The organism is Chryseobacterium sp. CH21 (assembly GCF_004119445.1).
Classification (GTDB): domain Bacteria; phylum Bacteroidota; class Bacteroidia; order Flavobacteriales; family Weeksellaceae; genus Chryseobacterium.
Genome location: NZ_QICI01000092.1, coordinates 1 through 170,518 on the forward strand (window position 1 = coordinate 1; position 170,518 = coordinate 170,518).

169 protein-coding genes, 1 tRNA gene, 1 other RNA gene and 6 pseudogenes are annotated in these 170,518 nt (G+C 34.9%); 59 read left to right on the top strand and 118 right to left on the bottom strand.

The window, feature by feature from the left end; translation table 11 throughout:
• Nucleotides 1–146 precede the first annotated feature (146 nt).
• From BOQ62_RS19080 to BOQ62_RS19095, 4 genes are all read left to right on the top strand, one after another.
• Nucleotides 147–1,472: a S41 family peptidase gene (locus tag BOQ62_RS19080; protein WP_129041994.1), complete on the top strand. Its 1,326-nt coding sequence runs from the start codon at nt 147–149 to the stop codon at nt 1,470–1,472.
• A gap of 131 nt (nt 1,473–1,603) precedes the next feature.
• A complete protein-coding gene (locus tag BOQ62_RS19085) occupies nt 1,604–3,148 on the top strand; it encodes a bifunctional response regulator/alkaline phosphatase family protein (protein ID WP_129041995.1) in 1,545 nt (514 codons plus the stop codon).
• Between the two features lie 121 nt (nt 3,149–3,269).
• Nucleotides 3,270–3,647 carry an MliC family protein gene (locus BOQ62_RS19090; protein ID WP_129041996.1) on the top strand — a complete coding sequence of 126 codons (378 nt, stop codon included), beginning with the start codon at nt 3,270–3,272 and terminating at the stop codon, nt 3,645–3,647.
• Nucleotides 3,648–3,736: 89 nt separating this feature from the next.
• Complete coding sequence (locus BOQ62_RS19095; RefSeq protein ID WP_129041997.1) at nt 3,737–4,501, top strand: exodeoxyribonuclease III; 765 nt, start codon at nt 3,737–3,739, stop codon at nt 4,499–4,501.
• Between the two features lie 69 nt (nt 4,502–4,570).
• On the opposite strand, the gene BOQ62_RS19100 is transcribed toward BOQ62_RS19095, so the two are convergent.
• From BOQ62_RS19100 to BOQ62_RS19315, 44 genes and pseudogenes are all read right to left on the bottom strand, one after another.
• Entirely contained in the window at nt 4,571–4,942 is a 372-nt protein-coding gene (locus tag BOQ62_RS19100) for a septal ring lytic transglycosylase RlpA family protein (protein WP_103293848.1), read from the bottom strand.
• A 567-nt stretch (nt 4,943–5,509) separates the two neighbouring features.
• A complete protein-coding gene (locus BOQ62_RS19105) occupies nt 5,510–6,223 on the bottom strand; it encodes a hypothetical protein (protein ID WP_129041998.1) in 714 nt (237 codons plus the stop codon).
• Between the two features lie 15 nt (nt 6,224–6,238).
• On the bottom strand, nt 6,239–6,793 hold the full coding sequence (locus BOQ62_RS19110; RefSeq protein WP_129041999.1) for a hypothetical protein: 555 nt from the start codon (nt 6,791–6,793) through the stop codon (nt 6,239–6,241).
• A gap of 436 nt (nt 6,794–7,229) precedes the next feature.
• Complete coding sequence (gene rimO / locus BOQ62_RS19115) at nt 7,230–8,531, bottom strand: 30S ribosomal protein S12 methylthiotransferase RimO (protein ID WP_129042000.1); 1,302 nt, start codon at nt 8,529–8,531, stop codon at nt 7,230–7,232.
• 96 nt (nt 8,532–8,627) lie between these two features.
• On the bottom strand, nt 8,628–9,173 hold the full coding sequence (rfbC, locus tag BOQ62_RS19120) for a dTDP-4-dehydrorhamnose 3,5-epimerase (protein ID WP_129042001.1): 546 nt from the start codon (nt 9,171–9,173) through the stop codon (nt 8,628–8,630).
• 14 nt (nt 9,174–9,187) lie between these two features.
• Complete coding sequence (locus BOQ62_RS19125; RefSeq protein WP_129042002.1) at nt 9,188–9,757, bottom strand: sugar transferase; 570 nt, start codon at nt 9,755–9,757, stop codon at nt 9,188–9,190.
• Nucleotides 9,758–9,771: 14 nt separating this feature from the next.
• On the bottom strand, nt 9,772–10,908 hold the full coding sequence (locus BOQ62_RS19130; protein WP_129042003.1) for an aminotransferase class I/II-fold pyridoxal phosphate-dependent enzyme: 1,137 nt from the start codon (nt 10,906–10,908) through the stop codon (nt 9,772–9,774).
• Between the two features lies 1 nt (nt 10,909).
• Entirely contained in the window at nt 10,910–11,551 is a 642-nt protein-coding gene (locus BOQ62_RS19135) for an acetyltransferase (RefSeq protein ID WP_129042004.1), read from the bottom strand.
• Between the two features lie 77 nt (nt 11,552–11,628).
• Nucleotides 11,629–12,303, bottom strand: a complete 675-nt coding sequence (locus BOQ62_RS19140; RefSeq protein ID WP_129042005.1) for a PIG-L deacetylase family protein — start codon at nt 12,301–12,303, stop codon at nt 11,629–11,631.
• A complete protein-coding gene (locus tag BOQ62_RS19145) occupies nt 12,296–13,258 on the bottom strand; it encodes a methionyl-tRNA formyltransferase (RefSeq protein WP_129042006.1) in 963 nt (320 codons plus the stop codon). Before BOQ62_RS19145 ends, BOQ62_RS19140 begins: the two co-directional genes overlap by 8 nt.
• Nucleotides 13,251–13,838 carry a sugar transferase gene (locus tag BOQ62_RS19150; RefSeq protein WP_228414346.1) on the bottom strand — a complete coding sequence of 196 codons (588 nt, stop codon included), beginning with the start codon at nt 13,836–13,838 and terminating at the stop codon, nt 13,251–13,253. Before BOQ62_RS19150 ends, BOQ62_RS19145 begins: the two co-directional genes overlap by 8 nt.
• Before the next feature lie 147 nt (nt 13,839–13,985).
• On the bottom strand, nt 13,986–15,479 hold the full coding sequence (locus BOQ62_RS19155; protein ID WP_129042007.1) for a hypothetical protein: 1,494 nt from the start codon (nt 15,477–15,479) through the stop codon (nt 13,986–13,988).
• A 3-nt stretch (nt 15,480–15,482) separates the two neighbouring features.
• Entirely contained in the window at nt 15,483–16,688 is a 1,206-nt protein-coding gene (locus tag BOQ62_RS19160) for a glycosyltransferase family 4 protein (RefSeq protein WP_129042008.1), read from the bottom strand.
• Nucleotides 16,689–16,691: 3 nt separating this feature from the next.
• Nucleotides 16,692–17,828 (bottom strand): non-hydrolyzing UDP-N-acetylglucosamine 2-epimerase, encoded by a 1,137-nt coding sequence (gene wecB / locus BOQ62_RS19165; RefSeq protein WP_129042009.1) that lies wholly within the window; start codon nt 17,826–17,828, stop codon nt 16,692–16,694.
• 27 nt (nt 17,829–17,855) lie between these two features.
• Complete coding sequence (locus tag BOQ62_RS19170; RefSeq protein WP_164976795.1) at nt 17,856–18,611, bottom strand: O-antigen ligase family protein; 756 nt, start codon at nt 18,609–18,611, stop codon at nt 17,856–17,858.
• Nucleotides 18,612–18,989: 378 nt separating this feature from the next.
• Nucleotides 18,990–20,108, bottom strand: coding sequence for an NAD-dependent epimerase/dehydratase family protein (locus BOQ62_RS19175; protein WP_129042125.1), 1,119 nt, complete (start codon nt 20,106–20,108; stop codon nt 18,990–18,992).
• Between the two features lie 76 nt (nt 20,109–20,184).
• Nucleotides 20,185–20,532, bottom strand: coding sequence for a sugar epimerase (locus BOQ62_RS19180; RefSeq protein WP_228414348.1), 348 nt, complete (start codon nt 20,530–20,532; stop codon nt 20,185–20,187).
• Between the two features lie 20 nt (nt 20,533–20,552).
• Complete coding sequence (locus BOQ62_RS19185; RefSeq protein ID WP_129042011.1) at nt 20,553–21,536, bottom strand: NAD-dependent epimerase/dehydratase family protein; 984 nt, start codon at nt 21,534–21,536, stop codon at nt 20,553–20,555.
• Nucleotides 21,537–21,567: 31 nt separating this feature from the next.
• Nucleotides 21,568–22,179 carry a glycosyltransferase gene (locus BOQ62_RS19190; RefSeq protein WP_164976796.1) on the bottom strand — a complete coding sequence of 204 codons (612 nt, stop codon included), beginning with the start codon at nt 22,177–22,179 and terminating at the stop codon, nt 21,568–21,570.
• A 597-nt stretch (nt 22,180–22,776) separates the two neighbouring features.
• Nucleotides 22,777–23,810, bottom strand: a pseudogene (locus BOQ62_RS19195) (polysaccharide biosynthesis protein).
• A gap of 50 nt (nt 23,811–23,860) precedes the next feature.
• Nucleotides 23,861–24,625 (bottom strand): AglZ/HisF2 family acetamidino modification protein, encoded by a 765-nt coding sequence (locus BOQ62_RS22615; protein WP_164976797.1) that lies wholly within the window; start codon nt 24,623–24,625, stop codon nt 23,861–23,863.
• Nucleotides 24,626–24,631: 6 nt separating this feature from the next.
• The gene (hisH, locus tag BOQ62_RS22620) at nt 24,632–25,246 is read right to left on the bottom strand and encodes an imidazole glycerol phosphate synthase subunit HisH (protein WP_164976798.1); all 615 of its coding nucleotides are present in this window, start codon (nt 25,244–25,246) and stop codon (nt 24,632–24,634) included.
• A complete protein-coding gene (locus BOQ62_RS19205; protein WP_228414350.1) occupies nt 25,243–26,415 on the bottom strand; it encodes an N-acetyl sugar amidotransferase in 1,173 nt (390 codons plus the stop codon). Before BOQ62_RS19205 ends, hisH begins: the two co-directional genes overlap by 4 nt.
• A gap of 51 nt (nt 26,416–26,466) precedes the next feature.
• Complete coding sequence (locus BOQ62_RS19210; protein WP_129042013.1) at nt 26,467–27,645, bottom strand: glycosyltransferase family 4 protein; 1,179 nt, start codon at nt 27,643–27,645, stop codon at nt 26,467–26,469.
• Nucleotides 27,645–28,973 (bottom strand): hypothetical protein, encoded by a 1,329-nt coding sequence (locus tag BOQ62_RS19215; RefSeq protein ID WP_129042014.1) that lies wholly within the window; start codon nt 28,971–28,973, stop codon nt 27,645–27,647. The genes BOQ62_RS19210 and BOQ62_RS19215 overlap by 1 nt, the downstream gene beginning before the upstream one ends.
• 132 nt (nt 28,974–29,105) lie before the next feature.
• Nucleotides 29,106–30,259 (bottom strand): annotated as a pseudogene (locus BOQ62_RS23620) (lipopolysaccharide biosynthesis protein).
• 164 nt (nt 30,260–30,423) lie between these two features.
• On the bottom strand, nt 30,424–31,440 hold the full coding sequence (locus tag BOQ62_RS19230; protein ID WP_129042017.1) for a Gfo/Idh/MocA family protein: 1,017 nt from the start codon (nt 31,438–31,440) through the stop codon (nt 30,424–30,426).
• A 3-nt stretch (nt 31,441–31,443) separates the two neighbouring features.
• On the bottom strand, nt 31,444–32,016 hold the full coding sequence (locus tag BOQ62_RS19235) for an acyltransferase (RefSeq protein WP_129042018.1): 573 nt from the start codon (nt 32,014–32,016) through the stop codon (nt 31,444–31,446).
• 1 nt (nt 32,017) lies between these two features.
• Nucleotides 32,018–33,157, bottom strand: coding sequence for a DegT/DnrJ/EryC1/StrS family aminotransferase (locus BOQ62_RS19240; protein WP_129042019.1), 1,140 nt, complete (start codon nt 33,155–33,157; stop codon nt 32,018–32,020).
• A 39-nt stretch (nt 33,158–33,196) separates the two neighbouring features.
• Nucleotides 33,197–34,387 (bottom strand): L-2-hydroxyglutarate oxidase, encoded by a 1,191-nt coding sequence (gene lhgO / locus BOQ62_RS19245; protein WP_129042020.1) that lies wholly within the window; start codon nt 34,385–34,387, stop codon nt 33,197–33,199.
• A gap of 6 nt (nt 34,388–34,393) precedes the next feature.
• On the bottom strand, nt 34,394–35,689 hold the full coding sequence (locus BOQ62_RS19250) for a nucleotide sugar dehydrogenase (protein ID WP_129042021.1): 1,296 nt from the start codon (nt 35,687–35,689) through the stop codon (nt 34,394–34,396).
• A complete protein-coding gene (locus BOQ62_RS19255; protein WP_129042022.1) occupies nt 35,686–38,085 on the bottom strand; it encodes a GumC family protein in 2,400 nt (799 codons plus the stop codon). Before BOQ62_RS19255 ends, BOQ62_RS19250 begins: the two co-directional genes overlap by 4 nt.
• Before the next feature lie 32 nt (nt 38,086–38,117).
• The gene (locus BOQ62_RS19260; RefSeq protein WP_129042023.1) at nt 38,118–38,936 is read right to left on the bottom strand and encodes a polysaccharide biosynthesis/export family protein; all 819 of its coding nucleotides are present in this window, start codon (nt 38,934–38,936) and stop codon (nt 38,118–38,120) included.
• 35 nt (nt 38,937–38,971) lie between these two features.
• On the bottom strand, nt 38,972–40,900 hold the full coding sequence (locus BOQ62_RS19265; RefSeq protein WP_129042024.1) for a polysaccharide biosynthesis protein: 1,929 nt from the start codon (nt 40,898–40,900) through the stop codon (nt 38,972–38,974).
• A gap of 353 nt (nt 40,901–41,253) precedes the next feature.
• Nucleotides 41,254–41,712 carry a regulatory protein RecX gene (locus BOQ62_RS19270; protein ID WP_129042025.1) on the bottom strand — a complete coding sequence of 153 codons (459 nt, stop codon included), beginning with the start codon at nt 41,710–41,712 and terminating at the stop codon, nt 41,254–41,256.
• A 57-nt stretch (nt 41,713–41,769) separates the two neighbouring features.
• Nucleotides 41,770–43,035 (bottom strand): serine hydroxymethyltransferase, encoded by a 1,266-nt coding sequence (gene glyA, locus BOQ62_RS19275; protein ID WP_129042026.1) that lies wholly within the window; start codon nt 43,033–43,035, stop codon nt 41,770–41,772.
• A 127-nt stretch (nt 43,036–43,162) separates the two neighbouring features.
• Nucleotides 43,163–44,068: an NAD(P)/FAD-dependent oxidoreductase gene (locus BOQ62_RS19280; RefSeq protein WP_129042027.1), complete on the bottom strand. Its 906-nt coding sequence runs from the start codon at nt 44,066–44,068 to the stop codon at nt 43,163–43,165.
• Between the two features lie 123 nt (nt 44,069–44,191).
• On the bottom strand, nt 44,192–45,718 hold the full coding sequence (locus tag BOQ62_RS19285; RefSeq protein WP_129042028.1) for a glycosyltransferase family 39 protein: 1,527 nt from the start codon (nt 45,716–45,718) through the stop codon (nt 44,192–44,194).
• 58 nt (nt 45,719–45,776) lie between these two features.
• Complete coding sequence (locus tag BOQ62_RS19290) at nt 45,777–46,094, bottom strand: hypothetical protein (protein WP_129042029.1); 318 nt, start codon at nt 46,092–46,094, stop codon at nt 45,777–45,779.
• Between the two features lie 374 nt (nt 46,095–46,468).
• Nucleotides 46,469–47,680, bottom strand: coding sequence for an efflux RND transporter periplasmic adaptor subunit (locus BOQ62_RS19295; RefSeq protein ID WP_185146809.1), 1,212 nt, complete (start codon nt 47,678–47,680; stop codon nt 46,469–46,471).
• 48 nt (nt 47,681–47,728) lie between these two features.
• On the bottom strand, nt 47,729–49,000 hold the full coding sequence (locus BOQ62_RS19300; RefSeq protein WP_129042031.1) for an ABC transporter permease: 1,272 nt from the start codon (nt 48,998–49,000) through the stop codon (nt 47,729–47,731).
• Between the two features lie 67 nt (nt 49,001–49,067).
• Nucleotides 49,068–50,297 carry an ABC transporter permease gene (locus BOQ62_RS19305; protein WP_129042032.1) on the bottom strand — a complete coding sequence of 410 codons (1,230 nt, stop codon included), beginning with the start codon at nt 50,295–50,297 and terminating at the stop codon, nt 49,068–49,070.
• Between the two features lie 131 nt (nt 50,298–50,428).
• Nucleotides 50,429–50,785, bottom strand: coding sequence for a four helix bundle protein (locus BOQ62_RS19310; RefSeq protein ID WP_129042033.1), 357 nt, complete (start codon nt 50,783–50,785; stop codon nt 50,429–50,431).
• A gap of 99 nt (nt 50,786–50,884) precedes the next feature.
• Nucleotides 50,885–51,574: an ABC transporter ATP-binding protein gene (locus BOQ62_RS19315; RefSeq protein ID WP_129042034.1), complete on the bottom strand. Its 690-nt coding sequence runs from the start codon at nt 51,572–51,574 to the stop codon at nt 50,885–50,887.
• A 424-nt stretch (nt 51,575–51,998) separates the two neighbouring features.
• On the opposite strand from BOQ62_RS19315, the gene BOQ62_RS19320 reads away from it, so the two are divergent.
• The 5 genes and pseudogenes from BOQ62_RS19320 to BOQ62_RS19340 all read left to right on the top strand — a co-directional run bounded on the left by BOQ62_RS19320 (nt 51,999) and on the right by BOQ62_RS19340 (nt 56,498).
• On the top strand, nt 51,999–52,973 hold the full coding sequence (locus BOQ62_RS19320) for a ribonucleotide-diphosphate reductase subunit beta (protein ID WP_047378790.1): 975 nt from the start codon (nt 51,999–52,001) through the stop codon (nt 52,971–52,973).
• 108 nt (nt 52,974–53,081) lie between these two features.
• Nucleotides 53,082–53,372, top strand: a complete 291-nt coding sequence (locus tag BOQ62_RS19325; RefSeq protein ID WP_129042035.1) for a hypothetical protein — start codon at nt 53,082–53,084, stop codon at nt 53,370–53,372.
• A 55-nt stretch (nt 53,373–53,427) separates the two neighbouring features.
• Nucleotides 53,428–55,085, top strand: a pseudogene (locus BOQ62_RS19330) (ribonucleoside-diphosphate reductase subunit alpha).
• Between the two features lie 163 nt (nt 55,086–55,248).
• Nucleotides 55,249–56,139: a DUF72 domain-containing protein gene (locus BOQ62_RS19335; RefSeq protein WP_129042036.1), complete on the top strand. Its 891-nt coding sequence runs from the start codon at nt 55,249–55,251 to the stop codon at nt 56,137–56,139.
• 128 nt (nt 56,140–56,267) lie between these two features.
• Nucleotides 56,268–56,498: a hypothetical protein gene (locus tag BOQ62_RS19340; protein ID WP_129042037.1), complete on the top strand. Its 231-nt coding sequence runs from the start codon at nt 56,268–56,270 to the stop codon at nt 56,496–56,498.
• A gap of 45 nt (nt 56,499–56,543) precedes the next feature.
• On the opposite strand, the gene BOQ62_RS19345 is transcribed toward BOQ62_RS19340, so the two are convergent.
• On the bottom strand, nt 56,544–57,137 hold the full coding sequence (locus BOQ62_RS19345) for a hypothetical protein (RefSeq protein WP_129042038.1): 594 nt from the start codon (nt 57,135–57,137) through the stop codon (nt 56,544–56,546).
• Between the two features lie 69 nt (nt 57,138–57,206).
• On the opposite strand from BOQ62_RS19345, the gene BOQ62_RS19350 reads away from it, so the two are divergent.
• On the top strand, nt 57,207–58,442 hold the full coding sequence (locus tag BOQ62_RS19350; protein WP_129042039.1) for an outer membrane beta-barrel protein: 1,236 nt from the start codon (nt 57,207–57,209) through the stop codon (nt 58,440–58,442).
• Here the strand turns inward: BOQ62_RS19350 and BOQ62_RS19355 are convergent.
• From BOQ62_RS19355 to BOQ62_RS19375, 6 genes are all read right to left on the bottom strand, one after another.
• Nucleotides 58,439–59,083: an HD domain-containing protein gene (locus tag BOQ62_RS19355; RefSeq protein WP_129042040.1), complete on the bottom strand. Its 645-nt coding sequence runs from the start codon at nt 59,081–59,083 to the stop codon at nt 58,439–58,441. The genes BOQ62_RS19350 and BOQ62_RS19355 overlap by 4 nt on opposite strands.
• Nucleotides 59,080–59,301, bottom strand: a complete 222-nt coding sequence (locus BOQ62_RS24140) for a hypothetical protein (protein WP_317127400.1) — start codon at nt 59,299–59,301, stop codon at nt 59,080–59,082. The genes BOQ62_RS19355 and BOQ62_RS24140 overlap by 4 nt, the downstream gene beginning before the upstream one ends.
• Nucleotides 59,298–59,804, bottom strand: a complete 507-nt coding sequence (locus tag BOQ62_RS24145; protein ID WP_317127401.1) for an alpha/beta fold hydrolase — start codon at nt 59,802–59,804, stop codon at nt 59,298–59,300. Before BOQ62_RS24145 ends, BOQ62_RS24140 begins: the two co-directional genes overlap by 4 nt.
• Before the next feature lie 210 nt (nt 59,805–60,014).
• A complete protein-coding gene (locus tag BOQ62_RS19365; protein ID WP_129042041.1) occupies nt 60,015–60,905 on the bottom strand; it encodes a ribokinase in 891 nt (296 codons plus the stop codon).
• A 69-nt stretch (nt 60,906–60,974) separates the two neighbouring features.
• A complete protein-coding gene (locus tag BOQ62_RS19370; protein ID WP_129042042.1) occupies nt 60,975–61,610 on the bottom strand; it encodes a DUF4241 domain-containing protein in 636 nt (211 codons plus the stop codon).
• An 87-nt stretch (nt 61,611–61,697) separates the two neighbouring features.
• Nucleotides 61,698–64,313, bottom strand: coding sequence for a valine--tRNA ligase (locus tag BOQ62_RS19375; protein WP_129042043.1), 2,616 nt, complete (start codon nt 64,311–64,313; stop codon nt 61,698–61,700).
• Nucleotides 64,314–64,440: 127 nt separating this feature from the next.
• Between BOQ62_RS19375 and BOQ62_RS19380 the strand changes: the two genes are divergently transcribed.
• Both BOQ62_RS19380 and BOQ62_RS19385 read left to right on the top strand, forming a co-directional pair.
• Entirely contained in the window at nt 64,441–64,905 is a 465-nt protein-coding gene (locus tag BOQ62_RS19380) for a DUF1573 domain-containing protein (RefSeq protein WP_129042044.1), read from the top strand.
• A gap of 351 nt (nt 64,906–65,256) precedes the next feature.
• Nucleotides 65,257–66,021: a PPK2 family polyphosphate kinase gene (locus BOQ62_RS19385; protein WP_262708366.1), complete on the top strand. Its 765-nt coding sequence runs from the start codon at nt 65,257–65,259 to the stop codon at nt 66,019–66,021.
• A 91-nt stretch (nt 66,022–66,112) separates the two neighbouring features.
• On the opposite strand, the gene rnpB is transcribed toward BOQ62_RS19385, so the two are convergent.
• Nucleotides 66,113–66,437, bottom strand: an RNA gene (gene rnpB, locus BOQ62_RS19390) — RNase P RNA component class A.
• A 165-nt stretch (nt 66,438–66,602) separates the two neighbouring features.
• Between rnpB and BOQ62_RS19395 the strand changes: the two genes are divergently transcribed.
• The 3 genes from BOQ62_RS19395 to BOQ62_RS19405 are packed head-to-tail and all read left to right on the top strand — an operon-like array spanning nt 66,603 to nt 69,445.
• Nucleotides 66,603–67,094 carry an RNA polymerase sigma factor gene (locus BOQ62_RS19395; RefSeq protein ID WP_002976998.1) on the top strand — a complete coding sequence of 164 codons (492 nt, stop codon included), beginning with the start codon at nt 66,603–66,605 and terminating at the stop codon, nt 67,092–67,094.
• Nucleotides 67,087–67,761, top strand: a complete 675-nt coding sequence (locus BOQ62_RS19400) for a beta-carotene 15,15'-monooxygenase (protein ID WP_129042046.1) — start codon at nt 67,087–67,089, stop codon at nt 67,759–67,761. Before BOQ62_RS19395 ends, BOQ62_RS19400 begins: the two co-directional genes overlap by 8 nt.
• 58 nt (nt 67,762–67,819) lie before the next feature.
• Nucleotides 67,820–69,445: an AMP-binding protein gene (locus BOQ62_RS19405; protein ID WP_129042047.1), complete on the top strand. Its 1,626-nt coding sequence runs from the start codon at nt 67,820–67,822 to the stop codon at nt 69,443–69,445.
• Nucleotides 69,446–69,610: 165 nt separating this feature from the next.
• Here the strand turns inward: BOQ62_RS19405 and rpoN are convergent, their stop codons facing one another.
• The 8 genes from rpoN to BOQ62_RS19445 all read right to left on the bottom strand — a co-directional run bounded on the left by rpoN (nt 69,611) and on the right by BOQ62_RS19445 (nt 77,719).
• The gene (rpoN, locus tag BOQ62_RS19410; RefSeq protein ID WP_129042048.1) at nt 69,611–71,074 is read right to left on the bottom strand and encodes an RNA polymerase factor sigma-54; all 1,464 of its coding nucleotides are present in this window, start codon (nt 71,072–71,074) and stop codon (nt 69,611–69,613) included.
• 157 nt (nt 71,075–71,231) lie between these two features.
• Nucleotides 71,232–72,680 (bottom strand): asparagine--tRNA ligase, encoded by a 1,449-nt coding sequence (gene asnS, locus BOQ62_RS19415; protein WP_129042049.1) that lies wholly within the window; start codon nt 72,678–72,680, stop codon nt 71,232–71,234.
• A 763-nt stretch (nt 72,681–73,443) separates the two neighbouring features.
• Nucleotides 73,444–74,577 carry a helix-turn-helix domain-containing protein gene (locus tag BOQ62_RS19420; protein WP_129042050.1) on the bottom strand — a complete coding sequence of 378 codons (1,134 nt, stop codon included), beginning with the start codon at nt 74,575–74,577 and terminating at the stop codon, nt 73,444–73,446.
• Between the two features lie 32 nt (nt 74,578–74,609).
• On the bottom strand, nt 74,610–75,185 hold the full coding sequence (locus BOQ62_RS19425) for a hypothetical protein (protein ID WP_129042051.1): 576 nt from the start codon (nt 75,183–75,185) through the stop codon (nt 74,610–74,612).
• A gap of 156 nt (nt 75,186–75,341) precedes the next feature.
• On the bottom strand, nt 75,342–75,983 hold the full coding sequence (locus BOQ62_RS19430; protein ID WP_129042052.1) for a hypothetical protein: 642 nt from the start codon (nt 75,981–75,983) through the stop codon (nt 75,342–75,344).
• A 25-nt stretch (nt 75,984–76,008) separates the two neighbouring features.
• Nucleotides 76,009–76,581 carry a fatty acid desaturase family protein gene (locus BOQ62_RS23980; protein WP_262708367.1) on the bottom strand — a complete coding sequence of 191 codons (573 nt, stop codon included), beginning with the start codon at nt 76,579–76,581 and terminating at the stop codon, nt 76,009–76,011.
• On the bottom strand, nt 76,545–77,081 hold the full coding sequence (locus BOQ62_RS23985; RefSeq protein WP_129042054.1) for a fatty acid desaturase family protein: 537 nt from the start codon (nt 77,079–77,081) through the stop codon (nt 76,545–76,547). Before BOQ62_RS23985 ends, BOQ62_RS23980 begins: the two co-directional genes overlap by 37 nt.
• Before the next feature lie 2 nt (nt 77,082–77,083).
• A complete protein-coding gene (locus BOQ62_RS19445) occupies nt 77,084–77,719 on the bottom strand; it encodes an LA_2272 family surface repeat-containing protein (protein WP_129042055.1) in 636 nt (211 codons plus the stop codon).
• Between the two features lie 313 nt (nt 77,720–78,032).
• Here BOQ62_RS19445 and BOQ62_RS19450 point away from each other — a divergent pair, with 313 nt between their 5' ends.
• The 4 genes from BOQ62_RS19450 (at nt 78,033) to BOQ62_RS19465 (ending at nt 82,747) form a co-directional block, all read left to right on the top strand.
• A complete protein-coding gene (locus tag BOQ62_RS19450; protein WP_129042056.1) occupies nt 78,033–78,962 on the top strand; it encodes a helix-turn-helix domain-containing protein in 930 nt (309 codons plus the stop codon).
• A 138-nt stretch (nt 78,963–79,100) separates the two neighbouring features.
• Nucleotides 79,101–79,916, top strand: a complete 816-nt coding sequence (locus BOQ62_RS19455; RefSeq protein WP_262708368.1) for an SDR family oxidoreductase — start codon at nt 79,101–79,103, stop codon at nt 79,914–79,916.
• A 169-nt stretch (nt 79,917–80,085) separates the two neighbouring features.
• Nucleotides 80,086–81,000: a helix-turn-helix domain-containing protein gene (locus tag BOQ62_RS19460; RefSeq protein ID WP_129042057.1), complete on the top strand. Its 915-nt coding sequence runs from the start codon at nt 80,086–80,088 to the stop codon at nt 80,998–81,000.
• A gap of 94 nt (nt 81,001–81,094) precedes the next feature.
• Complete coding sequence (locus tag BOQ62_RS19465) at nt 81,095–82,747, top strand: serine hydrolase domain-containing protein (protein ID WP_129042058.1); 1,653 nt, start codon at nt 81,095–81,097, stop codon at nt 82,745–82,747.
• 57 nt (nt 82,748–82,804) lie between these two features.
• On the opposite strand, the gene rimM is transcribed toward BOQ62_RS19465, so the two are convergent.
• The 5 genes from rimM to BOQ62_RS19490 all read right to left on the bottom strand — a co-directional run bounded on the left by rimM (nt 82,805) and on the right by BOQ62_RS19490 (nt 85,716).
• Nucleotides 82,805–83,347: a ribosome maturation factor RimM gene (gene rimM, locus BOQ62_RS19470; RefSeq protein ID WP_129042059.1), complete on the bottom strand. Its 543-nt coding sequence runs from the start codon at nt 83,345–83,347 to the stop codon at nt 82,805–82,807.
• 14 nt (nt 83,348–83,361) lie between these two features.
• Nucleotides 83,362–83,928 (bottom strand): 30S ribosomal protein S16, encoded by a 567-nt coding sequence (locus BOQ62_RS19475; RefSeq protein WP_034698991.1) that lies wholly within the window; start codon nt 83,926–83,928, stop codon nt 83,362–83,364.
• 117 nt (nt 83,929–84,045) lie between these two features.
• Complete coding sequence (locus BOQ62_RS19480) at nt 84,046–84,630, bottom strand: hypothetical protein (protein WP_129042060.1); 585 nt, start codon at nt 84,628–84,630, stop codon at nt 84,046–84,048.
• Nucleotides 84,631–85,140, bottom strand: a complete 510-nt coding sequence (locus BOQ62_RS19485) for a nitroreductase (protein WP_129042061.1) — start codon at nt 85,138–85,140, stop codon at nt 84,631–84,633.
• A gap of 195 nt (nt 85,141–85,335) precedes the next feature.
• Nucleotides 85,336–85,716 (bottom strand): hypothetical protein, encoded by a 381-nt coding sequence (locus BOQ62_RS19490; RefSeq protein WP_228414352.1) that lies wholly within the window; start codon nt 85,714–85,716, stop codon nt 85,336–85,338.
• A gap of 132 nt (nt 85,717–85,848) precedes the next feature.
• On the opposite strand from BOQ62_RS19490, the gene BOQ62_RS19495 reads away from it, so the two are divergent.
• A complete protein-coding gene (locus tag BOQ62_RS19495) occupies nt 85,849–86,208 on the top strand; it encodes a DUF805 domain-containing protein (protein ID WP_129042062.1) in 360 nt (119 codons plus the stop codon).
• Between the two features lie 35 nt (nt 86,209–86,243).
• On the opposite strand, the gene BOQ62_RS19500 is transcribed toward BOQ62_RS19495, so the two are convergent.
• Nucleotides 86,244–86,768: an SRPBCC family protein gene (locus BOQ62_RS19500; protein ID WP_129042063.1), complete on the bottom strand. Its 525-nt coding sequence runs from the start codon at nt 86,766–86,768 to the stop codon at nt 86,244–86,246.
• A 212-nt stretch (nt 86,769–86,980) separates the two neighbouring features.
• Here BOQ62_RS19500 and BOQ62_RS19505 point away from each other — a divergent pair, with 212 nt between their 5' ends.
• The 10 genes from BOQ62_RS19505 to BOQ62_RS19550 all read left to right on the top strand — a co-directional run bounded on the left by BOQ62_RS19505 (nt 86,981) and on the right by BOQ62_RS19550 (nt 95,184).
• Nucleotides 86,981–89,017: a M3 family metallopeptidase gene (locus tag BOQ62_RS19505; protein WP_129042064.1), complete on the top strand. Its 2,037-nt coding sequence runs from the start codon at nt 86,981–86,983 to the stop codon at nt 89,015–89,017.
• Nucleotides 89,018–89,132: 115 nt separating this feature from the next.
• Nucleotides 89,133–89,552 carry a DUF1801 domain-containing protein gene (locus BOQ62_RS19510; protein ID WP_129042065.1) on the top strand — a complete coding sequence of 140 codons (420 nt, stop codon included), beginning with the start codon at nt 89,133–89,135 and terminating at the stop codon, nt 89,550–89,552.
• Nucleotides 89,553–89,603: 51 nt separating this feature from the next.
• Entirely contained in the window at nt 89,604–89,987 is a 384-nt protein-coding gene (locus BOQ62_RS19515; protein ID WP_129042066.1) for a tetratricopeptide repeat protein, read from the top strand.
• Between the two features lie 27 nt (nt 89,988–90,014).
• Complete coding sequence (locus BOQ62_RS19520; protein WP_228414354.1) at nt 90,015–90,215, top strand: YqaE/Pmp3 family membrane protein; 201 nt, start codon at nt 90,015–90,017, stop codon at nt 90,213–90,215.
• Nucleotides 90,216–90,378: 163 nt separating this feature from the next.
• Nucleotides 90,379–90,699, top strand: coding sequence for an ArsR/SmtB family transcription factor (locus BOQ62_RS19525; RefSeq protein WP_129042068.1), 321 nt, complete (start codon nt 90,379–90,381; stop codon nt 90,697–90,699).
• A 51-nt stretch (nt 90,700–90,750) separates the two neighbouring features.
• Nucleotides 90,751–91,254: an SRPBCC domain-containing protein gene (locus BOQ62_RS19530; protein WP_129042069.1), complete on the top strand. Its 504-nt coding sequence runs from the start codon at nt 90,751–90,753 to the stop codon at nt 91,252–91,254.
• Between the two features lie 3 nt (nt 91,255–91,257).
• On the top strand, nt 91,258–91,671 hold the full coding sequence (locus BOQ62_RS19535; RefSeq protein WP_129042070.1) for an SRPBCC family protein: 414 nt from the start codon (nt 91,258–91,260) through the stop codon (nt 91,669–91,671).
• 200 nt (nt 91,672–91,871) lie between these two features.
• On the top strand, nt 91,872–92,603 hold the full coding sequence (locus tag BOQ62_RS19540; RefSeq protein WP_129042071.1) for a class I SAM-dependent methyltransferase: 732 nt from the start codon (nt 91,872–91,874) through the stop codon (nt 92,601–92,603).
• 85 nt (nt 92,604–92,688) lie between these two features.
• Entirely contained in the window at nt 92,689–93,969 is a 1,281-nt protein-coding gene (locus BOQ62_RS19545) for a serine hydrolase domain-containing protein (protein WP_129042072.1), read from the top strand.
• Nucleotides 93,970–94,119: 150 nt separating this feature from the next.
• Entirely contained in the window at nt 94,120–95,184 is a 1,065-nt protein-coding gene (locus BOQ62_RS19550) for a serine hydrolase domain-containing protein (RefSeq protein ID WP_228414356.1), read from the top strand.
• 18 nt (nt 95,185–95,202) lie between these two features.
• Here BOQ62_RS19550 and BOQ62_RS23630 read toward each other — a convergent pair whose 3' ends face one another.
• Genes BOQ62_RS23630 through BOQ62_RS19560 form a run of 3 tightly spaced genes read right to left on the bottom strand, consistent with a single transcriptional unit; the run spans nt 95,203 to nt 97,211 of the window.
• Nucleotides 95,203–95,607 (bottom strand): hypothetical protein, encoded by a 405-nt coding sequence (locus BOQ62_RS23630; RefSeq protein ID WP_228414358.1) that lies wholly within the window; start codon nt 95,605–95,607, stop codon nt 95,203–95,205.
• Nucleotides 95,607–96,608, bottom strand: coding sequence for an MFS transporter (locus BOQ62_RS19555; RefSeq protein ID WP_228414360.1), 1,002 nt, complete (start codon nt 96,606–96,608; stop codon nt 95,607–95,609). The genes BOQ62_RS23630 and BOQ62_RS19555 overlap by 1 nt, the downstream gene beginning before the upstream one ends.
• Before the next feature lie 39 nt (nt 96,609–96,647).
• Nucleotides 96,648–97,211: a TetR/AcrR family transcriptional regulator gene (locus tag BOQ62_RS19560; protein ID WP_129042073.1), complete on the bottom strand. Its 564-nt coding sequence runs from the start codon at nt 97,209–97,211 to the stop codon at nt 96,648–96,650.
• A gap of 118 nt (nt 97,212–97,329) precedes the next feature.
• Here BOQ62_RS19560 and BOQ62_RS19565 point away from each other — a divergent pair, with 118 nt between their 5' ends.
• Together BOQ62_RS19565 and BOQ62_RS19570 are read left to right on the top strand one after the other, a co-directional pair.
• Nucleotides 97,330–97,797, top strand: coding sequence for a VOC family protein (locus BOQ62_RS19565; protein ID WP_228414362.1), 468 nt, complete (start codon nt 97,330–97,332; stop codon nt 97,795–97,797).
• 94 nt (nt 97,798–97,891) lie between these two features.
• On the top strand, nt 97,892–98,515 hold the full coding sequence (locus tag BOQ62_RS19570) for a hypothetical protein (protein WP_129042074.1): 624 nt from the start codon (nt 97,892–97,894) through the stop codon (nt 98,513–98,515).
• Between the two features lie 141 nt (nt 98,516–98,656).
• Here BOQ62_RS19570 and BOQ62_RS19575 read toward each other — a convergent pair whose 3' ends face one another.
• Nucleotides 98,657–99,031, bottom strand: a complete 375-nt coding sequence (locus tag BOQ62_RS19575) for a hypothetical protein (RefSeq protein WP_129042075.1) — start codon at nt 99,029–99,031, stop codon at nt 98,657–98,659.
• A 233-nt stretch (nt 99,032–99,264) separates the two neighbouring features.
• Here BOQ62_RS19575 and BOQ62_RS19580 point away from each other — a divergent pair, with 233 nt between their 5' ends.
• The 10 genes from BOQ62_RS19580 (at nt 99,265) to BOQ62_RS19615 (ending at nt 104,868) form a co-directional block, all read left to right on the top strand.
• Entirely contained in the window at nt 99,265–99,885 is a 621-nt protein-coding gene (locus BOQ62_RS19580; protein ID WP_129042076.1) for a TetR/AcrR family transcriptional regulator, read from the top strand.
• Nucleotides 99,863–100,090: a hypothetical protein gene (locus BOQ62_RS23635; protein WP_228414364.1), complete on the top strand. Its 228-nt coding sequence runs from the start codon at nt 99,863–99,865 to the stop codon at nt 100,088–100,090. The genes BOQ62_RS19580 and BOQ62_RS23635 overlap by 23 nt, the downstream gene beginning before the upstream one ends.
• Entirely contained in the window at nt 100,090–100,308 is a 219-nt protein-coding gene (locus BOQ62_RS23640; protein ID WP_262708369.1) for a GNAT family N-acetyltransferase, read from the top strand. Before BOQ62_RS23635 ends, BOQ62_RS23640 begins: the two co-directional genes overlap by 1 nt.
• A 60-nt stretch (nt 100,309–100,368) precedes the next feature.
• Entirely contained in the window at nt 100,369–100,812 is a 444-nt protein-coding gene (locus BOQ62_RS23645; protein WP_228414369.1) for a hypothetical protein, read from the top strand.
• Entirely contained in the window at nt 100,796–101,188 is a 393-nt protein-coding gene (locus BOQ62_RS23650; RefSeq protein ID WP_228414371.1) for a helix-turn-helix domain-containing protein, read from the top strand. Before BOQ62_RS23645 ends, BOQ62_RS23650 begins: the two co-directional genes overlap by 17 nt.
• 75 nt (nt 101,189–101,263) lie before the next feature.
• On the top strand, nt 101,264–101,851 hold the full coding sequence (locus tag BOQ62_RS19595; protein WP_129042077.1) for an NAD(P)H-dependent oxidoreductase: 588 nt from the start codon (nt 101,264–101,266) through the stop codon (nt 101,849–101,851).
• A gap of 356 nt (nt 101,852–102,207) precedes the next feature.
• Entirely contained in the window at nt 102,208–102,408 is a 201-nt protein-coding gene (locus tag BOQ62_RS19600; protein ID WP_129042078.1) for a hypothetical protein, read from the top strand.
• A 69-nt stretch (nt 102,409–102,477) separates the two neighbouring features.
• Nucleotides 102,478–103,677, top strand: coding sequence for a tyrosine--tRNA ligase (gene tyrS / locus BOQ62_RS19605; protein WP_129042079.1), 1,200 nt, complete (start codon nt 102,478–102,480; stop codon nt 103,675–103,677).
• 204 nt (nt 103,678–103,881) lie between these two features.
• On the top strand, nt 103,882–104,403 hold the full coding sequence (locus BOQ62_RS19610) for a 3'-5' exoribonuclease domain-containing protein (RefSeq protein WP_129042080.1): 522 nt from the start codon (nt 103,882–103,884) through the stop codon (nt 104,401–104,403).
• A 24-nt stretch (nt 104,404–104,427) separates the two neighbouring features.
• Entirely contained in the window at nt 104,428–104,868 is a 441-nt protein-coding gene (locus tag BOQ62_RS19615) for a GNAT family N-acetyltransferase (protein ID WP_129042081.1), read from the top strand.
• Nucleotides 104,869–105,010: 142 nt separating this feature from the next.
• Here BOQ62_RS19615 and BOQ62_RS19620 read toward each other — a convergent pair whose 3' ends face one another.
• The 9 genes from BOQ62_RS19620 to panD form a co-directional block, all read right to left on the bottom strand.
• On the bottom strand, nt 105,011–106,522 hold the full coding sequence (locus tag BOQ62_RS19620; protein WP_129042082.1) for a helix-hairpin-helix domain-containing protein: 1,512 nt from the start codon (nt 106,520–106,522) through the stop codon (nt 105,011–105,013).
• Between the two features lie 4 nt (nt 106,523–106,526).
• Nucleotides 106,527–107,804 (bottom strand): PP2C family serine/threonine-protein phosphatase, encoded by a 1,278-nt coding sequence (locus BOQ62_RS19625; protein ID WP_129042083.1) that lies wholly within the window; start codon nt 107,802–107,804, stop codon nt 106,527–106,529.
• Nucleotides 107,804–108,205 (bottom strand): TerY-C metal binding domain-containing protein, encoded by a 402-nt coding sequence (locus tag BOQ62_RS24150; protein WP_317127403.1) that lies wholly within the window; start codon nt 108,203–108,205, stop codon nt 107,804–107,806. The genes BOQ62_RS19625 and BOQ62_RS24150 overlap by 1 nt, the downstream gene beginning before the upstream one ends.
• 8 nt (nt 108,206–108,213) lie before the next feature.
• Complete coding sequence (locus tag BOQ62_RS24155; RefSeq protein WP_317127404.1) at nt 108,214–108,846, bottom strand: vWA domain-containing protein; 633 nt, start codon at nt 108,844–108,846, stop codon at nt 108,214–108,216.
• Nucleotides 108,847–108,864: 18 nt separating this feature from the next.
• Complete coding sequence (locus BOQ62_RS19635; RefSeq protein ID WP_129042084.1) at nt 108,865–109,503, bottom strand: vWA domain-containing protein; 639 nt, start codon at nt 109,501–109,503, stop codon at nt 108,865–108,867.
• A gap of 88 nt (nt 109,504–109,591) precedes the next feature.
• Nucleotides 109,592–110,269, bottom strand: a complete 678-nt coding sequence (locus BOQ62_RS19640; RefSeq protein WP_105701141.1) for a TerD family protein — start codon at nt 110,267–110,269, stop codon at nt 109,592–109,594.
• A gap of 27 nt (nt 110,270–110,296) precedes the next feature.
• Nucleotides 110,297–110,872, bottom strand: a complete 576-nt coding sequence (locus BOQ62_RS19645; RefSeq protein WP_129042085.1) for a TerD family protein — start codon at nt 110,870–110,872, stop codon at nt 110,297–110,299.
• Between the two features lie 179 nt (nt 110,873–111,051).
• On the bottom strand, nt 111,052–112,077 hold the full coding sequence (locus BOQ62_RS19650; RefSeq protein ID WP_129042086.1) for a lysylphosphatidylglycerol synthase transmembrane domain-containing protein: 1,026 nt from the start codon (nt 112,075–112,077) through the stop codon (nt 111,052–111,054).
• A gap of 3 nt (nt 112,078–112,080) precedes the next feature.
• Complete coding sequence (panD, locus tag BOQ62_RS19655; RefSeq protein WP_029294648.1) at nt 112,081–112,431, bottom strand: aspartate 1-decarboxylase; 351 nt, start codon at nt 112,429–112,431, stop codon at nt 112,081–112,083.
• Nucleotides 112,432–112,828: 397 nt separating this feature from the next.
• Between panD and BOQ62_RS19660 the strand changes: the two genes are divergently transcribed.
• Complete coding sequence (locus BOQ62_RS19660; protein WP_002976900.1) at nt 112,829–113,119, top strand: HU family DNA-binding protein; 291 nt, start codon at nt 112,829–112,831, stop codon at nt 113,117–113,119.
• A gap of 256 nt (nt 113,120–113,375) precedes the next feature.
• Here BOQ62_RS19660 and pdxH read toward each other — a convergent pair whose 3' ends face one another.
• A complete protein-coding gene (gene pdxH, locus BOQ62_RS19665; RefSeq protein ID WP_129042087.1) occupies nt 113,376–114,017 on the bottom strand; it encodes a pyridoxamine 5'-phosphate oxidase in 642 nt (213 codons plus the stop codon).
• Between the two features lie 24 nt (nt 114,018–114,041).
• Here pdxH and BOQ62_RS19670 point away from each other — a divergent pair, with 24 nt between their 5' ends.
• Together BOQ62_RS19670 and BOQ62_RS19675 are read left to right on the top strand one after the other, a co-directional pair.
• The gene (locus tag BOQ62_RS19670; protein ID WP_129042088.1) at nt 114,042–114,590 is read left to right on the top strand and encodes a YqgE/AlgH family protein; all 549 of its coding nucleotides are present in this window, start codon (nt 114,042–114,044) and stop codon (nt 114,588–114,590) included.
• Nucleotides 114,591–114,694: 104 nt separating this feature from the next.
• Nucleotides 114,695–115,276: an N-acetylmuramoyl-L-alanine amidase gene (locus tag BOQ62_RS19675; protein WP_129042089.1), complete on the top strand. Its 582-nt coding sequence runs from the start codon at nt 114,695–114,697 to the stop codon at nt 115,274–115,276.
• A gap of 84 nt (nt 115,277–115,360) precedes the next feature.
• Here BOQ62_RS19675 and BOQ62_RS19680 read toward each other — a convergent pair.
• From BOQ62_RS19680 to BOQ62_RS19720, 9 genes and pseudogenes are all read right to left on the bottom strand, one after another.
• Nucleotides 115,361–116,175, bottom strand: a pseudogene (locus tag BOQ62_RS19680) (aminotransferase class IV).
• A 77-nt stretch (nt 116,176–116,252) separates the two neighbouring features.
• A complete protein-coding gene (locus tag BOQ62_RS19685) occupies nt 116,253–116,639 on the bottom strand; it encodes an START-like domain-containing protein (protein ID WP_034696870.1) in 387 nt (128 codons plus the stop codon).
• Between the two features lie 187 nt (nt 116,640–116,826).
• Nucleotides 116,827–118,002 (bottom strand): aspartate aminotransferase family protein, encoded by a 1,176-nt coding sequence (locus tag BOQ62_RS19690; protein WP_129042130.1) that lies wholly within the window; start codon nt 118,000–118,002, stop codon nt 116,827–116,829.
• Nucleotides 118,003–118,099: 97 nt separating this feature from the next.
• On the bottom strand, nt 118,100–119,839 hold the full coding sequence (locus BOQ62_RS19695; RefSeq protein WP_129042090.1) for an OstA-like protein: 1,740 nt from the start codon (nt 119,837–119,839) through the stop codon (nt 118,100–118,102).
• Between the two features lie 3 nt (nt 119,840–119,842).
• Nucleotides 119,843–120,316, bottom strand: coding sequence for a Fur family transcriptional regulator (locus tag BOQ62_RS19700; RefSeq protein ID WP_089689882.1), 474 nt, complete (start codon nt 120,314–120,316; stop codon nt 119,843–119,845).
• A gap of 65 nt (nt 120,317–120,381) precedes the next feature.
• The gene (locus tag BOQ62_RS19705; RefSeq protein ID WP_129042091.1) at nt 120,382–122,376 is read right to left on the bottom strand and encodes a KUP/HAK/KT family potassium transporter; all 1,995 of its coding nucleotides are present in this window, start codon (nt 122,374–122,376) and stop codon (nt 120,382–120,384) included.
• 113 nt (nt 122,377–122,489) lie between these two features.
• Entirely contained in the window at nt 122,490–123,470 is a 981-nt protein-coding gene (locus tag BOQ62_RS19710) for a pyruvate dehydrogenase complex E1 component subunit beta (RefSeq protein ID WP_034696867.1), read from the bottom strand.
• 235 nt (nt 123,471–123,705) lie between these two features.
• The gene (locus BOQ62_RS19715) at nt 123,706–124,125 is read right to left on the bottom strand and encodes a DUF2147 domain-containing protein (protein ID WP_129042092.1); all 420 of its coding nucleotides are present in this window, start codon (nt 124,123–124,125) and stop codon (nt 123,706–123,708) included.
• A gap of 151 nt (nt 124,126–124,276) precedes the next feature.
• Entirely contained in the window at nt 124,277–126,205 is a 1,929-nt protein-coding gene (locus tag BOQ62_RS19720; protein ID WP_129042093.1) for an LTA synthase family protein, read from the bottom strand.
• A gap of 89 nt (nt 126,206–126,294) precedes the next feature.
• Here BOQ62_RS19720 and BOQ62_RS19725 point away from each other — a divergent pair, with 89 nt between their 5' ends.
• The 5 genes from BOQ62_RS19725 to BOQ62_RS19745 all read left to right on the top strand — a co-directional run bounded on the left by BOQ62_RS19725 (nt 126,295) and on the right by BOQ62_RS19745 (nt 129,397).
• Nucleotides 126,295–127,008 carry a CDP-alcohol phosphatidyltransferase family protein gene (locus BOQ62_RS19725; protein ID WP_129042094.1) on the top strand — a complete coding sequence of 238 codons (714 nt, stop codon included), beginning with the start codon at nt 126,295–126,297 and terminating at the stop codon, nt 127,006–127,008.
• Between the two features lie 41 nt (nt 127,009–127,049).
• Nucleotides 127,050–127,814 carry a 3'-5' exonuclease gene (locus BOQ62_RS19730; protein WP_129042095.1) on the top strand — a complete coding sequence of 255 codons (765 nt, stop codon included), beginning with the start codon at nt 127,050–127,052 and terminating at the stop codon, nt 127,812–127,814.
• Nucleotides 127,815–127,816: 2 nt separating this feature from the next.
• The gene (locus BOQ62_RS19735) at nt 127,817–128,221 is read left to right on the top strand and encodes a DUF2007 domain-containing protein (RefSeq protein WP_129042096.1); all 405 of its coding nucleotides are present in this window, start codon (nt 127,817–127,819) and stop codon (nt 128,219–128,221) included.
• Between the two features lie 73 nt (nt 128,222–128,294).
• The gene (locus BOQ62_RS19740; RefSeq protein WP_129042097.1) at nt 128,295–128,900 is read left to right on the top strand and encodes a fumarylacetoacetate hydrolase family protein; all 606 of its coding nucleotides are present in this window, start codon (nt 128,295–128,297) and stop codon (nt 128,898–128,900) included.
• A gap of 59 nt (nt 128,901–128,959) precedes the next feature.
• Nucleotides 128,960–129,397 carry a universal stress protein gene (locus BOQ62_RS19745; RefSeq protein WP_129042098.1) on the top strand — a complete coding sequence of 146 codons (438 nt, stop codon included), beginning with the start codon at nt 128,960–128,962 and terminating at the stop codon, nt 129,395–129,397.
• Nucleotides 129,398–129,481: 84 nt separating this feature from the next.
• Here the strand turns inward: BOQ62_RS19745 and BOQ62_RS19750 are convergent, their stop codons facing one another.
• The gene (locus BOQ62_RS19750; RefSeq protein ID WP_034696859.1) at nt 129,482–129,715 is read right to left on the bottom strand and encodes a DUF6341 family protein; all 234 of its coding nucleotides are present in this window, start codon (nt 129,713–129,715) and stop codon (nt 129,482–129,484) included.
• Nucleotides 129,716–129,757: 42 nt separating this feature from the next.
• On the opposite strand from BOQ62_RS19750, the gene BOQ62_RS19755 reads away from it, so the two are divergent.
• Nucleotides 129,758–130,663: a DUF6427 family protein gene (locus tag BOQ62_RS19755; protein ID WP_129042099.1), complete on the top strand. Its 906-nt coding sequence runs from the start codon at nt 129,758–129,760 to the stop codon at nt 130,661–130,663.
• A 6-nt stretch (nt 130,664–130,669) separates the two neighbouring features.
• On the top strand, nt 130,670–131,254 hold the full coding sequence (locus tag BOQ62_RS19760; RefSeq protein WP_129042100.1) for a DUF3109 family protein: 585 nt from the start codon (nt 130,670–130,672) through the stop codon (nt 131,252–131,254).
• A 74-nt stretch (nt 131,255–131,328) separates the two neighbouring features.
• Here BOQ62_RS19760 and BOQ62_RS19765 read toward each other — a convergent pair whose 3' ends face one another.
• The 16 genes and pseudogenes from BOQ62_RS19765 to BOQ62_RS19835 all read right to left on the bottom strand — a co-directional run bounded on the left by BOQ62_RS19765 (nt 131,329) and on the right by BOQ62_RS19835 (nt 148,955).
• Nucleotides 131,329–134,175, bottom strand: a complete 2,847-nt coding sequence (locus BOQ62_RS19765) for a M16 family metallopeptidase (RefSeq protein WP_129042101.1) — start codon at nt 134,173–134,175, stop codon at nt 131,329–131,331.
• 315 nt (nt 134,176–134,490) lie between these two features.
• Nucleotides 134,491–135,177 (bottom strand): hypothetical protein, encoded by a 687-nt coding sequence (locus tag BOQ62_RS19770; RefSeq protein ID WP_129042102.1) that lies wholly within the window; start codon nt 135,175–135,177, stop codon nt 134,491–134,493.
• Nucleotides 135,178–135,349: 172 nt separating this feature from the next.
• Nucleotides 135,350–136,684, bottom strand: coding sequence for a trigger factor (locus BOQ62_RS19775; protein WP_129042103.1), 1,335 nt, complete (start codon nt 136,682–136,684; stop codon nt 135,350–135,352).
• Between the two features lie 139 nt (nt 136,685–136,823).
• Entirely contained in the window at nt 136,824–137,408 is a 585-nt protein-coding gene (locus BOQ62_RS19780; RefSeq protein WP_129042104.1) for a hypothetical protein, read from the bottom strand.
• Nucleotides 137,409–137,426: 18 nt separating this feature from the next.
• Complete coding sequence (locus tag BOQ62_RS19785) at nt 137,427–139,820, bottom strand: TonB-dependent receptor (protein ID WP_129042105.1); 2,394 nt, start codon at nt 139,818–139,820, stop codon at nt 137,427–137,429.
• Nucleotides 139,821–140,077: 257 nt separating this feature from the next.
• Nucleotides 140,078–140,434: a hypothetical protein gene (locus tag BOQ62_RS19790; RefSeq protein WP_228414373.1), complete on the bottom strand. Its 357-nt coding sequence runs from the start codon at nt 140,432–140,434 to the stop codon at nt 140,078–140,080.
• 148 nt (nt 140,435–140,582) lie between these two features.
• Nucleotides 140,583–142,510 (bottom strand): annotated as a pseudogene (locus BOQ62_RS19795) (ABC-F family ATP-binding cassette domain-containing protein).
• A 134-nt stretch (nt 142,511–142,644) separates the two neighbouring features.
• Nucleotides 142,645–142,893 (bottom strand): hypothetical protein, encoded by a 249-nt coding sequence (locus BOQ62_RS19800; protein WP_129042106.1) that lies wholly within the window; start codon nt 142,891–142,893, stop codon nt 142,645–142,647.
• A gap of 37 nt (nt 142,894–142,930) precedes the next feature.
• The gene (locus tag BOQ62_RS19805) at nt 142,931–143,665 is read right to left on the bottom strand and encodes a hypothetical protein (protein ID WP_228414375.1); all 735 of its coding nucleotides are present in this window, start codon (nt 143,663–143,665) and stop codon (nt 142,931–142,933) included.
• A gap of 270 nt (nt 143,666–143,935) precedes the next feature.
• Nucleotides 143,936–144,694, bottom strand: a complete 759-nt coding sequence (locus tag BOQ62_RS23655) for a hypothetical protein (RefSeq protein ID WP_228414377.1) — start codon at nt 144,692–144,694, stop codon at nt 143,936–143,938.
• The gene (locus tag BOQ62_RS23660; protein ID WP_228414379.1) at nt 144,619–145,275 is read right to left on the bottom strand and encodes a DUF2235 domain-containing protein; all 657 of its coding nucleotides are present in this window, start codon (nt 145,273–145,275) and stop codon (nt 144,619–144,621) included. Before BOQ62_RS23660 ends, BOQ62_RS23655 begins: the two co-directional genes overlap by 76 nt.
• 148 nt (nt 145,276–145,423) lie before the next feature.
• A complete protein-coding gene (locus BOQ62_RS19815; protein WP_129042107.1) occupies nt 145,424–146,101 on the bottom strand; it encodes a response regulator in 678 nt (225 codons plus the stop codon).
• Complete coding sequence (locus tag BOQ62_RS19820; protein WP_228414381.1) at nt 146,070–146,741, bottom strand: sensor histidine kinase; 672 nt, start codon at nt 146,739–146,741, stop codon at nt 146,070–146,072. Before BOQ62_RS19820 ends, BOQ62_RS19815 begins: the two co-directional genes overlap by 32 nt.
• A gap of 110 nt (nt 146,742–146,851) precedes the next feature.
• A complete protein-coding gene (locus BOQ62_RS19825) occupies nt 146,852–147,475 on the bottom strand; it encodes a hypothetical protein (protein WP_129042108.1) in 624 nt (207 codons plus the stop codon).
• A 17-nt stretch (nt 147,476–147,492) separates the two neighbouring features.
• A complete protein-coding gene (locus BOQ62_RS19830; RefSeq protein WP_228414383.1) occupies nt 147,493–148,272 on the bottom strand; it encodes a hypothetical protein in 780 nt (259 codons plus the stop codon).
• 62 nt (nt 148,273–148,334) lie between these two features.
• Nucleotides 148,335–148,955, bottom strand: a complete 621-nt coding sequence (locus BOQ62_RS19835) for a DUF5715 family protein (protein ID WP_164976801.1) — start codon at nt 148,953–148,955, stop codon at nt 148,335–148,337.
• A 220-nt stretch (nt 148,956–149,175) separates the two neighbouring features.
• On the opposite strand from BOQ62_RS19835, the gene aqpZ reads away from it, so the two are divergent.
• Complete coding sequence (aqpZ, locus tag BOQ62_RS19845) at nt 149,176–149,892, top strand: aquaporin Z (RefSeq protein ID WP_089690627.1); 717 nt, start codon at nt 149,176–149,178, stop codon at nt 149,890–149,892.
• Between the two features lie 253 nt (nt 149,893–150,145).
• On the opposite strand, the gene BOQ62_RS19850 is transcribed toward aqpZ, so the two are convergent.
• The 10 genes and pseudogenes from BOQ62_RS19850 to aceB all read right to left on the bottom strand — a co-directional run bounded on the left by BOQ62_RS19850 (nt 150,146) and on the right by aceB (nt 159,477).
• Nucleotides 150,146–150,691, bottom strand: a complete 546-nt coding sequence (locus tag BOQ62_RS19850) for a hypothetical protein (protein WP_129042110.1) — start codon at nt 150,689–150,691, stop codon at nt 150,146–150,148.
• Nucleotides 150,692–150,863: 172 nt separating this feature from the next.
• Nucleotides 150,864–151,856, bottom strand: coding sequence for an acyl transferase (locus BOQ62_RS19855; protein WP_185146810.1), 993 nt, complete (start codon nt 151,854–151,856; stop codon nt 150,864–150,866).
• A gap of 193 nt (nt 151,857–152,049) precedes the next feature.
• The gene (locus BOQ62_RS19860; protein ID WP_129042112.1) at nt 152,050–152,820 is read right to left on the bottom strand and encodes a UDP-2,3-diacylglucosamine diphosphatase; all 771 of its coding nucleotides are present in this window, start codon (nt 152,818–152,820) and stop codon (nt 152,050–152,052) included.
• A gap of 23 nt (nt 152,821–152,843) precedes the next feature.
• Nucleotides 152,844–153,290 (bottom strand): 6-pyruvoyl trahydropterin synthase family protein, encoded by a 447-nt coding sequence (locus BOQ62_RS19865; RefSeq protein WP_047097353.1) that lies wholly within the window; start codon nt 153,288–153,290, stop codon nt 152,844–152,846.
• A gap of 110 nt (nt 153,291–153,400) precedes the next feature.
• Nucleotides 153,401–154,567, bottom strand: coding sequence for a hypothetical protein (locus tag BOQ62_RS19870; RefSeq protein WP_129042113.1), 1,167 nt, complete (start codon nt 154,565–154,567; stop codon nt 153,401–153,403).
• An 86-nt stretch (nt 154,568–154,653) separates the two neighbouring features.
• Nucleotides 154,654–155,175 carry a hypothetical protein gene (locus BOQ62_RS19875; RefSeq protein WP_129042114.1) on the bottom strand — a complete coding sequence of 174 codons (522 nt, stop codon included), beginning with the start codon at nt 155,173–155,175 and terminating at the stop codon, nt 154,654–154,656.
• Between the two features lie 37 nt (nt 155,176–155,212).
• Entirely contained in the window at nt 155,213–155,602 is a 390-nt protein-coding gene (locus BOQ62_RS19880) for an acyl-CoA thioesterase (RefSeq protein WP_129042115.1), read from the bottom strand.
• A gap of 138 nt (nt 155,603–155,740) precedes the next feature.
• On the bottom strand, nt 155,741–156,313 hold the full coding sequence (locus tag BOQ62_RS19885; protein ID WP_129042116.1) for an OmpH family outer membrane protein: 573 nt from the start codon (nt 156,311–156,313) through the stop codon (nt 155,741–155,743).
• Nucleotides 156,314–156,496: 183 nt separating this feature from the next.
• Nucleotides 156,497–157,776 (bottom strand): annotated as a pseudogene (gene aceA / locus BOQ62_RS19890) (isocitrate lyase).
• A 126-nt stretch (nt 157,777–157,902) separates the two neighbouring features.
• Nucleotides 157,903–159,477, bottom strand: a complete 1,575-nt coding sequence (gene aceB / locus BOQ62_RS19895) for a malate synthase A (RefSeq protein WP_129042117.1) — start codon at nt 159,475–159,477, stop codon at nt 157,903–157,905.
• A 90-nt stretch (nt 159,478–159,567) separates the two neighbouring features.
• On the opposite strand from aceB, the gene BOQ62_RS19900 reads away from it, so the two are divergent.
• From BOQ62_RS19900 to BOQ62_RS19910, 3 genes are all read left to right on the top strand, one after another.
• The gene (locus tag BOQ62_RS19900) at nt 159,568–161,085 is read left to right on the top strand and encodes a helix-turn-helix domain-containing protein (protein ID WP_228414385.1); all 1,518 of its coding nucleotides are present in this window, start codon (nt 159,568–159,570) and stop codon (nt 161,083–161,085) included.
• Between the two features lie 340 nt (nt 161,086–161,425).
• Nucleotides 161,426–162,079 (top strand): ComF family protein, encoded by a 654-nt coding sequence (locus tag BOQ62_RS19905; RefSeq protein ID WP_129042118.1) that lies wholly within the window; start codon nt 161,426–161,428, stop codon nt 162,077–162,079.
• A 208-nt stretch (nt 162,080–162,287) separates the two neighbouring features.
• Nucleotides 162,288–162,974, top strand: coding sequence for an alpha/beta fold hydrolase (locus tag BOQ62_RS19910; protein WP_129042119.1), 687 nt, complete (start codon nt 162,288–162,290; stop codon nt 162,972–162,974).
• Nucleotide 162,975: 1 nt separating this feature from the next.
• On the opposite strand, the gene upp is transcribed toward BOQ62_RS19910, so the two are convergent.
• Together upp and der are read right to left on the bottom strand one after the other, a co-directional pair.
• Nucleotides 162,976–163,626 carry a uracil phosphoribosyltransferase gene (upp, locus tag BOQ62_RS19915; protein WP_129042120.1) on the bottom strand — a complete coding sequence of 217 codons (651 nt, stop codon included), beginning with the start codon at nt 163,624–163,626 and terminating at the stop codon, nt 162,976–162,978.
• A 164-nt stretch (nt 163,627–163,790) separates the two neighbouring features.
• A complete protein-coding gene (der, locus tag BOQ62_RS19920; protein ID WP_129042121.1) occupies nt 163,791–165,101 on the bottom strand; it encodes a ribosome biogenesis GTPase Der in 1,311 nt (436 codons plus the stop codon).
• A gap of 373 nt (nt 165,102–165,474) precedes the next feature.
• Here der and BOQ62_RS19925 point away from each other — a divergent pair.
• The 3 genes from BOQ62_RS19925 (at nt 165,475) to BOQ62_RS19935 (ending at nt 170,424) form a co-directional block, all read left to right on the top strand.
• Nucleotides 165,475–165,545 (top strand) — tRNA-Gln (locus tag BOQ62_RS19925).
• A gap of 238 nt (nt 165,546–165,783) precedes the next feature.
• Complete coding sequence (locus tag BOQ62_RS19930) at nt 165,784–167,406, top strand: T9SS type A sorting domain-containing protein (protein WP_129042122.1); 1,623 nt, start codon at nt 165,784–165,786, stop codon at nt 167,404–167,406.
• Between the two features lie 123 nt (nt 167,407–167,529).
• Nucleotides 167,530–170,424 carry a hypothetical protein gene (locus tag BOQ62_RS19935; RefSeq protein WP_129042123.1) on the top strand — a complete coding sequence of 965 codons (2,895 nt, stop codon included), beginning with the start codon at nt 167,530–167,532 and terminating at the stop codon, nt 170,422–170,424.
• Nucleotides 170,425–170,518 lie beyond the last annotated feature (94 nt).

A 170,518-nucleotide genomic window follows, 5' to 3' on the forward strand; every position in this document is an offset into this window, starting at 1 on the left:
ACCTTTGGCGCTTAATGATTCACCCTGTTTCTTGTGGATTAATTAATACTATAAAGTTAATTTACGTAATTCAAAAAACTTTATAATACAAACTAAAGGAATGCTCAGTAAAGGATAATAAAGTGTATTTTATTAAAAACTTTGACGTGAGTTGGATTGACAATGCTCAAATTTTCTCGAATGAAGTATCTCAAAAACTCCACTACATTGAAAATAACCGAAATCTTGAGGACAATCATTATTTAGGAAAAGGAGGAAGAAAAATATATTTCAGAAATGAAAAATCTTATGGTTCAAAATTCACTTCCAAAACAATCAGCTTACTAGAGCTATTCAGATACTGGAATTATGTGGAATATTTCTTTCCTTATAAATATGAAACTGATCAAAACTGGAATACTGTTCTTACAGAAATGATCCCAACATTTCTTTTGGTTGATAATGATGAAAATTATCATTTAGCATTAGCAGAACTGGTCACTAAAACAGATGATTCGCATGCTTATCTTTCTTCAAAAGAAATTCAACTTAATCTATATGGTAAACGAAAAGTCCCTGTAGAATATTCCTACGTTGAAGGGAAGTTAGTGATTACAAAAATAAAAGACACCCGCTCCAAAAACAATAGTCCTTTACATATAGGAGATGCCATTTATGATATTGAAGGAAAAACAATTCCTCAGATGATTAATATCTTAGGAAAATATGTGCCCGCATCCAACTCTTGGGGCAAAGTCAATAAAATAAAAGATAAGCTTCTCTTTAGCAATAATGATTCTATTTCTTTAAAAATTGAAAGGAATGGACAAAATCTGGAAATCAAAACCCAAACGTATCTGATCAAAGATATTATTCATGAAAAAATCATGACTCCCAAAAAGTGGAAATTTGTTGATGATGAAAAGAAAATCGGCTATGTCAACATGGGAATTATAGAAAAAAAAGATCTGGATGAAATGTATGGAGATTTAAAATCTGCAAAATCTATTATTTTTGATCTTAGAAATTATCCGAAACAAACAATCATTCCTTTAAGCTATCTTCTGCTTCCGGAACCTAAGACCTATTATCAGTTTACTTTTCCGGATACCAGCTATCCCGGTAAGTTTTACACCAGAAAAAATGTTATCGGCAGAAAGAATCCCGAATACTATAAAGGAAATGTAGTCGTTCTAGTAGATGAGAACACCCAAAGCCAGGCAGAAACAACAACAATGATGTTCAAACAGCATCCGAAAGTGAAAATTATCGGAAGCAATACTTCAGGAGCTAACGGTGATGTTGTTATCTTTAAAATTGCTGATCTTGACACCCGGTTTACCGGCCTTGGAGCCTATTATCCTGACGGCAGGGAAACTCAGAGAATAGGTATTATTCCGGACATCCTTATTAAACCCAGCATAGAAGGGATTAAAAACGGGAAAGATGAAATTCTGGAAAAAGCTTTGGAATATATAAAAACCATTGATTAAGGGCACAAAAATGCGAAATATCAAACGATATTTTCATTTAACTAATATTTAACTTTTAATCTTTCTATTTTGTGAGATTTTAAAAGGATTTGGTCAACATTTTGATACAATAACCATGTAAAAAATAAATTATGTCAGAAAAGATATTATGGATAGATGATGAAATAGATTTACTTAAACCTCATATCGTATTTTTAGAAAAAAAGGGTTACCAGGTAACTCCTGTTAATAATGTGAACGAGGCTTTGGAACTTATGGATTCAGAGAAATTTGCTTTAACATTAATAGACGAAAATATGCCTGGTATTTCCGGTTTGGAAGCCATCCCAATGATTAAGGAAAAAGATAATGCCTTAAAAATTGTAATGGTTACCAAAAGCGAAGAGGAGCATATTATGGAAGAAGCCATTGGATCCCAGATCGCCGACTATATATTAAAGCCTGTAAATCCTAATCAGATATTACTTTCCCTCAAGAAAAATCTTCAACAGGATAATCTGGTGGAGCAAAAAACAATTTTACAGTACCAGCAGGAGTTCAGAAACCTTTCTATGGAGCTTTCTTACCTGAGAACATATCAGGAATGGGCAGAATATTATAAAAAGATTCTCAGCTGGGAAATCAAATTTGACAAGGTAGCAGATAATGAATTTGCAGATTTACTGCAGTCACAGAAAGAAGAAGCCAATATTCAGTTTGCTAAGTTCATTGAGAAAAATTATGCAGACTGGCTTATTGACTCAGACAAACCTTTAATGAGCCACACGCTTTTCAAAGAAAAAGTAAAGCCTGAAGTGGAAAAAGAGAAAGTTCTTTTATTAATGGTAGACAATCTTCGTTACGACCAGTGGAAAGTGATTGAACCTTTATTCACAAAATATTATAATAAAGTCTCGGAAGATTACTACTACAGCATCCTTCCTACTGCTACACAATACGCGAGAAACTCTTTCTTTGCAGGACTAATGCCTTCTGAGATTGAGAAACGTTTCCCGGACAAATGGTTTAATGATAATGAAGAAGGAAATAAAAATGAATTTGAGCGTGATTTTCTGGAAGATCAGATGAAAAGAATTGGTCTCGGATCAAAATCTATGAAGTACCTTAAAGTATTGAACGCAGATTTTGAAAGAAAGATCTATGATGATTTTAACCAGCATAAAAATAACGATCTGCTGGTAATTGTATACAACTTTATTGACATCCTTTCCCATGCGAAGACAGATAACCATATCGTAGATCAGTTGATCCGCGATGATAAAACTTTCCGTTCTCTTACCTATAACTGGTTTGAAAACTCTTCTTTACTGAAGATCATTAAAACAGCTGCAGAAAACGGTTATAAACTGGTTATCACTACAGACCACGGAACAGTATATGTGAAAAAACCTAGCAAAGTAGTTGGTGATAGAGAAACGTCTACCAACATCCGATATAAAACTGGTAAGAGTCTAACGTATGATGACAGTGATGTATGGGCGATTACGAATCCAGAAAAACTTTTCCTTCCAAAAGGAAACTTAAGTTCGAAATATATTTTTGCTAAAAATAATATATTCCTGGCCTACCCTAAGAATTACAATCATTTTGTTAATTATTATAAAGAGACTTACCAACATGGAGGAATTTCACTTGAAGAGTGTATTATTCCTATCAGCATTTTAGAACCCAAATAGTTTTTTTCATAGTTTATTTAATTTTGGGTTAAAATCGGAAAAAATCGAATGATTTTTTCCGATTTTTTCTTTAAGGCATTCATTTTGCTTACAAAAAGGCACACATTAATAATATACATTTATGAAAAAACACATTTTTATTGCTGCTGCATCTGCCGCATTATTTTTAACTTCATGTAATAAAGAAAAGAAAGCAACAGATTCAACTTCTGCTACAGCAGACAGTATTGCATCAAAACCATCTGATTCAGCAGCCATTGCTGGAACTCAGGATGAAATTGTAAAAAGTACTTCAACAGACAAAAGTGGAAAGACATTGGAAATGACTTTCAACAATACTAAAAATACAGCTACAGTAGTATTTAACAAAGAAACCATTGAATTGCAAGGACAAAAACCTGCATCAGGGATTTGGTATAAGAATGATCATTATGAATTGAGAGGAAAAGGTGAGGAAATAGAACTGACAAAAGATGGTAAAACCGTTTTTAAAAAATAAAATCTCTTCCTAAAAATATAAAAAGTCGGCTTTGAAATTCAAAACCGGCTTTTTTATTTCCCTACATTTGAAAAAAATTATTCTTGTTTATGAAATTAATCACTTATAATGTCAACGGAATCAGAGCTGCTTTTACGAAAGATTTTTTAGGCTGGCTGAAGGCTGCTGACCCGGATATCATCTGTATTCAGGAAAGTAAAGCCGGAAACGACCAGATAGACATCGAAAGTCTTGAAAAATTAGGTTATCACAGTTATTGGCACTCAGCCGTTAAAAAAGGCTACAGCGGGGTCGGAATTGCCTCAAAAATAAAACCCAATTATGTAGAGTACGGTTGTGGGATCGAAAGCTATGATAATGAGGGAAGAATCATCCGTGCAGATTTTGACGGGTTTTCAGCTATTTCCGTATACGTTCCTTCAGCTTCTAATATTGAAAGACTGGATTTTAAAATGCAGTTCTGCCATGACTTTCTGGAGTATATCAAAAACTTAAAGAAAGAAATTCCCAATCTGATTATATCCGGCGACTTTAATATTTGCCATGAAGCCATCGATATTCACAATCCGGAGGGCTTAAAGAATGTTTCAGGATTTCTCCCTATGGAAAGAGAATGGATGACCAATTTTATGAATGAATGTGAGCTAATAGACAGCTTCAGGTTTTTCAATAGCGATCCTGACAATTATACCTGGTGGAGCTACAGACAAAATTCCAGAGCGAGAAACAAGGGATGGAGGCTGGATTATAACTTCACTTCTTACAGTTTAAAGGATAAGCTCTCAAGGGCTGCTATTTTAAAGGAAGCTGTGCATTCTGACCATTGCCCTGCTTTATTGGAATTGAATGTATAATCAACAAGATATTGATCCATACAAAAAGCCAGCTGAGTCAGCTGGCTTTTTTTAATTTAAATCATAAAATTAATCGACAATTTCATATTCGACCGGAATTGTACCATGATTGATATCTCCGATCTCATCGAACGCAGCTTTAGACATGTCTAAAGATCTTGATGAATGGAAAGGCCCTCTGTCATTAATCCTCACTATTACCTCTTTACCATTCTTAAGGTTCGTAACCTTAACGTTTGTTCCAAATGGAAGCGTTCTGTTTGCTGCAGTAAACTTTGAGTTATCAAAGATTTCTCCGCTAGCGGTTTTTCTACCGTTAAATTTATCGTGGTAGTACGATGCATAACTTGTTTTTTTCGCATCTAAGGCATTACTCGTAAAAGAATAAACACCCAGGGTTGAAATCATCATTATGATTACGAGAATGAATCTTTTCATCATGTTGAACTTTTATTGGTTTTGACGGAGCAAATGTATCAGGAATCTTTATAAAACCCTATTCAATATGTTAAAAACGGTTAATAAAACATTAATGAAATGTTAATTAATTCTGTAACCCCCTATGGATAGGGCTTTTAAATCACACTGTTAAAAAATGTTAAAAAAATACTTAAAAAGTTAACATAATTAACTAACTCGTGCATAATTTAAATTTAAAAAATTTAAAAACAACTGATAATCAATAATTTACAAAATTCATAAAGTTAAAATAAAAACCACAAAATTTATTTTCAATATTTAAAGTCTTAAAAACCGCATATTGGATAAACTTTCTTACAGAAGAAGTTTCGTCTCATAAAGTAAGATTTACAAACTGGTTTTTAACACCTTTTATTTTGTTAAAATTTAGATACTGATTTATCTATTGACCTCATACTAGATTTTAATGGCTCAAAAATGAATTAATGATGATGTATTATCCAAAAAATTAAATGAACACAAGTCTTTTTAAAAAGTAAAAACCAATGATTTCTCATTGGTTTTTATTATGTAACTAAATAAATTTCTTTATTTTAAGTATTCTAAAACATAGTCATATGTTCCGTTCGGATATACTACAGACATACTAGGAGATCCTGTAACAGCAGCTCCTGTAGATGTATCATATGAATATAATCCTCTAGAATATACTGTATTAGTACCCGCTTTATAAATAGTAATTCCGTACATAGCAGTAATTCCAGCAGGAGCAGGAATTGTTACTGCAGTAGTAGTACCATTTGCAGCAAAGGTTCCTTTTATACCATAAATTTGTGCGTTATTTACTTGTCTGTTTGTAACAGTTTCAGTAGTAAGAATATTTTCTTTACCTGACCCACCTAATGGCAACCATTGTCCTGAAGCAGAAGAAAATGCTGGTGTTGGAGTAGGATTGCTGAAATAGTAAAAACCTATCCCTACAGTTTGACCACCAATACCAGAACCTGTAGCAGGTGTAGTACCAGCAGTAGAGTTATATACAATCATCCCATCATAGGCTGTAGGGAAGTTAAGTGCACTAGTTACTGGCGTAACAAAAGTAAATGTAGTTAAGTTTGTTCTTGGAAAAGCTAATCCTTTCCCATTACTAGTTGATGTTGTAAATCCATTTGCAGAAGCATCTAGAAATACAGACTGTGTAGCGACTGTAGCACTTACAGTACCATTTGATCTTAGTTGAGCAAAGAAAGTGCTTGATGTTGCAACAATGGCAAACAAAGCTGATGTTAAATATACTTTCATAATTGTGTTTTTGTATTAGAATGAGTTATAGCTGTACCAGTTTGTACCATCACAAATGTAAGATAGTGCTCCACCAGATTGAAGAGGTGTCGTTGAAGCAGTAGAATGAACTCCTGATACGCTAAAGAAATTACCACCAGTAGCATCTATAAATGTAATAGTTTTACCATTAGTTTTCGTTAATGTAGCTAAATTAAATGTAACATTTGATGTCACTACAATTGCGTTATTCAAATCCGCATCTGAAATAGTAGCTGCTGTTTGTGCTCTTAATGTCATTCCTGCTGGAGCAACAGCTCCACCACCTACAGCGATCCACGTATTAGTAGTTTGGCCATCATAATAATAAAAGCCTACAGCTGTTACATTTGCAGTTTTAGTTGTAGCAGTTCCGTCAATTGTAGTAACGAAAGCAAGCGCACCGTTTTGAGCAGCAGTATAAGCAGCATCTTTTGCATACAACTGAGCTCTTGTCATACGAGGGACTAGTAAGGCATCAGGTCTAGTGTTATCTGTAGTAGTAGCTACTACATCTAGAGTTGCGGCAGGCGTGGTCGTGTTAATCCCCACTCGCCCTTGCTGAGCCTTAGAAAAAGCCGAAAGGCCAACAAGCATAATTGCTGTTAATAAAATTTTTTTCATAAGTTTTTAAAGATTTTTAATTACATTTTTTTTCATCAATATTTTCAAAAAGGAAATGCATCCCAACTTGTGAATATTATCTTGAAACTAAACAGTCAAATAAGTATTTAACTGAACTTTAGCGTCACTTTAAGACTAACTCATTGAAAGCATATTATTAAAAATATTACTTATTGCGCAAATTTAAGATATAATTTTGAATTTATATAAATAAAAAAGAAAATTAAAAAATCTTAAATTTATAAAATTATAAACATTTGACTATCAATTAAATAAAAACAAGCAACAGAGAAAATTCTATGTTAAAATTTATTAATATATTAATTTCACAAACTTTATTTTTCACTGATTAATAAGTATTTAGCTACACCAATTCTCCGTATAAGTCAAACTCTTCTGCCGAAGTAATTCTGACCTCTGCAAATTCACCTATAGAAATATAAGTATCTTCAGCAGAAACCAGCACGGTATTGTCCACATCAGGTGAGTCATACTCTGTTCTTCCGATAAAATAATTCCCTTCTTTACGGTCAAAAACACATTTGAATATTTTCCCTACTTTTTCCTGGTTCTTTTCCCATGAAATCTGAGACTGTAGTTCCATAATTTCTTCTACCCTCGCCTCTTTTACTTCTTGTGGAATATCATCTTCCAATACATACGCTGTAGTATTCTCTTCATGAGAATAAGTAAAGCAGCCTAATCTGTCAAATTTCTGTTCTCTTACCCAGTCTTTAAGTTCCTGGAATCTTTCTTCTGTTTCTCCGGGATATCCAACGATAAGTGTTGTTCTGATAGCCATATCTGGAACTTTTTCTCTGAATTTTCCTAAAAGAGCATCAGTTTTCTCATGGGTAGTTCCTCTCTTCATAGATTTCAACAAATCTGAATTGATGTGCTGAAGCGGAATATCTATATAGTTACAAACTTTAGGTTCTTCGCGGATAATATCCAGAACATCTTCCGGGAAGCCGCTCGGGAAAGCATAATGAAGACGAATCCACTCTACACCTTCTACTTTTACCAGTTCTTTTAAAAGATCACCCAATGCTCTTTTTTTATAAAGATCAAGACCATAATAGGTAAGGTCCTGTGCAATAAGAATTAATTCTTTTGTTCCTTTTTTCGCAAGCTTCTGAGCTTCTGAAACCAGTTTTTCGATAGGCGTTGAAATGTGCCCTCCTCTCATCAATGGGATCGCACAGAAAGAACATGGTCTGTCACAGCCTTCTGAAATTTTAAGGTATGCATAATGCTTTGGAGTAGTTGTTAGTCTTTCGCCTACCAATTCATGTTTATAATCTGCTCCAAGGTGTTTTAGCAGCACCGGAAGATCTCTTGTTCCGAAATACTGATCCACATCCGGAATTTCTTTTATCAAATCCGGCTTATATCTCTCTGATAAACATCCTGTAACGAATACTTTTTCAACCTCCCCTCTATTTTTAGCTTCTACATAATCCAGAATTGTATTGATGGATTCTTCTTTAGCATTATCAATAAATCCGCAGGTATTGATTACTACAATGTCACCACGGTCTTCGTGAACCACTTCTTTGCCATTGGCCTTCAGCTGGCTCATTAATACTTCAGAATCATATACATTCTTGGAACACCCAAGAGTGACTACATTGATTTTCTTCTTCCCTACAGATTTTGTACGCATCGTTTTGATTTTGAGTCTGCAAAGATACAAAATATTGAAGAGTTAGGAATTAAAAAATAAAAACCACTTTAGAAAAGTGGTTTTCAGGGATATACTTTAAAAGTTTTTTTCTTTAAATCCAGGTGCGTTCTGGTCTTTTTCAGAAAGTACAGCATCTTTTTCATCAATTTTCCAGTCAATATCTAGATCAGGATCATTATACTTTACGCTTCCTTCTGATTCTTTATTATAAAAATTATCACATTTATAGGAAAATACAGCATGAGTACTCAACACAGAAAATCCGTGTCCAAACCCCCTTGGTACATAGAGCTGGAGTTTATTTTCAGCGGTAAGCTCTATTCCAAACCATTTTCCGAATGTAGGAGAATCTTCTCTAAGATCTACGGCTACATCCCATACACTGCCTTCAAGACATGATACTAATTTTGCCTGCGCATGCACCCCTTTCTGCAAATGCAGCCCTCTTAATACTCCGTAAGAAGATTTGGAAATATTATCCTGTACAAAGTGCCCGTTCATTCCTGTAAGTTCTTCGAATCTTTTTTCGTTGTACTTTTCAAAGAAATAGCCTCTGTCATCTTCAAATACAGTAGGTTCTATAATATAACAATCTTTAAGCGGGGTTTCTTTAATTTTCATAGTAGTAACAAATTCTATTTCAATACGGTTTTTAATGTTTTAAACAAAATCATGATATCATTTTTGAAAGACATGGTTTCAAAATATTCAAGATTCATTTTTACTTTATTGGGGAATAATATCTCATCATTATAAGCTAGAGGGTTCTTCTGGATTTTCAGAAGGTTTTCTTCATCTCTGTATTTTATACTCGCTTCACAGGTTAACCCGGGTTTTAGTTCCAGAACTTTTCTGTCATCTCCTATAAGTTTATCATAATATCCTTCGATATCAGGTCTTGGACCTACAAAACTCATATCCCCTTTCAAAATATTAAACAATTGCGGAAGTTCATCAAACTTAAATTTCCTTAGAGTTTGTCCTGTTCCTGAACATGTTTTTTTGTGTTCATGAATTGTTTTAAATTTAAAAATGGTAAAAGGTTTTCCGTATTGCCCTATCCTGGTCTGAAAAAAAATACCATTAGAAGATGTGTCCAAGCTTGCAATCACAAATAAAATGATCAGTATTGGCATAAGCAGTAAAGTAAATATTACAGCTAAAATAAAATCAAAAATTATTTTCCAATATTTATACTGATTCATTCAATTCAATACTATTAAATTCCAAAGTAGGTATAAATTACTTTTTTTATTCTTTCTCTGTCATCATCTGACAAATTAGAGCCTGACGGAAGACATAACCCGTTATCAAACAGCTTTTCGGAGATATTCCCTCCATAGTAAGGAGCAGATTCAAAAACTGGCTGCAAATGCATTGGCTTCCAAAGAGGCCTTGATTCAATATTATCTTCTAAAAACGTAAGTCTTAAATCTTCTCTGTTTTTTCCTGTAACTTCCGGATCAACAATGATTGCGGACAACCAATGATTTGAATAAAAATCACTATTTGGTTCTGTGAATACGGTTACACCATCAATATTTTTGAAGATATCAACATAAAAATCATGCATTGCTCTTCGGGCATCAACTCTGTCTTTAAGAACTTCCATCTGTCCTCTTCCAATTCCTGCTACAATATTACTCATTCTGTAATTGAAACCAATATGTGAGTGCTGATAGTGAGGTGCATTGTCTCTTGCCTGAGTAGATAAGAAAACTGCTTTGTCTTTATCTTCCTGAGTATGGCAAACCAAAGCTCCACCACCTGAAGTTGTAATAATTTTGTTTCCATTAAAGCTTAAGATTCCAAAACGTCCGAATGTTCCACATGCTTGTCCTTTGTAAGTAGAGCCAAGAGCTTCTGCAGCATCTTCTATTACTGGAATTTGAAATTCCTCAGCAATAGCTGTAATTTCATCCATCTTTGCAGGCATACCGTATAGGTGAACCACTATAATTGCTTTGGGCTTTTTCCCTTTTTGAATTCTGTCTTCGATGGCTTCTCTTAAAGCTTTTGGGCACATGTTCCAAGTATCTGGTTCACTGTCTATAAAAACAGGAATTGCCCCACAATAAGCAATAGGATTGGCTGAAGCTGAGAAAGTCATAGACTGGCAGATGACCTCATCATTATGCTGTACTCCACATTCTATAAGAGAAAGATGTAGTGCCGCAGTCCCCGCTGAAAGAGCTGCTACTTTTGCATTTTCCCCTAAAAACTGTTCAAGATCATTTTCAAAACCGTTAACGTTAGGTCCTAATGGAGCTACCCAGTTTTCTTCAAATGCTTCGTGGATATATTTTAATTCATTGCCTCCCATATGTGGTGAGGACAACCAGATTTTAGTATTCATATTATTCGTGAAATTTTATAGGTTTAGCTGGAATTCCCACTGCTGTGCAGTTTGCAGGAAGGCTTTTATAAACTACTGCACCTGCTCCAACAATAGTATTTTCACCAATCTCAAGAAGGTTTATAATTTTTGCACCTGTGCCTACATACACAGCTTCATTTATTACTACTTCTCCTGAAATATTAACTGTCGGCATGAATGAGCAATAATCTTTTATTATTGTATCATGTCCTACGGTACAAGAAAGATTAAGAATAACGAAATTCTCAATTTCTACATTTACAGTAATAATTACGCCTGCACAAATAATATTTCCAATTCCAATTTTGGTATGATCTTGCCCAATAATTACCGATGGGTGTATTAAAGTCGGAAATTCAATATTAGGATTATTGATTCCCTGTATAATTTTTTTCTTTGTTTTAGGATCTCCTATTGCGACTGCAATACATAAAGGATGCTCTACTTCATTTATTTTTTCAATTTTCCCTAAATATGGGACTCCATTAATATCATGATCATAATGTTTATCATCATAAAAACCCTGAATCTCAAATTGTTGATCTTTTTGGTTGATATGATCGATCAGCATTTTTACCTCACGTCCAAATCCTCCTGCTCCAATAATTGCTATTTTTTTCATTTTTAAATATTTCTTTAAGAAAATTTTTCTAAAACTTACTTATCTTCATTTGGAATAATTATATATCATTGGTATTATTATAAAACCAACTGTCTCTCAACAACGAATGCTTCTGCCCTCTCTACTCCTACAGTAGCACCTCTATACATAGCTAATGCTTCAAAAGCTTCTAATGATCGTGAATGAGGAAATTTTTTTATTTGTGAGTCGAAGAATTTCATTGCTTCAGCTTTTTTTGAAAATACATCTGTAACATCTACAAAGTGATTGGGTACAAATGCTTTCTCTTGCATTGGTGTCCACTCTGTTTCAGATAATGTTTCGTAACAATATATATTTAAAATCTTATTTTCTCCTTGTGGTCTTGCTGCTACTAAAGAAGCACGATAAACAGCTTTATGGTCCTGATGAATATCTCCAGGGTGAGGAAGATACAAATGAGTGGGGTTTATTTTCTGGAATATTTTAGAAATTTCCAAAGAAATTTTAAATTCAGGGAAGGCATTAAGAGCTGGGGCAGGAAATTCTAAAAAAAGTGTTTCTTTTACTCCCAAAAACTGATGTGCTGCAATAGCTTCAGAACGGGTGTTTTTAACCTGATCTGCTGAATAAAGTTCGGGTGCTCCTGCGGAGGCATTTGTTGCGATTACTATAGTTACCTCATCTCCAGCTTTTATATGTCTGGCAATTGTTGCTCCACATCCAATGATTTCATCGTCAGCATGTGGTGCCACTACTACTACTCTATTCATTTATTTTTTTTAAAATGTTTTTTATTTTATATATTTCATCTTCTATATTGTAACCCAATTTATCTCCAACATTAATTAAAATACTAAGATCTTCTTTGAACTGATATTCTTCTATCCACAACAATCCTTCACTTGTTTGAATCAGAAGTTCTTGTTTTTCATTTTTCAATAAAACTCTTCCTATTACTCCTTTGAACTTAATATGTTTTTCCGGTCGGCAAGACCAGATAATAAGTTTTTCATCCTTGCAATAAGTATAAGCTCCTGGATGTGGTTTGGAGGCTGCTTTAATCAATCTGTTTATAAATTCAGCATTATCATTCCAGTTGATTAGTCCATCTTCTTCTTTTCTTACTCCATAATGAGATGCTAAGTGCTCACATTGAGGAATAGGATTCCATAAACCTTTCTTCAATTCAGGAAGCCATTGATCCAATGCCAGTTCAATATTTTCCAAAATCTTGGATTCAACACTTTCTGCATTATCATCTTCTTGAACTTTGAAGATAGATTGCACAAACACCGGTCCGTCATCAGCTCCTTTTCCCATTAGAAAAAAAGTAGCCGAACCATAAGACTGTTCCAATGTTATCCATGCCAAAGGAGCTCTTCCCCTTCCTATCGGAAGCATTGTAGGATGAAAACCAATACAACCTAATGTAGAAACAGAAAACCAATCATCCTGCAATAACTGAGAAAACCCAACAGCAAAAATTATGTCGGCTTTTTTCTCAGCAGCCCATTTAAGATTTTCTTCATCATTAATTCTGGTAAAACTTTTGTAATTTATACCAAGATCCGAAGATAATGAAGCCAAGTCTGCCCATCCGGAAATCTTGTTTTTATCCTTAGGTTCATGCCCAAGAACTCCAACTACTTCCAAACCATTTCCAATTAATTTTTGAATAATCTTAGCTGTAGAATTCACAGCTCCTATCACTAATATTTTATACATTTGGGCGTTTTATATATTTATCTTCACCGTTAAACAATATCAGAAATGTTTTAAATATGATTTTAATATCTAATAAAAAACTTTGATTTTCTACATATTCTCTATCATACTTCCATCTTTCTTCCCAGGATAAATGAATATTCCCATTAATTTGTGCCAATCCAGTAAGACCGGGAACCACCTGAATTCTTTTTTTCCCATCTTCATTGAATTCTGTAAGCTGTCTAGGCAAGCATGGACGTGGGCCAACTAAGGACATATCACCATTAAATACATTAATAATCTGTGGAAGTTCATCTATTTTAAAACGTCTTAAATAATAGCCTATTCTGGTTACCTCTGCATCTCCTTTTAGTATTTCTCTATCTGCAACCCTCTCCTTATCATACATTGTTCTTATCTTATATATTTTAAATACTTTACCCTGATAACCTAATCTTTCCTGAAAGAAAAAGAACTTTCCAGGGCTGTCTATTCTAACCAAAATATATACAATCAGAAATATGGGAAATAAAAATATAATGATTGAAAGTGCTATAAAAACATCCAATAACCTTTTGATAAATGCTTTATACATCATTATTATAATTTACATATGTTTAAAAATATAAATGGAAGTAATTTCATTTTAACTCTCATAGTTGTATTTCAATATTAAAAATAATTTGTTCACATAGATTGATTACAAAAAGTTCTATCAAATCTATTTATAAAATGTCCCAAAGCTTTATTCTCTGGACATATTTTTTATGTTTCCGGTAAACTTATTAAGTTTTGTATTTACTGTTTTTTCTCTTATATATAACCCGGTATTATAATTAAGAATATTATTATCTTCAATATTCACATTTCCCTTCATTCCCAAGTTTACAATAATTCCAAAACCTTTAAATTCTTTATTACCTGTAATAATCTCATTATTTTTAACAAAAAAACTATTATAATTAATCATATTGTCTTTAGAGTTTAAAGAGATACCAGTATTAAAGGCATTAATCTTGTTGCCCATTATATATATTGGTTTATTAATCTGTTTATTCTTTAACATAAACCAAATTCCCATTGAGGATCCGGTTCCTTTAAAAACATTTTGAATTACAGAAACATCGTCAAAATATCCTAAAATAAAAATGTTATTATAAGAATTATTTATTTTATTATTTTTAATGGAAATGTTTTCCGTTTTTGTTTTTTCAAACTGGTTCTGAAGCATGATTGCAGAATTGAGTCCTGATAAAGTTGTAATACTGTTATTATCAATACTAATATTTCTAAAATAGGAACTATTACCCGTAGTAGAACTCGTTATACATGATGTATCATCTGGATTTTTTATAGAAATATTATTGTCTGTAATACCTATATTTTCCGAACTTCCATTAAATCTTACAGCACCCCACATAATGTTATTAAAGGTATTTCCTTTTATCAATAAATTATCACAATCATCGTAGAAGTCAATGGCGTACAGACGATGCTGTCCTGAATTATTTCTTCCTGCATTATTTATATAATTATCTACAATAATTACTTTCCCTCCGTTCTTTCCTAATCCATATCCGGAAATAGCAGCTATACCGAAATCCGGATTTTCATATATTTCATTATCAAATCTGTTTTTGCTGACGGATATTACTGCATTTTGAGATGAACCAAAAACTACATGTTCCAGCAAATATTTTTGATTTTGTTTTTTTGAACTGAAAAAATTATTATTTATAGACACATTCCCATAGCTTTCTGTAATTTGTATGGACCGGGTATATAAATTCAAAAATTTAGAATTTTTAACTTCAATATTTTCGCATCCCTTAAAGCCCAATCCTCCATTAAAGATATTGGGATAATCTTCTTTAATATATGTCTGAATCTTCGAACGAAACATCTCTACACTAAAGCCGTCGATTTTAATATTCTTAGAATTCAAAAAGTTTATAAAAAACCCAGAAAATCTTTTGTTGGAATATAAATTCGAATTTTTAAAAGATAATTCAAGATTATTTATATTCTTTACAGTTATCTCTTTTTCGATTTCTATATTATAACCGTCAACAACTCCAACCGCATTCTTGCTTGATACTTCCTTAAAAAATTTAATCAGGGAAATAGTATGATCCTTTTGCGATTTTGAAGCATACGCCGAATAATAAATTACCGGCTTTTGTGCTAATAAAAAATTACATAAAAAAATGCATATTAAAATAAATCTCCCTTTATTCATAAGTTAAGCTTCTATTATTTTGAAATAAGATTGTTCAACTTGAAATTCTTTTTTCAAGAAATTCAAACTATTTTGTCTCAACACTTCAAATTTAGCGCCATCCATCTTTTTCAAGGTATCAATAGCATTAATCATTGATTTTATATCATCTGAATGAACAGCCATACCACAATTATTTTTTACAATATCAGTTCCTATATCTGTATTGGAATCTGTAGCAGCTAGTACGGGCATTTTAAATTCCAAATAAGAAAGCAATCTTGACGGATAATTTGGAATCAAAAAATCCTTATGTAGAAAGATAAGTCCTATATCACAGGACTGAACCAAAAGGTCGTAATCCGATTTAGGAATTGCCGGAAATAGCAATGCGTTTTCAGGTTTAAAACTATCAAACCAATTTTTCAGTTTATCATATTCTGTTCCTGAGCCGACTATAACAAAAAATACATCTTTATCTCCAGACTTCGCCTGTAAAGTTTCTATAAGGAAATCTATTCCTTGAGGTCTGCCTAAATTTCCACCATATATAAATACTTTTCTGTTATAAGGTATTTGATATTTTTCCCGGATCTTTTTCTTATTTTCTTCCGAAACATCTGTAACCAATTGAAGATCTATAGAATTCGGATTAATCTCTACTTTATCCTTAGATATATAAGAATTATGATTAAGAACAAATTTTACATTTGCCTCAGACATGCATCCAATTTTATCAGATATATTGTACAGTTCCTTTTCCTTATTTCTAAAATATTTATATAAAACTCCTTTTTTTGATAACATTTGCATGTCTACTGCATTCTGCGGAAATATATCTTTCAGAAGCAAGTACGATTTGGCGTTATCTCTTTGTTTTATGTATTTAATAACTCCTGTAAATGTAATAGGTGGTGTAGAGTAGATTACAAGGTCAAACTTCACTTTTGAAAAATATTTTTTTATTGCATTTAAAAATAATTTTTCAATTGTTAAAGTTGAAATTCCTTTCTCAATAAAGTTTGTTTTTTGGATATTGAGTGTTTTTACATTCAGAAAAGTGGCATTTCCTTCTTTTTTTTCAGTTGTTTTTTGACCTTCACGTCTTTCTATCGGACTTACAATATAGACGTTATGATTATGACTTGAAAACTCACGCATCAAATCATGGTAAATACCTCGCTCTTTCAAAGTACTTATCTTAGCCAGGGTAAGAAACAATATATTCATTTTCTATATCTTTCTCCAGACTACTCTGTTAATATAATCTGTGTAACTTAAAATTATTCTTACTACTTTTTCGGATACATTGGGCATAGAATAATCAGATACCTGTCTGTAGTTTCTTTCACTTCCGGTTTTCTGTTGTTTTAATTGAACAAGCCCTTGTAAGATTCTTTCCGGTGATAACCCCACCATCATTACAGATGCCTCTTCCATAGCTTCAGGTCTTTCATGTGCTTCTCTAATATTAAGAGCTCTGAAATTTAAAATTGATGATTCTTCTGAAATAGTACCAGAATCTGAAAGTACCGCATAGCTTCTCATTTGAAGAGCATTATAGTCATGAAACCCCAGTGGCTTTAAAAATTGAATTTCAGGTCTAACCTCCAGTTGCATTTTATCAATCATATTTCTTGTTCTTGGATGTGTAGAAACAATAATGGGGTATTGATATTCTTCTGCAATTGCATTAAGGCTGCTGATTAATCCTCTAAAATTTTTATCTGAGTTGATATTTTCTTCTCTATGAGATGAAACAACAAAATATTTCCCTTCTTCAAGGTTGAGTCTTGTAAGAACGTCGGAATCTTTAATTTTGGGAAGATAATGGTTCAAGACCTCATACATTGGAGATCCGGTCTTAATAATCCTGTCAGCAGGAAGCCCTTCTCTTAAAAGGTATTCTCTAGCAATGTCTGAGTATGTCAAGTTGATATCAGAAGTATGATCAACGATTTTGCGGTTTGTTTCTTCAGGCACCCTTTGATCAAAACACCTGTTTCCTGCTTCCATATGGAAAATCGGAATTTGTCTTTTTTTGGCAGGAATAGCACATAAACACGAGTTTGTGTCTCCCAGTACTAAAAATGCATCAGGTTTCAATTCTTCAAGAAGTGGATCTATTTTAATCAGAATATTTCCTACGGTCTCGGTTGCCGTTTTTCCTGCAGCTTCAAGAAAATAATCAGGTTTTCTTAACCCCAGATCATCGAAAAAAATCTGGTTTAGCTCATAATCGTAATTTTGCCCGGTATGGACAATAATATGTTCTACTGCTTCAGAAGCGTCTAAAGCTGATAATACTCTTGATAGTCTAATGATTTCCGGTCGTGTACCCACGACTGTCATTACTTTTAATTTCTTCATCGTAACAAAATAAAATTATAGATATAATTACTGCTGTAAAGCTCCAAAACTCCATATTCGCAAAGATACTGTATGAAGTAAGAACCAACACAAAATATTGGATAAAAAATAAAAAAAACGGTAAATAACAAATATCTTTTTTATATACCTTATTCTGAATTTCCCAAGATCTTTAAAATATAAAAAGAATAAAATAACACCTGCTATTCCCATACTCATCAATACCTCGACAAAAATATTATGTGGGTACATACCATCTTCAAACAAAATACGTCCACCAAAAGGAATATTCTCTTTAAAAACATTCCATCCTTTTAATAAATAGTAAGACCGTCCACTTCCGTTTCCTTCAAAAATTGCATTATACATCCTTTTTACAAATTCAAAGTCTGATGCGAATGTTTGCTTTAGAAAATAAATGCTGATAATAAAAATAGAGGCAAAAACTAATAGAGTAATCCAATATTTTATTTTGTTGATATACAACAGCAGTATTAATAAAATAATAAATGCCGCCAGCATAGGGCTTCTTGCAGAAGAACTAAAAATGGTAAACCCGCCTATTAGTGTACCTAAAATTGGTTTTAGCCATTTTTGAGGTGATTGAAAGTAATAGAAAATTGATAATATCAGTAATGACAATCCATAATGCCCGACACTAATATAATAACTAACAAATATTCCACTTGATTTTTCAAAGTACTGAAATACAAATATTGTCCATAAGCAGCTTATTCCTAATATTATTAATAGGAAGTTGAATATCAGAGTATTCAGTTTCACAGTGATCTCTTTTGTAAAACTAATTCCTAAAACTGCTATATAAGGGACTAAGTTCAAAAAATAATCCTTACATAAGTTCTATTTTCTTCACTGCTTGTATCTGGTAAATAAGTATCATTTTTAAAACTATAAATAGCTTTGAATAAATAGAATATCCAGAAAAGGATTGTAAAGATAACTGTGAATTTCCTTTTCTTGATATTCTCAAAATTCGTATAGATAACATAACAACCTAGCAATAAGACTATTATACGGAAAGGCACAGAAAAATAATTATTTGAATCTGCATTTACTAAAATGGCGAACGAGTATGAAAATATATACCCGAAGGTTAGTAAAAAGATAAACCAAATATTACTTTTTTTTACCAATTCCATGTTAGACATTTAAAAAATAAGTATCTGAATCTTCGGGATTAAAAGGTTCATTGATCCAAAAAATTGTATATAATTCTTCGTCTCCAATATTTTTAATATTGTGTGTATACCAAACCGGCATATCTACATAAGCGGGCTCTTCACCATCCAGATAAAAATCATGAACTTCATCAGTATCTATTTTTCTAAGCTGTATTAGAGCTTTTCCTTTTATTACTGCGAATCTTTCTATTTTTCTTGTATGAAAGTGATTTCCTCTGGTAATCCCCGGAACTGTAGTTGAAAACGAGCATTGTCCTCCTATTCCCAATCTGATTACTTCTACAAAGGCTCCTCTTGGATCAGTATGTTGTGTAAATTTTACGGGATAATGGTTTTTAATATCAAAATAACATCTGAATGTATTGAAAAGGTTCAAATCAAACTTTGATTCCAGTACAGGAATTTCCCCGTTTTCAAAATAAAGATTTTTATAATTTTCAAGTTTATTAAGTACTTCTGAAACTTTGTTTACAGAGGTATGTGAAACTTCGTATATATTATTTGTCTTACCACTTTCTATCTGACTAATGATTTCCTGAACCAATTCTCCTACATAGATTAGCTTTACTTCACCATCATTATCAATTACCGGAGTTTCCCCATGGGTAAGTTTATGGCAAAAGGTGGCAATAAAAGAATTGTAGTTTGGTTTACCAAAAGGACCAAATACATTTGGTATAATCATTCCTGTAAATTTTCCTCCAGCAGCTTCTGCCCATTGAGCAAAAATCTCACGTCCTTCTTTTTTTGATTTTCCGTAAAGGTTATCTCTTTCTTCCTGAGATGATGATGAGAAAAGAACATGAGCTTTCGATCCGGTTCTTTCCAATGATGCAGTAAGTTCTTTTACCAATTTCACATTATTCTCATAAATGACTTCAGGATCCGGATGACGGTTCATTGCAGCAAGATGTACAATAACATCACATTGCCTTACAAAAGCGTCTAATTTTTCAGGAAAATCAAAGAATTCCTTATGAAAATCAACTCTTTCAAATTCTTCGGGTCTTAATCCTAACGTATTGTATAAATGTGAACCAACAAAACCATTCTGGCCTGTAATTCCAATTTTCTTCATCATAATAATTTTTTAAAATAATTTATCGGAAATCGATAATCATCTTCAATCTCACCCAGAGAATGATCAACCATTATCAATAACTTTGATTTTTTTCTTTTGCCTGAATTGCACTTGCATAACCTTTTGGCATATGCAATACATCTAATTGGTCAGCATTCAATTTGAACTCCAATATATCAGTTTCTACATTTGGATTTTCCCAATTATCAATTTTTATCAACCGTATGATAAAACTTCCATACACTACAGAAAACCATCTTTGTTCTACTTTATGCCCAGTCCATCCTCTTATCAATTCAGTATTGGCATTTTCTATATAGTATAGTCTTTTAATATTTGATAGATCTAATTTATTATTAAAGAATAAATTGCCCCTGATATCCGAGTAATTTTCACCTTTTATAATTTCAGGTTGGTCCATAAAATAGTGTATTATGTATTCTATAATATTTCTTCTAAATGTTTTTTATACCATTGAAGAGTCAGCATGATTCCCTTTTCTATATCTACCACTGGTTTCCAGCCTAATTGTTGTTTAACTTTTTTATAGCTTACGGCTCTTCTTTTAATATTATCAATATCTCTTTCTTTGTGTTCCTCAACTGCTAAATTCGGAACTTGCTTTTTTAAAATAGCAATTAATGAATTAATAGATACTTCCTGACCTGTACTAATATTATAAATTTCATTCACTGAATCTTGTGACACAGCAGATAAAATGGTAGCATCTATTGCATCTTCTATGAAGGTAAAGTCACGAGTTTGCTCACCATCTCCAAATACCGTCAGACTTGCCCCAGTAAGAGCATTATAAATAAATTTTCCTAAAACGCCACAATATTCATTACTAAAAGATTGTCCATACCCATACACATTGGAATATCTTAAAATGGTAACTGGGATATTATGTTTTTTTGCATACAACAAGGCATAGTTTTCACTTAAAAGCTTAGTTGCCGCATAATTGCTCAAAATATTGGGAGCCGAGTTTTCATCAAATGGAGCTTCATTATGGTTTATATCTCCGTAAATTGACGAAGATGAAGTGATAATGAACCGGGCAAGTTTATTGGGGTTTGAGTCTTTTAAATAATTCAAAATTCTCAATGTACTTAATGCATTAACTTCCAAATCGTGTTCAGGTTTTTCCCCTGATACAGATATTTGTGAACAAGCTAAATGAAAAATATAATCACAATCATCTAAATGATCAACATAGCCTTCAACATTTAAAACATCTGTTTCTATAAAAATAATTTTCTGCATGTATGCAGAAAGTCTGTCAGGACTGCTATTACAACAATTATCCACTACTACAACCATACAATCGTAACGATCAACCAATGACTTAACCAGATTGTGACCTACGAATCCCATTCCTCCTGTTATAATAATTTTTTTCCTGTATAAAGCTCCTGAAAGCATATTATTTCGATTTTAATTAAAGGATAAAACTCTATTCATATCCGATTGACATTTTAGCAATAATATCATAACTTAAATTTTCTTTAGAGGTCTTCTCTGCTCCTTTTTTCATCTTGTCTAATAGACCTGGTACTGAAATAATTTTTTCTAATGTTTCAGCAAATTTAGTTGGAGTAATATCATTTTGTTCTATTTTGATAACATTCTCATTAAAGTTAAGATAAGACATATCCTGATTTCCTGAATCACCTGCAATTAAAGGCAAATGCATCCCGATTGCCTGCTGCCATAAAACAGACTGGCTTGCCGGGAAAACAGCAATATCAGAAATTGCCATATATTCATAGAAAGCTTCTGAATCAAGCCATCCTGTGAACTGAATATTATGTCCTGCGGCCCTATCTTTTAACTGATTAAAATATTGATCTGCTCCCGCTGCCGGAGCCCCAAAAATAATCAGGTGTAAATGAGCTTTATTTAAAAGCCTGACAGCCTCAATGATCACCTCTGTTCTTTTTCTTTGATCCAGTTTCCCTCCTGTTATCAGTACAATATCGTCCTTTGCAACTCCTAGTTTTTCTCTAAAAGTATTTCGGTCTATCTTTCCTTTTATAATTTCTGATAAACTACAATCACAGCCCAATGGCAATAATTTGGTTTCGTTTACGGGTATTTTATAAACCTCAAGTAAAAACTTCGAGCTTGCCGGTGTAGCATAAAATATTTTAAAAATATGCTTTTTATATCTATTTAATACATTCCTCCATATTATTTTATGAAGAATATTCAGAGAAAGCCAATTTTGCGCTGAATTACTATAGTCAATTTCAGAATATAATATGATATTACAACCCTCTTTTTTTTTATATTTTACAGCTTCTTTGAAATTCAGCTGAATAGCATTAAAAAAAATAAAATCAGGTTTTTCTGTACAGAGAATTTTATAGACGTTTTCAAATTTTTTAATGCGTTTTTTAAATTTAGCTGATAAGGCTGTCTATATACTTTTATGCCATTATTAGTCTTTACTGAAACTTTCCGATCTGTATAATAATGATGATTATAAAAATCAAAAACATTATCTGTAACTGAACAAATAATAAAAACCTGGAAACCAAACTTAATATATTGCTTAGCTAATTCATTTTCAATATAAGTCAAGTTATCTCCAAAAAAATCAGTTACTATTGCTATCTTCATGGGTTGAAAAGAATTATACTAAAATTTAAATTAGAATATATTAATCTGGGTATTGCATGAGATCTTCTCCTAAAACTTCTTTCCTAATCAATGGAAGTTTTAATAATAATTTTTTCATTCCTTCTACATCTTGTTGCTCTGTATTGTGGGAATGATAATCTTCAATTTTAGATATATCTTCTACTCCTTCAGAAAAATACTGGGCGTAGTTCAGGTCTCTGTTATCTGCAGGAATCCTGTAAAATCTCCCATATCTTCTGCTTTAATCATTTCCTCGCGTGTACACAGTGTTTCATAAAGTTTCTCACCATGTCTTGTACCTATAATTTTTACAGGAGTTTCAGATTTAAACATCTCTTTTAAAGCAGTTGCCAGGTCTCCAATAGTTCCTGCAGGAGCTTTATTGACAAATAAATCGCCAGGATTTCCATGTTCAAAAGCGAATAATACAAGGTCTACAGCTTCCTCCAATGACATTAAAAATCTTGTCATGTTCGGATCTGTTATTGTAATAGGATCTTCATTTTTGATCTGCTTTATAAACAATGGAATTACAGAACCTCTGGATGCCATTACATTTCCATATCTTGTGAGGCATACAACTGTCTCTTCCAGATTTCTGGAAGCAGCAACTGCTACTTTTTCCATCATTGCTTTGGAAATACCCATAGCATTAATAGGATATGCAGCTTTATCTGTACTAAGGCAAATTACCTTTTTTACTTTATTCTGGGCTGCTGCATCAATTACGTTTTGAGTTCCTTCTACATTTGTTTTTACTGCCTGCATTGGGAAAAACTCACAAGACGGTACTTGTTTTAATGCGGCAGCATGAAAAACATAGTCTACTCCTCTCATGGCAGGTTCTACACTTTTGTAATCTCTTACATCACCAATATAAAATTTCAGTTTATCATTTTTAAACTGATTTCTCATATCATCCTGCTTCTTTTCATCACGGGAAAAGATTCTAATTTCTTTGAAATGCTCTGTATTTATAAACTTTCTTAAAACAGCAGTTCCAAATGAACCTGTTCCTCCTGTGATAAGAAGTACTTTATCTTTTATTTGCATGTGTGTTTGTTATATATGGTTTCTTTACCTTTAAAAACAGGTATTTTCCATTATTTTTTTATTAGCTTCTCCTTTTCTTCAAAAGTAGGATAATTTATTAAAACGGCTTTGTACACTCCCTTGAATACAAACAGACTTCCAGCAGCAACACCTATTATTCCGTGTTTGTCAATTACCTGTTTGATGTCGTTCAAAGTACCTGCTCCTCCTAAAACGGTAAGAGGAAGTGATATTTTTTCTCTTACTTTATCAATAAGTCCCATATCATACCCCTTCATCACTCCGTCCTGATCTATTGAGTTGATAACAATTTCTCCGGCCCCTAATTTTTGTGCTTCTTCTACAAATTTAAATGGATTGATGCCTGTAGCCTTTTTTCCGTTATGGGTATAGACTTCATAGCCTCCAAAAAGTTTCTTCTTAACGTCTAACACAACGATTACACTTTGTGAACCTACTCTTTCTGCAATTTCAGTAATCAGTTTTGGATTTTGGAGTACAGCAGAAGATAGTGCAATCTTTTCAATTCCTAATCCAAAAATTTTCTGAGCCTGTTCTAGGGTTTTTACTCCTCCTCCATAACATAAAGGCATTCTGGATTGATTGGCAATTCTTTCTATTAAACTATAATTAGGCTCTAATCCTTTCGCTGTAGCGTCAATATCAAAAATGGCAAGCTCGTCAACTTCTTTTTCATTAAAAATTCTTACCGCATTGATAGGATCTCCCACATATTTGGGATTTTTGAAATTAACAGTTTTTACAAGTCCGTTATCCTGTATCAGAAGACTCGGTATAATTCTTGGCCTTAGCATGTATATTTAAAGTTTTGCAAAGTTGTGTAATAAGATTTCACCATAATGATGGCTTTTTTCCGGATGAAACTGTATTCCGTATTTATTTTCATGGTGAGCAGCTGAAGCGAATTCTCCACCATAATCTGTAATTGCCATAATATCTTCCTGATTGTTGCAATGAAAATAGTAAGTATGAAGAAAATAAAAGATGGAGTTGTCTTCCAGACCTTTAAATAATTCGATATCTTTTACTGGTTTTACATCATTCCATCCCATATGTGGAAGTCTGGTTACCTGATGAATTTTTGTTTCATCAAATTTTTTAACTGTAGCATCTATCCATTTCAGGCCATCAAGCTTCCCTTCATCACTGTTATTAGCCATCATCTGCATTCCCACACAGATACCAATAACAGGGACTTTCTGTCCTAAAACAAGCTCGTCCAGTTTATCTCTCATTCCTGAATTGTTCAACTGGGTCATTGCATGATCAAAGTGCCCCACTCCTGGAAGAATAAGTTTTTGGGCTCCTTCAAGATCACCTTTTGTTTTTGCGATCTTTACCGGAACATCCACTCTTTTATATACATTAACGAAGGCATTGATATTTCCAACACCGTAATCAATAATTGTTATCATCTGAATAATCTTTTTTCAAGACCAAGCTTTCTCATAGTCTGTGCACCAATTCCTATAAGTGATCTTTTATTCTTATAATCATGATAGGTTTTATTTTCACCTTCAAATAATTTCTGAAGTTCATCCGTAGTAAGGTCTAATTTATGAGCTACATATTCAAACTCTTTCTGTAAAAACTCTTCAGATAGTTCTGGTCTTGACACTCTATCTAATGCTTCTTCTCTTGTCATCTGTCCTGTCAAGACTAAACTAGAAAAATGAGCTCTTCTTTTTTGATATCCGAATTTTCTTGGTAACCAATAATCTTCGAAAAACCTTGTAAATCTTGATTCATGATGTTTATGCTGGAAGCTTTCCCAACCATACTTATCAAGCAACAATTTTTCTACATCATTTTTTATATAAGGCAGACAGTTTAATGGTTTATAAACCTGCATTCCTAAGATATACTTATAGTAAAGTTTATAACTCATTATATCTACGATAGGAAAAGATTTAAGATCTCTTTTTCCGAATTTTTTATGAATATCCATGATCAAGGTTTTGTCTATCCCTGGATAAGCCCCCCATTCTTCTGGTTCTCTACAACATTCTGTTGAGAAATTTCCTCCTGTAAGAACGTATTTAATTTTATTCTTTTTTGCGAATTTATAAAGACCTGAAAAGAAAGCAATATCCTGAGGCATATCCTGATCTGCAATCTGGGATTTCAGGAAGGCAACCTGAAGATCTTTCATTTCTTCCCAATTGATTACCTCTGTATATAAATCCAGATTAAGTCCATTAACTAATTTTTCAATATTACTTACCGCTCGGTCTGTATTCCAACCTGCGTCTACGTGAAAGATAAGAGGTCTAAGTCCCATAACTTCTTTCGCTACATAGGCAGCATATGAGCTGTCTAGCCCTCCACTAAGTCCTATAATACAGTCAAAGTCTCTATTTTTACCATCTTTTTTTATCTTCTCTGCTTCCTGTTCAAGTTCTTTTAGTCCTCTTTCGTCGGTATGCCAGGTTGGTAAAATACTTTCTTTGTAGTTAATATAATAATCACTCTCTCCTTTTTCATTAAAAACAATATTAGGATCTGAAGTATCCATAATTGTTTTGGTACAGATCTGATATTTTCTGTCTTCTTTCATCCCTATGTTATTTTGGTTTTTGTTCATAAGTTTAAATCAAAATTATCATTAAATTTCAACTTCTGTGTTTATGTTATTCTAAAAATGTGATAACGTTTTATTAATAAGATGATCCCAATCAAGATATTTTGAAGCAGTTTTCACCGCCAATGCTTTTCTATTCTCAAGTTCATCTTTTTTATAAATAATTTCTTCAATGCTTTTTTTAATATTTTCAGAGTTTATTTCGTCTTTTTTCAATTCTGTTATTGCATTAAATTCATTAAGATACTGTATAGACTGTTCACCTGTATCACCCACAATCAATGCTAATCCTGAAGCTATTGCCTGCTGCCAGACAATAGATTGGCTTGCAGGAAAAACGGCAAGATCTGACGCAGACAAATGTTCATAAACACCTCCATTGTTGAGCCATCCTACATAATGAATATTTGGATTGCCTTGTGATAAAGTTAGCATTATTTCTTTATACTCTTTGTTATATTGATCTGCATCCCCAACAATAATGAGATGAATGTTAGGATCATTGATTTCATTAAATGCCTGAAGCAACAGATCTATTTTCTTTGCTGGGGTGAACTTACCTCCCGAAAATATTACAATATTTTCGTCAGTAATCCCTAGTTTTTCTCTTATTTCTTTTCTTTTTCCTGAAGCTTTAATTTCTTTAACACGATCAATATCTGCTCCCAAAGGTAAAACTTCCATCTCTCCTTCAGGAATACGATATACTTCGTTCAAAAATTTTGTACTTCCAGGAACTATAGGATAAAATTTCGAGATATGCTTGCGGATAGGATCCATATACAAACGTTTTCTAATAATTTTATGCAAAATACTGAGAGACAACCAATTATTAGCAGAATTAGAATAATCACAGTGGTAATCCATAATCATTTTCACATGAGGATTCTGCTTTTTATATCTTAACATTTCAAACATATTCGGCATAATATCATGGATATATAGTAAATCAGGTTTGAAATCTTCAACAATATCGGTAATATCAATATATTTTTTTATTTTACCTAATAAGTTAAATTTAAAAGGAAGCTTTATAATTTTTGCCCCATGATCATAATAGACTCTTTTGGGTTTAGAATTATCATGAATATTATTATAATAATCGAATACATTTTCATAAGTTGAAGTAATTACTGTCACCTCATGCCCATGTTTACGATAATACTTTACTAAAAGATTTTCCTGGTATTCTAAATTTTCTATGTATAGCTCACAGAGCATTAGGATCTTCATTATTTTTTAATTATGTTGTTGTTATTAAGTAAGAGCATAAAAAACAGTAGTCCTCCTGAAACTAAAGTTGTAAAAAGAGACACATTCATTAGCACAACACAAGCCACACTTATAAGTAATATTCCAAGTAACTTATTACTATTCAAAGAAAATGAATCAAATAAATAAAATATGAATGAACAGAAAAATCCAATAAGAATAATTCCGGAAAGTCCAATAGAAGACAAACCATCTGTGATAAAAAAATTAGCATTTGCATTAAATTTATCAATATCTATAAAATAAGTTCCTACTTCTATTCCCAATTGATCCTGATAAGGATATTCTACAAATTTATTAATGATTGAAATATGACTAAAATAAGTATAGGGATGATTTTCTAAAAAAACATTATAATATACAGTCATCAATGTACTTGTATACAAAGTTCTAAACAGAAAAATTCCTGAAAGAGCAAAAACCACATCATTGACGAAGGGAATATCAACAAATTCATTACAAAATAAAAGAACAATTGTAGGAGTTATTATAAACTTAAAAAATCTAAAAATCTTCGCTTTGTTGTTTGTTGATGAAAATAATTTAAAAATTAAGTATATAAATACAATAGAGAAAATGTACTGTTTATTAGCCATAGTCATATACAAAATAACCAAACCTGAAATACCTATTATCTTCTTTATCTTATCATTTTCAATGAAACCTATACATAAAATAAAAGGAAAAAATGCATTACTCAGCCACAATATAATATGTCCTGCAAAAGCAGCCTGCTCCTGAATTTCCTGTCCTGCAAAACGGGTCTGATAGACCTCTTCAGAAGCAAGAATATTAACAAACGTTAAATTATCACGATATAAAAAAACAATATAAGCCAACATAGTAAATACTAAAAAATAGTAAAGTGTCCAAAACAGACGATAGGGTACATTAAATGGCTTAGATTTGAAAAGTTTAATTTTATAAAAGCTACACAGTCCCCAAAAACCTAAACAGTAGCAGAAAGAAATTGCAATTTTATCATTAAAAATGATCTGTTTATCAAAAAAAGTTCCGGTAACCATTGGTATATAAGTAAACACATAAAGTATCCACACTCCAAACATACTTGGTCTTATAATTTCCTTTGGTATGAATAATGAAGGAAGCGTTGCGAAAATAATATAAAAACTCCAGATTTCTAGTGTTGGCTCATCACTCTCCAAACCAAAATAGCCCCAAGTAGGTACAAGGTAGGAAAAGTAACCAATTCCCACCAGGATACTTAATATCAAAGAGGAAATAACTAGTTTATATCTGGATTCAAAATTTATATTTTTTACATTCATCAATTTAAAATTAATTAGAAATTTTTTGTTTTGCGATCCTATAAGATAATGCTATAAAAATAATATTAAAAATTAAAGCATTTATAGTGAATAAAATCAAGGATGCTGATGCATTATTAAAAATCTTAAACCCTAAAAAATCATAAATCCTCCCATAACAGCATTCAAGAACTGAAGCCTCATAAGTATTTTTTGTCTTTCTCTGATATTGAATAAAACATTTAGGGGTGTCGCAATAAATTCCACCAGTAATAAAACAGATAAAATTCTGGCAAACAATCCTGCTTCATACCATTTTTCTCCAAATACTACTACAAACAGATAAGGTGAAACGATAAACAGAAAAAGATATATTGGGAATGACATAATAACCAATTTTTTGAATGTAGATTTATACAAGTCTATACAATTTCCATTTTTTCGAATTGCATCAATTGCATCATTCCTAAAAACATTTCCTATAGCTGTAGTAATAACTATATTAGGAAGTCTCAACATTCTATTGGCCATTGAAAAAATCCTACAATAGTAGTACTGTATATTATAGAGAATAAGATAGGTATAAATTGTTGACTGGCAGTTAATGACAAATCAGAAAAAAGCATATATCTGGGAAAAGAAATATATTCTTTTCCTACTTTCTTGATATCTTTAAATACAAGAAGCTCTTTCTTTAACTCCGGTTCTGAATAAATGATATAAAAACTTGAAATAATTATTCCTAAAATTAAAGCAAATATCATCCCTTCACCTAATTTCATAAAGCCTAAAGCTACACTACAAATTGTTGTAGTAATAACCTGTAGAGCATTAGCAAATGTTATTTTTTTATATTCTTTTTTCCTTTGTAACCAATAAACTGAAGCAGAAAAAACAGCAATAAAAAATATATAAAGAGGAGCCAGATAGATCCACCAGTAGTTAAGAATCTGCAACTCTAACTGGTCTTTAAAAAACTCCTTTAAGATAATTATTACTCCTAAGTATGTTAACGATACAAAAAAGCCAATAAACAATATGAGCTGAAATAACTTTTTGGCCTCACTATCTTTTTCAGGAAGTCCTATTGCCAGCTCAAACCTTCCTGTAGAAACTACTCCAGAGATTACCATATAACTTGTAAAAAGAGAAAGTAATCCAAATGCTTCCACAGAATAAAGTCTGGAAAGCAATGGAGAAAAAGCAATAACAATAATCTGACTAATAATGGTACCACTAGCCAATATTGCAACATTCCTAAAGAACGAGTTAGATTTTACTCTATTTATGATACCTCTAAAATCCAAAATTATTTAAATAATTTTTCATTCATATTTTTTGTCGAATCCTTTCAATTTCTCAGCCGGTTTATACCTGTCATTGGTGAGATAATGACAAAATCAATAATATATTGAATAATCCAACCTCACTTATATGAAAACTAAAACCTTTTGAAAAGGATTTCTTTTACTTATTTAAGAGCATATATCTTCTCAATAATATCTACTACCTTCAATCCTTCCAAAGCATTGGTTGTAATAGTATTTCTTCCTTTTAATACGTCTACTACATTTTCTATGATATAGTGGTGATTGGCTGCAGAACCTTTATAAGCACCATAATCATTTCCTGGATTTGTAGGAGCAAGTTCTGGCATTACATAATCCTTCACGTTACATACCTCTACTTTATCCATATATTGTCCTCCAATTTTTACAGCCCCATTTTCAGCAATGATGGTCATTGAACTTTCAAGATTCTGATTCCATACAGAAGTAGAATAATTTAAAGCTCCCATCCCTCCATTTACGAAATCAAAGCTAATAAATCCGGAGTCTTCAAAATCAGTGAGATCTTTATGATTAAAATCTGCAAACTTTCCTTTAATATTAGTGATGTCACCAAATAACCAGTACATGATATCGATAAAATGAGAGAACTGGGTAAACAGCGTTCCTCCATCCAGTTCAAGCTTTCCATGCCATGATTCTGGCTTGTAATATCTTTCGTCACGGTTCCAATAGCAATTAAGCTGAACCATATATATTTCACCTAGTTTTCCGCTTTCTACCATCTCTTTTACCCATGCAGAAGGTGGAGAATAGCGGTTCTGCATTACAGCAAAAACTTGCTTATGCTTATGCAGTGCCTGGAAAATAAGTTTTTCAGCATCCTGTTTGTTCAAAGCCATCGGCTTTTCTACAACAATATGTTTTCCGGCATCAATTGCTTTATAGGACTGTTCAAAGTGGAATCCGTTTGGAGAAGCAATATTGATAACGTCTACTTCAATTCCGGATTTCAAAAACTCATCTAAAGAAGCAAAGAAAGGAACATCATAGCTTTCAATTCCTAAAACAGATTTATCTTTTACATCAATTAAAGCTACAAGCTCACACTCTGCATTTCTTGAGATCATTTCGGCATGTCTTTTTCCGATATGCCCGCAGCCTACTACTGCAAATTTTATTTTTTCAGCTATTTGCATTTTTTAAATTTTTGAAACTTTATTATTGTCAAGTTTATATTGTTCTCCGCTTTCTTCGCATACAGCAATACCCTCTTCATTGAAATTAAGACGATGTCCGAATTCACTCATCCAGCCCATTTGTCTTGCAGGATTCCCTACAACTAAAGCGTAATCCGGAACCTCTTTTGTTACTACAGCTCCAGCTCCGATAAAAGCATATTTTCCAATATCGTGTCCACAAACGATAGTTGCATTAGCGCCAATGGAAGCGCCAATCCCAACGTGTGTTTTCAAATATTCATTTTTTCTGTTTACGGCACTTCTAGGATTGATCACATTGGTAAAAACCATAGATGGGCCTAAGAAAACGTCATCATCACATGTTACTCCTTCATAAATAGAAACGTTATTCTGAACTTTTACATTTTTTCCTAAAACGACTTTAGGGGAAATCACTACATTCTGCCCAATATTACATTTTTCTCCTAAAATACAATCTGGCATGATATGTGAAAAGTGCCATATTTTAGTTCCTGCGCCTATATTACATCCTTCATCGATAACGGCTGTTTCGTGTGCAAAAAAATCCGACATATTATATTGATTGTGATTGATTAAAAAAATTTTTGATCTCAGAAATAATATAATCTGATGATTCCTTATCAAACTCTGTGTGTACAGGGAGCGATAGAACTTCTGAGCAAAGCATTTCTGTAACCGGAAGACTAAAGCCTTCTTCTACGTATTGCTGAAAAGCCTCCTGTTTATATAACGGAAGTGGATAATAAATCATACTTGGAATATTTTTTTCACCAAGATATTGTTGTAATGCATCTCTTTTTCCGTTTTTCACTCTAAGAGTATATTGATGAAAAACATGGGTAGAGTTTTTTGCTCTTTCCGGAACCTGAATTTCGGATAGGCCAGCAAGGTGCTCATCGTAATAAGTGGCCATTGCATTTCTAGCTTCTGAGTATTCATCAAGCTTTTTTAACTTCACTTTTAGAACGGCTGCCTGAATGGTATCCAATCTTGAGTTACATCCCAAAACTTTATGATGATATTTTTTTTGCTGACCATGGTTGGCAATCATTCTGATTTTTAAAGCCAGATCATCATTATTGGTCATTATAGCACCTCCATCTCCATAGCAGCCTAAATTTTTCGATGGAAAAAAAGACGTACATCCGATATCTCCTATTGTACCTGTTTTCTTTATTGTTCCATCTGAGAAGGTATAATCTGAACCAATAGCCTGAGCATTATCTTCAATGACAAAGAGGTTATGTTTTTTGGCAAATTCAAGAATATTCTCCATGTTAGCACTTTGTCCGTATAAGTGAACCGGAACTATAGCTTTTGTATTAGAAGTCATATATTTTTCCAGCCCGTTAAGCTCGATTTCAAAGGTATTTTCATCCACATCTACCATAACAGGTTTTAAACCTAAAAGACCTATGACTTCTGCAGTGGCTACATATGTAAATGCCGGACATAGTACTTCATCACCTGGTTTAAGATCCAAAGCCATCATTGCGATCTGCAATGCATCTGTACCGTTAGCACAAGGAATTACATGCTTTACATCTAAGTACTTTTCAAAATCCTGCTGAAATTCTTTTACTGCAGGACCATTGATGAATGCTGTATTATCGATACATTCCTGAATACCAGCATCGATTTCAGTTTTTATTTTTTGATATTGACCTTTAAGATCAACCATTTGAATTTTCATATTTATATCTGTTTTGGATATCACACAAAAAGTAGTTTTTTATTTTTGTATAAGCTCACTTATTTTGTTCCCGATTGCAAAACAAGATGTTGCAGCTGGAGAAGGTGCATTTCTTACATGGATGATATTTCCGTTTTTCACGATATCAAAATCATCAATTAATGCTCCATTTCTATCACAAGCCTGCGCTCTTACCCCAGCTCCACCTGTTACAAGATCACTTTCCTGTATTTCGGGCATCAATTTTTGTAAAGCTTTTGTGAAGGCAGATTTTGAAAGAGAGCGGTGAACTTCTCCCATCCCTGTTTTTCCGTATTTTGCTACAATTTTTCTGAAACCAGGCCATGTAAGAGTCTGCATTGTTTCATTGAAATCGAAATCAAAAAACTTGTATCCCTCTTTTCGGAACGCTAGGACAGCATTAGGACCAGCTTCAATATTTCCATCAATCATTCTTGTAAAATGAACACCGAGGAAAGGGAAATTAGGATCTGGAACAGGATAAATCAAATGTTTTACAAGATGTTTTTTCTCATCTTTTATTTTGTAATACTCACCTCTGAAAGGAATGATTATGACATCATTTTTTTCATTGGTCATTTTTGTGATTTTATCTGAGTAAAGTCCTGCACACGAAATTAATTTCTTTGCTCTGAATTCTGATTGACTGGTTGTAACAATCACTTCCGAATTAGTATTGCGAATGTTTTTAACTTCATTGTTAAATTTAACTTCTCCTCCAAGTTCTTCAAAGAGTTCTTTGATCTTTTTCGCAACTCCAGGGTAATCTATGATTCCGGTCTGTGGTACTTTAATCGCTTTTATTCCTTCGCAATGAGGTTCAATTTCACGAAATTCTTCTCTTGAAAGGTATTTCAGATTCTGAAGACCGTTATCTACTCCTCTTTTATAGATATTATCAAGAAGGGGTAGCTCTTCCTGCGAGGTGGCTACAATAATTTTACCACAAAGATCATATTTGATCCCATATTTCTCAGCAAAGTTGATTACTGAGTTGTATCCTTCTATACAATTAGTTGCTTTAAGACTTCCTGGTTTATAGTATATACCACTATGAATTACTCCACTGTTATGCCCAGACTGGTGTAATGCTACATCTTTTTCTTTTTCTAAAATAAGAATTTTAGAATCTGGATTTTTAAGTTTGGCCTGATAAGCTGTTGCCAATCCTACTAAGCCTGCACCAACTATTACAATATCATAATTCATTCTCCGTTACAGTCTTGCATCAACCAAATTTCTGTCTAAACATGCTTTGGTATCAAATACCACAGCATTGTCATTTTTCAGATTATTAAGATCCATTTCAAGGAATTCATTGTGGGAAACAGCAATGATAAGAGAATCATATTTTTTTCCTTCAATAAGTGCATCCAGTATATTAATACCATATTCGTGGTTCACTTCTTCTTTACTTGCCCAAGGATCGTAAATATCTACATTCACTCCAAAATCTGAAAGTTCTCTATAGATGTCTACCACTTTCGTGTTTCTTACATCCGGGCAGTTTTCTTTGAAGGTAACTCCTAAGATAAGTGCTTTTGAATCTTTGATTACACCTCCTTTTGCAATAAGAAGTTTTACCACTTTAGAAGCAACAAATTTTGCAATAGAATCGTTCACACGTCTACCAGATAAAATAACATCAGGGTGGTATCCTAACTGTTCTGCTTTATGCGCCAAATAATAAGGATCTACTGAAATACAGTGTCCTCCTACTAATCCTGGTTTATATTTCAGGAAGTTATATTTTGTTCCTGCAGCTTCCAATACATCGTTGGTATCAATACCCACTCTATCAAAGATTAAAGCCAGTTCGTTTACAAAAGAGATGTTAACGTCTCTCTGTGCATTTTCGATAGCTTTAGAAGCTTCTGCTACTTTAATACTTGGTGCTTTATGGGTACCAGCAGTAATAATTTTCTTATAAAGGTTATCTACTTCTTCTGCAATTTCTTCTGTAGAACCAGAAGTTACTTTTTTTACACTTGTAAGGGTATTCACTTTATCTCCGGGATTAATTCTCTCTGGTGAATATCCTACATAAAAGTCTTCATTGAATTTCAGACTTGAATATTTTTCAAGAACCGGAACACACTCTTCCTCTGTACAACCAGGGAAAACTGTAGATTCGTAAATAATGATATCTCCTTTTTTAATAATTTCTCCCAACATTTTTGAGGCAGAAATCAAAGGGTTTAGATCAGGTGCATTATATTTATCAATAGGTGTAGGGACTGTTACAATAAAAACATTAGCATCTGAAATTTCAGAAAGCTGGCTTGTCGATCTATATCCTATCGTTCCGTTTGAATCTTTAAATCTTTCAAGACCACTGTTCAGTTTGTCAAGGTCTGCCTCTAAAGTAATATCCTCTCCGTCATTAAGCTGCTCCACACGTTGTGTGTTGATATCAAATCCTAATACAGGATAATGAGCTGCAAATTCCAATGACAATGGAAGTCCTACATAGCCTTGTCCAATAACTGCTATTTTATATGTTTTCATCATTTACTAAGTTTATTTTTGAATTTTTGAAACCAAGATTTTTCAACATGATTATTATATCCATAACCATATTTATTACTGTATCCCAGATTTTCTCTGTTTACATCATTAAGTACAAATCCTACATTTTTGATCTTTTTCTGATCAATGTTAATATTTGCAAACTCAAGTAATGTCTTTTCTGTATACTTAGATCTTGATACGTAGATTGTAACATCTGCAAGATCAGCTATAAGGAATGTATCTGTAACCAGAAGTAATGGAGCTGTATCCAAAATGATATAATCATATTTTCCTTTCAATTCATCCAAAAGGATTTCATAACGTCCGTTGGATAATAATTCTGTTGGATTAGGTGGGATCATCCCTGAGTAGATCACATCCAGATGAGGGTTAAAAGAGGATACATGAATAATATCTTCAAGTTTAGTATGGTCAGAGTAAAGGAATTCAGTAAGGCCTGTAAGACCCTTTCTGGCCGGATTATATCTTTGTAATTGAGGATTTCTGATATCAGAACCTATGATAATTGCTTTCTTCTTAGGGTTAGCCAGTGTTAAAGCTAAATTAACAGAAGTAAATGTTTTTCCTTCTCCTTTTACTGATGATGTAACAAATACGATTTTACCTTTTTTATCTTTGGGAAGCATAAAATTCATATTGGTAATAAGAATTCTGAACGCCTCAGCCATAGGAGTAATATCATTTACTTTTACAATATCTGAATCTCCTTTTTCCAGACTAGGAAGTTCTGCTATAATAGGAGCATGTACTAGTTTCTCTAAATCATGTTTTGTAACAACTTTATTATTTAGAAGTTGAGATACATAAATAATAATGAAAGGCACTAACAATCCTAGCACTAATGCCGCAATAAAGATAATATTACTTTTAGGAGAAATAGGTGCTGCAGAAGCATAAGCAGCATCAATAATTTTAGCTTTTGGAGCTGTAATAGATTGTCCGATGGCTGTTTCTTCTCTTTTCTGAAGTAAAAGCAGGTACAAATTCTCTTTAATTTGTTGTTGTCTTTCTATACTTCTGAACATTTTTTCAATAGAAGGTAACTTTGATATCTTCCCTGATACTTTATTTTGTTCTCCTAAATATTCATTTCTAGCAAGTTCAAGACCTACTTTATTTCTTTGAAGGCTCTGCATAATAGAATTACGCATTCCATTTATTTGTTTTGTAACATCTACTACGGCTGGGTTCTCAGCTGTAGCAGATTCTAACAATCTATTTCTTTGTAGAACAAGCTGATTGTATGTAGAAATACCAGAGGTTGCGTCAGGATTATTCAATCCAACATTTGCCGGTAAAACCTGATATTGTCCTTGTTTAGAAACATAGCCAATTAATGCATTTGTAAGTTCCAACTGCGCATCCACGTCCAATTGCTTAGCTCTTGCTGCTGCTGAACTTTCCAAATTAATCTTAGCTTCTGTTTCTAAATCTGTAAGATTATTTTTTGATTTGAAACTTTCTTTCTGATTCTCTACTTCACCAAGTTCTCCTGATAATTTTTTGATTCTGTCCTCAATAAAATCCAAAGTCTTTCTTGATTCTGAGTTCTTATCTGAAATAGCATCATTATTGTAAGCTACTACAAGGCTATTGATAATATCTTTTGCTTTTGATACCTGAGGATATTTATAGGCTAACTTCAAAACCGTAGTTTCCTTATTAACCAATGCTACCGTAAGGGGTCCTTGAAGGCTGTTTACTTTCGCTTCCAGAGAAGAAATCTGAATATCAAGATTCTTTGTGTCTACTCCTTTAACTTCTGCTGGATTAAATGTAAGATTCTTTGTTATAATTATATTTGCATAAGGTAAACTAACTGTTTTTCCATAAGTTGTAATAATCTCTTTTTTAAGATTCTCAGAACTTAATGTAAGCTTTTCTTCATCTATAGAAAGTTTAACAGTGTTTGTTTGAGTTTTACTCGGTTTTTCTGAAATTACTTTTATTTCAATCGGCGAAGTTTCTTTATACAGCTCTAAAGTTGAAATTCTTCCTTTCGCAGTAATATTAGTTTGAAGGTTTTGATTAAGAATAACTTCGCGCATCATCTTTTTCGACTTCAAAATTTCTATTTCATTGGCAATACTGTTTGTCTTAAGACCTCCAATTCCTGATAAATCAGGTAAAATACCTAAGTCATTTGCCATTATTGGCGAAGAAGAATTCTTCGCATCTTTAATTAATATCGTGGACTGTATATCATATACAGGAACCATAAATTTTAGTGAAATATAGCCTATAATCAAAGCGATAAATGCACTAAGAATGAACCATGGCCATTTTCGGATAAACGGTTTTATGATTTCATTGATATTAATATTGTTTGAGCTGTTTTCTGTCTCTGAAAATTGCGAAGATTGCTGGTTATCCATCAATTTTTATTTCTTATTAAATAAACTTACTACTACTTCTTAAATAAACTTACTACTACTGCAATTGCTGTAACCCCAATCGAAATGGCGGTCAGATAAAGTCCTGTATTTGGATTTTGTTTTGCGATAAGATCTTTTGTATTATTAGAAGAAACAATAATTGCATCTCCTTGTTTTAGATTATAATACGGAGAATTAATAAGGTTTGCATCATGTAAGTTGACACGGCCATGTGTAACTACTCCATTCTCAGTTCTAATAACCAATACTTCTTCTCTTTTTCCATATACTGTTAAATCACCTGCAAGTCCTAAAGCATTCAATATAGTAGCCTGGCCATTTGATATAGTATAGTCACCTTGTCTGTTTACTTCTCCTAATACCGTAACTTTGAAATTAGCAAGCCTTACATTTACTGTTGGGTTAATAACATATTTTGTCATTCTTTCCCTTAGGTCATCCTTAAATTCAGTTAACGTTTTATCAGTTGTATTTAGTTTCCCTAATACAGGAAAATCAATATTCCCATTGGCGTCTACAATATAAGTAGGACCAACAAGTGTTGTTGCTCCTTGATTAGGGGTATTACTTCCTGCTAAGGTATTTGTCTGTATCAGTTCAGAAGCAGAATAATTTTGATTGAACGATTTTACAACGTCCATGTCTTTTGCCGTAACCAAAATCACTAACTGATCCCCGGTTTGGATTGTAGATTTTGAATTTTTTGCAGAAGCTTCCAAAGCTACGTTTTCTATATTCTGCATATAGTTCAAATCATTTTGAGCTTTCTGGTTAGTCTTACAAGAAACCAACAACAATGCCAGAAATATTGCTAATGCTTTACCCTTCATATTTTAAAAATTGTACAAATATACATTTATATTTTTTACTTGTCTAGTGCCTCATAAATAGAATTATTGCTTCTAAATTCAGGGACAATTGTTTTCAATATTTTCACTACTTCCACCTTATCTCTTCTTAAGGAAGCTTTAGTAATTTGTTTAGTAAGTGTATCTATTTCTTCAAATCCCATAGAAGGATCTTTAGAGATCATAATCTTATCATTGTGAGTAGGAAGTGTTTTCGCATCGTCACTTAAAAGCTCTTCATATAATTTTTCACCAGGTCTCAATCCTGTATAAATGATTTTAATATCAATATTCGGTTCAAACCCTGATAATTTTATCATTCTTTTCGCAAGATCAAGAATTTTAACTGGTTCTCCCATATCAAAGACAAAAATCTCACCACCTTCTCCCATGGTTCCAGCCTGTAGGACAAGCTCACAGGCTTCCGGAATAGTCATGAAATATCTTACAATCTCAGGATGAGTTATAGTTACTGGTCCTCCAGCTTCAATCTGTTTTTTAAAGTGAGGAATTACCGAACCATTAGATCCTAATACATTTCCAAATCTTGTTGTAATAAATTTGGTTACATTGCCATCAACATTCTGAAGTGACTGTACAAAAAGTTCTGCAGCACGTTTTGATGCACCCATTACATTAGTAGGATTTACAGCTTTATCTGTAGACACCATAACAAATCGGTTTACCTTATACTTGCTGGATAGTTTTGCAACAATCTTAGACCCTAATATATTAACAAAAATAGCTTCGTGAGGATTTTCTTCTACCAGAGGTACATGCTTATAAGCAGCAGCATGATATACCATAGAGAAGTTGTACATCTGGAATAAAGATTCCATTCTATGTTGATTAGAAACATCTCCTAAAACAAATTTGAAAGCAATATGAGGATACTTTTCCCTCATTTCAAGTTCAATTTCATAAAGCGGTGTTTCTGCCTGATCTAACACAACGATTAAGGATGGATTAAAGTTAGCAACCTGTCTTACAATTTCGCTTCCAATAGATCCTGCTCCCCCGGTTACCAGAACCGTTTTATCAAAATGTCTGCTTTTTACTTTTTCATTTTGGATTTTAATAGGTTTTCTATTCAGCAGATCTTCAATCTGAAGATTTCTGATAGATCCACCTAAATCACTATCTCTTAACTTCTGTACAGATGGAGCTTTAAAAACATTAAGATCTTTCTCCAGAAATAAGTTTACCCAAGAGTTCACTTCATCTCTTGCCATCATTTCTTTCACAATAAGAACACCATCTATAATAAGATCCTCTTTTGTATGTTCTTCAATTTTTTTCTTTTCATAGATTGGCTTCCCAAGCAATGAAGCTCTTTTTGAATCTGTTCTCTGAGTCAGAAATCCTACCACTTGATAGGGAAGGCTTGGGTTATCAAGAATCGCTCTTGCAATGGCAATTGACTGTTCGTCAATTCCTAGTACAAGAATCCTTTTTTTCAAAGCACTTCTTCTGTATTCTCTTACGATGTGAAAAAATTCTTTTACATATAACCTGAAAAGGAATAATCCCATGAACGAAATTACAAAATACAAAATCAGATAAGGAGTAAGGATAAATTTGCTCCCTGTACTCCAGAAATAGAATATATTTATTGTTCCAATAGCCAGCATTGTACAAAAGCAGGATATCAGAAGCTTAAACAAATCTATGAATGTTGAATGGCGGATAATTCCCGCATAGGTTTTGAAAACATACATAAAAGCAGTATTCATCAAGATGATAAAAGCGAAAATCACGCTTTTATCTTCATGATAGATAAAGTCCTGCTTAGTAATTTTTTCGATAATGTAAGTAGAAAGAAATAAAGATATAACCAGAATAATAATGTCTATTACAAGAATTATCCATCTAGGAAGATACCTTACGTCTGAGAGATTGACAACATTATCCCCTCCAAATAATTTTTTCCTAAGAGAATTGTACATTGTCTATATTGGTGTTCATATTTAATTAAAGTCTAATATCTGATCATACAATCAAAGATAATTCCGATACAATCATGCAAAAATAAATAAATTTATCTCAATATGTTGAAATCAAAAATAAAATTGATGTTACATTTATGAAATCTAGTGATTCCATTAGAATACAGCTAAACTCACAGACAAAAACTGTACCATAAAAACTCTTATAAAAGTGATATTTATCTATAGAATTGTCTTAATCTAGCTGTTTTATATTTAAAATAATTATTAAATATCTATATATCAATCTTTTTCAATGAACTGTTTGTTTGCTTTAAAGAAATCACGGTCAAGTTTTTTTATTTTGTTAATATTTAGTCAAAAATATCAATTATTTTCTCATATTCAAAACCTTTGGTCATCAAATATTTTATTGTCTTGGTTTTTTTTTGATATTCTTTCAAGCCAGTTTGTTTGGAATAATAATCATCAAAAATTTTCCTTATAGTTCTTTCATAATCAGGTTCATAAATCTCATCAAAACAAGAATTGATTAGCTTTTCAGAAATCTGTTTTTGCTTCAGATTCATTTTTATTTTGATTCTGCCCCAATGTTTGATGTAGAATTTACCTCTGATATAGCTTCGTGTAAACCTTTCTTCATTCAGATAATTTTCTTTCAAGAGATATAAAATGATTTCTTCCTTTGCTTCCTCAATAAGCAGAAATTCCCTCATCTTCTGTTCCACTTCGGCATGACAACGATCCTGGTAAACACAGTAATTGACCAGTTTTTGTTTGATTTCTTCGAAAGTATATGATTTTTTGTCCATTTGAATAAAAAAAGAATGAGCAGTCTGCTCATTCTTTATATGATATTGGAATGCCTGTTAGTAATTAAACAAAGCTTTTCCTTCCATTAATTGGTTCACTTTCTTTCTTACTGATGAAAGAACTTCTTCATTTTTGATATTATCCACTACTTCAGAAATCAATCCTGCAATTGTATCCATGTCATTTTCTTTCAATCCTCTTGTAGTAATAGCAGCAGTTCCTAATCTGATACCAGATGTAGTAAATGGAGATTTATCATCGAAAGGAACCATGTTTTTGTTGCAAGTAATATCGGCAAGCACTAATGCTTTTTCTGTTTCTTTACCGTTTACTCCTTTGTTCCTAAGGTCAACTAACATTAAGTGGTTGTCTGTACCGCCACTCACGATATCAAATCCTCTGTCGATCATCGCTTTTGATAATTCCTGAGCGTTTGATTTAACCTGTTTTGCATATGTTTCGAACTGCACATCTAAAGCTTCACCGAAAGCTACCGCTTTACCAGCAATCACATGCTCAAGCGGACCTCCCTGAATACCAGGGAATACGGCTCCGTCTAATACCTGGCTCATCATTTTAATTTCTCCTTTTGGAGTCTTGTGGCCATATGTATTTTCGAAATCTTTACCCATCATGATCATTCCCCCTCTTGGTCCTCTAAGTGTTTTATGAGTAGTGGTAGTTACTACATGACAATGTTCGAATGGTGAGTTTAATAATCCTTTTGCTACTAAACCAGCCGGGTGAGCGATGTCTGCCCAAAGTGTAGCTCCTACTTCGTCTGCAACTTCTCTGAATTTAGCATAATCTAAGTCTCTTGAGTATGCTGAGAAACCTGCAATAAGCATTTTTGGTTTTTCTCTCAAAGCCACTTCTCTCATCTGGTCATAATCAATAAGACCTGTTTCCTGCTGAACTCCGTAAGAAACTACGTTATACTGAATACCAGAAAAATTTACTGCAGAACCGTGAGTAAGGTGTCCTCCCATTGAAAGGTCCATACCCATGATTTTGTCACCTGGTTTTAAAACTGCAAGATAAATGGCAGCATTCGCCTGAGAACCGGAATGTGGCTGAACATTCACATAATCTACTCCGAAAAGTTCTTTTGCTCTGTTGATAGCCAATGTTTCAACCTCGTCTACAACTTCACATCCTCCGTAATATCTTTTTCCGGGATATCCTTCAGCATATTTGTTTGTCAGTACACTTCCCATTGCTTTCATCACGTTTTCAGAAACAAAATTTTCTGATGCGATAAGCTCTAATCCATGGGTTTGTCTTTGTCTTTCCTTTTCAATCAGGTCGAAAATAATATCCATTTTACTTTTAGTTTTTGAAATTTCCACCCCAAATGTACGGAATTTTCGTCGAGATTTATCTATCGAAAAAATGATTTTTAAACACTAAAAAATGAAAACACACCTCTTTTATTTCTTCGGAAAGCCTTTAAAATTCTTCATCAGAAAGTTCTTTATTCACTACTGCGCCTGCAAAATTACCCTGCGCTACGGCATTGGCTACAGAGCGCATCATGGTAACATTATCTCCACAGGCAAAAAGTCCGGGGATGTTTGTTTTCTGCATCATATCTACTTTAATAAATCCCTGTTCTGTAAGTTCACATCCCAAATCGTCCGATACATTTACATTCTGTTCAAAAGGTATTTTAGCATACAAAGCCTGTAATTGAATTTCTTTCCCGTTTTTGAAAACGACTTTTTGAATAGAACCTTCTTCATGTTTTATTTCTTTAATTTCATCTTCGTTAAGAATGATTTTGTTCTGATCCAGTTTTTCAATCTGTTCTTTTGAAAGTGCAGCTTTTCCATTGGTGAACAAAGTAAGGTTTTTAGTCAGATTAAAAACCAGTTTTGAAAATTCGTAAGCCATCTCTCCGTTAGAAAGAATTCCGGTAATTTCGTTTTTCACTTCGTAGCCATGACAGTATGGGCAATGTATCACAGAAATCCCCCAGCATTCTGCAAATCCGGGAATATCCGGCATGAGGTCTTTTACTCCAGAAGCAAGAATTATTTTTTTTGTATAGAACTTTTCTCCTGATGAAGTTTCAATCTCAAAACCGTCATTTACTTTGGAAGTTTTTACGACTGTTCCGTTATAAAATTGTACAGTTTTATATTTTTCCACATCTTCTTTGGCCAGCTTTGCAATTTCTGCCGGCGTTTTCCCGTCATGGGTAACAAAGTTATGAGAATGCGGAGTTTGTCTGTTACAGGGTTTTCCGTTGTCGATGATGAGTACATTTCTTACAGATCTTCCTAAAGACATTCCTGCAGATAATCCAGAGTAGCTTCCTCCTATGATAATGACATCAAAGTTTTTGTTTTCCATAGTTCAGTTGATAGTTGATAGTGCAAAGATAGCCTAAAATCAACTAACGCAATAAAGTTGCAATAATATTTATCTATTAACTTTATCTTGTCTACAAATCATCATTCTCAACTTTATTGAAAACTATTCCCACTCGTTTTTAACTTCAATAATTTCGTCATGAATTCTTTTATTAACATCTATTTTCGCTCCCTGTAAGCTGAAAATTGCGGTTCCTCTTTCTCTTGCATATGGATTGGTAATGGAATCATATAATTTTGCAACCTCAAAAAACGAACCTGATTCTTCAAGTTCTTTGCCTGCTTCGGCAGCATCTTTTACCCTGATCACATTTTTATATTTTTTGCTTAAATCGATCCAATTGATATAGTCTGCATGAAAAGACATCGCTACAACATCGGCCTTTGAATAATAATTAATCGCTCCGGTCTGTCCATAGTTATCACACAGCACCATGGTATTTCCAGATTTTGACAGTCGGGAATATTCTTTATCTACTTTTTTGGCCAATTCTTTCCAGCCCTGCATATCGGCAAAATCCTGTGGTAACGGATGATCTTTACCGTCTTCCCAGCGAAGCAGTCCGAGTTTTTTGTATTGATTCTGATGGGATTCAATATATGCAGGACTTTTATTCGGAAAGGCTACATTATATAGAGGAAGGAATAAAAGTATTGGAATAAGTATGCTAACCGGTTTTAAAAACCTTTTCCATCCATTTTCAAATACACGACCCAGAAAAACGGATCCAAAAGCAATATAAACAGGATATAATCCTATCGCATAATAATCTTTTGCTTTAAAAAACAAAAACAGGGTAATGGTTATGATATAGCTCCAGAAGAAAAACCGGAATTTCTCAAAGGGTTTATATAATAATAGAGCTCCCCAACCTGCGATCAACACAAAAATAACTCCAACAAAAAATAAAATCTGAGATTTCATAAAACTCATCCGGTCTACGTGTACAAGCTGCTTCTCCGAAAGCTCTTTCATATGATGGATTACCGGAAACTGATTCTGATACTGCCAGAGAAGATTGGGAAAAATAATGATTAATGCTAAAAGTGCAGCCCAATACACATGAACCTGCATAAAAATCTTCCTTTGCTCCGTTAATAATAATGCAGGGATAAGCCCTAATAATGAAAAAGCAATATTGTATTTATTTAACATTCCTATTCCAAAAATAACAGCTCCTATGTACAACCATTTTACTTGTTGGGAATTAAAATATTTAATCAGACTATAATAAAGGAACAACCATAGAAAAATTTCTAAAGATGTTGGCTGGAACAGCATATTTACCCGAAGAAGGACTGAAAGTAAAATACCTAAAGAAGCCAATATTTTAGCAAACAGACTTCCTTTAAGTTCTTCAACTACCTTCCATGTCAATATAATGGTCAAAGCTCCGAACAGTGCTGGAAAAAATTTAACCCAAAACACGGAATTTCCCAACATTTTAATCATCCATGCCAGCCATGAATTAACAGGAGGAACGGAAAGATATCCCCACGCAAGATGATTAGCCTGATCAAGATGCAGGTATTCGTCTCTGTGCAGTTCATACTCAGGACTTATCAGTGAGTATTGGAGTGCAAACTTTGTAATGATAAAAAGTAAAAGAATCCAATAGTCTTTTTTCATGGAGGTATAGTTTGTAATTTAAAAGTAAGACATTTTGAATTCACGTTTTGTTACAATCTTATGCTTTTTCGAAGTTCTTATTAATCATTTCGTTTTTTATTTTTTGAATTTTATCTGACCAATAATTAATTTCCTCATTTTTATCCAGGAATTCTTCTATAGATTTATTTTGACATGAAATCAATGACTCCTGATAAGAACGCAATATGTTATTTAAATACATTTCATACTCGTTAGGATTTTTAGGGATATAGCCTATTCCATCACAACCGCAGGTATGGAAACATTTACCTGTTTTAAAAAGACTTTCTATAATCTTCCATTCTTTGACTGCTGTTTTTTTAGGGGCTTTGAAATCTTTACCCAGATCAGCCATTACATTACTGCACTCTGGACATTTTATAGTTCTGTTTTCAATCTCTGAAACAATTTTTTTGTAATTCTTCTGTTGCTGTTTTTGTGAAGAGATATCCTACTTTACGAACTGATTCTCTATTAGGTTCATGGCATACTTTTTCTTTTTCTACCCTTTTTATAATATCATATGCATCCTGCTGCTTAAATGATTTTCTGCATTTAAAGCATACGTAATGTGATTTATAAGTTTTTTCAGCGTATCTGCACATTTTTCATAGATTATCCAATCCAAATATAGGAATTTACATTCGTAAAAGATTTTGATATAAAAAAGAATCCCGGAGAAAAAAATTCCTCCAGGATTCACAGTTTAAAAGTGTATAGTGTAGTTTATTATTTTTGCTTAGATTTCTCTTTCAGCTCTTCTTTGTCTTTATCAGAAGGGTTCCAGACTTTTATTTCAGTATCATTTGTAATATTAGATCCTGGAAGAATCTGAACGTTGATACCGTCACTTGCTCCCAGTTTTACATATACTTTTTTGAATTTTCCGTCTTTTTGTTTTGCTTCTACGAAAGGTACGTCTTTTCCTTGTTTCTTTTCATATTGAACTAAAGATTCATCCAATAATAATGCATTTTTCTGAGAACTTAAAACAATTTCACCATTGGCAGAAAAACCTGCTCTAATATACTCATTATTAGGATTAGTTACGTTTCCTTCTACAGGAAATTTAATAGTTCCTGCATTATCCTTTCCTTTAGGAGCAATCATGGTCAGTTTTCCAGGGAAAGTTTTATTTTGTAATGCACCGATTACGATGTTCATATCCATTCCTTCGCTTAGCTTTCCGGCTTGAGCTTCATCAATTTCACCTTTAAAGATCAAAACGTTCAGATCTGCCACTGAACAGATTGTCGTTCCGGCATTAAAGTTATTAGCTTCAATCACCTGGCTTCCTGCTTTTACAGGAACTTCAAGTACAGTACCCGAAGCTTTGGAACGGATTTCTGTGGTAGCTAAGCCTTGTCCTTTAAGTTCAGGAGTTGCTCCGGTTTTGGCGATTTGCAATCTTTTTTGAGCCGTATTTAATTGCTGCTGAGCATTTTTTAAAGTCTGCTGCTGAGAATATAACTGCTGCTGAGAGTTCAAATACTCCTGTTTTGAAGCTACTCCCTGCTTGTACAGTTTATCCTGCATTTCAAACTGCTTCTGCATATTTCCTACATTCATCTGTGCATTGCTGATCTGGATCTGTGCATTCTGAACTTCCTGCTGAGCTGCATTGACTTCGGAGATACTTGGAACAATTTTTACGGTAGCAATCAACTGTCCTACCTCTACCTTATCTCCTTCTTTTACTAAGATTTTTTCTATAATCCCTGCAATATTGGGTTTGATTTCAATTTCTTCTTTTGGAACAATTTTTCCTGTCGCCATTACCTTATCATCCATATTCTGGAAAGAAGGTTTACGGGTAAGGAAAGCCTCACTTTCTTTAGAATTCGATTTGATAAAATAGCCAAGCCCCGAGAACAATGCCACTGCAAATAAAAGCCCCAAGACAATATAAATGGCTTTTTTCCAGGTGAATTTCTTTTTCATATGTATAGTTTATTTTTTATTAAATAGATTAAATGATGTAAAAATTAATTATTCTGTTCTTAATGCTTCAATAGGTCTGATCTTTACCGCTCTCTGCGCAGGAATCATTCCGATGACCAATCCTAAGATTACCATTACTGCCATCGCTGCAAATACGTTTCCATAGTTGACTGTCGGGTTATAGAAAGGAAATGAATCCTGTCCCTGGGTGGCAGCATTCAGAATCATCAATACAAAAATTCCAAACATAAAACCCAATAATCCCGAGGAGAGCGTGATTACAACACTTTCCAGCAAAATCTGATTTCTTACTTCTGCCGGTTTTGCTCCTAACGCTCTTCTGATACCGATTTCTTTGGTTCTTTCTTTTACCGTAATCAATAGGATATTCGAAATGGCAATAACTCCTGCAAGAATGGTTAATGTTCCTACGATAATCGTTAGTAACTGCATTCCGGTAAGAAAACCTGTCAGTTTTTTAAACTCTTTTCCAAGGTTGAAACTTCCGAAAGCATTGGTATCTTCAGGTGAAACTTTATTTTTTGTTTTTAATACCTGTTTTACATCTTCTTCTACGGAATTCACATTGGCATTAGGTTTACTTACAATAGCAAACATGTCAATCTGATCTCCTGCGTTATACATTTTCGTATACGTAGAAAGTGGGATGAAAGCGGTCTGATCATTTTCGAATCCACCTCCTTTTTTCACACGAAAAACTCCGATTACATTAAAAAATAATCCTTTAATATTGATTGACTTTCCTATTGGATTTTCTTTTTTCTTGGCATCAAAGAAGTTTTTATAAATCTCTTCTCCGATAACTACTACATTTTTATTTCCCGAAACATCGGCATCATTGATATAGCGTCCGAAGATCAGTTTCTTTTCTGAAATTTTATTTCCTACAGAGTAGTCTCCGGTAAGCGAATAAGTTCCGTTCTTTCCGTTTCTTGACATGGCTTCTCCCGGAGTTCCCGTAAAGCTTCCTCTTGCATTTTGTGGCGATATATAATCTATGGCTGTAACTTTTCTTTTCAGCATTTCCATATCGTTCAGATTCAGATGAACTTCTCTTCCTTTAGGAAATCCTTCATAGGGAATGGACGTTTTCTGTGCCCACAGAAAGATTGAGTTGGTAGCAAAGCCCGAAAATAATTTATCAAAACCATTTTCCATTCCTTTTGCTGCTCCAAGAAGGCTTACATACAAAAACATCCCCCATCCTACTCCAATCATGGTAAGAAATGTTCGGAGTTTATTATTCCTCAATGAATAATAAATTTCCTGCCAAGTATCTTTTTTAAATATGATATTCACCTTGTTGAATTATTAGTTATAAATTATGAATTATGAGTTCTTATTAATTCGTTTATCTTTTTACAAATTACTCTGTTCTCAATGCTTCGATCGGTTTAATTCTTGAAGCTCTGTATGCGGGCACAAATCCTGCGATCAATCCTGAGAAAATCAAAGCAATGAATGCCATAATAATAGAACCCCACCCTACACTTGGACTTTTAATAAAGAACTCTTCAAGACTATTACCAATAAGACTTAATGTCAAAACCCCAATTCCTACTCCCACAAGTCCGGATACTACTGTAATTACTACACTTTCCTGAACAATGAGGCCTACAATTCCGCTCGGCTTTGCCCCAATGGCTTTTCGTACTCCTATTTCTTTAGTCCTTTCTTTTACGATATACACCATGATGTTACTGATTCCAATAATTCCCGCAAGCAATGTCCCCATCCCAATAAACCCTACAATCGCTGTAAGAACTGCCATAAACATAAATGTATCATTCATGTTTTTCGCATTGTTCCAGACACGCACACCGTTTTCATCATCAGGAGAAACATTTTTTCTTGATTTCAGTTTATCTTTCAGTTCATCACCATATTTGATCGCTTGGTCAGGAGTCAGCTTATCACTGTATGAAATGTAAGCAATATTCACCGTATCTGAACCTTTTTTCATCTGCTGTAAAGTCGTAATAGGCACTGTGATATGTCGTTCATCCCAGTCTCCTCCATCATCAGAAAATACTCCTACCACTTTAAACATGGTTCCATTAATGTCCAGTTCTTTTCCTACAGGGCTTCCATTTTTAATCAAATCCCTCTGAACCATTCTTCCGATAACCGCCACATTTTGCTTTCCTTCTAAATCTCGGGGAGTGATATATCTGCCATCAATCATTTTTCGGTTCTCAATGACCTGCTCTCCTGGCTCAGCTCCGTGAACCTGATAAATCCCGCTTTCTTTTCCATATTTCACCATTAAACTGGCATTATATCTGGGACTGGAAGCACCTACATTCTTTTTATCTGCATTAATAAGGAAATCATAATCGCCGTTATTCAACGTAACCGTTCTATCGGACTGCAGTCCTTTATAAGCTATTGTAGTTTTCCCTGTAACAATGGTGATCAGGTTTTTCGCATCGCCTGAGAATCCTTCTGAGAAAGCATTCTGAAGTCCTTTTCCAATTCCAAAAAGTACAATGAAAATAAATAGTCCCAGAGCTACTGTAAACCCTGAAAGTACTGTCCGAAGTACATTACTACGGATTGAACTGAATATTTCCTGCCAACGATCTAGGTCAAACATAGTTTTTATTTTTTTACTTTGTAAAAAAGTCAATAAGCTGCGCTTTCAATTTTCTTCGAAGTCAATTAACGCTGTTGTCAATTTATTCTTCATCAGTCTTTAATTACGAAGCAAAATTCATTTTCACATTTCTAATCTTTTTTCAACATTTTACTCAATAGGATGAATGTTGTTTTTATTAAATTTCCAATTTTTGTTAATTCCTCTATTTTAATATAATTACATTCTATAACGATATCAAAACAAGAATCCAACTCAATAACCGAACCTCTGGCAATTTCAAAATACCTTTTCCTTTCCAGTTCAGATTTTCTTGAACATCCTTCGGTAATATTTAATACCACTGAAGTAGAAGCTCTCCGTATCTGGTCGATAATATTAAATTTTTCATGATCAGGAATTTTAGATAAAATCTTATAACATTCTATTCTTAATTCTCTGGCTGACTGATAAACATCAAGTTTATAATGGTTCAGATTTAAAAACATTTTTATTTTTTTTCATATTCATCTGTGTGTGTTATAAATTATTGATCCTCCTCATTATAAAATTCACTTGCGAAGCAAAATTGACTATTCACTATTCACCTATAATACAATCTGCTTAATAAATTCATCACTTTCAATAATCCCGTCCTTCAGTACTACATTTCTTTTGGTTTGTGCAGCAACATCCGGCTCGTGGGTTACAACAATGATGGTTTTTCCTTCATTGTTAATATCCTGAAGCAGTTTCATAATATCATGAGTTGTTTTGGAGTCCAATGCTCCTGTAGGCTCATCTGCCAGTACCACTTTTGGATTGGTAATCAGAGCTCTTGCAATAGCCACTCTCTGCTTCTGTCCTCCGGAAAGCTCACTGGGAAGGTGGTTTGCCCACTGTGCCAGTCCTACTTTTTCAAGATATTCCATCGCTTTCAGATTTCGCTCTTTTCTCGGTACATTCTGATAGTACAGGGGAAGCGCTACATTTTCCAAAGCTGTTTTATAATTGATAAGGTTAAAAGACTGAAAAATAAATCCTAAAAACCGACTTCTGTATTCTGCAGCTTTTACTTCAGATAAATGTTCGATAGGAACTCCATCCAATTCATAGACTCCTGAATCTTTTTCATCCAGAATTCCAATAATATTAAGAAGCGTAGATTTTCCGGAACCGGAACTTCCCATAATAGAAACAAACTCCCCTTCAGAAATATTCAGATTAATTCCTTTGAGAACATGAAGCTTGCTTTTCCCTGTATCGTATGACTTATTTAAATCCTGAATTACTAACATTAAGTGATGTATGTTTTATACCCAATAAGTAGATGATATTTTCAAATTGTTACAAGAATAAAAATTTATTCAAATATTTTTTTGTTTAACAAGTTAATCCTTTATTAATAGCACTTTATAAAATGTTGTTTAACTGTAACTTGGGTTTTCCATCTATTTACCCCTTAGATTGCGGTCCAGCCTATTATTCGAGCCCCTTTCATGTAAATGTGGAAAACTTTTCAGGCTAAAAGTCAGCCTATTAGTATTTACCTCTTTCAAAATCAGTTCTTTTTTTCGAACTTTGCTATTAGTTCTTTACAAGAAATATGGATTTGTGGAAGTGAATAACTTTAATTCACAACTCACAGACAAACAAAAAGTTAAGTATTTCCGGAACGTTATCCACAAGGATCTAAATTATTTAATTATAAAGATATTTAATATGGGAATTTTTGATAAAAGAGTAAGTTATAAGCCATTTGAATACCCGGAGGTTCTTCAATTTGTAGAAGCCATCAACAAATCGTTCTGGGTGCATTCCGAAGTGGACTTTACTGCAGATGTTCAGGATTTTCATTCGCAGTTGGAACCACATGAAAAGCACGCTGTGAAAAATGCGCTGTTAGCCATTGCACAGATCGAGGTGTCTGTAAAGACATTCTGGGGGAATTTATACAACCACCTACCAAAGCCGGAATTCAATGGATTAGGATCTACTTTTGCAGAATGCGAGTTCCGTCATTCTGAAGCTTATTCCCGTTTATTAGAGGTATTAGGATATAACGACGAATTCCTTAACGTAATCGAAATTCCTGCTGTAAAAGGAAGAATCGAGTTTTTAGGAAATGCTTTAAAACATGCTAATTCGGCTACTCCTAAAGAGTATGTTTCTGCTTTACTGTTATTCAGTATTTTAGTGGAAAATGTTTCTCTTTTCTCGCAGTTTGCCATCATCCTTTCTTTCACAAGATTCAAAGGATTCATGAAAAATGTTTCCAATATCATCGCATGGACTTCAGTAGATGAACAAATTCACGCCAATGCAGGAATCTACCTGATCAATAAAATCCGTGAGGAACAGCCTGACTTATTAACAGACAGCGATATTGAAGATATTTACACATTAGTAGACGAATCTATCGCAAGAGAAGGTGATATCCTTAGCTGGATCTTCGAATTGGGAGAAATCGACAATGTTTCTAAAGAAGATTTATTAAACTTCATGAAATACCGTGTAGATGACAGCTTGAAGAAAATCAACATGAAAACAAGATACAACATCACTCCGGAGCAATACAAACCAATGGTATGGTTCGAAGAGGAAGTTTTCGCAAATTCATTAGATGATTTCTTTGCAAAAAGACCTGTAGACTACACGAAGCACGATAAAAGTATTACAGCAAACGATTTGTTTTAATACAGAGGCGCGAGCGAAGCGAGCGTCAAAGCAGTCAGTATCAGGATTATCCTTTTCTGATTCATAAGTGGAATTGCTGTTCATTAATAAAGCACAAATACAAAAGAAATGATCAATGTAATAGTAAGCTATACGGTAAACCCCGAATTTGTTCCAAACAATAAAACCAATATCCAAAAGTTTCTGGAAGATTTTAAAAATTTAGATGCTTCTACCTTTGAATACAAAGTTTTTGTAAAGGAAGACGGTGTTACTTTTGTACATTATTCAAACTACGCTAATGAAGAAGTTCAGCATGAAGTTTTGAATGTTCCGTCTTTTAAAGAATTTCAGAGATTAAGAGACGAAAGCGGGCTGAACGGTTCCCACAAAGTAGAAATTTTACAATCAATAATATAAAAAAACAAAATTCCGGAGTGATTCTCTCATTCCGGAATTCGAAAATATAACATCTATGGAAGAGCAAAATTCAAATATATGGTGGCTCAATGAAGAGTCTGAGCAAATGCTGAACAGAGGATATCTGTTGAAAGGTGAAACGGTAGACGGAGCTATCGACAGAATTACCACTGCTGCTGCAAAAAGGTTATACAAACCTGAACTTCAACCGGCATTCAAAGAAATGATCACAAAAGGATGGATCAGTTTCTCTTCTCCTGTATGGGCTAATATGGGTACAGAAAGAGGTCTTCCTATCTCATGTTTCAACGCTCACATTCCGGACAGCATTGAAGGGATTACTCACAAAATGGGTGAAGTTATCATGCAGACTAAAATCGGAGGGGGTACTTCAGGATATTTTGGAGAATTAAGAAACAGAGGAACAGCGGTAACGGATAACGGAAAGTCTTCAGGAGCCGTTTCATTCATGAAGCTTTTTGATACAGCTATGGATGTTGTTTCACAAGGGGGCGTAAGAAGAGGAGCTTTTGCTGCTTACTTAGATATTGACCACGGAGATATTGAAGAATTTTTATCCATTAAAGATATCGGTAGCCCGATTCAAAACCTGTTTACCGGAGTATGTGTACCAGATTACTGGATGCAGGATATGATAGACGGGGATATGGAAAACGTAAAGTTTGGGCAAGAGTACTGGAAAGCCGCCAGCAAAAAGGCCTTCCTTATATTTTCTTCACAGATAACGTGAACAGAAACAAACCTCAGGTGTATAAAGACTTAGGAATGATGGTAAATGCAAGTAACCTTTGTTCTGAAATCATGCTTCCGTCTACTATGGAAGAGTCTTTCATCTGCTGTCTGTCTTCGATGAACCTTGAGCTATACGATGAGTGGAAAGATACTGATGCTGTAAAATTAGCAGTATACTTCCTTGATGCTGTATTATCTGAGTTTATTGACAAAACTGAAGGTAACTATTACCTACAGGGAGCAAGAAACTTTGCGATGCGTCACAGAGCGCTGGGACTAGGAGTTCTAGGGTACCACTCTTATTTACAGAAAAACATGATTCCGTTTGAAAGTTTTGAGGCCACTCAGTTCAACGCAAGAGCATTCAGACATATCAAAGAACAAGCTGAGCAGGCTTCAAGAGAACTTGCCAACATCTATGGAGAACCAGAAGTATTGAAAGGGTACGGATTGAGAAACACCACTACAATGGCTATCGCTCCTACTACTTCAAGTTCTGCAATCTTAGGACAAACATCTCCTGGAATTGAGCCTTTCTCTTCTAACTATTATAAAGCAGGTCTTGCTAAAGGAAACTTTATGCGTAAGAACAAATACCTGGCAAAACTATTAAAGGAAAAAGGACTGGATAACGAAGAAACATGGAGAACAATTATGCTCAACCATGGATCTGTACAGCACCTGAATGAACTTACTCCTGAAGAAAAGGCTGTATTCAAAACGTTCAAAGAAATCTCTCCAATGGAGATTATCTCTCAGGCAGCACAAAGACAGCAATACATCGATCAGGCACAATCTCTGAATCTTCAGATTCCTTCTACAATGCCTGTGAAAGATGTCAACTATCTTTATATTGAAGCTTGGAAAAAAGGAGTAAAAACACTTTACTACCAAAGAAGTTCATCGGTTTCAAAAGAAATGATGGTTAACTTCGTATCGTGTTCAAGCTGTGAGGCATAAGATCAAGTAATAAACACGCTATATTTTGCAAAAGCATACCGAGAGGTGTGCTTTTGTCGTTTCTTTGCTAAAAAACAATCAATTACTTTCCAGAGAAATCATGGAATGCTCTGATTTTTTTGGTTTATATTTGTGTTTATTGTTTAATACCAAAACTACAGATATGAAATTCGGACAAGTAGAGGACCCTTCAAAAATAGATTTCACATTACCTAAAGATCATCCTAAAACTAAAGAAATGCTGGCTCTCAATAAAAAAGGACTAAAAGACATTTCTATCGGATGTGCCAAATGGAATAAAACGGACCTTAAAGGATTTTATCCTAAAGGAACTAAAGATGAACTGACCTATTATGCGACTCAATTTAATTCTATTGAACTGAATGCTACTTTCTACGGAATGCCTACTCCTGATCAGGTAACCACCTGGAAAGAAAAGACTCCGGCAGATTTTAAATTCTTTCCAAAGATCACCAACACAGTTTCCCATTTCAGAAGACTGATTGATGTGACAGATCCGGTCACACAGTTTGCGTCTTCAGTTATCAATTTTGATGAAAAACTGGGAATGGCTTTCCTTCAGCTTCATGATAATTTTAAGCCTAAGGATTATGACAGACTGGAAAAGTTTGTAAAAGAATGGCCTAAAGAAGTGCCATTAGCTATAGAACTCCGAAATACGGAATGGTTTACCAATGAGGAAATTCTGAATACCACCTGTGACCTTTTTGAAGCTCATAATATTACTAATATTATTGTAGATACCGCAGGAAGAAGGGATATGCTTCATATGCGCCTTACAACCCCCAATGCATTTATCCGATATGTGGGTGCCAATGCAGAAAGTGACTATGAAAGACTGGATGACTGGTTGAAACACCTTACTCAATGGAAGAAGGAAGGCCTTCAGAATCTTTACTTCTTCGTGCATCAGAATATTGAAAAAGCCTCTCCTTTATTGTCTGCTTATTTCATCAAAAAAGTAAATGAGGAATGGAAAACTGATATTCATATTCCTCAAATGGCTACAGAAAGTACAGGAACACTCTTTTAATAATATCAATTTTAAATAGAATAATTTCGATATACTTTTACAAGAGCAATTAAATCCTTTTCATCACAAAATTCGTATATTAGGGTATAATGTTTTTTGTTAATCATTATACTTTAAAAACATAAATCATGGAAAAGGAAATTTGTACAATCAGTGTTGCCAATAACTGGCTTGGTGATGAATATATTTTTTATGACAACAATACCATAAAAAGAGTATATGACACCCACAGTCTGAATTCCGATAAAACGGAATGGATTGCCCCTCAAAGTATTAATAAACATACTAAGGACAAACTCATAAGAGCGTGTCCTGAAGAATGTAAAGAACAGGTCATGCAAATCCTGGATTATCCTTAACAAAACAAAAATAGGGAATGAGCAGTAAAAGTCTCATCCCTTTTTTTATTTATTTTTTCGAAGAAGCAGTACCAGATTAAGAAACAGAAGAAGGAAATCCAGTGTTATCCAGATGCCCAGCTTAGTATTTTCATAATTATAGGCATCTACCTGTTTTTTAGCTGTCTCAGAAAGCTTCATACTTTGATTGATGTAGTTCTGAACTTCTACAATCTGATCAATATTTTTATTGGGCACAGAATGTTGTGAAAAGTACACAAGATTTTTCTTTCCGAGATAACCTACAATCCAATATTCATCAGACTTATCCATTTTCAGATATTCTATTCTGTAATATTCGGGACGTATTTTCCCGATATGTTTGGGCACCAGAGTAATATTTTTATCGGTTTTATTGACATTAATCAGGTAAAAATCCAGGGTCTGAGGAAGTTTATTGACAACCTGCAGTCCAACAGAATTATCTACAAATGCCACTGCACTTTTCTTGATAAACCAGTACGTAAAAACAGAAATTGAAAAGACCAGTGTTACAATACGAAACAGTTTTGCCCACTTCGCCATACTTCCTGATGTCACTTTAAACAGGACCAAAGAAAGAACAGAAGCAAGGAATATTATAAAAATAATGAGTGTCATATTTTACAAAGATACTTCTTATCTGTATTTTATCTATATTTGCGCCCATATTTTTAATTTTAAATAACCATGAAAAAAACATTCTCGGTATTCTTTTCATTCTGTATCGTGCTTATTTCCGCACAGATAAAATTCGAAAAAGGCTATATCATCAGCAGCAATGATGTAAAAAAGGAAGTACTTATCAAAAACCAAGGATGGGCCAACAATCCTGAAAGTTTCGCTTACAAAGCGGATGAAGCATCAGCAGAAAGTATAGGAAATCCCTCTACAATTAAAGAATTTGGTATCTATAATGATGTAAAGTATGTAACTTACAACGGTGATATTGATTATTCGTCTGATAATACCGGAGATCTTTCTTCCATCAAAGAACCTGAATTTAAAAAGGCTTCTGTATTCCTTAAAGAAATTGCAACAGGTAATAAAAATTTGTATTCTTACCAGGGGCGCAATGTAATCAGATATTTTTATTCTGATTCAGACTCCTCTATCAAACCATTGATTTATAAAAAATACTTTTTCAACGGAAATAACCTGCAAGTAGCTACCAATGAAGAATATATTGATCAATTGAAGACTATATTCTCAGACGACAATACAGCCCAGGCTATTGCTTCTAAAACAAAATATACAAGCAGTGACCTAAAGAAAGTTTTCTCTAACTATAACAGCAAATTCTCCGGGGCTACTAATGAAGGAAATGTTTCTGACACGAAAAGAGATACAAAGTTTAACTTGGCTGTGAGACCAGGTCTCAATTTTTATTCACCTCTGGAAATAACAAAAACTCTTAGTAATGAAGGTGCTCCTTCAAAAACAGGTTTCAGAATTGGGGTTGAAGCAGAAATTGTATTACCTTTCAACAGAGGTAAATGGTCAGTGGTAGCTGAACCTACATTTTCTCTTTACAATAATAAGACGGCTGTAAGAACAACGAATGGAAATTTGTATAATATTAATGTAGAGAATTACTCATTTATCAGTATTCCTCTAAGTGTAAGACACTACATGTTTATCAATGATAAATCTAAGATTTTCATCAATGCCGGTATTAATCTACTAACCCTGAAAACAAGTTCAGCAAAGGATTTTTCTGTTGATTATGATGGATATGTATTTGACAGATTAAAACTATCTTCATCCCAGGCTTTCAAAAGCGCTTTATTTGGAATAGGATATAATTATAAAAACAAATACATTATAGAGGCAAGATATAATACAGGTATGAATCTATTTGAAGAAAAAGGAGCGGAAGCAAACCTAAAGTATGCTTCCATTATTTTGGGATATAATATTTTCTAATCTACATTCCATTCTTTATAAAACTGGTCGAGGAAATTCAGCATATATTGGTGTCTTTCTTCGGCCATTTTTTTCCCTTTTGGGGTATTCATCATATCTTTCAGAAGCAATAACTTTTCGTAGAAATGATTAATGGTAGTTCCATCAGACTTTTTATATTCTTCTTTTGACATTCCTAACTTGGGCTGTATATCCGGGTGATACATCAGATTATTCTTAAATCCTCCAAAGTTGAATGTTCTGGCAATTCCAATAGCTCCTATGGCATCAATACGGTCGGCATCCTGCACAATCTGAAGTTCGATGGGGGGATTTACCGGAGCCTGATCTCTGTTTTTGAAAGAAATATTTTCGATTACAAATAAAACCTTCTGAATGGTTTCTTCAGAGACATTCTGTTCTTCAAGAAATGTTCTGGATATTTTTGGGGCGATGGTTTCATCACCATTATGAAATTTAGGATCTGCAATATCATGAAGAAGAGCAGACAGCTCTACTACTTCTTTGTCACAATCTTCTGTTTCTGCTATCTGAGCAGCCAGTTTCCAGACTCTTTCAATATGAAACCAGTCATGCCCTGCTTCTGCTCCTTCTAATTTTTCTTTTACAAATGCTACTGTGTTGTCAATCGTACTTTTCATTTATCTATCAGTTCATTTAAAATAATATCCCAAAGTTTGCTGTTGTAACTTCTGAAAAAATTAATATGTCCTATTTCTTTTTTATCAGATTCTGAAACCGTCACCAGTCTGTAAGTTGGTTTTAGATTAGGATAGGTATTATTTAATAAGCTCAATACTCCTCTTTCTGTAAGCCAGATATCATCTTCAGCCCGAATTACAAATACTTTCTGCGTCAAATTTTCAGAGAAATTCTCAATTTTTCCAACAGCCTGTTGGTTGATTTCCTGTTTAAAATTAAGGTTCTCCAGTCATATGCGCAATTTTTCGGAAGACTTTCTCCCAATCCAAACCAATGTGCAGGGAAATATCCTAATAATGAAGTTGTTAATGGCTGTGCAATTCCAAAGCCTAAATAAGCTTCCACTTTTGTCATTCCTTTAAGGTTTCCAACAAAGGCATTTTGTGTTCCTACAAAAACAAATTCTTCAAACATTTCAGAATCCTGATTCATTCCCAGAATTAATGCTCCTACAGAATGACCCAGGCAGTACTTCTTATGCTCTTTAAAATCTTTTTTGATATATTGAGTTAAAGCTTTATAATCCTTTGAACCCCATACCCTCATTGAGCCATGAAATCCTCTCATATTTTTCGGCTTGGAAAGTCCTATTCCTCTGTAATCATAAGTAATTACCGTAAAGCCTTGTTCAGCGAAATAGCTGGCAAAGGAAAAATACACCTGTTGTTTTACTCCTGTTGCAGAGTTGATCAGCAGTAGTTTCCCATTATCTTTTTTGGCTTAAAGAGATGGACAGCCAGAGGAATATGATCTTCTGTGGTTAATATTAGTTTTTCCATAGTATAAAAAAGAAAAAATCCACTATAAAAGTGGACATTTTACTTATATTTTTATGTTAAGTTTCAGACTTTTGATATGTCGTAAATAGTTTTAGGAAAAGAAATCTGAGATTCTTGGCAGTCCTGTCTGAGAACCCTTACCTCCGGAAACTCTCGATGAAACTTCATTTCCAAATTTCACGCATTCCTCAATAGAATTCCCATGGCAGAGTGCGATAGCAAATCCTGAAGTAAATGCATCCCCCATTCCCATTTTATAAACTTTTTCATCTTTATCATTTCTGTAGTACTTCATCTCCATACCATCAAAATAAATGGTTGAGTTGGTGTCGTCTCTTACAAAAACTTTATTGAAATATTTCTTAAGAACTTCTTCTCGTTTTTCTTCTCCGAAAATAACATACAGTTCATTACTTTTGGCTACAATAAAATCAACCATTTCTAAAATTTCTTCGCTGACTCTCATTGCAGGAGAAGCATATAAACCTACTTTTTTTCCGTAATGTTTGGCTTTTTTAACGGTATGCTCTACGACTTCCATGGAAACCTCAAGCTGTACCAGCACAAGATCTGTAGTATGAAAATATTTATCGGCTTCGTCTATGTGTGATTTGCTAAGGTATTTATTGGCTGCCGGTACGACAACGATAGCTGCATTTCCGTGAGACGTTGTTACATAGGCAGTTCCTGTAGCTTCTTTGTCTGTTTCATGAACAAATCCTACATTCACGTTTTCACTTACCAGATTCCTCATGATCTGCTGTCCGAGAGGATCCATTCCCACACATCCAATAAAATACACACTAGCTCCCAGCCTGGCAGTACCTACTGACTGATTAGCTCCTTTACCTCCAAAATAACTGTCTGACTTTACGGCCAAAACTGTTTCATTAGGCGAAGGAAGTTTTTCGGTTTCAAGAACCAAATCTATGGATGAGCTGCCTACAACAATAATACGAGGTTGTTCTGATGAGAAATTCATTGTGTCTTTGTATTAGCTTTAAAATTTATACCTGATAAAAATTGCGTTTCAAAAATAACTAATTTTAAATTAACTTATTTCAATAAATTCAGTAATTATTTTCACTGGTTGTTGATCTTTGCTGTAAGCTATATAACTGGCATAAAACCCTTCTCCATATCCGGTTTCAAAAGCAAATATAGTTCCCGGATGTTCTTTTGCAGGTTTCAGGAAGGCATATTGGTCTATCGCTCCATTTTCATCAAAGAAATAATCATGGAAAAATTCTTCGTAGATTCCCATAAAATCACCTCCTTTATTTTGGTACAACCTCTGCTCCAGATCGTTGAGACTGTTTTGGGTATCAACATCCATGAAGCATCCCATCCCACTTTCTACAGGATATCCAAAAACTTCTTCTTTCGTCAGGTCTTTTATATTCTGTCCCGCTGTAGTGCCCATTTTCCATTCTTTAATTTCAGAATTACTGAATATAATTTCGGTATAGGCTACACAATTGCTTTCTCTTTCTTTATGCACCATTACAGAAAAATCTCCTTTAGGAAATTCTGTAGTGAAAGGAAGCATATCATTGGTGATCAATGGATCGCAGGCAACCAGCTTACCACTGGAAAGATAAATCTTTCCTACTTCAAAACTTTCCAGTAACGGGCTTTCTACAAAGTCTTTCGAGAATAGTTTTTTTATGTTTTCTATGTGTGTCATTGTATTTATTCTTTTAAACCATCAGGCTGGATACAATTGTTCATGTGTATCCAGCCTGAGATTTTGACAAAATTTATTGTCTATATTTTACAAACTTTTCAGTTTTTCTTCAAGGATCGCAATCTTATCCAAAGCATCTTTCTGTTTTTGACGCTCAACCTCTACAACTTCAGGTTTTGCATTCGCCACAAATTTCTCATTGGAAAGCTTCTTTTCTACTGAAACTAAGAATCCTTTTAAATATTTTACTTCTTCCTCAGTTTTAGCTTTTTCTTCTCCTAAATCTAAGTTTTCACTTAAAGGAATAGAAACTTCAGTAGCTCCAACTAAGAAAGTAAAGCTTGGCTTATCTGTTTTCTGTCCGAAATGGATTTCAGAAATATTCGCCAGTTTTCTTATTACAGCTTCATTAGCAAATTCAGTGGCATTAGTATACACCTCAGCGGATTCTCTTGGAGAAATTCCTTTTGTCTGACGGTAGTTTCTAACTCCAGAAATTAATTCTGCTGCCGTTTCGAAGTTTTTAATAATCGTTTCATCAAATGCTTCTGCCTCTTTCTGCTGAGCAATCACCAAAGCCTCATCAATACTTCTTTCTGATATAGTCTGCCATAATTCTTCTGTTAAGAAAGGCATGAACGGGTGAAGAAGCTTCATTAATTCTTCAAAGAAATAAATCGTTTTGTCATAAACTTCTTTAGAAATTCCTTCTCCATAATTCGGCTTGATGGCTTCAAGGTACCAGCCACAAAAATCATCCCAAATTAATTTATAGATCAAATGAAGGGCATCAGAAATTCTGAATTTCTCAAACTGATCATTAATTTCAGCAATTGTTTTGTTCAATTTATTTTCAAACCATTCAATAGCCTGGTTATCGGTTGCAATAGCAGGTTTATCTTCATGATTCCACATATTGATCAGACGGAATGCATTCCAAATCTTCGTCATGAAGTTTCTTCCCTGAAGCATTAAATCTTCATCAAAAAGAAGGTCATTTCCAGCTGCAGAGCTCAATAGAATACCAACACGTACTCCATCTGCTCCGTACTTATCCATTAATTCAAGAGGATCCGGAGAGTTTCCAAGAGATTTAGACATCTTTCTTCTCTGCTTATCTCTTACAATCCCTGTAAAATAAACATTTTTGAACGGAACTTCTTTTCTGTATTCCAATCCGGCCATAATCATTCTGGCAACCCAGAAGAAAATAATATCCGGACCTGTAACCAAATCAGATGTTGGATAGTAATAGTTGATGTCTTTATTTTCAGGATCAAGTAATCCGTCAAATACAGACATTGGCCATAACCATGATGAGAACCATGTGTCTAATGCATCATCATCCTGTCTAAGGCTTTCTACAGTCAGGTCTGAGTTTCCAGTTTTTTGTTTTGCCAGTTCTAAAGCTTCTTCTTTAGTTTCAGCAACTACAAAATCTTCATCTCCTTCTCCAAAGTAATACGCAGGAATCTGCTGTCCCCACCAAAGCTGACGGGAGATATTCCAGTCACGGATGTTTTCCATCCAGTGCTTGTAGGTATTTTTAAACTTTTCAGGATAAAACTTAACCTCATCATCCATTACTACATCCAAAGCGGGCTTAGCAATTTCAGACATTTTAAGGAACCATTGTACTGAAACTTTCGGTTCAATAATAGCACCTGTTCTCTCGGAAGTTCCTACTTTATTTACATAATCTTCAGCTTTAAGCAAAAGATCTTTTTCTTCAAGTTCTTTAGCGATCTGTTTTCTTACGTCAAATCTGTTTTTTCCTGCGTAATGTAAACCGTGCTCGTTAAGGTTTCCGTCATCATCCAGCGCATCAATCATCTTTAACTGATGTTTCTGTCCGATTTCGTAGTCATTGATATCGTGAGCAGGAGTAATTTTCAATGCTCCGGTTCCGAACTCAATATCTACATATTCATCCTCAATGATCGGAATTACTCTGTCAACAATCGGTACGATTACATTTTTACCTTTCAGGTGAGCATATCTTTCATCATTCGGATTAATACATACGGCGGTATCCCCAAAAATAGTTTCAGGACGTGTCGTCGCTACTGAAAGAAATTCTTCTGAACCTTCAATCTTATATTTAAGGAAATATAATTTTCCGTTTTGCTCTTTAAAGATTACTTCTTCGTCAGAGATATTAGTTTTCGCTTCCGGATCCCAGTTCACCATTCTGTAGCCTCTGTAGATCAGTCCTTTATTATAAAGGTCTACGAAACTTTTGATAACCTGCTGCGAAAGCTTATCTTCCAACGTGAAACGGGTTCTGTCCCAGTCGCAAGAACATCCCAGTTTTTTCAGCTGTTCAAGGATGGTTCCTCCATACTTATTAGTCCAGTCCCATGCGTGTGTTAAAAACTCTTCACGGGTAATATCTGACTTATTGACTCCTTCAGACTTCAGTTTAGCAACAACTTTAGCTTCAGTAGCAATTGAAGCATGATCTGTTCCCGGAATCCAACAAGCATTAAATCCGCGCATTCTTGCACGACGGACCAGAACATCTTGAAGGGTATTGTTCAACATATGCCCCATGTGTAGTATTCCCGTCACGTTTGGCGGAGGAATGACTATGGTATATGGTGGTTTGTCATTAGGTTCTGAATGGAAAAATTTGTTTTCCAACCAGTAACTGTACCATTTTTGTTCTGTTTCCTGTGGATTGTACTTTTCTGAAATCTGCATAAATTCTATTTCTTTGGCTTGCAATTTGCAAAAATAGTCTAAAGAAAAAATTTTTAAGCATGAATTAAAATAATTTTTAACTTTGTTTCACAAAATTTATCTAACAAACATATTAACATTCAAGAATATGAAAAAACTAATTGCAGGAATTGCATTATTCGGGACATTTGCTCTTGCATCTGCACAGACTATTACATTTGATAAAACAACTTTCGATTACGGTACTATTAAGCCTAGTTCTGATGGTACAAGATTCTTTACGGTAACGAATTCTGGTGATAAGCCATTGATCCTTTCAAATGTAAAGCCTTCTTGTGGATGTACAACTCCTGAGTTCAGCCAAGATCCGATTATGCCTGGGAAATCAGCTAAGATCAAAGTTGGATACAACACAGGTATTCCTGGCCCTTTTAACAAAATGATTGAGGTTTTCTCTAACGACCCTGCAAACAACAGAAGTGTAATCTACATCAAAGGTAACGTAGATGCTAACGCTCCTGAGCCAAAAGTATTGACTCCGGCTGAGCAAAAAGAAGCTGCTAAAGCTGAGAAAAAAGCTGCAAAACTAGCTAAAAAGGCTGCCGCGAAGTAATCTCTACTCTAAAAAAATAAAAGAACCGTCTCCACTGAGGCGGTTTTTTTATTACATTTATATTAGAATAGGTTGCAGATGACAGGTGATAGGCGGCAGGATATAGTGTTGAAATATTATATGTATTTAGGTTTTGACTGAAGCTTTTGAACTTATTTCTCTTTAAAATGGCTGGGCAAAAGCCCACCCCTATTGAATTTTAATAACAGCATGTTTGAATGTTTTAATCTTTTAATCTTAAAAATATATGGACACCGATTTCTCAGATGACTTTAAAGTAAATGGAAAATTTTCAATAAAAAAACGTCGACTTCTTATAAAGGTAAACTTACTAAAGAAGAAGGAGCAGAGATGCTGATTCAGGAGAAAGAAAAGCTCCGTGAACTGCAGGAAAAATTATACGCTGACGGAAGCAAGTCTCTTCTTGTTGTGCTTCAGGCTATGGATGCTGCAGGGAAAGACAGTATGATAGAGCATGTTTTCGGAGGGGTAAACCCTCAGGGCTGTAATGTAACCAGCTTTAAAACGCCTAGCTCTAAAGAATATTCTCATGATTTTTTATGGAGACATTATCTTGCGTTGCCACAAAAGGGAATGATTGGAATATTCAACCGTTCTCATTATGAAAGTGTCCTGGTTTGCAAGGTACATCCGGAATATAATTTAAGTGAAAAAACATGGTCTTCGGTAAAAGATTTTGATGATAAATTCTGGGAAAACAGATATGAAAGTATCCGGAATTTCGAAAAACACCTTGCTCAAAACGGAACCACCATTGTAAAGATTTTTTTACATGTCTCTAAGGATGAACAGAAAAAAAGACTTTTAGACAGAATTGATGAACAGGAAAAAAACTGGAAATTCTCTGCAGCAGATCTCCCGGAAAGAGCATTATTCGACCAGTATATGGGGGCTTATGAAACGGCTATCAATGAAACATCAAAAGAGCATGCTCCATGGTATGTACTTCCTGCTGATAACAAGTGGTTTGCAAGAGTAGCTGCCATACAGATTATTATTGATACTCTGGAAAAAATAGATCTTCAATATCCTACTCTTTCTGATAAGGACAGACAGGAATTACTGGAATCTAAAAAACAATTGGAAAGCGAATAAATTGGGTTGGAAGCTTGAAGAGTGCAGGTTTAAAATGATTACGTTTAAAAAACTTCACTCTTCAAGGCTCTAACTTCCAGCTTTTTAAAAAATCACGAGAAAATCTATAAGCCGGATTCTGTGCTTCCGAAGAAGTGCCTGTTATTTATCTACGTGGTACATTGCTGCAACACTTGAGCTGATTACCCCTCGGTTTTCAGGACGAGCCGCCCCTATTTCCATTACTGAAAAGAACCGATATACTTACCATTGCACCGCAAAGAGTTTACCTGGTTTCACTACAGCCGAACTGTACCTGCTTTCTGTTGCACTTGTCCTACCCTCACGGGTGACGGATGTTATCCGCTTTGCTGCTCTATGGTGTCCGGACTTTCCTACCTCCCGTAAAACGGGAAATCAACAAGCCGATTTTCTCGCGGTGGCAAAGATACGCAAATTTCGTAAAGTAAGCTGATAAAGCACAAGAAGCAGAGAAGCTAATTTTGTTTATCCGATTTTTAGCTTTTTTGCCTTTTCACTATTTTGTATTATAATTTTCTCCAATTACCACTTTATTATTATCTTCGTGTCATTATATATCTATGGATTCCAGAGAAAAAGAATTTGCGCAGCTTATCAAAGATAATCAGGGACTGATTATTAAGGTATCGCGTCTTTATACCAATTCTCTGGAGGATGAAGAGGATCTTTTCCAGGAAATTGTTTTACAACTCTGGAGAAGTTATGATTCTTTTAAAGGAAATTCCAAGATTTCCACATGGATGTATCGTGTAGCGCTCAATACCGCCATTACCCTCTTTAGAAAAAAAAGCAAAAGCCTTCCTACCAATGAGCTGGACATCAATCACAGAGATTTTGTGGAAGATGATGATGAAAAACAACAACAGGTATCACTTTTGTATACTGTAATCAAGACTCTTCCTAATGTGGAAAGAGCTATTGTCATGATGTATCTTGACGATCTGCCTTACAAGGATATTGCAGAAAACCTCGGAATCACCGAAGTTAATGCACGTGTGAAAATGAACAGATTAAAGAAAACCCTTAAAGAACAGATGGAAAAATATGCCTGAATTTGATTTAGATAGTTTTAAAAAAACATGGCAGGAACAACCTGTTCAGCCTAAATATGACAACAAGGAGATCCTTCAGATGTTGAATAGAAAATCACGTAATTATGTAAAATATATTTTCTGGATCAGTGTTGTAGAATTTCTGTTCTTTTCCGTATTGGGACTATTTTATCTTTTCCCGGAGGAAGAATCGGACAGTTTCCGTAAAATGTTAGAAAGGCTTGGCGCTCAGGAAGCTCCTGAGGTAGAGAACAACTTCGGGCATGTTTATTTAGCTATAAAGATCTTGAGTCTTTTAATCACAGCATATTTTGTATTGAAATTCTATCAGAATTACCGAAGAATCAAGATTGAGGAAAATCTGAAGGGGCTGATCACCAGGATTATTAAATTCAAAACAACGGTCAATGCATTTATTCTGATCAGTATTGTATTATTAGTAGTATTTACTTTTGTACTGACAGCATTTATATTTTACACTTTAGATTCTCAGAATATACAGCCTAGCGGCTCCAATCTTACCATCATCATTGTAGGAATAGTTGTGAGCACTTTACTGGCCATATCTATGATCTGGTTTTATTACAGATTGGTTTATGGTACTATTATCAGAAAACTTGATAAAAATTTAAATCAGCTTAAAGAAATAGATTCGCAGGAAAGTTAATATTCATAGGCATAGTTCGGGATATAATCATTAATTTTAGCCCACCAAATCTTACACTATGCCCTTATCTTATGTATATGGAACTTCTGATGTTCCATTATTAGGACAGACCATCGGAGCCAATCTTAAAAGGACTGTCGAAAAATACCCCCATCAGGAAGCATTAGTCTGTGTTCATCAGAATTACAGAGCTACTTACCAGGAATTTTATAATCAAACTACAGCTGTTGCAAAAGCTTTGCTTCTTTTAGGCGCAAAAGCCGGTGACCGAATAGGGATCTGGTCTTCCAACCGTTATGAATGGGTGCTTTTACAGTTTGCTACGGCGAGAATAGGAACTATTTTAGTTAATATCAATCCGGCTTACAGAACTCATGAGTTAACGTATGTCCTTAATCAATCTGAAATTCGTTTTATTTTTTCTTCTTTAAGTTTCAAATCCAGCAACTACAAAGAAATGGTGGAATATGCCAAGGAGGTGTGCCCTACTCTTGAGCATGAAATTTTCTTTGATGAAAACTGGGAAGAATTTGTGAATAACGGCCAGGATATTTCAGATGAATTCCTTCACAGTTTTGAAGAGCATGTACAGTTCGATGATCCTGTTAATATTCAATATACGTCCGGAACTACAGGTTTCCCGAAAGGGGTTACTCTTTCTCATCATAATATTCTCAACAATGGTTATTTTATCGGTATCAGATTAAAATATACGGAAAAAGACCGTGTCTGTATCCCTGTACCTTTTTATCACTGCTTTGGAATGGTTATCGGAAATATGTGCTGCGTGGCGCACGGTGCCTGTATGGTCATTCCTAATGACAGTTTTGATCCGGATATTACTTTAAAAGCCGTTTCGGATGAAAAATGTACTTCTTTGTATGGTGTCCCAACGATGTTTATTGCTGAACTGGCAGTAAAGGATTTTGATACTTATGATTTTTCAAGCTTAAGAACAGGGGTTATGGCTGGTTCAGTATGTCCTCCGGAGATTATGAAAAAGGTGGAAAGCCTTATGAATATAAAAGAAATGAGTATCTGCTACGGAATGACAGAAACATCACCAGTATCTACTCAGACTTTAATAGGAACGCTATTGGAGAAGCAGGTCAGTACTGTAGGAACTGTTCAGGATCATCTTGAAATAAAAATCATTGATGAAAATGGCAGAACTCTGCAACGCGGAGAACATGGTGAGCTTTGTACAAGAGGCTACTCTGTCATGCTAAAATACTGGAATGATCCCGAAAACACCAAAAAGGTACTGGATGATGCCCGCTGGATGCACACCGGAGATATGGCAGTAATGGATAAAGACGGCTATATTACGATTTCAGGAAGGATAAAAGACCTCATCATCCGTGGTGGAGAAAACATCTCCCCTAAAGAAATTGAAGATTTTTTATATACTTATACCAACATTCTGGATGTTCAGATCATTGGAGTTCCTAGTGAAAGATTCGGGGAAGAAGTAATGGCCTGGGTAAAAGTGAGAAAAGGGTTCACCATCACTGCAGAAGAACTTGAGGAATACTGTAAAGGAAGAATTGCCCACTATAAAGTCCCGAAATACTGGAAATTTGTAGATGAATTTCCAATGACTATTTCCGGAAAAATAAGAAAGGTGGAGATGCGTGAAATTTCTATGAGGGAACTGGGATTAGAGCATGTAAAGCAGAGCTGAAGGTTAAAATGCAAAATCGTAAAATCGCGAAATAGCAAAATTATTGGATAACCCTTGTCAAGATTTAAAACCTTAACAGGGGTTACTTGACGTGGATTAAAGTTTTTTCTCCTACCATTCAAATAAAAAACAAAAAGCATTTCAAATTGAAATGCTTTTTATGTTTTAAAGTTCTTTTCTTAATCTTGCGACAGGAATATTAAGCTGTTCACGATATTTTGCAATCGTTCTTCTGGCAATATTATACCCCTGTTCTTTCAGAATGACTACTAATGCATCATCTGTAAGCGGTTTTCTCTTATTTTCTTTGCTGATGACTTCCTGAAGGTGGGTTTTGATCTCTTTGGTAGAAACTTCTTCTCCATCGTCATTCGTTAAGCTGTCGGAGAACAGATCTTTTAGGTATACTATACCATTAGGAGTATCTGCATACTTACTTTTTACCACCCTTGAAATGGTGGAGATATCAAATCCTGTAATATCTGCAACGTCCTTCAGAATCATTGGTTTCAGAGACTTTTCGTCTCCGGTAATGAAATAATCCTTCTGGAACTTTACAATCGCAGTAATCGTCTGTAATAAGGTATTCTGACGTTGATTAATAGCATCAATGTACCATTTTGCAGCATCCAGTTTTTGCTTGATAAATAATGCGGCCTGCTTATGTTCTGATGAATTCTTATCATGAGAATAAGTAGTCAGAATGTCTTTGTATTCTTCAGAAACTCTTAAAGTAGGTGCATTTTTGCTGTTCAGCATAGGAATTACCTGTCCGTCTTTCACCTGAATCACAAAATCCGGGATAATTTCCTGATTGATTGTAATAGTCTGGGTATCAAAATTCCCTCCTACTTTAGGAGACAGTTTTGAGATTTCATCCAGAGCATCTTTCAGATCTTCTTCTTCAATATCATATTTCTGAATGATCTTATTATAATGCTTATTCGTTAAAGCTTCAAACTGATATCTTAAGATATTGGCAGCTAAAGAAACTGCTTTGTCTGAGCTTACTTTCTTTTCAATCTGTAATAGTAAACATTCCTGCAGACCTCTTGCTCCTACTCCTGATGGATCCAGTTTCTGAACATAGTTTTCAAGGACGTCCTCTACTCTTTCTTTCGTGGTATAAATTCCCTGTGAGAAAGCCAGATCATCCACAATAGATTTGATCTCTCTTCTCAGATATCCGTCTGTATCTAAGTTTCCGATAAGATATTCTGCAATCTTAAGATCTTCTTCATTGATATTAACCAGGTGAATCTGTTCTGTAAGATAGTCATATAAAGATTGTCCCTCCGTTAGAAGGCTTTCGTTATCAAATTCCTCATCATCCGGAGAATAGTTACTGGATGCAGTTTTATAGCTTGGTTCGTCGTCATAGATATATTCATTGACGTCGAAATCTGTTTCAATGCTTTCTGTACCCTCATCCTGATAAGCGTCTTCCAGAGAAGAATAGTCATCCTCTTTAGAATCTTCTTTTGCAATTTCCAAAGCCGGGTTTTCTTCTAACTCTCTCTCCAGTTCCTCTTCAAATTCAAGAGTATGGAGCTGAATAAGCTTCATCAACTGGATCTGCTGAGGGGCCAGCTTTTGTCCTAATTTGAGTTGTAAGTGTTGTTTAAGCATATTCTAATTTGCGTTTTAACATAACATATTCTACGAATTTAATAAATTTATTTGATAAAAAACACATTTAGCATGATTTTTGCATGACTTACCTTAATATAATAAACTATTAAATAATAAAAAAGCTTAACTTGTGATTAAGGCTTTTTTTATTGTTCTAGAATTCAGCGCTTTTCGGTGTTCTAGGGAAAGGAATTACGTCTCTGATATTCGTCATTCCTGTTACGAAAAGAACCAGTCTTTCCAGTCCTAAACCAAAGCCCGCATGCGGCACAGAACCGAATTTTCTGGTATCAAGGTACCACCAAAGCTCGTGCTCATCTACATGCATATCTGCCATTTTCTGTTTTAAAACATCCAATCTCGCTTCTCTCTCTGATCCACCGATGATTTCACCGATACCAGGGAAAAGAACATCCATAGCAGCAACGGTTTTGTTGTCATCATTCAGTTTCATATAGAACGCTTTGATTTCTTTCGGATAGTCAAATAATACTACCGGGCTTTCAAAATGTTTTTCTACAAGGTATCTTTCATGCTCAGACTGAAGGTCTGTTCCCCATTTTTCAACCGGGTAAGCAAATTTTCCTTTTTTGTTTTCTTTAGAGTTCAATAAGATTTCGATAGCTTCTGTATAGCTTACACGCTTGAAACGCTTCGCTATTACATTCTGAAGTTTTTCGATAAGACCTTCTTTTGCTCTTTCTTTTTCCGGTTTTGTTTTCTGCTCTTCTGCAAAACGGTTGTCTAAGAACTCAAGATCATCTTTACAGTTATCCAATACATACTGGATCACATATTTTAAGAAATCTTCCGCAAGGTCGATGTTATCTTCAAGGTTGTTGAATGCCACTTCCGGCTCAATCATCCAGAACTCAGCAAGGTGTCTTGTCGTGTTAGAATTTTCAGCACGGAAAGTAGGTCCGAAAGTATAGATTCTTCCCAATCCCATTGCTGCAGTTTCTCCTTCAAGCTGTCCTGAAACGGTAAGGTTGGTTTTCTTACCGAAGAAATCCTGTGAAAAATCAATTTCTCCTTCTTCAGTTTTCGGCATGTTATTCAGGTCAAAGTTTGTTACTCCAAACATTTCACCTGCTCCTTCTGCATCTGCTCCTGTAATAACCGGGGTGTTGATATAGAAAAACTGGTTCTGGTTGAAGAACGAGTGAACCGCAAAGCTTACTGCATGACGTACTCTGAACACTGCACCAAAAAGGTTTGTTCTGAATCTTAAGTGTGCCTGCTCACGAAGCTTTTCAAGGCTGTGTTTCTTAGGCTGAAGAATCGTACTCTGAAGCTCTTCTGTAAAGTTATCTCCTAAAACAATGATCTTTTTAGCAATAATCTCCACAGATTGTCCTGCTCCCTGGCTTTCTACTACTTCTCCTACTACTTTAAGGGAAGAAGCTGTACTGATATTCTTAAGGATCGCTTCATCAAAATTTTCGAAATCAACAACTATCTGCAAATTATTAATCGTAGAACCATCATTAAGCGCAATAAAGCGATTAGCACGGAAGGATCTTACCCATCCGTAAACTGTAATGTCATGATGTAATACTTTCTTGTAATCCTTTAGGACTTCTTTGATCGTTTGCTTTTTCATTTGTTGATGATAAATTTTTTATATAAAAATTAATGTCCGCAAAGTTACAAAAAAACAGCGCAACTTGATGATTGCGCTGTCTTTAAAAATCATTTAACAAGCATTTAAACTTACAGTTCAGGAAATTCACCTTTTTTCTTCTGCTTATTCTTCTGCATTTTCAGGGTACATTTCCACTCAATATTGTCCTGAACTTCAATAAAATCCGTATTGATCCGGAATGAACACTTTACACTATCACTTTTAAAAAGAATAAAATTTTATTTTACTCTGAGCTTTCTTGGAATTAGTTTTATTGAAATGGTTATTAGTTTTTAAGTGATACGTTCGTGGTACATTACCCGGTCATACATCCATTTTTACACTATACTATACTTTTAAACATTGTGGCGGATTCACCACCGGATTTTGTTTTTAACTGCTTATGATTTTTAAATAATCACTACACTTTTATATTTCTAAACTTTATGAACAATTATCTCATGATTTACATTGTATTTTCTTGGTTATTATTTCAGGTTTTTATCCTCTTTATTATTAGTTCTTATGATACAATTCCTGACTTAAGATTGTAACGAATCAACAGTTTTGAATTGATATCTTGTATTGTGCACATACAAAATAAATGGTTGTGTTTTTACCTGAAGCAAAGATGCAGGAAGTGGAATAACGACACAAGTGTATGGTATATAGATTCATAAATCTATATACCTAAAATCATGAATCTATAAACACAAATAAAATGAAAATCAATAAGTTAAACCTATTTCCCGGTCATATTTTCAATTTCTTTCAGATAGATAGAAAGAGGTGTTCCGGTTCTTTTTTTGAAGGCTAAAGTAAAAGCCTGTTCGTTATTATATCCTAATTCTTCGGCAATAAAAGGAATTTTATAAGACCTGAATTTTCTGTCATTGGCCAGTCTGCTGATGGCATAATCAATACGGAGATCATTAAGATACGTTGCAAAGTTTTTTCCTTTGTGCGTATTGATAATTTCCGAGAGATATTTCGAGTTGGTTTTTATTTTTTTAGCAAGACTTCCCAGGGTGATCCCTTTATTCAAAAAAAGGTCTTTGTTTTCAAATAGTTCAAGTTCTTTTAAAATACTTTGGGCAATATCTTCCGAGATTGTTCTGCTAGTTCTGTCTTCTGTATTTCCGGTGTTTTCAGCTGCAAGATTTTCAGAGAAGGATTCTTTTTCCGGTTCAGATTTATAGTCTCTATCAAACCTTCTTTCATTAGCAGACAGAATCAGATCCTGAGCAATCTTTTTATAGTTTTTTTCAGACTTTTTATACTTAAAATATACGTTGATGAATAACAAGTGTGATATCAATAAAAGACTCAACACTATATAAAACAGACTCTTTCTTTTTGTAAGCTCATTAGTAATGCTTTCCTTTTCCTGCTGAAGTTCCGGTGTATCATATCTTCTCGGAAGCTCTCTGGAAATATATCTGAACTGGGAATCAAGAACATTATCCACCTTCAAAAACCGCTCTACATAATACAGCTGCTTCTCAGTATCACTGTTTTCTTTATAATAATCAATCAGATAGGTGTATACATCTCTCAGCTCTGGATAGATATAGTTTGTTTTAAGAACCATAGAATCTATCTTTCGGAAAAAATCTACAGCTTTATCTTTTTGCTGAAGTCCGGCATAGGATTTCCCCAAATATAAAAGAGTATAATGCTGGCTTCTTTTATCACTAATATTGTTTGTAAAGAAATACTTTTCACATTCTAACAGACCGTCAATAGCTTTCTGGTATTTTTTTGAATGCAGATTATAATACCCCAAAAGCCCAAGGTTTTCATAATAACGGTAAGTATCTTTATTTTTCCTGGACTCTTGTAAGCCATCCTGTATCAGAATATAGGCAGAATCCATCTTATTGATTTCTATGTAAGCATCAGCCAGATTCAGTTTGAGCGTTTTTTCTCATCCTCATTCATATAATCTGCATCATAAGCGTAGTGTCTCAGCACTTTAGCTGTCTCTGCATGTTTTCCGATATAATTATTCAGATAGGCAATACTGATATGTGCCATGGCAATCTGCCTTTTATTTCCTTTTTCTTTGGCGTACTTCAGTCCTAAGATATAATTGTTCAATGCAGACTGAAGATTGTCATTTCTAAAATAAAGATTTCCTCTTAACAAATAAGTTCTGGCCGGATACGTATCTTCTTTGGAGTTTTGGGTGATATGTTGTAAGCTGTCAAGATCCTTTAATGCATCAGATAAATTTTCTTCGAAATGACGCATGACGTATCCTTCAGCAATATGGGTTGCATCTTTTTCAGATTTTGCCTTTTTAAGATAATCATCTGCAATACTTTTACTGTTTCCTTCTCCCATACGAGTACTATAGAATTCTTTTTCCAATTCTTCATAAGTACGTTTTTCCGGAGTATTTTTTTCTTCATTATTGGTCTGTGCATGACAAAACACAGTGCCAATAATCAAAAACAGTAATAAAAACTTAATTTTCATCATTCATCCTAGCTATATTACAAAAATATTATTTTTCTTCAGTAGATACACCACCCCTTTTACTTTTTTCCAAGTATTAATCAATATTATCATTAAAATTAATGATAATAATTCTACAAAGAGAGAGTACAGCGTGAAAAATTGTACGCTCTCTAAAAATCATTTCCATTCTACCTTCCCTTCCAAATAATATACCCTTCCCTTGTCTTCGTAAAGAAGATCATATCCTTGTGATGTCAGGTAGAAATGACAGACTTTCATTTCCCCGTTTCTGTCTTTAAACTGAAGAACAGCAGGACACATTTTTGCCCGATCCATTTTCTTCACCATCAGGTCAAAATTCTTCTGAATATTCTTTTTACTGTACAGAGATAACATTCTGTCGTCAATAAAACGGATATATTTCAAAGAGGAAAGAGGATAATTGATCAATTTAAACGGTTGATCTGCCAGTTTAGCCGCATTTTCGTTGAAAAAATTCGTGATCGAAAGACTGTCATTTGTAATTTTTTTCACCACACTGGATTCATATCTTTTTCCATCTGCAAATTCCATACTGTAGATGGCTTCCATTTTAATCGCAAAACCTTTTCCGGATTTTCTTAAATCTTTAAGGTCTGTAAATTCTTTTCCTTTTTTGAGGATGATTAAAACATTTCCTTCTCCAAAATCACAGTCATAATATTTTTTATAGTCAAAGGGTTCTTCTATTGGAATATTCACAGTATCATTGATGGTATTTTGTGAAAAAATACGGGCTGAAAACAGCAGCAAAAATAATATCAGTTTATAATTTTTCATGGTTGAATTATTTATGGGTTTAAAATCATTTACTTAATTGTTTCAGGTATTGATAGTGTGAGATCACAGCATCTGCAATACTCTTTTCATGGTAGGGAAAGTTGTTTCTGGCCGCCGCTTCTTTGATTGCCGGAGTAATAATCGTATACACCGTGTGCGGCAATCCGGGAAAAAGATGATGCGCTGCATGAGAATTAAATCCGCCAAAAATCCAATTCGCCAATCTGCTGGTGGGGTGATAATCGAGAGATACCGCTAGCTGATGTTCATAATAATCATAAGGCAGATACCCTTCCTCATCTGCTTTCGGAAAATCTGTTTCGAGGCTCAGATGAGAAATAATCAAAGTGAGGACAAAAAACAGAGAAATGGTCACATGCATGATGATAAAAGATATTAAAATCATCGTCACCGGAATATCCGTAAATAGCACTGGCAGCATCAACATATAACCGAAGTAAGCCAATTTCAACAGGATAACTTCCATTACAGACATGACGGAATGATTCTGATTTCTGAGATTCGCCAGATTTTTTTTTCTTACATAAATAAAATCTTTGATCACAATCCAGTGTAAAGTATAAAAGCAGTACAGCACGGTAGCATACAAATGCTGATAAGCATGTATTCTTCTTTTGGGATGATGCGCAGATAACCGCAAAAAATATTATCATCAATATCAGCATCACAGCCATCCACATTAGGAAATACATGGTGAGAAGCAATATGTCTTTTTCTCCAAAGCCTTGCATTGACGCCCTGTAAATTAAATGTGATATAATAAATGATTCGGTTAAGCTTTTTATACTTTGAAAATGTATTATGCACACAGTCATGAGCACAGTTGAAAGCCAGTAATATTCCTGTAAGCCCTAAAGCGATATAATTCAAGATTACAAGCCAGTTTTTTTCTGCGGTATAAGGATTAAAAAGATTAGCGTACAAAAGCAGAAAGGTTAAAGAATAAAACAGAAATTTAATGATCATCAGTCTTTCGGCCTTTTTAGTTACTTCATCTGTCAGCAATATATTCACCTCTTCACGTAATTCTGAATAGAAAGGAGAGGTTGCTTTTTTGAATCTGATTTTTGGTTTCATAATCACTTTTTATTTATTTTCTGTTTCTTAAAATTCCAGTTGATCAAAGGCAGTTTTCTCCTCCCGTTCTCATTCCATCCGCCAATCTGTATCCCTGTGAAATCATCACATTTATTGTATAGTCCGATCTGTATTCCTCTGCATTTCTTCCCGATATTGGCCAATGGAGCTACAGAAACTCCTTTCATTTCGTGGTGCAGATTAAAAAAGGGAGAAACAGATATTCCATTGGTCACCGCATAGGTATTTACATTACTCGAAATATTGATTTCCAACCCATTAGTGACTGTAGGTTCCATATTGATGAGCGATAATTGAAGTCCGTTAATTGTATTCATCTTTCCACGGGGAACAATTATATAATCATAGTTGCCTGGTAACTGTAAATTAAAAAGCATCAATGGCGGAAGAAAAATGCCTACAAAATTGAATCCCATTCCCAATCCATTTACTTTTTTAGGTTTAAAATGGTCTTCTTCATCAAAATATTTAAATAAAAGGCCATTGACATTGCGGACATTCTTTGAGGGTGAAGCTGCAATGAATTTCGGTTTTAAAGAATCAACTTTTATGCTGTCTGATGCATGAACCAGACTACTGAATAAAAGAACTGCTATTAATAAAATTCGTGTTTTCATAACTCTTATTTTAAAATTATAGTTCAAAATTATCTGCAGAAGACTCAGTTCCGAATGTGAAAAAAAATTAAAAAAAACATCCTGTTTGCGAAAATCACAAAATAAGGGGTTGGAAGCGGGAAGAAGGAAGCGGGAAGTTACTTTGGGTGATCAATAGTAATAGTGATTATAAATTCAATTACTTTTAAATTGTTATTGATTCTTTCGACCTCCGATACTTCCCTTCCCCCAGCTTCAAGCTTCCCACCTTCTAAACAAAAAATCAAAAACTCTTTCCACAAAAAAATACTACATTTGTGAAAATCACAAAACTATGCACCAGGAAGCTCTGCTCAAGGAAATCCGAAGAAAAATAGGTGAGAAATCTTTAAATGATGAGATCGCCAATATTCTTAATATCAGCTATGACGCGGCTCACAGAAGGACTTCTATGAAAGCCAAGTTCAGTTTTGAAGAAGCATTGGAGCTCGCTAAATACTATCAAATTTCACTGGATCAGTTTCTGGGAACGGAAAATCAATTGGTGGTAAAGAGAACGCAACCTGTAAAAACCACCGAAGATCTTTTAAACTATTTCGAGAACTCATTGAAGATTTTGAACGTTTTTCAGAACATCACCAATTCCAAAGTATTTTATTCCGCAAAAGACATCCCGTTTTTTTATACGATTTCAGATTCCATTCTGTCCCGTTTCAAGTTTTATGTGTGGATGAATTTACTGAATCAGGATAAGTTTCTGAGCCCGTTTCATGAGTTTAATATGGAATACCATTCTGTAAAAAATGAAATGCTGAAAGACCTTTACGATAAACAAAACGTAACAGAAATATGGAATGACACTACGATTATGAGTGCTTTGAGACAAATCTCATTCTATTATGAAATGGGATTATTAAAGAAAAATGATGTGGATCTTATTCTGGAAGACCTGAGAAAATTACTGGAAGGGCTCGAAATTAAAACGCTGGAAAAAACAAATTTTCAGATCTATGTGAATGATTTAGTCATTTTAAACAATAGTATTTTATTCAAAAATGAAGAACAATGTTCCTTTTTTGTACCCTTCAGTATGTTCGGGTATATGATGACCAATGATAAAATAACCTGTGAAGATTCTCTGAGTTATTTTGAGCATCAGATCAAGAACTCCCGATCACTGAATGAATCCGGAAACCGGGAAAGGAAAATGTTTTTCAATAAAATGTATGAACAGATTGACCGATTAAAACAAAATTTATCCTGATCACTATTTTCAACCTTATTCACGATTTGGATACATCATTCCCCGATTCGGCTACATTTCCCCTTCTATAAGTTTCCATCTTTGTACCATCATTTAAACAAAACAATATTTAAAAATGGAAACAAAAAAGTATGGTTCGTGACAGGAGCTTCAAAAGGCTTAGGATTCGAGTTGGTAAAAAAATTACTATCCGAAGGATTTCAGGTTGCTGCTACAAGCCGTACCGTTGAATCTCTGATCTCCACCATCGGAGAGACTTCAGAAAACTTCCTTCCCCTCAGCGTTAACATCACGGACAATAAAGACATTAAATCTGCTATTGAAAAAACCGTTGAACATTTCGGACGAATTGATGTGGTTGTCAACAATGCAGGCTATGGACAAATTGGGACGCTTGAAGAACTTACCGATGAAGAGACAAGAGAAAATTATGCCGTGAACGTTTTCGGAACCTTAAATGTGATCAGAAATGCAATGCCTTATCTTCGTGAACAGAGATCAGGAAACATCTTCAATATCTCTTCTGTCGGCGGATATTCTGCTAATTTCCCGGGCTGGGGAATCTACTGTTCTACAAAATTTGCTGTTGCCGGATTTACAGAAGCACTGGCTGAAGAAGTAAAAGACTTCGGAGTGCACGCTACCGTTGTCTATCCCGGATATTTCCGTACGGATTTTTTAACTAAAGATTCGGTAAAAACACCTGCTAATCCTATTCAGGCCTATGAAGCAGCAAGAAATTCCGAACAGGCTCACCTTAATGAAATCAATGGAAATCAGCCTAATGATCCTGAAAAAGCAGCTGACGTACTGATTCAGATCAGTAAAGAGAAAAATCCACCTGTACATTTATTATTAGGAGTAGGAACGATGGAATTTCTGAATAACAAAATTGATATTTTAAAGAAAGACGCTGAGAAATGGGAAAGTCTTACTGTCTCTACTGCAATTTAATAAGATAATCATATCCTTCGACTCCACTCAGGCTGACATTCCTAATACTTACTACTTTAATTTAATCGAATAAATTAAATATACAACTTTAGAGAAGTCAGCTGACCGGAGTCGAAAACTTTCTGAATCAATACGTTATCATTATTTATTAAAAAACTAACTTTGCTCTATGAAACAGCCTATTCGTTTTAATTCTATTTCAGATTTTCATGCTTTCTGTAGTCTGCCGAATCCTGAACATCCGATGATCAGTTTGATAGATTACAGCAAAGTCAAATATATTGTGGAGGATGATGAGTTGAAATGGATTCAGAATTTTTACTCCATTGGTCTGAAAAAAAATGTCAGCCCAAAGTTCAATTATGGACAGCAGCAATATGATTTTGATTCAGGAGTACTGTGTTTTGTTTCGCCACAGCAATATTTAAGTCTTGAAGTCAATCCTGATGTTCAGGTCAATCCTACCGGATTTTTATTGCTTATTCATCCTGATTTTCTGTGGAATACTTCTTTAACGAAGAAAATAAAATCTTATGATTTCTTTAGCTACCAGGTGAAAGAAGCCCTTTTTCTTTCCGATAAAGAAGAGAAAACCCTAGTTGATATTTTTAAAAATATTGAACAAGAATATCAAGCAAACACCGATAGATTTACGCAAGAGCTAATTATTTCACAGATTGAATTATTATTAGTTTACTCAGACCGTTTTTATGAACGTCAATTTTTCACCCGAAAAAAATCAAGTCACGAATTACTGTACAAGTTTGAGGACATCCTTTCCCAATATTTCGAAAACGGAAATCTCCTTGAAAATGGTATTCCTTCGGTAAAAACCATTGCTGATCAGATGAATATTTCTCCTAATTATTTGGGAACACTGCTTCGCTTACATACGCAGCAAAATACTCAGCAGCATATTCAAAATAGATTAATTGATTCTGCAAAAGAGCGTTTGAGCACCACCAGTTTATCTGTGAGTGAAATTGCGTATGAATTAGGATTCGAACATCCACAATCTTTCAGCAAGCTTTTTAAACAGAAGACCAGTCAGTCTCCGGGAGAATTCAGAAAGTTATTTAATTAAATGCTGTAAGAGGTCAATACTACAATAGAAATGTTAATTTCATTCTATTTTGCAATAAGGAAGTTCATTATTTTTGTTCAAATACTTTTATAAGATGAAATCTATCCTATTATTGATCTTTACTTTCTCATTTTATTTTTATCAGGGACAAAATAAAAATATAGTGGATGCTGAGAAAATTGAGAATCCGATTCATAAAAAATACTCCGGAAAGATTGTTTTTCTTACCCAAAATATTGCACTTGAAAATCTGAAAGATTCAGACTTCATTACTTCTTCTGTATTTCAGGAAAACGGAGATCTTGGAATTCAGACCTTCTTTGATAACTCTCTGGTCAATTATCTGCATCAACTTGAACCTAACTGGACAGTGGATGAATTGCTGAAAAAAGGAAATTATCAATTCTCTTTTTATGTAGACGGAAAACTCATTTATAAAGAAAACCTCAATACAGGCGCAGGTACTCCGGATAGTAAAAAAATCAAAACATCATTACGAATTCCTCTTGTCAGCAGTAAAAATGAAGATTCATGGGGAAGATATCTATGGATGCGTTTTTATATGGCAAACAACGGAATTGATGCACTGACATCAGGGAAACACCTGTTGAAAATTGAAATTCAGCCTTATCTCAATACTTCTAGCCTTAAAACGGGACCTGTAATTGCAGAAGGACAAATTAACCTTATCGTTCCTTCTCAAAATATTTCGGAACAGCAAATTGCAGTTCAGCCCATCCAATCCAATAGCGGATGGAAAGTTTCTCAGGAAAAAATAAATACAGAAACCATCAGAAATCTGAATAAGAAAATCGCACAAAACAGATTCAAAAATATCACCGGAATTGTGGTTGTAAAGGAAGGAAAGCTGCTTTTGGAAGAATATTTTAATGGTTCAGGAAGAGATTCTCTGCAGGATACCCGATCTGTGGGAAAGTCTTTTTCTTCAGCTTTGACGGGAATTGCCATCAAAGACAGGTATTTAAAAAGTAAAAATCAAAATCTGAAAGAATTTTATGACCTGAAGACCTTTAAAAATTATTCCTCACAAAAAGACAATGTAACTATAAAGAGCTTATTGACAATGAGCTCAGGATTTGATGGGAATGATGAAAATTATGAATCCCCAGGAAATGAAGAAAATATGTACCCCACTGAAAATTGGATCAAATTTATATTAGATCTGCCTATGACGGAGAATACAATAGGAAAAAACTGGAGTTATTTCACGGCGGGAGTAGTATTAACCGGAGATATTTTAGATAAAAGCATTCCACAAGGTCTAGAAAAGTATACAGAGAAAAAATTATTTCAACCTCTTGGAATTACCCATTACCAATGGCAGTTTACACCACAGCATAAGCCTTCACTGGCAGGCGGGTTACGTATGAAAGCGCTTGATTTTGCAAAATTCGGACAGCTGTATAAAAATAACGGAGTGTGGAATGGGGAAACAATATTGAGTAAGGAATGGATTAAGAAATCTTTCACCAATTATTTCACAGATAATCCTGATTTTGAAGGATACGGATATTTATTCTGGAGAAAGGTTTACACAGTGGGCAACAAAAGTTATGAAGCTTTCCAATCCAGTGGAAACGGGGGAAATAAAATCATTATTTTCACTCAAATACCAGTTGTCATCGTGATTACTGCACAAGCCTACAATAAACCATATGCACACCAGCAATCTGAGAAAATAGTACAGGAATATCTTTTACCCTCCTTAAAAATGGGTAATGAATAATTAGTAATGAGTAATGTGGAAAATTGAGAAAGAAGAATTTATTGCTTATTGCAAAAATTATTCATCTTTCTTGGATGGAACAAGGAATACATCAATAAGACCTTCTGGAAGTTCCATTTTGATAATTCTTTCTTCCCTGTCAACTGCAAGAATCCAGTCTTTTATCATAGGAATAACCACTTCCTTTCCATCCAGATTGGTAATGAAATACACCTGTGCGGTCTGATCGTTTACAGATCTGATCACACCACAGTTGTTGTCATTTTGATCAAAAATTTCAAATCCGATGATTTCGTGGTAATAGAATTGTTTTCCTGAAAGTTTAGGCAGAGAAGTAAGCGGAAGGTAAACACTTTTACCCAACACCTGATCTACTATAGCTTCAGAAGAGTTTTTGAATGCAAGATTCAGAGCATCAAGTTTGCTCCATGATGATTTTTCAATAAAAAATGGAACCAATAATCCGTTGATTTCAACGAATATTGATTCCAATTTATTGTAAAGCTCGGGTTGATCGGTATCCAATTTAAGGATTACGTTACCCGCAAGTCCGTGTCTGCGTGTGATTTTTCCTAAAAAATAGCAATCTTCTTTACGCATAACAGGGTTTGTTCTTAAGCTTCAGTGTTTTCTTCAGTTTCAGCAGCAGGAGCTTCTCCTTCTGTAGCTTCAGCAACAACTTCTTCAGCAGGTGCGTTTGCAGCTTCTTCAGCAGCTTTAGCATCCGCTTCAGCTTGTGCAGCAGCAGCAACTCTAGCTTCGTTTACTTTTACTTCAGCTTCTAAAGCAGCTTTCTTAGCATCAGCTTTAGCAGTTGCTAAACCTTCTACTTTACCTTGTACTTTAGAATCTTTAGCTTCTACCCAAGCATTGAATCTTTTTTCAGCTTCAGCTTCGTCAAAAGCACCTTTAGCTACACCACCTTGTAAGTGTTTTTTGTAAAGAGCTCCTTTGTAAGATAGAATAGCTCTAGCAGTATCAGTAGGCTGAGCACCGTTGTTTAACCACTGTACAGCAGAATCAACGTTCAATTCGATAGTTGCCGGGTTAGTAATTGGGTTGTAAGTTCCTAGTTTTTCGATGAATCTACCATCTCTTCTAGCTCTAGAATCTGCAACCACGATGTGGAAAAAAGGTTTTCCTTTTTTACCGTGTCTTTGTAATCTGATTTTTACTGACATAATGTTTGAATTTTACGGGAACTCGTCCCAGTTAAATATTTAAGAGTGCAAAGATAGTAAAAAAGTTTGAAGTAAAAAGCTTCGAACAAAAAGTTTTAGAAATTCAATTTATTTTTTTTAACCAAGCAGGGCAAGAGAGAATATTGCTGAAATAATTACGGAAATAAAAACAGCCATAAAAACAACAAAATTATCCCGTGTTTTTCCTGTAATTCCATAGATCACCAAATAATTGATGATATAAACAGGCACCAGCAGAAAAAATGAAAACTCTCCTGTAGATGTCATCACAGCCTTTAGAAAAATAGCTCCGGTAGCAGAAGCTGCTACAAGCCCTAAAAGGCTTTTAAGAATTATTTTCGAATCTATTTTATCATTTTCTTTGACTTTTGAAAACTGATCAAATTTATCCAGAATAAAAACTTTCAAATCACTGCTTCCGATCATTTCCGAAGAGATATTTTCCAGAATAGTATCTATCTTTTCTCCCTTTTGTACTCTTTTGTGTACTTCAAATGAGATTTTTCCTTTTTCTTTCACTAAAACTTTCCTGAATTCTGCGGCTTTTACAAATTCATCATAATTGAATTGCTGACTGATGGCTTCCCGTAATTCATCATTGGCTGTACCTGTATGATCAGTCATATGAAGATAAGCAGCATGCAGATCTTCTTCATTATAATTTCGGTAAATGTTTTTCATCTATACCGCTCCCATATAGAAAAGTCCCAGACATTGCTGATTTTCCTCAATAGTCAAAGAATCTTTCAAGTTCTCTACGATTTTAGGAGAACTCCAGTAACACCCGATATTGTTTGCTGTACAGGTAAGATACATGTTCTGTACCGCCATTGAAGTCGCTGCTATTTCTTCCCATTCAGGAACCATTCCGCTGAAATTGACTACAATGGAAACTACAACATTGGCTTTATTGATTTTAAAACCAATATCTGCGTATTTTTTTTCTAAGAAAAGCTGTTCAGGAGTGATTGCTTTATAGATTGCCTGCATTTCTGATGCCAGCTGTGCTTTTTCTTCCCCTTTGAATATTTTGAAACGCCAAGGTTTAGTACGTTTATGGTTGGGAGCAAATGTGGCAGAGTTTACAATTTCCTCTACAACTTCCTGAGATATCTCTGTGTCTGTATAATCTTTTGGAAAAATACTTCTTCTTTGCTCTATAATTTCTTTTAAGATGGATGCATTATTCATGTAACAAAATTACGAAAAAGATGGATGCAGGAAGCAGGGTGAAGGAAGTTTAATCTTTGACGGGTGATAAAGAATACTGAAAGCTTATCAAAATTACTTTTTACTTTTTACTTTTTACTTTTTACTTTTACAAAACCTCTATAACCTTCTGATGGATTTTGTTTAAGGTAAATTCATCTCCGGGTTTCATCCCCATCATTTTTTGGCCATAGGACTTTCGGGAGAGATAGCGTAAAACCTGTCACCTTCAAAAAAGAACTCACCTAATGAAACGGATATATAAAACCTGGCTTTGTTGGTAATGACCAGAGAACCAAGCTGCACCCTTTCTGTAGCTGTATTCAGGACTTTTGCCATATTTCTTTTAAGATCATTCAAAGCCCCAAGTTGTCGCTGCATCTGGTAAATCTCCTCCTGCATTTCTTCTCTCATGCTGTCATACTTCGGCGTTTTTTTGATGTCACGGCTGGCTTCCAGGGTAAATTCGATAAAGTTTTTAAGCTTTTCAATTTTCTCTGTGATGGTGGTTTTCACAAAGTCTCTGATATCACTTTTTTCAAATACAATCTTCTCCATACAATCTATTCTTTATATAAAGATAATATTTTTAGAATAATATTTCTTGGGCTTAACATAAAATAATGCTCACAAAATAACCATCATTTTTGTAAAATTATTTCTAGCTTTGCCTTTTTTAAAACTAAAACCATGTTTAAAGCACCATTTTCATTTGATGGAAGAATCAGAAGGACAGAATACGGATTGTCCTATCTTCTATATCTGGTATTTTCTGTACCTTTTAATATCTATTTTCAGAGTAATGAACCATCAGGCACTGTTACTTTTATATTTTTCCTTTTACTTATTCCATTCCTTTGGTTTCTTCTTGCACAAGGGGCAAAAAGATGTCACGACAGAGGAAATTCCGGTTGGTATCAATTAATTCCTTTCTATAGTTTATGGATGTTATTCGCAGACAGCGATCACGGTCCTAATGAATATGGCCCTAATCCTAAAGGTGAAGGTAACTATAACTCCATCAACGAGATTGGCAAGAAAGAATTGTAATAAAAAAGCCTTGTAAAATTTACAAGGCTTTCCTATTATTTTTCAGCAAGTTTTTTCAGATCGCCCAGTCCCTGGCCAAACATTTTATCCATATTACTATCCATCATCGGCTTCATGATTTTCATCATGGTATTTAGTTCATTATCTATCGTCCAGGTCACTTTCGTTCCGCTACCTTCAGTAGTCAGTATGATATTACTTTTAGCAGTTCCTTCAAAAGGTTGTATGAAATGAAGCTGGGTTCCCAGTTTTTCATTCGGGATAATTTCTGCGATAGACTGTTCTCCTTCACTGTCATCTCCCTTCCAGTGGTAAGAGTTGCCAAGCTGGTCACCCGCACCAGAATAGGTTACAGAAAAGTTTTTGATCTCTTTAGAAAAAGGGTCCCAGGTATTGTATGCCTGCAAAGAGTTAGTATGCTGCCATACTTTTTCCTTTGGAGCATTAATGACAACAGATTTTTCATAGTGATAATCTTTACTGAAAGCCAGCATGGCAATTACAGCATAGATAAGAATCAGTACGATGATGGTACCAATAATTTTTAAGAGTGTTTTCATAGTCTATATATTTAAGGTTATTTATTTTAATAATGATGTTCAAATCTGTTCTCAAAATTAAATATTCCCACATCACTCCCTCTTTCCATATGACAAGATTATTAAAGATAAGGTATTTTTGTCATAACTTACCAGTAAGGCATTATTTTTGAGCATTTCAGCTGGGATTCCCAATGAATCCTTACATTTACCTTATATAAAAAGATCAAGAAATGAATATTTTAACAGAAAAATTTAACACTCCATATCATTCGGCTCCATTCAACAGTATTAAAAATGAAGATTATCTTCCTGCATTTAAAGAATTGATTCAAAAATCTGAAGCAGAAATTGATGCTATTGTTAACAATCCTGAAGCGCCTACTTTCGAAAATGTAATTGAAGCATTGGCCTATTCCGGAGAGCAGCTGGATGTGGTTTCTAATATTTTTTTCAACCTAAATTCTGCAGAAACCAGCGACGAAATTCAGCAGATTGCTCAGGAAGTTTCTCCGATCTTAACAGAATATTCTTCAAAAATTTCTCAAAATGAAGCCCTTTTCAACAAAATCAAAAAAGTATATGATGAAAAGGAAAAATACAATCTCAACGAAGAGCAGGAAATGCTTTTGAATGAAACCTACAAAGGTTTTGTAAGAAGCGGCGCCTTATTGAATGAGGAAGACAAAGAAAAATTAAAGAATATCAGCATGGATCTTTCTTTAAAGTCTTTACAGTTCGGACAAAATGTACTGGCTTCCACGAATGCTTATTTTAAACATATCACCAATAAAGAAGATCTTGCAGGAATTCCTGAAGCGATTATCGATCAATATGCTGAAGAAGCGAAAGAAAGAAACCTTGAAGGCTGGGTAGTAACGTTACAGTATCCAAGTTATATTCCGTTCATGACGTATGCTGAAAACCGTGAACTGAGAAAAGAACTGGCTTTAGCCAATGGTAAAAAATCTTTCGATGGTGGAGAATTTGATAACCAGAATCTGATTAAGGAGCTTTTGAATTTAAAGCAACAAAAAGCAGAACTTATCGGGTATAAAAACTATGCAGATTTCGTATTGGAAGAAAGAATGGCTAAGTCTCCGGTAAAAGTTTTAGATTTTTTAAATGAACTTCTCACCAAAGCAAAACCTTATGCTGATAAAGAAATTGAAGAATTAAAAGCTTTAGCAAAAGCTGACGGAATTGAGGAAATGCAAGGCTACGACCACGCTTTCTATGCTGAAAAACTTCGTAAGGCGAAATTCGATCTTAATGATGAAGAATTGAAACCTTATTTCCCGTTAAATCAGGTACAGGATGCTGTATTCGGCCTGGCTGGAAAACTTTTCGGGCTGACTTTTGAGGAGAGAAATGACATTCCTAAATACCACGAAGATGTAAAGGTATACGAAGTAAAAGAAGCCTCCAACTCCGCTCAGGCTGGCAGCTACAAGGCATTATTATACGTTGATTATTTTCCAAGAAAAGGAAAAAGAGCCGGTGCATGGATGACGAGCTACAAAAACCAATACAAGCAGAACGGTGAAAATTCCCGTCCGCATATTTCAATTGTCTGCAACTTTAGCAAACCAACAAAAGATACGCCTAGCTTACTGACTTTCCAGGAAGTAACTACTTTATTCCACGAATTCGGGCATGCGCTTCATGGGATGATGGCAGATACTCAATATCCTACCCTTTCCGGAACTTCTGTGAAATGGGATTTTGTGGAACTTCCGTCACAGTTTTTGGAAAACTTCTGCTACGAGCCGGAATTCTTAAAAACGTTTGCAAAACATTATAAAACCGGAGAAGTACTTCCTGACGAAAAAATTGAAAAAATTGAACAGTCTAAAAACTTTATGGAAGGGTATCAGACTTTAAGACAGCTAGGTTTCGGACTTCTGGATATGAACTATCATACAAAAGTGGCAGAACTGGAAAACGAAAGTGTAAAAGAGTTCGAAGATAAATATACCAAAGCAACAACTCTTTATCCTTCCAACACTGAAACGGCAATGAGCCCAAGTTTCTCACATATTTTCCAGGGAGGATATTCTGCAGGATATTATTCTTACAAATGGGCGGAAGTTCTGGATGCCGATGCATTCCAGTATTTCAAAGAAAACGGAATCTTCAACCCTGAGATCGCAGCCAAGTATAAAGTACTGCTTTCTTCGGGCGGAACGAAAGATCCGATGGAGCTTTATAAAAACTTCAGAGGCAGCGAACCAAAAGTAGAAAGCTTACTGAAAAGAGCATTTGGATAACGGATAGAAACTGATTCAACAGATCAGGAATAATACCATATAAAAAGAACAGCCATTGCTGTTCTTTTTTGTTTTAAATTAGTCAATTCATAATCTCAAAATCAATTCCTGATCTATGACCATCCAAGAACAAATCCAAAACTACATCAACAGCCAGCCTGAAATAAAACGTAATGATATGCAGGAACTCCACAACATCATTTTGGAGCTGACGCCGGAATGCCAGCTATGGTTTCTGGATGGTAAAAACAGTGAAAACAAAACTGTTTCCAATCCTAATATCGGATATGGATCATATACCATGCAGTATGCAGATGGAAAAACCAGGGATTTTTACCAGATCGGAATGAGCGCCAATACAACAGGAATTTCCATCTACATTATGAATATTGGTGATAAAACCTATTTAGCTAAAACTTATGGAGAAAAAATAGGGAAAGCCAGTGTTACGGGATATTGTATTAAATTCAAAACATTGAAAGATATCAACATTGAAATACTGAAAGCGGCAATACTGGATGGACTTAAAGAGTAAAAAGCTAAATTTGCACATTATAAATAAGCATTCATTCTGTAATTTTAAATAATGAGTACGATAACAACAAGATTAGAAAATGTAAAAAAACTTCAGGCTAAAAGATGGGAAAATGAAGACCATTGGGATACTTTAAACGACCTTTTAGTAAAGGAATTAGAGGAAATCTTACTTATTGAACCTAAAAATACTTCAGCGTTAATTAATATCGGTGCCATTTACTCTGATATGGGAGAAAATGAAATGGCTCTGGAATACTTAAAAACAGCATTACATTTGGGTTCTAAGGACAAAAATCTTTTTGTAAACCTCGCCATTGTGCTTGTTTATATGGAGAAACATCAGGAAGAGTATTTGGAATATCTAGAAGAAGCGGAGGATAAAACGGAAGATCCTCTTACTTTCAAAGCCTATTTCGATCCTCAGTCCCGTTAAAATTAACTCAATTAAAAACTTAGAATCATGTTATTAGCCATCTTACTTCCCTTCTTATCTTTCATGGTCCGTGGAAAAGTCTTCACCGGAATTATCTGCCTGATTTTACAGATCACTCTGATCGGATGGCTTCCTGCTGCCATTTGGGCTGTACTTTCTTTAAATAATGCAAGAGCTGACAAAAGAAATGACCGATTAATCAAAGCCATGCGGGAAAACAAAAGATAAATTTACTCAAATCAACCACAAACAACTGATTTAAAACCAATCAACAAACATCATCTATTGTTTTTCAAATTTTTGATTTATAAATTTTATCAAAAATATTTGCGAAACCGAAAAGTTGCACATAAATTTGCAACCATATGGTTTCATTTAAAAATCGTTGTTTATGAGAAGAGATATTTTTCAGGCTATAGCAGATCCCACACGCAGAGCTATTATTGCATTGATAGCAGTACAGGCAATGACACCCAATGCCATAGCTGAGCATTTTGACACTACCAGACAGGCTGTCTCAAAACATCTGAAAATTCTGACTGAGTGCGAATTGGTAACTCAAAACCAACAAGGAAGAGAAATTTATTACTTTTTAGAAATTGACAAAATGAAAGAAATAGATCATTGGCTGGAACAATTCAGAAAGATTTGGGAAAGTCGTTTTGAGCAGCTTGATACTTTACTGGCAACATTGAAAAGCCAGCAGAAATAAAATCTAATACCGCAACATCATTCAAACCAAAACAAACTATAAAATAATATTATGAAACATCTTCTTCAGTTCGATTTTCTTGCAGACAAGGAAAAGAACACTTTAACGATCAGACGTGAATTTATGGCAGGCCGACAATTGGTTTGGGACTGCTACACAAAGAGTGAACTTCTTGACCGCTGGTTTGCACCAAAACCATTGACTACCAAAACAAAATCTATGGATTTCAGTGAAAGCGGACACTGGCATTATGCTATGGTAGAGCCCAATGGAACAGAATACTGGGGCTGGGTAAGTTATCACAAAATCAACCCTATTGATTCTTATACCTCAAGCGATGCATTTTGCAATGAACAGGGAGAGATCAACACAAGTCTGCCTCAGGCAGAATGGATAGTCTCTTTCACAGATAAAAATGAAAATACCCTTGTAGAAACTATTGTCACTTATCAATCCTTAGCTGATCTGGAAACCATTATCGAGATGGGTATGGAACAAGGCATGACGGCCACTCTTGAAAAACTTGACGAATTATTATTAACATTAAAATCATAAAAAATGAGCCACAAAATCACAGTTTCTGCTACCATCAATGCAGATGCAAAAAAAGTATGGAATTATTACACCAACCCTGATCACATCACTCAATGGAACTTTGCTGATCCTTCGTGGCAATGCCCATCTGCTTCCAACGATATAAAAGTAGGAGGAAAATATGCAGCAAGAATGGAAGCTAAAGACGGAAGTTTCGGTTTCGATTTTGAAGCGGTTTATGATGAAATAAAAGATGGGGAAAACTTTACGTATACCATGCCGGACGGAAGACAGTTGCAGGTTGACTTTAAAGAAAATAATGGTCAAACTCACGTGGATGTTGCTTTCGATCCGGAAAATCAAAACCCTGAAGAAATGCAAAAAGGAGGCTGGCAGGCTATTCTTGATAATTTCAAAAAGTATACGGAATCGAATTAAAAAGATTCTAATTGAAAACAATGATATAAAGCTGGATGTAGAACATTCAGCTTTTGTTTTTAGTTGATGGCAGCATCAGTATTTTGGCATAATTATCGTAAATTTGCACTAGATCTTATTCTCACCAGAGAAACTACCAGAATAGTAAAATTCCTTTTACTGAAACATTTTAACATCAAAAAACATAAATTATTAATGTCATGAAAGAAAATAAATACGACAATCCATCATTTTTTGACCAATACGAAAAAATGCTTCGTTCTCAGATTGGGCTGGAAGGAGCCGGAGAATGGCATACATTGAAAAATATGCTCCCTGATTTTCAAGGAAAAAATGTTCTTGACCTTGGCTGTGGTTTTGGATGGCACTGCCGTTATGCGATGGAAAACGGAGCACAATCTGTGATCGGGATTGATCTTTCCGAAAAAATGCTGGCAAAAGCTAAAGAGATCAATAATCTGGAAGGGATTCAATATGAAAGAAAAGCTTTGGAAGAAGTGAATTATCCTTCTGAAAAATTTGATCTGATATTGAGTTCTTTGACCTTGCATTATGTAGAATCTTTCGATACTCTGGTTCATAATATTTATCAATGGCTTACTCCCGGAGGATCATTTGTATTTTCAGTAGAACATCCTGTTTTTACTGCAGAAGGTGGTCAGGATTGGGTATATGATAAAAATGGTGAGAAAATCTGCTGGCCGGTGGATCGTTACTTTGTTGAAGGAAAAAGAAATACTACCTTTCTAGGAGAAAATGTTATTAAATATCATCGCACTTTAACGTCTTATTTAAATACTGTATTAAAATATGGCTTCAAAATCAAAGAAGTCATTGAGCCCGAGCCAAGTCAGGAAATGCTGAAAGAAATCCCGGAGATGAAAGAGGAGCTCCGCAGACCTATGATGTTATTAATCTCTGTAGAAAAATAACTTGGAAACAGGTACAAGAAAATAATCTTAAAAAGAGTTCATAAGTGATTATAATGTATATTTGTTTCGTTACAAACAACACATTATGAAGCTTTTGTCATTTCTCTTCATTTTTATATTTTCAATAGAACTTTCCGCTCAACAATACGATAAAGAACTGGATCACTATTTTACGGCATTAACAGATCTGAAAAATTTTAACGGAAATGTAAAGATCGTAAAGAACAATACTATTCTTCTTGATAAAACGTATAATATACCGAATGAAGATAGAGCATTACAGGTCAATAAAAACAGTAAATTCATTATAGCTTCAGTCTCAAAAATATTTGTAAAATATGGAATTTTTAAATTGGTTGAACAGGGAAAATTAAAGCTGTCAGATCCTCTCAACAAATACATCAGTGATTTTCCCAATGGTGAAAAAATTTCTATTGAAAACCTGCTATTTCATCAATCCGGACTTCCAAGAGAAATCAAAGATTATGAGAAGTATGACCATCTCAGCCTAGAAAAAATAATAGAGCTGGCTAAAAAGGAGTCGCTGCAATTCCAGCCTGGAACTCAAACTTTATATTCAAATGTAGGATATTTTATTCTGCATGATCTCATTGGAAAATTATCTGATAAAGGGTATTGGGATTTTATCCAGACTGAAATTATCAAAAAATATCATTTAAAAAATACCCGTGAATTCAATTCTGCACAATCACTATCTGATTTTGCTTATGGATTTTCAAGTGAGGACGGTAAAATTATAGCTGTTCCCCATACCAGCATCAACCGTTTTGAAACAGGAAATTATGTATCAACTACGGATGATCTTTACAGTTTTAGCCAACAGCTTATTTTGGGGAAGAATCTCAGAAAAGATCTTGTTCTTATCATGTTTGGAAAAGACAGTCAATTAGTACAGGCGGGTGGCAGACCCGGCTATAGGGCTTATTACTATCAAAACCTAAAATCGGGAATTACATTTATTTTTACATCAAATTTCACGGATATTCCCTTTCAGAAAGTAACTGAAGACATCATTAATCTTTTAAACGATCAACCTTACCGTATCCCACAGAAAATTAACAAAAAAACAATTGAAGTTTCTGATGAAATTCTAAAACAATACACCGGAAAATTTGCCCTTGAAGCAGACCAATCACAAGTTTTTACCATTATCCTGGAAAATCATTTTCTGTATATTCTTGATAAAGATGGTGAGAAAACCAAAATTCATCCCGAATCTCAAACCTCTTTTTTTGATAATCCTGAGTCTGAAGACGGTTATCAATTTGTAAAAAACAATGATCATCAATATGACCTAATCATCATTTCGACTGGAGTAAAATTAAAAACCAAACGGATACAATAAACAGATCAGCCCCTTGTCTTATTATGATTAATTTTTAAAATTTAAAAATACAAATAACTATATTGTATAACATAGTAATTAAAATAAATCATATCTTTGCATAACAAATTACATAGATATGATTATTAAAAACTCATAACCGCCTTTGCTTTGCTTCCATTTTTAAACTCTACAATGGATGCTCAGGCACTCTCAAAAGGATATGAAAAGAAAATTGACAGTATTATCCAAACTGAATTCGGGAATAAAAATGAACCTGGCGGGGTTTTTCTGATTACTCAACACGGAAAAAATCTGTATCGGAAAGCATTTGGGAAAGCCAATCTTGAACTTAACGTCAATATGACCCCTGAGAATGTTTTTCAAATTGGGTCAATGACCAAACAGTTTACTGCTGTGGCCATCCTGATGTTGGAGCAGCAAGGAAAACTCAATACCGATGATCCTGTTTCAAAATACATCAAAGATTATCCTAACGGAGATAAAATCACCATTCATCATTTGCTGACCCACACTTCAGGAATAAAAGATTTCACGAAAATGAAATCTATATCTTCCATTGCCCAAAAAGAAATGAAACCTGAAGAGATGGTTAATTTTTTCAAAAATGAACCTGTGGATTTCGCTCCCGGAGAAAAGTTTGATTACAACAATTCCGGATATGTCGTCTTGGGATATATTATTGAGCTGGTTTCCGGAACTTCTTATGAAGATTTTGTTAAGAAAAATATCTTTGACAAAGCAGGTATGAGCCATTCTTATTATGCTTCCGACAGAAAAGTGATTCCTCAAAGAGCGTATGGATATCACAAAAAAGAACAAGGGTTTGTGAATAAAACCGTTATCAGTTTCAGTGTTCCCTTTTCTTCCGGATCATTGATGTCTACTGCGGATGATATGCTCAAGTGGCAGCGGGCTTTGAATCAAAATCTATTATTAAATTCAAAGGAAACTCAAAAAGCTTTTCAGAAATATAAACTGAATAACGGTGAAGAATTTACCTACGGCTACGGATGGCATTTGAAAGACATCAATGGAATTCCAGACCGTGAACATGGAGGTAGTGTCTTCGGATTTAAAAGTATGGGTGTTTACATTCCTGCTGAAGATGTTTACGTAATTGGACTCAGCAACTGCGACTGCCACTCTCCTACTGAAGTGACCAGAAGTATTGCGAAAGCCACATTAACTGAAATGAAAACCTCATCAAAATAACCTTAAAAACAAGGTATTTTATTTTCCATGTTTCATTTCAGGAAGAACATGATCCGGAACTTTAAAAACACAGATCATTACAAAAATGAGACAGAAAATATTGATGAGTAAAGCAACAGAGAAAGCATTGTGATAATGCTGAATAGCAGGTTTTGATCCCAAAAAATAATAAAAAACACTTCCTACAGCAACAATTCCGCCAATGGCAGCGATCTGTTGGAAAGTATTATAAACACCAGAGGCATTTCCGATCAGTTTTTCAGACATTCCCGACAGCGCGATATTAGCCAGTGAAGGAATAACAGATCCTATTCCCAGCCCATGCAAAAATAAAAGCAGACAAAAAACCGGAAAGCTCTTCTCCATTCTGAATAAAAACAGCTGAAGAATAAGAACAGTAATAATAAAAACAAGCCCTGCCATCAGGGCTTTTTGCCATATTTCAAAATCAATTTTACGGAAATAAAAGACGCCAGAATAAAACCCAATCCCTGAAAGACAATAATTTCTCCTGCTTCTAGCGGACTGATCTCTAGTCCATCCTGAAAAAATAATGACAGAATATAAAAATAAGAATCCAACATGATAAAAAAGAAAGAGACAGCAATGATTCCAAGATTAAAATTTTTATAACGGAATAACTCAAAATCAATCAGATAAGAACGTTCATTTTGGATTCTCTTCTTTTGATTTTTTATAAAAGTGAATAAAATCCCCCCGGAAACAATCATTAATGAAATATTTTTGAAATGGAGACCGTCATGCTCAGACATCGTCAATGCATAAGTAGCGCAGAACAATCCCGCAGAAAGCACTAATACACCAACTGCATCAAAAGATTGCTTCACAGCAACTTTAGATTCATCCAATAATTTCAGTGTAAGGAAAACAGCCGGTAAACAGATAGGAATATTCATCAGAAAAATAAGTCTCCATGGCTCTTCCATCATCGTCAGGGATGAAAAATAGCCGCCAAGGAACTGTCCTAAAACTGTTCCTACTCCAATCGTAATCCCGTACCAGCCCATTGCTTTAGTACGCTCCTGATGATCAGAAAACAGAATTTGTATCATGGAAAGTACCTGAGGAGCCATCATAGCAGCACTTATTCCCTGAACAAATCTTGAAATCACCAGTTGGCCTGCTCCTACGGAAAGTCCGCAGGCAATAGAGCTTATCATAAAAGCAATCAGCCCAATTATATAGATTTTTTTTCTTCCATAAAGATCACCCAATCGCCCTCCGGTAATGAGTAAAGAAGCAAATCCAATGAGGTAAGCTGCAATCATAAACTGCATTTCTCCGTTAGAAGCATGAAGATCGCGCTGTATGGAAGGTATGGATACATTGATGATAAAAATATCCATGATCGTCAATAACTTCCCAAACAATATCACCAATAATTTCAAACACTTATGTTTCATTTTTATATAGATATATCTATTTTATATTAATCAAAAAAATTAGGGCAATAAACCCTGAACAATTTTCTTTACCTGATCAAAAGAATCATTTTGTCTGTTGATAGTGGATGTAACAACTGCTCCTTCTATTAACAGAAAAATATTTTCTGCTATTAAATCAGAGCCTATCTTCTGCACTTGAACTGCATATTCATTGACAAGTTTTCTGATCATCTCTTTTTGCTTTTCTTTATGCTGCTTGGCAAAAGCTGAAACAGAAGGATTGCTCTCACTTATTTCGGAGACAATTTTAATGAAATGACATCCTGCAAACTTTGAAGTCTGCTGCAATTTTTTCCTGTAATCAATGAGTGCCAGAAGTTTTTGTTTTGGTTCTGACATCTTGGTTGTACTGTTTTCAAACCCTTCAAACCAATTTATTTCTTCTTTAATAAGATAAGCCTGAAGAAGATCATTTTTAGATGAAAAGTGATTATATAACGAACCAATGGCAATATCAGCCTCTGCAATAATCTGGTTGATCCCCGTAGAATTATACCCTTGTTTATAAAACAAATCTGAAGCAACCCTGATTATTCTTTCGCGTACTTTTTCTTTTTTCATCGTGAAAATTTTTACAAATGTAGATAAAAAATAGATAAGTCTATCTATTTTTAAAATTGAGATAAAAACTTTATTTTAGAGTCAGAAAATTATTTTCTGATCATTAAACTTTCAAACCATGAAGCCGCAGTCTTACATTTTGATTTTCTTATGGTTAATAGGTGTATCTTGCAGCCAGTCACAGCAACCTAATCCTTTTAAAAATATGAAAGCTACCAATCCTGTTGTCTACTTCGAAATTCCTGTAAATGATTTGGAACGTGCCGAAAAGTTCTATTCTGCGGTTTTCAACTTTAGTTTTGATAAAGAAATCATAGACAATTATGAGATGGCTCTATTTCCTTTCGAAGAAAAAAATAGTGGTATTACAGGAGCTTTGGCTAAAGGAGAGGTCTATAAACCATCCAAAAACGGAGTCATTATTTATTTTAAAACAGAGAATATTGATCAAACCCTGAAAAAAGCCGTTCAACATGGAGGTTCCATTCTTTATCAAAAAAAGACAGACGAAAAATACGGATTTGCTGTTGCAGAATTTGAAGACTCGGAAGGCAACAGAATTGCCCTTCATGAAACCGTAAAATAGCCATACCATTCACTACATATTAATTTTTTCCATACAGTTAAGGCATATTTTGTATATTTAAATAACCATTTGAAATCTAATTGGGTAAACAACTATGGCGGAAGAACTTTATTTCATCAAGACCAATCCCACTATTGCCAAAATTAATTTGTACAATAAGATCAGCCGTGAGGAAGAAAACATTCTGAAATTTCTTCAGCCTGAAGCCCAAAGCACTCTTGAAACGATTAAAGAAAAAGTGAAAGATTCTGTGGAAGAGCTTACTCAGGAAGAGCTTCTTCTTATCTTTCAGTGGTTTCATAAAGTCTATTCTTCAGATCACGAGGAGGCTAAAACACAACTTTTCATCAATGGTATAGACCTTTTTTATGAGATTCCGACTACCATTCATGCTGAAAATTTCCTGCAGATCCTTTCAGATTATGAAAAGCTTCTGAAGCAGGACATGAATTATATTGTTGATTCCAAAAATTTCAATCAGTTTCTGATCTATGGGATATTCCTTACAGAAATGATCAACAGAGAACAGCATCCGGATAATATCCTTTGCGAATATCTGAAACCGGATAACCAGTCTTTATATCATTTGGCAGAAAACCAATGCAATTTGAAAGAGTTTGACCGTACACTGATCCCGGATCTTCAGCATTATTTTACAGATTTGTATGATCTTACCAAGTTTTACAAAGGTTCTATTATCAAGCTTGAGCAGGAGTAAGAAAATATTCATCGGGAAATGTAACATCTTGCATTCAATAATTGTCTTCTATACATAACCGATAGAAAACTGCTGCTGAAAATGCAGTAAGAATGAGTATTGAATCAGGATAAAAACTATAACACAGCCAGCAGTCTCCTTTTACGATGTGGAACTGCTGGATTTTTTATATCCCGGTCTAACTCTAAAAAAGTAATATCCCATTCCTCCCGCAAAATAAGCCAATACATCCCAAAAATCTCCGGTGAAATGAGTAGATAGTTTAGGGCAGAGCACTTCAAACAAGAATGATAGATACAACGCTGAGGTCAGTACAAACTTCAAATCAGGTTTCCATGGGTAGCCTAAAATCCCATTCATGATATATTCTATCAGGCAGCAATACATAGGAATTGTAATTAAATCTGTAAAATAATCATTGATAACAGGAATAACAATTCCGTTACACCTCAGCAGAATGATTATACTCCAGACCGCCAGTCCCAGCAGGAACCAAAGTGAAATTTCTTTTTTCATCACATATGCAGTACAGCCATTATTATCCCGAGAATCACCTGAAGTACTTTTGATATAACTTCCTGATAGTCTGTATTTTTTTCTTTATTAGTATTTTCTGCTGATTCATAATTAAATTTTGGTTTACCTTCCACTGTCATAAGATTTGATACTGCAAATATATTAAATTAGAACATTTGTTCTAATTTAAAAAATATGATTTATATCCACTCTGATATTCTTATCTTTGGGTTATGAAGACCAAGGATAAAATTCTGTCTAAAGCACTGGAATTATTTAATGACAAAGGATATAACAATATTACCACAAGGCATATTGCTGCAGAGCTTGGTATCAGTGCGGGAAATCTGCACTATCATTTTAAGCACTCGGAAGATATCATTACAATCCTCTTCTCAGAGCTTACTCTGAAAATGGATGAGTTACTGAACCAAATGAAAAAAGTAGAGAATAAAACGCTGGAAGATCTTTACCAATTCACTTATTCTACCTCTGAAATTTTTTATTCTTACCGTTTTATATTCATCAATTTTATAGATATCCTGAATCGGAATCCTGACATCAAGGCCAGCTATGAAGGAATTAATTTCAGCAGAAAAGAAGAGTTTCAACTGATCTTTTCGGATCTTCAGAAGAGTAATATTTTTCAAAAAGATATTCCACATTTTATAGTAGATTGTCTTACTGAACAGATTTTTATCATTGCTGATAATTGGCTTACGCATAACAGGCTGATTTTAAAACTCAATCCGAAGGAAGCAATAGAACATTATACGCTGCTTCAGATGAATCTTTTTTATCCGCTTCTCAACAAAGAACAGCAAAAACTTTATGAAAAAAATTACATCCAATAATAACGATATTGTTCTCAGAAAAGGAATTACTGATGATCTCCCCGAAATGTTGCAGCTCTTTACAGCAACAATAGATGAGATATGCAAAAAAGACTATGATCTTCAACAGCTCGAAGCATGGAAATCCGGTGCAGAGAATGAAGAGAGATGGATGAAGGTAATCAGAGATCAATATGTTTTAATGGCTGTCATCGAAAAAAAATAGTGGGCTTCTGTACACTCGATCAGGGAAATTATATTGATCTGCTTTTTGTACACAAAGAGTATCAGTATAAAGGAATTGCATCCCTGCTATACCATCAGATTGAAAAAGAAGCTCTGCGATGCAATGAGAAAGAACTTACTGCTGACGTAAGCAAAACTGCCAGACCATTTTTTGAAAAAAAGGATTTCAAATTATTGAGGAGCAGACTGTCAATGTGAAAGGGATTGCAATGACCAATTATAAAATGATAAAACACCTCATCCTTTAATTTCAGGCTTATGGAAGTACATCCCGAGTATAATGAGTACAGAATTTCAGTTCCTCAGGAATTTGAAACTGTATTTACTCATTTTTATTTTGCTGAAAATAATTCTGAAAACTCAGTTACGAAAACATTTCTACCCACTTATCAGACCATTCTGCTATTTTGTTTTGGCGAAAGTGCCACGATGTCTACCCGTGAAAATACCATTATAGCTGTTGATAAGTGCATGGTATTCGGACCAGTGAGACAAGCCTTTGAATATACACTTCCCGCAGGATGCTCTATTTTGGTTGCTAATCTCAAAGATGATGCATTCTTCAGATTTTTTGGAAAAATATCTATTGAACAATCGGTAAGACATCCGGATGATCTCTTGGAAGAAAATTGTTTTACATATCTTTGGCATCAGCTTACCCCAATTAGATTCACCCACAGAACAAGTGAATCATATTCTTGAATTCTGCAGACCTTATCTTCAAGACCGGGATATTACCAGCCAGCTTTTGAGCCGTTTTGATAATGATTTTTTTAATCCTGTTAAAATCATTGCAGAACAGACACGGCAGACGGAAAGAAATATTCAGCGAAAACAGAAAGAACAGTTTGGATATTCTTTAAAAGAACTTAATCGCTACAATCGTTTTTTAAAAGCTATCCAACTCATAGAGGAGGAAACCGAAAAACAAAATCAGGTCAAATGGTTTACCATTATTGATGAATGTGGTTACTATGATCAAAGCCAGCTCATTCATGATTTCAAACACTTTATCAATACTTCTCCGGCTCAGTATTTAAAATTCCAACAGGAGATCTGTAATCCAAAATCTAAATAGCCTGTTTCGTTTTCTTACAATTTTTGAAAAGCACACTGCTTTACATTTGTCTCATTAATCTTAACAATCAAAACAATGAGACATTTAATTATTTACACACATCCTAACGAAAACACCTTAAATCACACTCTTTTAAACACTGTTGTAGAAACACTTCAATCCCGTAACGAAGAAATTATCGTGAGAGATCTTTATAAAATCGGTTTTGATCCCGTATTTTCTTTGGAAGATATGCAGGGACAATTTCAGGGGAGATTATCTGATGATGTAAAAACTGAACAAGAGCATATTTCATGGGCAGAGCAGATTACTTTTATTTACCCGATTTGGTGGACCGCCCTTCCTGCAATGATGAAAGGATATATAGACCGTGTTTTCAGCTATGGCTTTGCTTACCGCTACGATCAGGGAGTACAGAAAGGACTTTTAAAAGGTAAAAAGACTGTGATTATCAATACGCATGGAAAATCTCATGAAGAATATGAAAAAACAGGTATGGATAAAGCACTTACGTTGACCTCTGACAATGGTATTTATATCTATTCCGGGCTGGAAATTATCAGGCATTTATTTTTTGATAAAGCAGATAAAGCTTCTCCCGAAAATCTGGAAATCTGGAAAGATCAGGTTAAAAATTTATATTCTGATTATGTATTAAATTAGGTGGCTATATACAATTTTATACTGTTGTCATTCTGACGAAGGAAGAATCTCATGTAAAGCTTAGATTCTTCATTTCACTTCTTTACATTCAGAATGACAGAGTCATCATAATTAATGTAAAATTGTATATAATTATTTTAAAACATTATTTTTTTTCTATGAAAACGACTTAAAAAAAACAATGCTCCCACCCGGTTTTACGGACTTCTTATCAAGTAAACAGGAAAATAATAAAATACAGTTTTTACTTCTTTATCCTGTATTTTGCTTTTAAGGGATTAATGGCATGAAATTAGCTTCAAAAATCGCAAGTAAAATTGTTTTGAACCATTATTTTAAGCCATTAAGATTGATGGATGGTTAAGTTTTTTCTTAAAAACAAATCTTGTTATAACCCTGCAATGCGTCTTAATGGTTTAGATATTGGCTCCTCAGGAAAATCCTGTATATTGATCACAATGAAACATCTTAACAGCATATTACGTCTTCCATTCTTTACAGAATATTATGCACCGAGCTATCGTTCGGGAAGACTTTCTGTATCTGTAATCCAATAAAATAATCTAACATATATATAGAGCCCGGACAGTACCTGTCCGGGCTTTTTCATTTTAAAACTATTCAACATGATTCATCCATTACAAGAAAATGTGGCTATCATCCTGCCGGAAAATGGCCTGGAAGAAAAACTGGCTCAAGCCGAAAAAGAAAACAGAAAACTGTCTATCAAACTGGGATTTGACCCAACAGCTCCGGATCTGCATCTGGGACATGCTGTGGTCTTAAAAAAGCTGAAACAGTTTCAAGATCTGGGACATCAGATCATTATTGTCGTAGGCAGCTTTACGGCAAGAATTGGTGATCCCACCGGGAAAAATAAAGCTAGAAAACCTTTGAGTGCTGAAGATGTAGAGCATAATGCCCAGACTTATATCAACCAGCTTTCCAAGGTAATTGATGTACAGAAGACAAAGATCGTTTTCAATTCTGACTGGCTGGACACTCTGAATTTTTCTGAGGTGGTTCAGCTGCTTTCAAAAGTAACCGTTGCTCAATTGATGCACCGGAATGATTTTAATAAAAGGTTCACAGAAAATACTCCCATCGCGATGCATGAACTGGTATACCCTATTCTTCAGGGATTTGATTCTGTAAAAATAGAATGTGATATTGAAATGGGTGGCACAGATCAGCTCTTCAACTGTACGATGGGAAGACAGCTTCAGGAAGTTCATCAGATGCCTGCGCAGATTGTGATGTGTATGCCATTGCTGAGAGGTCTTGACGGAAAGGAAAAGATGAGTAAATCTCTGAACAACATTATCGGACTGACCGATGATCCCAATGAAATGTTTGGAAAAACGATGTCTATTCCAGATGCCTTGATTGAAGAATTTATCAACTTAACTACAGATTTTTCTACGGAAGAAAAAACAGTACTTCTTTCCAGAATAAAAGAGGGTGAAAATCCTATGAATATTAAAAAACTCATTGCAAAAAATATTATCAGCCAGTACCATGATGCTACTTCGGCAGAAAATGCAGAACAGTTTTTTATCAATCAGTTTCAGAATAAGAATTTTGAAGAGAAAGTGTATGAACCTGTCGCTATCCTTTCTTTGAAGAGTATTGAAAACAGGATATCACTTGTTGAACTTTGTCATCAGCTTAAAAATGACCTTAGCAAATCAGCCATCCGAAGATTAATTGAGAGTGGAGGGATTCAAATCAATACCATCAAAATAACGGAAGCAAATGAAGAAATGGAACTGATCCCTCAAACGAAAATAAAAATCGGAAAAAGGGGCTTTTTTGAGCTGATATAAGGATGGAGGATGGGAGCTGGAAGATAGAGGTTTTGTAAGACGATGAATTGATGAAAATTTTTTGATTGAGATATTTTTGAAAGTATTTATTGAATTAAAAAACACAAAGATTCCTTACAACACAAAATAACTCCTATCTTCCTTCCTCCATCTTCCACCCTTCGACTTATTTCAATATCTTCGCTCCGTTAAAAACTATTTCCAATGAGCTACATCATGGTTGACATAGAGTCGGACGGCCCGATTCCCGGTGATTTTTCGATGATCTGCTTCGGGGCAGTACTCGTGAATGAGGAACTGGACACTACTTTTTATGGAAAATTAAAGCCTATTTCTGAGAAGTTCAATCCTGACGCTTTAGCTGTTTCCGGTTTCAGCAGAGAAGAAACAATGTACTTTGATGATCCTGAGACGGTAATGCTTGCTTTCGAAGACTGGATTAAAACTCATTCCAAGGGAAGACCAATATTTATCAGTGATAATAATGGTTTCGACTGGATGTTCATCTGCTGGTATTTTCATCATTTTCTCGGAAGGAATCCGTTTGGCTTTTCTTCCCGAAGACTTTCTGATCTTTACTGCGGGCTTGAGAAAGATACTTTTGCCCAATGGAAGCATCTCCGCAAGACAGAGCACACGCACAATCCAGTAGACGATGCCAGAGGAAATGCCGAAGTTTTATTGCATATGAAAGAAGAAATGGGACTGAAAATTGCATTAAAGTAAAAACTCTAATTTTTATTTTTGAATATGAATCCTGACCTGCGTTATAAACAAGCTGACGAAACTGACATTGATTTTCTTCTCGATCTCAGAATGAAAACCATGAATCCCCATTATGAATCTTCAGGGCTTTCTACAGACAGAGAAACAACTCTGCAAAGAGTTTTGTATCAGTTTGAAAAAGCAAATATTATTTTTTTAGACAATCAACCCATCGGACTGTTAAAAGTAGACAGAACGTTTACGAATATTGAGGTGCTGCAGCTTCAGATTGATCCCAGCCAGCAAGGTAAAGGTCTTGGAAAAAAGATTTTGTCTGATATTCTGGAGGAAGCTTCATTAGCTGGAAAAACGGTTTCATTAAGTGTTTTAAAAACGAATAAAGCACAGGATCTTTATAAAAGTCTTGGTTTCAGAATTGTAGATGAGGATCAGTATTCTTATTTTATGGAAACGGAAAGGCAATAAATGTTTTTGAGCAAATAATTTGATTTTTGTCATTCTGACGAAGGAAGAATCTCATACATAAACAGGCATATGAGATTCTTCATTACATTTCATTCCATTCAGAATGACACTCCGGAAACAAGCCTTGATTACCCGTTAGTCTTTACTGGTTTGCCATGGTTACATAGATTAATCTTCCGCCTTCTTCTGAGGAAAGCAAGATTTTTTTACCATCCGTAAGTTCAACCATAGAACCTGGCGGAATTTCTTTTTGTTCTGTAACATCTTTCATTCCTGATAAACCCTGATTCACCAATACCCATTTTCCCTGATGGAATGTAAAATAGCCTACAGGCATTTTATCCTGCATGGTCAGGTTTTCGTTGCGTATTACTTTTCTGGAAACATGCCATTTGAACAGATACTGATTATGATACACCATTAATCTATGGTTTTCCGGCTTCCATACCTCATCATCAAATCTGAAATACAGATCTAATATCGGAAGTGTTCCCTGATGAGCTGTTCCGCAGAACGGGCATTTTGGATTGCTGGTATTATCAAAGACATACCATTTTTCGGTACAATTGGAATTCTGGCAAGGTTGTATCATATCTACGGTTTTCAGCAAAGCTGTTTCCCATTCGTTAGCGGTGGGACGTCTGATAGGATCATGTAATCCGTCAATGAATGTTTTTCTGAACAATTCTGAAATATAGGGACCTGTAATGGTATACGGGATTTTTTGAGGATCGCCCCAGAATGCATCCCATTTTCTGAGATGATCGGGTTTTACATGATTGGAAGGATTTTCCGGATGCTCTACAAACATCGCTTTTTCTCCCATGGATAAAATTTCATCCTGCTCGGAATCCAGATCCCAGATTTTTCCTCCACGAAGCGGATGTCTTCTCAGTAGATACATATAAATCAGAACGGCAAGAGCGTGCAGATCTGTTTTTTGATTAGGCAAATGTCTGTCCGGGTCCTGAAGTTTCAAATGTTGGGTTTTCAACACTTCAGGTGCAATGAAGTCGGCAGTTCCTATCACTTCCGGTGGAAAAAGTTTGGGAACCACAAGGCCATCAATATCGATGATACAGGCAGATTTTGTAACGGGATCTACCAGAATATTGTTATACGACAAATCGGAGTGTGCCAACCCCATCTGATGGAGCTTTTTCACGCCTCTGCTGATATTAACCGCAATCTGGAAATAGCTCAGCCAATCTCCCAATTCTGACTGATCCAATCTCAACGGATATTGCTGATTTCTGAACATGGGAGCGGTAAACCATTTCCCCACTTTATCCTGTCCCTGAATATTATCTGAACCGATATAGCCCTTTGCAAAATAAAATTTATGGTGATAAACAGGAACTACAATTCCTGTGAGTTTATTTCTTTCAACAATATCGTAAGGCCATCTGAAAATCTCGTTCAGAAAGTATTCTGAAGCATTTCCATTCTGTATGCTTTGCAGATAAGTGGAAACAATTCTCATGATCCTTTCTTTTTGTCCTTCATCCAGCGGATTTCGGTAGAAAGCGACTACATAGTCTCTATCAGGCGAAAAATAAACGTCTTTCACTCCGCCCCGAATAGGGTTTTCATCTACATATTCATAGGATTTGGCTGTGTCCAGAACAGAGACAACCTTAATGGTCTTTTTCATGGTATTAATAGATTATGGCCAATGTACGGTCATCATGATTTCCTCTGCTCCAGAAATCGCTCCAGATTAAAAGTTCTTCATCAATTTTTTCATCATTGATAAAATCTGCTTTCGTCTGGTCATCATTATTTCCGGCAAGGTCTTCAAAAAGTGCTTTCCAGCTTTCTGTATCTTCCAGTTTATTTTCTGTGGTAAATTTAGGATCATAAATCCCGTCTGTCATCAGCACGAGATAGGAAAAATCTTGTACACAGGTAATTTGGAAACGGGAAGCCATTGTATCGTTAAAAATTTCTTTCATGGTGATAAAACGCGTACCACCACCAAACTCTCCCACATCCATCCGGTTTAACAATTTTACTTCAGAAAAATCGGTATTGATCAGATTGATGGGACAGTCTCCCACTCCAAAGCTCAGAATCACATATCCGAAACTAAACTTTTTAAGCAATATAAAAATAAGTGTAGTGTGCAAATCATTCACTGAAAAGGCATTGTTTGCCGCAGTTTTTTCTAATGTGTGATAAACATGTAAGACACTTTCCGATAAGATATTGATGATATCCTGCTTGGCTTTCAATTGTTCTTCATCAGAAAACTGATTGATATATAAAACATTGATGTTATTTTCAATCTGGTTGAAAATCTTCTGTAAGTTGAAAAACTGGTTGATCGTTGTGGTTGCCAGTCTTGAACCTTCTCTTGCAGCTGAGGCTGAGCCTGCACCATCTGAAACGGAAACAATATTCCAGCCGTCGGGAAGCTTATTTACAGCGAAATCGTCTTCACGAAATTTACCTTCATGCGCATGAGAACGTCCTCTTTTGGAAGCTACAACAATTTTTTTGTCTGAAAAAGAACCTTTGAATGAATCTTCTTCTGATTTATAAAAAGCTGCATTTGTATCACTTGGAATATTTTTCCATAAGTCTTTCGGATCTGCATTGACAAATAGCTGTATTTTCTTGGTCTCAAGATGATTCTGATCATGAATATGATAGAACTGAACATCCAGATAATACATATTATTCGTCAACGGAATTCCTGAAATTGTATCATTTTCAAAACTAAGTCCTGTTTCTTCCAGGTTTTCAATATTCTGAATCTTGATGTTGGGAAAGTCTTCCATATCGAAGCTGAACTCATAGAACTGTTTGGCACTGGCGTTTTTCAATACCCAATGAACCTCTTTGAATTCTTCTTTTTCTTTATAGATAAGAGATTGCACCATACTTTTTGGTTTGGATTCATCCGCTGACTTCCTGAAAAATTTTCCAATCATTAGCCCAGCGTTCTGTTAATATCAAATCCTCCCCCAGAAAATCCATAATAATCGGAAGTTCCACACCATGGACATTTGCTGTATCCTTCTCCCCTCAGGCAGTGAATTCCTCCGCACGAGCAGGTAGCCAGCGCAATGGGATTCGCACAATGCGGACATGATGTTCCTCCATCCAGTTCTTCAATATTAATTTTAAGATGAGTCTTTTGATTTGAGGAAAGTCTGTAGTAGGCTTTTTCATCAATTTTATACGCTCCATCCAGTCTGTAATATCTTGTAGCCATTCCCGGTATGCTGGATTCTGCAAATGCTTTTTTGAATTTCATTAAATAAAGCTTTTCCGTTTCCTGACATTTTCCGTTCAGTACGACAAAGTTATTATCAGGAAATCTCTGTTCCATTTCCGGATCTACTTTCTCCAGAATAAGAGAATCAATTTAGACAAATTAATTCCTTCTTTTTTAGCTTCTGTAACACTCTGGCTGGTGGTTTTAATAGAATCCGTTACCCATTTGAAAAACTCTTTATAAGAATTCTCATCAGAATTATTGAACAGTAAAACATGGTCTGCCAAAGATCCGAGAAGTTTATAATTGGTATTTTCTCCTATGGATACCGCAATGGTATTGGATTTTCCATTGTATTTGGTATTCCATCTTTCTATGGCTTTGGTGGCATCATCCGTGGGAACTCCGTCTGTAAAAAGGAAGACGATAGGTTTCCAGTCTCCTTTTCTTTCATAGGTCGTTTTTACAATATCTTTGTCAATACAATCCATTACTTTGATTAATCCCTGGGAAAGTGATGTTCCACTTCCGATCGGGATTTTAGGCGGATAAAAACTGATAATATCCTGCATCGGAGTAATGACTTCCGCTTCTCCTGCAAAGCCTATCACGGAAATGTAAACCGTTTCGAGTGAATACGGATCTTTTTTTAGATCCCTGATGATATTGGCGATACCTTCCTGTACCTGCTCAATAGGTTCTCCTACCATAGATTCGGAGATGTCTACTAAAAAATAAATAGGCAGTCTTCTCATTGTGTAAAGACATTTTTTTTAAATAATAATATTAAGCTCCGATGGTGGCGGAGGTAATGTGATATTTTCTCCCGTATTCTGAGATTGCTCTCCCTGTGTAATGGAAGAACTCACCCATTTGAAAAAGGAAGAAAGGGTAATAGCATCTGTAGTATCAAGCTTTACGACATGATCTGTCAGTTCTTTCAGAAACTGTTCATCCGCTTTTGGGCCTGCTGCACATCCTACGATAGCACCAAATTCCAGTCCTCTGATCACAGGAATCATCTGCCTGTATTTCTGAATATCCGAAGGTTTTCCATCTGTAAATATAAACAGTAACGGCTGCCAGTCTCCTTTTGCGTCTGCCGATTCTTTTACAATTTCCCTCTGAACCAGTTCTGAAACCATTTCCAATGCTGCTCCTGTATGGGTTGGGCCACTATCCGGACAAGTAATTTCCATAGGGTAAAAACTCGCCAGATCTGTTAAGGGTATAATATTCTTAACATCTCTATCAAATGTGATGACGCTTAAATGCAGACTGTCCATCGCCTGCGGATCTGCACGAAGCATACTGATTAGACCGTTGAATCCGTTATTCAATGCCTGAATAGGTTCTCCGTTCATAGACCCCGAAGTATCTAATAAAAAATAAGCTAATAATCTCCTGCTCATTATAGACAAATATTAATTCTGAAGCCGGCGGAGAAAGTCGAAGACTTTCAAGCCGGCTTTTTTATGTGAGTTGAAAAAATTTGAAAATCTAGTTGGAATAAGCGTACTGCTGTCTCAGAATATCAATAAAGTTATCTGTATTATGCGGCTCTCCCACAGCACGGAACTTCCAGTCTCCATTGTGACGGTATGCTTCTGCAAAAACCATAGCACACTTACCATTCATACTTGAATCGCCGGATAGGCTGTATTTTGTAATTTCTTTTCCTGAAGCATCTACTGCACGGATAAATGCATTTTCGATCATTCCGAAGTGCTGGTTATTCGTTCTTCCCTGATAAATGGTAACAATGAACACTATTTTCTGATAGCTCTGATCCAGCTGATCCAATTTTACAATAATCTGCTCATCATCCCCATCACCTGCTCCGGTTCTGTTATCACCTGTAAGCCAAACATTTCCGCTTGGGTGCTGCATAGAATTGAAGAAAACCACATCTCCCTGATAAAGCCCCATCTGTCTTCCGTCATTAGTCTGTACCGTTCTTCCCAAATTGGCTACTTTTCCGTTTCCATCTAAAAGAAATGCTACTGCATCAAGATCGTATTCTGCTTCCTTACTGAAGAGTTTTCCGAAGAATCCACTGCCTTGCTTTCTGACATCCCATCCTAAGCCGATGGTTACTTTTGAAAGATCATACACGCTTTCTCCACGGTCGTTCTTTCTTAAATCTATCGTTTGTCCTTTCTGTAAATTGATTGCCATAGTTATCGTTTTTGTGTACTTGATTTTTTATTTAATGATTTGCCCTTTGTAGTATTTTTCAAGGAAGAAACCAAGATCTGCTCTGTATCCTATTCCTGAAGCTTCAAATTTCCAGCTTCCGTTTCTTTTATACAGCCTTCCGAATTCTACTCCGGTTTCAATGGAAAAATCTTCATCCAGTTCATATTTTGCAATTTCCTGATTGGAATGATTGTCTACCACTCTGATGTAAGAATTCCTTACCTGTCCGAAATTCTGTCTTCTTCTCTCAAAATCTTCTATCGTTACTACAAAAAGAATCTCTTCCACTCTTGAGTCTACTTTATCAAGATCTATAACGATAGCTTCATCATCGTCACCATCACTGTTTTTGCCACTGGGATCATCTCCTGTATGAGTAAGAGCTCCGTCCGGAGAACTCAGGTTGTTGTAAAAAACAAAGTATTCTTCACTTACTAATTTTCTGTCAGAATCAATCATGATTGCAGAAGCATCCAGGTCAAAATCATACCCTGTTCCTTCATTGGGATCCCAGCCTAATCCAATCGTCATTTTCGTCAATCCTATCTCGATCTTTTGTCCTTTCTGTAGATTAATTGCCATAGTGTTTTATATTATGATTATTTTTTGCATTAAGATAGAAGTGATTTACGAACTGACCAAATTTATTAATGAAAAAATGTTCTATACTACTGAATTTTAAACTATTTAAGTCAGAAAATGGTCATAAAAAAGGTCCAGTTAAAAAACTGAACCCCTATATTGTATAAAAGTATATTGAATTACTCTTCAAAATTCTTATCAGAAACCGCAGCATTTCTTGCTCTTGCCAGCATAGGAATTGAAATCAGTCCCATGACAAGCATAATCACGATTTGCAACGGTAAAGAAATAAAGGAATATGTAAGTCCCATTTCTCCTCCAAAATCTGCGCTTTTTCCTATTGAGATGAAAAGGGCCATAAAACCATATTTCATCGCAAGATTATATGCTCCAATACCTCCACTGGCAGGAATAATCATTCCTAGCGTTCCTACTACAATAATGAAGAAACCATCTGCAAAGGTAAAATTTGAGGTTTCAGGAAGGGCAAAACACACAAGATACGCTGCCAGATAATAGCAAATCCATATTCCTAATGTATAAAGGATGAATTTTCCTTTTTCTTTTAATTTAAAGATGGAAGTTAATCCTTCAAAAATTCCATCAATAAAATTGACAACTTTTCCTAAAAATGGAACATCTACAAGTCTTTTTCTGAAAACAAAAAAGAGAATACTTCCTATCACCAATACCAAAAGAGCTATCAGCATCTTAGTAGGAATATTTATTCCTGAGTTTTTAAAAAAAGATAGAATTGCTTCATATTTGAACAAAAATGTCAAGCCAAGAAATCCAAGCATACAAACCAGGTCTACCACTCTTTCCAAAATGATGGTTCCGAAAGATTTGTCTACAGGTACTTTTTCTACTCCATATAAAGCTGTTGCTCTCGCCACTTCTCCACTTCTTGGAATGGTAAGATTCATTAGATATCCAAATGATATGGACCAAAGTGCATTGGAATTTGAAATTCTGTGTCCCATAGGTTCCAGCATTAGATTCCAGCGGATCGCTCTGAACCAATAGGCAAGAAGACCAAATACAGATGCAAACAGCACCCAAAGATAATTTGCTTTTGCCAGAGACTTTTGAATGACTTTAAAATCCAGTCCCCTTAAGGCCAGCCATAAAAAAAAGCCTGCAAAAGCAAGCGATATTACTATTGTAAGTATTGATTTTACCGGGTTTTTTGATGTTTTCTCCATGGACTACGTAAGAAGGTTTGTTTTTTCATCCGGGAAAACGATCTTCGGCTGGAAGTCTTTTGCTTCCTCCGGGGTCATCTGAGCATAAGCAATAATGATGATAATATCATCTCTCTGTACTTTTCTTGCTGCAGGACCGTTCAGACATACTTCTCCGGATTTTCTTTTCCCTTTGATCACGTAGGTATCAAAACGTTCTCCGTTGTTCACATTTACAATATAGACCCTTTCTCCCACTACCAGACCGGCAGCTTCTATAAGATCTTCATCTATTGTTATACTCCCTATATAATTAAGGTCAGAGGCTGTTACTCTCACCCTATGAATCTTAGACTTGAAAACTTCTATTAACATGCTGCAAATTTATTAATAAAAATTAATAAAACAGACCTTTCATATGATTTTAAAACTCCCACAAACACAGGGGTTTAATTTTACAAAACACAAAGATTCTGAAAATTACTTATAGATTTAATAATCATATGGTCAAAAAATTAATTGTTTATACAGAATTTAGGATTTAATAAATATGAAAATAATATTAACTTTTTGCTAAAGTCAATAAACATAAGCATTTGGCATGATTTTAGTAACCTGTAACGTAGATTTTCCGTGAAAAGTGGAATTATCATATTTTAACTGTTTTCAGCAAAAAGCAAAAAAATTTTACAAGTTTTAATAAAAAAATTGCACAATTAGAAAATAGTATTATATTTGCTATAATTACGAACTAACTTTAATATTAAAAATTATGAACAAGTCTGAATTAATCGACGCAATCGCAAAAGATGCAGGTATCACGAAAGTTGCAGCAAAGGCTGCTTTAGAATCTTTCATTGGTAACGTAACAACTACTTTAAAGAAAAAAGACGGAAAAGTTTCTTTAGTAGGTTTTGGTACTTTCTCAGTAGCTGAGAGAGCGGCTAGACAAGGTATTAACCCTGCAACTAAAAAACCAATCAAAATTGCTGCTAAAAAAGTTGCTAAATTCAAGGCTGGAGCTGATTTGTCAAATGCAGTTTCAGGTGCTAAGAAAAAATAATCATTCAGATTACAAAAATTCAGGGCTGTTTCTTAGAAACAGCCTTTTTTATTTTCAATAATGATAGAAAATTAAACCATTAAGAAATTTTAAGTAGTTAAGAATTATTAAGTTTTAGCTAAAGCACCATTCATTACGTATCATAAAATAAGCGGGCTAAAGCCCGCTTCTATTGATATTACAAAGTGTATATTCTAAGGATGCCAGTATCGCATCACTAACATCTAGATTCTAGTTTCTAACTTCTCCTTAAGAATTAAGGTGCCAGTCTCGAAATTTTCCAGTCCAGATCTTCAAGCTGATAAATAATCCTGTCGTGAAGACGGTTGGGTCTTCCTTGCCAGAATTCAATCTCATAAGGTCTTGCTAGGTACCCGCCCCAATTGGCAGGTCTCGGCACTTCTGTATTTTCATATTCTTTCTCCAGTTCTCTTAATTTCTCTTCCAAAAATTCCTTGTTGGGTATCACCTGGCTTTGGGGAGAAACTACAGCTCCCAACTGGCTACCTTTTGGTCTTGAATGAAAATAACCATCACTCAAATTTGCAGCTACCTTTTCAAGATTTGCTTTGATAATGATCTGCCTTTCAAGATTAGGCCAGAAGAAATGCAGACATGCTTTATGATTATTTTCTATTGCTTTTCCTTTTCTGCTATTGTAATTGGTGTAAAAAATAAACCCTTCATGGGTATATGCTTTAAGGAGTACCATTCTTGTTCGCGGGCACCCATCTTCCTCTACTGTAGAAACAGCCATAGCATTGGCTTCTGAGATCGCTGGGCTTTCACTTGCCTCCAAAAACCAGTCTCTGAACTGCTCAATTGGATTTTGTTTTATCTCACTTTCAATAAGTTGGGATTTATCGTACACTTTTCTTTTGTCGTGCAGGTTTTCCATAAATATTTTTTATTAAATTTGAGTATGAATCACTCATACAAAGGTAAAATATTAATCTCGACCCCTGACATTTCCGGCGATCTTTTTTCCAGATCGGTTGTATTGGTTATTGAACATAATGAAAGTGGTGCATTTGGCTTGATATTGAATAAAAAGAACAGCCAGATGAGTAGCAAGTTCAAAGATTTTTTTGACTTTAAAATTGAGGTATATGACGGCGGCCCTGTAGAGAACGACAAGGTATTTTTCATCGTAAAAGGCAAAAGGATAACAGAAGTATACACCGACATCACTGATGAATATTACCTTACAGAAGATATTGAACGGATCATTAATGCTGTTTTGAGCAGTGAGCTGGATATTGAGCACATTAAAATCTTTTCAGGATACTCAGGATGGTCCCCCAATCAACTGGATACTGAGGTGCAAAGAAAAATGTGGACGGTAGTGGATGTTTATAATCTTGATTACACCCTTCCTAATGATCAGACGCTTTGGAAATCTATCATGCAGAATCTTGGAGGAGAATTTCTTCTTTGGGCTAACTCTCCTGAGGACATTTCGCTGAACTAAAAAGTATATTTTTCGCACCATTCATATAATTAACAAATTTTAAGATTCCTTTAACCAATTTTAAAGAAAGTTTTTCCGTTCTTTGGAAAACTAAAATCACTGATATGAAAGGTATTACATTACTTGCTTTATCAATATTTTCCACAGCGTTTTTATCATTCACCCCTATTGACAAAAAATACATTGTCATTGATGCCGGCCACGGCGGAAATGATTTTGGGGCTACCCATGGTGAAATTCTGGAAAAAAATATTGCTTTGAGTGTTGCTAAGGAAATCCAGAAGATCAATGAAAGTCAGGATAAATATGAAATTGTTTTAACGAGAGATTCTGACAGCTATCCCTCTCTTTCTGAGAGAACCAATCAGATTAATAAATTGAATCCGGAAATGGTGATTTCCCTTCACGTCAATTCTTCTCCTGAAAAAGAAAGATCTGACAACGGATTTGAAGTTTACGTTCAGAATTCTGATGTTTCAAAGGAGCTTGCCGGAAAAATTTATAAGAAATTCAATGCCCGTAAAATATCGGAGAGCAATCTTCATATTTTAAGAGAAACGAAGGCTCCTGCTGTATTGGTAGAGCTTGGGTTTATCAATAATTCTGAAAACAGGAATTATATCACCAGCGAAAAAGGGCAAAAAGAAATTGCACAGAAATTTGTTGAGATCATCAACGAATATTAAATAAAATACAAATTCTGATTAAATCAGAATAAAACCCGGTAAAGGACTTCTGGAACTTTGTTGTTTACCGGGTTTGTCAATTTTTTATTGATTAAAACTTTTCTTCCAGCTTTCTACCAATTCTGAGAAACGGGAGTTTTCAAAAGTCTTATTTCTTATCTTACCTACAGAAAATATACCTTTCTCATCAGAAATCATTAAAATTTCTTCAGCTTTCTGAGATTCGAATGCGATAATCTCGTGTTCCTGAATATCTGCCAGGTTATTTTTATGTAAAAAAGTAACAAAATTTTCCATCAATGGAGAAATGTAGGCCCCTTCAGTCTGTTTTGGTACTTTAATAACGTTACCCTCCAAAAAAGAAGATTTCCCACAGTGGTACGTGCAATTCTCTTATTAGGGTTCAACAGAATTACGTCATCAAGGTCGTTTTCCTGTGCGTAAATCGCCCCATAGATATTTTCCGGACAGTGAACTCTGATATTGCTCAGAAGGTTATTATTAACGTTAATTTCTTTCGTCAGATCCAGTTCTAAAGCTCTTTTGTGCACTGCTAATACATCTTCCATTTCCGAAACTTCGTAAAAATAGGAAACAGAAGATTTTGCCAATGTTATTCCATCATTATTTCTGAATACCTGGAAATTGATAATTCCGTTGTTCACTCCTTTACCTTCAATAATTTCTTTTTGAAAAAGAGTCTGGAAAAATTCCAGGGTGTAAGTCAAAGGAATATTCAGTCTCATCTTTCTCATGGAAGCCATCAGGAAAAAATAGCATTCTTCGTCCATGATCAATCCACCATTTCTTACAAAGAAAGAAACCTTCACTGAGTCTCCCCAAAGAAAAGCTCTGTTCTTTACATTTAACTCGTCTGATGTAAAATATTGATTTTCCAATTTTTGATGTGATTTATTTACAAAAAATAATGAACGATAAATCGTTCATCAGTTTTATCATTTAATATAGCCCGGTATTATGCCGCACCTAGTTTTATTCTTAGGTTCTCAATAAGATTTTCCCAATACATTGCATTTTCCTCTTCATCACCTTCTTCACAAAAGTCTGTAATATTTAAAGCCAGATCTTCTGTAATATCATCAATTGTGATTGTCATTTCAAAGAAATTTTTTGTTCCTTCATCTTCTTCCCATCTGAAACGTACGAAACCTTCAGGCTTATATCTGATCAAAGTGGCCTTCTCAGCAGGTCCTCCGCCCCAGCTAAAAAAGAAATCATCGCCTTTCTCTGTTACCTCATCCGCAAACCATTCAGATAATCCTTCTGCAGTTGCCAGATATTCATATAAAATCTCTGATAAACAGTGCATTGGAAATTCGTAATGGACTTTATGTTTCGCCATATAATCTTTGTTTTATCGTCCCGCAATATATAAATTAATTTTTTTATTACGCAAAAAACAATTACTTTTTTATAGAATCTGTATGATATTTATCACAGGATTTATATCTTTATTACATTAAGTTTTAAGACTCATTTATATCATGTAGAGCATAAAAAAATCTCTCCTTTTCAGAGAGATTTTATCTTTAATTTTCGTTCAGTATATCAAGAATAATCTGACATCCTTCTCTGATTTCTTCTTTAGATAATGTAAGGGGTGGAGAGATTCTCAGGTATTCATTTCTGTACAGCTGCCAAAAAACCACCAATCCTTTTTCCATACATTTTTTGGCTACTTCCAGCGTGTATTCCGGTGTTCCCAGATTCACGGCAAGCATTAATCCTTTACCGTTGATATTTTTGATTTTAGGATGCACCAATAGCTCTCTGAACAGCTGTTCTTTTTCTTCTACTTCATTCATTAGGCCGCTTTCCAACACTTCTTTTAATGTAGCATAGCTTGCTGCTGCAATCAATGGGTTTCCTCCAAAAGTGGTAATATGCCCAAGCTTTGGTGAATGTGAAAGGGTTTCCATGATTTCTCTGGAACTCATAAAAGCCCCTACAGGAACTCCTCCTCCCATTCCTTTCCCCATGACAAGAATATCCGGAACGATTCCGAAGTGTTCGAAAGAGAACAATTTCCCAGTTCTTCCGAATCCCGGCTGTATTTCATCCAAAATCAGAAGAGCGCCTACTTCTTCACATCTTTTCTTCAGTTTGATCAGATAGTCGTTATTCGGAACCAGAAAGCCAGCTGCTCCCTGAATGGTTTCAAGAATAACGCAAGCAGTTTTTTCTGTAATTTTATCGAAGTCTGATTCATTATTAAATTCAATGAAAGAAACCATTGGCAATAAAGGACGGAATTCTCTTTTGTGGGTTTCATTTCCTGAAACACTTAAAGCTCCATGAGTATTCCCATGATAGGAATTTTTAAAGGAAACAATTTCTTCTCTTTCTGTGTATCTTTTGGCCAGTTTCAAGCTTCCGTCGATCGCTTCAGCACCGCTATTCACAAGGTAAGTAACCTCTAAAGGATCCGGAGTAGCTTCTGCAAGCAGTCTGCACAATGCGATAGGTTTTTCCTGTGCATATTCTCCGTACACCATTACGTGAAGATATTTATCGGCCTGCTCTTTGATTGCCTCCACAATCTTAGGATGGGAATGCCCCAGTGTATTGGCAGAAACCCCTGCTACAAAGTCAAGGTATTTTTTCCCGTCTGTCCCATAAATATAGCTTCCTACTGCCTTTTCTACTTCAAAACCTGCAGCAAATTTTGTGGTTTGAGCCTGATATATAAAAAAATCTTTATGCATTTCCATTGTCTCCAAAAATTTCAGCAAAGCTATAAAAGATTCATTAAATGCTGAAATTAATCCACAAAAAAGACCAGTGTGTTACTGGTCTTTTATATTATTTTCTGGTTCGTTTAGGTTTTTTAGCTTCTTCTTTGGCTTTTGCATCATCAACGGCTTTCTGTGCTTTATCGAAGAGCTCGTTATCAGCGGTATACTGTATCTCCTCGTTGTTCGGGGTGTCTACCAGAATATCCTGCCATTTCCGGATCCGGTCTTTAGTATTCCAGTTAAAATCGGTAAATTTTCTTTTCGAAGGTTCTATCATACTCATAGGATAGGTATCCGAAGCAGCACCAATGCTACATGAAATAATCTGCAATGCTCTTTCTTCAAACAACGCTCCGATAATTCCACAGGTAGAAAGGGTAATTCCTATTCTTTCCGGCTTTTTGGTTTCTTGGTCGGTATCATCTACATATACGATAGATTGAGCATTCCCAACTACTCTTGCTTCTTTAATGGCATTTTTCTCATAGTAAACCGTCATAAATTTTCCTTTCACCTGGTTGAATTCATCTTTCAGGGTCAGGGAATCTACTTTACTGATGGCAAAGGCATTTCCGATTACTTTTAAGGAGTCTATATCTTCTGTTTGGGTATTGAAGTAAGCTTCTACTTTATCTCCGGTAACCTGTTTTTCGCCACTCCAAAGAATCGGGTTGGTGTACATGTGCATCACTCCGTCTGTTTCATTAAAAGCAATGGAGTCTGCTCTTCCCTGTGCATTGGATTTATAAATACGGGCTTTTTTGAAGGCTCTCAGATAGCTTTTCTTCACTTTGATATCCAGTGAATCCGGTTTTTGATAAGAGATAATTTTTTCCGATGCAAAATAAATAGAATCCTTTTCCATCACTTTTACTGCATACGGGTTTTTAGTCATCATGGCGGAGTCTTTCTTCTCAAAAATCTCTCCATATCCTCCTTTTATATATCTTCTTTCTTTGGGATCATCAAGGGTTACATTTCCGGTTGCTTTACCGAATCCTGTAATCTGATTGTAGTACATATCATCACCGGTAAGGATTTTCTCATTGTAAAAGATCCTGGAATTCTTGGTTAGAAAAGCTTCCTTGGAATCCATTTTATACGTTCCTTTTTCAGTATAGATTCTGTTTCTGGGATTGGTTTTGCTGGTAATGGTTGTTGGGCCTAAGAAATCAGCAATTTTTGTATTTTGATTCTGTTTGATATTGGGTCCTTCAATGATATATTGAGGGGTTTCAATTTTTACATTTCCTGTAAGATCCACCACTCTGGTATTCAGGAAATAGGTTCCTACTTTGGCGTAGGTTACATTCTGACCGTCAGAGATTGTTCCTCCAGTATTAAAATAAGCCTGATTAGCCAGCCTGTCATAATACAGAATATCTGTTTTTATGGTCTGTTTGGGATCGGTTAGGACCACATCTTTTCTGGCAACACCTTTTTGGGTATTGGCATCATATTCCATTTCTCCTGCTGTGATGACGGAGCCGTCTGTGTTTTGAAGTCTTGTATTACCAATGGCTTTTACAAAGTTTTCTTCATTGTATAAAACCACTTCATCCGCGGTAAGAATGGAACCCTGGTGTTCAATCTGAACATGCCCGGTAAAATATTGATTACCATCGTATTTCTCAGGATTTTTCTTGATTTCATCTGCGTGGATGATCTTTACTTTATCTTCAGGCCTTACCTGCACCTGTTTAGGCTGGGCGGGAGTCTGTAAATAAGGATCTCTCTTCACGGGGGTTTTATCCTGCGCAAAATTCAGCGTAGAAATAAAGAGTAACAGAAAAAGGATTATTCTCATTAATTAGTCATTCTTAGTGCCATAAAAATATAGCGAATGAGAATCAATTCTTACGCCAAACGCTTCCTCGATGGCTTCTTTGATTCCTTGGATTCTTGGGTCGCAGAATTCAATAATTTCTTCAATCTCCTTGTCAGAGTCTTTTTTGTAGATCACCAGGTGGTCATGCTGCTTGTCAAAATAAGACTTTTCATAAGATGAAGAAGTCAATGTCTTTTCTCCGAACTGATGCTTACGGATCAATCCTGCATCAAGGAAAATTTCAATAGTGTTGTAAATAGTTGCTTTGGAAACATGATACTTTTTCTGCATCATCAGAAGATACAGATCATCCACATTGAAGTGATGATCCATATTATAAATCTCTTCTAATATCGTATATCTTTCAGGTGTGTTTCTAAACCCTTTTTCTAATAAGTAGTTTCTCAAAACATCCTTGATCAAAGCTATATTCTTTTCTTTTTGTATTGTATCCATTAAAAAAATTATCTACAAATTTATTGAATTTTATTTAAATAGATAGTATGGTTACTGCTAGTAGGTTAAGAGTTGTGACGGAAATATCCGGACTGCTCGATCTTATTATCGTAAACTGTTAATTCTGTGATCGGCGCAGATTCCACTTCAACGTTATGAGAAGATACTCCCCAAGCTTTAAAGTCATCACTTCCGATATACTTCACAAAGTTGTAAATGTTAAGAATAATCTTTTGTTTAACAGTTAAAAGTATATCGTTGATATAAGTATTATCTATGATTACATATTTAAGATCCGGCGGTATTTCATGAGCTCTTAAAGAAGGATGGCTGCTTCTTGAAGGAATGGTTCCATCTGCCATTAAATCTTTAAGGACCATATTGAAATAATCGTTGATTCTTCTGTCTACTTTGAATCCTAAAAGGAAATTGATTTTGTACACAGTACCCGGAAGAATTTCGTCTACCGTATATTTGAAAGTATATGGATCCTCTTGATTTACGATGCTCAGGATGAAATAATGATCTGCTCTTTTCGGCTGTTTTTTGATGATAGAATAGATAATTTTAGATTCTACTTCATCATTTCTTTTTGCTCGGCTCAGATATGCAAGGTTGGTAGCATATTTCGGGATTGTTTCATCCAGCTTCATGTCTTTAAGGATAGACACATACTTTTCAATTTTTACAAACTGAATAAATCTTGTTTTGATCAATCGTCCATTATACCATGCATACATAGAAAGTCCGATAGAACCAGCTAGTACGACAGTAATCCATCCACCTTCCATGAATTTGATAATATTGGCGCTGAAGAAACCTAATTCGATAGCCATATATACTAGCGCAAAAACCAAAATCAGTACTTTGCTCACTCTATGTTTCAGCAACCAGAACACCAGCAGGACGGTTGTCATCAACATGGTTACAGTAATGGAAAGACCATATGCGGCTTCCATTTTTCCTGACTCTCTGAAGTGAAGAACAACAATGATACACAAGATAAGAAGTCCCCAATTGATTCTTGGGATATACATCTGTCCTTTAACTCCGGAAGGATAATCAATTTTCTGATTCGGCCAAAGGTTAAGAGACATTGCTTCTGAGAATATGGTGAAAGAACCTGTAATCAATGCCTGGCTGGCAATAATTGCCGCTGCTGTTGCTAAAATTACTCCCGGAATAATCATCCATTCTTCCATGATTCCAAAGAAAGGATTTACTACGGAGAAGCCAGGTTTGTTGTAATTGGTCAAAAGCCATGCACCTTGTCCAAGGTAATTAAGAATAAGCATAATCTTAACGAATGCCCAGCTTACTCTGATATTTTTAGCGCCACAGTGCCCTAAATCTGAATAAAGAGCTTCAGCCCCAGTTGTACAAAGGAAAACAGCTCCTAAAATCACAATGGCACTCGGTGAGTTGACAATAAGTTTATAAGCATAATATGGATTGAAAGATCTTAAAATCTCAAAATTCTCGCTCAAATGCATTACTCCCAAACCTCCTAATACCAGAAACCAAACTACCATCACCGGACCAAAAAACTTTCCGATAAAGCTGGTTCCGAACTGCTGTACCACAAAAATAACAATCAGAATTCCGATGGTAATGGGAACAACGGGCGTGTGGGGGTTATAAATTTCAAGACCTTCAATGGCTGACATTACCGTCAGTGAGGGTGTAATTACTCCGTCTGCAATAAGGGCTGCTGCACCCACAATTGCAATGAGATACAACCATCCTTTTTTGAGGTTTCTTACTAATGAAAACAAGGCCAGGATTCCTCCTTCACCTTTGTTATCTGCTCTAAGGGCAATGATCACATATTTGATTGTGGTCTGAAGGGTAAGGGTCCAAATAATACAGGAGAGCGCACCCTCTATGTATTCATTGAAAGGCATATTGCTCCCTTGGGATCTTGCATTCACAATTGCTTTCATTACGTAAAGCGGAGAGGTACCAATATCTCCAAAAACAATTCCTAGAGACACTAAAACTCCTATAAAGGAAAGTTTTTTTATGTCGAAGTGGTAGCCATCTTCTGTAACTTCTGCCATATCAGCTTAATTATTTTAAAGGCGCAAATTTATACTAAATTTATGACGTCAAGAATTTTTCTTCATGAATATAATAAATGAAAAAACTTCCTTTCGGAAGTTTTTCTCTATTACTATTTTACGTACATCGCTTTTTTGATTTCCTCTTTTACTTTTTCAAGCTTAGGGAACCATTCTGCAAACAATGCTGCAGAGTAAGGTGCAGGTGCATCAGGAGTGGTAATTCTCTTGATAGGAGCATCTAAATAGTCAAATGCTTTTTGCTGTACCATATAAGTAATTTCAGAAGATATAGAGGCAAACGGCCAAGCTTCTTCTAAAATAACCAACCTGTTTGTTTTCTTAACAGAAGCTAAAACAGTATCAAAATCCAAAGGACGAACTGTTCTAAGGTCGATAACTTCTACAGAGATTCCTTCTTTTGCCATATCTTCAGCAGCCTGTAAAGCTAACTTCATGATTTTACCGAAAGAAACTAAAGTAACGTCTGTACCTTCTCTCTTAATATCTGCTTTCCCTAATGGTAAGTAGTATTCTTCTTCAGGAATTTCCATTTTATCTCCATACATCTGCTCAGATTCCATGAAAATAACAGGGTCATTATCCTGAATTGCAGTTTTCAATAATCCTTTCGCATCGTAAGGATTTGAAGGAACCACTACTTTAAGACCAGGAATGTTTGCAAACCAGTTTTCAAAAGCCTGAGAATGGGTAGCTCCCAATTGACCTGCAGAAGCAGTAGGACCACGGAAAACGATTGGACAATTCCACTGTCCACCACTCATCTGACGGATTTTTGCAGCATTATTGATAATCTGATCAATTCCTACCAATGAGAAATTGAATGTCATATACTCTACAATTGGTCTGTTACCATTCATCGCAGCACCCACAGCAATTCCTGTAAAACCAAGTTCTGCAATTGGGGTATCGATTACTCTTTTAGGACCAAACTCATCCAGCATTCCTTTTGAAGCTTTATATGCACCATTATATTCTGCAACTTCCTCCCCCATTAAAAAGATGGATTCGTCTTTACGCATTTCCTCGCTCATTGCCTGTGCAATTACCTCACGAAAAGTATATTCTGCCATATTTATTCGAAAAATTTAGACTACAAAAATAGTGTTTTTTTATTATACACATAATAAAAAGGCTCTTCATTTCAACAGGAAGTCATAATATTAAGTGTATTTAAAATGAATTTTCCTGCTTTCTGCTTGCTTCCTGTGGCTTTTCCAAGTTCTGGAGAATTTACAGAGAATTTTTATCTACAAAAAATGACATCCCATATCTGAGATGTCATCTAAAATTCTATTTAAACGTATATTAATTAGCTTTCTCCCAAACCTGGGTTCTTCCTAATAAAGATAATCCCAAGTAACCTCTTACGTTCAGTTTATCACCGCTTCTTGTAATGGTACACTTGTATGTTTTTCCTGTTTTAGGATCAGTAATTGTTCCTCCGGTGAACTCATCACCATCTTTTTTCAATCCTCTGATGATTTCCAATCCTAAAATTGGTTTTCCTTTTCTGTCATCTTTACAAGCTGTACAGTTAGGATCAGCAGGTTTTATCAATAACTGAGAAACTTTACCATAGTATTTCCCGTCTGACTTTTTGTACACTTCAACAATAGATTTCGCCTGTTTTGTCTCATCATCTATAGTCTTCCACTTACCTTCTATCTGCGCAAATGTAAGCACACCGCAAAAAGAAAGTGCGAATGTTAACAATAATTTTTTCATATTTTTTATAGTTTTAATTTAATTACAATATTCTTATCTACGTATTGATAAAAATATAAATTAATTTTCAACGAACAAAAAATTTTGTTATACAAAGCATAAAGAGGTAAAGAAAGACAATAAAGCCAATTCAAAACTTACCTTTTCAACCTTAATAAAGCTTCCTGTTAATCACCCTGTCCATATAATCCTGATACCATGCTTTCGCCGTTTTCTTTCCGGCTTCCACTTCAGGGTTTTTAACTTCATTCATGATATTTTTTTCAAGGCTAAGATCAGATTTATCATATACTCCAATAATTTCCTTACCATCAAAGCGGTAAATATAATTTCCGATCATGAACTGATCTGTACTTCCATCTGAATTGACTACAAGAAAAGGATATTTTTTGTCACTTACTAAACTTCTCCCCCAGCTTCTGATAGGTTTGTTATATCCGATAAGGTCTGCCAGTGTAGGATAGATATCAGCCTGCTGTGCAATTTCCTGGCTCACTCCTTTTAGCTGATAAGCAGGATTCGGAGAATAGAAAACTAATGGAACAGCATAATGATTCATCGCTCTTTCATATTCAGGGTAATATACCTGATTGGTATGATCTCCTGTGAAAACAAAGATGGTGTTATTGTACCAAGGCTGTTTTTTAGCAGTTTCAAAATATTTTTTAATCGCATAATCGGTATACTGTATCGGTTCATGCATCTGTATTTTTCCTTTTTTAAATTTCCCGTTGTATTTTTCAGGGATTTTAAAAGGGTGATGTGAGGAAGCGGTAAATACAGTCGTCATAAAAGGTTGTTTCTTTCCTACATTTTTAGCAAAATACTGTAAGAAGGGCTCGTCCCAGATGGCCCACATGCCATCAAAGTCTTCATCATGGTTATATTCTGTTTTTCCAAAATAATGTTTAAATCCTAAAATATTTCCAAATCCAAGGAATCCCATCGAACCATTCGGTGCTCCATGATAAAAAGAAGTATCATAGCCCAGATCATTACACACGGAAACAATGGACTGAATTTTCTGGTTGGAATATGGAGATCCCGTAAATGCATCAGTAAGACTCGGAATCCCCGCCAATACACTGCTCATCCCATGAATTGACTGTCTTCCATTCGCAAAAGTATTGGGAAAAATAAGACTTTGCCCAGCCAGACTATCCATAAATGGGGTGTATGAAACGTAGTCTTTGATATTTTTATCTTTATTAAATGCTCCGGAATATTCTCTCCCGAAAGATTCTACAATGAAAATAACAATATTGGGGCGGTTTTCCACCTTTCTATCGTATACTTTATAAGGATGCACGTTGTCTTCAATATATTTTTCATCTACGAAATGCACTTCCTTAAAGTTATTGGTATTTAAAGTTCTGAAAAAGGAGAATGTACTGTTGAGCACTATATTTCCCTGAAGCGGATTGGCTACAAAACGGGTAGCATCTACCATATTAATAGGTCTTGTGCTATGTTTGAAATCTCCTCTGATCCCTCCCACAACCAGCACTGCAGTAATACATAGAGTAATAATGGAAGTCAGAAAATAAGGGATCAGCTTCGAAGGCTTCACATCCTCTACTGTTACTCTTTTGTAAAGGAAAACCCAAAGGATCATCAAAACGATATACCAAATAAGTACAAAAGGATGTTCTCCGACAGAGATCATCAATGTTTTGGAAACATTAGATTCATGCTCTGCTACCTGAAATACTGCCGAAGTAAGCCTTGCCTGTGCAAATTTATAGTAAATAAAATCGCCGAAATTCATCGCATAAGCAATCCCGTTGGTAATGAAATAAAGCCAGAAAAGAATTTGTTGAAAAACTTTCTTGGTATTGATTACTAACGGCAATAAACTAAGGAGTATGAATAAGGCATTCACATACAAAATAGCTGTGGTATCGAAAGCCGTACCATGGAAAGCCAGCTTTATGTATTCTGAAACAGAGTCAACTTTAATCAGATCTTTATTAAAAAACCAGAATAAAAGCCTGGCAACCTGATAAAAAACATAGGCCAGAAAAATTCTGTAAACGAGCGCCAGAACTTCCTGTTTTCTCAATCCTTTTAAAAATTTCATGAGGCAAATTTACATCAAAATCACTTTAATGCATTTTTTAGTTCAGATTATTTTGAGTTAGAATTTTTAAAAACTGTAATTTTGTGTCTATGAATTTTATAAAAAATAATCTGGCCAATGCCTTAACCCTGGCTAACTTATTTGCAGGCTGTGTAGGTGCAATACATCTAATTTTAGGAGATTATCAGACTACAGCGATCTGCCTTATTCTCTCTTCGATTTTTGATTTCTTTGACGGCTTTGTAGCCAGAGCAGTAAAATCAAACTCCAATCTGGGGCTTCAGCTGGACTCTCTTGCAGATATGGTTAGTTTTGGAGTGATCCCGGGGCTTACCATGTATAAAGCACTGGAACCATTTGGTCCTGAGCTGCTTGGAATTCACTTTCCGTTTGAGATCAAGTATCTTGGATTAATTGTTACTATATTTTCCTGCCTGAGACTGGCGATCTTCAATCTAGATGAAGAACAGCGTTATTATTTTAAAGGATTGAATACCCCTACCAATACTGTTTTGTTGTTTGGCCTCTATTATGCATTTAAAGAAACAGGAACTTTTGACTTTTTATTCAATAATGAACTGCTATTGGTTCTGTTGACTCTTCTTACTTCGTGGCTTCTGATCAGTCCGATTAAGATGATGGCGATGAAATTCAAATCCAAACAATTAAAAGACAACTATCCTAAGGTAGTATTATTGGTGGGAGGAATCGCTATTCTTGCGATATTCCAGATTGTTGGAATTCCTATGCTTGTTATTTATTATATATTGGTGTCTCTTATTTTTCAGGGACAATTAAAATAATTTATTTAAATAAAACACACTTCAAATTATTAATCATCAACATGAATTTAAAACTCCATAAACCACTGTGCATTTTTGACCTGGAAACTACAGGAACCAATATCGGAAAAGACAGAATCGTTGAGATCTGTATCTTAAAAGTAAATCCAGATGCTTCCAGAGAAAGCAAAACATGGCGTGTAAACCCGGAAATGCTTATTCCTAAAGAAAGCAGTGAGATCCATGGGATCTATGACGAAGATGTAAAAGATGCTCCTACCTTCAGGGATATTGCTTCTAAAGTAATGGAAATGATTACCGGAAGTGATTTGGGAGGATTTAATTCCAACCGATTTGATGTTCCGCTTTTGGCAGAAGAACTTTTAAGAGTAGGAATGGATTTTGATCTGAGTAAATTCAGACTGGTAGATGCACAGACTATTTTCCATAAAAAGGAACCTAGAAATTTAGGGGCAGCTTATCAGTTTTACTGTGGAAAAACATTGGAAAATGCACACTCTGCGGAAGCTGATGTAATGGCAACTTTTGAAGTTCTGGATGCTCAGGTAGGAAAATACGATGATATCCCGAACGAAATAGCACCACTGAGTGAATTTACATTCCATAACAAGAATGCAGATCTTGCCGGATTTATCGGATTTAACGAGAAAATGGAAGAGGTTTTCAACTTTGGAAAATATAAAGGCCAGGGAGTGAAAGCGGTATTTCAAAAAGATTTAGGATATTTCGGATGGCTTCAGAATGCTGATTTTCCGTTGTATACTAAAAAAGTTTTTACAAAGATTCAACTATCAAGCAGATTTTAAAAATGTCAGAACTTGTTCGTTTTAAATTTTATGAAACAGCCCTTGAAGCTAACAGGGATAAGCAGATACTTGCTGAAAACGGCATCAACAGCTTCATTGCGAATGAACAGCTGATTCAGTCGGATTGGCTTCTTTCACAGGCTGTAGGCGGTATACAACTTCAGGTCTTTGAAGATGATCAGGAAAAAGCTCAGCAGATTCTTCAGGATTACAAAGATAATGAGCAATATTCGCTGGAAGTAGAACATACTATTTCTGATCCTGAGTTTGATTTTGTCTGCCCGAAATGTGGTTCCAATCATATTTACAGGGATGACAGTGCCACCAGCTTCTTTGGAATTTCTTTTCTGACGAGTCACAAATTCAAATGTTATTATTGCGGGAATGAATTTACCCATGACCAATAGAAATTAACCTATCATCTAATAAAAGAGGGCTTCGTTCCTTACAATGACGAGGTCAAAAAAAATAAAAAGAGTTATGAAAATCATCTGCATAGGAAGAAACTACAGTGAGCATGCAAAAGAATTAGGAAATGAAATTCCTGAAAATCCTGTTATCTTTATGAAACCGGATACGGCAGTTCTAAAGGGAAATGATTTCTACATCCCTGAATTTTCAAATGATATTCACTACGAACTGGAAGTGGTATTAAAAATTTCCAAAGGAGGAAAATACATCCAGAAAGAATCTGCCAATAAACACTATGAAGAAATTGGTCTGGGAATAGATTTCACAGCCAGAGATCTTCAGAGTGAGCTAAAATCAAAGGGGCTTCCATGGGAGCTTGCCAAAGGTTTTGATGGTTCTGCTGTGGTGAGCAGTTTCTTCAAAAAAGAGAATTTCAGTCTTGCTAATCTTAAGTTTTCATTGTTAAAAAATAAAGAAAAGGTACAAGATGGCAATACCAAAGATATGATGTTCAATTTTGATGATATTATTGCTTTTGCTTCTCAGTATTTTACCTTAAGAGTGGGTGATCTTATTTTCACGGGAACTCCAAAAGGGGTTGGAAAGGTGGAAGAAAATGATATTCTGGAAGCTTATCTTGAAGAGGAAAAAATTCTTGATATCCGAATATTATAAGTATTTAACATCAAAGTCTGGTAAATTTTCCCTATCTTTAGGTAACAAAATTAGAGGTTATGATAAATATTGTATTACCCGTAGATTTTGAGGACAAGACAGACCAACTGGTAGACGGTGCCATAAAATTTGCAAAACAGCTTAACGGCAGAATTTACCTGATTCACGTAGCGCCATCAGATATTGGCTTTGCTATTGGTGATATGGGATTTCAATATTTTCCGGAAGTGGAAGCCAATGAAATACGAGAAGAGCTGGTACAGCTTAATAAAATTGAGCAGAGAATCATCGCTCATGATATTGACTGCGAGCATCTTTTAAAACAAGGGCTTGCCAAAGATATTATTCTGGAATATGCAAAGGCAAAAAATGCAGATTATATTGTGATGGGATCACATGGCAGAAGCGGAATTTATGATGTATTTGTGGGAAGCTTAACCAAAGGAATCACAAAAAGCTCAAGTATTCCTGTGCTGGTACTTCCAATTCACGACTAAGAAACAGAAAATTTTAATCGTTAGTAATAAAAAAACCGATCAAAGCATAATGTTTGATCGGTTTTTTACTATATAACCAATTAATTAACCTTCTTTTTTGTAGATGTTCGGATCATAGTAAGGATTCTTACCTTCCGTTGGAGAATAATAGTCTTTATCTTTGTCTCCACCTAGTGTAACCACCAGTACGTAGCACCAATAAGTAAATAGTACACAGCAAACTATAAATAGAATCCAGTTTAAAACATTTCCAAACGCATCAAAGAAACCGAAAGTCCATTTGAAAACTTTGCTTAAGAATAGAAAGAAAGACGTCATTATTTTCCTTTTTTAAATTAACTTTGTACAAATTTATAAAAAATGTTTAAATTACTTTCAAAAGAAAGCAATATTTTTTCAATTCCTGTTTATATTGGTTTTCTTCTTTTAGTAGTCATAATATTTAACATACTGAATTTCAACACTTACGAAGCTATAGTTGCCGGAATAACTTTTCTGGGAATTGCTTTGGGATATTTTTGTTTTCACAGTATTGCCCTTAATTATCAGACCCATCTGCCTTTATTCTTATATACTTTTTTCATTTTCGGGCTGTATCCCGGAAATCTGGATATAGGAATTGCCGTTTCGCTGCTTACAAACTCCTTTCTTATCCTACTTCTAACGAGTGCAGATGAAGATACCAGGAAAAGGTCATATGTTCTTGTAGGAGCTATTGTGGCCCTGAACTTTATTTTCCTTCCCACTACCTGGCCAATGGCTGTGTTTGTGATTATTCACGTGATTGCTACTTCTGCCAGAATTACATTGAATCTTTTCAGATTTCTTCTGGGAATTGTTTTGATTACATTCAGCTATTTTTCAGTGATGTATTTCGTTCAGTTTACTTCCTGGAACATCGATTATTTTCCTTTTGGAAAGATGAAACCGATAACGGATTATACGGAGCTTCTACCACTGATCCCTGTGGTTCTGATGCTTATCTATGCAGTATATGACCATTTTAAAAACTATAATAAGAAAAGTCCCATCAGCAGATACAAATATACTTTTCTGTTGGTCTTTTCGGTAGCACAGCTTATTTCCATCATTTTATATATGAATAAAAGCTATGAATATCTCTTGTTGCTGGCATTTCCTTCAAGTATTATTCTGAGCAGAATGATGAGATTTTTACCCAAATACTGGATGCGTGAAGCTGGTTTATGGCTTATTATTATTAGTTTACTTACCTTCAAAGCAGGTACAGTTTTTGATTTATTTTAAAAAATTATGATTCAGATAGACGATAAATTGATTTCTGAGGAAATTTTTTCCGAAGAATTTGTTTGCAACCTTACGAAATGTAAGGGGGCATGTTGTGTGGAAGGAGATGTAGGGGCTCCGTTGGATAAAAACGAGCTTGAGATATTGGACAGTATTTTTGATCAGATAAAACCTTACCTTACTCAGGAAGGAATCAAAGCCCTTGAAGAGCAGGGAACATGGACTACTGATCCGCACGACGGAATGTATGTTACTCCTATGGTGGAGGACCGCGAATGTGCTTATGTAACATTCGATGAAAAAGGAATTACCAAATGTGGTATTGAAAAAGCATACGAGGATGGTGCCGTGGACTGGCAAAAACCTATCTCCTGCCACCTTTACCCGATCCGTATTACGGAATACTCTGCTTTTACTGCATTGAATTATCACGAATGGAATGTATGCAGTGATGCCTGTACGCTTGGAAAAGAACTTCAGGTTCCTGTTTATAAGTTTTTAAAAACTCCATTAACGAGAAAGTACGGTGAAGAATTTTATACTGTTTTAAGCGAAGCTGCTGAAGAATGGAAAAAAGAATATGGTTCTTAACCGATCAGGATTTGAATTCAATAATAAAAAACCGCAGATTTCTCTGCGGTTTTCTTATTCTCTATATAAAAAGGTTAGTGGGCTAATGCTCCTGCTTTTTTAGTTTCATCTTTTTTAACCTTTTCCCAACCGTCTTCCGGCATCAGCGTCGCTACATTCTTTTCTTTTGTAAGGTATTTTTTAGCAACATCCTGAAGATCTTTTACGGTAAGTGCTTTTACTTTATCCGGGTAATTCAGTATATCATATTTATCGCTGCCGTCTAATTGGTTTTGGGCGATCCCCTGTAACCAGAATCCATTGTCTTTAAGACTTGTGTTGTATTCATTGTATTCTCCTTCTTTATATTTATCAAGGTCTTTTTGTTCGGGACCTTTATCTATCAATTTTTGTAATTCTGCAAGTGCACTTTTTGTAAGCCTATCTGCATTTTCAGGGCCACAAGGAAAATTAATTGTAAAATCATAGGCACTATATGGAATTTTCATGAAGCTTCCACTTGCTCCCCCTCCATAAATACCACTTTCATCTTCTCTTAATTTCTCAAGAATTTTAATGGTAGCAACTTCACCCAAAGCTGAAATTGCAAAGGCTTCTTTCTCATTATATGGAGTTTCTCCACTGTAAGAAATGGTTACAAGGCTCTTTGGTTCTTTTCCTTTTTTGTAAACCTTTATATATCCTCCCTCTATAGGTCTGTACCCTGTATCTTTGAAGGTAGATGATTTTCCTGTTGCAGGAAGTGATGCTATATACTGCAGAACTTCATTTTTAAGCTGTGTCTCATCTATGTTTCCTACAAAATAGAAGTGAAAATTTCCTGCATTGGCAAATTTCTCTTTGTAGATGTCGTATGCTTTTTTATAATCTGTACTCGTCCAATCTTTTTCTGTAGGTTCGAGACTGGTAAATCTTGGATTTTTCTGATTGATAAATTTGGAATATTCATTAGAAAAATAGTATTGTGGATCTGAGTCTACATTAGCCAGCATTGCAGATTTCTTTGCTTTATAAGCGTTAAATGCATCAGGGTTGTAATTCAAATCTGTGAAGCAAGCATACATCAATTCCATTGCTGTTTTCAGATCTTTCTTTGAACTCACTCCTGAAACTCCTTCTGTAGCCCCACCGATGTAAGGAGTTGCACTCACCTGCTTTCCTGCAAGATAATGGATAAGGTCTGTTTTGGAAAGTCCAGCTAAGCCAGCTTCCAGCAAAGCATCAAAGGCAAATTTTGTTTTATTATAATCAGCATCCGGAATAACAGATACTCCTCCCAGACTTACTGCCGAAAAGATAATTTCATCATCTTTAAAATCTGTTTTTTTGAAAGTAACCTTAGCTCCGTTGCTCAAGATCCAGGTTGTTGTTCCTAACTTAGCATCCGTTTCTGTTTTAGCTATTTTCGCTTCAGACTTGAATGGTTTTATTAAACTTTCAGCTTTAGCTTTTTCTTCATAGGGTTTAAGATCTGCCATTTTCACTGCATCAAACGTATTCAGAACCATTGCTTCAGTTGGCATCTTAATATTATCTTTTTTAGGACCTGTCATAATGATCACTCTACTGTCATCTTTTACCCGCTTTTTGATAATTTCATTTGTTTGTGATAGTTCTACAGTTGGAAGAACTTGTTTAAGATGCTCATACCCCCATGTTATTCCAGGCATTGGATCCTGTCTCAGAAAATTACCAATATATCCATCAACCAGTTCGCTGCTTTCGTACTTGTCTTTATTGTTATAGGCCCATTCGTAAGAAGAAAGCATTTGGTCTTTTGCTCTGTTCAATTCAGATTGTGTAAATCCGAATCTTTTGGCTCTTTCCACTTCTTCCAGTAAAACTTTCAGTGCATTCAGCTGATCACCGTCTTTTGTAGATGCTGATCCCTGAAATGCTTCTTTGCTTCTTGCATACGTTCCTCCGTGGTATACCGAGCCAGAAGTAAAGGGCGGTTTTGTGGAGTTAACCAACTCTGCCAATCTGCTATTCAACATGATATTCACAAGACCTTCGACAAGACTTTGATCATATTGCTGAATAGTGACATCGGGTTGGTAAGTTTCAGAATCTTTGATGATAAACTGTACTCCTGAACCTGTGGCATCAGGATCCGTCTCAATAGCTACTAGTGATTCTTTGTGATTCGGAAGGTCAAAGGATTTTCTTTCTTTAGGTTTTGAAGGATTTTTATATTTGCTGAAATTATCTTTGATTTTTTTCTCAATTTCATCTACATTAATGTCTCCTACTACTACAAGTGCCATCAGATCCGGTCTGTACCAATCCTGATGGAATTGTCTGATAAGATCAGGTTTGAAATTTTCCAGCACTTCTTTTTTCCCGATCGGAAGTCTTTCTGTATATTTTGATTTGTATAAAAGTTTTGGAAAATATTTATCCCTCATTCTCTTATCAGGTCCAAGACCTAATCTCAGTTCTTCCAACACCACTCCTCTTTCTTTATTGATGTGTTCGTCAGAAAGTGTGGCATTAAATGCCCAGTCTTCCATTACTTTCAGTCCGGCATCCAGATTTCCAGGTTTATCCAATGGAACAGGAAGCATGTAAACCGTTTCGTCAAAGCTGGTGTAAGCATTAAGGTGCTGACCGAATTTCACTCCTATAGATTGTAGAAAGTCTACTAATTTATTATCCGGAAAATTTTTGGTACCATTGAAGTTCATATGCTCCATAAAGTGAGCCAATCCTCTTTGATTTTCGTCTTCAAGAATAGATCCGGCATTGATTGCCAGACGAAATTCTACCTTTTTCTCTGGTAATGCATTTTTTTTGATGTAGTACTTCATTCCGTTGGAAAGGGTACCGATTCTTACGGACGGATCCACCGGAATGTTCTGTCCAAAAGTGTTTATAGACATCAAAAAGATGACTGAAAACGAAGATAATATTTTTCTCATTTACTTATTTTTTGACCTGTCAAAAATATAATTTCTCTCTACAACAGGGCTTTTATAACACGGTTAAATTCGAGTTAAAAAAACTAAATATTACAAAATCAAAACAATTTATTTCTTTTGTATTAGCTAAAGCCTCTTTTCATTAAAAACATTCGCTAATTACCTAAAATAAACGAATTAAAAACAAGCTCATTTTCTTTATTCAGTTAAAAATTGATGCTAATTTGATGATATCTTCTCCCCACCCAACAAAAAAGCCGTTGTAAAATACACCGGCTTTTTTATTTTGATTAAAAAACTTTAAAAAGTGATTTTTTATTTAAAATCAGCATCCGTAACTCCAGAGTTGATGACCACTTTTGTAGTTTTGATTGTCATTTTCTGGCCTCCGCCTTCAGCATCTACTTCAGCAGGAAACTGTAATCCGTCTACCGCCATATAGCTTTTGATTGTTGCTTTACCTTCTCCTGCATCCGTCTTATACAAAAGTCCGGTTCCGGCATCGAAATAGAATTTTCCTTTGTCAGAAGACAATACATTATAATCTTTTCCGTCCAGTTTTTCCGTAGATACCGTTTGGAAATTAGAAGCGTCAAAAGCTAAAGCATCAATTGGTTTCCCTTTTTTAAGCTCCGCAATTTTGTCAGCAGGGATGTCTGTTTTAGTTCCCATTTGATCAAAATATCCTTTCTCACCGTCAAAAAGCTGAATCATTTCTTTTCCCATGAAAGACTGTACAGACTTGAATTTATTTCCTAATTTTTTAGTGGTCATTTGAATTTCCATTCCCTGCACAGCAACCGTGTTATCAGTAATGGTAGATTTTACAGCATCCAATTTATCTTTTCCCCCTAATGCTTTGAAATAATTATCCACAACTTCTTTAGGTGTCAGTTTTGATTTTACAGCTTCTGTTTTAACAGTTGCAGCCGCTTTCTTCTGAGCTGCTGCCGGTACTGAAAAAAGTACAGCGCAGAAAAACGGAATGATGATCTTTTTCATATTTATAATAAAGTTTATTGGGTAAATATAGGAATATTGGCGGACATACGAATAAGTAATGAGCAATTAGTAATGAATGATCAATATGATAATTGATTGCTCTTTAGGATGGATATATAATAAAAAAACCGCCAAAAAATTGACGGTTTCAAATATTTATATCGGAGTATAATTATTTCTTAAGTTCTTCTAAAAATTCGTCGTGAGAAATTTTAGTTTCTTTTTTGCTCGCTTTTTCAAGAATTACATCTTTCAATTTAGCCATAGCTACTTCAGAAGAAATTTGTCTTACCTGCTCCTGGTCTTTCAACATTTCAACAGCATATTTTTGAACTTCTTCATCACCTAAGTGGTGGATTCCGTAGATTGCTAACTGGTTTTTCACCAACTGCTCAGCCTGAGCTAATACATCAGCATAGTCAAGGTTGATTTCGTTCTCAGTCATTAATTTACCTTCAATGATCTGATATTTCAATTGGTTTTTCTCAGCTTCAAGAATTTCCTGAGCCTGTGCTTCAGACTGAATATTCTGGTTAGAGAATAATAACCACTTCACAAGGAACGTTTCAGGAAGTTTTACTTCTTCTTTCTCAGTTACCTGTTCTAATACTTTATTCACAAAGTGAACATCAGCATTTTGTTGGAAATACTCATCTAATTCAGTTTTCACTTTATCTTTAAGCTCGTCTTCAGACTTGATGTTTCCTTCTCCGTATACTTTGTCGAATAAGTCCTGGTTAAGCTCAGCTAAGTTTAATGAATAGAAATCTTTTACTTTTACTTCTAATTCATTGTGGTGTAGGTGCTCAACTTCTTCTTTGCTGAATCCTAATTCCTTAGCTAATTCTTCGTCACCTGCAAGAGCTTCTTTCGTTACTTTTACAGAACCTTCCATTTTCAAACCTTTTACCAATTTGAAAGCTTCTTTGTTGTCAGCTGTAACGGTAAGGTTTTTTGGGTGGTGGTGGTGCTCTCCTTCAGCATCTTCTTCCACAACCTGAGAAACTTCTAAAGCAATGTAAGAATCTTTAGTGATTTTATCTTGAGGAACCTGCTCAGCGAAACGCTTCTGCATGTTTTCAATACTTTTGCTGATTTCTTTGTCAGAAGCTTCTACTTTGTAGTGAGGAGCTTCATATTTAGCTAAATCTATAGTGAATTCAGGCTCATATCCAACTTCGAAAGCAACTTCTAATTGATCAGCATTGTAATCTAATTCGTTTACTGGCTGAGGAACAGGCTGACCAACTAATCTTAGTTTGTTTTCATTAACATAGTTGTTTAAAGCATCAGAAACCTGTCTGTTGATTTCTTCAAATGCAATACCTGCTTCATATTGTTTTTTAACCATACTCAAAGGCACTTTCCCTTTTCTGAATCCAGGAACTTGCGCATTTTTAGCATAATTAATCAACTGCTTCTCTACTTTTTCTTTGTAGTCAGATTTTTCCAATGTTACTGTAAGCAATGCACTTACGTCATCATGGTTTTGTGCGGTAACCTTCATTATTGATTAAAATTTTAGGTTGCAAAAATATGAATTTTTTATGAAAATCACCCATTTAAAATCAACTTATAACGCCAAATATTGTTAAATAAAAAACCACCGGAGAATTCCAGTGGTCCAAACAAGATTAAAGGATATATTAATTAATAATATTATAGTTGGCCTGTGCATCTGTTTCTCCTCCTGTATGAGTTCCGTAGATTACTCCGTTTCCACTTACCGCAGAAGCTTCAGAAACTGTTACCGGCTCATGGAATAAGGTAAGAACCAGCTGACTAGGTGCTGAAGCATTTTTTACAGCAGTATTTACCACCCATTTTGTTTTCAGTCCAACACGGCTTCCATCTCCTCTTGTAGAGCTGGAGTCATCAGTACGGGTTAGTGTAATATCTGAGTTAGGGAAATTGTATACTAAGAAATGTTCATTTTTAGCCTCTATAATTTCCTGAGTGGCATCTTCGTCCCCATTTTTGAAAAGAACTTCTACATTATAAGTATGGCCGTTGATTAGTTTAACGTTAGGATTCGTAGTGCTGTTCACCTGATAGTCGTACACTACGGGAGTTCCTGTAGCAACATCTGTTACTCTTAAGAGAACATCCGAAAGTTCTTCCTGAGGAAGGTCATCTGCTTCATCGTCGCTTCTGTTACAAGATGTTAAGCTTAAAGCAACTGCGAAGAAAAGTCCTAAGATAAGAATAGTATTTTTAAAAATATTTTTCATGTTTTTGATTTTAAATAATTAAAATTGATATTTAAGAGTTAAAATAAAGTTTCTTCCCATTTCGTTGGAAAAGAAACGAAGTCTGTTCAGATAATCTCTGTAAGACTTATTGAATACGTTTCGAACTGAAAAATCAATTCCGAAATTTTTAGACAGATTCACCCCTGTCTGAAGGTTCCAAAGCGAATATCCGCTTGGAGGTGTAGAGATATCCACATCTTCATTGTAAGCATTTCCATCAGAATCGAATAATCTGATCGGAACGTTATAAACAGGAAATCTTGTCTGTTTCAGATACGTGTTGTTGCTTACAGTGAAATAGAAGTTTTTCCATTCTTTTTTATTGAACTCCAATGAATTGTTAAAATTCGGAGGCATCATTAGGATAAGAGGTACATTATTAGTCGTATCCTGCCCGTAAACATAGGAACCACTTCCTTTGTAAGTCAGATTATCTGTGATCTTAAGCTGTGCATCAATATCCAGTCCATACATTTTTGCATTGATCTGCTGATAACTGTATACTACAAAAGCTCCTCCCCACTGTGTATTCTGATATCCTGTAGGAATCTGATTGATGAAATTCTGAGTATAAAAGAAATAGGGGTTAACCGAAATATTTAATCCCTTTAAGACGTTTGCTTTCACATCTGCAACTAAATTAAACTGATTTCCTGTTTCACTTTTCATTCTCATATCTCCTCTTTCGATAATGGCTGCAGAATGGTGAAGTCCGTCTGCAAAAAGCTCTGCAATATTCGGAGATCTTGACACTCTTGCATAATTAAATTTCAGGTTAAAATATTCGGATGGATGATAAACCAGTCCTCCGTTTACTGAAATATTATTATAGGTTAATGACGGGTTGGTAAGAATTCTGTTTTGGTTGATTCTCACTACAAAATTTGAATAATCTGCTGCATAGGTCTTATTCCAGTCACTCAGATCATACCATTTTGTTACATCATAATGATCATAATCATATCTGCCTCCCAGTTCAAGATCCAATTGGGGAGCAATTTTATATTTTAATACAGAATAAATTCCGGCATAATATCTGTCATAGTTCGGGACAAGACGTCTCGCCTCGGTCTGCGTATTGGAATAGTTGTTTTGATATCCTGCATTAATCCCTGTTTCAAGATTCCAGTTTCCTCTTTCTATCAGATGGTTCACATTCAGGTCATTGGTGATCAGTTCAAGATCCAACGCCGGTTTTTTGCTCAAAGCTTCTGTACGTCTGATGTCATATTCTTTTCTATGATTGTACTGAAAACTATAAGTAGCCGTTATCTTTCCAAAATTTTCAAACCTTTTGTAAGCCGAAACTTTAGCAATATGATGCTCTATTTCCTGTTTAGGATTATCAATATCATAACTAAAATCTCTCTGATAGATTGGTTCCGGTGAGGTAAGAGCAGTACGCAAATCTTCGGAGTTCCCTACGTGAGAGCTTCTAAGAATCCCAACAGTGCTTTTGGTCAGATAATAATCAAAAGAAAAACCTTTTTCAAATGTCATTTTCTGCACTCCAAAATTAAATCCCGAGCTTTCAAGCCCTGTATTCATCAAGCCATAATTTGGAGCTTCAAGATCCCCAAGTTTTTTATAGCTTCCATTGGTTTTGACAGCCCAACCATTCTCCCAGGTTTTTGCCAGTTTTACATTAAGATCGGCACCTCTTCCGTTTGAAATTCCGGAAAGAGAAACACTTCCCATGATAGTATCTTTCTTAGGCAAAACCTGAGGCTGCAAAACCACTACTCCACCTACAGCACCACTTCCGTACTTCAGAGCAGATGCTCCCTTGATCACATCAATATGCTCAAAATTATTAACATCTACATTGGGAGCATGCTCTACTCCCCATTCCTGCTCGGCAAGCTTTACCCCGTCATTAAGGATGGAAACTCTGCTTCCATACAACCCGTGGATAATAGGTTTTGCGATATTATTCCCCGTTTTAAGAACATTAACACCGGAAATATTGGTTAATAAATTTCCTAAATTTTCGGAAACATTTCTTGAAAGCATAGCTTTATCAAGGGTTTTCACCACCATGCTTCCATTGTTCTTGTGACTTCCATGAACAGTCACTGTTTCGATGTCTTTAATGTGATGTTCCAGTGTAATAACCAGATGTACATCCTGATTGACTCCTATATTTTCAGTATAATCATCACAATCAGGATGCTGTGCAATGAGTGTATACTTCCCTGCAGGGATTTTGTCAAAAGAAAATTTACCCTTGTTGTTGGTTTTGGCTGTAAAGTTCCCGATTTTAATCACGGCATTTTCCAGCAATGTTTTATCGTGAAAGTCCTGAACGGTTCCCTCTACAGTATAGCTTTTTTGTGCGCTTATAAATACTGATCCGCAAAAGATCAGCAGCAGGCAATATATCAATTTCATTGTAAATAGATTGATTGCGTACCCTTTTCAACAGGGTACATTTTTCGTTAAAATTTGTGGGATTGGGTTAGTTTAATTGTAAAATGTACAATGTAAAAAGTATAATGTCTAATGAGAAGTTAGAGGTTAGAAATCAGAAGCTAGTAATTGAACATTATTTAAATATTAATTACAAACGATCAGTTGTTTTCCTAACAACCTTAAACTTTAAATATTAAACATTGAACTTAACTTTAAACCCAATAAAAATCTGTGAATTAAGAAAGTGCGGGCGGTCCCCGAAGCTGAAAAGTGAATTTGGTCTGTGACCAGATTTTCTCCTGAATGGCGATGATTCGTTTTACTTCATGGCTGTAATGTTCAACAGTAAAACTGAATTCTTCAGGAGCTAATGTATGTCCGGCAACCAAAAAGTGGCAGGCCAGACAATCGCCAGCTTTCTCTTTAGTAACGGCTTTCGTCATCGTATTCTCGACTTTTTTAAGATGAAAACCCTTAAAATAATCTACGGAATCATGATGATGAAAGCTCTGAGAAAGCAGCGCAAGGAAATATACTCCAAACAATAGCTTGGAGATAAAACTCTTTAGGTTTCTGCTTTCTTTAAAAATCATGGTTCAAAATTATGAAAATAATTTAATTGTTTCCTTAAAGTTCCATTAAATTACTCTATGATTGTTGATAATATGTAGATATCAAACCAATTTTGTTACAAAAAAAAAGCTTCATACTATTTAGTTTATGAAGCTTTTATATTTTAGTTTAATCCAGTTGGGTTCCAAGATATTCCCACTCCTGTAAAGCGGTATCCAACTCTTCCTTAGCTTTATTATATTGTTCTAAGGTTTCATCTGAAGGATTTTCTTTGGCAAAAGAGGCTTCCATTTCTTCTACTTTGGCTTCAAGCTCGGAAATTCTCTCTTCTACTTTTTTGATTTTATTCTGAATATTTTTCTGTTCTTTACTTACAATGTTTGAAGATGAACTGTTGCTCACTACAGGTTTCACTTCTACTTTCTTAGGTTCTACCTTTACTTCGCTGTGAAGTTTCGCTTTTCTGCAGAAATCTCTCTAATGGTTTCCTTTTGTCTGTATTCCAGATATTCATTAATGTCTCCAAGGAATTCTTTCATTTTTCCGTCACGGAATTCGTAAATCTTATCACAAAGTCCCTGAAGGAATTCCCTGTCGTGCGAGATTACAATTAAAGTTCCTTCAAAATTCTGCAGGGCCAACTTGATAATTTCCTTAGACTGGATATCCAAGTGGTTGGTAGGTTCGTCCATGATCAGTGTGTTGAAAGGACGAAGCAACAGTTTACAAAGTGCCAGACGGTTTCTTTCTCCTCCGGAAAGTACTTTTGTTTTCTTGGTAACCGCATCTCCCTGGAAAAGGAAAGATCCTAATAAGTCTCTTACTCTAGGTCTTGTTTCTTCTGTCGCAGCATCTTCCGCTTCTTCCAGAACCGTTTTATTAGGGGTTAAAACCTCTTCCTGATTCTGTGCAAAGTATCCGATGTTGACATTGTGACCAAGATTCCATGTCCCGGAATAATCTTTAATATCCCCTGCTAAAATTTTAGCTAAAGTTGTTTTTCCCTGTCCGTTCTGTCCTAAAAGAGCAATTCTGTCTCCTCTCTGAACGATGAAGTCTACATCATCAAAAATCTGTTTCTGACCGTAAGCTTTTCCTAATTTTTCAGCTTCAAAAATAATTTTCCCAGGAACCATAGACTGTACGAAACGGATGTTGAATTTTGAAACATCTTCATTATCTACTTCGATACGTTCTATTTTATCTAATTTTTTAATAAGTGACTGAGCGAAAGATGCTTTTGTAGCACTTGCACGGAACTTATTAATGTTGTCTTCCATCTGCTTGATCTCCGCATCCTGATTCTTTTTAGCCTGAATCAGTTTTTCACGGCGATCTTCTCTCATGATCAGATATTTTGAATAGTTGGCTTTATAATCGTCAACTTTTTTATTGTTGATATCAAAAGTACGGTTACAAACCGCTGTCATGAACTGCTTATCGTGACTTACCAGAACAATTGCTCCCGGATAGTCTTTCAGAAAGTTTTCCAGCCAGATGATGGATTCCATATCCAGGTGGTTGGTAGGCTCATCGAGAAGCATAATATCATTCTTCTGAAGAAGTAATTTTGCCAATTCGATTCTCATTCTCCATCCTCCGGAAAATTCATCGGTGATTTTTTGAAAATCATCTGCTTTAAATCCTAGACCGAATAACACTTTTTCCATGTCACCTTCAAGATTGTAGGCATCATGGTTCATTAAAAGGTCATTCAGTTCGGTCATTTTATTAATCAGATCCGTATAAGAATCACTTTCGTAGTCAGTTCTCACTGTCATCTGGTGATTCACCTCTTCAAGTTCATTCTTCCAGGCATTGATCTGTTCAAAAGCCTGCATTGTTTCAGCCCAAACGGTTCTTCCTTTTACAAAGTCAAGATCCTGCTTAAGGAAACCGATGGTAACACTACCTTCAGTCACTACCTCTCCTTCGTAGAAATTAATTTCTCCGGACAGCATTTTTAATAAAGTGGATTTACCCGCTCCATTTTTTCCTACGAGACCAACTTTATCATCTTTTTTGATGGTAAAATTGACATTTTGAAATAAATAATTTCCTGAATGATGTAATCCTAAACTTTGAACCGAAAGCATCTTAATTAATAATTAGTAATGAATAATGAATTTTCGGGTGCAAAAATACGGAAAAAGAAATGAATAGCCCAGAAATAAAAAAAGCTGCCCAAAACGGACGGCTTTTCTTTACATGTGCTTGATTTATATATTTTTTATCCCGGCATGAGCGGTGGGGTTTTCTGTCCCGCCTGTACCATTGCGATCATTTCTACAAGGGTTGCTTCGGCTTCTTTATATTTTACCTGTTTGATCCCGTGGTTAGATCCTATTGCAACCTGCAATTCATTCAAGGTCTTCGCTTCAGACATTGTGATGGGTTTGCTTCCATTTTTAATACTGATCTGGTATTCACAAGTGTCTAAAAGTTTGTTTGCTTTTTTAAGCCATTCTGAAACTTTCATAATTATTTTGTTTTAGTGATTTGGATGTAAAATATTTCTATTTATTGAGAAGCTGTATCAATGACTGGCCTGAAGGTACAGGATCTACGGGAGCTGTTCCCGGAGAGTTTGTTATGCCATATGTTCCCTGAACAATCTGTAGATCATATTCCATATTTCCGGCACTGAACATAAACTCACATCCTGATGTTCTGGCATTACTGGCAACAGATCCTGAAGTTACATTAGCCTGGACCGCAAATAAAGCTATATTATCATTAGGTTCCATACTCGCCTGTCCCTGTGATATACAAGTAAATGCACAGAAAGGTTGAAACCTTCCATTAACTTTTCCTGCAAGACCAATCGTGAGAGCAGGAGTACCTGCCGGTCTTTCATTTCTTACGGTAATTACTCCATCAGGAGCATTTCCAATAGTAGAAAACGAGCCATCCGGATGGAAAATTAAGGATGTACCTAAAGAAATTTCCTGTGATAATGACTGCATCTGGATGGTTGTATTAGGCTGAATGACTTCTTTATTGAAAACATACACTTTATATTGTGGTTCACAATCTATTTCTGCCAATCCGAACATCTCTGAAAAATTCATAGCAAACCAAGTTGGCACTCCTGAAGTGATCTGGTTAGGGCCTGTAGCTCCTTTATATCCCAAGAGCTGGTATCCGTTTTCCTGAAGCTCTTGTAAAATTCTTCTTTGATCAGCGGATGTAAAATCAAAATTAATTGAGTATCTCGTAATTCCGGGTCTTTGAATCAGTGTCTTTTCCATTGTTTTAATCTTTGGTGTTCTTACTCTTTTTGGTATTAGGCTTTTCAGAATACGCCTTGGTTCAGTTTTTTGTTTTGAAGATTCACGAAATGAACAACTCAAAGTAACGGGAATTAAAATTCAGATACTACAGTATAAAATACCAAATTCAGGGTTCAGTAATTATACTCAATTGATTTTAAAACAATTAAAAAGAAAAGGAGACACCTGAATGATGTCCCCTAACCTAAATTTAAAACTGAGAAGTGTTGCACTGGTTCTTCATTTCATTTAATGTGAGGTAATAACTACTGGTGTTTTTAAAATTGAGCGGCCCCAGATATCATTATTAGGAACACTGGTTCCGTAAAGAAAATCTGCAACAAAGCTGTCTTCCGGCAGATGAAGTTCTACAGAAAGTCTGGTTTGGCTGGTTTGGTCAACAGAAGTACTGCTGGAAACATTGAGTCCATTATTGATCATTTCAATATTAATTTCCTGTTGTGATCTATTCCTTAAACTATTGCTATACAATCCGAAGTTGGCTGAAATATGGGTATAATCTGCAAATTTCGCAAAATCGTATATAGGCTTTTTGCTTATGGAAAGATCTTTTATATATTCTTTCATTTTGATATAAAACCGATTGAGAAAAGCATGTTTATTATAGTCCGTTCCAAAGTAGGCATAGTTTTCTGTACTAAAAACAGATAATACTTCATTGGTTTCATCCATCATCAGTTTTCCATATACTTTTGAAAGATCATTATATACTTTATCTCTGCACACATATGCTTGTGAAAGGCCGTTGGCAGTTTCAACTTCGTATCCTGACAGCAAGGCATCCCATATTTTATTTCCTTCAGTATTAGTTTTTGCATTTCTGATCTCTGAGACATAGTTATGCAGATCATCCACATTCATAAAATCTGTAGAAATATAAACAGATTGTGGACCTTCCAGATATCCTCCTCCTACATCGGCATGATCTCCCGGTACAAAAACTTCCTTCCAAACGCATGACTGATTCTCGAATTTCTGATCCTGCATAGTTTTTGAGTTTTCAAAAAAACCGGTAAGCGGGAAAAAAATCTGCTTTCATTGACTGCACAAAGATGCAAAGCATTCTCTACCTGCACAGGAATGTTCAGATTATAGGTATTAAAAGGTTTTGACTCTATGGTATCAAAAACTCCTAAAAATTTTATTCTACAATTTTCCAGAGAAAAATGAGCCAAAAGCTGGTTACAAAAAGTTCTTACCAGCATACCTCCTCTCCCGAATCCATAGATATAAAAGTTATATTCTTTGGTTTCGTCATAAGCAATCTCCTGTACAAAATCCCATACTTTCTGAAGTTTATCATCAGAAGAATATCCGTTCCCATAGGGTGGATTGGCACATGTTGCCATCGCAAAATTACTATCTTCACTACCTGTTAAGGTTCCAATTCCTTCGATATATATTTTTTCGTCTCCAATAAATAAACTGTATAATTTATAGATATTGCTGAAGGTACCATAATAGCTTTCATTATTGTTCATCGGTTTATCCGGTGAAAGAATATTGACCCCATTATTTCCTGTACCGTCTAAGAAAATCCCGACGGAAATCACGCTGCTGCCATTCATGTTTTTACTTTAATTTTTATTACAGATCTTGTTTGTGTTTTTTCAATTAACATCCCTAAAAGAGACATTTCAAAATAACAGAAGAAAAACAAGGATCACTAGAGTGGAAAGTACCAAATAAAAAATTCCGTATTTCTACGGAATCAGATTATATTTTTTCAAGAGAGTATATATTGTTGACAATAGCATAAATGACTATACCTACTGTATTTTTGGCTCCTATCTTTTCGAGAATACGTTGTCGGTGACTTTCTACAGTTCTCGGACTGATAAAGAGTTTTTCTCCTATTTCGTTGTTGGTAAATTCCTGACAGATCAGTTTTACAACATCTTTTTCTCTTTCGGATAACTCGTCTTCTGTTTCAAAAAGAGAATTTTTCTTGGCAGTACTGTTCATATAAGTAAACAGCATCTGATGATCTTCAGCCGTAAAAAAGACTCCGTTTTTATCCACCATCGTGATGGCATCAATAAATGTTTGTTTATTCGAGTTTTTAGGAAGAAATGCTGACACTCCCAACTTAACCATATATCCAAGAATAGAGGTTTTATAATGGGATGACAGGATAATAATTTTAAGATCAGGAAATTTTTCCTTCAGGATTTCTACCAGTTCAAAACCATTCATCGGTTTCATCTGAACATCTACAAGAGCAATATCAGGAAATTCATCTTTTGAAAGTTTTCCGAGGTCTTCTATAAAATCGGGGCCATTATCTGCGGTAAGGCATACCGATATATTCTTTTCATTGGACAGCAACATTTTTACCCCTTCGAGGATCAGCTGTTCATCATCAATCAGTGCTAGTTTGATTTGGGAACTCATGATATTTTGGAATTTTAATAATTAAACGACTTCCTTTATTCGAAAAAGTTTTTTTCCATTTGTGTGTGGCGTTCATCGATTTGACACGGGATTCTATATTTTTGATTCCCATTCCTTTTTTTACTTCTTCATATTCAAAACCTTGTCCGTTATCCGAAATTACAACTGCCATATTTTCAGGATAATCTTTAATATAAATCCAGAGATCTGTTGCATCCGAATGCTTGATCACATTGGTAGTAAACTCCTGAATTATCCTATACAGCTGCACTTCTACAAAAAGGTCTTTCTTTTCATATCCCGGCATTACCTGCATGGAAATATTAATTTTATGGGAAAGGTTCGCTATTAATTCCTCAACGTACAAAACCAGCCCCACCGATTCCAGATTTACAGGGTATAATGAATGGGAAATACTTCTGGCAGCATCAATCAGGGAAGACATCTGACCATAGATATTTTTTTTGATCAGTTCATCGCCCTGGGTATCTAGGTTATTCAACCATAAGGAAAGAATATTGAGCCGGTTTCCGATATCATCATGAATCATTACCGCAATTCTTTTTCTTTCTTCTTCCTGGGCTTTGATGTTTTCCAGTACTAATTTTTTCTGATGAAGAACTTCTGCCTCATGCTGCACATTTTTTTCCTTTATAATTCTGGTTATAAATGCTCTGTAGGCAAGCATAATAAAAGCCACTATAATTGCTATGGTAACAATTATAAGGATCAGCAGATTGATATTTAAAGTTACTTCTTTAATCTGATAAATGTGTATAAAAATGAACAGTACAAAATACTCGAAAGAATATTATTGGCACTGAGAATAATATAATAATCGTTTTCCGACAGATTGGCAATCTGATGCTGGATGATAAAAATAAATACCGAAACCGAGTAGTAGAAAAAAATACTTGCATCTACAAAAAGAAAACGATTCTGTGCAGAGGTATTCTTAATCTCGCGGATGAGGGTAAATCCGGAAAGACACATGATGATAATATTGGAAACTACTTTCGCAATATCAGCATTGGCCGGGTAATCAAACCCGTATTTCGAAACCATAAAACCTCCTGCAAGAAGACCTACAATACCAAGTACAGAGTTTGGCCAATCTAATTTTCTGATGAATAAACCTGTCAGCAAAAAAAACTCTCCAGCGATATACAATGGATAGAGAAATGAGGTATCATTCAGCTTGAAGATATATGGCAGTGCCAGGTTCAGCAGTTCAATAAAAAAAAGAAAAGCAATACAATGAAAATATTGCTTTTCTTTTGAGTTTAATATGCGGTATTTCGCTGCTCCCAATAGTATAACAGATAGAAGCAGTGCATAGTTCAGGAATAAAATTGCCTTATAAAGTCCAGCCATTCCTCAGTTTATCTTTTTTAAAATTCACATCCTACGTCTACATCCGGTATACGGCAGATAGGAGGACATGGTTTTGCCCAGTCGTATGTGTTTGAAATAGTCTCCGCTCCTACTTCTGAATTCTTAAGGTTTTCACGGAAAGAGATGAAGATAAGAGTTACCAGCACTTTCCCATAAATATCATTGTATTTAAGACCAAAAGAACATGTAATACCTGTTAAGCCCGTATCATCAAGGCAAAGGTCTGCTGTAGGAACATAAAACTTTCTAAAAATACCGGCTCCTTTATTTTCGCCACATTCTTTGTAAAACCAATCCATCCCTTCATTTCTCCAACGTTCAATAGCTGCTACGGCTACATCCTGCTCAAGAATTGGTGTATTGGAAACAGGGAATCCCATATTGGCATTCTTCTCCGTGCTTTCAAGATCTTTTGAAAGAACTGCGTTTCTGACAACCGTATATTCCTGGATCTCCTGCAGTCTAAGATCTCTGTCCAGCTCAGTAAGGAAGCTGTATGGATATTCATTTACTTCTATTTTATCCCCATTATCATTCATAGGATAAAGAATCATAATCAAACGTTCTTTATATACTCCTATAGCTGAACAAAAGTCTTTATAATCACTAAATCTTTTCATCCATTCAAGATGTTCTCTTGAAATGTTGAAAACATAATTCGTAGGAATCAGACTTTGCAGTTTGGAAAAATCAGAAAAACGGGCTTTCCATTCAAGGGATGCCGCTCTACATTCTTCTACAGGAAGCATGTAGTCTACAATGTTTAAAGTTGTCATAAGCATAGTTTTTGGTTGTATAAAAATATATAAACTAAATATGCTATGCAAGAAGATTTTTATTAATAATTTTTCACTGTTATATGATAACAGCTCTGCTGCCTCTCTTTGATATAATAGATTCTACCTGCATTCTGATAATGCTTTAAAACTTTCTCAAGTGCTATTTCCATCTTCGGATTATACTTCAAAACATTGTTGAATCTTATATAAGAAATATCGAAAGAATTGCCATAATTATGAGAACTAATCCCTAGTGATGCATTTGAGTTGACTCTCCTCAGCCTGCATTGGTCTTCAAGAGTACGGGTAATGGATGAAACAGTGAAGGTTCCGCCTTTTGTATCTTTACTGAATTTAGAACCTATTTTCTCTAAGGTTGTTTTTGCCTTAGATACCATATAAGCCCTGCTGTAATCCAGCCTCTGAACCTGATATCCTTTTCCAGATTTTTTTATTTTGTGGAATTTTCCACTATTGATATATTTCTGTACAGTTTTGGAATCTTTCAACAGCTGTACCCCGAAACTTTTGGAGGCATCAAGGTGAGGTTTGTAAAGCGGTGTAGCTTCAACCTTCAATACAGTAGAAAGATCATAACAGGGAAAAGATTTTTTTGCCGCCTGCGAATAATGTAAACTATAAATAAAAGGTACAAAGACCACACAAAAATACTTTCTCATTCACCATCCTTTTAAATTACAAATGAAAGATAAAACATTTATGTTATATCTTTCAAGATCGACTATAATACTCTATAAATAAATCCCAAACAAACTTTACACCAAATTATTAATTTTACAATTATTGTTCACACTTTTTCGAAATATTTTTTCTGTTTTTGCTTTTTACTTTAAGATTTAAATTTTACATTTGAGATACATTTAAATAATAAACAACATGATAAAAAAACTTTTCGCTGAATTTTTCGGCACATTTTGGCTTGTTTTCGGAGGTTGTGGAAGCGCTGTTTTTGCAGCAGGTGTTCCTGACATTGGCATCGGACTTTTAGGAGTTGCTTTAGCCTTCGGTCTTACTGTTCTTACTATGGCGTATGCTGTAGGACATATCTCAGGAGGGCACTTTAACCCTGCAGTTTCTTTCGGGCTTTTGGCTGGAGGAAGATTTCCTGCAAAAGACCTTATCCCTTACATTGTAGCTCAGTGTCTGGGAGCAATTGTAGCAGCAGGATGTCTGTATACAATCCTTAACGGAGCGGGAGCGGTAGAATTCTCAAAACCCGGAGATTTTGCCACGAACTTTTACGGTGAGGCAGTCTACAATGGAAAAGCATTTAGCATGGGAGCAGCATTCCTTGCTGAGTTTTTATTAACGGCTTTCTTTCTTATCGTAATCATGGGAGCTACGGATAAATGGGCTAACGGCAAATTCGCTGGTCTTGCTATTGGTCTTGCTCTTACTTTGATTCACCTGATCTCTATTCCCATCACAAACACTTCTGTAAACCCTGCGAGATCCCTTTCTCAAGCGGTATTTGTGGGAGGAACCGCAATGTCACAACTTTGGTTGTTCTGGGTAGCTCCAATTTTAGGAGGAGTTGTAGGAGGATTAATCTACAAATTCTTACTTCAGAGAGATACTGCAGAAATCGCAGATTAATTTTTCAAATAATAATCAATTATAAAATCCTGTCAGGCGGCAGGATTTTTTTATTTTCTATTTTGGGTAAATTGTTTTGGAATCCTTTGTAGACGCTAAGTTTTTATTGAAGGAAGCAAAGGGGTTACGACTTCGTCGTGGATGAAGCTAATGATAACGTTTGCTTCGTTAGAATCAATCTCATTGATTTCTTCTTTGCGTCCTTAAAGCTTATCAATAAGAATTTAAGCTTTGTGTTGAAAAAATATTAATCTTATTTCAGCTTTTTGATGTCAAAAGGATTTTTAAAAATCAGTTCTTCATGTTTTCCTTTGATTTCCATTTTACGCTGAAGAAGGTTCAAAGCCATTTTTCTGATAAAAAGGTCTTTATCATTCAGTTTCCAGTAAGAATCTTCATGAAGTTTTTTGGTTGAACGGATCAGATAAAATTCTGTTTCCCAGGTGTCTGCATTATGATAAAATTCAATAATTCCGCAATGTTCGGGGATAATTTCAGCATCTATCATTCCCATCGGAAGTAAAAAACTAAAAGAATTGCAGATGTAATCTCCACAGGAAATTTTATCGTGCTTCAGAAATTTTTCGCCTGTATCTTTATTGAGATAAGATTTTTTGAAATCATTTTTAAAATCACTTTTTGAAAACTTGATCTCTATTTCATGGCTTTCTCCTTCAGAATTAATGACCAGAATATCTGCTTCCCAATCTGCCTGAAAATAATTCGTCAATACAATTTCTTTTTCAAAATCGCAATGGGAATGGATATAAGCGTGGATAAGTTCTTCTATTTTAATCATTGGTAATATTGTAAACGCAAAGTTCACAAAGTTTTTATTTACTTGCTGTTTAATGTTCGCAAAGGCGTTTCACTCAGCAAAAGTTATACGCTATTTTTATTGATTACGATTATAAAAAATTGACAAGCGAAGCGAATTGACTATTCACAATTACTTTCTTCGGTTTAAATCATCAGCTGATCAATAGACTGCAGCCTCTGATATCTGAATGATCTATTCTTCCCAACACCTGAAATTTGTCCCCGATAATTTTACCTAAGTCCTGTGTCGCAATAAATGAGCAGGAATGGGTATTGGCCAGATCGATAATATTAATAGCGCCTGTTCTTCCTTCTTTTTCGTACGCCAAGGGATCTTCTGCATTCCGAACCATGATTTTCATCCAGTTTGGGCACTCATATTCATTATTTCCAAGGGAATAAGCCTGTGAAAGCAGTTCCGTCATGGAATATTCTGAATAGATTCTGTCTGTTTTAAGACCATCCTGTAAAATTTTCAGCAATTCGTCTTTGGTCATTTCTTCTTTTCTCCCTTTCATACCTCCTGTTTCAATCACTATTAAATTTTCAGGAAAGTTTAGAGATTCTTCGCTTTCCCCGGAATGACAGTAATCAAGAAAATCTAATAAGGCAAAGGAAACTCCGAAAAGAATAACTTTTTTATCCTGAAGTCTGTTCAATAAATCAAAAAGTTCAGAATGATTGTAAAGAAAATACCCGTTTTCCGGCTTATCCGATTTTTTCATCAGATAATCTACCATATAAATCAGCGATGAGTTTTGTTTTTCTAAATAACTTGGAAGTAAACCCAGAAAAATAAAATCTTCCGGTTTTCCGATAAACTGCTCAAAACTTTTGTAAATACTTATTTCGTACAGCTTTGGATCTGCGATAAAATGTTTTGAAAGATTCATCTGAGTGGTCCCTGAACTTTGGAAAAAAAGATCTGTTGATACATTTTTATCCAGAATCTGATGGTTTTTAAACATCTCAATTGGGAGAAACGGAATCTTTACCAAGCTATCTACCTCATCCGGATTAACCTTCAGAAAATCAACAAATTTCCTATATATTTCAACATTTTCATATTGATAACGAAATGTTTTCAATGATGCATTCAGGAAGTCCTGTTCAGTCTGTATGTTGAATATATTTTTCAATTCCATAATTTTCGAATTTCTTAATCCCTCACTACAAGGCAATTATAGAGATAAAATGATGTTATTTAATATTTTTTTAATCTGCAAAACCTATTTTGGTAGGCTTCTTGCAATTACCTAAACGGAATATGGATTAAAAACAAGAGTGGGTTTTCCACCCGTTCGAAGGTTACCTCTTTTAGGGGTAATTTTTTTTTGTTTATTTTTCAAAAGTCTTCAGTTCAAAATCCTTTTCAAAAACACCGTAAGTGAAGTAGGAAATCCAGTCTCCCAGATTAATGTATTTTGCGTTCTGTTCCAGATCCAGTACCATTGGAAGATGCCTGTGTCCATAGATAAAGTAGTCTATTTTTTGAGTCTTCAGTTTTTCTTTGGAATAAATAATAAGAAACTCTTTATCTTCTCCCAGAAAGGCTTTGTCTTCTTCTCCAGAGATCATTTTATTTTTTTGGGAAAGGTATAAAGCCACTTTCATTGCAATATCAGGATGAAGCCATTTGAAGAACCATTGTGCAAGAGGATTTGTAAATAATTTTTTCATTCTCTTATATCCTTTATCACCAGGTCCCAGACCATCACCATGAGCCAGCAAAAACTGTTTTCCTCCCATTTCGAAATACTGTTTCTGATAAAAAACAGTACAGCCAATTTCTTCCTCCAGATAATCCTTCATCCACAGATCATGGTTTCCGACAAAGAAATAGATATGAATTCCTCTGTCTTTAAGCTCTGCAATTTTTCCGAGTACACGGACGTATCCTTTGGGAACTACATGCTTCCATTCATGCCAGAAATCAAAAAGATCACCCATTAAAAACAAAACCTGGGCATCTTCTTTAATCTGATCCATCCAGCGTATAAATTTCTCTTCACGCACTTTGCTTTCACCCGGTGTAGGGGCGCCAAAATGCTGATCTGAAGCAAAATATACTTTTTTTCCAGGCTCTAAATTAATTATCGTTTTTAACACCTTGTGAGTTTTGTGGGGTAAAATTATTGATTATCTTCTGCAAACCACTCTCCATAAGAGTTTTCCGTCTCATGAAGTTTAAGATAAGCTAAAGAAATTCCTTCAGGAAGTCTTGATTTGATTTTAGCAGCAATGGCATACAACATGTTTTCACAAGTTGGCTGGAAGCTGCAATAGATTACTTTATGTCCTTTCTGTTCAAGATCGTCACCCAGCTCTTTGTGTGGAGACAAGGCATTGACAAGAACCGCATGGTCCCATACATCTACGATTTCAGATTTTACGATACTTTTAATATCTCCGAAATCTACCACCATTCCATTTTTAGGATTTTCAATATCATTGATCGGTTTTCCTTTCACTGTTACAAACAGTTTATAGGAATGTCCATGCATATTTTTACACTTCCCATCGTAGTTGTAAAGCACGTGAGCTGTTTCGAATGTAAAAATTTTTGTAATACGTATCATAGTACAAAGATATGACAAAACCGCTTAATAGAGAAAAGACTGTTTCTATTACAGCGATATTAAAATATTTTTTAGCAGGTTTTCAAAAGTTAATTTGCCAACTGATAAGATTATCTGATCGTTTTTTCAAACCTATTAATAACTTTATATACCTTATCTTTAATAATAATCTCATACTCTCCCTTATCCAGGATTAAAAAACTGCTGTCTTTGGAAGTATTAAGTTCGATGATATCAGCAGGAATTCCTTTCTGCTCAAACTCTCCTTTTCTATAGGCTAGCACTAAAACCGGATAATTGGAAATTTCAAAAGACGGAATCTTGTACAATTTTCGGTTTTCCGCCAGCATCCAGTGTGGCCTTCCTTTGAGATACTTTGTAACGGGATGAATGATTTTAATATCTGTATACAATATTTTATCTTCTCCATTGTATATGATCTGATTTTCATCTTTTAAAACAACAGAAAAGGTATTATTTACGATTCTGAGAAGCGGTTCATTATATTTAGGATTGCTTTTCTCTGAAAACTGAGTCTGATCAATAGTAAATGGATTAATACCTGTTATATCAGAAAGCCTTCCCGCCATGGTTTTTTCCCATGATTTATGAATTCCTTCGTAAGCATGTTGATAGCCACAGTAAATCAGGTATTTTCCTTCTTTGTTTTTCTGCATGAAATCGGAGATATTTTTGGCTTCGCCAATTTCCCTTTCTTTATTGTTTCCTTCTGCTTCATATGGAAAAAGTTTAAATCCTATTTTCAGTGCATTATAAATAAAGTTCCCAAATTCTGGTTCCTGAGAATAATATCCGCTGTTAAGGGTTGCAAATTTTGTTGTATTTAAAGAGTCGCTTGCCAATGTTTCGAGTCCAAGATATCTGTACCCTTTATCATATAATCCCTGAAGCAATGAAGAGGCAAAGGTTCTGTGACTAGCGTTGTGATGGGCTTCATTAATGATAATGATCTGCTCATTGCCTGCTTTTTCCAGAATATACTGTTTTGCATTGACAGGGGTTAGTTTTGTGAATTTCAAACTATCTGCGGGATCTAGTTTTTTCACTCTTCCGAATGTTGTATCCCAACTTTCCAATGCCGGTTTGTATTGCCCGTTTATTGAATAATATGTTGCTCCCATCTGACTTTTCCAGGACTGATTTTGAGCAGGATCTTCCAACTTCTTTTTAATATCGTCCGAAAACCAATAAGGGTTTTCCTGACCATAACCCGCTATACCAAGAAGCAGCAAAACCAATGAATAAAAGAATTTCATGTTATTTAGTTTTTGATTGATAATTACCACTTTTTAGCCACAAATTTAAAGCCAACAGCATAAGAAGTTAGGTTCACTCTATTTTTTTATAGGTTATTTGCAAATCTTGACTTGTTTACAGTTACTTTATTCTTAAAAGCTTTATAAATGTAGTATTGATTAATATTATTCTGAGTAATTAAAACGGGTTCAGCATTATTTTCAATCACGATTTTAGTATACCCCAAATCCGATGAAAATTCATTTGAGTTCCAGGAATAATACAATTCAACTGCTTTAATCTTATTGAAATCTATTTTTTTCTCTTTTCTGCTCTGTTTATCAAATACTATAATTTGCTGCTTTACAATATCTATTCTGGATTCTTCTTTTAAGTTATGTAGGTAATACTTTTTCCTAATGAGAGCTGTTCCCAAAAAGAGATAAGTAAGAAAAGAAAACAGGAAAACCGTAATAATAAAGGGAAATATTTTTGATAATGAAATTCCATTCCACTCCAGCATCATTTTACGAACAATGGCAATAGAAATAAAAACGGTAAAAATCAGATACAAATACCCCAATATCAAATTACCTAGAATTTTATTCTTTTTATACTCAAATTCCATTTTAACAAATTAAAATTGCCATACTCCCTACTTTATTCTAATTAAAAAATTTCTCCAGCCAGTCATTCTCCAATCGTTTGATCTTCTTAGTTTCCGGATCAAACAGAATCCAAAGTGTACTAGAATCTACTACAAGTTCATCATTACAGTAAAATTCTACTTTTCTTGGCTGTTTTGCCCCTTCAGGAGTCATGGGATAGGTTCTTACAGTGATTGTGTCATTCAGGTAGACCTGTTTTTTGTATCGGATATGGTGATCAAGAAGCATCCAGGCATCGTTTATATATTCTGTTTGTTGCTTTAAAAGATTCCAGTGTTCTGCTGCCACTTCTTCCACCCAGTGTACATATTGTACATTATTCACATGGTTATTCTGGTCAATATGTTCTTCTGTTACCTGTATCTGTTTTTCGTACATTAAATTCATTCTCCTGAAAGTTTACTCAAATTTATCATTTTAAAACAGAACTATCTTAGTCTTACGGAAACAATTCATTCATTTCAGACACAAAAAAAACGGAATCAGATGTTCTGATTCCGTTTTTTATATTCAATATTGAAATTCTTATTTAGATTTTCCAGCTGGTTTAGCAGTTGTTGCCGTAGCTCCTAATTTACTTTTCACAATAGCAGTGATATCTTCACTTCCGTCAGTATAAAGCAGGTTATTAGATTCCTGTGCTGCTGTATCAAATACATAGCTAAGGCTTCTTTCTTTTGCTACAGCATAAATTGCATCTCTTACTTTCTTCTGTAATGGGCTCAGCAATTCATTTTGTTTAGCAGAGATGTCTTTAGCCGCCTGAGATCTCGTTTCTTCTATCTTCTTACCTAAAGCTTGTAATTCTGTCTGTGCTGCAATCAGTTCTTTAGTTACCGCTTCTTTGTTGGCTTCACTTAAGGTTTTTTCTTTATCCTGTGCAGTTTTCAGCTTCGTCTGATAGTCCGTGATCAGCTTCTCAATCTCTGTCTGCTTGGTCTTAGTCAGATTATCAATGGTAGTTCCTATAGTTTTCACTTCAGATAAACTTGCAAAAATGTCTTCTGTGTTTACACTTCCAACTTTCTGTTGAGCATTTGCCACATTTGCAGTAAGCGTTAATCCCAATGTAACAAAAAGTACTTTAATTAAATTCATTTTTTAATAATATTTTTTCGTCCCCAAATATAATTCAAATTTCAATTACTTATCACGTGATATTTATTCCGTTGATATTTTTAAATTTAAATAAATAAAAAAATAAGTTTAAACAGCTTTACACCCAGAAAAACCTTCCCATAGAAAGAGAAGGTTTATCATCAAAAAATATGGAAAAAATGACTAATGGAATTGTGCGGTTTCTGTAGAATCTTTCATCGCTACAGTAGCTGAGGAACCATTAGTAACAACATTCTGTACTTCATCAAAATATCCTGTTCCTACAAAAGACTGATGCTTCACTGCTCTGAATCCTTTTTGCTGTAATGCAAACTCACGCTCCTGAAGTTCGGAATATCCTGCCATTCCTCTTTCTTTATAAGCTAAAGCCAGCTCAAACATTGCAGTATTTAAAGCATGGAAACCGGCCAGCGTAATAAACTGGAATTTGTATCCCATTTTAGCAAGTTCCTCTCTAAAAGTAGACATTTCTTCTACACTCAATCGGGCAGCCCAGTTGAAGGAAGGTGAACAGTTATAAGCCAGCATTTTTCCAGGAAATTTGGCATGAATTCCTTCTGCAAATCTTCTTGCCTGCTCCAGATCAGGATTTGAGGTTTCCATCCAGATCAAGTCTGCATATGGAGCATAAGACAAGCCTCTGTCGATGCCCTGTTCTACTCCGTTTTTTACTACATAAAAACCTTCAGACGTTCTTTCTCCTGTCACGAATTTTTTATCCCTGTCATCAATATCGGAAGTCAGTAAATCTGCTGCATCGGCATCTGTTCTCGCAATAATAAGACTTGGGACACCTAGTACATCTGCAGCCAGACGGGCAGCAATCAGTTTATTCACAGCTTCCTGAGTAGGCACCAGTACTTTTCCTCCTAAGTGTCCGCATTTTTTGGCTGAAGAAAGCTGATCTTCAAAATGTACAGCAGCAGCTCCCGCTTCAATCATTTGCTTCATCAGTTCAAAAGCATTCAGATTACCGCCAAAACCAGCTTCTGCGTCAGCAATAATTGGTACCAGATATTCTTTATTTCCTGTTCCGCTCACAGATTGTACCTGATCTGCTCTCAGTAAGGCATTGTTTATTTTTTTACCACAGAAGGCACTGAATTCGCAGGATACAAAGACTGATCCGGGTACATTTCTCCTGATAAGTTAGCATCTGCAGCCACTTGCCAGCCTGAAAGATAAATAGCTTCCAGTCCGGCATCTACTTCCTGTACTGCCTGATTACCTGTCAATGCACCAAGTCCTGCCACATAATCCTGTGTATTTAATTTATCCCAGAATTTTTTGGACATTTCAGTTGCAATAGTGTAATCTATAGTATAGGATCCGCGAAGTTTTAAAACTTCTTCTGCTGTATAAGGTCTTTTCACACCATTCCAGCGTGGATTTGTCAGCCAATCCTGCTCTAGAGTCTGGATTTGTTCTTGTCTTGTTTTCATAATATTTGGATTTTGTTTGATTAGGTTTGAAAGTAATTTTGTTGTTAGATGCTAGTTCTATTGTTAGTTTTAATTGATAATTGGGTTTTCAACCAGCAACTATAAAACCAGCAACCAACATTTTTACTAAATAAAAGGATATGCTTTAAGGGTTAAAAATTCTTCAAATTTTTCAGAGAAAATCAATTCATTGAAAAGTTCCTTTGCAAGGTTGAATTTTCCTTTGTTGAAACGGGTTTCTCCCACATACTTTTCAATATTGTCCATTTCTTCTTTTTCCCACTGCAATATCATATTTCGGGTTAATGTTCTGTCATCGCTCAATACCGCTTCATTTTTCAGCCATTGCCAGATCTGTGTTCTTGAAATTTCTGCAGTAGCAGCATCTTCCATCAGATTATAAATGGCTGCCGCACCTGTTCCCATCAGCCAGCTTTCAAGGTAAAGAATTCCTACATTGATATTTTTTCGGACTCCTTTTTCGGTGATCTCTCCTTTGGGAATTTCCAGCAGTTGGCTTTCTGCTATATGATATTCAAATTTTTTATCGATCTGGTTTTGGGAAGGCATATATTGATCAAAAATTTCTTTTGCTACAGTTACTAATGCCGGATGAGCTACCCAGGTTCCGTCATGACCATTTTTCACTTCTCTTTCTTTATCATTTTTTACTTTTTCAAAAGCAATAGTATTGGCTTCGTCATCATCTTTTACCGGAATTTGAGCAGCCATTCCGCCGATAGCGTGTACATTTCTTTTATGGCATATTTCGATCACTCTTTTTGAATACGCATTCATAAAAGGGGAAGTCATGGTCACCTGATCTCTGTCCGGAACAATAAATTCGGGAAGATTTCTGAACTTTTTGATGTAAGAGAAAATATAGTCCCATCTTCCACAGTTCAATCCTGCGCTGTGTTCTTTTAATTCAAATAAAATTTCATCTATATGAAATGAAGCCGTAATAGTTTCTATTAAAACAGTGGCTTTGATGGTTCCCTCCGGAATTCCCAGATAGTTTTGAGCAAAAATAAAAACTTCATTCCACCAGCGGGCTTCTTTATAATGTTCCAGTTTTGGAAGATAAAAATAAGGTCCGTTTCCCATTTCTAAAAGTTGTTTTGCATTTCTGAAAAAATACATTCCAAAATCTGTCAGCGAACCGGAAGCTTTCTCTCCATTGATTTCAATATGTTTCTCCGGAAGATGAAGACCACGTGGACGAACCTGTAAAACAGCAGTCTTTTCATTAAGGGTATAAGCTTTTCCTTTTTCGTTGACAAAATCAATAGTCCGGTTAATAGCATCGGAAAGATTAACCTGTCCCTGAATACAGTTCTCCCAAACCGGCGAGCTGCTGTCTTCAAAATCTGCCATGAATGTGGAGGCTCCGGAATTCAAGGCATTAATAATCATCTTGCGGTCTACAGGGCCTGTAATTTCGACTCTTCTGTCCAGCATATCAAGAGGAAGCAGTGCACATACCCAATTTCCGTTTCGAATATCTGCCGTTTCTTTTAAAAACTCAGGAAGATCTCCGTTATCAAAATTCTTCTGTATATTTTTTCTTTCTTCTAAAAGCTCAAGTCTTTTATGATTAAAGTTCTGATGAAGCGAAATCAGAAAATCTGCCAAATCCGGAGTAAATATTTCCTTGAACTGCTTCTGTGACTTTATTTCCAATTGAGTCTTAGTTTCCATAACCTATTGATTTTGTGATTTGATATTACAAACATAAATAAAAAATTTTAAAAAATAGCGAACGTTCGCTAAATTTATTTAAAATTTATTATGCGAATAATCGCATCTAATTATTTATATTTGAGTAATGAATTCAGAAAGCGACTATATCAAAACAGTTTTCGGCCTAAACTGAAACAGCAGAGACAAAAGAAAAACTGGTCTCTGCAGGATCTTGCTGTAAAGACAGGATTATCAAAATCTTACCTCAATGAAATTGAAAATGGGAAAAAATATCCCAAGCACGATAAGATTATTCAGCTTTCTGAAGCACTAAGTTGTACTTTCGATGACCTGGTTTCTACTAAACTTGATAAAAGTCTCGCTCCATTCAATGAAATTCTTCAGTCTGATTTTTTCAAAGAAGTTCCGCTGGAACTGTTCGGAATTAATAAGAATACCCTTATCAGCATTATTAGTGATGCTCCTAAAAAAGTAACTGCTTTTATCAATGCGTTGATCGAAATTTCACAGAATTACAATCTTGGTAAGGAAAGGTTTTATTTTGCCGTATTAAGATCATTTCAGGAATTGTACGATAATTATTTTCCGGAAATTGAAGAAAGAGTAGACCTGTTTACTCAGGAAAATCAATTACAAATCGGAAAGAACTTAAAGTCTGATATTTTGGAGAAAATTCTTGCGGAAAAATTCAGCTACACTATTCAATCGGAAGATTTTGAAAAGTATGGAACGCTTGACAATCTTCGTTCTCTTTTTATTCCGGAGAAAAAACTTTTATTATTGAATCAAAAACTGGAGAAGAATCAGAAAACTTTTATTCTTGCGAAGGAAATCGGATTCAATGTTTTAGAATTAAAAAATCGCCCCAATACATATTCATGGCTTGATTTTGGAAGTTTTGAAGAGATCCTGAACAATTTTTATGCATCTTATTTTGCAGGAGCTTTGTTAATTTTAAAAGAACCTGTTATTGAAAAAACTTCAGAGCTTTTCCAGCAAAATCAATGGGAACCGAAAAATTTTGAGAACCTCATCAAGAACTTTACCCATTCTCCTGAAACATTCTATTACCGACTGACTAATATTCTTTCGGCTGAAATGGGCATTAAAGATCTGTTTTATTTGTGTCTGGTAAAAAAGAAAAATTCGGATAAAATTCAAATTTTAAAGGAACTTCATCTTAACCATCAGCAGGCTCCTCATGCCAACGCCACCAACGAACATTACTGCCGAAGATGGATTGCCGTGAAAAACCTTGATGATTTAAAAGAAAATGAAACCCTGACAGATGCTCAGATTTCTCATTATAAAGACCAAGGCATAAGCTATCTGGTGATTTCCACTTCACAGAAAAATCCTTTTTCGGATGGAAGTAATAGAAGTTATTGCCTGGGAATTTTATTAAATTCTCAAACGATCAAAAAAATAAGCTTCATAAAATCTCCTTCTTTAAAAACCATCAACGTAGGAGTTACCTGTGAATCCTGTAGTATTGCAGATTGTGAAGTAAGACAGGCACCGCCAATAAGACTGGAAAAGGAGCATTTTAATCTGAGTATGAAGAATTCTGTGGAGAAGATCAGGAAGAATTTTGAAGATGTTTAAGGGTGAATAGTTAATGTGCTTCGCTTGTGAATTTTATTCGGGATGCGGGGTTGTGAAATCGTCAGTATGGGCTTATTGGGTAAAATCCACAAATAACTTATTTTCATATTTAACGCAGAGATCGCTAAGCTTTCTATACTGTTTAATAGATTTTTCGGTCGCTATGGCGTTCCACCCAGCAAGGAAAAGAATGTCTTTTGCTAAATGAAATGCCTTTGCGAACGACATATAAAATTAGGCAGCACATACTTTGCGAACATTAGCGTTAAAAACCACTCTCTATTGATTTTACAAAACAAAAATTGACAATAATTTTTATATCTTAGTAAAAACACATATCATGATATTAGATTTATTGTTTCCGAACCGCTGCATTCATTGCAACAGAATTATCGATTCTGAACTTTTAGTATGTGATCTTTGCTTTAGCCAGATTCATTTTACGCATTACAACTATTTCGAAAATAATCCGGTGAAGGAAAAATGCCTTCTGTTTTTTCCAGTTGAAAACACTTTTGCACTGATCCAGTTTGAAGAGGAAAGTTTAAGCCGCAAGATTATTCACGACCTAAAATACAGAAGCCGGGAAAAAGCAGGAAAAATTCTGGCAGAATGGACTACCGAACGTCTGGAATTCGAAGATGAAAAACCTGATTTATTGGTAAGCGTGCCTCTCCATCCCAAAAAACTTAAGGAACGCGGATACAATCAACTTCATTTATTCACAGAAACGTTATCTTCATATTATAAAATTCCTTTCGATCATCAGCTAATCAAAAGAAATCATTATTCCAAAGCACAGGCTTTAAAAGATAAGAAACACAGATTGGAATCGATCAACACTTTCTCTGCCACCTATCCTATTACCGGAAAGCATATTCTCCTGATTGATGATGTTTTCACTACGGGAAATACAATTTCATCAGTTGCATGGGAGATTTTAAATGCAGGGAACAATAAAGTGAGTGTTCTGGTAATGGCAGTGGATGTTTGATGTGGGGTGCTAGTTGTGGGTTTAGGCGTACGAGTTACAGGATGGCTTGATGTGGGTTATGAGATTTAGGGCGTGGAGATTAATCTTCAAAAATACTCTCAAACACTAGAACCCTCAAACTATCCCACTCTAAAACACTCTCACTCTTCTATTCAAACCATTTTCACCATTCAATTCTTTTTCCTAATTTTCCGGAAACTAAACAACTATGCCCAATCTGCTTTTACTGCACGGAGCTTTAGGTCACAATGACATTTTTAAACCTTATCTGAATACTCTGTCCCAATATTTCACGGTACACACTCCTTTGTTTTCAGGACATGGAGATCAGGAACTTCCGGCAGATGGTATTACTATTGAAAAATATACTCAGGAATTATCCGAATATTGTAAAACAAATAACCTTACAGATGTATCTATCTTTGGACACAGTATGGGAGGGTATGTGGCACTTTGCTATGCTATGGAAAATCCGGAGAATGTAAATTCTATCATCACATTGGGAACAAAGTTTGACTGGACTGAGGAACAGGCTTTGAAAGAAAGTAAAATGCTGAATCCGGATGTTATTCTTGAAAAAATCCCACAGTATGCTCAACTTTTAGAATCACAGCACGGAACAAAGTGGAAGCAGCTCCTTCCTGCTATTGCTAATTTAATGGTTGATTTAGGTAAAAATCCCCCTTTGAAAAATAATTTTTCTACAATTAAAATTCCGGTTCAAATTATGGTGGGAGATAAAGATAATATGGTAACTGTTGAAGAGAGTATGGGAGTTTACAGAAGTCTTCCAAACGCAAAATTGGCCGTAATCCCGGATACAAAGCACCCAATGGATAAAGTACGACCAAGTTTATTCTTGAACTTAATAAAAGATTTCTGGAATCTTTCTTAAATTATCTCTGAAGTTTTTCTCCGTAGCTAAGATCTCCTGCATCACCTAATCCAGGTGTGATATATCCTTTAGAAGTTAAATGTTCATCGATTGCTCCTACCCAAATATGAGCTTCAGGATAAGCATTTTGAACGGTTTCAACACCTTGCTTTGAAGCAATGGCTGCTACAATATGAAGTTGGGTTGGATTTCCGTTGGTTAACAAATCTTTGATTGCTTCAATTAAAGAAGCACCTGTTGCCAGCATAGGATCTGCTACGATAAGAGGTCTGCCTTCAATGCTTGGGCAAGTAAGGTAATCCTGTTTGATGGAGAAATAATCGTTGGCATCATGTTTTCTGTAGGCTGCCACAAAACCACAATCTGCTCTGTCAAGATAGCTCAGAATTCCTTCAAACAATGGAACTCCGGCTCTTAAAATTGTAGTAATAACGGGCTGTACAGCAATTTCTCTGCTTTTTATTGTATCTAAAGGAGTTTGAATTTCAACTTCTCTGTACTCCAGTCCTTTACTGATTTCAAAAGCGGCAATCTCCCCGATTCTTTCCATATTTCTTCTGAATCTCATTCGGTCGTGCTGGATATCAACGTTTCTAAGTTCGTTGATCCATTCGTTGACAAGAGAAAAATGTTGCGATAAAATAGTAAGCATGAAAATTTTATTTTTTTAATTTCAGTTAATTGATATTAATTCTTACAAAATTACAACTAAAAAACGAATTGAAAAATCGGGATTGAGCAGAAACTCTGCTCATATTTAATAAAAGACTCCGGCAAGCTTCGCTTGCCGGAGTCTTCGGTGAACACTCGTTCTTATTATTTTTGTCTGAAATAAACTTCAATTGGAACTCCGGTAAACCCGAATTGTTTTCTCAACTGATTTTCAGTAAATCTTTTATAAGGTTCTTTCACATATTGTGGAAGGTTACAGAAAAATACAAACTGTGGAGACGGCGTAGGAAGCTGTACACAATATTTGATTTTAATATATTTTCCTTTCAATGCTGGTGGAGGTGTCTGTTCGAAGATCGGAAGCATTACTTCATTCAGTTTTGAAGTTTTGATTTTCTTCTTACGGTCTTCATAAACCTCCATGGCTACTTCTACAGCTTTCAAGATTCTCTGCTTCGTTAAAGCGGAAACAAATAAGATTGGAATATCCTGGAACTGACCAATTTTATCTTTGATTGATTTTTCGAAATCACGAATTGTATTAGTCTGCTTGTCTTCGATCAAATCCCATTTATTCACAAGAATTACAATTCCTTTTCTGTTTTTCTGAGCCAAACCGAAAATGTTCATATCCTGAGATTCCCATCCCTGTGTAGCATCCACCATGATGATCACAACGTCAGAATATTCGATAGAACGGATAGATCTCATTACGGAATAGAATTCAAGATCTTCGTTTACCTTAGACTTTCTTCTCATCCCTGCTGTATCTACCAATACAAATTCGTATCCGAATTTGTTGTATAAAGTCTGGATACTGTCTCTTGTAGTTCCTGCAATATCAGTTACAATATTTCTTTCAACATCCAATAAAGCATTTGTCATAGTAGATTTCCCTACATTTGGACGACCCGCAATGGTAATTTTAGGCAATCCTTCAAAAGGATCTTTATATTCTGTAGTTGGGAAATCTTTAACGATATCATCTAACAAGTCTCCTGTACCGGAACCTGTGGCAGAAGAAAGTGTATAATATTTGTCTATTCCTAATTGATAGAATTCTGTTGCCGGAAGTTCTTCTTTTGATGAATCTACTTTGTTAACAACTAAATAAATAAGTTTATTGGATCTTCTAAGAAGTCTGTAGATTTCGTGGTCTGTATCGGTAAGCCCTTCTTCCACATTCACCATGAAGATAATAGAAGTTGCTTCATCTACTGCTAATTGTACCTGCTTACGGATTTCTTCTTCAAAGATATCATCTGTACCTACATCATAACCTCCGGTATCAATTACCGTAAAGTCTACTCCATTCCAATCTGATTTTCCATAGTGACGGTCTCTGGTAACACCAGCTGTAGAATCTACAATAGCTTCTCTTCTTTCTAATAAACGGTTAAAAAGCGTTGATTTACCTACGTTAGGACGTCCAACGATTGCAACAATATTTGACATAAAAAATGTTTAATAATCCTTTTGCTTTGCTCAGGATATGTTATTAATGGGTTACTCCAACTTTTGGAGCCCAATTTTTTGCAAAGATAGGGTTTTATTATTTAACAAAATGTTTATGAATGGGAGCTGGAACAAGGAGGTTGGAAGCTACTGTTTAAGGGAAAAATCATTATAAACATTACTATAAAAATTGAATGAAAAATATCTACAAACCCCTTATTTCCGGATAAAAGCAAAATTTCTTAAAATTTTATTGAAAAATAATTATTTGGATATCAATATGTAATGCTCTTTAAGCCCCTATTATGTTAATTAATCTTTAATTTTGATTTTCATATTTAAAATAATTTCTATAATTTCGCAGCATAGAAACAGACCTATAGTGTAACGGTAGCACTCCGGTTTTTGGTACCGTCAGTCGGGGTTCGAATCCCTGTGGGTCTACAAACCATCCTTTTTTAAGGGTGGTTTTCTTTTTTTAATGATCTAACATTCCTGTATAGATATAAACTCTCTTCATTTTTAGTAATAAGTCATTACTAAATTAATTAGCAATTAAGATACTAAAAAGTGATAAAACTCATATTAATTCACATCACAAAGACCTTCAGCCTACGTTAAAAACGGTTAATTTCGCAAAGTTTTTTTATAAACTAATTATTAACTCAAAAAACAACAAAGTGTGAGGAAACTTTATCTCAGTATATTTACTTTATGCATAACTTGGAGCTTATCTGCTCAGGAATTGGTATGGCAGAAAGACATCAAATCCTCTACCCAGGATTTTCTAAGCCAGGTTACCACAACAATTGATCAACAGTATCTGATCACAGGAAGCTCTATTCAAAGCAATAAACAGCAAACTTCAGGAAGCAAACAGAACAACGGTTATGATTTCCATTTGGTAAAACTCAACCAACAAGGAAATGAAGTCTGGGAAAAATATTTCTCTGGAAGCAATCATGATTATTTATCAGCCACAGTTACCACACAGGATGGCGGATTTCTATTAGCCGGAACCTCGTATTCAGGAAAAGGACTGGATAAAAAAGAGGAATCCAAAGGAGGCTCAGATATCTGGCTGATCAGAACCAATGAATTCGGAGATGAATTATGGCAGAAAACCTTGGGAGGTTCTTCTGATGAAGAAGCCAGAACTGTGATTCAAACAATCGATTTAGGATTTTTTGTTGCCGGAAATGTACAAAACGCTGCAAAAGGATATGCTTCTAAAGACGTCTTGATTACGAGACTTGATAAAGACGGAAAAGAATTATCGCAATTAATTTTAGGAGGAAAAGGCTTAGACGAAATAGAGAAAATGATCCCAACAAAAGATGGTGGTGCCTTACTCGGAATTTATTCTAGAAGCGGATTTGTTAAAATAACTCATCAGCAATCAATGATCAATAGTAATACTCCGTCTGAAAAACCGGCAACCCGTAGCCTGTTATCTGCAATCTCAAAACAAAGCGACAACTTCGGTGAGGGCGACTACTGGATTGTCAAATTAGACAAAAACGGAAAAGTAGAATGGGAAAAGAACTTTGGAGGGAAAGGGGATGATCATATCAGAACCCTGGCTTTAACTTCAAATGGTTTTATCATTGGGGGCGAATCCAGATCGGAAAGATCAGGAAACAAAACCGTAGGCATTGAAGAAGGCACAGACCTTTGGTTGATTTCTTTAAATGAAAGAGGCGATGAGCAGTGGCAGAAATCCTACAACTTCAAGAACCGTGATATTTTAATGAGTATAAGTGTCCTTCATTCTGCAGATGATAAATCTTCCAAAGGAATCTTATTGGGAGGTTATACTCAGGCTGAAGGAAGGATACAAACCGATGACGAAACCTTCTGGATGCTGTACTTAGATCAGAATGGCGATGAACAATGGAGAAAGCATATCACCGGAGAATCCCGAAAGAAAGAAGAGAGGCTTTCCGATTTAAAACTAGGCAGAGATGGTTCCATTATTCTAGCAGGAACCAGTGCAGAAGAACTTGGTAAAGAGAACTGGAAGATTGTGAAATTGGGAGACAAGCAGGTTGATCAGCTCATTGAAAAGTATGATATCAAAATCTATCCAAACCCGGTCTCTGATTATGCTTATGTAGAAATCGGTTTTGATTTCAAAGAGGCTGATATTCTTTTGTATGACATGAGCGGAAGACAGCTTCAAAGTATAAAAACCAAGAACAAAGTGACTAAGATCAATACACAAGCCCTTGTTCAGGGGGCTTATCTGGTGACGATAAAAACGGATACTAGTAAAACAGCAAATGCTAAAATCATTAAAAGATAAAAAATAGAGAATGATAAAAAAACTAACAATATTATTTTTTACACATATTTTTTATTGTGTTTAACACAAACAAAACCTGCAGAAAGTTATTCATTAATCAGAGGGGTAAACGAAACTATGAATATGAACTCCGGAACTGTAAGTTTAGCTATACCATTATTTGATATAACTGAGGGAAAATTCTCTTTCAATAATACCTTAAATTATGAATCCAGAGGTTTCGTACCCCATATGGCCCCGGGATATGTCGGACTAAACTGGAATATGGTACAATTTGGGAAAATAACGAGAGAGTCCAAAAGAATAGATTTAACGACGACCAATCAAATCAACAATATGGCTTCTACAAATGCCAGAAGAGGATGGTCAATTCTTCCGAGTTATTCTAATGCAATGCTGTATGAAAAACATGATTGTTTAACTACGGACTTTAATGCTAATAAATTAGAATTATATAATATTACTAATCATAATAATTTAACACCAAAGTCAACCGTCCCGAATTCTTCTGTATCTTATAATGCAGAGACCTATAGCTTTGAGCCCGATAAGTTCTACTTTGACTTTATGGGATACAAAGGTTATTTTGTAGTGGACAATAACGGTAGGCCCATTGTATATTGCGAAAATGCCTCATTAAAAATTGATGTAAGCAAGTATGGTTTTCATAATATTTTTAATAATATTGGTTTTTCAGAAATTAAAATAACTGATGATCAGGGAAATCAATATTTTTTTGGAGGAGATATCAATACTCTAGATATTAGCTTCAGTTTTAATTTTGTAGAATATGAATCATGGGATCCGGAGTTTGGTCAATATAAAGGAGCCGCTAGAACCAAAACAAATTACATAGACTCTTGGTCATTAAAAAAAATAATTCTGAATGATGGGTCAGAAGTCAATGCATACTATCAAACATCAGATCTAACTGTACTTAATAATTATCGTAATACTGATAATCTGAAGGAAATGGACTTTAGTGACAAACCTAATTTCCCGTCTAAACAAAATCTTTTAAGTGGAAACATAAGTGCCGAAGTCGTTGAAAATTTTTATAAATACAAGCATAGTGTACCGATTCCTAATTCTTATTTATCATTAGAAACATGGACTAAAGTATCAACATTAACTAAAACTGCCATTTTAGATAGCATTAAAATAGGAAATACTGTCATTGACTATAAATATCAACAGACTACAAATCCATTAGAAATCTCTAGAAAATACCTAAAGGAAATCAATATAAAGAGAGATAACAGTCTAATAAAAAAAGTTGATCTTAATTATCAAAATTTCGGTAATACCCATCAAAGAACCTTTCTTACAGATATTCAAAATAACTTGGGAGAAAACACATCCATGGAGTATCACAATACAGATGATTTTCCTAAATATATTAAAGCCCAAGCTAATGACTTAGGATTTTGGAATGGTGATATGAGAGATTATATGTCCGGAAATAATTATGGAGGCGTTGATCCTTATGGAGAGCCAATCGTAGATGATTTTACTTCATATGATACAGGTCTATTAAGAAAAGTAACATATCCTACAAAAGGAAGTACAAGTTATCTATATCAAAAAGGAAAATATTCAAAGAAATATATCTACACAGATACAGGTTCAACCTCATTACAACTAGTTGATGAGAACGGTATAGTTAATGCTCCTGTTCTTTATAAAAAAATCGAAGTTGATAATAATAACCAAAATATTGAGACAACATATAAATATGAGAATGATAATAGTTCAAGCTCAGGAATTATAGAAGGAAGTCTTAGATATCAATATTTAGGTACGGCTTCTGTCACTAGTATTCAAAACCTAAACCCTGAAATTAATAATCAAAATTCCCTACATTATAGTACGGTAACCGTTTCTAATTCCAAACCATGGAGTGGATATACTAAATACAGATTTACAGATCAAGTGACTAACCCTGACTCCCTGGGTTACAAAATATTTAAATATTCCTCTTGGGATGGGCAATTTGATGACCGAGATAAACTCTACTTATCAAAAGCTCATGAAAGAGGAAAAATTTTAAAAGAAGAGTTATACAATTTATTAGGCACAAAAATAAAAGAGACAGAATATAAGTATAAAAATTTTTTAAAAAAACTTCCCAATATAGATTTACTTAATATAAGCTGTAACACATGTAAAGTTTCAGATGCCAATTATTACACTAAAATAAATCATTATACTACCAGATTTCATGTTCAAACCCAATATGTTCCTGTTATTCCATATTTGTTAGAATCTCAAACTACCAGAGAAGAATTTGGCGGTTTCATGACTCCTTCAGAGACCATTGAGACATCAAAAAAAATAACATATTCTGATAATGTTTATTTAAATAACGCTCTTATCTATTGGCATCCTTATCCAATAGAAGAAAGAATAATCAGCAGCAAAGGGACTTCTATAAGACAATATTTATATCCGATAGACCTTCTTAAGAATAGTCCTTGTCCAAATGGTAATTGTTCTTCTAATGACAATTCCATTATAGGAGGAGAATATATGACGTATGAAAAGATGCTTAACAAAAATATATTCACTCCACTTATTGAAATTAGTCAAAATCCTCAAGGAAAATTTACACTAAAAGAAAACTTCTATTCTTCTTTTGCATTACCTTCTAATGAAGCCTTTGTAATCAAAAAGAAAAGGCGCTCATTAATGGATTCTAACTTAAATTTTACAAATTATAAAATTTCATCATTGGATGTAATTGATGATTCCAGTTCTGACGTTTATGATAATAAGCTAAATATTCTTCAGGCTTCTAACAAAACAGGAACACCTAACACAACAATCTATGGATACCAGCAAACACTTCCAATTGCACAGATTACTGGAATAACATATGCACAATTAATGCAGATCTTCAATCTTCCAGCAACACCTACAGGATACTTAGGTTTGGATATTGTCACAAAATCTGATGCTGATAAAGATTCTGGAACAGAGAATGCTTTGATAAATGCTCTTGATAATTTCAGAATGTAAATCGTCAGCAAAAAGTGGACATTTGATATTAGAAATTTAAGGAGTGTTTTCATAAAAAGAGTAATTTTAATTATGGCAACACCGAAAAAGAAAC

Excerpts from the sequence above, each read along its gene's own strand:
- BOQ62_RS19085 (WP_129041995.1), top strand. The coding sequence starts at position 1,604 with ATGTCAGAAAAGATATTATGGATAGATGATGAAATAGATTTACTTAAA.
- BOQ62_RS19090 (WP_129041996.1), top strand. The coding sequence starts at position 3,270 with ATGAAAAAACACATTTTTATTGCTGCTGCATCTGCCGCATTATTTTTA.
- BOQ62_RS19095 (WP_129041997.1), top strand. The coding sequence starts at position 3,737 with ATGAAATTAATCACTTATAATGTCAACGGAATCAGAGCTGCTTTTACG.
- BOQ62_RS19100 (WP_103293848.1), bottom strand. The coding sequence starts at position 4,942 with ATGATGAAAAGATTCATTCTCGTAATCATAATGATGATTTCAACCCTG.
- BOQ62_RS19105 (WP_129041998.1), bottom strand. The coding sequence starts at position 6,223 with ATGAAAGTATATTTAACATCAGCTTTGTTTGCCATTGTTGCAACATCA.
- rimO (WP_129042000.1), bottom strand. The coding sequence starts at position 8,531 with ATGCGTACAAAATCTGTAGGGAAGAAGAAAATCAATGTAGTCACTCTT.
- rfbC (WP_129042001.1), bottom strand. The coding sequence starts at position 9,173 with ATGAAAATTAAAGAAACCCCGCTTAAAGATTGTTATATTATAGAACCT.
- BOQ62_RS19125 (WP_129042002.1), bottom strand. The coding sequence starts at position 9,757 with ATGAATCAGTATAAATATTGGAAAATAATTTTTGATTTTATTTTAGCT.
- BOQ62_RS19130 (WP_129042003.1), bottom strand. The coding sequence starts at position 10,908 with ATGAATACTAAAATCTGGTTGTCCTCACCACATATGGGAGGCAATGAA.
- BOQ62_RS19135 (WP_129042004.1), bottom strand. The coding sequence starts at position 11,551 with ATGAAAAAAATAGCAATTATTGGAGCAGGAGGATTTGGACGTGAGGTA.
- BOQ62_RS19140 (WP_129042005.1), bottom strand. The coding sequence starts at position 12,303 with ATGAATAGAGTAGTAGTAGTGGCACCACATGCTGACGATGAAATCATT.
- BOQ62_RS19145 (WP_129042006.1), bottom strand. The coding sequence starts at position 13,258 with ATGTATAAAATATTAGTGATAGGAGCTGTGAATTCTACAGCTAAGATT.
- BOQ62_RS19150 (WP_228414346.1), bottom strand. The coding sequence starts at position 13,838 with ATGATGTATAAAGCATTTATCAAAAGGTTATTGGATGTTTTTATAGCA.
- BOQ62_RS19155 (WP_129042007.1), bottom strand. The coding sequence starts at position 15,479 with ATGAATAAAGGGAGATTTATTTTAATATGCATTTTTTTATGTAATTTT.
- BOQ62_RS19160 (WP_129042008.1), bottom strand. The coding sequence starts at position 16,688 with ATGAATATATTGTTTCTTACCCTGGCTAAGATAAGTACTTTGAAAGAG.
- wecB (WP_129042009.1), bottom strand. The coding sequence starts at position 17,828 with ATGAAGAAATTAAAAGTAATGACAGTCGTGGGTACACGACCGGAAATC.
- BOQ62_RS19175 (WP_129042125.1), bottom strand. The coding sequence starts at position 20,108 with ATGAAGAAAATTGGAATTACAGGCCAGAATGGTTTTGTTGGTTCACAT.
- BOQ62_RS19180 (WP_228414348.1), bottom strand. The coding sequence starts at position 20,532 with ATGGACCAACCTGAAATTATAAAAGGTGAAAATTACTCGGATATCAGG.
- BOQ62_RS19185 (WP_129042011.1), bottom strand. The coding sequence starts at position 21,536 with ATGCTTTCAGGAGCTTTATACAGGAAAAAAATTATTATAACAGGAGGA.
- BOQ62_RS22615 (WP_164976797.1), bottom strand. The coding sequence starts at position 24,625 with ATGCTAAGGCCAAGAATTATACCGAGTCTTCTGATACAGGATAACGGA.
- hisH (WP_164976798.1), bottom strand. The coding sequence starts at position 25,246 with ATGATAACAATTATTGATTACGGTGTTGGAAATATCAATGCCTTCGTT.
- BOQ62_RS19205 (WP_228414350.1), bottom strand. The coding sequence starts at position 26,415 with ATGAACAAAAACCAAAATAACATAGGGATGAAAGAAGACAGAAAATAT.
- BOQ62_RS19210 (WP_129042013.1), bottom strand. The coding sequence starts at position 27,645 with ATGAAGATCCTAATGCTCTGTGAGCTATACATAGAAAATTTAGAATAC.
- BOQ62_RS19215 (WP_129042014.1), bottom strand. The coding sequence starts at position 28,973 with ATGAATGTAAAAAATATAAATTTTGAATCCAGATATAAACTAGTTATT.
- BOQ62_RS19230 (WP_129042017.1), bottom strand. The coding sequence starts at position 31,440 with ATGCAAATAGCTGAAAAAATAAAATTTGCAGTAGTAGGCTGCGGGCAT.
- BOQ62_RS19235 (WP_129042018.1), bottom strand. The coding sequence starts at position 32,016 with ATGTCGGATTTTTTTGCACACGAAACAGCCGTTATCGATGAAGGATGT.
- BOQ62_RS19240 (WP_129042019.1), bottom strand. The coding sequence starts at position 33,157 with ATGAAAATTCAAATGGTTGATCTTAAAGGTCAATATCAAAAAATAAAA.
- lhgO (WP_129042020.1), bottom strand. The coding sequence starts at position 34,387 with ATGAATTATGATATTGTAATAGTTGGTGCAGGCTTAGTAGGATTGGCA.
- BOQ62_RS19250 (WP_129042021.1), bottom strand. The coding sequence starts at position 35,689 with ATGATGAAAACATATAAAATAGCAGTTATTGGACAAGGCTATGTAGGA.
- BOQ62_RS19255 (WP_129042022.1), bottom strand. The coding sequence starts at position 38,085 with ATGGATAACCAGCAATCTTCGCAATTTTCAGAGACAGAAAACAGCTCA.
- BOQ62_RS19260 (WP_129042023.1), bottom strand. The coding sequence starts at position 38,936 with ATGAAGGGTAAAGCATTAGCAATATTTCTGGCATTGTTGTTGGTTTCT.
- BOQ62_RS19265 (WP_129042024.1), bottom strand. The coding sequence starts at position 40,900 with ATGTACAATTCTCTTAGGAAAAAATTATTTGGAGGGGATAATGTTGTC.
- BOQ62_RS19270 (WP_129042025.1), bottom strand. The coding sequence starts at position 41,712 with ATGGACAAAAAATCATATACTTTCGAAGAAATCAAACAAAAACTGGTC.
- glyA (WP_129042026.1), bottom strand. The coding sequence starts at position 43,035 with ATGGATATTATTTTCGACCTGATTGAAAAGGAAAGACAAAGACAAACC.
- BOQ62_RS19280 (WP_129042027.1), bottom strand. The coding sequence starts at position 44,068 with ATGGAAAACAAAAACTTTGATGTCATTATCATAGGAGGAAGCTACTCT.
- BOQ62_RS19285 (WP_129042028.1), bottom strand. The coding sequence starts at position 45,718 with ATGAAAAAAGACTATTGGATTCTTTTACTTTTTATCATTACAAAGTTT.
- BOQ62_RS19290 (WP_129042029.1), bottom strand. The coding sequence starts at position 46,094 with ATGGCTGATCTGGGTAAAGATTTCAAAGCCCCTAAAAAAACAGCAGTC.
- BOQ62_RS19295 (WP_185146809.1), bottom strand. The coding sequence starts at position 47,680 with ATGAAAAAGAAATTCACCTGGAAAAAAGCCATTTATATTGTCTTGGGG.
- BOQ62_RS19305 (WP_129042032.1), bottom strand. The coding sequence starts at position 50,297 with ATGTTTGACCTAGATCGTTGGCAGGAAATATTCAGTTCAATCCGTAGT.
- BOQ62_RS19310 (WP_129042033.1), bottom strand. The coding sequence starts at position 50,785 with ATGTTTTTAAATCTGAACCATTATAAACTTGATGTTTATCAGTCAGCC.
- BOQ62_RS19315 (WP_129042034.1), bottom strand. The coding sequence starts at position 51,574 with ATGTTAGTAATTCAGGATTTAAATAAGTCATACGATACAGGGAAAAGC.
- BOQ62_RS19320 (WP_047378790.1), top strand. The coding sequence starts at position 51,999 with ATGGGAATTTTTGATAAAAGAGTAAGTTATAAGCCATTTGAATACCCG.
- BOQ62_RS19325 (WP_129042035.1), top strand. The coding sequence starts at position 53,082 with ATGATCAATGTAATAGTAAGCTATACGGTAAACCCCGAATTTGTTCCA.
- BOQ62_RS19335 (WP_129042036.1), top strand. The coding sequence starts at position 55,249 with ATGAAATTCGGACAAGTAGAGGACCCTTCAAAAATAGATTTCACATTA.
- BOQ62_RS19340 (WP_129042037.1), top strand. The coding sequence starts at position 56,268 with ATGGAAAAGGAAATTTGTACAATCAGTGTTGCCAATAACTGGCTTGGT.
- BOQ62_RS19345 (WP_129042038.1), bottom strand. The coding sequence starts at position 57,137 with ATGACACTCATTATTTTTATAATATTCCTTGCTTCTGTTCTTTCTTTG.
- BOQ62_RS19350 (WP_129042039.1), top strand. The coding sequence starts at position 57,207 with ATGAAAAAAACATTCTCGGTATTCTTTTCATTCTGTATCGTGCTTATT.
- BOQ62_RS19355 (WP_129042040.1), bottom strand. The coding sequence starts at position 59,083 with ATGAAAAGTACGATTGACAACACAGTAGCATTTGTAAAAGAAAAATTA.
- BOQ62_RS19365 (WP_129042041.1), bottom strand. The coding sequence starts at position 60,905 with ATGAATTTCTCATCAGAACAACCTCGTATTATTGTTGTAGGCAGCTCA.
- BOQ62_RS19370 (WP_129042042.1), bottom strand. The coding sequence starts at position 61,610 with ATGACACACATAGAAAACATAAAAAAACTATTCTCGAAAGACTTTGTA.
- BOQ62_RS19375 (WP_129042043.1), bottom strand. The coding sequence starts at position 64,313 with ATGCAGATTTCAGAAAAGTACAATCCACAGGAAACAGAACAAAAATGG.
- BOQ62_RS19380 (WP_129042044.1), top strand. The coding sequence starts at position 64,441 with ATGAAAAAACTAATTGCAGGAATTGCATTATTCGGGACATTTGCTCTT.
- BOQ62_RS19385 (WP_262708366.1), top strand. The coding sequence starts at position 65,257 with ATGCTGATTCAGGAGAAAGAAAAGCTCCGTGAACTGCAGGAAAAATTA.
- BOQ62_RS19395 (WP_002976998.1), top strand. The coding sequence starts at position 66,603 with ATGGATTCCAGAGAAAAAGAATTTGCGCAGCTTATCAAAGATAATCAG.
- BOQ62_RS19400 (WP_129042046.1), top strand. The coding sequence starts at position 67,087 with ATGCCTGAATTTGATTTAGATAGTTTTAAAAAAACATGGCAGGAACAA.
- BOQ62_RS19405 (WP_129042047.1), top strand. The coding sequence starts at position 67,820 with ATGCCCTTATCTTATGTATATGGAACTTCTGATGTTCCATTATTAGGA.
- rpoN (WP_129042048.1), bottom strand. The coding sequence starts at position 71,074 with ATGCTTAAACAACACTTACAACTCAAATTAGGACAAAAGCTGGCCCCT.
- asnS (WP_129042049.1), bottom strand. The coding sequence starts at position 72,680 with ATGAAAAAGCAAACGATCAAAGAAGTCCTAAAGGATTACAAGAAAGTA.
- BOQ62_RS19420 (WP_129042050.1), bottom strand. The coding sequence starts at position 74,577 with ATGGATTCTGCCTATATTCTGATACAGGATGGCTTACAAGAGTCCAGG.
- BOQ62_RS19425 (WP_129042051.1), bottom strand. The coding sequence starts at position 75,185 with ATGATGAAAATTAAGTTTTTATTACTGTTTTTGATTATTGGCACTGTG.
- BOQ62_RS19430 (WP_129042052.1), bottom strand. The coding sequence starts at position 75,983 with ATGAAAAATTATAAACTGATATTATTTTTGCTGCTGTTTTCAGCCCGT.
- BOQ62_RS23985 (WP_129042054.1), bottom strand. The coding sequence starts at position 77,081 with ATGAAACCAAAAATCAGATTCAAAAAAGCAACCTCTCCTTTCTATTCA.
- BOQ62_RS19445 (WP_129042055.1), bottom strand. The coding sequence starts at position 77,719 with ATGAAAACACGAATTTTATTAATAGCAGTTCTTTTATTCAGTAGTCTG.
- BOQ62_RS19450 (WP_129042056.1), top strand. The coding sequence starts at position 78,033 with ATGCACCAGGAAGCTCTGCTCAAGGAAATCCGAAGAAAAATAGGTGAG.
- BOQ62_RS19460 (WP_129042057.1), top strand. The coding sequence starts at position 80,086 with ATGAAACAGCCTATTCGTTTTAATTCTATTTCAGATTTTCATGCTTTC.
- BOQ62_RS19465 (WP_129042058.1), top strand. The coding sequence starts at position 81,095 with ATGAAATCTATCCTATTATTGATCTTTACTTTCTCATTTTATTTTTAT.
- rimM (WP_129042059.1), bottom strand. The coding sequence starts at position 83,347 with ATGCGTAAAGAAGATTGCTATTTTTTAGGAAAAATCACACGCAGACAC.
- BOQ62_RS19475 (WP_034698991.1), bottom strand. The coding sequence starts at position 83,928 with ATGTCAGTAAAAATCAGATTACAAAGACACGGTAAAAAAGGAAAACCT.
- BOQ62_RS19480 (WP_129042060.1), bottom strand. The coding sequence starts at position 84,630 with ATGAAAAACATTTACCGAAATTATAATGAAGAAGATCTGCATGCTGCT.
- BOQ62_RS19485 (WP_129042061.1), bottom strand. The coding sequence starts at position 85,140 with ATGAATAATGCATCCATCTTAAAAGAAATTATAGAGCAAAGAAGAAGT.
- BOQ62_RS19490 (WP_228414352.1), bottom strand. The coding sequence starts at position 85,716 with ATGGAGAAGATTGTATTTGAAAAAAGTGATATCAGAGACTTTGTGAAA.
- BOQ62_RS19495 (WP_129042062.1), top strand. The coding sequence starts at position 85,849 with ATGTTTAAAGCACCATTTTCATTTGATGGAAGAATCAGAAGGACAGAA.
- BOQ62_RS19500 (WP_129042063.1), bottom strand. The coding sequence starts at position 86,768 with ATGAAAACACTCTTAAAAATTATTGGTACCATCATCGTACTGATTCTT.
- BOQ62_RS19505 (WP_129042064.1), top strand. The coding sequence starts at position 86,981 with ATGAATATTTTAACAGAAAAATTTAACACTCCATATCATTCGGCTCCA.
- BOQ62_RS19510 (WP_129042065.1), top strand. The coding sequence starts at position 89,133 with ATGACCATCCAAGAACAAATCCAAAACTACATCAACAGCCAGCCTGAA.
- BOQ62_RS19515 (WP_129042066.1), top strand. The coding sequence starts at position 89,604 with ATGAGTACGATAACAACAAGATTAGAAAATGTAAAAAAACTTCAGGCT.
- BOQ62_RS19520 (WP_228414354.1), top strand. The coding sequence starts at position 90,015 with ATGTTATTAGCCATCTTACTTCCCTTCTTATCTTTCATGGTCCGTGGA.
- BOQ62_RS19525 (WP_129042068.1), top strand. The coding sequence starts at position 90,379 with ATGAGAAGAGATATTTTTCAGGCTATAGCAGATCCCACACGCAGAGCT.
- BOQ62_RS19530 (WP_129042069.1), top strand. The coding sequence starts at position 90,751 with ATGAAACATCTTCTTCAGTTCGATTTTCTTGCAGACAAGGAAAAGAAC.
- BOQ62_RS19535 (WP_129042070.1), top strand. The coding sequence starts at position 91,258 with ATGAGCCACAAAATCACAGTTTCTGCTACCATCAATGCAGATGCAAAA.
- BOQ62_RS19540 (WP_129042071.1), top strand. The coding sequence starts at position 91,872 with ATGAAAGAAAATAAATACGACAATCCATCATTTTTTGACCAATACGAA.
- BOQ62_RS19545 (WP_129042072.1), top strand. The coding sequence starts at position 92,689 with ATGAAGCTTTTGTCATTTCTCTTCATTTTTATATTTTCAATAGAACTT.
- BOQ62_RS23630 (WP_228414358.1), bottom strand. The coding sequence starts at position 95,607 with ATGGCAGGGCTTGTTTTTATTATTACTGTTCTTATTCTTCAGCTGTTT.
- BOQ62_RS19555 (WP_228414360.1), bottom strand. The coding sequence starts at position 96,608 with ATGAAACATAAGTGTTTGAAATTATTGGTGATATTGTTTGGGAAGTTA.
- BOQ62_RS19560 (WP_129042073.1), bottom strand. The coding sequence starts at position 97,211 with ATGAAAAAAGAAAAAGTACGCGAAAGAATAATCAGGGTTGCTTCAGAT.
- BOQ62_RS19565 (WP_228414362.1), top strand. The coding sequence starts at position 97,330 with ATGAAGCCGCAGTCTTACATTTTGATTTTCTTATGGTTAATAGGTGTA.
- BOQ62_RS19570 (WP_129042074.1), top strand. The coding sequence starts at position 97,892 with ATGGCGGAAGAACTTTATTTCATCAAGACCAATCCCACTATTGCCAAA.
- BOQ62_RS19575 (WP_129042075.1), bottom strand. The coding sequence starts at position 99,031 with ATGAAAAAAGAAATTTCACTTTGGTTCCTGCTGGGACTGGCGGTCTGG.
- BOQ62_RS19580 (WP_129042076.1), top strand. The coding sequence starts at position 99,265 with ATGAAGACCAAGGATAAAATTCTGTCTAAAGCACTGGAATTATTTAAT.
- BOQ62_RS23635 (WP_228414364.1), top strand. The coding sequence starts at position 99,863 with ATGAAAAAAATTACATCCAATAATAACGATATTGTTCTCAGAAAAGGA.
- BOQ62_RS23645 (WP_228414369.1), top strand. The coding sequence starts at position 100,369 with ATGGAAGTACATCCCGAGTATAATGAGTACAGAATTTCAGTTCCTCAG.
- BOQ62_RS19595 (WP_129042077.1), top strand. The coding sequence starts at position 101,264 with ATGAGACATTTAATTATTTACACACATCCTAACGAAAACACCTTAAAT.
- BOQ62_RS19600 (WP_129042078.1), top strand. The coding sequence starts at position 102,208 with ATGGTTAAGTTTTTTCTTAAAAACAAATCTTGTTATAACCCTGCAATG.
- tyrS (WP_129042079.1), top strand. The coding sequence starts at position 102,478 with ATGATTCATCCATTACAAGAAAATGTGGCTATCATCCTGCCGGAAAAT.
- BOQ62_RS19610 (WP_129042080.1), top strand. The coding sequence starts at position 103,882 with ATGAGCTACATCATGGTTGACATAGAGTCGGACGGCCCGATTCCCGGT.
- BOQ62_RS19615 (WP_129042081.1), top strand. The coding sequence starts at position 104,428 with ATGAATCCTGACCTGCGTTATAAACAAGCTGACGAAACTGACATTGAT.
- BOQ62_RS19620 (WP_129042082.1), bottom strand. The coding sequence starts at position 106,522 with ATGAAAAAGACCATTAAGGTTGTCTCTGTTCTGGACACAGCCAAATCC.
- BOQ62_RS19625 (WP_129042083.1), bottom strand. The coding sequence starts at position 107,804 with ATGATTGGAAAATTTTTCAGGAAGTCAGCGGATGAATCCAAACCAAAA.
- BOQ62_RS24150 (WP_317127403.1), bottom strand. The coding sequence starts at position 108,205 with ATGGAACAGAGATTTCCTGATAATAACTTTGTCGTACTGAACGGAAAA.
- BOQ62_RS24155 (WP_317127404.1), bottom strand. The coding sequence starts at position 108,846 with ATGAGAAGACTGCCTATTTATTTTTTAGTAGACATCTCCGAATCTATG.
- BOQ62_RS19635 (WP_129042084.1), bottom strand. The coding sequence starts at position 109,503 with ATGAGCAGGAGATTATTAGCTTATTTTTTATTAGATACTTCGGGGTCT.
- BOQ62_RS19640 (WP_105701141.1), bottom strand. The coding sequence starts at position 110,269 with ATGGCAATCAATTTACAGAAAGGACAAACGATAGATTTAAGAAAGAAC.
- BOQ62_RS19645 (WP_129042085.1), bottom strand. The coding sequence starts at position 110,872 with ATGGCAATTAATCTACAGAAAGGACAAAAGATCGAGATAGGATTGACG.
- BOQ62_RS19650 (WP_129042086.1), bottom strand. The coding sequence starts at position 112,077 with ATGGAGAAAACATCAAAAAACCCGGTAAAATCAATACTTACAATAGTA.
- panD (WP_029294648.1), bottom strand. The coding sequence starts at position 112,431 with ATGTTAATAGAAGTTTTCAAGTCTAAGATTCATAGGGTGAGAGTAACA.
- BOQ62_RS19660 (WP_002976900.1), top strand. The coding sequence starts at position 112,829 with ATGAACAAGTCTGAATTAATCGACGCAATCGCAAAAGATGCAGGTATC.
- pdxH (WP_129042087.1), bottom strand. The coding sequence starts at position 114,017 with ATGGAAAACCTGCACGACAAAAGAAAAGTGTACGATAAATCCCAACTT.
- BOQ62_RS19670 (WP_129042088.1), top strand. The coding sequence starts at position 114,042 with ATGAATCACTCATACAAAGGTAAAATATTAATCTCGACCCCTGACATT.
- BOQ62_RS19675 (WP_129042089.1), top strand. The coding sequence starts at position 114,695 with ATGAAAGGTATTACATTACTTGCTTTATCAATATTTTCCACAGCGTTT.
- BOQ62_RS19685 (WP_034696870.1), bottom strand. The coding sequence starts at position 116,639 with ATGGCGAAACATAAAGTCCATTACGAATTTCCAATGCACTGTTTATCA.
- BOQ62_RS19690 (WP_129042130.1), bottom strand. The coding sequence starts at position 118,002 with ATGCATAAAGATTTTTTTATATATCAGGCTCAAACCACAAAATTTGCT.
- BOQ62_RS19695 (WP_129042090.1), bottom strand. The coding sequence starts at position 119,839 with ATGAGAATAATCCTTTTTCTGTTACTCTTTATTTCTACGCTGAATTTT.
- BOQ62_RS19700 (WP_089689882.1), bottom strand. The coding sequence starts at position 120,316 with ATGGATACAATACAAAAAGAAAAGAATATAGCTTTGATCAAGGATGTT.
- BOQ62_RS19705 (WP_129042091.1), bottom strand. The coding sequence starts at position 122,376 with ATGGCAGAAGTTACAGAAGATGGCTACCACTTCGACATAAAAAAACTT.
- BOQ62_RS19710 (WP_034696867.1), bottom strand. The coding sequence starts at position 123,470 with ATGGCAGAATATACTTTTCGTGAGGTAATTGCACAGGCAATGAGCGAG.
- BOQ62_RS19715 (WP_129042092.1), bottom strand. The coding sequence starts at position 124,125 with ATGAAAAAATTATTGTTAACATTCGCACTTTCTTTTTGCGGTGTGCTT.
- BOQ62_RS19720 (WP_129042093.1), bottom strand. The coding sequence starts at position 126,205 with ATGAAATTTTTAAAAGGATTGAGAAAACAGGAAGTTCTGGCGCTCGTT.
- BOQ62_RS19725 (WP_129042094.1), top strand. The coding sequence starts at position 126,295 with ATGAATTTTATAAAAAATAATCTGGCCAATGCCTTAACCCTGGCTAAC.
- BOQ62_RS19730 (WP_129042095.1), top strand. The coding sequence starts at position 127,050 with ATGAATTTAAAACTCCATAAACCACTGTGCATTTTTGACCTGGAAACT.
- BOQ62_RS19735 (WP_129042096.1), top strand. The coding sequence starts at position 127,817 with ATGTCAGAACTTGTTCGTTTTAAATTTTATGAAACAGCCCTTGAAGCT.
- BOQ62_RS19740 (WP_129042097.1), top strand. The coding sequence starts at position 128,295 with ATGAAAATCATCTGCATAGGAAGAAACTACAGTGAGCATGCAAAAGAA.
- BOQ62_RS19745 (WP_129042098.1), top strand. The coding sequence starts at position 128,960 with ATGATAAATATTGTATTACCCGTAGATTTTGAGGACAAGACAGACCAA.
- BOQ62_RS19750 (WP_034696859.1), bottom strand. The coding sequence starts at position 129,715 with ATGACGTCTTTCTTTCTATTCTTAAGCAAAGTTTTCAAATGGACTTTC.
- BOQ62_RS19755 (WP_129042099.1), top strand. The coding sequence starts at position 129,758 with ATGTTTAAATTACTTTCAAAAGAAAGCAATATTTTTTCAATTCCTGTT.
- BOQ62_RS19760 (WP_129042100.1), top strand. The coding sequence starts at position 130,670 with ATGATTCAGATAGACGATAAATTGATTTCTGAGGAAATTTTTTCCGAA.
- BOQ62_RS19765 (WP_129042101.1), bottom strand. The coding sequence starts at position 134,175 with ATGAGAAAAATATTATCTTCGTTTTCAGTCATCTTTTTGATGTCTATA.
- BOQ62_RS19770 (WP_129042102.1), bottom strand. The coding sequence starts at position 135,177 with ATGAAAAAGATCATCATTCCGTTTTTCTGCGCTGTACTTTTTTCAGTA.
- BOQ62_RS19775 (WP_129042103.1), bottom strand. The coding sequence starts at position 136,684 with ATGAAGGTTACCGCACAAAACCATGATGACGTAAGTGCATTGCTTACA.
- BOQ62_RS19780 (WP_129042104.1), bottom strand. The coding sequence starts at position 137,408 with ATGAAAAATATTTTTAAAAATACTATTCTTATCTTAGGACTTTTCTTC.
- BOQ62_RS19785 (WP_129042105.1), bottom strand. The coding sequence starts at position 139,820 with ATGAAATTGATATATTGCCTGCTGCTGATCTTTTGCGGATCAGTATTT.
- BOQ62_RS19790 (WP_228414373.1), bottom strand. The coding sequence starts at position 140,434 with ATGATTTTTAAAGAAAGCAGAAACCTAAAGAGTTTTATCTCCAAGCTA.
- BOQ62_RS19800 (WP_129042106.1), bottom strand. The coding sequence starts at position 142,893 with ATGAAAGTTTCAGAATGGCTTAAAAAAGCAAACAAACTTTTAGACACT.
- BOQ62_RS19805 (WP_228414375.1), bottom strand. The coding sequence starts at position 143,665 with ATGGAAAAGACACTGATTCAAAGACCCGGAATTACGAGATACTCAATT.
- BOQ62_RS23655 (WP_228414377.1), bottom strand. The coding sequence starts at position 144,694 with ATGCAGGATCAGAAATTCGAGAATCAGTCATGCGTTTGGAAGGAAGTT.
- BOQ62_RS23660 (WP_228414379.1), bottom strand. The coding sequence starts at position 145,275 with ATGAATGGCAGCAGCGTGATTTCCGTCGGGATTTTCTTAGACGGTACA.
- BOQ62_RS19815 (WP_129042107.1), bottom strand. The coding sequence starts at position 146,101 with ATGAGTTCCCAAATCAAACTAGCACTGATTGATGATGAACAGCTGATC.
- BOQ62_RS19825 (WP_129042108.1), bottom strand. The coding sequence starts at position 147,475 with ATGGCTGGACTTTATAAGGCAATTTTATTCCTGAACTATGCACTGCTT.
- BOQ62_RS19830 (WP_228414383.1), bottom strand. The coding sequence starts at position 148,272 with ATGACAACTTTAAACATTGTAGACTACATGCTTCCTGTAGAAGAATGT.
- BOQ62_RS19835 (WP_164976801.1), bottom strand. The coding sequence starts at position 148,955 with ATGAGAAAGTATTTTTGTGTGGTCTTTGTACCTTTTATTTATAGTTTA.
- BOQ62_RS19850 (WP_129042110.1), bottom strand. The coding sequence starts at position 150,691 with ATGATTAAAATAGAAGAACTTATCCACGCTTATATCCATTCCCATTGC.
- BOQ62_RS19855 (WP_185146810.1), bottom strand. The coding sequence starts at position 151,856 with ATGGAATTGAAAAATATATTCAACATACAGACTGAACAGGACTTCCTG.
- BOQ62_RS19865 (WP_047097353.1), bottom strand. The coding sequence starts at position 153,290 with ATGATACGTATTACAAAAATTTTTACATTCGAAACAGCTCACGTGCTT.
- BOQ62_RS19870 (WP_129042113.1), bottom strand. The coding sequence starts at position 154,567 with ATGAAATTCTTTTATTCATTGGTTTTGCTGCTTCTTGGTATAGCGGGT.
- BOQ62_RS19875 (WP_129042114.1), bottom strand. The coding sequence starts at position 155,175 with ATGGAATTTGAGTATAAAAAGAATAAAATTCTAGGTAATTTGATATTG.
- BOQ62_RS19880 (WP_129042115.1), bottom strand. The coding sequence starts at position 155,602 with ATGAATTTAATGTACGAAAAACAGATACAGGTAACAGAAGAACATATT.
- BOQ62_RS19885 (WP_129042116.1), bottom strand. The coding sequence starts at position 156,313 with ATGAATTTAATTAAAGTACTTTTTGTTACATTGGGATTAACGCTTACT.
- aceB (WP_129042117.1), bottom strand. The coding sequence starts at position 159,477 with ATGGAAACTAAGACTCAATTGGAAATAAAGTCACAGAAGCAGTTCAAG.
- BOQ62_RS19900 (WP_228414385.1), top strand. The coding sequence starts at position 159,568 with ATGCGAATAATCGCATCTAATTATTTATATTTGAGTAATGAATTCAGA.
- BOQ62_RS19905 (WP_129042118.1), top strand. The coding sequence starts at position 161,426 with ATGATATTAGATTTATTGTTTCCGAACCGCTGCATTCATTGCAACAGA.
- BOQ62_RS19910 (WP_129042119.1), top strand. The coding sequence starts at position 162,288 with ATGCCCAATCTGCTTTTACTGCACGGAGCTTTAGGTCACAATGACATT.
- upp (WP_129042120.1), bottom strand. The coding sequence starts at position 163,626 with ATGCTTACTATTTTATCGCAACATTTTTCTCTTGTCAACGAATGGATC.
- der (WP_129042121.1), bottom strand. The coding sequence starts at position 165,101 with ATGTCAAATATTGTTGCAATCGTTGGACGTCCTAACGTAGGTAAATCA.
- BOQ62_RS19935 (WP_129042123.1), top strand. The coding sequence starts at position 167,530 with ATGAACTCCGGAACTGTAAGTTTAGCTATACCATTATTTGATATAACT.